This window comes from Leifsonia soli (assembly GCF_013408745.1).
Classification (GTDB): domain Bacteria; phylum Actinomycetota; class Actinomycetes; order Actinomycetales; family Microbacteriaceae; genus Leifsonia; species Leifsonia soli.
The window spans coordinates 842592-1071361 of the sequence record NZ_JACCBJ010000001.1; the positions used below are offsets into that span (position 1 = coordinate 842592).

207 protein-coding genes, 6 tRNA genes and 1 pseudogene (2 of these 214 cut by a window edge) are annotated in these 228770 nt (G+C 70.6%); 141 read left to right on the top strand and 73 right to left on the bottom strand.

The features are described 5' to 3' along the window. Positions 1-436: the start of an acyl-CoA thioesterase gene (locus tag BJ963_RS04120; RefSeq protein WP_343037226.1), read on the bottom strand. 437 nt of this gene lie to the left of the window's left edge; only the first 436 of its 873 coding nucleotides appear in the window; it begins with the start codon at positions 434-436; its stop codon lies off the left edge, out of view. Between the two features lie 42 nt (positions 437-478). Here BJ963_RS04120 and BJ963_RS04125 point away from each other — a divergent pair, with 42 nt between their 5' ends. Beyond that, positions 479-1183 (top strand): DUF8185 domain-containing protein, encoded by a 705-nt coding sequence (locus tag BJ963_RS04125; RefSeq protein WP_179454822.1) that lies wholly within the window; start codon positions 479-481, stop codon positions 1181-1183. Positions 1184-1278: 95 nt separating this feature from the next. Here BJ963_RS04125 and BJ963_RS04130 read toward each other — a convergent pair whose 3' ends face one another. The 8 genes from BJ963_RS04130 to pepN all read right to left on the bottom strand — a co-directional run bounded on the left by BJ963_RS04130 (position 1279) and on the right by pepN (position 11161). Beyond that, complete coding sequence (locus BJ963_RS04130) at positions 1279-2925, bottom strand: FAD-binding dehydrogenase (RefSeq protein ID WP_179454824.1); 1647 nt, start codon at positions 2923-2925, stop codon at positions 1279-1281. Positions 2926-2962: 37 nt separating this feature from the next. Next, complete coding sequence (locus BJ963_RS04135) at positions 2963-3361, bottom strand: globin (RefSeq protein ID WP_089911505.1); 399 nt, start codon at positions 3359-3361, stop codon at positions 2963-2965. Beyond that, the gene (locus tag BJ963_RS04140) at positions 3358-4599 is read right to left on the bottom strand and encodes a mechanosensitive ion channel family protein (RefSeq protein ID WP_179454826.1); all 1242 of its coding nucleotides are present in this window, start codon (positions 4597-4599) and stop codon (positions 3358-3360) included. Before BJ963_RS04140 ends, BJ963_RS04135 begins: the two co-directional genes overlap by 4 nt. A 59-nt stretch (positions 4600-4658) precedes the next feature. After that, on the bottom strand, positions 4659-5333 hold the full coding sequence (locus BJ963_RS04145) for a response regulator (protein WP_179454828.1): 675 nt from the start codon (positions 5331-5333) through the stop codon (positions 4659-4661). Continuing rightward, positions 5330-6700, bottom strand: coding sequence for a histidine kinase (locus BJ963_RS04150; protein WP_179454830.1), 1371 nt, complete (start codon positions 6698-6700; stop codon positions 5330-5332). The genes BJ963_RS04145 and BJ963_RS04150 overlap by 4 nt, the downstream gene beginning before the upstream one ends. Positions 6701-6708: 8 nt before the next feature. Further along, on the bottom strand, positions 6709-7575 hold the full coding sequence (locus BJ963_RS04155) for an ABC-2 transporter permease (RefSeq protein ID WP_179454832.1): 867 nt from the start codon (positions 7573-7575) through the stop codon (positions 6709-6711). Next, on the bottom strand, positions 7572-8483 hold the full coding sequence (locus BJ963_RS04160) for an ATP-binding cassette domain-containing protein (protein ID WP_179454834.1): 912 nt from the start codon (positions 8481-8483) through the stop codon (positions 7572-7574). Before BJ963_RS04160 ends, BJ963_RS04155 begins: the two co-directional genes overlap by 4 nt. Before the next feature lie 119 nt (positions 8484-8602). Continuing rightward, positions 8603-11161, bottom strand: a complete 2559-nt coding sequence (gene pepN / locus BJ963_RS04165) for an aminopeptidase N (RefSeq protein WP_179454836.1) — start codon at positions 11159-11161, stop codon at positions 8603-8605. A 99-nt stretch (positions 11162-11260) separates the two neighbouring features. Here pepN and BJ963_RS04170 point away from each other — a divergent pair, with 99 nt between their 5' ends. Genes BJ963_RS04170 through BJ963_RS04185 form a run of 4 tightly spaced genes read left to right on the top strand, consistent with a single transcriptional unit; the run spans position 11261 to position 14849 of the window. After that, positions 11261-11749, top strand: a complete 489-nt coding sequence (locus BJ963_RS04170; protein WP_089911488.1) for a ribose-5-phosphate isomerase — start codon at positions 11261-11263, stop codon at positions 11747-11749. Then, entirely contained in the window at positions 11749-12744 is a 996-nt protein-coding gene (locus tag BJ963_RS04175; RefSeq protein ID WP_179454839.1) for an Fpg/Nei family DNA glycosylase, read from the top strand. Before BJ963_RS04170 ends, BJ963_RS04175 begins: the two co-directional genes overlap by 1 nt. A 9-nt stretch (positions 12745-12753) precedes the next feature. After that, positions 12754-13392 (top strand): FMN-binding negative transcriptional regulator, encoded by a 639-nt coding sequence (locus tag BJ963_RS04180; protein ID WP_179454841.1) that lies wholly within the window; start codon positions 12754-12756, stop codon positions 13390-13392. Beyond that, positions 13389-14849: an amidohydrolase gene (locus tag BJ963_RS04185; protein ID WP_179454843.1), complete on the top strand. Its 1461-nt coding sequence runs from the start codon at positions 13389-13391 to the stop codon at positions 14847-14849. Before BJ963_RS04180 ends, BJ963_RS04185 begins: the two co-directional genes overlap by 4 nt. Positions 14850-14998: 149 nt before the next feature. Here the strand turns inward: BJ963_RS04185 and BJ963_RS04190 are convergent, their stop codons facing one another. Continuing rightward, positions 14999-15481: a Dps family protein gene (locus BJ963_RS04190; RefSeq protein WP_020074922.1), complete on the bottom strand. Its 483-nt coding sequence runs from the start codon at positions 15479-15481 to the stop codon at positions 14999-15001. 231 nt (positions 15482-15712) lie between these two features. On the opposite strand from BJ963_RS04190, the gene BJ963_RS04195 reads away from it, so the two are divergent. The 4 genes from BJ963_RS04195 (at position 15713) to BJ963_RS04210 (ending at position 18506) form a co-directional block, all read left to right on the top strand. Continuing rightward, complete coding sequence (locus tag BJ963_RS04195; protein WP_246297987.1) at positions 15713-17113, top strand: sensor histidine kinase; 1401 nt, start codon at positions 15713-15715, stop codon at positions 17111-17113. A 94-nt stretch (positions 17114-17207) separates the two neighbouring features. Further along, positions 17208-17873 carry a response regulator transcription factor gene (locus tag BJ963_RS04200; RefSeq protein WP_089916753.1) on the top strand — a complete coding sequence of 222 codons (666 nt, stop codon included), beginning with the start codon at positions 17208-17210 and terminating at the stop codon, positions 17871-17873. Between the two features lie 16 nt (positions 17874-17889). Beyond that, entirely contained in the window at positions 17890-18102 is a 213-nt protein-coding gene (locus tag BJ963_RS04205) for an antitoxin (RefSeq protein WP_089911477.1), read from the top strand. Positions 18103-18137: 35 nt separating this feature from the next. Continuing rightward, positions 18138-18506, top strand: a complete 369-nt coding sequence (locus tag BJ963_RS04210) for a cupin domain-containing protein (RefSeq protein WP_179454845.1) — start codon at positions 18138-18140, stop codon at positions 18504-18506. 1 nt (position 18507) lies between these two features. On the opposite strand, the gene BJ963_RS04215 is transcribed toward BJ963_RS04210, so the two are convergent. Next, positions 18508-19179, bottom strand: coding sequence for a hypothetical protein (locus BJ963_RS04215; protein ID WP_179454847.1), 672 nt, complete (start codon positions 19177-19179; stop codon positions 18508-18510). Between the two features lie 513 nt (positions 19180-19692). On the opposite strand from BJ963_RS04215, the gene BJ963_RS04220 reads away from it, so the two are divergent. Beyond that, entirely contained in the window at positions 19693-19857 is a 165-nt protein-coding gene (locus BJ963_RS04220; protein ID WP_179454849.1) for a hypothetical protein, read from the top strand. Here the strand turns inward: BJ963_RS04220 and BJ963_RS04225 are convergent. Next, positions 19854-21128 (bottom strand): ATP-binding protein, encoded by a 1275-nt coding sequence (locus BJ963_RS04225; RefSeq protein WP_179454851.1) that lies wholly within the window; start codon positions 21126-21128, stop codon positions 19854-19856. The two genes, BJ963_RS04220 and BJ963_RS04225, sit on opposite strands and share 4 nt — an antisense overlap. 53 nt (positions 21129-21181) lie before the next feature. After that, on the bottom strand, positions 21182-21424 hold the full coding sequence (locus BJ963_RS04230) for a hypothetical protein (protein ID WP_179454853.1): 243 nt from the start codon (positions 21422-21424) through the stop codon (positions 21182-21184). 219 nt (positions 21425-21643) lie between these two features. Between BJ963_RS04230 and BJ963_RS04235 the strand changes: the two genes are divergently transcribed. Further along, complete coding sequence (locus BJ963_RS04235; protein WP_179454855.1) at positions 21644-22600, top strand: hypothetical protein; 957 nt, start codon at positions 21644-21646, stop codon at positions 22598-22600. 75 nt (positions 22601-22675) lie between these two features. Here the strand turns inward: BJ963_RS04235 and BJ963_RS04240 are convergent. After that, positions 22676-22746: transfer RNA gene (locus BJ963_RS04240), tRNA-Gly, on the bottom strand. A 123-nt stretch (positions 22747-22869) separates the two neighbouring features. Here BJ963_RS04240 and BJ963_RS04245 point away from each other — a divergent pair. The 6 genes from BJ963_RS04245 (at position 22870) to clpX (ending at position 27900) form a co-directional block, all read left to right on the top strand. Further along, positions 22870-22944 (top strand) — tRNA-Pro (locus BJ963_RS04245). Positions 22945-23004: 60 nt separating this feature from the next. Next, positions 23005-24414 carry a trigger factor gene (gene tig, locus BJ963_RS04250; protein ID WP_179454857.1) on the top strand — a complete coding sequence of 470 codons (1410 nt, stop codon included), beginning with the start codon at positions 23005-23007 and terminating at the stop codon, positions 24412-24414. A gap of 139 nt (positions 24415-24553) precedes the next feature. Then, the gene (locus BJ963_RS04255; protein ID WP_179454859.1) at positions 24554-25039 is read left to right on the top strand and encodes a tetratricopeptide repeat protein; all 486 of its coding nucleotides are present in this window, start codon (positions 24554-24556) and stop codon (positions 25037-25039) included. Between the two features lie 113 nt (positions 25040-25152). Continuing rightward, positions 25153-25746 carry an ATP-dependent Clp protease proteolytic subunit gene (locus BJ963_RS04260; protein WP_026307152.1) on the top strand — a complete coding sequence of 198 codons (594 nt, stop codon included), beginning with the start codon at positions 25153-25155 and terminating at the stop codon, positions 25744-25746. A 31-nt stretch (positions 25747-25777) separates the two neighbouring features. After that, the gene (locus tag BJ963_RS04265; protein WP_018190794.1) at positions 25778-26446 is read left to right on the top strand and encodes an ATP-dependent Clp protease proteolytic subunit; all 669 of its coding nucleotides are present in this window, start codon (positions 25778-25780) and stop codon (positions 26444-26446) included. Between the two features lie 179 nt (positions 26447-26625). Next, a complete protein-coding gene (gene clpX / locus BJ963_RS04270; RefSeq protein ID WP_089911448.1) occupies positions 26626-27900 on the top strand; it encodes an ATP-dependent Clp protease ATP-binding subunit ClpX in 1275 nt (424 codons plus the stop codon). On the opposite strand, the gene BJ963_RS04275 is transcribed toward clpX, so the two are convergent. Both BJ963_RS04275 and BJ963_RS04280 read right to left on the bottom strand, forming a co-directional pair. Continuing rightward, positions 27857-29158 carry an ion channel protein gene (locus tag BJ963_RS04275; RefSeq protein WP_179454861.1) on the bottom strand — a complete coding sequence of 434 codons (1302 nt, stop codon included), beginning with the start codon at positions 29156-29158 and terminating at the stop codon, positions 27857-27859. The two genes, clpX and BJ963_RS04275, sit on opposite strands and share 44 nt — an antisense overlap. A 108-nt stretch (positions 29159-29266) precedes the next feature. Continuing rightward, positions 29267-31306, bottom strand: a complete 2040-nt coding sequence (locus BJ963_RS04280) for a M3 family metallopeptidase (protein ID WP_179454863.1) — start codon at positions 31304-31306, stop codon at positions 29267-29269. Between the two features lie 107 nt (positions 31307-31413). On the opposite strand from BJ963_RS04280, the gene BJ963_RS04285 reads away from it, so the two are divergent. The 3 genes from BJ963_RS04285 to BJ963_RS04295 are packed head-to-tail and all read left to right on the top strand — an operon-like array spanning position 31414 to position 33529. Then, positions 31414-32082, top strand: a complete 669-nt coding sequence (locus BJ963_RS04285) for a helix-turn-helix domain-containing protein (RefSeq protein ID WP_179454865.1) — start codon at positions 31414-31416, stop codon at positions 32080-32082. Further along, positions 32082-33347, top strand: a complete 1266-nt coding sequence (locus BJ963_RS04290) for an MFS transporter (protein ID WP_179454867.1) — start codon at positions 32082-32084, stop codon at positions 33345-33347. The genes BJ963_RS04285 and BJ963_RS04290 overlap by 1 nt, the downstream gene beginning before the upstream one ends. Continuing rightward, the gene (locus tag BJ963_RS04295) at positions 33344-33529 is read left to right on the top strand and encodes a hypothetical protein (protein ID WP_089911432.1); all 186 of its coding nucleotides are present in this window, start codon (positions 33344-33346) and stop codon (positions 33527-33529) included. Before BJ963_RS04290 ends, BJ963_RS04295 begins: the two co-directional genes overlap by 4 nt. Positions 33530-33539: 10 nt before the next feature. Here BJ963_RS04295 and BJ963_RS04300 read toward each other — a convergent pair whose 3' ends face one another. The 5 genes from BJ963_RS04300 to BJ963_RS19340 form a co-directional block, all read right to left on the bottom strand. After that, the gene (locus tag BJ963_RS04300) at positions 33540-33812 is read right to left on the bottom strand and encodes a hypothetical protein (RefSeq protein WP_179454869.1); all 273 of its coding nucleotides are present in this window, start codon (positions 33810-33812) and stop codon (positions 33540-33542) included. Beyond that, entirely contained in the window at positions 33812-34285 is a 474-nt protein-coding gene (locus BJ963_RS04305; protein ID WP_231947148.1) for a GNAT family N-acetyltransferase, read from the bottom strand. The genes BJ963_RS04300 and BJ963_RS04305 overlap by 1 nt, the downstream gene beginning before the upstream one ends. Positions 34286-34355: 70 nt before the next feature. Beyond that, a complete protein-coding gene (locus tag BJ963_RS04310; protein ID WP_179454871.1) occupies positions 34356-34802 on the bottom strand; it encodes a GNAT family N-acetyltransferase in 447 nt (148 codons plus the stop codon). After that, on the bottom strand, positions 34799-37417 hold the full coding sequence (valS, locus tag BJ963_RS04315; protein ID WP_179454873.1) for a valine--tRNA ligase: 2619 nt from the start codon (positions 37415-37417) through the stop codon (positions 34799-34801). Before valS ends, BJ963_RS04310 begins: the two co-directional genes overlap by 4 nt. 116 nt (positions 37418-37533) lie before the next feature. Beyond that, positions 37534-38856 carry an MFS transporter gene (locus tag BJ963_RS19340; protein ID WP_179454875.1) on the bottom strand — a complete coding sequence of 441 codons (1323 nt, stop codon included), beginning with the start codon at positions 38854-38856 and terminating at the stop codon, positions 37534-37536. A gap of 48 nt (positions 38857-38904) precedes the next feature. On the opposite strand from BJ963_RS19340, the gene BJ963_RS04325 reads away from it, so the two are divergent. From BJ963_RS04325 to ndk, 5 genes are all read left to right on the top strand, one after another. Next, positions 38905-39540 carry a TetR/AcrR family transcriptional regulator gene (locus BJ963_RS04325; RefSeq protein ID WP_246297988.1) on the top strand — a complete coding sequence of 212 codons (636 nt, stop codon included), beginning with the start codon at positions 38905-38907 and terminating at the stop codon, positions 39538-39540. A 303-nt stretch (positions 39541-39843) separates the two neighbouring features. After that, positions 39844-43209 carry an isoleucine--tRNA ligase gene (gene ileS, locus BJ963_RS04330; RefSeq protein ID WP_179454877.1) on the top strand — a complete coding sequence of 1122 codons (3366 nt, stop codon included), beginning with the start codon at positions 39844-39846 and terminating at the stop codon, positions 43207-43209. Continuing rightward, positions 43206-44573, top strand: a complete 1368-nt coding sequence (locus tag BJ963_RS04335; protein WP_179454879.1) for a glutamate ligase domain-containing protein — start codon at positions 43206-43208, stop codon at positions 44571-44573. Before ileS ends, BJ963_RS04335 begins: the two co-directional genes overlap by 4 nt. Next, positions 44570-45007, top strand: a complete 438-nt coding sequence (locus BJ963_RS04340; RefSeq protein ID WP_179454881.1) for a DUF4233 domain-containing protein — start codon at positions 44570-44572, stop codon at positions 45005-45007. The genes BJ963_RS04335 and BJ963_RS04340 overlap by 4 nt, the downstream gene beginning before the upstream one ends. Continuing rightward, the gene (gene ndk / locus BJ963_RS04345; protein ID WP_089911403.1) at positions 45004-45426 is read left to right on the top strand and encodes a nucleoside-diphosphate kinase; all 423 of its coding nucleotides are present in this window, start codon (positions 45004-45006) and stop codon (positions 45424-45426) included. The genes BJ963_RS04340 and ndk overlap by 4 nt, the downstream gene beginning before the upstream one ends. 302 nt (positions 45427-45728) lie before the next feature. On the opposite strand, the gene BJ963_RS04350 is transcribed toward ndk, so the two are convergent. After that, positions 45729-46346 carry a vitamin K epoxide reductase family protein gene (locus BJ963_RS04350; protein ID WP_089911400.1) on the bottom strand — a complete coding sequence of 206 codons (618 nt, stop codon included), beginning with the start codon at positions 46344-46346 and terminating at the stop codon, positions 45729-45731. 309 nt (positions 46347-46655) lie between these two features. On the opposite strand from BJ963_RS04350, the gene BJ963_RS04355 reads away from it, so the two are divergent. After that, on the top strand, positions 46656-49241 hold the full coding sequence (locus BJ963_RS04355) for an Rne/Rng family ribonuclease (protein WP_179454883.1): 2586 nt from the start codon (positions 46656-46658) through the stop codon (positions 49239-49241). A gap of 38 nt (positions 49242-49279) precedes the next feature. Here BJ963_RS04355 and BJ963_RS04360 read toward each other — a convergent pair whose 3' ends face one another. After that, positions 49280-49558, bottom strand: a complete 279-nt coding sequence (locus BJ963_RS04360; RefSeq protein ID WP_179454885.1) for a DUF4031 domain-containing protein — start codon at positions 49556-49558, stop codon at positions 49280-49282. 289 nt (positions 49559-49847) lie between these two features. Here BJ963_RS04360 and rplU point away from each other — a divergent pair, with 289 nt between their 5' ends. The 14 genes from rplU (at position 49848) to BJ963_RS04430 (ending at position 60167) form a co-directional block, all read left to right on the top strand. Then, on the top strand, positions 49848-50156 hold the full coding sequence (gene rplU / locus BJ963_RS04365) for a 50S ribosomal protein L21 (protein ID WP_089911393.1): 309 nt from the start codon (positions 49848-49850) through the stop codon (positions 50154-50156). Between the two features lie 26 nt (positions 50157-50182). Then, positions 50183-50440, top strand: a complete 258-nt coding sequence (rpmA, locus tag BJ963_RS04370; protein WP_018190815.1) for a 50S ribosomal protein L27 — start codon at positions 50183-50185, stop codon at positions 50438-50440. 88 nt (positions 50441-50528) lie between these two features. Next, complete coding sequence (gene obgE / locus BJ963_RS04375) at positions 50529-52100, top strand: GTPase ObgE (protein WP_179454887.1); 1572 nt, start codon at positions 50529-50531, stop codon at positions 52098-52100. Continuing rightward, positions 52097-52960, top strand: coding sequence for a glutamate 5-kinase (proB, locus tag BJ963_RS04380; RefSeq protein ID WP_089911388.1), 864 nt, complete (start codon positions 52097-52099; stop codon positions 52958-52960). Before obgE ends, proB begins: the two co-directional genes overlap by 4 nt. Positions 52961-52969: 9 nt before the next feature. Further along, a complete protein-coding gene (locus tag BJ963_RS04385) occupies positions 52970-54250 on the top strand; it encodes a glutamate-5-semialdehyde dehydrogenase (protein ID WP_179454889.1) in 1281 nt (426 codons plus the stop codon). 53 nt (positions 54251-54303) lie between these two features. Next, positions 54304-54540, top strand: a complete 237-nt coding sequence (locus tag BJ963_RS04390) for a hypothetical protein (RefSeq protein ID WP_089911383.1) — start codon at positions 54304-54306, stop codon at positions 54538-54540. A 12-nt stretch (positions 54541-54552) separates the two neighbouring features. Then, positions 54553-55155 (top strand): nicotinate-nucleotide adenylyltransferase, encoded by a 603-nt coding sequence (gene nadD, locus BJ963_RS04395; RefSeq protein ID WP_020074894.1) that lies wholly within the window; start codon positions 54553-54555, stop codon positions 55153-55155. After that, positions 55152-56591: a hypothetical protein gene (locus BJ963_RS04400; RefSeq protein ID WP_246297989.1), complete on the top strand. Its 1440-nt coding sequence runs from the start codon at positions 55152-55154 to the stop codon at positions 56589-56591. The genes nadD and BJ963_RS04400 overlap by 4 nt, the downstream gene beginning before the upstream one ends. A gap of 61 nt (positions 56592-56652) precedes the next feature. Continuing rightward, complete coding sequence (gene rsfS / locus BJ963_RS04405) at positions 56653-57030, top strand: ribosome silencing factor (RefSeq protein ID WP_179454891.1); 378 nt, start codon at positions 56653-56655, stop codon at positions 57028-57030. Between the two features lie 81 nt (positions 57031-57111). Further along, complete coding sequence (locus BJ963_RS04410; RefSeq protein ID WP_179454893.1) at positions 57112-57429, top strand: TFIIB-type zinc ribbon-containing protein; 318 nt, start codon at positions 57112-57114, stop codon at positions 57427-57429. Between the two features lie 94 nt (positions 57430-57523). Further along, a tRNA-Ala gene (locus tag BJ963_RS04415) sits at positions 57524-57599 on the top strand. A 105-nt stretch (positions 57600-57704) separates the two neighbouring features. Next, positions 57705-58343 (top strand): GNAT family N-acetyltransferase, encoded by a 639-nt coding sequence (locus BJ963_RS04420; RefSeq protein WP_179454895.1) that lies wholly within the window; start codon positions 57705-57707, stop codon positions 58341-58343. Positions 58344-58552: 209 nt separating this feature from the next. Then, positions 58553-59179 carry an MEDS domain-containing protein gene (locus BJ963_RS04425; protein ID WP_179454897.1) on the top strand — a complete coding sequence of 209 codons (627 nt, stop codon included), beginning with the start codon at positions 58553-58555 and terminating at the stop codon, positions 59177-59179. Next, positions 59172-60167: a helix-turn-helix transcriptional regulator gene (locus BJ963_RS04430; protein ID WP_179454898.1), complete on the top strand. Its 996-nt coding sequence runs from the start codon at positions 59172-59174 to the stop codon at positions 60165-60167. Before BJ963_RS04425 ends, BJ963_RS04430 begins: the two co-directional genes overlap by 8 nt. A gap of 4 nt (positions 60168-60171) precedes the next feature. Here the strand turns inward: BJ963_RS04430 and BJ963_RS04435 are convergent, their stop codons facing one another. The 3 genes from BJ963_RS04435 to BJ963_RS04445 form a co-directional block, all read right to left on the bottom strand. Continuing rightward, entirely contained in the window at positions 60172-61215 is a 1044-nt protein-coding gene (locus BJ963_RS04435) for a redoxin domain-containing protein (RefSeq protein ID WP_179454899.1), read from the bottom strand. Then, positions 61205-62155 (bottom strand): alpha/beta fold hydrolase, encoded by a 951-nt coding sequence (locus BJ963_RS04440; protein ID WP_179454900.1) that lies wholly within the window; start codon positions 62153-62155, stop codon positions 61205-61207. Before BJ963_RS04440 ends, BJ963_RS04435 begins: the two co-directional genes overlap by 11 nt. 62 nt (positions 62156-62217) lie before the next feature. Further along, positions 62218-63432: an epoxide hydrolase family protein gene (locus BJ963_RS04445; RefSeq protein ID WP_179454901.1), complete on the bottom strand. Its 1215-nt coding sequence runs from the start codon at positions 63430-63432 to the stop codon at positions 62218-62220. A 241-nt stretch (positions 63433-63673) separates the two neighbouring features. Here BJ963_RS04445 and BJ963_RS04450 point away from each other — a divergent pair, with 241 nt between their 5' ends. Then, entirely contained in the window at positions 63674-64990 is a 1317-nt protein-coding gene (locus tag BJ963_RS04450) for an LCP family protein (RefSeq protein WP_246297990.1), read from the top strand. Between the two features lie 103 nt (positions 64991-65093). Then, positions 65094-66491, top strand: coding sequence for an MFS transporter (locus tag BJ963_RS04455; protein ID WP_179454903.1), 1398 nt, complete (start codon positions 65094-65096; stop codon positions 66489-66491). On the opposite strand, the gene BJ963_RS04460 is transcribed toward BJ963_RS04455, so the two are convergent. Then, positions 66473-67306, bottom strand: coding sequence for a UbiA family prenyltransferase (locus BJ963_RS04460; RefSeq protein ID WP_179454904.1), 834 nt, complete (start codon positions 67304-67306; stop codon positions 66473-66475). The genes BJ963_RS04455 and BJ963_RS04460 overlap by 19 nt on opposite strands. A 102-nt stretch (positions 67307-67408) precedes the next feature. Between BJ963_RS04460 and BJ963_RS04465 the strand changes: the two genes are divergently transcribed. The 9 genes from BJ963_RS04465 to BJ963_RS04505 all read left to right on the top strand — a co-directional run bounded on the left by BJ963_RS04465 (position 67409) and on the right by BJ963_RS04505 (position 76710). Further along, the gene (locus BJ963_RS04465; protein WP_179454905.1) at positions 67409-68086 is read left to right on the top strand and encodes a DUF433 domain-containing protein; all 678 of its coding nucleotides are present in this window, start codon (positions 67409-67411) and stop codon (positions 68084-68086) included. Position 68087: 1 nt separating this feature from the next. After that, on the top strand, positions 68088-68498 hold the full coding sequence (locus BJ963_RS04470; RefSeq protein WP_179454906.1) for a PIN-like domain-containing protein: 411 nt from the start codon (positions 68088-68090) through the stop codon (positions 68496-68498). A gap of 62 nt (positions 68499-68560) precedes the next feature. Next, on the top strand, positions 68561-69574 hold the full coding sequence (locus BJ963_RS04475) for a LacI family DNA-binding transcriptional regulator (RefSeq protein ID WP_179454907.1): 1014 nt from the start codon (positions 68561-68563) through the stop codon (positions 69572-69574). Between the two features lie 155 nt (positions 69575-69729). Continuing rightward, complete coding sequence (locus tag BJ963_RS04480) at positions 69730-71490, top strand: glycoside hydrolase family 13 protein (protein WP_218857285.1); 1761 nt, start codon at positions 69730-69732, stop codon at positions 71488-71490. A 45-nt stretch (positions 71491-71535) separates the two neighbouring features. Continuing rightward, on the top strand, positions 71536-72912 hold the full coding sequence (locus BJ963_RS04485; protein ID WP_179454908.1) for an extracellular solute-binding protein: 1377 nt from the start codon (positions 71536-71538) through the stop codon (positions 72910-72912). Beyond that, the gene (locus BJ963_RS04490) at positions 72909-73838 is read left to right on the top strand and encodes a carbohydrate ABC transporter permease (protein WP_343037227.1); all 930 of its coding nucleotides are present in this window, start codon (positions 72909-72911) and stop codon (positions 73836-73838) included. The genes BJ963_RS04485 and BJ963_RS04490 overlap by 4 nt, the downstream gene beginning before the upstream one ends. Then, positions 73835-74830, top strand: a complete 996-nt coding sequence (locus BJ963_RS04495; RefSeq protein WP_179454909.1) for a carbohydrate ABC transporter permease — start codon at positions 73835-73837, stop codon at positions 74828-74830. Before BJ963_RS04490 ends, BJ963_RS04495 begins: the two co-directional genes overlap by 4 nt. Positions 74831-74853: 23 nt before the next feature. Continuing rightward, on the top strand, positions 74854-76053 hold the full coding sequence (locus BJ963_RS04500) for a glycoside hydrolase family 3 N-terminal domain-containing protein (RefSeq protein WP_179454910.1): 1200 nt from the start codon (positions 74854-74856) through the stop codon (positions 76051-76053). Between the two features lie 108 nt (positions 76054-76161). After that, positions 76162-76710: a YceI family protein gene (locus BJ963_RS04505; protein ID WP_089911333.1), complete on the top strand. Its 549-nt coding sequence runs from the start codon at positions 76162-76164 to the stop codon at positions 76708-76710. Positions 76711-76815: 105 nt separating this feature from the next. Here BJ963_RS04505 and BJ963_RS04510 read toward each other — a convergent pair whose 3' ends face one another. The 3 genes from BJ963_RS04510 to BJ963_RS04520 form a co-directional block, all read right to left on the bottom strand. Then, positions 76816-78204: an NAD(P)/FAD-dependent oxidoreductase gene (locus tag BJ963_RS04510; protein WP_179454911.1), complete on the bottom strand. Its 1389-nt coding sequence runs from the start codon at positions 78202-78204 to the stop codon at positions 76816-76818. Positions 78205-78272: 68 nt separating this feature from the next. Beyond that, positions 78273-79688, bottom strand: a complete 1416-nt coding sequence (locus BJ963_RS04515; RefSeq protein ID WP_179454912.1) for an aspartate aminotransferase family protein — start codon at positions 79686-79688, stop codon at positions 78273-78275. A gap of 2 nt (positions 79689-79690) precedes the next feature. Further along, positions 79691-80173: an Lrp/AsnC family transcriptional regulator gene (locus tag BJ963_RS04520; protein ID WP_089911324.1), complete on the bottom strand. Its 483-nt coding sequence runs from the start codon at positions 80171-80173 to the stop codon at positions 79691-79693. 88 nt (positions 80174-80261) lie between these two features. Here BJ963_RS04520 and BJ963_RS04525 point away from each other — a divergent pair, with 88 nt between their 5' ends. Further along, positions 80262-81713, top strand: a complete 1452-nt coding sequence (locus BJ963_RS04525; protein WP_179454914.1) for a gamma-aminobutyraldehyde dehydrogenase — start codon at positions 80262-80264, stop codon at positions 81711-81713. A gap of 113 nt (positions 81714-81826) precedes the next feature. Here the strand turns inward: BJ963_RS04525 and BJ963_RS04530 are convergent, their stop codons facing one another. The 3 genes from BJ963_RS04530 to BJ963_RS04540 all read right to left on the bottom strand — a co-directional run bounded on the left by BJ963_RS04530 (position 81827) and on the right by BJ963_RS04540 (position 85652). Continuing rightward, complete coding sequence (locus BJ963_RS04530) at positions 81827-83242, bottom strand: aldehyde dehydrogenase family protein (RefSeq protein ID WP_179454915.1); 1416 nt, start codon at positions 83240-83242, stop codon at positions 81827-81829. Next, on the bottom strand, positions 83239-84402 hold the full coding sequence (locus BJ963_RS04535) for an acyl-CoA dehydrogenase family protein (RefSeq protein ID WP_179454916.1): 1164 nt from the start codon (positions 84400-84402) through the stop codon (positions 83239-83241). The genes BJ963_RS04530 and BJ963_RS04535 overlap by 4 nt, the downstream gene beginning before the upstream one ends. Before the next feature lie 71 nt (positions 84403-84473). Next, positions 84474-85652 (bottom strand): CaiB/BaiF CoA transferase family protein, encoded by a 1179-nt coding sequence (locus BJ963_RS04540; protein WP_179458026.1) that lies wholly within the window; start codon positions 85650-85652, stop codon positions 84474-84476. A 66-nt stretch (positions 85653-85718) separates the two neighbouring features. On the opposite strand from BJ963_RS04540, the gene BJ963_RS04545 reads away from it, so the two are divergent. The 10 genes from BJ963_RS04545 (at position 85719) to BJ963_RS04590 (ending at position 102221) form a co-directional block, all read left to right on the top strand. After that, on the top strand, positions 85719-86504 hold the full coding sequence (locus BJ963_RS04545; RefSeq protein ID WP_179454917.1) for a GntR family transcriptional regulator: 786 nt from the start codon (positions 85719-85721) through the stop codon (positions 86502-86504). After that, on the top strand, positions 86497-87216 hold the full coding sequence (locus BJ963_RS04550) for a cache domain-containing protein (protein ID WP_179454918.1): 720 nt from the start codon (positions 86497-86499) through the stop codon (positions 87214-87216). Before BJ963_RS04545 ends, BJ963_RS04550 begins: the two co-directional genes overlap by 8 nt. Positions 87217-87395: 179 nt before the next feature. Further along, positions 87396-88592, top strand: coding sequence for an FHA domain-containing protein (locus BJ963_RS04555; RefSeq protein WP_179454919.1), 1197 nt, complete (start codon positions 87396-87398; stop codon positions 88590-88592). Next, positions 88589-89425, top strand: a complete 837-nt coding sequence (locus BJ963_RS04560) for a protein phosphatase 2C domain-containing protein (RefSeq protein WP_089911299.1) — start codon at positions 88589-88591, stop codon at positions 89423-89425. The genes BJ963_RS04555 and BJ963_RS04560 overlap by 4 nt, the downstream gene beginning before the upstream one ends. A gap of 136 nt (positions 89426-89561) precedes the next feature. Next, positions 89562-90989, top strand: coding sequence for a serine/threonine-protein kinase (locus tag BJ963_RS04565; protein ID WP_179454920.1), 1428 nt, complete (start codon positions 89562-89564; stop codon positions 90987-90989). Then, positions 90986-96898 carry an Ig-like domain-containing protein gene (locus BJ963_RS04570; protein ID WP_179454921.1) on the top strand — a complete coding sequence of 1971 codons (5913 nt, stop codon included), beginning with the start codon at positions 90986-90988 and terminating at the stop codon, positions 96896-96898. The genes BJ963_RS04565 and BJ963_RS04570 overlap by 4 nt, the downstream gene beginning before the upstream one ends. A 100-nt stretch (positions 96899-96998) precedes the next feature. After that, positions 96999-97970: an AAA family ATPase gene (locus BJ963_RS04575; RefSeq protein ID WP_089911291.1), complete on the top strand. Its 972-nt coding sequence runs from the start codon at positions 96999-97001 to the stop codon at positions 97968-97970. Then, complete coding sequence (locus BJ963_RS04580; RefSeq protein WP_179454922.1) at positions 97967-99307, top strand: DUF58 domain-containing protein; 1341 nt, start codon at positions 97967-97969, stop codon at positions 99305-99307. Before BJ963_RS04575 ends, BJ963_RS04580 begins: the two co-directional genes overlap by 4 nt. Beyond that, a complete protein-coding gene (locus BJ963_RS04585) occupies positions 99307-101616 on the top strand; it encodes a transglutaminase-like domain-containing protein (protein WP_179454923.1) in 2310 nt (769 codons plus the stop codon). Before BJ963_RS04580 ends, BJ963_RS04585 begins: the two co-directional genes overlap by 1 nt. Then, positions 101613-102221 (top strand): zinc-ribbon domain-containing protein, encoded by a 609-nt coding sequence (locus BJ963_RS04590; protein ID WP_172824190.1) that lies wholly within the window; start codon positions 101613-101615, stop codon positions 102219-102221. Before BJ963_RS04585 ends, BJ963_RS04590 begins: the two co-directional genes overlap by 4 nt. 105 nt (positions 102222-102326) lie before the next feature. Here BJ963_RS04590 and ald read toward each other — a convergent pair whose 3' ends face one another. Next, positions 102327-103442 (bottom strand): alanine dehydrogenase, encoded by a 1116-nt coding sequence (gene ald, locus BJ963_RS04595; RefSeq protein ID WP_179454925.1) that lies wholly within the window; start codon positions 103440-103442, stop codon positions 102327-102329. Between the two features lie 386 nt (positions 103443-103828). Here ald and BJ963_RS04600 point away from each other — a divergent pair, with 386 nt between their 5' ends. Genes BJ963_RS04600 through BJ963_RS04615 form a run of 4 tightly spaced genes read left to right on the top strand, consistent with a single transcriptional unit; the run spans position 103829 to position 108011 of the window. Next, positions 103829-105043 carry an extracellular solute-binding protein gene (locus tag BJ963_RS04600; RefSeq protein WP_179454926.1) on the top strand — a complete coding sequence of 405 codons (1215 nt, stop codon included), beginning with the start codon at positions 103829-103831 and terminating at the stop codon, positions 105041-105043. Then, entirely contained in the window at positions 105043-106242 is a 1200-nt protein-coding gene (locus BJ963_RS04605; protein ID WP_179454927.1) for an ABC transporter ATP-binding protein, read from the top strand. Before BJ963_RS04600 ends, BJ963_RS04605 begins: the two co-directional genes overlap by 1 nt. Beyond that, on the top strand, positions 106243-107163 hold the full coding sequence (locus BJ963_RS04610) for an ABC transporter permease (RefSeq protein ID WP_018190862.1): 921 nt from the start codon (positions 106243-106245) through the stop codon (positions 107161-107163). After that, positions 107160-108011, top strand: coding sequence for an ABC transporter permease subunit (locus BJ963_RS04615; RefSeq protein ID WP_179454928.1), 852 nt, complete (start codon positions 107160-107162; stop codon positions 108009-108011). The genes BJ963_RS04610 and BJ963_RS04615 overlap by 4 nt, the downstream gene beginning before the upstream one ends. 85 nt (positions 108012-108096) lie before the next feature. Here the strand turns inward: BJ963_RS04615 and BJ963_RS04620 are convergent, their stop codons facing one another. Then, positions 108097-109122: an asparaginase gene (locus BJ963_RS04620; RefSeq protein WP_179454929.1), complete on the bottom strand. Its 1026-nt coding sequence runs from the start codon at positions 109120-109122 to the stop codon at positions 108097-108099. Further along, positions 109119-110480 carry a 4-aminobutyrate--2-oxoglutarate transaminase gene (gabT, locus tag BJ963_RS04625; RefSeq protein WP_179454930.1) on the bottom strand — a complete coding sequence of 454 codons (1362 nt, stop codon included), beginning with the start codon at positions 110478-110480 and terminating at the stop codon, positions 109119-109121. Before gabT ends, BJ963_RS04620 begins: the two co-directional genes overlap by 4 nt. A gap of 37 nt (positions 110481-110517) precedes the next feature. On the opposite strand from gabT, the gene BJ963_RS04630 reads away from it, so the two are divergent. Next, complete coding sequence (locus BJ963_RS04630; RefSeq protein WP_179454931.1) at positions 110518-110991, top strand: OsmC family protein; 474 nt, start codon at positions 110518-110520, stop codon at positions 110989-110991. Positions 110992-111088: 97 nt separating this feature from the next. Here BJ963_RS04630 and BJ963_RS04635 read toward each other — a convergent pair whose 3' ends face one another. Then, positions 111089-111319: a hypothetical protein gene (locus BJ963_RS04635; protein WP_179454933.1), complete on the bottom strand. Its 231-nt coding sequence runs from the start codon at positions 111317-111319 to the stop codon at positions 111089-111091. 67 nt (positions 111320-111386) lie between these two features. Here BJ963_RS04635 and BJ963_RS04640 point away from each other — a divergent pair, with 67 nt between their 5' ends. Further along, positions 111387-111860: a CGNR zinc finger domain-containing protein gene (locus BJ963_RS04640; RefSeq protein WP_179454935.1), complete on the top strand. Its 474-nt coding sequence runs from the start codon at positions 111387-111389 to the stop codon at positions 111858-111860. A gap of 7 nt (positions 111861-111867) precedes the next feature. Here the strand turns inward: BJ963_RS04640 and BJ963_RS04645 are convergent, their stop codons facing one another. The 3 genes from BJ963_RS04645 to BJ963_RS04655 all read right to left on the bottom strand — a co-directional run bounded on the left by BJ963_RS04645 (position 111868) and on the right by BJ963_RS04655 (position 114542). After that, on the bottom strand, positions 111868-112626 hold the full coding sequence (locus BJ963_RS04645; protein WP_179454937.1) for a 1-acyl-sn-glycerol-3-phosphate acyltransferase: 759 nt from the start codon (positions 112624-112626) through the stop codon (positions 111868-111870). Between the two features lie 70 nt (positions 112627-112696). Beyond that, positions 112697-113554 carry a hypothetical protein gene (locus BJ963_RS04650; RefSeq protein WP_179454939.1) on the bottom strand — a complete coding sequence of 286 codons (858 nt, stop codon included), beginning with the start codon at positions 113552-113554 and terminating at the stop codon, positions 112697-112699. Between the two features lie 7 nt (positions 113555-113561). Then, positions 113562-114542: an FKBP-type peptidyl-prolyl cis-trans isomerase gene (locus BJ963_RS04655; protein ID WP_179454941.1), complete on the bottom strand. Its 981-nt coding sequence runs from the start codon at positions 114540-114542 to the stop codon at positions 113562-113564. 75 nt (positions 114543-114617) lie between these two features. On the opposite strand from BJ963_RS04655, the gene BJ963_RS04660 reads away from it, so the two are divergent. The 4 genes from BJ963_RS04660 (at position 114618) to ispG (ending at position 119849) form a co-directional block, all read left to right on the top strand. After that, positions 114618-115964, top strand: coding sequence for an aminotransferase class III-fold pyridoxal phosphate-dependent enzyme (locus tag BJ963_RS04660; protein ID WP_179454943.1), 1347 nt, complete (start codon positions 114618-114620; stop codon positions 115962-115964). A 207-nt stretch (positions 115965-116171) separates the two neighbouring features. Further along, positions 116172-117266 carry a 1-deoxy-D-xylulose-5-phosphate reductoisomerase gene (locus BJ963_RS04665; protein ID WP_179454945.1) on the top strand — a complete coding sequence of 365 codons (1095 nt, stop codon included), beginning with the start codon at positions 116172-116174 and terminating at the stop codon, positions 117264-117266. 65 nt (positions 117267-117331) lie between these two features. After that, positions 117332-118654 (top strand): site-2 protease family protein, encoded by a 1323-nt coding sequence (locus BJ963_RS04670; RefSeq protein ID WP_179458027.1) that lies wholly within the window; start codon positions 117332-117334, stop codon positions 118652-118654. Positions 118655-118715: 61 nt separating this feature from the next. Continuing rightward, on the top strand, positions 118716-119849 hold the full coding sequence (gene ispG / locus BJ963_RS04675) for a flavodoxin-dependent (E)-4-hydroxy-3-methylbut-2-enyl-diphosphate synthase (RefSeq protein ID WP_089911230.1): 1134 nt from the start codon (positions 118716-118718) through the stop codon (positions 119847-119849). Here the strand turns inward: ispG and BJ963_RS04680 are convergent. After that, on the bottom strand, positions 119830-121305 hold the full coding sequence (locus BJ963_RS04680; RefSeq protein ID WP_179454947.1) for an RNB domain-containing ribonuclease: 1476 nt from the start codon (positions 121303-121305) through the stop codon (positions 119830-119832). The genes ispG and BJ963_RS04680 overlap by 20 nt on opposite strands. A gap of 122 nt (positions 121306-121427) precedes the next feature. On the opposite strand from BJ963_RS04680, the gene BJ963_RS04685 reads away from it, so the two are divergent. After that, on the top strand, positions 121428-123194 hold the full coding sequence (locus BJ963_RS04685; protein WP_172824189.1) for a proline--tRNA ligase: 1767 nt from the start codon (positions 121428-121430) through the stop codon (positions 123192-123194). 68 nt (positions 123195-123262) lie between these two features. Here the strand turns inward: BJ963_RS04685 and BJ963_RS04690 are convergent, their stop codons facing one another. The 3 genes from BJ963_RS04690 to BJ963_RS04700 are packed head-to-tail and all read right to left on the bottom strand — an operon-like array spanning position 123263 to position 126617. Further along, positions 123263-124357 (bottom strand): aromatic acid exporter family protein, encoded by a 1095-nt coding sequence (locus BJ963_RS04690; protein ID WP_179454949.1) that lies wholly within the window; start codon positions 124355-124357, stop codon positions 123263-123265. A gap of 9 nt (positions 124358-124366) precedes the next feature. Then, the gene (locus BJ963_RS04695; protein ID WP_179454951.1) at positions 124367-125458 is read right to left on the bottom strand and encodes a winged helix DNA-binding domain-containing protein; all 1092 of its coding nucleotides are present in this window, start codon (positions 125456-125458) and stop codon (positions 124367-124369) included. A gap of 58 nt (positions 125459-125516) precedes the next feature. Beyond that, positions 125517-126617: an App1 family protein phosphatidate phosphatase gene (locus BJ963_RS04700; protein WP_089911216.1), complete on the bottom strand. Its 1101-nt coding sequence runs from the start codon at positions 126615-126617 to the stop codon at positions 125517-125519. A 201-nt stretch (positions 126618-126818) separates the two neighbouring features. Here BJ963_RS04700 and BJ963_RS04705 point away from each other — a divergent pair, with 201 nt between their 5' ends. The 5 genes from BJ963_RS04705 (at position 126819) to BJ963_RS04725 (ending at position 131071) form a co-directional block, all read left to right on the top strand. Beyond that, positions 126819-127475, top strand: coding sequence for a TetR family transcriptional regulator (locus BJ963_RS04705; RefSeq protein WP_179454953.1), 657 nt, complete (start codon positions 126819-126821; stop codon positions 127473-127475). A 293-nt stretch (positions 127476-127768) separates the two neighbouring features. After that, positions 127769-128668 (top strand): ATP-binding cassette domain-containing protein, encoded by a 900-nt coding sequence (locus BJ963_RS04710; RefSeq protein WP_179454955.1) that lies wholly within the window; start codon positions 127769-127771, stop codon positions 128666-128668. Further along, positions 128665-129354, top strand: a complete 690-nt coding sequence (locus tag BJ963_RS04715) for an ABC transporter permease (RefSeq protein ID WP_089911206.1) — start codon at positions 128665-128667, stop codon at positions 129352-129354. The genes BJ963_RS04710 and BJ963_RS04715 overlap by 4 nt, the downstream gene beginning before the upstream one ends. Next, positions 129351-130091 (top strand): ABC transporter permease, encoded by a 741-nt coding sequence (locus BJ963_RS04720; protein ID WP_089911203.1) that lies wholly within the window; start codon positions 129351-129353, stop codon positions 130089-130091. Before BJ963_RS04715 ends, BJ963_RS04720 begins: the two co-directional genes overlap by 4 nt. Positions 130092-130144: 53 nt before the next feature. Continuing rightward, positions 130145-131071 carry an ABC transporter substrate-binding protein gene (locus tag BJ963_RS04725; protein ID WP_089911200.1) on the top strand — a complete coding sequence of 309 codons (927 nt, stop codon included), beginning with the start codon at positions 130145-130147 and terminating at the stop codon, positions 131069-131071. Here the strand turns inward: BJ963_RS04725 and BJ963_RS04730 are convergent. From BJ963_RS04730 to BJ963_RS04740, 3 genes are all read right to left on the bottom strand, one after another. Further along, complete coding sequence (locus BJ963_RS04730; protein WP_179454957.1) at positions 131064-131753, bottom strand: DedA family protein; 690 nt, start codon at positions 131751-131753, stop codon at positions 131064-131066. The two genes, BJ963_RS04725 and BJ963_RS04730, sit on opposite strands and share 8 nt — an antisense overlap. Before the next feature lie 134 nt (positions 131754-131887). Continuing rightward, on the bottom strand, positions 131888-132844 hold the full coding sequence (locus BJ963_RS04735; protein WP_179454959.1) for a M48 family metalloprotease: 957 nt from the start codon (positions 132842-132844) through the stop codon (positions 131888-131890). After that, entirely contained in the window at positions 132841-133209 is a 369-nt protein-coding gene (locus BJ963_RS04740; protein WP_089911193.1) for a BlaI/MecI/CopY family transcriptional regulator, read from the bottom strand. The genes BJ963_RS04735 and BJ963_RS04740 overlap by 4 nt, the downstream gene beginning before the upstream one ends. Before the next feature lie 90 nt (positions 133210-133299). Between BJ963_RS04740 and BJ963_RS04745 the strand changes: the two genes are divergently transcribed. Genes BJ963_RS04745 through cydC form a run of 4 tightly spaced genes read left to right on the top strand, consistent with a single transcriptional unit; the run spans position 133300 to position 139191 of the window. Continuing rightward, the gene (locus BJ963_RS04745) at positions 133300-134712 is read left to right on the top strand and encodes a cytochrome ubiquinol oxidase subunit I (RefSeq protein ID WP_179454961.1); all 1413 of its coding nucleotides are present in this window, start codon (positions 133300-133302) and stop codon (positions 134710-134712) included. 13 nt (positions 134713-134725) lie between these two features. Then, positions 134726-135754, top strand: a complete 1029-nt coding sequence (gene cydB, locus BJ963_RS04750) for a cytochrome d ubiquinol oxidase subunit II (protein WP_089911188.1) — start codon at positions 134726-134728, stop codon at positions 135752-135754. A gap of 1 nt (position 135755) precedes the next feature. Continuing rightward, positions 135756-137450 carry a thiol reductant ABC exporter subunit CydD gene (cydD, locus tag BJ963_RS04755; protein ID WP_179454963.1) on the top strand — a complete coding sequence of 565 codons (1695 nt, stop codon included), beginning with the start codon at positions 135756-135758 and terminating at the stop codon, positions 137448-137450. 16 nt (positions 137451-137466) lie between these two features. After that, positions 137467-139191, top strand: coding sequence for a thiol reductant ABC exporter subunit CydC (cydC, locus tag BJ963_RS04760; protein ID WP_179458028.1), 1725 nt, complete (start codon positions 137467-137469; stop codon positions 139189-139191). A 17-nt stretch (positions 139192-139208) separates the two neighbouring features. Here the strand turns inward: cydC and BJ963_RS04765 are convergent, their stop codons facing one another. Further along, positions 139209-140009, bottom strand: a complete 801-nt coding sequence (locus BJ963_RS04765) for an aminotransferase class IV (protein ID WP_179454965.1) — start codon at positions 140007-140009, stop codon at positions 139209-139211. A gap of 17 nt (positions 140010-140026) precedes the next feature. Between BJ963_RS04765 and pabB the strand changes: the two genes are divergently transcribed. From pabB to holA, 5 genes and pseudogenes are all read left to right on the top strand, one after another. Beyond that, entirely contained in the window at positions 140027-141430 is a 1404-nt protein-coding gene (gene pabB / locus BJ963_RS04770) for an aminodeoxychorismate synthase component I (protein ID WP_179454967.1), read from the top strand. Between the two features lie 129 nt (positions 141431-141559). Continuing rightward, complete coding sequence (gene leuS / locus BJ963_RS04775; RefSeq protein WP_343037228.1) at positions 141560-144184, top strand: leucine--tRNA ligase; 2625 nt, start codon at positions 141560-141562, stop codon at positions 144182-144184. A gap of 129 nt (positions 144185-144313) precedes the next feature. Beyond that, positions 144314-145003, top strand: coding sequence for a ComEA family DNA-binding protein (locus BJ963_RS04780; protein WP_179454969.1), 690 nt, complete (start codon positions 144314-144316; stop codon positions 145001-145003). Next, positions 145003-147159, top strand: a pseudogene (locus BJ963_RS19345) (ComEC/Rec2 family competence protein); the annotation flags it as partial. The gene BJ963_RS04780 and the pseudogene BJ963_RS19345, both read left to right, overlap by 1 nt. Before the next feature lie 257 nt (positions 147160-147416). After that, the gene (gene holA / locus BJ963_RS04790; protein ID WP_231947138.1) at positions 147417-148457 is read left to right on the top strand and encodes a DNA polymerase III subunit delta; all 1041 of its coding nucleotides are present in this window, start codon (positions 147417-147419) and stop codon (positions 148455-148457) included. 94 nt (positions 148458-148551) lie between these two features. On the opposite strand, the gene rpsT is transcribed toward holA, so the two are convergent. Both rpsT and BJ963_RS04800 read right to left on the bottom strand, forming a co-directional pair. Further along, positions 148552-148812: a 30S ribosomal protein S20 gene (gene rpsT / locus BJ963_RS04795; protein ID WP_089911166.1), complete on the bottom strand. Its 261-nt coding sequence runs from the start codon at positions 148810-148812 to the stop codon at positions 148552-148554. A 150-nt stretch (positions 148813-148962) separates the two neighbouring features. Next, positions 148963-149844 (bottom strand): NAD-dependent epimerase/dehydratase family protein, encoded by an 882-nt coding sequence (locus tag BJ963_RS04800; RefSeq protein ID WP_179458030.1) that lies wholly within the window; start codon positions 149842-149844, stop codon positions 148963-148965. Between the two features lie 87 nt (positions 149845-149931). On the opposite strand from BJ963_RS04800, the gene BJ963_RS04805 reads away from it, so the two are divergent. From BJ963_RS04805 to hemW, 4 genes are all read left to right on the top strand, one after another. Continuing rightward, positions 149932-151152, top strand: a complete 1221-nt coding sequence (locus BJ963_RS04805) for an amidohydrolase (RefSeq protein WP_179454973.1) — start codon at positions 149932-149934, stop codon at positions 151150-151152. A 56-nt stretch (positions 151153-151208) separates the two neighbouring features. Further along, positions 151209-153059 (top strand): translation elongation factor 4, encoded by a 1851-nt coding sequence (lepA, locus tag BJ963_RS04810; RefSeq protein ID WP_089911158.1) that lies wholly within the window; start codon positions 151209-151211, stop codon positions 153057-153059. Between the two features lie 70 nt (positions 153060-153129). Beyond that, positions 153130-153777: a DUF1990 domain-containing protein gene (locus tag BJ963_RS04815; protein WP_179454975.1), complete on the top strand. Its 648-nt coding sequence runs from the start codon at positions 153130-153132 to the stop codon at positions 153775-153777. Beyond that, complete coding sequence (gene hemW / locus BJ963_RS04820; protein WP_179454977.1) at positions 153777-155012, top strand: radical SAM family heme chaperone HemW; 1236 nt, start codon at positions 153777-153779, stop codon at positions 155010-155012. Before BJ963_RS04815 ends, hemW begins: the two co-directional genes overlap by 1 nt. Before the next feature lie 26 nt (positions 155013-155038). Here the strand turns inward: hemW and BJ963_RS04825 are convergent, their stop codons facing one another. Together BJ963_RS04825 and BJ963_RS04830 are read right to left on the bottom strand one after the other, a co-directional pair. Further along, a complete protein-coding gene (locus tag BJ963_RS04825; RefSeq protein ID WP_179454979.1) occupies positions 155039-155419 on the bottom strand; it encodes a DUF4870 domain-containing protein in 381 nt (126 codons plus the stop codon). 114 nt (positions 155420-155533) lie between these two features. Next, on the bottom strand, positions 155534-156049 hold the full coding sequence (locus BJ963_RS04830; RefSeq protein ID WP_089911151.1) for a DUF4870 domain-containing protein: 516 nt from the start codon (positions 156047-156049) through the stop codon (positions 155534-155536). A 160-nt stretch (positions 156050-156209) separates the two neighbouring features. Here BJ963_RS04830 and hrcA point away from each other — a divergent pair, with 160 nt between their 5' ends. From hrcA to leuA, 15 genes are all read left to right on the top strand, one after another. Continuing rightward, entirely contained in the window at positions 156210-157232 is a 1023-nt protein-coding gene (hrcA, locus tag BJ963_RS04835) for a heat-inducible transcriptional repressor HrcA (RefSeq protein ID WP_179454981.1), read from the top strand. 57 nt (positions 157233-157289) lie between these two features. Continuing rightward, the gene (gene dnaJ / locus BJ963_RS04840; RefSeq protein WP_089911146.1) at positions 157290-158405 is read left to right on the top strand and encodes a molecular chaperone DnaJ; all 1116 of its coding nucleotides are present in this window, start codon (positions 157290-157292) and stop codon (positions 158403-158405) included. Positions 158406-158411: 6 nt separating this feature from the next. After that, positions 158412-159140, top strand: a complete 729-nt coding sequence (locus BJ963_RS04845; RefSeq protein ID WP_179454982.1) for a 16S rRNA (uracil(1498)-N(3))-methyltransferase — start codon at positions 158412-158414, stop codon at positions 159138-159140. A gap of 142 nt (positions 159141-159282) precedes the next feature. After that, positions 159283-159651, top strand: a complete 369-nt coding sequence (locus BJ963_RS04850) for a histidine triad nucleotide-binding protein (RefSeq protein ID WP_089911142.1) — start codon at positions 159283-159285, stop codon at positions 159649-159651. Then, a complete protein-coding gene (locus BJ963_RS04855; RefSeq protein WP_179454984.1) occupies positions 159641-160732 on the top strand; it encodes a PhoH family protein in 1092 nt (363 codons plus the stop codon). The genes BJ963_RS04850 and BJ963_RS04855 overlap by 11 nt, the downstream gene beginning before the upstream one ends. A 7-nt stretch (positions 160733-160739) precedes the next feature. After that, positions 160740-161201, top strand: coding sequence for an rRNA maturation RNase YbeY (gene ybeY / locus BJ963_RS04860; protein ID WP_089911136.1), 462 nt, complete (start codon positions 160740-160742; stop codon positions 161199-161201). Positions 161202-161209: 8 nt separating this feature from the next. Continuing rightward, positions 161210-162631 carry a hemolysin family protein gene (locus BJ963_RS04865; protein WP_179454986.1) on the top strand — a complete coding sequence of 474 codons (1422 nt, stop codon included), beginning with the start codon at positions 161210-161212 and terminating at the stop codon, positions 162629-162631. Further along, positions 162628-163521 (top strand): GTPase Era, encoded by an 894-nt coding sequence (gene era, locus BJ963_RS04870; RefSeq protein WP_179454988.1) that lies wholly within the window; start codon positions 162628-162630, stop codon positions 163519-163521. The genes BJ963_RS04865 and era overlap by 4 nt, the downstream gene beginning before the upstream one ends. Before the next feature lie 89 nt (positions 163522-163610). Next, complete coding sequence (locus tag BJ963_RS04875) at positions 163611-165479, top strand: sensor histidine kinase (RefSeq protein WP_179454990.1); 1869 nt, start codon at positions 163611-163613, stop codon at positions 165477-165479. An 8-nt stretch (positions 165480-165487) separates the two neighbouring features. Continuing rightward, on the top strand, positions 165488-166168 hold the full coding sequence (locus BJ963_RS04880) for a response regulator (RefSeq protein WP_179458031.1): 681 nt from the start codon (positions 165488-165490) through the stop codon (positions 166166-166168). Positions 166169-166297: 129 nt separating this feature from the next. After that, the gene (locus BJ963_RS04885; protein ID WP_179454992.1) at positions 166298-167053 is read left to right on the top strand and encodes an ABC transporter ATP-binding protein; all 756 of its coding nucleotides are present in this window, start codon (positions 166298-166300) and stop codon (positions 167051-167053) included. After that, on the top strand, positions 167050-168495 hold the full coding sequence (locus BJ963_RS04890) for an FtsX-like permease family protein (protein ID WP_179454994.1): 1446 nt from the start codon (positions 167050-167052) through the stop codon (positions 168493-168495). The genes BJ963_RS04885 and BJ963_RS04890 overlap by 4 nt, the downstream gene beginning before the upstream one ends. 176 nt (positions 168496-168671) lie before the next feature. Beyond that, positions 168672-169913, top strand: coding sequence for an alpha/beta hydrolase (locus tag BJ963_RS04895; protein ID WP_089911114.1), 1242 nt, complete (start codon positions 168672-168674; stop codon positions 169911-169913). Beyond that, the gene (locus BJ963_RS04900; protein WP_179454996.1) at positions 169910-172396 is read left to right on the top strand and encodes a phosphatidylglycerol lysyltransferase domain-containing protein; all 2487 of its coding nucleotides are present in this window, start codon (positions 169910-169912) and stop codon (positions 172394-172396) included. The genes BJ963_RS04895 and BJ963_RS04900 overlap by 4 nt, the downstream gene beginning before the upstream one ends. Positions 172397-172534: 138 nt before the next feature. Continuing rightward, complete coding sequence (gene leuA, locus BJ963_RS04905; RefSeq protein WP_179454998.1) at positions 172535-174307, top strand: 2-isopropylmalate synthase; 1773 nt, start codon at positions 172535-172537, stop codon at positions 174305-174307. Between the two features lie 136 nt (positions 174308-174443). On the opposite strand, the gene BJ963_RS04910 is transcribed toward leuA, so the two are convergent. Continuing rightward, positions 174444-175205, bottom strand: a complete 762-nt coding sequence (locus BJ963_RS04910; protein WP_179455000.1) for a TRIC cation channel family protein — start codon at positions 175203-175205, stop codon at positions 174444-174446. Between the two features lie 95 nt (positions 175206-175300). Between BJ963_RS04910 and recO the strand changes: the two genes are divergently transcribed. The 4 genes from recO to BJ963_RS19350 are packed head-to-tail and all read left to right on the top strand — an operon-like array spanning position 175301 to position 177682. Then, a complete protein-coding gene (gene recO / locus BJ963_RS04915) occupies positions 175301-176041 on the top strand; it encodes a DNA repair protein RecO (RefSeq protein WP_089875707.1) in 741 nt (246 codons plus the stop codon). After that, the gene (locus BJ963_RS04920; RefSeq protein WP_089911103.1) at positions 176038-176862 is read left to right on the top strand and encodes an isoprenyl transferase; all 825 of its coding nucleotides are present in this window, start codon (positions 176038-176040) and stop codon (positions 176860-176862) included. Before recO ends, BJ963_RS04920 begins: the two co-directional genes overlap by 4 nt. Before the next feature lie 29 nt (positions 176863-176891). Beyond that, positions 176892-177563: a DsbA family oxidoreductase gene (locus BJ963_RS04925; RefSeq protein WP_089911100.1), complete on the top strand. Its 672-nt coding sequence runs from the start codon at positions 176892-176894 to the stop codon at positions 177561-177563. Next, positions 177560-177682: a hypothetical protein gene (locus BJ963_RS19350; RefSeq protein WP_281363844.1), complete on the top strand. Its 123-nt coding sequence runs from the start codon at positions 177560-177562 to the stop codon at positions 177680-177682. The genes BJ963_RS04925 and BJ963_RS19350 overlap by 4 nt, the downstream gene beginning before the upstream one ends. 51 nt (positions 177683-177733) lie before the next feature. Here BJ963_RS19350 and BJ963_RS04930 read toward each other — a convergent pair whose 3' ends face one another. Together BJ963_RS04930 and BJ963_RS04935 are read right to left on the bottom strand one after the other, a co-directional pair. Continuing rightward, entirely contained in the window at positions 177734-178498 is a 765-nt protein-coding gene (locus tag BJ963_RS04930; RefSeq protein ID WP_179455002.1) for an endonuclease domain-containing protein, read from the bottom strand. 235 nt (positions 178499-178733) lie between these two features. Next, positions 178734-179252, bottom strand: coding sequence for an aminoacyl-tRNA deacylase (locus tag BJ963_RS04935; protein WP_179455004.1), 519 nt, complete (start codon positions 179250-179252; stop codon positions 178734-178736). 33 nt (positions 179253-179285) lie between these two features. On the opposite strand from BJ963_RS04935, the gene dusB reads away from it, so the two are divergent. From dusB to BJ963_RS04990, 11 genes are all read left to right on the top strand, one after another. Continuing rightward, positions 179286-180476, top strand: a complete 1191-nt coding sequence (gene dusB, locus BJ963_RS04940) for a tRNA dihydrouridine synthase DusB (protein ID WP_089911090.1) — start codon at positions 179286-179288, stop codon at positions 180474-180476. A 1-nt stretch (position 180477) separates the two neighbouring features. Then, a complete protein-coding gene (locus tag BJ963_RS04945; protein ID WP_425484711.1) occupies positions 180478-181770 on the top strand; it encodes a deoxyguanosinetriphosphate triphosphohydrolase in 1293 nt (430 codons plus the stop codon). Between the two features lie 652 nt (positions 181771-182422). Further along, positions 182423-183343 (top strand): DUF4282 domain-containing protein, encoded by a 921-nt coding sequence (locus BJ963_RS04950; RefSeq protein WP_179455006.1) that lies wholly within the window; start codon positions 182423-182425, stop codon positions 183341-183343. A 134-nt stretch (positions 183344-183477) separates the two neighbouring features. Beyond that, on the top strand, positions 183478-185346 hold the full coding sequence (gene dnaG / locus BJ963_RS04955; protein ID WP_089911081.1) for a DNA primase: 1869 nt from the start codon (positions 183478-183480) through the stop codon (positions 185344-185346). A gap of 208 nt (positions 185347-185554) precedes the next feature. Further along, positions 185555-187183, top strand: a complete 1629-nt coding sequence (locus BJ963_RS04960; protein WP_179455008.1) for an ABC transporter substrate-binding protein — start codon at positions 185555-185557, stop codon at positions 187181-187183. Between the two features lie 95 nt (positions 187184-187278). Next, a complete protein-coding gene (locus BJ963_RS04965; RefSeq protein ID WP_179455010.1) occupies positions 187279-188376 on the top strand; it encodes an ABC transporter permease in 1098 nt (365 codons plus the stop codon). 1 nt (position 188377) lies between these two features. Next, positions 188378-189448 carry an ABC transporter permease gene (locus BJ963_RS04970; protein ID WP_179455012.1) on the top strand — a complete coding sequence of 357 codons (1071 nt, stop codon included), beginning with the start codon at positions 188378-188380 and terminating at the stop codon, positions 189446-189448. Continuing rightward, positions 189445-191133: a dipeptide ABC transporter ATP-binding protein gene (locus BJ963_RS04975; protein WP_089911069.1), complete on the top strand. Its 1689-nt coding sequence runs from the start codon at positions 189445-189447 to the stop codon at positions 191131-191133. The genes BJ963_RS04970 and BJ963_RS04975 overlap by 4 nt, the downstream gene beginning before the upstream one ends. 10 nt (positions 191134-191143) lie before the next feature. Beyond that, positions 191144-192076 carry an ATP-binding cassette domain-containing protein gene (locus tag BJ963_RS04980; protein ID WP_179455014.1) on the top strand — a complete coding sequence of 311 codons (933 nt, stop codon included), beginning with the start codon at positions 191144-191146 and terminating at the stop codon, positions 192074-192076. Further along, a complete protein-coding gene (locus tag BJ963_RS04985; protein WP_246297991.1) occupies positions 192073-193104 on the top strand; it encodes a D-isomer specific 2-hydroxyacid dehydrogenase family protein in 1032 nt (343 codons plus the stop codon). Before BJ963_RS04980 ends, BJ963_RS04985 begins: the two co-directional genes overlap by 4 nt. 79 nt (positions 193105-193183) lie before the next feature. After that, a tRNA-Asn gene (locus BJ963_RS04990) sits at positions 193184-193256 on the top strand. A gap of 86 nt (positions 193257-193342) precedes the next feature. Here the strand turns inward: BJ963_RS04990 and BJ963_RS04995 are convergent. The 3 genes from BJ963_RS04995 to BJ963_RS05005 all read right to left on the bottom strand — a co-directional run bounded on the left by BJ963_RS04995 (position 193343) and on the right by BJ963_RS05005 (position 195577). Then, a complete protein-coding gene (locus BJ963_RS04995) occupies positions 193343-194005 on the bottom strand; it encodes a response regulator (protein WP_179455016.1) in 663 nt (220 codons plus the stop codon). Next, on the bottom strand, positions 194002-195282 hold the full coding sequence (locus BJ963_RS05000) for a histidine kinase (protein ID WP_179455018.1): 1281 nt from the start codon (positions 195280-195282) through the stop codon (positions 194002-194004). The genes BJ963_RS04995 and BJ963_RS05000 overlap by 4 nt, the downstream gene beginning before the upstream one ends. Positions 195283-195376: 94 nt before the next feature. After that, the gene (locus BJ963_RS05005; protein ID WP_179455020.1) at positions 195377-195577 is read right to left on the bottom strand and encodes a hypothetical protein; all 201 of its coding nucleotides are present in this window, start codon (positions 195575-195577) and stop codon (positions 195377-195379) included. Between the two features lie 199 nt (positions 195578-195776). Here BJ963_RS05005 and BJ963_RS05010 point away from each other — a divergent pair, with 199 nt between their 5' ends. Further along, positions 195777-196088, top strand: a complete 312-nt coding sequence (locus BJ963_RS05010; protein ID WP_089911055.1) for an SHOCT domain-containing protein — start codon at positions 195777-195779, stop codon at positions 196086-196088. A gap of 131 nt (positions 196089-196219) precedes the next feature. Then, entirely contained in the window at positions 196220-197095 is an 876-nt protein-coding gene (locus tag BJ963_RS05015) for a sensor histidine kinase (protein ID WP_179455022.1), read from the top strand. Positions 197096-197107: 12 nt separating this feature from the next. Here BJ963_RS05015 and def read toward each other — a convergent pair whose 3' ends face one another. Next, positions 197108-197674 (bottom strand): peptide deformylase, encoded by a 567-nt coding sequence (def, locus tag BJ963_RS05020; RefSeq protein ID WP_179455024.1) that lies wholly within the window; start codon positions 197672-197674, stop codon positions 197108-197110. Positions 197675-197714: 40 nt separating this feature from the next. Between def and BJ963_RS05025 the strand changes: the two genes are divergently transcribed. The 5 genes from BJ963_RS05025 to BJ963_RS05045 all read left to right on the top strand — a co-directional run bounded on the left by BJ963_RS05025 (position 197715) and on the right by BJ963_RS05045 (position 201485). After that, positions 197715-198680: a multidrug DMT transporter permease gene (locus BJ963_RS05025; protein ID WP_179455026.1), complete on the top strand. Its 966-nt coding sequence runs from the start codon at positions 197715-197717 to the stop codon at positions 198678-198680. 93 nt (positions 198681-198773) lie between these two features. Continuing rightward, positions 198774-200027 (top strand): glycosyltransferase, encoded by a 1254-nt coding sequence (locus BJ963_RS05030; protein ID WP_179455028.1) that lies wholly within the window; start codon positions 198774-198776, stop codon positions 200025-200027. A 19-nt stretch (positions 200028-200046) separates the two neighbouring features. Continuing rightward, positions 200047-200120: transfer RNA gene (locus tag BJ963_RS05035), tRNA-Ile, on the top strand. A gap of 87 nt (positions 200121-200207) precedes the next feature. Further along, complete coding sequence (locus BJ963_RS05040; RefSeq protein ID WP_179455030.1) at positions 200208-200768, top strand: hypothetical protein; 561 nt, start codon at positions 200208-200210, stop codon at positions 200766-200768. 123 nt (positions 200769-200891) lie between these two features. After that, on the top strand, positions 200892-201485 hold the full coding sequence (locus BJ963_RS05045; RefSeq protein WP_179455032.1) for a 4'-phosphopantetheinyl transferase family protein: 594 nt from the start codon (positions 200892-200894) through the stop codon (positions 201483-201485). Between the two features lie 34 nt (positions 201486-201519). Here BJ963_RS05045 and BJ963_RS05050 read toward each other — a convergent pair whose 3' ends face one another. From BJ963_RS05050 to BJ963_RS05065, 4 genes are all read right to left on the bottom strand, one after another. Further along, the gene (locus tag BJ963_RS05050; protein ID WP_179455034.1) at positions 201520-202824 is read right to left on the bottom strand and encodes a M1 family metallopeptidase; all 1305 of its coding nucleotides are present in this window, start codon (positions 202822-202824) and stop codon (positions 201520-201522) included. Then, on the bottom strand, positions 202821-206777 hold the full coding sequence (locus BJ963_RS05055; protein WP_179458034.1) for a Pls/PosA family non-ribosomal peptide synthetase: 3957 nt from the start codon (positions 206775-206777) through the stop codon (positions 202821-202823). Before BJ963_RS05055 ends, BJ963_RS05050 begins: the two co-directional genes overlap by 4 nt. A gap of 104 nt (positions 206778-206881) precedes the next feature. Then, entirely contained in the window at positions 206882-207244 is a 363-nt protein-coding gene (locus BJ963_RS05060) for a hypothetical protein (RefSeq protein WP_089911037.1), read from the bottom strand. 64 nt (positions 207245-207308) lie between these two features. Further along, positions 207309-207788, bottom strand: a complete 480-nt coding sequence (locus BJ963_RS05065; RefSeq protein ID WP_179455036.1) for an NUDIX hydrolase — start codon at positions 207786-207788, stop codon at positions 207309-207311. A gap of 76 nt (positions 207789-207864) precedes the next feature. Between BJ963_RS05065 and BJ963_RS05070 the strand changes: the two genes are divergently transcribed. Next, positions 207865-208323, top strand: a complete 459-nt coding sequence (locus BJ963_RS05070) for an NUDIX domain-containing protein (RefSeq protein WP_089911032.1) — start codon at positions 207865-207867, stop codon at positions 208321-208323. Positions 208324-208406: 83 nt separating this feature from the next. On the opposite strand, the gene BJ963_RS05075 is transcribed toward BJ963_RS05070, so the two are convergent. Continuing rightward, positions 208407-208742: a hypothetical protein gene (locus BJ963_RS05075; RefSeq protein WP_089911028.1), complete on the bottom strand. Its 336-nt coding sequence runs from the start codon at positions 208740-208742 to the stop codon at positions 208407-208409. A 128-nt stretch (positions 208743-208870) separates the two neighbouring features. Here BJ963_RS05075 and BJ963_RS05080 point away from each other — a divergent pair, with 128 nt between their 5' ends. Both BJ963_RS05080 and BJ963_RS05085 read left to right on the top strand, forming a co-directional pair. Next, a complete protein-coding gene (locus BJ963_RS05080; protein ID WP_179455038.1) occupies positions 208871-210577 on the top strand; it encodes a bifunctional 3'-5' exonuclease/DNA polymerase in 1707 nt (568 codons plus the stop codon). Positions 210578-210644: 67 nt separating this feature from the next. Then, positions 210645-211493 (top strand): DUF1684 domain-containing protein, encoded by an 849-nt coding sequence (locus BJ963_RS05085; RefSeq protein WP_179455040.1) that lies wholly within the window; start codon positions 210645-210647, stop codon positions 211491-211493. 90 nt (positions 211494-211583) lie between these two features. Here the strand turns inward: BJ963_RS05085 and BJ963_RS05090 are convergent, their stop codons facing one another. Beyond that, the gene (locus tag BJ963_RS05090) at positions 211584-212165 is read right to left on the bottom strand and encodes a PadR family transcriptional regulator (RefSeq protein WP_089911019.1); all 582 of its coding nucleotides are present in this window, start codon (positions 212163-212165) and stop codon (positions 211584-211586) included. Positions 212166-212351: 186 nt separating this feature from the next. On the opposite strand from BJ963_RS05090, the gene BJ963_RS05095 reads away from it, so the two are divergent. Further along, positions 212352-212855, top strand: a complete 504-nt coding sequence (locus tag BJ963_RS05095) for a DUF3145 domain-containing protein (protein WP_089911016.1) — start codon at positions 212352-212354, stop codon at positions 212853-212855. 114 nt (positions 212856-212969) lie between these two features. Here the strand turns inward: BJ963_RS05095 and BJ963_RS05100 are convergent, their stop codons facing one another. From BJ963_RS05100 to aceE, 6 genes are all read right to left on the bottom strand, one after another. After that, positions 212970-214205: a beta-ketoacyl-[acyl-carrier-protein] synthase family protein gene (locus BJ963_RS05100; protein WP_089911013.1), complete on the bottom strand. Its 1236-nt coding sequence runs from the start codon at positions 214203-214205 to the stop codon at positions 212970-212972. 110 nt (positions 214206-214315) lie between these two features. After that, on the bottom strand, positions 214316-214567 hold the full coding sequence (locus BJ963_RS05105; RefSeq protein ID WP_018190963.1) for an acyl carrier protein: 252 nt from the start codon (positions 214565-214567) through the stop codon (positions 214316-214318). A gap of 46 nt (positions 214568-214613) precedes the next feature. After that, positions 214614-215618, bottom strand: a complete 1005-nt coding sequence (locus BJ963_RS05110; protein WP_179455042.1) for a beta-ketoacyl-ACP synthase III — start codon at positions 215616-215618, stop codon at positions 214614-214616. Between the two features lie 20 nt (positions 215619-215638). After that, entirely contained in the window at positions 215639-216559 is a 921-nt protein-coding gene (locus BJ963_RS05115) for an acyltransferase domain-containing protein (RefSeq protein WP_179455044.1), read from the bottom strand. A gap of 84 nt (positions 216560-216643) precedes the next feature. Continuing rightward, complete coding sequence (locus BJ963_RS05120) at positions 216644-217843, bottom strand: PucR family transcriptional regulator (protein ID WP_089916720.1); 1200 nt, start codon at positions 217841-217843, stop codon at positions 216644-216646. 23 nt (positions 217844-217866) lie between these two features. Continuing rightward, positions 217867-220593 (bottom strand): pyruvate dehydrogenase (acetyl-transferring), homodimeric type, encoded by a 2727-nt coding sequence (gene aceE, locus BJ963_RS05125; protein ID WP_179455046.1) that lies wholly within the window; start codon positions 220591-220593, stop codon positions 217867-217869. A 200-nt stretch (positions 220594-220793) separates the two neighbouring features. Here aceE and BJ963_RS05130 point away from each other — a divergent pair, with 200 nt between their 5' ends. Both BJ963_RS05130 and BJ963_RS05135 read left to right on the top strand, forming a co-directional pair. Then, on the top strand, positions 220794-221264 hold the full coding sequence (locus BJ963_RS05130; protein ID WP_089911002.1) for a peroxiredoxin: 471 nt from the start codon (positions 220794-220796) through the stop codon (positions 221262-221264). Positions 221265-221379: 115 nt separating this feature from the next. Next, positions 221380-221452: transfer RNA gene (locus tag BJ963_RS05135), tRNA-Val, on the top strand. On the opposite strand, the gene BJ963_RS05140 is transcribed toward BJ963_RS05135, so the two are convergent. Continuing rightward, a complete protein-coding gene (locus BJ963_RS05140; protein ID WP_179458035.1) occupies positions 221412-222050 on the bottom strand; it encodes a TetR/AcrR family transcriptional regulator in 639 nt (212 codons plus the stop codon). The genes BJ963_RS05135 and BJ963_RS05140 overlap by 41 nt on opposite strands. A 96-nt stretch (positions 222051-222146) precedes the next feature. Here BJ963_RS05140 and BJ963_RS05145 point away from each other — a divergent pair, with 96 nt between their 5' ends. The 6 genes from BJ963_RS05145 (at position 222147) to BJ963_RS05170 (ending at position 228243) form a co-directional block, all read left to right on the top strand. Further along, positions 222147-224441: a glycoside hydrolase family 3 C-terminal domain-containing protein gene (locus tag BJ963_RS05145; RefSeq protein ID WP_179455048.1), complete on the top strand. Its 2295-nt coding sequence runs from the start codon at positions 222147-222149 to the stop codon at positions 224439-224441. A gap of 82 nt (positions 224442-224523) precedes the next feature. Further along, entirely contained in the window at positions 224524-225276 is a 753-nt protein-coding gene (locus tag BJ963_RS05150) for a DUF1295 domain-containing protein (RefSeq protein ID WP_179455050.1), read from the top strand. A 59-nt stretch (positions 225277-225335) separates the two neighbouring features. Further along, positions 225336-226403 carry a zinc-ribbon domain-containing protein gene (locus BJ963_RS05155; protein ID WP_179455052.1) on the top strand — a complete coding sequence of 356 codons (1068 nt, stop codon included), beginning with the start codon at positions 225336-225338 and terminating at the stop codon, positions 226401-226403. Between the two features lie 126 nt (positions 226404-226529). Continuing rightward, the gene (locus tag BJ963_RS05160) at positions 226530-226958 is read left to right on the top strand and encodes a VOC family protein (RefSeq protein WP_089910982.1); all 429 of its coding nucleotides are present in this window, start codon (positions 226530-226532) and stop codon (positions 226956-226958) included. A gap of 23 nt (positions 226959-226981) precedes the next feature. After that, positions 226982-227536 carry a universal stress protein gene (locus BJ963_RS05165; protein WP_179455054.1) on the top strand — a complete coding sequence of 185 codons (555 nt, stop codon included), beginning with the start codon at positions 226982-226984 and terminating at the stop codon, positions 227534-227536. A gap of 50 nt (positions 227537-227586) precedes the next feature. Continuing rightward, on the top strand, positions 227587-228243 hold the full coding sequence (locus tag BJ963_RS05170) for a YrhK family protein (protein WP_179455056.1): 657 nt from the start codon (positions 227587-227589) through the stop codon (positions 228241-228243). A 27-nt stretch (positions 228244-228270) separates the two neighbouring features. On the opposite strand, the gene BJ963_RS05175 is transcribed toward BJ963_RS05170, so the two are convergent. Continuing rightward, on the bottom strand, positions 228271-228495 hold the full coding sequence (locus BJ963_RS05175) for a hypothetical protein (protein ID WP_246297992.1): 225 nt from the start codon (positions 228493-228495) through the stop codon (positions 228271-228273). Positions 228496-228612: 117 nt separating this feature from the next. Between BJ963_RS05175 and BJ963_RS05180 the strand changes: the two genes are divergently transcribed. Then, on the top strand, positions 228613-228770 hold the beginning of the coding sequence (locus BJ963_RS05180; RefSeq protein WP_089910971.1) for a class II glutamine amidotransferase. It continues 730 nt past the right edge of the window; 158 of the gene's 888 nt are visible here — the first part of the coding sequence; the start codon lies at positions 228613-228615; the stop codon falls past the right edge of the window.

The following is a 228770-nucleotide window of genomic DNA, read 5'->3' on the forward strand; positions in this document are numbered from 1 at the left end:
GCACATCCTCCAGCGAGGTGGCGGTCGACGGCAGGCTCTCCGGCTCCGGCAGGCCCTCGGGCATCGCATCCTGGTGCTCGATGCCCTCGTCCTCGGTCTGGTACGACGCGATCATCGACAGGATGGGAAGGCCGTTCTGGTAGGCCTGCGTGCGCCGGGTAGAGAAGGACCGGCCGTCGTGGATGCGGTCGACCGAGAACGTGATCGGGAAGTTCACGTCGCCCGGACGCAGGAAATACCCGTGCATCGAGTGGATGCTGCGGTCGTCGTCGACCGTTCGGGTGGCCGCAATGATGGACTGCGCGAGCACCTGGCCGCCGAACACGCGGCCCAGCGGCATCCACTGCGACGGGCCGGTGAAGATGTCCTCACTGGTGCGGGCGCCGGTGTCGGTGAGATCGAGCGCGGTCAGTAGGGAAGCCAGGGGCTCGGTCACGGTGCCTCCAAGTCGGTGGTGTGTTGGTAGTTTAGACATCCGATGAGCCAGTCGTTTTCTCTAGTCGATCTCCTCGCCGTCGCCGATCTGCAGACCTATCTGTCGCGGGCGGCCCGCGTCGAGGAGGGGTCCGTGCGCCTGATCGCCGGATCGGGGGTCCTGGCCGTCTACACGGCGATCCTCTATCCGCGCGGTCTGATGGACGAGACGCCCACCGTGCTGGGCCTGCGCACCTTCGCGACGGGCGAAGAGGTGGAGTTCGACGTCGTCGTCCCCATCCGCTCGCTGCTCGACCGGGTGGCGCGGGTGCGCGAGGGCGCCGAGGCCGCCCAGGCAGCCGAGGGCGAGGGCACGGCCGGTGCGCCGATCGAGATCCGTCTGCCGCTCGAAGTCTCGACGGTCACCTGGGCGGGCATCTCGCCGCCGCGCGGCGGGTGGCAGAAGGTCGGCGAGACGTCCTCGGCGCTGCTGCAGTCGACGGCGAAGGCCGGTGTCGCCGAGGTCGCGGAGGCCGTGCCGACCGGCACGGGGGAGCAGCTGGTGCAGCGCGTGCGTGCCGAGGTGTGGGGGCGTCCGATCGACGACCTGGAGTACATCCCCGCCGGTGCGGCGTTCGCCGCGGACAGCCTCGGCTTCGTCGGCGACGACGACACCGTCACCATCCACGAGACGGGCCGCTGGACGCGCCTCACGACGCGCCGCGGCCACACCCTCGTCCGCCGCCAGGCCTGGACCCTCCGCCGCTAACCAGCACACAGCTCCTGCAGCCCACCGTCGAGTCCGCGATCTTTGCACGCTCGACGGCGGTTCAGCGTGCAAAGATCGCGGACTCGACGGCGGGGCTAGGCGCGGGCGGCAGCGCGACCGGCCTGACGGCCGGAGAAGAGGCAGCCGCCGAGGAACGTGCCCTCCAGCGCCCGGTAGCCGTGCATCCCGCCGCCGCCGAAGCCGCTCGCCTCGCCGACCGCGTACAGCCCGGGCACCACGGACCCGTCGGCCGACAGCACCCGTCCGTCGAGGTCGGTCTCGATCCCGCCGAGGCTCTTCCGGGTGAGGATGTGCAGCTTGACCGCGATGAGGGGTCCGGCCGCCGGGTCGAGCAGCTTGTGCGGCGATGCGACGCGGATGAGGCGGTCGCCCCGGTAGCGGCGCGCCGCCCGGATCGCGGCGAGCTGCAGGTCCTTGCCGAACTCGTTGTCCAGCTGCCTGTCGCGTTCGTGCACGTGCCGCGCGGCCAGCTCGGTGTCGAGCGGGACGTCGGCGATGCGCTGCATCCCGGCGAGCAGCTCGTCGAGCGTGTCCGCGACCACGAAGTCGGCGCCCTTCTCCTTGAACGCCTCCACCGGCCCCGGCGCGCCCGGGGTGACGCGCTTGGCGAGCAGCCGCACGTCCTTCCCGGTCAGGTCGGGATTCTGCTCGCTGCCGGACAGAGCGAACTCCTTCTCGATGATCTTCTGCGTCAGCACGAACCAGCTGTAGTCGGACCCCGTCCGCCGCAGGTGCTCCAGCGTCCCGAGCGTGTCGAACCCCGGATAGAGCGGCGAGGGCAGCCGGTCGCCGCGCGCGTCGAGCCACAGCGACGACGGGCCGGGCAGGATGCGGATGCCGTGCCGCGCCCAGATCGGGTCCCAGTTCTGGATTCCCTCGGTGTAGTGCCACATCCGGTCGCCGTTGATCAGGTGCGCACCGGCGTTCTCGGCGATCCCGAGCATCCGTCCGTCCACGTGAGCGGGGACGCCCGACAGCATGGAGGCGGGAGGCTCGCCCAGCCGGGCGGGCCAGGCCGCACGGACGAGGTCGTGGTTGCCGCCGATCCCGCCGGAGGCGACGATGACGACCGGCGCCCGCAGCTCGAAGTCTCCGACCACGTCCCGGTTGCTCGGCGCCCCGCGCTCGGAGCCGTCCGGAGCCAGGACGGCTCCTCGCACACCGGTGACGCGGCCGTCCTCCACGATCAGCTCGTCGACCCGGTGGCGGTTGCGGATCGCCGCGCGTCCGTTCGCCGCGGCCGACTGCACCCGTCGAGCGAAGGGCTCGACGACTCCCGGTCCTGTGCCCCACGTGATGTGGAAGCGGGGGACCGAGTTGCCGTGGCCGCCGGCCGTTCCGTCGCCGCGCTCGGCCCAGCCGACGACGGGGAAGAAGCGGACGCCCTTCTCGTGCAGCCACGCGCGCTTCTCGCCGGCCGCGAACTGCAGGTAGGCCTCCGCCCACTGCCGCGGCCAGTGGTCCTCGTCGCGGTCGAACCCGGCCGTCCCGAACCAGTCGTCGCGGGCGAGCGCGAGGGAGTCGTGCACGCCCATCCTGCGCTGCTCGGGGGAGTCGATGAGGAACAGGCCGCCGAACGACCACCACGCCTGGCCGCCGAACGACGCCGATGGCTCCTGCTCGACGATCGTGACGCGGCGGCCGGCATCCAGCAGTTCGGATGCGGCGACCAGGCCCGCGAGGCCCGCGCCGACGACGATCGCGTCGGGTTCGTAGGTCATCCGTGTCTCCTTCGGCACCGGGATGGCGGGAGGAGGGCTACTCCTCGAATGTGTTGACCATAGCGAACGCGGCACGCTCCAGGTAGTTCCAGAGCGTCTCCTCCTGCAGCGGCGGCAGCCCGAGCTCGTCGACGGCGGTGCGCATGTGCGCCAGCCAGCGGTCGCGGGCGTCCGGGTTGACCTTGAAGGGGTTGTGCCGCATCCGCAGGCGGGGGTGCCCGCGCTGCTCGCTGTACGTCGTCGGGCCGCCCCAGTACTGCTCCAGGAACAGCGTCAGCCGTTCCTTGGCGGGACCCAGGTCCTCCTCCGGGTACATCGGGCGCAGCACCGGGTCGTCCGCGACATCGCGGTAGAACGCGTCCACCAGCCGGACGAACGTCTCATGCCCGCCGATCTGGTCGTAGAAGCTCGGCTGCGGGCCGACGGGGATGCTCACCGCGACACTCCGTCCGGGTCGGCGCCATCGCCATCGGGCTTCGGCGATGCGGGCTTGCGCGCGGCGGGCTTGTCGGTCTTCACCGGCGATGTTGTCGGCTTGTCCGCCGCCGGCTTCGCGCTGGCGGGCTTGTCCGCCCCCGTCCGAGCCGACGCGGCGCCCCCGACCGCCGGCGCGATCCGGATCGCGCCAGGGTCGGCCGGCCGCCCCGCTGTGGCCTGGCGCTTCGCGGCGGCGCGGGCCTTCCGGCCCTTCAACGGCGGCTCCGGCGTGACGATCGGGCTCGGCCGGGTGCGCGGGGGCTTCGCGCCCAGGACGCTCGCGGCGCTGTCGAACCCGCTGAGCACGACGGCCGAGAGCGACGGGAGCTTCACGCCCATCTCGTCCAGGGCGCGCTTGAGCTGCGTCCGCAGCTCTCGCGACACATCGTCCTTCGCGGTGGTGCGGGTCTTCAGGACGATGCGGATGACGACGGCGTCGGCCGAGATGGACTCGATGCCCCACAGCTCCGGCTTCTCGAGGATGCGCGAGCGCCACTTGGTGCTGGTCGCCAGCGCCGTGGCGGTCTCCATCATCGTGGCCTCGACCGCCTCGACGTCGACGTCGTAGGGCACGGCCAGGTCGATGATCACGCGCGCCCAGCCCTGCGACATGTTCCCGACGCGCACGATCTCGCCGTTGCGCACGAACCACAGCGTCCCGTTCACGTCGCGCACCTGGGTGACGCGGATGCCGACCGCTTCGACGACGCCGGTGGCGGAGCCGAGGTCGACGACATCGCCGACGCCGAGCTGGTCCTCCATGACCATGAACAGCCCGTTGAGCACATCCTTGACGATGTTCTGGGCGCCGAAACCGAGCCCGGCGCCGATCGCGGCCGTGAGCAGGGCGAACGACCCGAGCGCGTTGGGCACGAACACGTTGAGGATGAGGATGATCGCGATGATGCCGATCGTCACGTTGACGATGTTCGTCAGGACAGAGCCGAGCGTCCTGGTGCGCTGCACGACGCGGACGGCGGCCAGCGGCGATGCCACCAGCGCCTGCGTGTCGCTGACGTTCTGGCCCTTCTTGACGCCGCTGACGATGCGGGCGACCACCTTGCGGATGACGACGCGCAGGATCCAGCTGAGCAGCAGCGCGCCAGCGACGATGCACACGGCGCTGACGAGCTTCCAGCCCGCGTCGACCGACCACGTCCCGAGGTCGGTCCAGAAGTCTGATTTCAGGATTCCCATACCCCGTCGAGCCTACCGAGCCGCGGCTTGGCGGTCGCTGGAACCGCGGGCGCGGCGGGTCATCGCTCCAGCAGCCCGTGCTCGTAGGCGAAGATCACCGCGTGCACGCGGTCGCGCAGCTGCAGCTTCGACAGCACGCGGCCGACGTGCGTCTTCACCGTCGACTCCGTCAGGTAGAAGCGCGCGCCGATCTCGCCGTTGCTGAGTCCTTCGCCGATGGCCAGCAGGATCTCGCGCTCCCGCGGGGTCAGCGCCGCCGCAGGGTCGTGTCCGGCCGGGGTGCGCGACGACCCGGCAGGGAGCCGGTCGGCGAACATCTCCAGCATCGCCCGGGTGACCCGGCCCGAGACGGCGGCGTCGCCCGCGGCCACCGCGCGCACCGCGCCGATCAGCTCGTCGGGCCGCGCATCCTTGAGGAGGAAGCCGCTCGCGCCGGCGCGCAGCCCTCCGAAGGCGTACTCGTCGAGGTCGAACGTGGTCAGGATGATGATCCGCGCGCCCGGGTCCGTCTCGACGATGCGCCGGGTCGCCTCGATGCCGTCGAGCACCGGCATCCGCACGTCCATCAGCACGACATCCGGGCGCACCTGAGCGGTCAGCCGGACAGCCTCCGCGCCGTCTGACGCCTCGCCGACGACGACCAGGTCCGGTTCGGCCTCCAGCACCATCCGGAATCCCATGCGGACCAGCTGCTGGTCGTCGACGAGCAGGATGCGGATGGGGGCGTCGGTCACGGGTTCTCCTTGGTCGTGGTCGAGGGTGCCGGGGTCGGTGGCGTCTCCGGATCGGATGGGGCCGGCGGGGTCTCAGCGGTCGGCGACGCGGTGGATTCCGGCGCAGCCGCGCGCACCGCATCGAACACCGCGCGCACCCTCCACCCGCCGCCCGGGCGCGGCCCGGCCTCCAGCGTGCCCCCGTACAGCCCGACGCGCTCGCGCAGGCCGATCAGTCCCCGGCCGGACCCGTGCCCGGCCGAGGGATGCAGCGCGGCGTCGTCGTCGATCGTCACGATGACGGTTCCCGGCCCGAAGACGATGACGACGCGCACGGCGGTCGCCGAGGCGGCGTAGCGGAGCGCGTTGGTGAGTCCCTCCTGCACGACGCGGAAGATGGTGAGCTGCTGTCCGACGTCGTCCGGCGGGAGGCCGGTGATCGTGATCCGGACGGGGAGGCCGGCCGCGCGGAACGTCTCGATCAGCTCCCCGATCTCGCCGACGCCCGGCTGCGGCTCACGGGCGGCGCTGACGTCCTCGCCGTCGCGCAGGACGCCGAGGAGTCTGCGCATGTCGGCCAGGGCGCCGCGCCCCGTCTCGGCGACGAGGCGCATGGCCTGTGCCGACCGTTCGGCCGGGTCGGGTCTGTCGGCTGCCGCCTCCGCCATCCGTGCCGAGCCGTCGGCGAGGGTGATCATCACCGTGAGACTGTGCGACACGATGTCGTGCATCTCGCGGGCGATCCGGCTGCGCTCGGCCGCAGCGGCGATCTCGGCCTGCTGGTCGCGCTCCCGCGCGAGCTGGCGGGCGCGGTCGATGAGGGCGTTGAGGTACCGGCGCCGGTTTCCGACATTGCTCCCGATCAGCACCGCGACGACGCTGAACGACAGCACGAGGATGCCGGAGGGCACGGCCGCCGTCTCGAGCGGCGTGAACGCCTTCGCCTGAGCGAGCAGCACCTCCACGACGAGCGTGGAGACGGTGACGGCGGAGGTCACGGCGAAGGCCACCCATGCCGAGCGGATGGAGCGGTAGACCGCCAGCGCGTAGAGCGCGAACAGGGTGGGCACCACATCCATGTCGCGGCCCAGGAAGACGCTGGTGCCGAGCAGCACGGTCGCGATCGCGAAGACCACGGCCGGCTGCTGGCGCCGGGCCAGGAGCGCGGCACCGGCCACCGCCGACAGGACGAGGTGGATGAGCTCCTGCGGCGTCGGGTCGACGGCCGAGGCGACCAGCGCCCCGATGACCGAGGGGACCAGGTAGAACGCCGCGACGAAGATGTCGACGGCGAGCGGATGCGCCCCCAGGAAACGACGGACGACCCCGGGCGGTCTCGGCAGTTCGAGTCCGCCCGGGGTCTGCGTGGTGGTCGCCTCCGCGGTCACGTCGGGGGTCAGGCGTCCCTGCGCTGCAGCAGCAGGGCGCCGCCGATGAAGGCGACGGCGGCCCAGACGAGCACCGTCACGACGTTCGCCCACGGCTCGATGTCGCCGTTGGCGACGCCGGCGAGGCCCTGACCGGCGTTGCTGATGAGGTAGTGCTGCGCGTCGGCCACCCACTGGGTGCGGGTGAGGCCGCTGATCAGGCTGGCGATGATCGGGAGCACGAGCAGAACGCCGAGGGCGCCGGCGATGCCGCCGGCGGTCGACTTCAGGATGGCGCCGACGCCGAGCGCGAAGACCGCGACGAGCCCGAGGTAGGCGCCCGCGCCGAGGATCGCCCACAGGGTGTCGGACGACAGCAGGTCGCCGGCGTATCCCTTGCCGTTGAGGATCGGGATGGCGACCGCCCACGATGCGGCGGAGGAGACGAGGCCGACGAGGAAGGCGACGACGAACAGCACGAGCGTCTTCGCCGCGAACACCGGGAAGCGGCGCGGAACGGCGGTGAACGACGAGCGGATCTGGCCGGTGGAGAACTCGCCGCTGATGACGAGGACGCCGAGGACGGCGATCACGAGCGAGGCGAACGTCAGACCGGCGGTTGCAGCGGAAGTGGCGAAGGCCGAGCTCTGCGCCTCGATGGCGGCACGCTGACCGGCGGGCACCTGGCCCACGAGCACCGACTTGTCCGGGATCGCGACGGCGACGAGGGCGGCGATGCCGACCACGAGCACGACGGCGCTGATCAGCGTCCAGAAGGTCGAGCGGAGGGTGCGGAGCTTGATCCACTCGGACCGGATGACGCGCGGGAAGCTGAGCCGCCCGAGCGAGGTGTGCGGGTGGGTGAGCGGGCTGGCGGGGGATGTGGCGGTACTCATCGGCTGACCTCCGTGCGGTACTCGACGTCGTCCTGGGTGAGCTCGAGGTAGGCCTCCTCGAGGGATGCGCTGATCGGGGTCAGCTCGTGGAGCACGATCCCGTCGCGCGCGGCGGTCTCGCCGATCTGCGCTGCGGTGAGCCCGGTGATCTCCAGCAGCTGCGCCTCGACGCCGGTGACGGCGACGTCCGCGCCGGCGACGGCTCGTGCGAGCTGCTCGGGCTGGGGCGTCCGGACCCGGACCGCGTGGCGGGTCGCGGCGGCGAGGATGCTGTCCACGGGGGCGTCCGCGAGCACGCGGCCGCGGCCCAGCACCACGATGTGGTCGGCGGTCTGCGCCATCTCGCTCATCAGGTGTGACGAGAGGAACACCGTGCGGCCCTGCGAGGCCAGGTGGCGCGCGAACTGCCGGACCCAGAGCACACCCTCCGGGTCGAGCCCGTTGACCGGCTCGTCGAGGATGAGCGTCGCCGGGTCGCCGAGCATGGCCGCGGCGATGCCGAGCCGCTGCCCCATCCCGAGCGAGAAGCCGCCGACGCGCTTGCCGGCGACCGACTCGAGGCCGGTCATGCCGATGACTTCGTGGACGCGGGACTTCGGGATGCCGTGGGTGGCCGCCAGCGACAGCAGGTGCGCGTAGGCGGTGCGGCCGGTGTGGATCGCCTTGGCGTCGAGCAGGGCGCCCACCTCGGTGAGCGGCGACCGGAACTCGGCGTAGCGCTTGCCGTTGATGAGGGCTTGTCCGTGGGTCGGGCGGTCGAGTCCCATGATCATGCGCATGGTGGTCGACTTGCCCGCGCCGTTCGGGCCGAGGAAGCCCGTCACTTTGCCGGGCTGGATGGTCACGGAGATGTCGTCGACGGCGGTCTTGGCGCCGAAGCGTTTGGTGAGGTGATCGAGCTGGATCATGACTCCGAGACTAGGGGCGGCGGGCGGCTCCGTCATCGTCCCGCGGTACGACGGCGGGTCGGCCCCGGCATGACACGAGGGGCCCCACCGCGGTGGGGCCCCTCGTGTTCCGCCGTTCGCTACTGGGCGTCCCGCTTCTGAGCCGCGAGTGCGCGCTCGACACCCGCGAGGTTCTCCACGACCATGCGGCGGAGGGCGGCGGGCTCCGGGTTGGCGTCGAGCCAGGCCCGGGTGGCGTCGCGCAGGGCCTCGTTCGCCAGCGGCGCCGGATACATGCCCTCGACCAGGTACTCCGCGATCTTGTAGGTGCGCGAGGTCCAGATCTGCTGCAGGGCGGCGAAGTACGGCTCGACGAACTGGGCGAGCACGCTCTTGTCCTTCGCCCGCTGGAAGCCGATGCCGGTGTATCGGACGATGGTGTTGGGCAGGCTGTCCGAGCCGAAGACCGAGTCCCAGGCCGCCTGCTTGCCCTCGAGCGTCGGGATGCTGGCCCGGGCCTGCGCGGCGAACTGCCCGCCGTTCGCGGTGTTGTCCGCGGCGAGGGCCGCATCGATCTCGGCCGTGCCGGCCGCTCCACCCGCGACGAGGGAGATCAGCAGCTCCCACGACAGGTCGGTGTCGATGGTGAGACCCTCGAGCGTCACGGAGCCGTCGCGCAGCGCCGCGACCGTGGCGAGCTGCTCGTCGGTGGAGGCGAGCGCGGCGAAGAACTTCACGAACTGGAACTGCGCGTCGCTTCCTGACTCTGCGCCCTTCGCCAGCTCCCACAGCGCGGAGGCCGCATCCTGAGCCGTCTGCTGCTGACGCTCCGGGGCGACGTACGCGGTAGCGGCGAGCACCAGCTGGTTGAGCGTGGTGCGGATGGTCGTCGACTCGGTCTCGGAGGCGATGTTGCCGAGCACCAGGCGCACGTAGTCGCTCGCGCTCGTCTCGGCGTCGCGGGTCGCATCCCACACCGCGCCCCAGACCAGGGAGCGGGCGAGCGGGCTCTCGATGTCGGAGAGGTGCTCGATCGCGACCGCCAGCGACTCCTCGTCGAGACGGATCTTCGCGTAGGCGAGGTCGTCGTCGTTGATGAGCACGAGGTCGGGGCGGCGGGTGCCGACCAGGTCGGCGACCTCGGTGCGCTCGCCGTCGACGTCGAGCTCGAAGCGCTCGTCGCGGACCAGGCTCTGCTTCCCGTCGCCGGCGTCGCGCAGGTTGTAGAGGCCGATCGCGAGGCGGTGCGGGCGGATGGTGGGGTAGTCCGGGGCCGCCGACTGCAGCACGGCGAACGAGGTGATCGTGCCGTCCGCATCCACCGTCAGCTCGGGGCGCAGCGTGTTGACGCCGGCGGTCTCGAGCCATTTCGTCGACCAGTCGGCGAGGTCGCGCCCGCTGGTGGCCTCGAGCTCGACCAGGAGGTCCTTCAGCTCGGTGTTGCCGTGCGCGTGCTTCTTGAAGTACTGCGCGACGCCGGCGAGGAAGTCGTCCTGCCCGACCCAGGCGACGAGCTGCTTCAGGACGGAGGCGCCCTTCGCGTAGGTGATGCCGTCGAAGTTGACCTGCACGTCCTCCAGGTCGTTGATCGTCGCGACGATCGGGTGGGTCGATGGCAGCTGGTCCTGGCGGTACGCCCAGCTCTTCTCCATGGCCGCGAACGTGGTCCACGCCTCGGTCCACTCCGTCGCCTCGGCCGTTGCGAGGGTGGAGGCGTACTCGGCGAACGACTCGTTCAGCCAGAGGTCGTTCCACCACTTCATGGTCACCAGGTCGCCGAACCACATGTGGGCGAGCTCGTGGAGGATGGTGACGACCCGGCGCTCCTTGATGGCGTCGGTGACCTTCGAGCGGAAGACGTACGTCTCGGTGAACGTGACGGCTCCGGCGTTCTCCATCGCCCCGGCGTTGAACTCGGGGACGAACAGCTGGTCGTACTTCTCGAACGGGTACGCGTAGTCGAACCGCTCCTCGTAGAAGGCGAAGCCCTCGCGGGTCTTGTCGAAGATGTAGTCGGCGTCGAGGAACTCGGCCAGGCTCTTGCGCGTGTAGACGCCCAGCGGGATGGTGCGGCCGTCGCGGCTGGTGAGCTCGCTGTGCACCGACTGGTACGGGCCGGCGACGAGCGCGGTGATGTAGGAGGAGATGACCGGGGTCGGCGCGAACGACCAGACCTTCTTATCGTCGCCCGCGTCCTGCGGCTCGGGGGTGGGGGAGTTGCTGACGACGGCCCAGTGGGCGGGGGCGGTGACGGTGAAGGTGAACTGCGCCTTCAGATCCGGCTGCTCGAAGACCGCGAACATGCGGCGGGAGTCCGGCACCTCGAACTGGCTGTAGAGGTACACCTCGCCGTCGACCGGGTCGACGAAGCGGTGCAGGCCCTCGCCGGTGTTGGTGTAGATCGCGTCGGCGACGACGGTCAGCTCGTTCTCCTCCTGGAGACCGTCGAGCTGGATGCGCACCCCGTCGCTCACGGCCGCCGGGTCGAGCTCTGCACCGTTCAGCGTCACGCTGTGCACCGTCCGCGTGATCGCGTCGATGAAGGTCGACGCACCCGCGGCGGCCGAGAACCGCACCGTGGTGGTGCTGAGGAAGGTCTCCGGCCCGGTCGTCAGGTCGAGGCTGACGTCGTAGCTGTGGGTGCGGACGAGCGACGCGCGCTCCTGTGCTTCGATGCGGGTGAGGTTTTCTCCGGGCAACGCTGACTCCTTCGAGGGATCGGACGGGTGGATCGTGTCCACCCGTCCACCTTAGCCACCGGTTCCGACGCCGTCGGTGGCCGTCCCTAGACTGTGGATATGCGCATCCACATCGCCACCGATCACGCCGGACTCGACTTCAGCAGGCACCTGCAGGAGCATCTGACCGCTGCCGGTCACGAGGTGGTCGACCACGGACCGGTCGAGTACGACCCGATCGACGACTACCCGGCGTTCTGCATCAATGCCGCCGCCGCCGTCGTGCGCGACCAGCAGGCCGGTGTGGAGGCGCTCGGCGTGGTGTTCGGCGGCTCCGGCAACGGCGAGCAGATCGCCGCCAACAAGGTCCGCGGGGCGCGCGCCGCCCTGGTCTGGAGCGAGTCCACCGCGCTGCTCGCCCGCCAGCACAACGACGCCAATGTCATCGCGATCGGGGCACGGCAGCACACGGTGGAGGAGGCCACCGCCTTCATCGACACCTTCATCGCCGAGCCGTTCTCGTTCGAGGAGCGCCACGTCCGCCGCATCGCCCAGCTGGCGGAGTACGAGGCCACCGGCGACATCGCGGGCAAGCACGTGGACCGCTGATGCCCGAAGGTCACTCCGTCCATCGCATCGCCCGGCAGTTCGCGGTCAACTTCGTCGGCCACCGCGTCTCCGTCTCGTCGCCGCAGGGGCGGTTCGCCGCGGATGCGACGCGCATCGACGGTCGCGTGATGACCGACGCGCGGGCCGTCGGCAAGCAGATGTTCCTCGAGTTCGACAACGGGCTCTGGCTGCGCGTGCACCTCGGCCTCTACGGTGCGTGGGACTTCGCGGGCGACATCAGCATCGACCCGACGATCGCGAGCGCGAACGGCCGGATGGGTCAGACCAACCAGCGGGGCACCGACCTCGACGGTGCTGATCCGATCCTCGACTCCGCCGGCGAGAACTCGCTCCACTCGATCGGTGCGCCCCGGCGCACCCGGCTGCGCATGGCCGAGTCCGAGAAGGTGGAGGCCGAGATCACGTCCTTCCCGCCCGAGCCGATCGGCCAGGTGCGCGTCCGGCTGCTGACCGACACGGCGGTCGCCGACCTCCGCGGGCCGACGGCCTGCGAGGTGCTCGACCCGGCGCAGGTCGATGCGGTGATCGCGAAGCTGGGGCCCGATCCCCAGGTGGACGACAGTCAGGAGGCGGAGGACCGCTTCGTCTCGATCGTGCGCCGCAAGCCGACCGCGATCGCCCTCCTGCTCATGGACCAGAGCGTGGTGAGCGGCATCGGCAACGTGTACCGCGCCGAGCTGCTGTTCCGCGCGAGGCAGAACCCGCACACGCCGGGCAAGCAGGTGCCGGAGGAGACCGTCCGCGCTCTCTGGCGCGACTGGGTGCACCTGCTCCGCATCGGCGTCGAGACGGGCCAGATGATGACGATGGACGACCTCGACGAGCAGTCCTACCGTCGGGCGATGGCGAACCGCGACGACCGTCACTGGGTCTACAAGCGCGAGGGGTTGCCGTGCCGGGTCTGCGGCACGCACATCCTCATGGAGGAGCTGGGCGGCCGCAAGCTGTACTGGTGCCCGGTGGATCAGGCGTAGGAGGACCCCGTGCGACAGAATCCGAGCTTCACGCTCACGGATCCGGCCGAGCTGAAGCGGCTCGTGCGCGAGAACCCGTGGGCGACTTTCGTGAGCAGCACGTCGAACGGGCTCGTCGCCTCCCACTACCCGGTCATCCTCGACGAGACGCGGGAGGAGCTCACGCTGCTCAGCCACGTCGGACGGCCGGACGAGCAGCTGCACGAGCTGGGGGAGCACGAACTGCTGGTGATCGTCCAAGGGCCGCACGGGTACATCTCGTCCGGCTGGTACGACGAGAAGCCGGCCGTTCCCACCTGGAACTTCATCGCGGCGCACTTCTCGGGCGTTCCGGAGTTGCTGAGCGACGAGGAGAACCTCGGGGTCCTGGCGCGGCTGGTCGACCACTTCGAAGGCGAGCTGCCGGAGCCGCGCCGCATGCGCGGCACCCTGGCCGACGCGCAGTACGCCGAGCGCATCGTCTCGGGCACGGTCGGCCTGCGCCTGACGCCGACCCGCGTCGTCGCCAAGCAGAAGATGAGCCAGAACCGGCCGGACCACATCGTCGACGCGATCCTCGGCGAGCTCGGGGGCGATGGACCGTACGCGAGCGCCGGCCTGCTGCGCGAGATGCAGATCGTGCACGACCGGCGGCGCGCCGCGCGATGACGCTGCTGCTCGCCGGGGCGCGGCTGCCCGGACGCGACGGGCTCGTGGATGTTGTGATCGACGGCGGACGGATCGCATCGGTCGAGCCGACCGGATCGGCGACGGGCGTGGCAGCGGGGGAGCGCATCCCGCTCGACGGCCGCTGGCTGGTGCCGGGCCTGTGGGATCAGCACGTGCACTTCACGCAGTGGGCGCAGACCGCGCGCCGGTTGGATGTGTCCCGCGCCGGGTCTGCCGCCGAGGCCGCCGCGCTGGTGCGGGCCCGCGCCGAGGCGTCACCGGCGGACTCGCCGGACGACGTGCTCGTGGGCTTCGGCTTCCACGATGCGCTGTGGCCGGACGTCCCGACACGCGAGCTGCTGGACGCCGCCGCCGGCGACCGCCCGGTCGTCCTGATCGCCGGCGACCTGCACTGCTCCTGGCTGAACAGCGCTGCCGCCGCGCGGTTTGCCCCCGGCACGCCCGATGCCGTGCTGCGGGAGGACGCCAGCTTCGCCGTGACCAGCCTGCTCACCGCCGCGGACGACGCGACCCTCGACCGCTGGGCGGCCGACGCCGCCCGGGTCGCCGCGACCCGCGGGGTGGTCGGCATCGTCGACCTCGAGTACGGCTGGAATCTCGACGTGTGGCGGCGGCGCATCGCCGACAGCGCTCCCGGGCTGCGGGTCGAGTTCGGCATCTACGGCGACCATCTCGACCGCGCCGCGAGTCTCGGGTTGCGGACGGGGGACGTGGTGGAGGGCACCGGGGGCCTGCTCACCGTCGGCCCGTACAAGGTGATCTCCGACGGCTCCCTGAACACCCGCACCGCGCTGTGCACGCACGCCTACCCGGACGGCGGCCACGGCGTCGCCAACCTCGCACCGAGCGAACTGGTCGAGCGGATGCGGTTCGCCGTCGACCACGGACTGGTCCCCGCCGTCCACGCGATCGGCGACGAGGCGAACCGTCGCGCGCTCGACGCCTTCGAGGCCGTCGGCGCGGGCGGCCGGATCGAGCACGCCCAGCTGATCGACGCATCCGACATCCCGCGCTTCGCCCGGCTCGGCGTGACCGCGAGCGTGCAACCCGAGCATGCGATGGACGACCGGGATGTCGCCGAGCGGCTCTGGCCCGGCCGCACCGACCGCGCCTTCCCGCTCGCGGACCTCCACGCCGCGGGCGCCCGCCTCGCGTTCGGCTCCGATGCGCCCGTCGCGCCCCTCGACCCCTGGGCGGCGATCGCCTCCGCCGTCGGCCGCTCCCGCGACGGGCGTGACCCGTGGCATCCCGAGCAGTCGCTTCCGCCCGAGGCCGCCCTGGGGGCGTCCGTGCGCTCGTCCGTCACGCCGGCCGGGCCGGCCGACCTCGCGGTGCTCGACCGCGACCCCCTGACGTCCGCGCCCGACGACCTCCGCACCATGCCGGTCGCGGCGACCTTCGTCGCCGGCCGCGCCACCCACGACACCCTCCGCTGACCTCCCCGCCCCTCGACGGCGCCACGATTTGCGCCAAAAGTGCGTTCTGGCGCCGCCATAACGGCGATGTGGCGCACATCTCGCAGGGATGAACGACGAAGGGGCCGCCCGCATCCGCGGACGGCCCCTCGCACCGGAAGCGGCGCGGTCTACTCGCTGATGTGCGCGAACAGGAACCAGCGGTCCTTGTCGAGCCCGCGGGCGATCTCGATCGCGACGTCCTGGCTGGTCTGGTCGAGCTCCGCCAGCTCGCGCACCGCGGTGTTCACACCGGCGAGGGCCGCGTCGAGCTGTGCGATGACCTCGGCGATGGTCTCGTTCGAGGGGCGGAACCCGGCGGTGAGCTCGCCGGTCGTGGTCTTGGCGGCGACGGTCCCGAGGCGGGCGTCGACCGGGAGGCCGAGAGCGACGATGCGCTCTGCGGCGAGGTCGGCCCACTCCTGGGCGTGGTCCACGATCGTGTCCAGCAGCTCGTGCACGCCGATGAAGTTGGCTCCGCGCACGTGCCAGTGGGCCTGCTTGCCGTTGACCACGATCGCGGTCAGGTCGATGACGACGGGGGTGAGGAACTGGGCGACCCCGGCGGCGACGTCCGGGTTCGAGACACTCTGGGTTGCGGCGATGTCCGTCATGGTTGGCGTCCTTTCTTCTGCCTGCCATAACGCTACTCAGGCCGCTGAATTCCGCAACGAAGCGAAGGCTCGGCTTAGTTAGCCTGCCCTGTCATCCGCCCGTCTCGGGTTAACCCCCGGACGGTTCCGGCGGCACTCGGGATGGGGCCGCGAGCCGCGGACGACGAGGCTCGAAGCAGGACATCGGAACCGCTCCGCCCGCCGGAAGCGGACCACGAAAGGACGCCAGTCATGACCACAGAGACGGACACCGGGCAGCCCGGGGCCGCCCGACCTTCTGCCACGCTGGATGCTGTGACACCATCCCAGCCCCACCCCGCCCGCTTGGGCTACGGCTCGCTCTGGCGCGGGGTGCCGCGCGAGCTCGGCTTCCTGCTGCTCACCATGCCGATCGCGATCGTCGGGCTGTCCGTGCTGATGTCGCTGTTCTGGACGGGCGTCGGCACCATCGTGATCTACGTCGGCTTCTTCATCATCGTCGCCGCCTTCTACACGGCCCGCGGCTTCGGCGTCGTCGAGCTGACGCGACTGGACTGGGCGGGCCGGCCGGCCATCCCGCGCCCGGTCTGGGAGAAGCCGGGCACCCCGCGCACGTTCCTCCGGGCCGTCTTCGGTCCGTTCGCGAACGGCCACTACTGGCTTTACCTGCTGCACGGCATGATCATCAACCCGATCGTCAGCATCTTCTCCTGGACGGTGACCATCGTCTGGGCGTCGGTCGCCCTGGGCGGCCTGACCGGCTGGATCTGGGAGCCGTTCATCCCGCAGGGGGACCGCAGCTTCTTCCTCTCGCAGACCGTGGTGGATGCGGTGTTCCGCACGACGTCGACCTTCGACCCGACCGTCGGCGACCGCATCCTGTACCTGATCGCCGGCGTCCTGTTTGCCGTGACCCTGCCGTTCGTGACGCGCGGCCTGACCTTGATGCACGAGGGCATCGCCCGCGGCGTGCTCGGGCGCTGGCCGTCGGAGGCGCTGCAACGCGAGGTCGCCGACCTGTCCGCATCGCGCGGTGCGGCCGTCGCGGCGGAGGATCAGGCCCTGCGCCGGCTGGAGCGCGACCTGCACGACGGTCCGCAGCAGCGCCTCATCCGGTTGCAGATGGACATCGCGGCCGCCGAGCGCAAGCTCGCCGACGACCCGGACGCCGCCGCGACGCTGCTCGCCGAGGCGCGCCAGCAGGCGGGCGACACCCTGGAGGAGCTGCGGGCCCTGTCGCGCGGCTTCGCCCCGCCCATCCTGCAGGACCGCGGCCTGGTCGCCGCTGCGGAGTCGCTCGCCGCGCGCAGCCCCATCCCGGTCACCGTGGAGTCGTCGCTGCAGCCGGGGGAGCGGTTCAGCCCGGAGATCGAGCGGAACGCCTACTACGTGCTGGCGGAACTGGCCGCGAACCTGGCCAAGCACTCCGGCGCGCAGGCCGGCCGGCTCTTCCTGGAGCGGGTGGTGGATGGGTCGGGCGCCGCCTGGCTGAGCGTCTGGCTGACCGACAACGGCCGCGGGGGAGCCTCCCTCGTCGACGGCCACGGCCTGCGCGGGCTGGAGGAGCGGGTGCGCGGTCTGCGCGGCGAGCTCGTGGTCGACAGCCCGGAGGGCGGTCCGACGCGGATCGGCGCGCGCATCCCGCTCGCCTGACCGCCCGCCCGTCCCCTGCTCGACACGACACGCCGTCCGGCCACCCGCCGCGACGGCGTGTCGTGTCAACCGGATGCGGCCCTAGGCTGGGGTGGTGCCGAGCGACCCCAGCCCCGTCCCGTTGCGCGTCGTCGTCGCGGACGACTCCGTCCTGCTGCGCGAGGGTCTCATCCGGCTGTTCGACGAGGCCGGCTTCGACACCGTCGGCGCGTTCGGCGACGCCGACACGCTGCTGGAGGCCGTGCCCGACCTGATGCCCGATGTCGCGGTGCTCGATGTGCGGATGCCGCCGACGTTCCGCGACGAGGGTGTGCGGGCCGCGCTGCGCATCCGCCGCGAACATCCGTCGATCGCCGTGCTGCTGCTGTCGCAGTACGTCGAGGGGACCTACGCGCAGGAGCTGCTGGCCGGCGGCGAAGGCGGAACCGGCTACCTGCTGAAGGACCGCATCGCCTCCCTCGACGAGCTGCGGGATGCGGTGACCCGTGTCGCCGCGGGCGGAACGGTGCTCGACCCGCAGGTGGTCCGCGAGCTGCTGACCCGCCGCACCGACCCGCTGGAGCGCCTGACCCCGCGCGAGCGGGAGGTGCTGGAGCTGATGGCCGAGGGCCGGACGAACGCCGCGATCGCCGCGCGCATGGTCGTCGGCGTCGGCGCGGTGGAGAAGAACGTCACCTCGATCTTCCAGAAGCTGGGCTTGGAGGACTCCGGCGACGACCACCGCCGGGTGCTGGCGGTACTGGCCTTCCTGCAGCGCTGAGGTGTTGGATGGCCGCATGGCTGGATTCGACGACATCACCAAGAAGGCGCAGGAGTTCCTGAACGACCCGAAGGTCAAGGACGCGCTCAGCTCCGAGCAGGCGGAGGACGTCAGCGACAAACTCCTCGACGGCGTCGCCGGCGCCGCGAAGAAGGTCACCGGCGGCAAGTTCGACGACAAGATCGACGGCGCGCGCGACGCCGCCGACAAGCACGTCGGCAACGAATAGCGGTCACGGCATACGCGGCCCGCGAGAATGGGCCGATGGCACAGGAACCCGTCACCCGCATCACCCTCGCCGACCACGACCTGGGGGCGACGATCGGCATCGGCCACGTCGAGGTGCGGCGGATCACGATCGCTCCCGGGGTGCAGCCGGGCGCGCACTGGCACAACGGACCGGTGTTCGGCGTCATCGAGCAGGGCTCCGTGTATGTCCAGATCGGCGAGGACGCGGAGCGGGTGCTCGGGCCGGGCGACACCTTCTACGAGCCGCCCCGCGCGACCATCACACGGTTTGACGCGACCAGCGAAGGCGTGACGTTCTTGGGATGGTTCCCGCTGCCGGGCGACGAGCGGCCCGAACTCACGATGGGACCTGCGGAGGGGCAGGAAGGTCGAGCGAGCGCGTGAATCAGTCGCTCGGCCGCAGCGGCCGGTAGATGCGGAACGCCTTGTTGTAGGTCCGCATGCCCCAGAGCAGTGAGATCACGACGACCGCAATGGCGACGATCCCGCCCAGCACGGCCGCGACGACGGGATGCGCGCCGAGCGCCCACGACGTCCCGCCGACGAGCAGGCCGACGACGATCGCCTCCACGATGGTGATGATCATCATGGAGCTGCCGAGCACCGGACTGGCCCCGCGCGGATAGAAGAAGTGGTACGTGACCCGCGCTCCGTCCTCGTCGTCGTGAGCAGAAGCCAGCAGGTACTGCTCGAGCCCGGGGTCGAGCTCCACGTACGCCGCCCGCAGCCGATTCATGGCCACCACGTACATGAGATCCTCACTGGCGGTGTTGAACGCCCGCACCTCGGTGACCAGCCCGAGCAGCGCGAGCGCGAGCAGTACCCCGAGCGCCGCCACCCCGAACCACCCGCGGAACCCACTCGCCTGCCCGATGAACCCGAGCGTCACCAGCCCGGCCGACACGAGCGTCAGGAAGATGGCGATCCGGGTCAGCACCTCGCTCTGCGTCGTACTCCGCGACGCCAGCAGCCCCCAGTGCTCGGTCGCGAGCAGTTGCGCCCGCAGGCTGCGCTGCGCATCCGTGAGCCCGTCGCCGGGCGGCGGTGGTGCCGTCATGGGGGCATTGTGGCGCTGGATGCGCGGGTGCGGCACCAGCGGATGTGACGGTGAGTGACACGGTGTGTGGAGGGGATGACGGGAATCGAGCCTGCGTAATCAGTTTGGAAGACCCTACAAAGGGCTGAACCGAGGTCAACCGAACTGAACCATCGCAGACCGCTCTGACCCGTCTTGCCCAGTGTTTTCCTGGGAAGGTTGCGAGTTCGGGCCCCGTTACTCAGCGCACGCAGGTGCGGCGCGGTTCGCGTCGGCGGTGCGCGGTGACGGGGTTTTCGGCTATCTGACGGGGATTGCCTGATCAGTTTCAATACGGGGTTGGGAGCAGCGCGATTGTCTCGGCTTACCGTTCGGACGTGGTGCCAACAATCGGTTCGCCTGTTTCGTCGACAACGATCAGCCGCGATGAGCTGGCCGCCGAGGTCGCGAGCTTACATGCGCCCGCTGCTGCGGGAACTGGGATTGCCGCCAAAGATGCGCTGGCACGACCTCCGCCACACCTAGGCGAGCCTCATGCTGGCCGCGGGCATCGCGCCGTACAAGCTCAGCCGGTGGATGAGACACGCCTCCCTCGTCACAACGGACACGGTCTACTCGCACCTGTACCCGAGCGACTACAGTGCGGAGATCGCCCAGTTCGAGGCGTTCGCGTCGGCGAGTCGCGCGGCGTACGTCTAACGCTTGCCTTGCGGGGCGGGCAGCTGCCAGGATCCGTACCTCAGATAGAACGAGAGGAATGGATCCAAAATGTGCAGTTCGTCGTTCTTGTAGTCCAACGCGGCGTCGCCCGCACCGCGAGCGTCCCGAGCGATATTTGCCATGTGCCCGAGTGAACTGGTTACTTGCTGAGACTGGGGGGCCTCAACGAAAAGTTCATCGATCTTGTGCGTAAGAGTCAGATAGGGAACCGTTCGCACAGGACCGAGCTTCGAAATCGAGTAGAGAATTGCCCCGTAGATATCGGTGACCCCACTCCTGTCTTTCAGGTGCCGTTCTGATCGCTCCTGACCGTGCGTTCGTGGACCTCTCGACAGCGCATCGAAAACACCGGGCACGATCCTGTCCGCGACTCGCTTGAAGAACGCGGGCCAGTCGTCTTCCACAGACAGTTCGGTGGGCTTCGGCAACGTAGCGAAGATGTCTCGTTCCAAGCAATAGTCAAGACATAGCTGCTGCATCAGAAAGGGGGCGCCCATGCTCACTTCAGACAGCTTCTGGCCGACGACTTCGTTCGGATCCGTCAGGTTGAGTAACGGAAAACCTGTCCGAGAAATCTCCAGCAGCTCGTCCTGCTCCCACGGCAGAATCGTGAGATTCCAAATCCGCCCATTCATATCCGGCTCTTGACGAACAGCTTCGAATGCTTCGTGCGGAACCGCGATCATGACGACGTGTGTTATCCGGATGAGCGCCTTGACGATGCGGGTAAGGTCGAGCTTCAAGGCTGCGTCCACGTAGTGGAAGTCATCGATCACAATGGGTACCGGCAAGTCCCGTAGCGCCTGTACTGCTACCTCTCCGGCATTCCTTGACCGCGTAGCGGTGTTTGTGTTTGTGGACGTGTACCCCCCGCCGACTTCCGCTCCGATGTGTCCGACCCCGGGAATGCCGAGCTGGCCTCTAATGGAGCCGGACCCGGTTCCCCCGGTCTGCTGTTGGGTGCCGATGATGTCATAAAGCCCATACCAGTCGATGATCTTGTCCCAGAAGTCCGCGACGGAGCGAAGATCGGTTCCGTTGATCCAGATTGTGGAATGGGCTGCAAGGTTATGCTCTAGAAGCACGGTCTTGCCCGACTTGGAAGGCCCCGACACTGTCAGGGCCTTGCCCTCGTCCTCTAGATATCGATTCAGCTCGGTCTCTTGTCGCCGAGCATCGCGGGGATTGTATGTATGTGCTGGGTAGCGCCCTGCAACAAACACTTCATTGGTACGCCTCGGCTCGACCATAACCAGATGCTAGGGCAACCAGACGGCCAAATGCGGGCGACACGATCGCTTGCTTACTTACCCCGGAAGCGCTCTGCGGCGGTCCATACGGGCGGCAGTTTTCGAAGCAGCCGAAGTGGGCGAACAAGATATTCGACTTTGGGCCTTCCTGTTACGTCATACCCGAGGAATCGCATGTCGACAATCACCCAACGGGTGCCGTTGATGACGCCTCGAACAATGTCTCCCACGCGACGTCCATGAACAGGGTCGGCCAGATTGCCCAGCCCGATCAGTTTCCGCAGAAGCTCGTTCATCTCTTCATCATCGCAGCCCGAGGAGACGGGGTCCTGACGGGATCAACTCCCGGAGCGGTTCGCTCAACGGGCCGCTTGGCCAGTGTTTACAACGGAGGGGATGACGGGAATCGAACCCGCGCACGCGAACTCGCTTATGCCCAGATCGCGGCGACATGCACAACAGTCCTCGACGTTTGCTAGAGCGTTGATGCTCGCTTGTGCTGTCAGGATGACGTCATGGAGATGTCCGAGGCTGAAGAACGCCGCATCCGCGACTATGTTAACTCGCAGTCCCCGGAGGGCGACCAGGCAGGGGTTATTCAAAGAGTTGGGTCGCGCCGCATCCTCGGGCGGGAACGCGACCTCTACGACGTCCACTGCGTGGAGTCGCGTTGGTGGGTGATAACCGACCCCACGAACCTCTACTCGCAAGACGACTTCCCGGAGTTGGAGCAGGCGCTCATCTTCCATATCGGGCTGCAGGTGTTCATGGCCGAGCGCGAGCGCACAGACATGGAAGAAGAGCGGCTCGAACATGTCAGCACGTCGTGGCGGAGGTTCCAACAGGCTGTGGACGCCATGAACACCGCAGGCGAGGCGGAGGACTACCAGGCTGTCGGCATCAAGTGCCGAGACTCGCTCATCGCCCTTGCGAAGACGCACGCCGATGCGGAGTGGATAGGTGACCTGAACGAGCGACCGAAGGCTGCGGACTTCAAGGGATGGGCGAACATCTTCGCCGACCGGCTCTCCGAAGGGCGGATGCGCGCCTATGTGAAGGCGCTGGTAGAGAAGACCTGGGACCTCGCGGTCTGGCTCCAGCACAACAGCAACGCCACCCCCGTTGATGCGGACATCGTGATTGAGGCGACAGGCCAAGTACTCAACGTCATGAGCAAGCTGATGCGCCAGCAGGAGGTAGGCCCGCCCGAGCGCTGCCCCAAGTGCGAGTCCTATCGCCTGGAGGAGGACATCGAGCAGGTCATGGAACCGGAACCGGGGTACTACGAGTCGATCGTTTGCGGCTCCTGTGGCTGGCGAACCGACCGAGAGTTCACGAGCCTGCGTGACCACTTCGAGGGAACGCGGGTGCTGGAGTATCTGACGACTCCGGCAGATGGCCCCTCCGACCGGCTGGGCCACGAGCGGCTGCCGCGCCTCGGCGGCGCGACGGGGACGAACGAGGACGCTTAGCCGACGCGGGTTCTCGCGGGGATTGTGGTTCGGGGCTCTCGGGGCCGTAGCCCGAGATCCCATACACGGACTGGGAGGGGATGACGGGAATCGAACCCGCGTAATCAGTTTGGAAGACTGAGGCTCTACCATTGAGCTACATCCCCGGCGCCGCAGGTGCGGCACGGTGGCCGCACGATTCTTCGCGGCGGCCGACGACCATCGTAGTACACGCGCGGGGGAGCACGCGTGCAGTAGACTTGCCCACGGTCTTTCGCACCGCTTCAAGCCGGGGCGTAGCTCAGCTTGGCTAGAGCGCCCGCTTTGGGAGCGGGAGGTCGCAGGTTCAAATCCTGTCGCCCCGACGAGGACCTCGTTCCTTGCGAGAAGACCATCGTTCGATCATTCAGGAGAACCCAGACATCGTGAAGACCACGGTCGAGAAGCTCAGCCCCACCCGCACCAAGCTCACCATCTCGGTGACGCCGGAGGAGCTGCAGCCTTCCATCAAGCACGCGTACGAGCACATCGCCGAGCAGGTGACCATCCCCGGTTTCCGCAAGGGCAAGGTGCCGCCGCCCATCATCGACCAGCGGGTCGGCAAGGCCGCCGTCCTGGAGCACGCGGTCAACGAGGGTCTCGACGGCTTCTACCGTCGCGCCGTGGAGGAGAACGACGTTCGTCCCCTCGGCCGCCCGGAGGCCGACATCACCGAGTGGCCGAACGAGAAGGACTTCTCGGGCGACCTGCTCCTCACCATCGAGGTGGACGTGCGCCCCGAGGTGAAGCTGCCCGACTTCGACGACATCACCATCACGGTCGACGCGGCCGAGGTGGGCGTGGATGACGTGGAGGAGGAGCTGGATCGGCTCCGCAGCCGCTTCGGCACCCTCGTCACGGTCGACCGTCCCGCCAAGACCGGTGACTTCGCGCAGATCGACCTGGTCGCCGTCATCGGCGGCGAAGAGGTCGACACCGCCGCGAACATCTCCTACGAGATCGGCTCGGGCGAGCTCATCGACGGCATCGACGAGGCCCTCGACACCCTCACCGCCGGCGAGACCACCACGTTCGAGGCGCCGCTCATGGGCGGTGACCACGAGGGTGAGAACGCGCAGATCACCGTCACGCTGAACGCCGTCAAGGAGCGCGAGCTTCCGGAGGCCGACGACGACTTCGCCCAGATCGCCAGCGAGTTCGACACCATCGGCGAGCTGCGTCAGAGCCTGCGCACGCAGGTCGAGCGCGCCAAGGTGTTCGGCCAGGGCACGGCCGCCCGCGACCAGCTGGTCGACAAGCTCCTCGAGCTGGTCGAGATCCCGGTCCCGGAGCAGCTGGTCGAGGACGAGGTCCACCGCCACCTGGAGCAGGAGAACCGCCTCGAGGACGACGTCCACCGCGCCGAGGTGAAGGAGTCCAGCGAGAAGACCTTCAAGACGCAGATCCTCCTCGACGAGGTCGCGCAGGAGAACGACGTCAAGGTCAGCCAGGACGAGCTCACCCAGTACCTCGTGCAGGGTGCCGCGCAGTACGGCATGGACCCGAACGAGTTCGTCAAGATCCTCAGCGAGAACGGCCAGATCCCGTCGATGGTCGGCGAGGTCGCCCGCAACAAGGCGCTCGCGATCATCCTCGGCAAGGTGAAGGTCGTCGACAGCAACGGCAAGCCGGTCGACCTGGCCGAGTTCACCGCGATCGCCGACGGCGACGACACCGACGCCGAGGCTCCGGGCGACGAGGCCCCCGCGGCTGAGGAGGCCCCCGCCGAGGAGGCCCCCGCCGCCGAGGAGAAGCCCAAGAAGCGCTCCACCAAGAAGAAGGCCGACGACAAGTAACCGTCTCGCCGTCACGAAGCCGGGTCCGCGCCCTCCAGCGCGGCCCGGCTTTCGTGCATCTGTGGGACGCGACACGCCGTTCTGGCACGATGGTGACGGCGTGTTGCGCCCCACAGACCGAACGGATGAAGGAGTGCGGATGGACGACTGGCGACAGCGGGTGGATGCGGTCTGGGCCGACGCGGACGACACGCGCGAACAGCAGACGCTCGACACGATCGACGCCCTCGTCGCGGAGCGCCCCGCCAACGACCCGGAGGCGCTGTTCGAGGCGGCCAGCGCCCGCGACTTCGCCGGCCGCGAGGTCGACGCGGAGCCGTTCTACCGCGCAGCGCTCGCTCACGGCCTCGCCGAGCCGTACCGGGGGCAGGCGATCGTGCAGCTGGCGAGCACCCTCCGCAACCTCGATCGTCCGGCTGAGGCGCTCGGCCTGCTGCGCGACTTCCTCGGCGCAGAGCCCGAGCATCCCCTCGCCGACGCCGCCCGCGCGTTCGCCGCGCTCTGCCTCTTCGACGACGGGATGCCGGCCGACGCGCTCCGCGAAGCGCTCGGCGCCCTCGCCCCGCACCTGCCGCGGTACAGCCGCTCGGTGACCGCCTACGCGGCCGCGCTCGACGACGACTGACCACCGCATCCGACCCCGGCCGCCCGGCTCTCTCTGCCGAGGGCGAACAGCGCCGAATTGCGCCCGGCCCTCCGATAGATTCGACACCAAGCGACAAAGGAAACGGAGCGAACATGGCCGATATGGGTATCCAGCCCAGTGTTTTCGACAGACTTCTCAAGGACCGGATCATCTGGCTCGGTTCGGAGGTCCGGGACGAGAACGCGAACGAGATCGCCGCGAAGCTGCTGCTCCTGGCCGCGGAGGACCCCAAGCGGGACATCTACCTCTACATCAACTCCCCGGGTGGCTCGATCACCGCGGGCATGGCCATCTACGACACGATGCAGTTCGTCCCGAACGACATCGTCACGGTCGGCATCGGAATGGCCGCGTCGATGGGGCAGCTGCTCCTCACCGCGGGCACCAAGGGCAAGCGCTACATCACCCCGAACGCACGCGTTCTTCTGCACCAGCCGCACGGCGGGTTCGGCGGAACGGCGAGCGACATCCAGACCCAGGCTCAGCTCATCATCGACATGAAGAACCGCCTCGCCCAGATCACCGCTGAGGCGACCGGCAAGTCGGTCGAGCAGATCAACGCCGACGGCGACCGCGACCGCTGGTTCACCGCTCAGGAGGCGCTGGAGTACGGCTTCGTCGACCACATCCGGGAGTCGGCCCTCGACGTCTCGGGCGGCGGCGGAACCGAGCCGGAGTCCAAGTAGCAGGCCGCTGAATAGGAATAGGACAAATTCGATGAACACCCCCATGCTCGGCGGTCAGGCCTTCAGCGGCGTTCAGGCGCCCGGCGCCCGCTACATCCTCCCCAGCTTCGAGGAGCGCACGGCGTACGGCTACAAGCGTCAGGACCCGTACGCGAAGCTCTTCGAGGACCGCATCATCTTCCTCGGCGTGCAGGTGGACGACGCGTCCGCCGACGACATCATGGCCCAGCTCCTCGTGCTGGAGAGCCAGGACCCGGACCGCGACATCGTCATGTACATCAACTCGCCCGGTGGCTCGTTCACCGCGATGACGGCGATCTACGACACGATGCAGTACATCCGTCCGCAGATCCAGACCGTCGTGCTCGGCCAGGCCGCATCGGCCGCCGCCGTGCTGACGGCCGCCGGCACCCCCGGCAAGCGTCTGGCGCTGCCGAACGCCCGCATCCTCATCCACCAGCCCGCCGTCGGCGAGGCCGGACAGGGGCAGGCGTCCGACATCGAGATCCAGGCCAACGAGATCATGCGGATGCGCACCTGGCTGGAGGAGACGCTCTCGAAGCACTCCAACCGCTCGGTGGAGCAGGTCAACAAGGACATCGACCGCGACAAGATCCTGTCGGCGGCCGAGGCCCTCGAGTACGGCCTGATCGACCAGGTGCTCACCAGCCGCAAGTCGCTTCCGGCGCTGGTCAAGTAAGCCGCGACACCCGCAACGGGGTGGCCGTCCTCACGGGCGGCCACCCCGTTCGTGCGTCCGGCGGGAGTCATCTGCTGTGAGCAGAACCGCCGCGTGAACGAAAACGGCCGGGCTGCGCATCATTGTCGTCCGCACGGGTTAGGCTCGTCTGAACAGACCCGAAGAAGGAGGGGAGAGGGATGGCACGCATCGGGGAAAGCGCCGATCTGCTCAAGTGTTCCTTCTGTGGCAAGAGCCAGAAGCAGGTCCAGCAGCTCATCGCTGGTCCTGGCGTGTACATCTGCGACGAGTGCGTCGAGCTCTGCAACGAGATCATCGAGGAGCGACTCGCCGAGGCGGGTGAGGAGGCATCGAGCGAGTTCGACCTTCCGAAGCCCAAGGAGATCTTCGGGTTCCTGGAGGAGTACGTCATCGGCCAGGAGCAGGCCAAGCGCGCTCTGGCCGTCGCGGTGTACAACCACTACAAGCGCGTCCGCGCCCGGCAGAGCCTCACGGCCGCCGACACGATGGACGACGTCGAGATCGCGAAGTCGAACATCCTGCTGATCGGCCCGACCGGCTGCGGCAAGACGTACCTCGCGCAGACGCTGGCCCGGCGCCTCAACGTGCCGTTCGCGGTCGCCGACGCGACCGCCCTCACCGAGGCCGGCTACGTCGGAGAAGACGTCGAGAACATCCTCCTCAAGCTCATCCAGGCCGCCGACTACGACGTCAAGCGGGCCGAGACGGGCATCATCTACATCGACGAGGTCGACAAGATCGCCCGCAAGGCCGAGAACCCGTCGATCACGCGCGACGTCTCCGGCGAGGGCGTGCAGCAGGCGCTGCTGAAGATCCTCGAGGGCACGGTCGCGTCGGTCCCGCCGCAGGGCGGTCGCAAGCACCCGCACCAGGAGTTCATCCAGATCGACACGACGAACGTGCTGTTCATCGTGGCGGGCGCGTTCGCCGGGCTGGAGGAGATCATCTCCTCGCGTGCGGGCAAGAAGGGCATCGGCTTCGGCGCCCCGCTGCACTCCAAGGGCGACGACATCAACCTCTTCAGCGAGGTGCTGCCGGAAGACCTGCACAAGTTCGGTCTCATCCCCGAGTTCATCGGCCGGCTCCCGGTCGTCACGACGGTGACGCCGCTCGACCAGGATGCGCTGATGCAGATCCTCACCGAGCCGAAGAACGCGCTCGTGCGGCAGTACCAGCGCATGTTCGAGCTCGACGGTGTTCAGCTGGAGTTCGATCACGCCGCTCTCGAGGCGATCGCCGATCTCGCGGTGCTCCGCAAGACCGGTGCCCGTGGCCTCCGCGCCATCATGGAGGAGGTGCTCGGCCCGATCATGTTCGAGGTGCCGTCCAGCTCCGAAGTGGCCCGTGTGGTCGTGACGAAGGAGGCGGTGCTCGAGAACGCGGCGCCGACTATCGTCCCGCACCGCCCGCGGCGGGAGGAGAAGTCGGCGTAACCGCCGGCTCCCGGATCAGCATCTCCGGCGCCTTCGTCACCATCAGCCAGGTCGGAAGCACGACCAGGCACAGGATCGGCAGGATCAGCAGGTTCTGTGTGACGGCGACGCCGATGAAGATGGCGATCCAGCCGTCGCGCGCGATGGCCAGGGTCAACCCGAACACGCCGGCAGCGACGGCGATCTGCACGGGCACACCCGGAACCAGCGCGTTCGCGAGCGTGCCGACGGCCGCGCCGATGAACACGGCCGGGAAGATGCGGCCGCCGCGGAATCCGGAACCCGCGGCCACGAGCAGGGCGGCGAGCTTGACCACGAGGATGAGCACCAGCTGACCCGCCGTGTAGTCGGCCCGTGAGGTGACCAGCTCGCTCATCTGTGTCAGCCCTTTGAACAGGGTGATCGGTCCGCCCAGAGCGCCGAGGCCGCCCAGAACGGCGCCGCCCAGCACCGTGATCAGCAGGGGGTGCCGGAGGGCGTGGAAGCCGCGGTGGACCAGCGGAAACAGGTACACGCCGACCAGGCCGATCGCGGTGGCGATGACCCCGATGACCAGCGCGGCGAGCACATCCCACCCGGTGACCGTCGTGTAGGCGGGCATCGGGATCGCGAAGTGCGGATGCGCCAGGAACGTCATCGTCAGCGACCCGGCCGCCGCCGAGACGAGCGGCAGGAACAGCTTGTCCCAGAGCGCGCCCCCGCCCTTCACCGCTGCGACCATCCCGGTGAAGACCAGTGCGGCCGCCACAGGCGTACCGAACAGGGCGCCGATGGTGCCGGAGGCGGCCATCATCATGACGATGCGCGTCGGGACGGCCTTCCAGACGCGCGCGACGAGCGCGACCATCAGGCTCGTGTTGATTGCGATGATCGGATTCTCGGGCCCCAGGCTGACGCCGCCCGCCAGCCCCAGCACGGCGGCGAGGGCGAGCGAGGGCACGACGGCGGGGCGAAGCGGCGGCGCCACCAGCTCGGTGGTGGCCGAGTCCGGCCCGGCGTGACCCGGGACGAGCCACACCGTCAGTCCGACCGCCGCTCCCGTGACGGTGAGGACGGCGAAGATCCACCAGCCGGAGGACGGGTCGATGCCGAGAGCCTGCGGCAGACCCGTCCACACGCCGTCCTCGATGAGACCGGCCAGTTCCTCGATCGCCCACAGGGCGAGCGCGCTGACCACCCCGACCACCACAGCCGGGATGCTGAGCAGCACCAGCTGCCGCACCGAAGGCGCCGTGAGCTCCGGCTCCGTCGTCGTCATCGTCGCCCCTCCTGAATGCACTCAGGCGCTGAGTGCGCTCAGCGCCTGAGAGCACTCAGCGCGCGAATGCGCTCAGCGTAGAGGGTGGCCGACGAGGCGGGCTAGGGCTCAGTTGTCGAGGCCGCGGCGCTTCAGCAGCGGCTCGATCTCGGCGTCGCGGCCCCGGAAGTCGCGGTACGCCTCCAGCGGGTCCTTCGAACCGCCGACGCCGAGGAGCCGCGAACGGAACCGGTCGCCGTTCTCCCGCTTCAGTCCGCCGTTCTCGCGGAACCACTCCACGGTGTCGGCGTCCAGGACCTCGCTCCAGATGTAGGAGTAGTACCCGGCGTCGTAGCCGCCCGAGAAGGTGTGCGCGAAGTACGTGCTGGCGTAGCGCGGCGGGACGGCCGGGTTGTCCAGTCCGACGTCCGCGAGCGCCTGCGCCTCGAAGGCCGCGACGTCCTCGACCGCGTCGTCCGCGGTGATCCGGTGCCACGCCTGGTCGAGCAGGGCGGCCGCGAGGTACTCGCTGGTGGCGAAACCCTCGTTGAACGACTCGGACGCGTGCAGCTTGTCGACGAGCTCCTGCGGCATGCGCTCACCCGTCCGGTGGTGGACGGCGTAGTTCTCGAGCACCTCGGGCCACAGCATCCACATCTCGTTGACCTGGCTCGGGAACTCGACGAAGTCGCGGAACACGTTCGTGCCGGCGAACCGGGGATAGGCCACTCGCGCGAACAGGCCGTGCAGCGCATGCCCGAACTCGTGGAAGAGGGTGTTCGTCTCGTCGTACGTGAGCAGGGTCGGCTCGCCCGCGGCGGGCTTCGGCACGTTGAGGTTGTTGACCACGACGGTCGGCGTGTCGAGGAGGGCGGACTGCGAGATGAGCGGGTTCATCCAGGCGCCGCCGCGCTTCGAGTCGCGCGTGTACAGGTCGAGGATGTACAGGCCGAGCTCCGAGCCGTCCTCGTTGCGGGCCTCGAAGACGCGGGCGTCGGGGTGGTAGGCCACGAGATCGGGCCGCTCGGTGAAGGTGATGCCGTAGAGACGGTTCGCCGCGTAGAAGACGCCGTCGCGCAGCACGCGCTCTGCCTCGAAGTACGGGCGCATCGCGGCGAAGTCGACGTCGAACTTCTCCGCGCGCACCTTGCCGGTGAGGTGGGCCCAGTCCCAGGCCTCCACGGTCTCGTCGTCGCCGAGCTGACGCTGCAGGTCCGCCTGCTCGGCGCGGGCGTTGCGCGCCGCCGCCGGGGCGAGGCGGCCGAGCATGTCGGCGACGGCCTCCGGCGTGCGCGCGGTCTGGTCGGCCGTGACGTACGCGGCGTGGGTGTCGAAGCCGAGCAGGCGCGCCCGCTCGGCACGCAGACGGGTGATCTCGAGCACCAGGTCGCGGTTGTCGTTGTCGCCTCCACGGATGCCGCGGGCGCGGGAGGCGGCCATGATCCGCTCACGGCTCTCGCGCCGGGTGAGGTCGGCGAGCCACGGGTGCCCGGTGGGGAGGACCAGCGTGACGACGTATTTGCCGTCGAGTCCGCGTTCGGCGGCGGCCTGGGCGGCAGCGGACAGCTCGCCTTCACCGAGGCCGTCGAGCTCCTCGGCGCTGTCGAACACGACCGCGAGCTCGTTGGTGTCGGCGAGGAGGTTCTTCTCGAACCGTGTGGTCAGGGTCGACAGCCGCTGGTTGTACTCGCGCAGCCGCTCCTTGTCGGCGTCGTCGAGACCGGCGCCCGCCAGGGTGAACTCGGTGTAATAGCGCTCGACGAGGTAGCGCGACTCCGGGTCGAGACCCAGCTCGTCGAGCCGAGCGTGGAGGGATGCGATGCGCGCGTACAGCTCCGGGTTCAGGCGGATCGCATCCTGGTGGGCCGCCAGCCGCGGCGCCATCTCCTCCTCCAGGGCGTTCGTGAAGTCCGTGCTGTCGCTGGAGCTCTTGTTGAAGAACACCTCGGCGACACGCTGGAGGGTCTGGCCGGAGCGCTCGAGCGGCAGCATCGTGTTCTCGAAGGTGGCGGGCTCGCCGGCCGCGACGATCGCGTCGATCTCGGCCAGCTGCTCCTCGAAGCCGCGCTCGAAGGCCGGCCGGTAGTGCTCGTCGCGGATGTCGGCGAACGGGGGCAGCTGGTAGGGGAGGGTGCTGGGGGAGAAGAAGGGATTCGCGGTGTCGGCCATAGGCCCAGCCTAGACAACCGGTGGTGCCGCTTGCAAAGGAATCATTGCAAAGGTCCAATTGCAAAGAAGTAGTTGCAAAGAAGTCTTTGCACTCGTATCCTGGTCCCATGACCAACCAGGAACAGCCCGAGCAGACCGACCAGTCCGGGCAGAGCGAGCAGCCGGCCGGCGTCGCCGGGGGAGCCTCCCGCTACGAGGAGGCCCTGGGCATGGCGGCGCTGCGGGCCCTGGCGCATCCACTCCGCGTCGAGCTCATGAACGAGCTGTCCGACTTCGGCCCGGCCACGGCGAGCATGCTGGCCGAGCGCCTGGGGGAGTCGAGCGGCGCGACTAGCTACCACCTCCGGCAGCTGGCGAAGCACGACATCATCGTCGAGGACACCGAGCGGGGCTCCGGCCGGGAGCGCTGGTGGCGCATGGCGCCCGGCGGCGTCACGATCGGCTCCGCCGAGACGCTGGCCACGCCGGCCGGCCGGGAGGCCAGCGAGCTGATCTCGCTCGGCTGGCAGCAGAACAACGAGCGTCGCCTGGCGTCCTTCCTCCGTCGTGGTCTCGACACCTTCGGGTTCGACTGGATGGAGTCCAGCACCCTGTCGACCTCGCACCAGGAGCTCACCCGCGAGCAGCTCGCCGAGTTCGGCCGCGAGTACTACGCCCTGCAGGAGCGCCTCAAAGAGAAGTGGAAGGCCGAGACCCCGGAGGGGGAGGCCGCCGACCGCAAGCGCGTCCAGATCCAGTTCAACGCCTTCCCGCTCGTGGAGCAGGAGGACCGCTGATGTCCGCTCCCGTAACGCGCACGCCGCTCGGCGCGGGCTTCGGCCGGCTGTGGACGGCGGCGATCGCCAGCAACCTGGCCGACGGCCTGGGTCGCACGGCCGTCCCGCTGATCGCGACGACACTGACCCGCGACCCCGCGCTGATCGCCGGGGTGAGCGCCGTGACGTTCCTGCCGTGGCTGCTGTTCGGCATCCCGGCCGGCATGCTCTTGGACCGGGTCGACCGCCGCGTCGCCATGGCGGTGGCCAACTCGCTGCGCTTCGCGGTGGCCGCCGTGCTCGCGATCCTCATCACCACGGACGCCCTGACGATCTGGCTGCTCTACGCCTGCGTGCTGGCGTTCGGGCTCGGCGAGACCGTGTTCGACAACGCGACCTCGACCGTCGTCCCCGCGCTCGTCTCGCGGGATCAGCTGGACCGCGCGAACGGGCGGATGCAGTCGGCCGAGATCACCATCCAGAACTTCATCGCCACGCCGATCGCCGGCTTCCTGTTCGCCGTGGCGATCGTGCTGCCAGTCTGGCTGACCGGCGCCGGGTTCCTTGTCGCGGGGATGCTGGCGCTCAGCATCCCGGCCGCCGCCGCCCACGCCGCGCACCAGGGCGAGCCGGGCGAGCACGGGACGACCGAGCCGCGCCCGACGCTCTCCGCGGTCGTCGGGTTCCTCTGGCAACAGCGCTTCCTGCGGTGGATGATCCTGCTCACCTCGACGACCGCGTCCGCGCTGGCGTTCGCGCAGGGCAGCGTCGTGCTCCTGCTGCTGCAGACCTTCTCGGTTCCCGCGGCGCTGATCGGCGTCGTCACCGCGGCCGTCGGCGTCGGGGCGCTCGTCGGAGCCCTCGTCTCGAGCCGTTTCGTCGAGCGGTTCGGCCGCGGCCGTGTCATGTTCTGGGCGATCCTCGTCAGCGGCGTCGGCATCCTCGGCGTCGGGGTCACGGCGAACGTCTTCATCGCCATCGGCGCGTACGCGATCGGCGCCTTCGGCGTCGCGGTCTGGAACGTGCCGTGGGGCGCGCTCCGTCAGGCGATCATCCCGAACGCCATGCTCGGTCGCGCGCTCGGAATCGTCCGCACCCTCGGCTGGGGGCTCACACCCATCGCCACCGTCCTGGGCGGCTTCGTCGCCCGTATCGACCTCCGGCTGCCGTTCGTCATCGGCGGTGGGCTGGTGGTCGTCCTGACGCTCGTCGCGTCACGTCTGATCCTGTCGGCGTCCGTGCAGACGCCGGCCCACGAACCCGTCCCGGAAGGACAACCGTCATGACCGCCGTCCTGGTCACCACGTACCGCCCGTTCACCCACCGCGTCGCCCTGCGGGTAGGCCGCGCCCTCACCGCGTGGGGTGCTCGTCCACTGCCGCACGGCCTCGGCCACGCCGACCGGGTGGAGCGCATCGAGCGCACCCGCGACACCGCGGCGCTCACGCTGCCGCAGCTGCCGCGCTGACGCCTCGGCGCTACGCTTCGTCCGCGTCGTAGTCCGACGTGTCGGCCTCGATCGTCTGCGTGATCGTGGCCGAGTCCTCCTGGGGGTTGTACCGGATCTCGGTGCCGTCGTCGAGCGTGACGACCGGCTTGGCCTCCAGCCAAGTGAGGGTCCAGCTCCAGCCCGTCGTCTCCACATCGGTGGCGACGAGCTCCTCCTCGACGGTCTGCACGGCGTACGCGACGACCTCGGGGAGGGAGGCGGGAGTCTGCTCGCCGACCGCCCAGCGCGTCCCGAGCTGCATCAGGCGTTCCCCGCCTGTGCGCGGGCGGCCGCCAGGTCGATCTCGTACGTCACCCATGACGTGCGGCTCGCGACCTGGTCGTACAGCTTCTGCGCGTCGGTGTTGTCCTGCGCGGTGATCCACTGCACCACACCGAGCCCGCGCTCCTCGGCGAGGGAGCGGGCGGTCTGGATGAGCGCGCCGCCGACACCCTTGCCGCGCTCCTCCTCGACGACGAACAGGTCGTCCAGGAACAGTCCGCGGTCGCCTTCGAGCGGGCGCGCGAACTCGCGCACGTGGGCGAGCCCGACGATGCGGTCGCCGTCGACGGCGACGTAGCCGTCCTCCTCGTGGTCGTCATCGGTGAGCCAGGACCACAGGACCAGGGCCTTCTGGTCCGTCAACTGGGTGTCGTAGAACTCGGCGTACTTCGCGTACACATCGAGCCAGGCGAAGAAATCGCCGTCCTTGACCGGTCGAACCTCGATCGACATGGATTCCTCCGTTCGCGTTTCGCGCCCGGCTGTGAGTCCGGTGCGTGCTCCGACCATATAACGGTCGGGTTCAGGGGACGAGATCGTAGGTGACCCACTTGGTCTTCTCAGCGAACCTGTCGTACAGGCGCCGCGCCGTCTCGTTGTCCTTCGCCGTGACCCACCGGACGACCGAGAGCCCGCGCTCCTTGGCGCTCTCCCGCAGGGCCTCCAGCAGGGCGGAGCCGGCTCCGGCACCGCGCGCGTCGGCGCTCACGAACAGGTCGTCGAGGTACAGGCCCTTGCTGCCGTTGAGGGGACGCACGAACTCGCGTACGTGCGCGAGGCCGATCGGAGTGTCCTCCTCGTCGACGGCGAAGTACGCCTCCAGCTCGTTGTCCGGGTCCGAGATCCAGCTCCACACCAGCAGGGCCTTCTCGTCGGTGACCGGACTCTCGTAGAAGTCGCCGTAGCCCGCGTAGAGGTCGAGCCAGGTGAAGAACTCGTTGTCTCGTACGCGCCGGACGCTCGCCGTCATCGTGCCTCCTCGGTCGGGGTCGCGGCGAGCAGGATATCGGTCACCTGCAGCTCATCGGCGGAGGCGAACCGCAGGTCGGCGATTCTGCCGACGGAGCGGAGGTCTCCGGCTGCGGACTCCACGGCGGCGATCTCGACGGCGGGGCCTGCGATGACGGCCGAGTCGACCGGGGTGCGCTGCGACGCCTTGGCGGCCGTCTTCGCCCCGCGGATGCCCGTCAGGGCGCGGCCGACGATGGCGAGGACCTCGCGGTCCGCGCTCCAGTCCAGAGCGACCTCTCTGGCCTCGGGCCAGGGCGCGACGTGCACAGAGCCCTCCTCGGACCAGCTCCACGCCTCCTCGGCCGCGAAGGGCAGAACGGGGGCGAGCAGGCGCAGGAACGCGGAGAGCGCGACGCGCAGCGCGACGACGGCGGAGGCCTGCTCGGCACCCGCCTCTCCGTATGCACGCTCCTTCACCAGCTCCAGGTAGTCGTCGCAGAACGTCCAGAAGAACGGCTCGACGATCTCCAGCGCCCGGGAGTGCTCGTAGTTCTCCAGCGCCGCCGTGGCGTCCGCGACGACCCCGGCGAGGTTCTGCAGCATGCTGCGGTCGAGCGGGCTCGTCACCCGATCGAGGTCGAGCGACGCGGGCGCCTCGAACCCCAGGATGAACTTGGCCGCGTTGAGCAGCTTGATCGCCAGGCGGCGGCCGATCTTGATCTGCGTCGGGTTCTGCGGGTCGAAGGCCGCGTCGGTGCCGAGCTTGCTGGAGGCCGCCCAGTACCGCACCGCATCGGAGCCGTGACGCTCCAGGATGTCGGCGGGCGTCACCACGTTGCCCTTCGACTTCGACATCTTCTTGCGGTCGGGGTCGACGATGAAGCCGGAGAGGGCGGCGTTGCGCCACGGCGCGACGTCCGCCTCCAGCTTCGCGCGGAGCAGCGTCGAGAACAGCCAGGTGCGGATGATGTCCTGCCCCTGCGGGCGGAGGTCGAACGGGAACACGGCGTCGAACAGCTCGTCATCCCGCATCCAGCCGCCGGCCAGCTGAGGGGTGAGCGAGGACGTCATCCAGGTGTCCATCACGTCGTGCTCGCCGACGAACCCGCCGGCCTGCCCGCGCTGCGCCTCGTCGAACCCGGGCGCGGTGTCCGACGACGGGTCGACCGGCAGCATCTCCTCCGACGGGAGGATCGGCTGGTCGAAGAGCGGGTTGCCGTCCGCATCGAGCGCGTACCAGACCGGGATCGGCACGCCGAAGAAGCGCTGGCGCGAGATCAGCCAGTCGCCGGTGAGGCCGTTGACCCAGTTCTCGTAGCGGACGCGCATGAAGTCGGGGTGCCAGTCGATCTCACGGCCGAGCTCGATGAGGCGCGCGCGCAGCTCCTCGTCGCGGGCGCCGTTCTTCACGTACCACTGGCGGGTGGAGACGATCTCGAGGGGCTTGTCGCCCTTCTCGAAGAACTTCACGGGGTGCTGGATGGGCTTGGGCTCGCCCTCGAGGTCGCCGGAGGCGCGCAGCAGCTCCACGACGGCCTGCTTGGCCGAGAACACGGTCTTCCCGGCGAGCTGGGCGTAGGCCTCCCTGCCCGCGTCGGACGTGATCACCGCGGGCGGCTCGGGGAGGATGCGGCCGTCGAAGCCGATGATCGCCCGGTTGGGGAGATCGAGCTCGCGCCACCAGGTCACGTCGGTGATGTCGCCGAAGGTGCAGATCATGGCGATGCCCGATCCTTTGTCCGGCTGGGCCAGGTGGTGGGCGACGACCGGAACCTCCACGTCGAACAGCGGGGTGCGGACGGTCGTGCCGAACAGGGGCTGGTAGCGCTCGTCGTCGGGATGCGCCACCAGCGCCACACAGGCCGGCAGCAGCTCGGGGCGGGTGGTCTCGATGGAGACCGGGCCGTCGGCGCCGTGGAAGGCGACGCGGTGGTACGCGCTCGGCTGCTCGCGGTCCTCGAGCTCGGCCTGGGCGACGGCGGTACGGAAGGTGATGTCCCACAGGGTGGGCGCCTGCGCCTGGTACGCCTCACCACGCGCGATGTTGCGCAGGAAGGCCAGCTGGGAGGTGCGGATCGAGTCGCGCCCGATGGTCCGGTAGGTCTGCGACCAGTCGACCGAGAGGCCGAGGGTGCGCCAGAGCGCCTCGAACTGCTTCTCGTCCTCCTCGGTCAGGCGCTCGCACAGCTCGATGAAGTTGCGGCGCGAGATCGGCTTCTGGTCGGCGGCCTTCGTGCTCTTGTTGTCGCCGCCTTCGAATGGCGGCTCGAAGTCGGGCTCGTAGGGGAGCGACGGGTCGCAGCGCACGCCGTAGTAGTTCTGGACGCGGCGCTCGGTGGGAAGGCCGTTGTCGTCCCACCCCATCGGGTAGAACACCTTCCGCCCACGCATGCGCTGGAAGCGCGCGATCACGTCCGTGTGCGTGTAGCTGAAGACGTGGCCGATGTGCAGGGACCCGGAGGCCGTCGGCGGCGGAGTGTCGATCGAGTACACGCCGTCGCGCCCGGCGGCGAGGGCGCCTGCGCGGTCGAACTCGAACGTGCCGTCCTGCTGCCAGCGATCCCCCCACTTCGACTCGAGACCCTCCAGCGCGGGCTTGTCCGGTACGCGAGCGGCGGGCGTGTTCTCGCTCATAGGGGTCCTCCGAGTCGATATGTGCGGCACCGTGTCCACGGGGTGCCTGAGTGTGGGATCCCCTCCAGCGTACCGAACCTCGGGTGCGAACGCGTCGCCGCGCGCGCTCTGCCGGGTCAGACCTCGTCGACGATGGGTGTCCTCCGCGCCGCGAACAGCGCCGCCACGAGGGTGATCGCCGACATGACGACGAGCACGATGCCCGGGTGCCACCACGCGTTGCCGGTGGCCTGGCCGAAGATCAGCGTGAGCGCGGGGACGAACGAGGTCAGCAGCGCCGCGAGGCTGTAGGCGACCGACAGTCCGCTGTAGCGCACCTCGCTCGGGAACAGGTCGGACATCAGTCCGCCGAGCCCCGCCCAGGACAGGGTGGGCAGGATGCCGCCGATGATCATGCTCCCGACCAGGATGCCGAACGACGCGTACTGCAGCAGGAAGTACATGGGGAAGGCGACGATGAGCGTGCCGACCGCGCCGATGGCCACGACCTTCGCCGACCCGATCCGGGTCGCCCACAGGCCGAAGAGCGGGATGGTGACCAGCTGCAGCAGGCCGCCGATCGTCGTGGCGACCAGCAGATCCTGGTACTGGAAGCCGAGCACCGACGTGCCGTAGTCGACCATGTAGGTGTTCATCAGCGAGTAGGAGCCGATGCCGAGCACGGCCGCGCCGATGCCGATGACGAAGCCGGAGGGCGCCTTGCGGAAGACGTCGATCACCGGGAAGCGGTCGCGGGTGCCGGTCTCCAGCAGCTTGCGGAACACGGGCGTCTCGTCGATCGACCACCGCAGGTACAGCGACACGAGCAGCAGCGGGAACGCCGTCAGGAAGGGGATGCGCCATCCCCACGCCGCGAGGTCGGCCGACGACATGGTGAGGGTGAGCACGATGAACACGACGGCGCTGAGGATGGAGCCGACCGGCGACCCGAGCTGGGGGAGCGCTGCGTAGAACCCGCGCTTCTTCGGGTTGGCGTACTCGGTGGCGAGGAGGATCGCTCCACCCCATTCGCCGCCGACCGAGAAGCCCTGCAGCAGGCGCAGCAGCACGATCGCGATGGCGCCGAACCAGCCGGCGGCCGCGTAGGTCGGGAGCAGGCCGACGAGCCCGGTGCTCAGCCCCATGAGGAGGATGGTGATGAGCAGGGTCGGGCGGCGCCCGATCCGGTCGCCCAGGTTGCCGAACACCACCGCGCCGATCGGGCGGATGACGAATCCGGCGGCGATGGCCAGGAACCCGGCGAGCGCGCCGCCGAACGCGCCGAGCGGCGCGAAGAACAGCGGCCCGACGAAGAACGCCGCGAAGTAGGCGTAGAGGTAGAAGTCGTACGACTCGAGCGCCGTTCCGACGAACGAGGCGATGGTGACGCGTCGCGCGGTGCCGGGGGTGATGCCCGGGCGGTCGGTCTCGCTGCGGACGGGGCTGGTGGTGGTTGTCACGGGTGTCCTTCAGAACGGATTAATATGTGGACCGGGTCCAATAATGGCATGGGAGGGGAACGCACGATGACGCTGCCGCATTCCCCGCGCCCATCGGGCTCCGGCCGGCCCCGCTCGTCCTCGCGGGAGATGCTGGCCGAAGCGGCGGCCGAGCTCTTCCTGGAACAGACCTACGCCGGGACGACGGTCGACGACATCGCCCGCCGCGCCGGCGTCAGCCGCGCCACGTTCTTCAACTATTTCGGCTCGAAGAGCGACCTGCTGTGGCTGGAGGTCGATGAGGCGCTCGCCGCATTCGACACGACCCTCGCGGCCGTCCCCGCGGACCTGCCGCCGATGGATGCGGTGCTCGACGCGGTCACCCGGCTCGCGGACGCCTTCGGCCCCGGCCGCCTGCCGCTCGCGGTGACGCAGGTGGACCTGATGGGAACGGACGCCGAACTGCAGGCCTCGGCCCTCCCACGGTTCCTGGCGCTCGTCCGCAGCCTCCAGTCGTTCATCGCGGCCCGCGCCGGCTCTGCGCCCGACGCGCTGCTCCCGCGCGCAGCGGCGACGGCGGTCGTCGGCGCGGCCGTCTCCGCTGCGGCCGCCTGGGCCCGCGCCGGTGTCCGCCGCGGCGCCCTCGCGCCGCTCGTCCGCGCGGCCGTCGCTCCGGTCTGCGCCGGCTACGCCTCCGCCCTCTGAGGTGCTCGCAGTTGCGGCGCCCATCGGCGTGTCGGCCGCACCTGCGAGCACCTCGCGAAGCTGGGACGGATCGGGCATAGAATGGGTGCACAGGCAGTGATCCGGGTATCGCCGGGGAGTCTTCGGAAGAACGGCGACCGCGCGAGCGGCGCTCAGTAGAACCGAACGGGACCGGCCCGTCACAGCCGAAGAATGAGAGGCTCTGTCCGCCACCGGCGGCGGGCGGGGCAAGCGGGGTGGTACCGCGACGGGCGTGCGAGCGTCCGGCGTCCTCGTCGAGCACGAGAACCTGCCAGGAGTGAGATGCCGTACCCCAAGTCCGCGCCGGACTCGCCGCACGACGGCGAGCAGCAGCGCGCCGACGTGCAGCCCCGTGACGTCGTTGCGAGCCCCGCCTTCCCGGAGATCGAGACCGACGTCCTCGCGTTCTGGGACCAGGACGGGACTTTCCGCGCCTCCATCGACAACCGCGCCGACGCCGAGGAGTGGGTCTTCTATGACGGCCCGCCGTTCGCGAACGGGCTCCCGCACTACGGTCACCTGCTGACCGGGTACGCGAAGGACGTCTTCCCGCGGTTCCAGACGATGCGCGGCAAGAAGGTGGAGCGCCGCTTCGGCTGGGACACCCACGGCCTGCCCGCCGAGCTCGAAGCCGAGCGGCAGCTGGGCATCACAGACAAGGGCCAGATCGAGGAGATGGGGCTCGCCGCGTTCAACCAGGCGGCGAAGGACTCCGTGCTCCGGTACACCCGCGAGTGGCGCGAGTACGTCACCCGGCAGGCGCGCTGGGTCGACTTCGACAACGACTACAAGACGCTCGACACCACGTACATGGAGTCGGTGATCTGGGCGTTCAAGCAGCTCCACGAGAAGGGCCTCGCCTACGAGGGCTACCGCGTGCTGCCGTACTGCTGGCGCGACCAGACGCCGCTGTCGAACCACGAGCTGCGGATGGACGACGACGTCTACAAGATGCGTCAGGACCAGACCGTCACCGTCACCTTCCCGCTGGTCGGCGAGAAGGCCGAGGTGCTCGGTCTGACCGGAGTGCGCGCCCTGGCCTGGACGACGACGCCCTGGACGCTGCCCACCAACCTGGCGCTCGCGGTCGGCCCCGACATCGAGTACGCCGTGCTGCCCTCCGGCCCGAACGGCGCGGCCGACTCCTCCGGCGACCCCGACCGGGAGGTCTTCAGCGGCCGTTACCTGCTCGCGAAGGATCTGGTCGGCAACTACGCGAAGGACGTGGGCTACGACACGCCCGCCGACGCCGTGGCCGCGATCACCGGCACCGTCCGCGGCGCCGAGCTCGACGGGGTCGAGTACGACCGGCTGTGGGACTACTACGCCGACACCGAGAAGTGGGGCACGCAGAACGCGTGGCGGATCCTCGTCGACGACTACGTCACGGTCGAGGACGGCACCGGGATCGTCCACCAGGCCCCCGCCTACGGCGAGGACGACCAGCGGGTCACCGAGAAGGCCGGCATCCCGGTCATCATCTCGGTGGACGACGGCGGGCGCTTCCTGCCGGACGTGCCCGATGTCGCCGGTCTGCAGGTATTCGACGCGAACAAGCCGCTGACCCGGCTGCTCAAGGAGCAGGGCCGGCTGCTGCGCCAGGCGAGCTACGAGCACTCATACCCGCACTGCTGGCGCTGCCGCAACCCGCTGATCTACAAGGCGGTTTCGAGCTGGTTCGTGCGCGTCACCGACTTCCGCGACCGGATGGGCGAGCTCAACCAGGAGATCACCTGGGTGCCCGAGAACGTCAAGGACGGCCAGTTCGGCAAGTGGCTGGCCGGCGCCCGCGACTGGTCGGTGTCGCGCAACCGCTACTTCGGTTCGCCGATCCCGGTGTGGAAGAGCGACGACCCGGCGTACCCGCGCGTCGACGTCTACGGGTCGCTTGCGGAGCTGGAGCGCGACTTCGGCCGTCTGCCGCTCAACGCGGCGGGGGAGCCGGACCTGCACCGTCCCTTCATCGACGAGCTCACGCGCCCGAACCCGGACGACCCCACCGGGCGGTCGACGATGCGCCGCATCCCGGATGTGCTCGACGTCTGGTTCGACTCCGGCTCGATGCCGTTCGCGCAGGTGCACTACCCGTTCGAGAACCGCGACTGGTTCGACAGCCACAACCCGGCCGACTTCATCGTCGAGTACATCGGGCAGACCCGCGGCTGGTTCTACCTGCTGCACACGCTGGCGACGGCGCTGTTCGACCGCCCGGCGTTCAAGAACGTCATCAGCCACGGCATCGTGCTGGGCAGCGACGGGCAGAAGATGTCGAAGTCGCTGCGCAACTATCCCGATGTCAACGAGGTGTTCGACCGCGACGGCTCCGACGCGATGCGCTGGTTCCTCATGTCGAGCCCCGTGCTGCGCGGAGGCAACCTCGTGGTCACCGAGGAGGGCATCCGCGAGGGCGTCCGCCAGGTGCTGCTCCCGCTGTGGAACACGTGGTACTTCTTCTCGCTGTACGCCAACGCGACCGGATACGAGGCCACGCGCTCCACCGCGTCCACCGACGTGCTCGACCGCTACCTGCTCGCCAAGACGCGCGACCTGGTGGAGGCCGTCACCGCCGACCTGGAGGCACTCGACTCGACGCTCGCCGCCGCCAAGCTGCGCGACTTCGCCGACGTGCTCACCAACTGGTACGTGCGACGCTCGCGCGACCGGTTCTGGGAGGGCGTGCGTGAGGATGGCAGCGGAACCGAGGCGTTCGACACGCTGTACACCGTGCTCGAGACGGTGACGCGCGTCGCCGCGCCCCTGCTGCCGCTCGTCAGCGAGCGGATCTGGAAGGACCTCACCGGAGGCCGCAGCGTCCACCTCACCGACTGGCCGGAGGCCGCCGAGTTCACGGCCGACGACGCCCTGGTGGATGCGATGGACCGCATCCGCGCCATCAGCTCCACGGCGCTGTCGCTGCGCAAGCAGGCCGGCAAGCGCGTGCGGCTGCCGCTGGCGTCGCTCACGGTGGTCGCGCACGACGCCGCGGCGCTCGGACGCTTCGAGGGCATCCTGCGCGACGAGCTGAACGTCAAGGCGGTCCGGCTGGTCGAGCTCGAGGAAGACAGCGCCGCCCGGTACGGCATCACGAGCAAGCTGACCGTGAACGCCCGTGCGGCCGGTCCGCGCCTCGGCAAGCAGGTGCAGCAGGTCATCCAGGCCGCCCGGGCGGGCGACTGGACGGAGGCGGACGGGGTGGTCACCGTCGGCGGCGTCGAGCTGGTCGAGGGCGAGTACGACCTCGTGCTCGAGACCGCATCGGACGGCGACGGCACCTCGGCGCTGGCACTGCTCGCCGGCGGCGGGTTCGTGCTGCTCGACACCGCGATGACGCCGGAACTCGAGGCGGAGGGGCTGGCGCGCGACATCATCCGCGCCGTGCAGGACACCAGGAAGGCGGCGGGGCTCGACGTCAGCGACCGCATCCGGCTCGCCCTCTCGTTCGAGCACGAGGACGACGCGCGTGCGCTCGGCCTGGCGGCGGACGTCGACATCGCGACCGAGACGCTGGCCCTAGCCGTGCAGGTGTCGGCCGCGGGAGCATCGACCCGGGAGCGGCCTGCGTACGAACAGCAGTTCGGCGCCGGGCAGTTCGCCAACGCCGGCGCCTTCACCGTCGGCGTCACCAAGCTGAACGAGGAGGAGTCGTGACCGACGAGGACGACGAGCGCGAGCGCGCCGACGCCGTCTACCAGGCGCTTCTTGCGCGGGTCGGCGAGGGGGCTCCGGAGCGGCGTCTCGACGCCACCCGGCGCGCCATGGAGCTGCTGGGCGACCCGCAGCGGGCGTACCCGATCATCCACGTGACGGGCACCAACGGGAAGACGTCGACCAGCCGCATCGCGGAGAGCCTCCTGCGCGCCTACGGGCTGCGCACCGGGCTGCTGACCAGCCCGCACCTCGTCCGCTTCAACGAGCGCATCGTGATCGACGGCGAGCCCATCGCCGACGAGGCGCTGGTGCGCAACTGGGAGGACATCAGCCCGTACCTCGAGATCGTGGATGCGGAGCTGACGGAGGCGGGCAAGGCGCCGCTGACCTTCTTCGAGGCGCTGACGGCGCTGGCGTTCGCCGCGTTCGCGGACGCGCCCGTCGACGTCGCGGTGATCGAGGTCGGCATGGGCGGCGAGTGGGACTCCACCAACGTCGGAGACGGCCAGGTGGCGGTGTTCACGCCGATCGCCCTCGACCACACGAAGGCGCTCGGCGACACCGTCGAGGAGATCGCCCGCACCAAGTCCGGCATCGTGAAGCCGTCGGCCGATGTCGTCTCGTCCGCGCAGACGCCCGAGGCCGACCGCGTGCTGCGGGATGCCGCGCTGCTCACCGAGTCGACCTTTGCCGAGCAGCCGGGCGACTTCGACGTCGCGTCGACGCGCGTCGCGGTCGGCGGCCAGCTGGTCACGGTGCGCGGGCGGGCCGCGACCTACGAGGACGTCTTCCTCCCGCTCTACGGCGACCACCAGGCCCAGAACGCGGCCGTCGCGGTCGCCGCGGTCGAGACCTTCCTGGGGCGCGGGACCCAGCCCCTCAACCCGGCGCTCGTGGAGGAGGGGTTCGCGACCGCCACGTCGCCCGGGCGCCTCCAGCTGATCGGCATCGAGCCCAGCATCCTCGTCGATGCCGCGCACAACCCCGCTGGCGCCGAGACGCTCGCCGAGGCGCTCCGCACGTACTTCGACTTCGACGAGATCACCTTCGTCATCGGCATCCTGGGCGACAAGGATGCGCGCGGCGTCATCCGCGCGCTCGCCCCGGTCGCCACGCAGTTCTTCGTCACGCGACCCGACTCCGATCGGGCGAGGGAGGCGGAGGACCTGGGCGACCTGGTGCGCGAGGAGGTCGGCGACGAGGCGACGATCGTCTACTCGGACGCCATCGACGCGCTCGAGTCGGCCCGCGACTGGGCCGGCGAGGAGGGCAGGCGCGCGGTCGTCGTGGCCGGCAGCATCGTGCTGGTCGGCCAGGCGATGGCCTATGCCGAGGAGCAGGAGTGGAAGAAGGCGGCCACGTGAGCGAGGCCGGGTCCACCGGCGGGGCGCCCGAGCAGGGGCCGTCCGGCCGCGCTGGCCGGCCGCGCCGTCAGCGTTCGCTGCGCGAGCTGCTCGGCTCGATCGTCCTCGGCTTCGAGCTGCTCGTCGTCTTCCTCGGAGCACTCGTGCTGTTCGGCCTGGGCTCGCTGCCCGCCGCCGTCGCGCTCGGCGGGGGAGCGGCGCTGATCGTGCTGATGATCGTCGCGATCGGGCTGCTGCGGAACACCGTCGGCGTCGTCCTCGGCTGGATCGTCCAGGTCGTGATCGTCGCCGCCGGACTGCTCGTCCCCGCCTTCTTCATCGTCGGCGCGATCTTCACCGCCATGTGGGCGTACTGCATGATCGCCGCCGCGCGCATCGACCGAAACAACCGGGCCGCGAGCGCCGCGGCCGACAATGGAACGGAGAACCCATGACCAGTGCCGTCGAAGAGACCCTCGTCCTCGTCAAGCCGGACGGAGTGGCCCGCGGGCTGACCGGCGAGATCCTGCGCCGGATCGAGGCGAAGGGCTACTCGCTCGTCGACCTGCGGATGCTGCAGGCCGACCGCGACCTGCTCGCGCAGCACTACGCCGAGCACGAGGGCAAGCCGTTCTACGAGCCGCTGGTCGAGTTCATGGAATCCGGCCCCATTGTGGCCATCCGCCTCGCGGGCAACCGCGTGATCGAGGGCTTCCGCTCCCTCGCCGGCGCGACCGACCCGACCACGGCGCTCCCCGGGACGATCCGCGGCGACCTCGCCCGCGACTGGGGCCTCAAGGTGCAGCAGAACCTCGTGCACGGCTCGGACTCGCCCGAGTCCGCCCAGCGCGAGCTCGCCCTCTGGTTCGGCTGAGCCGACACCTACACGAAACGGAGGTGCCCCCCGGCCGCTACGGGCCCGGGCGCCTCCCTTTCGCGCATCCACCGGTGTGCCGGGTCGGATGCTCCTCCGTTTCCCGCCGCCTTGCGTTTCGCGCGGAAACGGAGGGACATCGGTCAGACACGCCGGGGGAGCGCTGCGAACGGAGGGATACTCCGAGAAGGAGTGCCCGGAATGCCTCCGTTTCTCGCGCTGCTTCCCACGGCGCAGACGAGGATTCAGCGCGCCGCCTCCGGTCGGAGAGTAGGCGGGCGGTCGGTGGCGCCGTGTGGCGATCAGACGAACGCGCGGTGGATCCAGTCGAGCTGGATCTGCGCGAGGATCGCGACGATCGCGTAGCAGACGATCGTGATCAGCGGCACCCAGCTGTAGAGGGTGCGGAAGACGCGACGCGCCCGCTCCGGCACGGGGATGTTGCCCTCCTTGAGGTTGTAGAGGGTCACCGCCCAGAAGGTCGGGATCGTCACCGACCAGGTGACCATGCACCAGGGGCACAGCACGTCGAGCACCGTGATGGACTGCGTGATCAGGAAGATGACGAGGATCAGAGCGAGCAGGACGCCGACGTTGAACGCGATCCAGTACCAGCGGGCGAAGCGCGCGCGGGTGGCCAGCAGGCCGGCCCCAACCGCGATCGTCGCCGTCCAGCCGCCGAGACCGAGGATCGGGTTCGGGAAGCCGAGCAGCGATCCCTGCCAGGAGTTCAGGTTCTTGGCGCACCCGATCAGCACGGAGAAGTTGCAGGAGAGCTGCGCGTCGGGGTCGGCGAGCAGGTGGAACTTGTCCACGGTGAGCATGAACGCCGCCCAGACTCCGATGAGTCCGGCGACGATCAAGAAGACGGCGAGAGCGGTCGGGCGGCGGTAGGAAACCTCGGCGGGGCTGTCTGGCACCCTCGGATTATGGCATGACGTCTGCGTGTCGTCCTGGGAGGAGACTTCGGTCGAGCCGCGCGCGTGCGATAATCGTTGCAGCAGTCGTCCCGGCCGAGGCCGGGAGCACCGACAGAAGGCTTGAGGGCGCCCTGAGCGTCCGTGAAGAATGCCGGCCGTGATGGCCGGCGCAGACCATGAGCCGGATGCAGGCCGCGCCACGAGCCCGGCGGTGTCCGCACAGGATTGAGGGAGGCGCCGCTCGCGCCGCCTCCCGACGGAGAGACCCGGCGAGCGGGCAACCGCCACCGGTCGAGGAGTGCACCAGCGATGGTGGATAACGAAAATATCGACAACACGGACAACAACGACACGGAGACGGGAGGACGGAAGCGCAAGGGGCTCTTCGGCGCACGACGCGTCGTGAGGAAGCCCTTCCAGGCCGCACAGGCCGACGCCTTCCCGACATCCGCCGAGGACGACGCACCGGAGGCCGCGCCCGGCGCCCCCGCCGAGGCACCGGAGGCGCCCGCCGCCGACGAAGCGGCGGCGCAGCCGGCCCTCGTCGCCGACGGCGCCCAGCCGACGGCGGCCGCGATCGAGCCGCCCGCGCTCCCCGACAAGCACGGCGAGCCGGAGGCCCCGGTCGTCGGCGCCGCCGCACCCGGCCTGCCGCCGACGACTCTGCTGTTCCAGGCGCCGGACGTGCTGCCGCTCCCGCCGCTCCCCGAGGGCGACGAGGAGCCGGCCGGCGGTGTCCGCCGCCGTTCCCGCCGGCGCGCGGGGGAGTCGCGCGACAACGCGAACGACCCGGCGAACACCGTCGTCAAGGTGCGGACGCCGCGCGAGCCCGAGCTCATCACCGAGCCGCAGAAGGTCAAGGGCTCCACGCGCCTCGAGGCCAAGAAGCAGCGCCGTCGCGACGGGCGCGACGCCGGCCGCCGCCGCCCGGTGATCACCGAGGCCGAGTTCCTCGCCCGCCGTGAGTCGGTCGACCGGCAGATGGTGGTCCGCTCGAAGGGCGGCCGCATCCAGATCGGCGTGCTCGAGGACAAGGTGCTCGTCGAGCACTACGTGGCCCGCTCGCAGGAGGCGTCGCTCATCGGCAACGTCTACCTGGGCCGCGTCCAGAACGTGCTCCCCAGCATGGAGGCCGCGTTCGTCGACATCGGCCGTGGCCGCAACGCCGTCCTCTACTCGGGCGAGGTGGACTGGGATGCGGTCGAGACCGGCAACCAGCCGCGCCGCATCGAGCTCGCCCTGAAGCCGGGTGACCGCGTCCTCGTCCAGGTCACGAAGGACCCGGTCGGACACAAGGGCGCCCGCCTCACCAGCCAGATCTCGCTGCCGGGCCGCTACCTCGTGTACGTGCCGGGCGGATCGATGAACGGCATCAGCCGCAAGCTGCCGGACACCGAGCGCTCGCGCCTGAAGAAGATCCTCAAGGAGGTTCTGCCCGAGAACGCCGGCGTCATCGTGCGCACCGCCGCGGAGGGCGCCACCGAGGAGCAGCTGACGCTCGACGTCACCCGCCTCACCTCGCAGTGGGCCGACATCAGCACCCGGGTGGAGACCCAGCAGGCGCCCGCGCTGCTGCACAGCGAGCCGGACCTCCTGATCAAGATCATCCGCGACGTCTTCAACGAGGACTTCCAGAAGCTCGTCATCGCCGGCGACGACGCGCGCCAGACGATCGAGAACTACCTGCGCCAGGTCGCCCCCGACCTGCTCGACCGGGTCGAGCCGTACACGGGGGAGCGCGACGCGTTCGACGAGTACCGCATCACCGAGCAGATCGAGAAGGCGCTCGAGCGCAAGGTGTGGCTCCCGTCCGGCGGCTCGCTGGTCATCGACCGCACAGAGGCCATGACCGTGGTCGACGTCAACACCGGCAAGTTCGTCGGCTCCGGCGGCAACCTCGAGGAGACGGTCACCAAGAACAACCTGGAGGCGGCGGAGGAGATCGTCCGCCAGCTCCGGCTGCGCGACATCGGCGGCATCATCGTCGTCGACTTCATCGACATGGTCCTGGAGTCGAACCGCGACCTCGTGCTCCGCCGCCTGGTGGAGTGCCTGAGCCGCGACCGGACGAAGCACCAGGTCGCCGAGGTCACCTCGCTCGGTCTCGTGCAGATGACGCGCAAGAAGCTCGGCCTCGGACTGCTGGAGACCTTCAGCGAGGCGTGCGAGGTCTGCGCCGGCCGCGGCGTGATCGTCCACCACGACCCGGTCGTGAAGCACCGTCAGCCGCAGCAGCAGCAGCAGCCGAACGAGCGTCGCCGCGGTCGCGGTGCCAACGCGGGCGGCGGTAACGGCGGATCCAACAGCGGAACCACCGGCAACGGCTCGAACGCCGCTGCCGGCCACAACGGAACGCACGCCATCACGGACGACGCGAAGAACGCGCTCGCCAAGATCGCGGCGTCGACCATCCACCACGACGAGGCCACGGCCGCCGAGGGTGCTGCGTCGGCGGAGGCCGAGGAGATCAGCGTGACCGAGGTCGTCCTGACCGAGGTCACCGCTACGAAGAAGCGCCGCCGGAAGGGCAAGGGCGGAGCCGACCGGCAGCAGCCAGAGGCCGCCCCGGCCGACGAGGCGCTGAACGGATCGGGTTCAGGCGACAGCGCCGGCACCGAGCAGCCAGAGGGGGACGAGCAGCCCGAGGGGGACGCGCAGCAGGCTGAGGCGTCCGAGCCGGCCGCCGAGCCGATCCTCCCGCTCCTCGACCTGCCGGAGCCGGCGGAGGTGCGCCCGCCCGCGGTGCGCCCGTCGCCGGAAGAGGCGGAGCTGCTGCTCGGCTCCGTCCTCGAGGCGCTTCCGCAGCCGAAGGAGCCCGGTCAGGGCCGCAACCGCAGCCGCCGTGCGAGCACGACGGTCATCGCCGGGGGCGAGCTCGCGCCGAAGGGCGAGTAGCCCGGAGCACCGGACGCGGAGCAGCGACCGGCACGCCGTCAGTGCCGACGGCGGACCCGGTCGCGCGCCCGCACGCGCAGCCCGCTCGCGATGAGCCGCGACACCAGCTCCTTGCCGGAGACGGGATGCGCCCCCGCGGCCACGAGCTCGTCGTAGCGGCGGTCCGGCACGTCGTAGTGGTCGACGTCGAAGGCCCGGCGCTGGATGTCGTTCGCCGCGGCGAAGGCGTGCAGCTCGTCGAGCGATGCGTCGCTGACCAGATGCGACCACAACATGCCGTGGGCCGGCCATGCGGGGGGATCGATCAGGACCGTCATAGAATGATTCTAGGAACCGGTTCCGCAGTCGGAGCCGGACGGTCCCGGGGCCCGGAACGGTGTCGCCACCGTGATGACGGCCGCTGAATTGACGGTCTGTCGGGCGTCGGGTAAAGTTGACCGTTGGTGTGTGCCGGGTGTGACCCGCGCAGCCATCATGGTTTTCTGAGAGCAGCCGGGAGCATGTCGCTACCGGCGGGACTCGCCAGTGACTTCCAAACAGTTGAAGAAGCAGGACCAGGTCCGCGGCAGCGCCGGGAACTGTTCCCCGACGAAAAGGTACTGACAAGTGGTTTACGCAGTTGTGCGCGCCGGTGGCCGGCAGGAGAAGGTCGAGGTCGGCACCATCGTGACGATGGACCGTATCAAGGCCGACAAGGACGGCAAGGTCGTGCTCGCGCCGGTGCTGCTGGTCGACGGTGACAAGATCACCTCCGACGCCAAGTCGCTCGCGAAGGTCACCGTGACCGCCGAGGTCCTCGGCGACCTCCGCGGCCCGAAGATCGTCATCCAGAAGTTCAAGAACAAGACCGGCTACAAGAAGCGTCAGGGCCACCGCCAGGAGCTCACGCGCGTCAAGATCACCGGCATCAAGTAGCCGACGGCTCTCGAGGAGAAGACACCATGGCACACAAAAAGGGAGCGAGCTCCACTCGCAACGGCCGCGACTCCAACGCGCAGCGCCTCGGCGTGAAGCGCTTCGGCGGCCAGACCGTCAACGCGGGCGAGATCCTGGTCCGCCAGCGCGGCACCCACTTCCACCCCGGCGTGAACGTCGGCCGTGGCGGTGACGACACGCTGTTCGCCCTCGCCGCCGGCGCGGTCGAGTTCGGCACCAAGGGCGGCCGCAAGGTCGTCAACATCGTGGCGGCCGAGGCCTGAGCCTCGACCACGAGCACCACTCTTCCGGATGGGCGGGCTTCGGCCCGCCCATCCGCCGTTTCAGCACCACAAGCAGTAGGAGAGCACCATGGCGACGTTCGTTGATCGCGTGACGTTGCACTTGCGCGCCGGCAACGGCGGCAACGGGTGCGTCTCGGTCCGGCGCGAGAAGTTCAAGCCGCTGGCCGGTCCCGACGGCGGGAACGGCGGCAACGGCGGCGACATCGTCCTCGTCGCCGACCCGCAGGTGACCACCCTGCTCGGCTACCACCGCCACCCGCACCGCTCGAGCGACAACGGCGGCTTCGGCATGGGCGACCACCGCAGCGGCCACACCGGGGAGGACCTCGAGCTGCCCGTCCCCGTCGGCACCGTCGTCAAGGGCGCGGACGGCGAAGAGCTCGCCGACCTGACCGAGCCGGGGATGCGCTTCGTCGCGGCCCCCGGCGGCGTCGGCGGTCTCGGCAACGCCGCGCTGGCGAACCCGAAGCGCAAGGCGCCGGGTTTCGCCCTGCTGGGAACTCCCGGGTGGGAGGGCGACATCCAGCTCGAGCTGAAGACGGTCGCCGACATCGCGCTCGTCGGCTACCCGTCCGCGGGCAAGTCGAGCCTGATCGCCGCGATGTCCGCCGCGAAGCCCAAGATCGCGGACTACCCGTTCACCACGCTCCACCCGAACCTCGGCGTCGTGCAGGCGGGCGACGTCCGCTACACCGTCGCCGACGTGCCCGGCCTGATCGAGGGGGCGAGCGAGGGACGCGGTCTCGGCCTGGAGTTCCTCCGCCACGTCGAGCGCTGCTCCGCCCTCCTGCACGTGCTCGACTGCGCGACGCTGGAGCCCGGGCGCGACCCGCTGAGCGACCTCGACGTCATCCTCGGCGAGCTCGCCGCCTATCCGGTCCCCGAGGGCCAGACCCCGCTCCTGGAGCGCCCGCAGCTCATCGCCCTGAACAAGATCGACGTGCCGGACGCCCGCGAGCTCGCGGACTTCGTCCGCCCGGAGCTCGAACAGCGCGGCTACCGCGTCTTCGAGATCTCGACGGTCAGCCACGAAGGGCTCCGTCCGCTGTCGTTCGCGCTGGCCGAGATCGTCGAGCAGGCGCGTGCGGAGCAGGCCGCGCTGGAGCAGGCGCGTCCCCGCATCGTCATCCGCCCGAAGGCGGTCGACGACTCCGGATTCGTCGTCAAGGTCGAGGGCGGCACCGACGGACCGGTGTACCGCATCCTCGGCGCGAAGCCGGAGCGCTGGGTCGCGCAGACCGACTTCGCCAACGACGAGGCCGTCGGCTTCCTGGCGGACCGCCTCGCGAAGCTCGGCGTCGAGGACCAGCTGGTCCGCGCGGGCGCCGTGGCCGGATCCACCGTCGTCATCGGCCGCGACAACGGCGTGGTCTTCGACTGGGAGCCCACGCTCACGTCGACAGCCGAGCTGATCACGTCGCCGCGCGGAAGCGATGTCCGTCTCGACACGAACGCGCGCCCGACCCGTGCGCAGCGCCGCGAGGACTACTTCGAGCGGATGGACGCCAAGGCCGAGGCCCGCGAGGAGCTCCTGCGCGAGCGCGAGGCCGGCCTCTGGCAGGACGACAGCTACGACGACAACGTGGTGCACAGCGCGGCCGACCGCAGCCGTGGAGACGAGGAGACCGCAGAGGAATGACCATCGACGACCGCAGCCAGATCCCCTCCGCCCGACGGATCGTCGTCAAGGTGGGCTCTTCGTCCATCAGCGGCGAGAACGCGGGTCAGATCGTGCCGCTGGTCGACGCCCTCGCCGAGGCCCACGGCCGCGGCACGCAGGTGATCCTGGTCTCGTCCGGCGCCATCGCGACGGGCACCCCGTTCCTCTCGCTCTCCGAGCGCCCCACCGACCTCGCGACGCAGCAGGCGGCCGCCGCTGTCGGGCAGACGGTGCTCATCTACCGCTACCAGGACAGCTTCGACCGCTACGAGATCGTCGCCGGCCAGGTGCTCCTCACGGCGGGCGACATGGAGAACCCGACGCACCGCAGCAATGCGAAGCGCGCGATGGAGCGGCTGCTCGACCTGCGCATCCTGCCGATCGTGAACGAGAACGACACCGTCGCCACGCACGAGATCCGGTTCGGCGACAACGACCGCCTGGCCGCCCTGGTCGCCCTGCTCGTGGATGCGGACCTCCTGGTGCTGCTGTCCGACGTGGATGCGCTCTACACCCGTCCGCCGCACGAGCCGGGCGCCGAGCGCATCGAGGTCGTCGGCTGGGACGACGAGCTGGAGGGCGTGGAGATCGGGTCGACCGGCCTCTCCGGCGTCGGCAGCGGGGGAGCGGTCACCAAGGTCTCCGCCGCCCGGCAGGCCGCAGAACGCGGCACCGCCGTGGTGCTCACCGCCACCTCGCTGGTGTCGCAGGCGCTGCGCGGGGAGCGGGTCGGCACGTGGTTCGCCCCGGCGCCCGACGCGTCGGCCGCTTCCGTCCCCGGCTCCGGGCTCTCCACCGGTTCCACGGCGGCCGTCACCTCCGACGCCGCGGCGTCCTAGAATCGACGCATGTCCTCGCTGACCGGTGCGCTGCCCACGGCCGCGCTCTCCCTGCACGAACGTCTCGCCGCCGCCAAGACGGCGTCGCGCGACCTGGCGATCGCCGACACGGACCGCAAGAACCGCGCGCTGCGCGCCATCGCCGACGGCGTGCTGGCGGCCTCAGATGACATCCTCTCCGCCAACGAGCTCGACCTGGCGAACGGCCGCGAGGACGGCCTCACCACCGGTCTTCTCGACCGGCTGACCCTCACCCCGGCGCGACTGCAGGGCCTGGCGGATGCGGTCCTCCAGATCGTCGGCCTGACGGACCCGGTCGGCGAGGCCGTCCGCGGCAGCTCGCTGCCCAACGGTGTCAAGATCACGCAGGTGCGCGTGCCGTTCGGCGTCGTCGGCGCGATCTACGAGGCGCGCCCGAACGTCACCATCGACATCGCCGCACTCGCGATCAAGAGCGGCAACGCCGCGGTGCTGCGCGGTGGCAGCGCTGCCATCGAGACCAACCGCGTGCTCGTCCGGGTGATCCAGCAGGCGCTGGCGAGCGCCGGACTCCCGGCCGACGCCGTCCAGACGATCGACGACTTCGGCCGAGAGGGCGCCGCCGAGCTGATGACGGCGCGCGGCTTCGTCGACGTGCTCATCCCGCGGGGGAGCGCCGACCTCATCCAGGCCGTCGTGACGCAGTCGACGGTCCCCGTGATCGAGACCGGAGCCGGGGTCGTCCACGTGCTGCTCGACGAGTCGGCCCGTGAGGACTGGGCCGTCGACATCGTCCGCAACGCCAAGGTGCAGCGGCCGAGCGTGTGCAATGCGGTCGAGACGCTGCTCGTGCACCGCGCGGCCGCCGAACGGCTGCTGCCTCCCGTGCTCTCCGCGCTCCGCGCCGAGGGTGTCACGATCCACGCCGACGAGCGCGCCCTGCCGTTCGCTCCGGACGCGGTGCCGGTGACGGACGAGGACTACGCCACCGAGCACATGAGCCTCGACATCTCGGTGAAGGTGGTCGACGACCTCGACGAGGCGATGGAGCACATCCGCCGCTACTCCACCCAGCACACGGAGTCGATCATCACGAACGACCTGCAGAACGCCGAGCGGTTCCTCGCCGAGGTCGACTCCGCGGTCGTGATGGTCAACGCATCGACGCGCTTCACCGACGGCGGCGAGTTCGGGTTCGGCGCAGAGGTCGGCATCTCGACGCAGAAGCTGCACGCGCGCGGGCCGATGGGTCTCCCCGAGCTGACCAGCACCAAGTGGATCGTCCGCGGGTCCGGCCAGGTCCGGGCGTGACCGACCGCTAGACTTGACGACGGGCCGACGGCCCCGAGAAAGGATCACGCACGATGACATTCCTGACGACCGTCCTCGCCGAGGCGGAGACCCACGTCGAACTGCCGATGCCCACCTGGGCGTTCGGCGCGATCGCCATCGTCATCTTCATCGCACTCGTCTTCGTCGTGTGGAGCTTCCGGGATGTCGCCAACCGGCACAGCCACCGCTCCGCTCCCGACGCCGCCGCCCACGCGGGCGCTCCGGGCGCCACGCACCACGGCACCGGCCACCCGACGCAGGGGCACTGAGCCGACCCGGGCATGGAGCTGAAGGAGACGGGCCGGCCGCGGATCGGTGTGATGGGCGGCACGTTCGACCCCATCCACCACGGCCACCTGGTCGCCGCCAGCGAAGTCGCCCAGTCGTTCGACCTCGATGAGGTCATCTTCGTCCCGACCGGCCAGCCCTGGCAGAAGGGCGCGGTCACCCCGCCGGAGCACCGCTACCTGATGACGGTGATCGCGACCGCATCCAACCCGCGGTTCACCGTCAGCCGCGTCGACATCGACCGGGTCGGCCCCACCTACACCATCGACACGCTGCGCGATCTGCACCGCGAGCGGCCGGACGCCGAGCTGTTCTTCATCACCGGTGCCGACGCCATCGCGCAGATCCTCAGCTGGCGCGACGTCGCGGAGCTCTGGGAGCTCGCGCACTTCGTCGCTGTGAGTCGCCCGGGACATGACTTGAGTATTTCTGGATTGCCGGAGCAAGACGTAAGCTTGTTGGAAGTTCCGGCCCTGGCGATCTCGTCGACCGATTGCCGGAGCCGGGTGAGCAGGGGATTCCCGGTGTGGTACCTGGTGCCGGACGGGGTTGTTCAATACATCTCCAAACACCATCTGTATCGGAGCGTGGCATGACATCGTGGCCTGAACAGCCGCCGACGGGCCAGCCGCAGACGCGGCGACAGGCGAGGGAGTTCGAGCGCTCCGCTTCCCGACGTGCCGGAACGGCCGAGCCCACTCCCGGCGGCCAGATCCCCGAGATGACCACGACGGCGCCTGCGCGCCCGTCCGACGACGCGGCACAGCGTGCTGACGGCCAGAAGCCGGACAACCAGAAGCCGGTCGACCAGAATCCGGTCGATCAGAAGCCCGAAGTCGCGCAGTCCGACGCTCGCGCGTCCCAGCCGGAAACCCCGGCCATCCCGGCCAGCGCGTTCGCCGAGCCCGGGGTGTCGTCGCCGTCGCGCGACGCGTTCGACCTCTTCCGTCAGGGCCCGGACACCACGCAGCCCGAGCCCGTGACCCAGCCGATGGCCATCCTCCAGCCGACGCCGCCGCCCGCATCCGCTGCGGCGCCGAGCGCGCCCGCCGGCACGCCGACCGCCGGTTCGGAGCGCACGCTGACGCGGCGTGAGCTCCGTGCGATGCTCCAGGCTCAGGAGGCGAACGCACAGGCCAACCACGCCCCCGTCCCGGGCGAGCAGGTGTTCCCGGTGTCGTTCACGTCCGGCCCCGAGGAGTCGGGCGCGACGAAGCCGGGCACGGCGGACTCCTTCGCTGAGCGTCCCGCTCCGGCAGCCGCCGATCCGCTCTCCGCCGACCTCGCGACGCCCGCGCCGACCAGCGAGAAGTCGGCCTGGCCGCTCGCTCCGCTCACGCCGTCGTCGGCGCCGGGCGCCTCGCGCTCCGGGCAGTCCGAGACCACGGTCACGCAGAGCTCGACGTCGCCGTTCGCCGCCTTCGGGTCGACCACCGCGTCGAAGGCGGAGACCGCCGTGCCGGAAGCTCCCGTGACGCCCGCTGCGGCGAACTCGTCCGCCGCACCGGTGAAGGACGCCGAGGCCTCGGACACGGCTGCCCAGGAGCGTCGGCCGTTCACACCGCCGACCGGGCACTGGTCGACGGCCGCCGAGCTCGACGACCAGAACCAGCCGATCATCTCGCGGAACGTCGCGCAGTCGACTGCCGCGACGACGACCAACGCGCTCATCCTGCCCGTCATCCCGCAGCCCGACACCCGGGCTCCGCTGACGAGCACGGGCGAGATCCTCGTCACCGGCTCGATCGACTTGCCTCGCGGGATGGGAGCCACCGGCGCCCACCCGGACCGCATCGACTCCGCCGATCTCGACCGTCTGCTCGACGGCGAGGAGAACGAGTTCAACACGTCGGAGGTGCAGCCGGTCCGCGCGTCGCGCGCGATCAGCACGCACACCTCCACCCGGGGCGTCATCGCCCCGCCCAAGAAGCGCGGCAACCTGCTGCCCGTGATCCTCATGGTGACGGCGGGCGTCCTGGCGGTCAGCGTGACCGCCCTGCTCGTGGCCGCGTATGTGCTGAAGGTGTTCTGATCATCCGCACCTGCACCGCTCTTCTCGCACCGACCGCGTATCCACGACCGGAGGACCTTCCGTGACCGCATCCCAGCACGCCCGGGAGATCCTGCAGGTGGCAGCCGCCGCCGCCGACTCCAAGGGCGGACAGGACCTCGTCGCCCTCGACGTCTCGGGCCCGCTGCCGCTGACCGACGCGTTCCTGCTGGTCAGCGGACGGGTCGAGCGCAACGTCATCGCCATCGCCTCCGAAGTGGAGGACCGCCTCAACGACGCGGGCGTGAAGACCCTGCGCCGTGAGGGCAAGGGTGAGGGGCGGTGGGTGCTCCTCGATTTCGGTGATCTCGTCGTGCACGTCTTCCACGAGGAGGACCGCATGTACTACGCGCTCGAGCGCCTCTGGAAGGACTGCCCGACGCTGCCGATCGAGCTGCCGGTCCACGAGACCGCGGAGTAGTCCTCCTGCCGGGAGCGGACTCCCAGCTTTCTGTCGGATCCACCTGAGAGCTCTTTCATGGAGGCTCGCTTGGATGGACGCATGAAGTGTCCCACCGACAACGCGACCCTGGTCATGAGCGAACGCAACGGCATCGAGATCGACTACTGCCCGGAGTGCCGCGGCGTCTGGCTCGACCGTGGTGAGCTCGACAAGATCATCGACCGCGCCGGGACCTCCGCTGCGGCCGCGCCCGGTCCCGCGGCCGCCGCGCACCCGCATGCCGCCCCGCAGGCGTACGCGCCGCCGCAGCCGTATGCGGAGCCGCAGTACCGTGAGCCGCGCTACGGCGACGCGGGTTACGGCCAGCGCCCGTACCGGAAGAAGAAGGAGAACTGGCTCAGCGAGCTGTTCGACTGAGGCGAGCCGCGCTCAGTTTTTTCTGGCGGGCGCGATGTAGTAGTCTGAATGAGTTGTTCCGGGAGGTCCGAAAGGCCCGAACGGAGCGCACTCTGGGTCTGTGGCGCAGCTGGTAGCGCACCTGCATGGCATGCAGGGGGTCAGGGGTTCGAGTCCCCTCAGATCCACCAGAACGTCATCGCGACGTGACAGAAGGCCGGCCCGAAAGGACCGGCCTTCTGTGTTTACGAGGCGGCTGATGCTGGGCAGCGCGGCGGCACGCTACAGTCGCCGTCATGGAGACACGGATCGCCGGCCCGGCCGACGCGGACGCCATCACGACGACGGTCGCCCTGGCCTTCCGGGACGACCCGGTGTGGGGTCCGGCGCTGGAGGCGCCCGACGGCGGGACCGCGCACCTGGAGCGGTTCTGGCGGTACTTCGTGGAGGGTGCGATCGGTCAGGGAGCCGTGTCGATGCAGGACGGCCCGTCCGGCGAGGCGGCGACGGTCGCCGTGTGGCTCCCGCCCGGAGTGGACGAGCTGACCGACGAGCAGGAGGCGGAGGTGGATGGGCTCCTGGCGAGCACCCTCGCCCCTGAGCGGTTCGACGCCTACCAGCGGTTGTGGCAGCGGTTCGACGAGGCGCATCCGCACGGTGAGGCGCACATGTACCTGAGCCTGCTGGCGACGCATCCGGCCCATCGCGGACAGGGGATCGGTCAACGCCTGCTCGCCGAGAACCTGGCGCGGTTCGACACTGAGGGCCTTCCGGCGTATCTCGAGTCGACGAACCCCGCCAACGATCATCGGTACCGGCGTGCGGGGTTCCGGCCGGTCGGCGGGTTCGTGTCAGTCATCGACGGAGCAGCCGTGACCACGATGTGGCGCGATGCGGGAGGCGGCGCCGACGCGGGCGTCGGCGCCGAGCGCTGAGACTCAGCGCAGGCGGCGCTCCTCCTCCTGCTCGAGGCGCTCCTTCTCGGCGTCCTTGGCCTCCTGCTCCTTCTGGATCTCTTCTTCGTGCGGCGTCTTGTTCGTCATGAGGCGAGCGTAGCCGCACCGGGAGGGTGCGCGGAACGGTCGGTGGTCGTTGTGCGGGCGAGCGCGGCTGGGCTATTCTCCCGGTCGGACGGGAGTCGTCGATGGTAGCGGAGATCCCAGGCGCACCGCACCCGGTCACCTTCGCCGGCGGGGTGCTCGACCGCTACCGACATGTCTGCGCGTTCGTGAACGGCCGGGCGGAGGCCGATGCCGTGCTCGACCCGTTCGTCCGGGACGGGGTGGATGCGGGGGACCGCCTGCTGTACCTGGTCGACTCCGCGGCTCCGGGTGCGCCGCTGCGCCGTCTCCGGCGCTTGGGCTTCGACACCGGCGCACTGCTCGAACAGCGGCGCTGCGAGGTGCGGACGTGGGCCGAGACGTACCTGCGCACCGGCGATTTCGACCAGACGGACATGCTGGAGCAGCTGGATGCCATGCTCGGGACCTCGCCGGCCCCGCGCATCCGGCTGCTCGCCGACATGGGCTGGGCCGCCCGGCAGGACGGCGTCGCCGCCACCCTGATCGAGTTCGAGGCGCGCGCCAACTTCCTGCACGCGCGCCACCAGCACGTGGTCATCTGCGCCTACGACACGTCGCTCTTCGACGGGGCGTTCATCGTCGACATCCTGCGCACGCATCCGATGGTGGTGATCGGCGGGATGCTGCAGGAGAACCCGTTCTTCGTCCCGCCTGACGACTTCCTGCAGGAGCAGGCGGCGCATGGCTGACGCACCCGGGTCCACGACGGTCGGCGCCGACGATCGGAGATGGATGCGCGATCTCGGGGCGATGCTCGCCCTGCCTTCGCTGTGGGTGGATCATGCGCCGTCCGAGATCGCCGACGGGCTGCTGAGCGTGCTGGTCGGTGTGCTGCGGCTGGAGGCGGCGTTCGCGCAGTTCGAGGTCCCCGGCGGCGGCGACCGGCTCGAGGCCTGGCGGCCGACCGGCCGACCAGCGCCGGACTCCCTGGTGGACGTCCTGCGGTCCGGCCGTGCGTTCCCGGAGAGCGGCGGGCCGGAGGCGGGCCCCACCGGCTTCGCCACGGCGGCCGTGCGGACCGCCGAGGTCGGCGCGACCGCGACCGGCAGGATCACCCGCGTCGCCGGGGTGACCCTCGCGCTGCCCTGGGAGTCGGCGCGTGTGCTGGTCGCCGCGGACCGATCCGACTTCCCGACGGAACGCGAGACGCACCTGCTGCGGGTCGCCGTCGGGCAGGCGGCGATCGCCCTGCACACGTCGCGGCGCCTGTCGGCCGAGCAGAGCGCCCGCCGGGCGGCCGAGCGGGCGCTCGACAGGCAGACGCGCTCGCTCCACGCACTGCTCGACGAGCTCGCACCGGCGCTCACGAACGCGACGCGGCGGGTCCGCCAGGCCGCGAAGGATGCGGCAGAGCGGGATGGGGCCGAGCGGGATGCGGACGCGCGTCCGCTGGTGGCGATGCGCGAGGGAGGCTCCGCGATCCTGCGCGGGTCTCCGCTCGATCCCGCCCCGCCGGTCGGCGGCGCGGACGACGCACCGCTCGACACGACGCTGACGCGTAGGGAGCTCGAGGTGCTCGGCCTCCTGGCGCAGGGCCTCAGCAACAAGGAGATCGCGGGAGTGATGTGGCTGAGCGACCGCACGGTCGAACGCCACATCACGAGCCTCTACCGCAAGATCGGCGTCGTCCGGCGGAGTGAGGCGACGGCCTTCGCGCTCCGCCACGGGGTGGTCTGACGGATCAGCCGAAGGTGAAGCAGTAGGCCTCGAGCCCGGCGCGGTCGAACTCCAGCCGGAGCACCGCATCCTGCACGCGTCCGGTCTGCCGGATCAGCTGGAAGGTGTCCTGGCGGTCGACGACGCCGCGCCCGTCCGCATCCACATCGGTCCCGTGCGCGTCGCCGGGCGGCCGGCCGTCGAGCAGCACGCGGAACGGGATGCTGCTGCCGGAGGGCGTCGGTCCCATCACGAGGTTGGCGTCGCGCGCGTGGAAGGCGAACGAGACGCTTCCACCCGCCCGATCGAGCACGGCCGCGTGCCGCGCGTGCGTCCAGCGACCGGTCAGATCCCAGCCGTTGAGCGGAAGCGCGCGGGAGCCCGCGTAGTCCTCGCTGCGGTCGTAAAGGTCGGCCGACTCCGAGACGAAGCCGCTGCTCTGGCCATAGCCGAGGTACGTCTCGGGGGAGCGGAGGTCGCGCCAGTCGGCCGCCACCTCCAGGCCGTGCGGCTCCACCATCACCAGGTTCAGGTCGAGGTCGGGCGCTCCTGCGGCGATCAGGAGGCGCTGGATCATCATCTCCGTTCGCTCGTACTCGCCCTCCCCGAAATGGTGGAACCGCAGCCTCCCCTCGGCGTCGGCCAGGTAGACGGCGGGCCAGTAGTGGTTGGCGAAGTCGTCCCAGACGCCGTACTCGTCGTCCACCGCCACCGGGTACGCGACGCCGAGGGCGGCCGTGCGCGCGATCACGTTGGCGCGGTCGTGCTCGAAGCCGAACTCGGGGGTGTGCACGCCGACCACCGTCAGCCCGGCGGAGGCGTACTTCTCGTGCCAGGCCCGCAGGTAGGGGAGGGTGCGGAGCCAGTTCACGCAGGTGTACGTCCAGAAGCTCACCAGCACGACCCGCCCGCGCAGCGCCTCGGGTGTGAGCGGCTCGGCGTTCAGCCACCCGGTCGCGCGGGCGAAGGAGGGGAGCCGGCCCTCGTCGGGCAGGGGCTCCTCGTCGCCCGCGAGGCGGTGCGCGATGGTGCGGAACAGGCCGCGGTCCCGGTCCCCGTCAGCCGACATGACCACTCGCCGTTCCCGCCTCGGATGCCCCGGCCGCCGGGACGTCGGCCATCCGCGCCACGTCGATCACGGCGTCGGCGAAAGCGCGCGGCGCCTCCCGCGCCAGGTTGTGCCCGACGCCACCCGTGATCGTGCGGTGCTCGTACGGCCCGGTGAAGCGGTCGCGGTAGGCGGCGGGATCGAGGTGGAAGGCGCCATTCGCGTCGCCCTCCAGGGTGATCGCGGGCACGGCGATCACCGGGCGGGCGGCGATGCGGGACTCCACCTCGTCGAAGCGCGGGACGCCATCGGCCAGTGCGAGCCGCCACCGGTAGTTGTGGATGACGATGTCGACGTGATCCGGGTTGGCGAACGCGGGTCTGCTGCGCTCGAAGGTCGCCTCGGCGAAGTCCCAGCGCGGCGACGCCGTCCGCCAGATCAGCCGCGCGAACTCGTCGCGATAGCGCTCGTAGCCGCGCCGGCCCCGCTCGGTGGCGAAGTAGAACTGGTACCACCAGGTCAGCTCGTCCACAGGAGGGAGCGGGTTCGCGTTCGCCGCCTGACCGGCGACGAGATAGCCGCTCGCCGTCACCTGGCCGGTCACGCGCTGCGGCCAGAGTGCCGCGAGGATGTTGGTCGTCCGCGCGCCCCAATCGCAGCCTCCCACCAGCGCCCGCTCGATGCCCAGCGCATCCAGCAGGGCGATCGCGTCGGCGGCGAGGGCGGCGGGCTGGCCGCTCCGCACGGCGCCGGGATCGCGGAACGTCGTCGTGCCGTACCCGCGGAGGAACGGCACGACGACGCGGAACCCCGCGCCGGCGAGCACGGGGACGACCTCCTCGAAGCTGTGGATGTCGTACGGCCAGCCATGGAGCAGCAGCACCGCCGGGCCGTCCGCCGGTCCGGTGTCGACGTATCCGACGTTCAGCTCGCCGGCATCCACCTGGCGGATATCGCCCATTCCGTGCATCGTCCCGCTCCCGTCGTCTCGTGCGCCTGGTCCGATCCTGCTCCTTCCGCGGCTCAGCGCAGAGACCGGAACGTGGCGCGGACCTCCTGCGAGAACAGCTCCGGCTGCTCCCATGCGGCGAAATGCCCGCCGCGGTCGAGCCGGTTGAAGTGGATCAGGTTCGGGTAGGCGGCCGTCGCCCAGCTGCGCGGCGCCGCATAGATCTCGTCCGGGAACACGCTGACGCCGGTCGGGAGGGTGACGCCCTTCGGTGCGAAGAACGCCAGCTTGCTCTCCCAGTAGAGCCGGGCGGAGGAGACCGCGGTGTTGGTGAGCCAGTACAGCGTGACGTTGTCGAGGATGTCGTCGCGCGTCAGCCCCTCCGTGCCGCCCGCGAACACCCGGGCGATCAGGTCGTAGCTGCGGGCGTCGTGGTCGAGCATCCACGCGGCGAGCCCGACGGGGGAGTCGGCGATCCCGTACAGGGTCTGCGGCCGGTTGCCCATCTCCTGGGCGTAGGCGAGGCCGTGCGCGTAGAAGAAGGCGAGCTGGTCCCAAGCGCCGCGCTCCTCCGCATCGAGGTCCGCCGGCGGCGGCTCGTGGGCGTCGAGCGCCTCCTGAATGGCGGGCGGGATGGTCGCGGGCATGTTCGTGTGGATCCCGACGAGTCCGGGAGGGGCGAGCAGAGCCAGCTGCTCCGTCACGGCGTTGCCCCAGTCGCCGCCCTGGGCGACGTAGCGGTCGTAACCGAGCCGGCGCATCAGCTCCGCCCAGGCCCGGGCGATGCGGATGGGGTCCCAGCCCGTCGTCTCCGGCTTGCCGGAGAACCCGTGGCCGGGAAGCGACGGGATGACCAGGTGGAAGGCGTCGGCGGCGTCCGCTCCGTGTGCGGTCGGATCGGTGAGCGGTCCGACGATCTTCAGCTGCTCGATGACGGAGCCCGGCCAACCGTGCGTGACGATCATCGGAAGCGCGTCATCGTGCCGCGAGCGGATGTGCAGGAAGTGGATGTCGAGGCCGTCGATCTCGGTGACGAACTGGGGGATGTCGGCGAGCCGCGACTCGACGGCCCGCCAGTCGTGCTGGTCGGCCCAGTAGTCGGCCAGGGCGCGGACGACCTCCAGCTGCACGCCCTGCGAGCTGTCGTCGACGGTCTCGCGCTCCGGCCAGCGGGTGGCTCGGATCCGCCTGCGGAGGTCGTCGAGCTCGTCGTCGGTGGCCGTGTAGTGGAAGGGCCGGATGTCCGCGCTCGCGCTCCCGGCGTCGCTGCGGTGTTCTGCGATGGTCATGGTGGCTCCTCGGAGGGGTTCTCGGCGGTCGAGCGGCCGTCGCGAGACGATGGTGACGCCGGGGGATCACGCCCGGCATCGGGGAGAACACCCAACGCGACGCGGATGCGCCGCCGAGTGGCGGGAACCCCTCATCGGACGCGGGATGTGAACGTCCTCATCCCGCGTGCGCGCCTCGCAGCGGCCGGAAAGGCGGGGTCGCTAGGATTTCAGCAACGTTCACCGAGACCGAGGGATGCCGATGACCGATCTGCCGCGACGGCATCAGCGCGCCCGGGGGCCGGAGGGCGTCCGCCACGGTCGGCTGCCGCGACGGCGAGCGGGGATCGCCGTCCTCAAGGTCCTCGCGGGTGCGCTGGTGGTCGCCGTCGTCAGCATCGGCTCCGTCGCGGCATACGCGGTGTGGGATGTGACGCGCTCGATCAAGACCGGCGTCCACCTCCAGGCGCTCCCCGGGCAGACGCCGATCCCGCAGGACATCCCGAACGTCGGGGCGCTTCCCGGCGGCGTCAACCTGCTGCTCGCGGGCACCGACAGCCGGAGCGATCTGGGCGGGATCTACAACAGCGCGGACGAGCAGGATGCCAGCAGCGGCGCCGGCAACAACGACGTCACGATGCTGTTGCACATCGCGCAGGACCACAAGAGCATGATGGTCGTCAGCTTCCCGCGCGACCTCATGGTGCGCATCCCGGACTGCCCCGGCCCGAACGGCGGGACGATCGACGGCAGCTCGTACGCCCAGTTCAACACGGCGCTGTCCCGCGGCGGCCTGAACTGCGTGGTGGCGACGGTCTCGAAGATGACCGGGCTGAGCATCCCGTTCGCCGCGGTCATCAACTTCAACGGGGTCAGTGCGATGTCCGACGCCGTCGGCGGCGTGACGGTGTGCCTGGCGTCGCCCGTCACGGACAAGTACACGAACCCGCCCCTCGACCTGCCGGCCGGTCAGAACACGATCGTCGGGGATGTGGCGCTCTCCTTCCTCCGCAGCCGTCACGGCGTCGGCGACGGCAGCGACCTCGGCCGCATTTCCAACCAGCAGGTCTTCCTGTCGGCCCTGGCCCGCAAGGTCGTCGACGGCGGAGTGCTTTCGAACCCCGTGCAGCTGTATGCGCTGGCCAAGGCGGCGGTGAGCAACATCACGCCGTCCGACACGCTCACGAACCCGACGACCCTTGTGCAGATCGCGCTGGCGCTGAAGGACACAGGACTGCAGAACATGGTGTTCGTGCAGTACCCGGCCGTGACCGACCCGGACAACCCCAACCGTGTGGTGCCGCAGGTGTCGGCGGCGAACGCGCTCAACCAGGCCCTGGTGAACGACCAGCCGGTGAAGCTGACCGGCTCGACGGGACGCGCCGCCGAGGACCCGACCGCGACGGCGTCGCCGGCGCCGGACGCGGGAGGGCAGCCGTCCCCGGCCACGCCGGGAACCCCCGCGGCTCCGGCGACGCCGGGAGCGACGGATCCTGCTGCGGGCGCAGCGGTCGAGCTGCCGTCCACCATCACCGGTCAGACCGCCGCCCAGCAGACCTGCACCAAGGGCAACGACTAGCCGCGCCTTTTGACGCGAACGGAGGATGTGCGCCCCTCCGTCCGCCGCGCGCGGGCGTCCGCCCGCGGTTGCCACGATCCCGGCGACGCCGTTGAATGAGTCCATGACCAACGTGCGGATCGAGCGGATGTCGTCGCTCCAGCTGAGAGTGCTCGTCATCGCGATCCTCGCGAGTTTCGTCGCCTTCCTCGACGGGGCCGTCATCAACGTCGCGCTCCCGGCGATCTCGCGGGAGCTCGGCGGCGGGCTGCCGCTGCAGCAGTGGGTCGTCGACGGCTATCTGGTGACGCTCGGCTCCCTCATCCTCATCGCAGGCTCCCTCTCCGACGTCTTCGGCCGGAAGCGCGTGCTCTACGCGGGCCTGATCGGCTTCGGCGTGACGTCGCTGATGTGCGCGTTCGCGCCGACCGGCGTGTTCCTGGTGATCGCCCGCGCGCTGCAGGGCGTCGCCGGCGCACTGCTCGTGCCCAGCTCGCTCGCGATCATCATCTCCCGCTTCGAGGGGGCGGCCCAGGCGAAGGCCATCGGCCGGTGGACGGCGTGGACCGGCGTCGCGATGATCGCCGGCCCCGTGGTCGGCGGCATCTTCGTCGACACGCTGTCGTGGCGGTGGGTGTTCGTCATCAACGTCATCCCGATCGCGATCACCCTGATCCTCATGATGACGCTGAAGGGCGAGGACAAAGGGATGGGCGGCCGGGTCGACTACGCCGGCGCGATCCTCGGGTCTGTCGGCCTCGCGGGAACGGTGTTCGCGCTGATCGAGCAGGGGACGTACGGCTGGGGGAGTCCGCGGGTCTGTATCCCGCTGGTCGTCGGCATCCTCAGCCTGGTGGCGTTCTTCATCGTGGAGACGCGCGTGAAGCAGCCGATGCTCCCGCTCGGGCTGTTCAGCGTCCACAACTTCTGGGTCGGCAATGTCTCGACGTTCTTCGTCTACGGGGCGCTCTCGTTCGGCCCGCTGATCGTCACGCTGTACCTGCAGCAGGTGGCCGGGTTCTCGGCGATCGCCGCCGGATTCGTGTTCATCCCGTCCACGTTGTGCATGCTGCTGCTCTCGGGCCTGTTCGGCGGGCTCGCCGGCCGCTACGGGCCGCGGCTGTTCATGGCGATCGGTCCGATCATCGCGTCCGCCGGCTTCCTCTGGCTGCTGATGATGGGCACGGACGTCGACTACTGGACGACCCTGCTCCCCGCGGTCCTGCTGTTCGGCGTCGGCCTGTCGATCACCGTCGCACCTCTGACCAGCGCGATCCTGGGCGCCATCCACCCCGAGCAGGCGGGCATCGCATCGGCCGTCAACAACGCGGTGTCCCGCATCGCAGGGCTGCTCGCGGTCGCCGCCGCGGGCATGATCATCGGCGGCACGCTCGACACCGAGGGACTCCACCGGGCGATGATCGCAGCGGCCGCGCTGCTGCTCGTCGGCGGCGTGGTGTCGGCCATCGGCATCCGCAACAAGGCGCCGGTCGCGGACAAGATTCAGACCGTCACGGACTGACCGGACAGCGCCAGCATGGCGACGTCCACGATCGCGCACGTCATGATGAGCTGCATCAGCAGACGCGTCGGACTCCTCCGGAGCAGCAGCACGACGCCGGTGACGGACGCGGCGAGTCCGATGACCAGTCCCACGATCAGGAGCGGTCGCACCGGGAACCCCGGCCCGACGGTGATGAGCACGGTCGCGACGGCGAGGGCGGCGAAGGCGAGCAGTCCGCTGAGCCGTGCACCGAGTCGGTGCGGGAGGCCGCTGATGCCGGTGCGGGCGTCGTCCTCCAGGTCGGGCAGGACGTTGGTCACGTGCGCCGCGACCCCGAGCAGCGCGCCCGCTGCGAACACCCACCACTGCGGAAGCGCCGGCTGCTCCTGGCCCAGCGTGGCGATGGCGGGGAGCACGCCGAACGAGACGGCGAACGGGACGAACGAGGCCACCGTCGACTTGAGGCCCAGGTTGTAGGCCCAGCCGCCGGCGATGGCGACGACGTGGGCGACGAGCGCTCCAGGCCCGAGGGGGATGGTCAGCAGGACGGCAGCGGCCAGGGCGACGAAGGCCGACACCCGGACGGTCGCGATCGACACGTCCCCGCGCGCGGCCGGCTTGTCGCTGCGCTCCACCGCGCGGTCGCGGGCCGCGTCCAGCCAGTCGTTGCTCCAGCCGATCGACAGCTGGCCGCAGAGGATGGCGAGGGCGAGGAGCAGGAGGCGTCCGGGCGGATACCCCAGCCCGACGCCGAGCAGTGTTGCGATCACGGTGACGACGACGGTCGGCCCCGGATGGCTGGCGAGCAGGAGGGAGATCACCTTCTTCGCCATGCCGTCATCGTATCCCGCAGCTCACGGACTCAAACGCGGGCGCCAGAAACGACAGCGCTGCGCGGCACGGCATGGCACGGCTGATAAGAGTAGAATGTTTGCATGCAAACACAGCGGACGGACGAGCTGGCATACACGACGCCGCTCTACTCGCAGGCAGAAGCTGCCCGCATCATTCAGGCTCCGCCCACATCCTTCACCCGCTGGGCGCATGGGCAGCGATTCAAGCAACGCCAGCAAGGGCGATGGGGCGAGAGCGCGCCCCTTCTCACTGGCGTCCTTGCCGGTCGTGGTCTGACTGTCCCCTTCAATGCCCTTGCCGAGGGATACATAATCGAGGCATTCCGACGTGCCGGCCTCCCGATGGCCCGGATCCGCCCAGCGATCGAAGTACTCCGAGATGAGATTGGCATCGACAATGCCCTCTTGAGCCACCGCCTCATGACTGACGGTGCTGAGATTCTGATTCGCAACGGGGAGGGAGACCTCGTCGTGGTGCGCAACCATCAAGGGGTCTTCAAAGAGGTCGTCAGTGAGTTCCTCAAGAGTATTCAGTACGAGAACGGGTACGTCAGTCTGATCCATCTGCCGACCTTTGAGGTGGTCGATGTCGTCGTCGACCCGAATCGCAATTCGGGCCACCCGACCATCGAACGGATCGGCGTGAGGGTCGAGGATGTGTTGAGTCGAGTGCGCGCAGGCGAAGCGCTTTCCGAGGTGGGAGAAGACTACGGGCTTGAACCTCGCGAGCTCCGCTCGCTGATCATTCAGGCTGCTTGACGTGGCGGCCGGACGCTTTCTGCTCGACCGGTCGCTCGGTCAGCGGAAGCTGGTTACCCAGCTGCGAGGGTCGGGCTGGGATGTCGTGTCGTTGGCGGAACATTTCGGCGACGAGCGCTCGCAGAGAATGCTCGACCAGGAGTGGATCAGCGGGGGCGCCGAGGCCGGGTTCATCCTCCTGACAAAGGACCACATGATCGCATCTCGGCCCCTCGAGGCTATGTCGATCTACCTCAATGATGCTCGCGTGGTCGCGTTCGCACGCGGAGACCTCACTGCTGAGCAGATGGGTTCTATGTGTCTGCAGTTCGCGCCGCAGATTCACCGCCTCGCAACGGTCCATCCGCCATTTGTCTTCTCGCTTTCTATGCACGGCCTGCGCCGAAAGCGTCTGAACTGGCAACCCAATTGACGTGACCGGGATTCCTGCAAACTACTTGCGTTGATCTGCAAGCTTTTGCGTACACTGTCGTCATGTCGAAACGACTCGCCGAAGTGGCGCGCAAGGTCGGTGTCAGCGAGGCTACCGTCAGCCGCGTCCTCAACGACAAGCCCGGAGTGTCGGATGCCACCCGCCAGGCGGTGCTGACCGCTCTGGATGTGCTGGGCTACGAGCGCCCGACCAAGCTGCGGGGCGAGCGCGCCCGGCTCGTGGGCCTCGTGCTTCCCGAACTGCAGAACCCGATCTTCCCCGCCTTCGCCGAGATCATCGGAGGGGCGCTGGCGCAGAACGGCTACACGCCGGTGCTCTGCACCCAGACGGCCGGCGGGATCTCGGAGGCGGACTACGTGGAGCTCCTGCTGCAGCAGCAGGTCTCCGGCGTCGTCTTCGTCGGCGGCGCTTATGCCCAGCAGGATGCGGACCACACCCACTACGGCCGGCTGACCGACCTGCATCTGCCGACCGTGCTCGTCAACGCGCCGGTCGACTCGCTGCGGTTCGCGACGGTGTCGTGCGACGACACGGTGGCGACGACGCAGGCGCTGACGCACCTGCGATCCCTGGGGCACGAGCGGATCGGTCTGCTGCTCGGCCCGCGCGACCACATCCCCTCGCGGCGCAAGCTCGCGGCGGCCCGCCGGATCGCGGCCGAGGCGGGTGAGGAGCTGGACGAGTCGCTCGTGGTCCACTCGCTGTACTCGCTGGAGGCGGGTCAGGCGGCGGCGACGCGGCTGCTCGCCGCGGGCGTGACGGCGATCGTGTGCGCGAGCGATCCCATGGCCCTCGGCGCGATCCGGGCCGTCCGGCGTGCGGGGCTGTCGGTGCCGAGGGACGTGTCGGTGGTCGGCTACGACGACTCCGCGCTGATGAACTGCACCGAGCCGCCGCTGACCACGATCCGCCAGCCGATCGAGCCGATGGGACGAACCGTGATCGAGCTCCTGCTCCGCCAGATCTCGAGCGATTCGGCCATCCGGGACGAGCTGTTCTTCGAGCCGGAGCTGGTGGTGCGGGGGTCCACGGGGCCCGCTCCGCACGCCCCCTGACCCGCAAGCGCACGCAAAAGTGCGCAAACCAATTGCGTATTGTTGAGTTCTTGCGTCATTCTGTCGCACTAGCTACATTTCGGTGAACGACGACGGCGCCGCGGTGTCCGTCGCGACGACAGACGACCGAAGGACTCAGCGTGGACCTCACCGTGATGGACGGCGGCACCGCCGCACCCGGCGCCCCGGCCGCCGCCCGGGTCTCCGCCTCTCCCGAGCCGGCGACCTCCGGTGCGACGTCCGCCACCGGAGCGACGCCTCCGTCCGACGACCCGCAGTGGTGGCGCAGCGCGGTCATCTACCAGATCTACCCCCGCAGCTTCGCCGACGGGAACGGCGACGGCGTCGGCGACCTCGCCGGCGTGCGCGAGCACCTGCCGTATCTCGCCGACCTCGGCGTCGACGCGCTGTGGTTCACGCCCTGGTACGACTCGCCGCTGGCGGACGGCGGGTACGACGTGGCGGACTACCGCCGCATCCACCCGGCCTTCGGCGATCTGGCGGAGGCGGAGGCGCTGATCGCCGACGCGCTCGCCCTGGGCATCCGCACCATCGTCGACGTCGTGCCCAACCACGTGTCCGACCGGCATCGCTGGTTCCAGGAGGCCCTGGCGGCAGGGCCCGGATCGCCGGAGCGCGAGCGCTTCTGGTTCCGGCCCGGCCGCGGCGACGACGGCTCGCAGCTCCCGACGTCCTGGCCGTCCAACTTCTCGGGCGACACCTGGACGCGCACGATCAACCCCGACGGGACGCCCGGCGAGTGGTACCTGCACCTGTTCAGCCCGCAGCAGCCGGACCTCAACTGGGACCACCCCGACGTGCGGAGGGAGCACGAGGACATCCTGCAGTTCTGGTTCGACCGTGGCGTCGCCGGCGTGCGCATCGACTCGGCCGCGCTGCTGGTGAAGGACCCGGCCCTGCCCGAACTGCCCGAGCATCCGGGCGCGGGGGAGCACCCCACCCAGGACCGCGATGAGCTCCACGAGATCTACCGCGGCTGGCGCGCCCTCGCGGACGGCTATCCCGGGACGCGCGTGCTGGTGGGCGAGCTCTGGCTGCCCGACATCGACCGGTTCGCGCTCTACCTGCGGCCGGACGAGCTGCACACCGCCTTCAACTTCGACTTCCTGGCGCGACCGTGGGATGCCGCCGAGCTGCGCGCCTCGATCGACGAGACGCTCGCGGCGCACGCCCCCGTCGGCGCCCCGAGCACCTGGGTGCTCTCGAACCACGACGTCACCCGTGCCGTGACGCGATACGGCCGCGAGGACTCGTCGTTCGCCTTCGCCACGAAGCGCAAGGGCACCCCGACCGACCTCGCCCTCGGGACGCGCCGCGCCCGCGCCGCAGCGCTCCTCACCGCGGCGCTGCCGGGCTCGCTGTACATCTACCAGGGCGACGAGCTGGGACTGCCGGAGGTCGAGGACCTCCCCGACGAGCTCCGCGAGGATCCGATGCACGAACGCTCCGGCGGCGTCGACCCGGGCCGGGACGGCTGCCGCGTGCCCCTGCCGTGGCGCGGAACGCGGCCGCCGTTCGGTTTCAGTCCCGACGGCGCCTCGGCCGAGCCGTGGCTTCCGCAGCCGGCCGGCTGGGCGGGCCTCACCGTGCAGGCGCAGCAGAGCGACCCGGCGTCGATGCTCTGGCTCTACCGGCAGGCGCTCCGGATCCGCCGCGCGGAGCCCGGACTCGGCGACAGGCCGCTGACCTGGCTCGACGCGGCCGACGGCGTCCTGGCGTTCGCCCGCGGCTCGGCGTTCGTGAACGTCACCAACCTCTCCGCTGCTCCGGTCGACCTTCCGGAGCACCAGGCGATCCTGCTCAGCAGCCGTCCGCTCGTCGACGGCAAGCTGCCACCCGACTCGACGGCCTGGCTGCGGACGCAGCACCGGCCGGCGGGGCACCTCACCACCTGAACGCACCATCCACGCACTGCACCATCACTCGAAAGGGTCCAGACAATGAAGTCATCACTCAGGATCGCGGCCGTTGCCGCGGTCACCATCGCCGGAGCGGGGCTCCTGGCCGGATGCTCGTCCTCCGGCGGCGACTCCGGCGACGGGAAGGTCCACATCACCGTCGCCAGCCTCATCCCCGGCAGCGACAAGGCCGCTTTCAAGGCGTTCGACGACCGGGTCAAGGAGTTCGAGAAGGCCAACCCGACGATCGACATCACATCGGAGGAGTACCAGTGGACGGGGCCGACGTTCGCGACGCAGCTCGCCGGCGGCACCCTCCCGGACGTCTTCAACGTGCCGTTCACCGACTCCCAGTCGCTGCTGCAGGCGGGTCAGCTCGCCGACATCACCGCCGAGGTGAAGAAGCTGCCGTACGCCGACAAGTTCAACGAGAACGTGCTCGCCGTGGCGAAGTCCGGCGACAAGATCTTCGGCATCCCGTACGGCCCCTACGCGATGGGTCTGTCGTACAACCGGGAGATCTTCCAGAAGGCCGGGCTCGACCCGGACAAGCCGCCGACGACCTGGGATGAGGTGCGCTCCGCGGCGAAGACCATCTCGGAGAAGGTGCCGGGCGTCGCCGGCTACATGCAGATGACGCAGGGCAACACCGGAGGCTGGGAGCTGACCACGACGGTGTACGCGCGCGGCGGCCGGATGGAGACCACGGACGGCGGCAAGACCACGGTCACGACCGACAACCCGGTCACCAAGGAGGCTCTGCAGTGGCTGCACGACCTCCGCTGGGAGGACAACTCGGTCGGGAGCAACTTCCTGCTCGACTGGAGCGGCATCAACCAGGCGTTCGGCGCCGGGCAGATCGCCATGTACCCGTCCGGCTCGGACGTGCTGACCTCGCTCGTGCAGCAGAACGCGGTCGACCCGAAGAACTACGGGCTGACCATGCTGCCGATCGACGCGTCGAACGCCGACGCCGGGGTGCTCGCGGGCGGCAACGTCGCGGCGGTCAGCCCGAAGTCGTCGCAGGCGCAGAAGGAGGCCGCGGTGAAGTGGATCGACTTCTACTACATGCAGAAGCTGCTCAACCAGGACCAGGCGGTCGCCGACGCGAAGGTGCTGGTGAAGTCCGGCCAGCCGGTCGGGGTCCCGACGCTGCCCGTGTTCGACAAGGCCACCTACGACCAGAACATGGAGTGGATCAAGGCCGAGATCAACGTGCCGCAGCAGAATGTGGCTCCGTTCACCGACAAGATCTTCGACGCGAACCTGGTACCGGAGCCCAACAAGCACACGCAGGAGCTGTACGGCGCCCTCGACTCGGTCGTCCAGGCCGTGCTGACGGACAAGAACGCGGACATCGACAAGCTGCTCAGCAAGGTGGACAGCGACATCCAGAAGCTCGTCGACGCCGACAAGTGACTACGCACGATCGACAGCTGAGCCGTCCCCGCCGCACGCCCGTGACCTGGGTGCGCGGCGGGGGCCTCAGCTCGCTGCTCTTCCTGCTGCCGATGCTCGTGATCTTCGGCATCTTCTCCTGGTGGCCCATCGTGCGGAGCGTCGTGATGAGCTTCCAGCACACGAACCTGGTCAGCGCGCCCACCTGGGTCGGCTGGGACAACTTCGTGCAGGTGGTGAACGATCCGCTGTTCTGGACCGCTGTCGGCAACACCGCGTGGTTCGCCTTCCTCGCGCTCCTGCTCGGCTATCCGATCCCGCTGATCGCGGCGGTGCTGATGAGCGAGGTGAAGCGGGCGAAGGGGCTCTACAGCGCACTCGCCTACCTGCCGGTGGTCGTGCCGCCGGTGGTGGCGGTGCTGCTCTGGAAGTTCTTCTACGACGCCCGCCCGGACGGCGTGTTCAACACCATCCTCGGCTGGGTCGGCATCCCGCCGCAGCCGTGGATCCAGTCGGCAACGCAGGCGATGCCGTCGCTCGTCGTGGAGGCGACCTGGGCGGCCGCCGGAGGGACGATCATCATCTACCTCGCCGCGATCACCGGCGTGGCGCCCGAGCTGTACGACGCGGCGGAGGTCGACGGCGCGGGCATCTGGCGCAAGATCTGGCACGTCACGCTTCCGCAGCTGCGCAGCGTCCTGCTGATCACGCTCATCCTGCAGATCATCGGCACGGCGCAGGTGTTCCTGGAGCCGTTCCTCTTCACCGGGGGAGGCCCGGTCGACTCGACCGTCACCATCCTGCTGCTCATCTACCGGTACGCGTTCCAGAACTCGCTCGGCGGCGACTACGGCGCCGCCACCGCGCTCAGCCTGATGCTCGCGGCGTTCCTCGCCGTCCTGTCGCTCGTGTACTTCCGCCTCACCAAGTCCTGGAGCCAGAATTGACGACCTCGACCGAACTGCCGCGCGAGGCCGCGGCCGACGCGCAGGAACTCCTCGTGTCTGCTCCCCAGGAGCGGGCGGGACGTCCGCGGCGACCTCGTGGCGGACGGGAGGACGCGGGCGACCGCGGCATCCTCTCCCTCTCGGATCGGCGCAAGCCGGGCGTGCGGTGGAGCGCGCGCGTCATCCACGGCGCGCTGCTCGTCGTGCTCGTGGTCGTCGGCCTCGGTCCGCTGCTCTGGCTGGCGAAGTCGGCGATCACCCCGACGGAGGACACCCTCCGGACGCCGATGGCGCTGTTCCCGAACGGCGTGGACTGGGCCAACCTGTCGACCGCCTGGTCGACCGTCCACATCGACGTGCAGTTCATGAACACGATCTGGGTCGCCGCCGGGTCCTGGGCCGCACAGATCATCGTGGCGACGACCGCCGGGTACGCGCTGAGCGTGCTGCGGCCGAAGTACGGCCGGGTGCTCTACGGCCTGATCCTGACGACGCTGTTCGTCCCGTCGGTGGTGCTGCTCGTTCCGCTGTACCTCACCATCCTGAACCCGCCGCTGCTCGGGCAGTCGCTCATCAACACGTTCTGGGCGGTGTGGCTGCCGGCCGGCGCCAGCGCCTTCAACGTCGTGCTGGTCAAGCGGTTCTTCGACAACCTCCCGCGCGAGATCTTCGAGGCGGCGCGGGCGGACGGCGCCGGGCCGTTCCGCCTGTTCTGGTCGATCGTGCTTCCGATGTCGAAGCCCATCCTCGGCGTCGTCTCGGTGTTCGCGATCATCGCCGCGTGGAAGGACTACCTGTGGCCGCTGCTCGTGCTGCGCGACCCGGCCATCCAGCCCCTGTCGGTGCGGCTGCCCACGCTGCAGGCGGCGATCCAGCTGGATGTGTACCTCGCCGCGCTGGCGATCTCGACGCTCATCCCGATCGCCCTGTTCCTGGTGTTCCAGGGGCTGTTCCTGCGGAGCGCCGGGCTCGGCGGGGCCGTGAAGGGCTGACGTCGCTGGGTTAGCATCGAGGGATGCGCGCAGACCGACGCCGGATGCCCGCGGCTCTCGCCGGGGTGATCTCGGCGACGCTCCTCGCCGGGGTGCTGAGCGGATGCGCGGGCCCGGCCCCGGCGCGCACGACGGCGGGGGCGACGGCGGGGACGCACACCGCCGCCGCATCCCCGAGCCCGTCGCCTGCGGCGACCGGCGACCCGGTGGAGGCGTACGCCCGCCAGCGTCTCGCCAACCTCACCCTGCGGCAGAAGGCCGCGAGCCTCTTCATGCTGCACCTGCCGGGAACCGACCCGGCGGCGCTCCGCGGATACGTCGACCGGTACGGCGTCGGCGGCATGATCCTGATGGGCGACAACATCCCGTCGACCCCCGCCGAGCTGGCCGCGCAGACGGCCGCCATGACGGCGTCCGACCCCGGCCTGCCTCCGCTCATCGCCGTGGACGAGGAGGGCGGCGACGTCACCCGGCTCGGCTGGGACGACCAGCCCGGCGCCGACACCCTGCGCGATCAGGACCCGGCCGCGACGCGCGCTGCCTTCGCCCGCCGTGCGACCCTCCTGAAGCAGGCCGGGATCTCGGTGAACTTCGGCACCGTGGCCGACGTCACGGCCGACCCGAACTCGTTCATCGCCGACCGGGTGCTCGGCACGGAGCCCGGCGGAGCCTCCGCTCGGGTCGCGGCCTCGGTGGCGGGGGAGCGCGGGACGGTGCTGAGCACCCTCAAGCACTTCCCCGGGCACGGCGAGAGCGAAGCGGACTCGCACCATGCGGTGCCCGCGACCGCGGTCGGCAAGGACGAGTGGTCGGCGCGCGACGCGCCTCCGTTCCGGGCCGGCATCTCCGCCGGCGCCGAGTTGGTCATGTTCGGGCACCTGGCCTACACGCAGGTGGATGCGGCGCCCGCCTCGCTCTCCGCCGCCTGGCACCGCATCCTGACCGACGACCTGGGCTTCCGCGGCGCGAGCATCACCGACGACCTGCGGATGCTGCAGGACACCGGGCTGCCGCAGTACCAGGACGCGGGGGCGAACGCGGTGCAGGCGATCGCGGCGGGCAACACGATGGTGCTCGACGTGCTGCCGGCCGGAAGCGATCCGGATGCGCTGATCGACGCGGTGGTCGCGGCCGTGCAGCAGGGCCGCATCCCGCTCGCCCAGCTCGACGCGGCCGCGCTGAAGCTGCTGGAGCTCCGCCGGTCGGTCGCCACCGAAGAGTGACGCGTCAACTTTTTTCGCCTTTCGCGGAATAGTCCGGAGATCAATGCGCTTGCATGTATTCGACGCGGGGCGGAAGGGCCGCCCGGCGCGCGACTTCTAGGAGACACCGTGACCATCGAGATCCCCGGCTACAAGGCAGGCACCTGGACCATCGACCCCGCGCACAGCGAGGTCGGCTTCAGCATCCGTCACCTGATGATCAGCAAGGTGAAGGGCGTCTTCGAGAACTTCGACGCCACCTTCGTGACCGCCGAGAACCCGCTCGAGTCGAAGGTCACCGCGAAGGCCGACGTCGCGTCCATCAACACCAAGGACAAGAACCGCGACGCCCACCTCCGCACCGGCGACTTCTTCCTCGCCGAGGAGCACCCGACCATCGACTTCGTCTCGACCGGCGTGCGTCACGAGAACGGCGAGTTCCTCGTCGACGGCGACCTGACGATCAAGGGCGTCACCAAGCCGGTCACCTTCGAGTTCGACTTCGGCGGCTTCGGCCAGGACCCGTACGGCAACTACAAGGCCGGCGCGACCGCGAAGACCAAGATCAACCGTGAGGACTTCGGCCTCACCTACAACGCTGCGCTCGAGACCGGCGGCATGCTGCTCGGCGACGAGGTCACCATCACCCTCGAGCTCCAGGCCGTCCTCGCCTCCTGACCCTGAGCTCCCAGCCGCCCACCGTCGAGTACGCATTCTTTGCACACGACACGCCGCGCGTGCGTGCAAAGTTTGCGGACTCGACGGTGGGGCGGAATCCGGGGGTCAGTGGCCGATGAGGGGGCCGAGGGTGCGGGAGACGACGGAGGGGCGGCGCGTGACGGACTCCTCCAGGTCGGCGGACTCCATGGCGACGAGGCCGGCGTTCGCGCCAGCGAAGCGGAGCGGTTCCGGCTCCCAGCGCGGCGACCGGTGGTCCACCCACGGCAGCGCCGTCAGGTCCGTTCGCGACTCCGTGAGCAGGTCCGCGAGAGAGCGGCCGGCCAGGTTCGTGGTGCTCAGGCCGTCGCCGACGTACCCGCCCGCCCACGCCTCGCGCGCATCCCGGTCGTAGCCGACGCTCGCGTGCCAGTCCCGCGGCACCCCGAGCGGCCCGCCCCAGTGGTGCGTGATCCGCGCGCCCGCGGAGTCGGGGAAGAGGTCGTGGAGCGTGTGGATGAGGTGGTCGCGCACGCGCGCCGAACGGTCGTACTCCGGCCGGATGGCGCTCCCCAGGTGGTACCGCGCCCCGCGACCGCCGAAGGCGAACCGGTTGTCGGCGGTCCGCTGCCCGTAGACGATCAGGTTGCGGAAGTCGGTGAACGTCTGGCCGTGCTCGATGCCGATCCGCTCCCACGTGGCATCGGGCAGCGGCTCCGTCGCGATCATCAAAGAGTAGAGCGGCAGGATGCGCCTGCCGACCTGCGGCAGCTGCGAGCCGTAGCCTTCCGTCGCGTTGACGACGGTCCCGGCCCGGACCGTGCGCGCTGAGCCGCCCGAGCGCACCTGCACGGTCCCGGCGTCCCAGGAGAGCACCTCGGTGCCCTCCGCGATGGTCGCCCCGCGGCGTTCGACGACCCGGGCGAGTCCGCGCACCAGCTTCGCGGGGTGGATGCGCGCGCACGCGGGCGTGTACGTCGCCGCCAGCGCATCCCGCACGCCGAAGCGCGACCGGACGGTCTCGGTTCCCCACAGCGCGACGCGGTCGACGCCGTAGCGCTCCGACTCCTCGAACTCGGCCCGAGCCGCCGCCAGCTGCGGCTTCGACCGCGCGAACGTCACCGTCCCGCCCCGCGCGAAGTCGATGTCGATGCCCTCGGCCTCGGCGACCCGGCCGACCTCGTCGACCGTGTCGACCATCGCCTGGCGCATCCCGACCGCGGCATCCCGGCCGTACCTCTTCTCGAGCTTCGAGGCCGACCAGGGGAAGAGCGAGGAGCACCAGCCGCCGTTGCGGCCGGACGCGCCGAAGCCGGCGACCTCCTTCTCCAGCAGCAGGACGCGCAGCGATGGATCGCGTTCCTGCAGGTAGTAGGCGGTCCAGAGACCGGTGAGCCCCGCGCCGACGATCGCCACATCCACGTCGGCGTCGGCGTCGAGACCGGGCCGCGGACGGAAGCCGTCCTCCTCGGCGGCGATGGAGTCGAACCAGAAGCCGACCGTGCGGTAGTCCATTGCGCTCCTCTCGTTAAGGCGCGAATCCGGGACCACGAGCGCGGTCCCGGATTCGTCCTTTGGGGGTCTTACAGGTGGTTCGAGGCCTCCGTGAGCACCGACTCCAGGATCTGGCGGATCTCGACGAACTCGCTCGGGCCGATGGTGAGCGGCGGGGCGAGCTGCACGACGGGGTCGCCGCGGTCGTCGGCGCGGCAGTACAGGCCGGCGTCGAACAGGGCCTTCGACAGGAACCCGCGGAGCAGGCGCTCCGCCTCGTCGTCGTCGAACGTCTCCTTGGTGTTCTTGTCCTTCACCAGCTCGATGCCGAAGAAGTAACCGGCGCCGCGGACGTCGCCGACGATCGGCAGGTCGAGCAGCTTCTCGAGCTCGGCGCGGAACAGCGGCGAGTTCTCGCGGACGCGCTCGTTGAGCTTCTCCTCCTCGAAGATGTCGAGGTTCTCCAGCGCCACCGCGGCCGACACCGGGTGACCGCCGAAGGTGTAGCCGTGGTAGAACGACGTGTTGCCGTGCTTGAAGGGCTCGTAGATGCGGTCGCTGATGATGGTCGCGCCGATGGGGGAGTAGCCGCTGGTCATGCCCTTGGCGCAGGTGATCATGTCCGGCACGTAGCCGTACTCGTCGCAGGCGAACATGTGGCCGATGCGTCCGAAGGCGCAGATGACCTCGTCGCTGACCATGAGGACGTCGTACTTGTCGCAGATCTCACGCACGCGCTGGAAGTAGCCGGGAGGCGGCGGGAAGCATCCGCCCGAGTTCTGCACGGGCTCGAGGAAGATCGCCGCGACGGTGTCCGGACCCTCGAACTGGATCATCTCCTCGATGCGGTTCGCCGCCCACACGCCGAAGGCCTCGAAGTCGTCGGTCGGCGCACCCATCTCGCCTGCGCGGTAGAAGTTGGTGTTCGGGACGCGGAACCCGCCGGGGGTGAGCGGCTCGAACATCTCCTTCATGGCCGGGATGCCGGTGATCGCGAGGGCGCCCTGCGGGGTGCCGTGGTAGGCGACGGCGCGCGAGAGCACCTTGTGCTTGGTCGGCTTGCCCTGCAGCTTCCAGTAGTACTTGGCGAGCTTGAACGCGGTCTCGACCGCCTCGCCGCCGCCGGTGGAGAAGAAGACGCGGTTGAGGTCGCCGGGTGCGTACGACGCCAGCCGGTCGGCGAGCTCGATCGCGTTCGGGTGGGCGTACGACCAGATCGGGAAGAACGCCAGCTGCTCGGCCTGCTTCGCGGCCGTCTCTGCGAGACGCTTGCGGCCGTGGCCCGCGTTCACCACGAACAGTCCGGAGAGCCCGTCGATGTACTGCTTGCCGTGCGAGTCCCAGATGTGGTGCCCCTCGCCGCGCGTGATGATGGGGACGCCGTGGCCCTCTTCCATCACCGACTGACGGGCGAAGTGCATCCAGAGGTGGTCGCGCGCCTTCGCCTGCAGCGCCGCCTCATCGGCCGTGATCGGCTCGCCGAACGTTTCTACGGTTGTCGTCATGGTTATCGCGTTCCCCAGTTGTAGAACTGTTTGTGGAGTTTCAGATACACGAACGTCTCGGTGGAGAGCACGCCCTCCAGCGTCCGGATCTCGGAGTTGAGCATCGTGATGAGGTCGAGGTCGTTCTCGCACACCACCTCGGCGAGGATGTCGAAGGTGCCGGCTGTCAGCACCACGTAGTCCACCGCCGGCATGGCCGCCAGCTTGTCGGCCACCGCACGCGTGTCGCCCGTGCAGCGCACGCCGATCATCGCCTGACGGTAGAAGCCGAGCTGCATGGGGTCGGTCACGGCCACGATCTGCATCACGCCCGACTCGGTCAGCTTCTGCACGCGCTGGCGCACGGCCGCCTCGCTGAGACCGACGGCCTTGCCGATCTCCGCGTACGACTTGCGGCCGTCGACCTGCAGTTGCTCGATGATCGCCTTGGAGACATCATCGATCGCCGCAGCCTTCTGGCCGTTCGCTGCCCGAGGGGTACTCATGGAGCGATTCTGTCAGTGGATTGGATGTCTGGCAAGCGATTCCGCACGAATTTGCCCGTTTCGCTGACGAAATCAGTAGGCTGCCGCCATGACAGCTCGTGAACGCTCACCACGTGAACTGAAGAACTTCATCGACGGCCGCTCCGTCGAAGCCCGCGGCACGGACGCCATCCCGCTCATCGACCCCGCGACCGAGGAGGTCTACGCCAGCGCGCCCGTCTCCACGGAGCAGGACGTCGCCGACGCATACACCGCCGCCGAGCGCGCCTTCCGCACCTGGGGCCAGACCACACCGGCGGAACGCCAGCTGGCCCTGTTCCGCATCGCCGATGCGATGGAGGCGCGGGCGGAGGAGTTCGCCGACGCCGAGTCGCAGGACACCGGCAAGCCGCGCGCCACCCTGGTGGAGGACGAGATCCTGCTGTCGGTGGATCAGATCCGCTTCTTCGCCGGGGCGGCGCGCAACCTGGAGGGGCGGTCGGCGGGGGAGTACATGCCGGAGCACACCTCGTTCATCCGCCGGGAGCCGATCGGTGTGGTCGGCCAGGTCACGCCCTGGAACTATCCGCTGAACATGGCGGTGTGGAAGTTCGCGCCGGCTCTCGCCGCGGGCAACACGACCGTGCTGAAGCCGTCGGACACGACTCCGCTGTCGACCCTGCTGCTGGCGGAGGTCGCCGCCGAGTTCCTGCCCGCCGGCGTGCTGAACGTCGTGCTGGGCGACCGCTCCACCGGCGCTGCGATGACCGCGCACCCCATCCCGCAGCTCATCTCGATCACCGGGTCGGTTCGAGCCGGGATGGAGGTGGCGCGCGCCGCGTCGTTCGACCTCAAGCGGGTGCACCTCGAGCTGGGCGGCAAGGCGCCCGTGATCGTGTTCGACGACGCCGACATCGAGAAGGCGGTCGCGGGGATCGTCGCGGCCGGGTACTTCAACGCCGGTCAGGACTGCACGGCCGCCACGCGCCTGCTGGTTCAGGACGACATCCACGACGAGTTCGTCGCGGCGCTCGCGCAGTACGCCAGGGAGAACGCGCGCACCGGCGCGCCGCGCGAGGACGGCATCCTCTACGGTCCGCTGAACAACGCGAACCAGCTGGCGCAGGTGTCCGGGTTCGTCGACCGGCTGCCGGACCACGCCACCGTGGAGCTGGGCGGTCACCGCCAGGGCGACCGCGGCTACTTCTGGGAGGCCACGATCGTGTCGGGGCTGCGGCAGGACGACGAGGCCGTCCAGAACGAGATCTTCGGCCCGGTGCAGACCGTCCAGCGGTTCGCGGACGAGGCCGAGGCGCTGGCGAACGCCAACGGCGTGAAGTACGGGCTCGCGTCGTCGGTCTGGACGAAGGACCACGGACGGGCGATGCGGTTCGCCAAGGGCCTCGACTTCGGCTGCGTCTGGATCAACACGCACATCCCGATCGTCGCCGAGATGCCGCACGGCGGGTTCAAGCACTCCGGCTACGGGAAGGACCTGTCGGCCTACGGCTTCGAGGACTACACGCGCATCAAGCACGTCATGTCGTACATCGGAATCTAGGTCAGGGCGGCGGGACCGGAGGCGCCATCTCCTGACCTCGCCATCAGCTCCGGACTTTTTCGCCCCTGCCGCGGCGTGTCGGGCGGAAAAAGTCCGGAGCTGTTCGCGTGGGGTCAGGAGTCTCGACGGGGGATGCCGAGCGGGTTGCCGTCGCGGAGCTCGGGCGGGAGCACGTCCCGCGGGGCGTCCTGGTAGGCGATCGGCGTGAGCCAGCGGCGGATCGCCGTCGCGCCGACGGACGTGTGGATGCTCGCGGTCGTCGACGGCCATCCGCCGCCGTGGTGCTGCGCCCAGCCGATGGCGACGCCGGTCGGCCAGCCGTCGAACAGGAGGCGACCAGCGACGGCGCCGAGGGAGGCAGCGAGAGACGTCACATCCTCGCCGGTGCCGCGGTGGATGGTGGCGGTCAGGGAGGGCTCCAGCGCCGCCAGGAGCGCGGGCAGGTCGGCGTCGGCGAAGCGCACCAGCACGGTCACCGGGCCGAAGCATTCGGCCAGGAACGGTGCGGGGTCGGCCAGGAACGCGTCCGCGTCGACGAGCACGACGGCCGGTGCGGATTCCCCGGGCGCCGCCTCCCCGCGGAGCACCTCGACCGGGCTCCGGGCGGAGAACGCGGCGACGCCGGCGGAGAAGGCCTCCGTCATTCCCGGGGTGAGCTGGCGGCTCGCCGGCGCGTCGCCGAGAGCGCCGCGGACGGCCTCCTCGACCCCGCCGCCGGCCGGGACGAAGACGAGCCCCGGCTTCGTGCAGTACTGCCCGGCGTCGCGGGTGAACGAGCCGACCAGCCCCGCTCCGATCGCCTCGGCCCGTTCCGCGGCGGCGGCCCGTGTCACGACGACGGGGTTGATGCTCCCGAGCTCGCCGTAGAAGGGGATCGGGTCCGGCCGTGAGGCGGCCAGGTCGAACAGGGCACGGCCGCCGCGCGTCGAACCGGTGAACCCGGCCGCCCGCACCAGCGGGTGGCGCACCAGCGCGGTGCCCGCGTCCATCCCCTCGACAAGTGAGAACCAGCCGGGAGGCAGGATGCGCGCGGCGAGTGCGGCCGTCCGGCGGGAGAGCAGCGGGTGACCCGGATGCGCCTTGACGATCACCGGGCAGCCGGCGGCCAGCGCCGACGCCGTGTCGTTGCCCAGGACGGAGAAGGCGAACGGGAAGTTCGACGCCGCATACACGGCGACCGGCCCCAGCGGGCGCAGGATGCGGCGGAGGTCCGGCCGCGGCGGGATCAGTGACGGGTCGGGCGACTCGACGACGGCCTCGAGGTACGCACCCTCGCGGATCACACCCGCGAAGAAGCGCAACTGCGCCGCCGTCCGTGTGATCTCGCCGTCCAGCCGGGCGGGGGAGAGATGCGTCTCCTCGTGGGCGAGGCCCGCCAGTTCGGCGCGGTCGTCGTCCAGGGCGGCAGCCAGGGCGTCCAGCCACCCGGCCCTCTGCTCGCGGGTCGACGGCGTCGCCGCGGCACGGGCCGCGGCGACCGCCGCATCCGCCACGGCGGCGTCGCCGGCGGTGGAGGCATCCGTGCTCATGCGAACGCCGCCAGGCCGGTCAGCGCCCGGCCGAGGACGAGCGTGTGGATCTCGTCCGTTCCCTCGTAGGTGCGCACCGACTCCAGGTTGGCCATGTGCCGCATGACCGGGAATGCGTTCGTGATGCCGTCGCCGCCGAGGATCGTGCGGGCCTCGCGGGCGATGGCCAGCGCCTCGCGCACACTGTTCAGCTTGCCGACGCTGATCTGCGCCGGGGTGAGCCGCCCGGCCTCCTTCAGGCGACCCAGGTGCAGCGCCAGCAGCATCCCCTTCTCGTACTCCACCAGCATGTTCGCCAGCTTCTCCTGGATCAGCTGGTTCGCACCGATGGGGCGCCCGAACACCTCGCGCGTGGTCGCTCGCCGGATGGACACCTCCAGGCAGTCGCGGGCGGCCCCCATCGCTCCCCAGACGATGCCGTAGCGGGCCTCGTTGAGACAGGAGAACGGTCCGGAGAGACCGCGTGCCCCGGGGAGGACAGCAGAGGACGGCAGGCGGACCTCGTCGAGCACGATGTCGCACTGCACCGAGGCGCGCATGGAGAGCTTGCCGTCGATCGCGGTCGCAGCGAACCCGGGGGTGGAGGTCGGAACGAGGAACCCGCGGATGCCGTCGTCCGTGGCCGCCCAGACCACCGCGACATCCGCGAGCGCGGCCAGCCCGATCCACCGCTTGGCGCCGTTGAGCACCCAGTCGCCGCCGTCCCGGCGGGCCGTCGTGCGCATGGCGGCCGGGTCGCTGCCGCCTTCCGGCTCGGTCAGCGCGAAGCACCCGATGCGCTCCCCGCGTGCCATCGGCGGCAGCCACTCGGCCTTCTGCTCGTCGGAGCCGAACTTCGAGATCGCGCTCATCGCCAGGGAGCCCTGGACCGACACGAAGGTGCGCCAGCCGCTGTCGGCGGCCTCCAGCTCGTGGCAGACGAGCCCGTAGCTGACGGCGCCGGCTCCCGCGCATCCCTCGTCCTGCAGGTGCATGCCGAGCACGCCGAGCGCTCCCAGCTCCGCCACCAGTTCACGGCGGAAGTGCTTGTCCTCGAAGTCCTGCTCGATGACCGGCCGGATGCGCTCGGTTGCGAACGCGCGGGCGCGATCGCGCCAGCCGCGTTCCTCGTCGCTGAGCAGGTGGTCGATGCTGAACGCCTCGTCGAGCGTCGTCGTCACGGTGGGTCCTTTCGCCGGTCCATCGGGGTGGTGCGGGTGGTGCGGGTGGTGCGGTGCGGTGTGGTGCGGGGTCAGTCGGCCTCGTCCGCCCAGCGCGCGTTGTGCGCACCGAGGAGCGGGGGCGGGGTGCGGTGTGCGGCCGGCGCGGTGTCGAGCCGGATGGGCGTCGCGGGCTGCCTCGATGTCCGTCCCGTGCCCGGGTCGACGGTCGTCACGATGGGCTGCAGCCCCAGCGATTCGGCGAAGGCGAACGCCTCCCCGATGTCGTTGACGAGCCCGGCCGGAACCCGGGCGAGCGTGAGCGCATCCACCCAGTCGGCGGCGGTGCGCGCGGCGAGCAGCGGTTCGAGGAGGCCGCGCAGCGCTTGCCGGTTGCGCACGCGCTGCTCGTTGGTGGCGAAGCGTGCGTCGTCGGCGAGCAGCGGCCGGCCGAGGACGCCCGCGAATGCGGAGAACTGGCGGTCGTTGCCGACCGCGACGACGAACTCGCGATCCGCCGCGCGGAACAGTTCGTACGGCGCGATGCTCGGGTGCGCATTGCCCAGCCGGGCGGGGGAGCGGCCGGTCGCGAGCGTGCCGGACGCCTGGTTGGTGAGGGCGGCGAGCAGCGATCCGAGCAGGTCGACATCCACCCGGGAGCCGCGGCCCATCGCGTCGCGCTGCCGCAGGGCGAGCAGGATGCCGGAGAACGCGTTGAGCCCGGTGAGCACATCCACCAGGGCGACGCCGACCTTGCTGGGCTCGCTGTCGGGCGCTCCGGTGATGCTCATCAGGCCGCCGACCGCCTGCACCAGCAGGTCGTAGCCGGGGAGGGCGGCTCCCGCCTCCCGGCCGAACCCGGTGATCGAGCAGAACACCAGGCGCGGGTTGGCGGGTCTGAGGCTCGCTTCGTCGAGGCCGAAGCGCTCCATGACGCCGGGCCGGAAGTTCTCGACCACGACGTCGGCCGTGCGCGCGAGGCGGCGCGCGGTCGCGAGTCCGTCGGGCGTCGCGAGATCGCACACGACGGAGCGCTTGTTGCGGTTGACCGCGCCGAAGTAGGTGGACTCGCCCGCGTCGTCCACCGGCGGCCGCCACGCACGCGTGTCGTCGCCGCCGGGGCTCTCGATCTTGATCACGTCGGCGCCGAAGTCGGCCAGCATCATGGTCGCGTACGGACCGGCCAGCACGCGCGAGAAGTCGGCGACGCGGATGCCCTGCAGGACGCCGGCGCCCGGCCGCTCGGGGGCGGGGATGCAGCCATCGGGCATGCTGGCTTCTTCGCTCGACACGAATTCATCCTATAGCGAATGATTCACTCGCGATATCGTGGAGCCGTGACGATCTCGATGCGCGACGCAGCCCGCACGGGCCGCGCAGCGCCGGGCGCGCGCGACGCGGTGTTCGCGCAGCTGGACGACGCCGGGCGCGCGGAGCAGGTGGCGAGGCGGCTGACGGATGCGATCGTGCTCGGCGTGCTCTCCTCCGGCGAGCGGCTCCCCAGCGAGGCCGAGCTCGCCCGCCGGTTCGGTGTCGCACTCGTGACCGCGCGCGAGGGCCTGGGGATGCTGCGCAGGGCCGGGCTCGTGGAGACGCGCCGCGGGCGTGACGGCGGCAGCTTCGTCATGCGTACCGGCGACGCGGACGACAGCCACGTGATCGGCCGGTTGCGCGGGGTGTCCCAGGTCGAGCTCGGCGATCTCGCGGTCTACGTGACGGCCATCGCGGCCGGCTGCGCCGATCGCGCGGCCGAGCGTTCGACCCCGTCCGACGACGCCCGGCTTCGCGCGTGGGTGGCGGATGCCGACTTCTCCCAGGCCGCCGAGGCGCGGAGGAACGCCGGCGGGTTCCTGCTCGAACTCGCCGTGCTCAGCCAGTCGGCCCGGCTGGTGCGCGAGCAGCTGCGACTGCAGGCCGAATTCGGTCCTCTGCTCTGGCTCGGGATGCGCGATCCGGCGATCCGGGCTTCCGCTGCTGCGGCCGCGACGGCCGTCGCCGAGGCCGTCGCCGCGCGCGACGGTGCGGCGGCGCGGGCGCACATCGGCGGCCTGCTCGACGAGGTCGCCCGCTGGCTCCTCGCCGCGAAAGCCAGGATCGAGCGGGAGGGGACGATCGATGGCTGAGCGGACGACGATGGCCGTCACCGGGACTCCTGCTGCCGCCGCCGGGCGCGTCTCGGAGCTGTTCGGCCGCATCCACGAGACTCTCGCGGGCTGGCGGGAGGCGATTCTCACCGGCGAACAGGACGGAGCGCTCTCGCTCGACGACCGGGTCGCAGCCCTGGTGCTCCCGGCCCTCGCGGAGGACGACCCGCTGCTCATCGGAGCGGGCTTCGTGGCGGCGCCCGAGCCGACCGGCGCAGGGGACGTCCGGTTCTCGTGGTGGCTCGGCCCGCTCGACGACAACCCCGTGTTCGGCGCGACGCGCGCACCATCGAAGCTCGACCTCGGCGCGCGCTCCTACTCCGACTACTTGCGCGACTTCGCGTCCCTGGAGTGGTTCAGCGTCCCGCAGTCGACCCACCGCACGCACATCACCGGCCCGTACGTCGATCACCTGTGCGCGTGCGACTACATCGTCACGGTCACGTCGCCGGTCGAACGCGACGGGCGCATGCTCGGCGTCGTCGGCCTCGACATTTACGTGAAGCGCCTCGAGCGGGAGCTGCTGCCCGGGATGCTCGCGTGCAGCCGGCCGCTCGCCCTCGTGAACGAGCACGGGAGGGTGACGGTGTCCACGGATCCGGCCGTGCTGGTCGGGACGGTCCTGCCGACCGCTCCCGATGCCGTCGCGTGCCCCGGCACGACCTTCCGTCTCGTGGAGACCGGCGCCTGACCGGCCTCGGACCGCCGGCCGACCTGCCGCTGACCTGCCGCTGACCTGACGCTGACCGGCGGCGCCCGACCTCGGAGAGTCGGCCGGCGGGCTACACTCGCAACCACGCGCGCTTCGCGCGACCCCCGGCAGGCGACGTCCGCCGGGACGACCCCGTGAGCCACCAGGAGGAGCCGACGATGACTGGCGGCTTCATCCGGTACGCGCCGACGGCCGGTCCGTCGCGGTGGCTGCTCATCGCGGGCCGCCGGTTCGTCGCAGCAGTCGAGAGCACGGCCTCCGACGAGATCGTGGATGCGGTGTACTGGCTGGCCGACTCGGAGTTCGCGACGATCGAATCCGTCGTCGGGGCGTTCCCGCTCGCCGGACCGGACAGCGTCCGATCGTTCGCCGTGGCGGAGATCGCCGAGCCGAACGCCGCGGGCGAGGTCACCGTGACAGCGGTGGTCCGGGGCTCGGCGGCGGTCGATGTGTTCTCGGTCGGCGGTGCGCGCCGGTTCTCGGCGGGAGGCGTGCAGCCGTGGGTGCTGGCCGAGTTCCGCACGGTGACCGGCCTCGTGCTTCAGGGCGACGACGCGCCGACCGGCCCGGTCGCCCGCCTCTCCATCGGCTCGCTGCCGCTGCGCGTCGGCGTGACCGACGGCGAGCTGCTGACGTGGACGCTGCAGCCGATCGAGCGCGCGGAGCGCAGTCGTGAGACCCCGGCTCCGGCCGCAGCCGTCTCCGGTCCTGCCGCGGAGGAGACCATCATCCGCGCCCGCAACCAGAGTTCGAGCCTGTTCGGGGGCGCGGACGCCCCGGCGGAGGTTGCTGCGGCGTCCGAGATCGTGCCGCCGCACGCCCATCCCGCCCCGCACGAGCTCCCGGGCGCCGTCGACATCGACGAGTCCGTGACCCCGCCCGCCGCAGCCGTCGCTCCGGCGCCCGAGCACGACACGCCGATCGCGCCCGCCGGGCCGCTGACCGTCCGCACCGACGAGATGTTCCCGCCGACCGAGCCCGTCGTGCTTCCCCCGCCGCGCGCGACCTTCGCCGCCCGGATCCCGTCGGGGGACACGATCGCGCTCGACGTCCCCGTCCTGATCGGCCGGCGGCCCGCTCCGCAGCGCGTCGATTCCGGCGCGGAGCCGCGGCTCGTCACGGTGCCGTCGCCCACCCAGGAGGTCTCGTCGACCCATGTCCGCATCGAGCAGTCGGGGGACGCGGTCGTCGTCACCGACCTCCGCTCCACCAACGGGACGCTGGTGACCGGTCCCGGCGGCGCCCGCCGGCTGCGTCCGGGGGAGTCGTCCGTGGTGCTCGCGGGGGCGAGGGTGGAGATCGGCGACGGTAATATCATCGAGATCACCGCCCGCAGAGACGAAGGACGCGAGTGACCCAGATCGGTCGCAGCAGCAGACGCCACACCGTGGCTGTCCCCGGCGATCCCGACGCACGCATCAGCCTCGCCTGGGCCGCTCTGAGCGACACCGGATACCGGCGGAGCGTGAACGAGGACAGCCTCCTCGCGCGTTCGCCGATCTTCGCGGTGGCCGACGGGATGGGCGGCCACACCGCAGGAGACTTCGCCAGCACGGCGGTGGTCACGCGCCTGGCCGAGAAGGTGAAGGCGGACTTCGTCGGAGAGATCGCCCTCACCGAGGCGCTGCGATCGGCGGTCGACGACATGACCCGCGGCGTCGGCCAGACCGACCTCGGGACGGGCACCACGGTCACCGGGATCGCCCTCACCCTGGTCGACGGCAACCCGTACTGGCTCGTGTTCAACATCGGCGACTCGCGGGTGTACAGCTACCGCGACGGGACGCTGGAGCAGCTGACCGTCGACCATTCGATCGTCCAGGAGCTGCTGGACGCCGGAGCCATCACCCCGGCGGAGGCCGAGGTGCACCCGCACAGCAACGTCATCACGCGCGCCGTCGGTTTCAACGAGGACCCGGTGCCCGACTACTTCCTCCTGCCGATCGTCGCAGGCTCCCGGCTGCTGGTGTGCTCGGACGGCCTGACGAAGGAGCTGACCGAGCACGGCATCCGCTACTTCCTCGGAGAGGGCTCCTCCCCGCTCGACGCCGCCCAGCAGCTGATGGATGCGGCGCTCGGCAACGGCGGGCGCGACAACGTGACCGTCGTGGTCGTCGACGTGCTGGCGACCCCGGAGTCCGGAGCACACCGCGAGGGCGTCTCCCGCCGGGCCGCTCGGCGCCACTGATTCTGTCCCCCGACTTGGGGGTGAGCGAGTTGTCCCCAGTGCGGGTCCCGGCCGGTCGGGGGCGGTATCCGGCTGCCTACAATTGTCAGACGCTTCGCACCGGCGAACGCGTCTCATCGACGAACGGGAGGAGCCGATGGCCCGGCGTTTGCCGTCCCAGCCGCCGAACCTCCCGGGTTTCTCCTACGTCCGGGTGCTGGGTTCCGGCGGCTTCGCCGACGTGTTCCTGTACGAGCAGAACATGCCGAGGCGCCAGGTCGCGGTCAAGGTGATGCTCGCCGAGGTGGTCACCAGCCAGGTCAAACAGATGTTCCAGGCCGAGGCGAACCTCATGGCGCAGCTGAGCACCCATCCGTCGATCCTCACCGTCTATCAGGCGAGCGTCTCCTCCGACGGCCGGCCGTACCTGGTGATGGAGCTCTGTTCCGCCGCGATCGGACAGCGTTACCGCACGGAACCGCTGTCGGTGCCGGAGGCGCTGAGCGTCGGCGTGCGCATCGCCAGCGCGGTCGAGACGGCCCACCGGGCCGGAGTGCTGCATCGCGACATCAAGCCGTCGAACATCCTGAGCACCGCCTACGGGCATCCGGTGCTGAGCGACTTCGGGATCGCCGCAACGCTCAGCGAGGCCGACGTCACCGAGGCGATCGGCCTGTCCATCCCCTGGTCGGCGCCCGAGGTCCTGCTCGACGAGACCAGCGGCACGATCGCCAGCGAGATCTGGTCGCTCGGGGCCACGCTGTACTCGCTGCTCGCCGGGCGGTCGCCGTTCGAGGTGCCCGGCAAGGAGAACACGTCCGCCGAGCTCATCCAGCGCATCACCAAGAGCCGGCCGCTGCCGATCGGGCGGGCCGATGTGCCGCCGCGGCTGGAGCAGGTGCTGATGCGGGCGATGTCGCGACGGCCCTCCCAGCGGCAGAGGAGCGTTCTGGAGTTCATCCGCGAGCTGCAGGCGGTGGAGACCGAGCTCGGCCTGCCGCAGACGCCGATCGAGGTCGCGATGGACGACTGGGCGCTGGCGACCGCCGGCGATCCGGAGGACAGGACCCGGGTGAAGGGCGTCGTCGCGGTCGACCCGGGCGCCCGCCGGCGCCGGCGCCGCGCGGTTCCCGTGTCCACGACGGTGACCCGCGCACCGACACGCACCGTCGTGCGCGAGAGCGGGAGTGCGCAGACGCCGCAGCAGGCCGCGCCGGCGAAGACCTCCCGCGCGCTCGTGCTCTCCCTGGTCGCGTGCGCCGTGCTCGTCGTCGTTCTCGCCGTGACCGCATCGATCGTGCTGGTGCGAGCGGGGGCGAGCGACGACATCCCGACGGTCCGCGATCTCAGCGGCCGGGTGGCCGGCAGCACCATCGTGTTCACCTGGAGCGACCCGGGGCTGCAGGAGGGCGACACGTACCAGGTGACGGTCGACGACCAGCCGCCCAGCAGCCAGCACGCGACGGAGTTCCGCGTCGACGCGAAGTCGGGTGAGACCGTCTGCGTCACCGTTACGGTGAACCGCGACGGCAAGACGGGCACGCCGAGCGGCCAGAAGTGCGTCGAGGGGACGGGCGGGACGTGACCCGCCTCGGCGCCATCGGGTCGTGGCTCGCCGCGCACAAGTCCGTCGCGGCGACCGCCGTGAGCGGGACGGCGGTGGCCGCCCTGGTGACGACCCTCGCGGTCGTCTCGGGGGGCTACAGCGCGCAGCACCTCCGGCTCGACGACGCCTCGGTCTGGGTCGCGAGCGACGCCAAGAAGTCCCTCGGCCGGGCGAACACGGAGATCGACAAGCTCAACTCGGTGGTGGCCGGGACCGGCGAGGCCCTGGACGTCGTCCAGGACGGCAGGGACGTCCTCCTCCTCGACCGCGAGGCGAACACGATCGCGCTCGTCGATCCGGCGACGGCAGAGGCGGGCAAGTCGGTGGCGCTGCCGCCGCGTTCTCCGCAGGTGTCGCTCGCGGACGGTCACGTCGCCCTGCTGTCGCAGACCACCGGGCAGCTGTGGCTGACCGGGGTCGACCAGCTGAAGGACTTCAACTCCGGCTCCGCGGCGACGATCGACCTCGGTGGCCGCGCCGTGTCCGCTATGGACCCGTCCGGCGTGATGTTCGCGTACCAGCCGTCGACCAGGGCCCTGGTGCGCATCGGCCTCGACGCCGCCGAGCCCTCGACGATGACCGAGACGCTCCGCACCCGGGGCGACGGCGCCGACGTCTCCCTGACATCCGTGGGAGGCCACTGGGCGCTGCTCGACCCGTCGCAGCGCACGCTGACCCTCGAGGACCGCACGGTGAACCTCGCCGCCTTCCTCCCCGAGGGGGACGAACCGGTGCTGCAGCAGCCGTCGGAGCGCGGGGATGCCGTGTGGATCGCCTCCACCGCCGGGCTGATCCGCGTGCCGCTCGCCGGCGGGCCTGCCACGCGGGCGCTCGCTCGCGACTCCGGCGCCCCGGCCGCGCCCGTCACCGTCGACGGGTGCACCTACGCCGCCTGGAACGACGGAACGGCCTGGCGCACATGCTCGGCGTCGGGCGCGGGGGATCGGTCGACGCTCGACGGCGTGCCGTCCGGTGCGGTGCTCGGCTTCCGCGTGAACGGGAACCGCGTCGTGCTCAACGACGGCCGCTCCGGTGTCTCCTGGGCGGTGCAGAGCGGCAACGCACGCATCGACAACTGGGACGAGCTGGTCTCCAAGAAGACGACGCAGGAGCTCGTCGACCAGACCAAGCAGGACGATGCCCCGCAGTTCGAGAAGCAGGAGCAGCCTCCCGTCGCCGTCGACGACTCGTTCGGCGCCCGGCCGGGACGCGTGACGCCGCTGCCCGTCCTGCTCAACGACTACGACCCGAACGGCGACGTGCTGACGATCGACTCGTTCACGGCGGTGCCCGCGAGTCAGGGCTCGATCGAACTCACGAATGCCGACCAGCAGCTCCAGCTGACGCTTCCGGACACGGCCACCGGCACGATCGCCTTCGACTACACGATCTCGGACGGCCGCGGCGGGACGGCGACGGCGCACGTGACCGTCGCGGTGCGGACGGCGTCCGAGAACAGCCCGCCGGTCTGCGTCCGCAACGCCAAGGCCGTCGTGCAGTCCGGCGGCCGCGTGTCCACACCGGTGCTCGGCGACTGCTACGACCCGGACGGCGACTCCTTCTACCTCGCCGGCGCGTCCGTTCCCGCTCCCGACGCCGTCACGTTCACCCCGCAGGGTCAGATCGCCTACTCCGACCACGGCGACGGCGAAGGCGTGAAGGATGTGGCCCTCACCCTCTCGGACGGACGGGCCGAGGCGGCCGGGCTGCTCGCGGTGACCGTGCGCGCGCCGGGACAGGTGCCGATCATCGCCGATCCGTTCGCCGTCGTGGCCTACCAGAGCCAGGAGGTGACGGTGTCGCCGCTCGACCACGTTCGCGGCGGCAACGGCACGGTGCGCCTCAGCACCGTCCCCACCAAGGCGGACGCGACGATCACCCCGGACTATCAAGGAGGCACGTTCCGCTTCGAGTCCGACCAGGCCGGAACGCACAACATCGAGTACTCGGTGACCGACGGCCTCGTGACGGCGACCGGCGTCGTCCGGGTCGAGGTCAAGGCGCCCCCGGGGGCGAAGACCGCGCCGATCGCGGTGCCGCACACCGCGTTCATCCGCGAGCAGTCGACGCAGGACGTCGACGTCCTCTCGACCGACATCGACCCGTCGGGCGGCGTGCTGCTGGTCACGGGCGTGACCGAGCCGGAGGCGGCGACCGGTGTCCGGGTCCAGGTGCTGCAGCAGCGCACCCTCCGCGTCACCCTGAGCCGGCCGCTCGAGGGTCCCGTCGACTTCCACTACCGGCTCAGCAACGGCCTGGCCGAGACGATCGGGACGGTCACCGTCGTCCAGCTCCCGCCGCTCACGGTCCATCAGCCGCCGATCGCCGCCCCCGACAGCGTCTCGGTCCGGGTGGGCGATGTGGTCGACATCCCGGTGCTGGCCAACGACGTGCAGCCCGACGGCGACAAGCTGACCCTCGACCCGACCCTGGCGACACCGCTCCCCAGCGGCGCCGGCCTCCTCTTCGCCAGCGGCGACCACCTCCGCTACCTCGCGCCGTCGAAGCCCGGCAACTACACCGCCGCATACAAGGTGTACGGGGCGGACGGCCAGTGGGCGACGGCCGAGGTCACGATCGCCGTGCGCGAGCGCGACGCCGCGACCAACAACCCGCCCGTTCCGAAGACCGTGACCGCGCGCGTCCTCGCGGGAGACACCGTCCGCATCACCATCCCGCTGTCCGGCATCGACCCCGACGGCGACTCCGTGCAGTTCATCGGGCAGGAGACGAACCCGCAGAAGGGCGCCGTGATCGCCTCCGGTCCGGACTGGATGGACTTCCAGGCCGGCGACTACGCCGCAGGCACCGACACCTTCACCTATGCCGTGGTCGACGCGCTCGGCGCCCGCGCGACGGGCACGGTCCGGGTGGGCATCGCCGCCCGGGTCGAGGGCGCACGGAACCCGGTCGCGGTCGAGGACGACGTGACGGCGCGTCCGGGGCGCACGCTGTCGGTGCAGGTCCTCGCCAACGACAGCGACCCCGACGGCAGCCCGCTCAGCGTGACCGCGGTCACGTCGCTCGACGGCAAGGCCAAGGCGAAGATCAGCGGCGACGTCGTCACCGTCACGGCGCCCCAGACCGAGGGAGCCTACGGCTTCCTCTACACGATCCAGAACGAGCGCGGAGGCACCAGCCAGGCGTTCCTACGGCTCACGGTCGACCCGAAGGCGCCGCCCGCGCGTCCGGTCGTCTCCGACACGACCCTCGGACTCTCCGACATCCTCGGCAAGGACCGTGTCGATGTGAACGTGCTGGCCAACGTGTTCTTCGCCGATGGCCCGGTCTCCAGCCTGAAGCTCTCGCTGGTGCCCGGATACACGAGCGATGCGCAGGTCACGTCCTCGAAGCGGTTGCGGATCGCGATCGGCGCGAAGAGCCAGGTGGTGCCCTTCCGTGTCGCGAACCCGGAGGACGAGAGCGTCGTCGCCTACGGCTTCGTACGGGTGCCCGGCTACGACGACGCCCTGCCCCAGCTGAAGCGGGGTGCGCCCAAGCTGACGGTGGTCAGCGAGAAGACCCTGACCATCCACCTCAACGACTACATCGTCGCGGTGGGCGACAGGAAGGTGCGGCTGACCGACGCGGCGACCGTGCGCGCCACCCACGCCAACGGCGACGACCTGGTGGCCGGGAGCGACACGCTCCAGTTCACGTCGTCGCCGCGCTACTTCGGGCCGGCCTCCATCTCGTTCCAGGTCACCGACGGAGCGAGCGCCAACGACCCGAACGCCAACGTCGCGACCATCGTGCTCCCGATCGAGGTCACGCCTCGCGAGAATCAGCCGCCCGTGTTCACCGGTGCGCTCATCGACTTCGAGCCCGGCCAGACGAAGACGATCGACCTCACCAAGGTGACCAGGTACCCGTACGCCAAAGACGTCGGCGAGCTGGTCTACTCCATCCAGGATCCCCGTCCCGACGGCGTGTCCGCCTCCCTGAGCGGGCAGAAGCTGACGGTGAGCGTCGCCGCCGACGCGGTCAAGGGCACGCGCCCATCGCTCTCGATCGGGGTGAAAGACGCCGTCAACGCCGGCCAGGCCGGTCGCATCGACATCTCGGTCGTGCCGTCGACGCGTCCGCTGGCCAGCCCCCAGCCGGACCGCGTGATCGCTCCGCGCGGGCAGACCTCGACAGTGGATGTGCTGGCCAACGACGGCGCGACCAACCCGTTCCCGGGCAAGCCTCTGCGGGTGGTCGCGGTCCGCGGTCTGGGGACCGGACTGCCGGACGGCGTCAGCATCACCCCGAGCGCCGACAACTCGGAGCTGCAGATCTCGGTCTCCCAGACGGCTGCCGCGGCCGATACGACCCTGCAGTACGAGGTCGCGGACGCCACCGGGGATCCGGACCGCTACGTCTGGGGCACCGTGACGGTGTCGGTGCAGGATCGCCCGGCCCCGGTGTCCAATGTCCAGGTCGGCACGATCGCCGACCGCAGCCTCACGCTCACGTGGATCCCCGGCGCCTTCAACAACTCGCCGATCACCGGCTTCGAGGTGACCATGGCGTCCGCAGCGAGCGGCGCCGTGCTCTCCACCACGCCGTGCGCCACCACGACGTGCGCGATCACGACGCCGGGCAACGGGTCCTCCAACGCCGTCACCCTCAGCGTGCGCGCCAGGAATGCGCTCGGGCTCTCCGACCCGACGGCCTACGCCGAGGCGGTGTGGTCCGATGTGGTGCCGAACGCCCCGTCCGGCCTGTCGTCGACACCGCTCGACCAGGGGCTCCGCGTCACGTGGTCGAAGCCCGCGGACGCCGCGGGCGCGAGCCCGATCAGCTCCTACGTGGTGTCGGTGGGCGGCGTGACCAAGGCTCTGCAGGTCTCGGGGTCGGACCCGGTCGGCACCCGGTACGCGCTCAACGTCACCGATCCCGGCATCGCGAACGGAGCGTCGATCGGATACACGGTCGCCTCCCGCAACGACTTCTACCAGGGTCGGACGACGTGGAATCAGAGCCAGGGGAGCGGTATCCCCGCGGGAGCGCCGACCACGACGGGCATCGCCCCGGTGGCCACTCCGAACACGACCGACGGCACCAGCGTGACGCTCAGCTGGTCCAACGTCTTCGGCGACAACGGTGCGGCCGTCTCCGCCTACTACGTCGCGGTGTTCCAGGGCGGCAACCCCACCTTCTGCCGGGTCGACGGCGTCGAGGACGGGCAACCGGCGCTGAGCACCGGAGGACTCGGCCGCGTTCAGGGCGGTAGCACCACCTTCGACGGGCTCAGCCCGAACCGCAGCTACAACTTCATCGTCTACGCCTACAACGGCCAGGGCTGCACCCCGGCCGCGATCGTGAGCGCGACGCCGCGCCAAGCTCCGGGAGCGGTGAGCCAGATCGCGGTGAACGGGCGGGTGCAGAGCGGTGACACCGTCGACTTCCGGGTCTCCGTGTCCTACCGCGCGGGCGGCGGGTCCAGCCCGGTCTTCGACTACCAGCTGCTGAGCGGGACCGCCGTCGTCGACTCCGGTCAGCTCGCCGGCACCACCGGGATCCTCACCGGCTCCAACGGAAGCCACTACGGCGTACCGCTGACCGTGAAGATCACCCGCGTCTGCGAGAGCTACCCGGACAGCGCTCCGCTCTGCTCCGATCAGTCGGCCACGCAGGACCTGGGCGTCGCGGTGAGCCTCGCCATCGGCGGCGGCCGCTACGACCCCGCGAGTCACGTGTTCACCTGGACCAGCTGGCCGACCGGTCAGTACGAGGCCGTGACCTACAGCTGCGACGGGACCACTCAGCTGCCGATGCCGGCGACGGGACAGACCGCATCCTGCACCGCCCCGGCGAACGACCCGTCGCCGACGCTGGTCGTGCGGGTCGTCAGCGGTTCCGACACGTACAGCCAGCCGTACCCGGGATCGAGTCTGCAATGAGTTCGGGACGCCATACTGATGAGATGTGCCGCTCCGTGCGGCCCGCATCCCCTTCCCAGCGGCCCGACCGGCCGCGCCCCGAACCGAAAGAGGCCGGAGCATGACGATGACCCCCGAGCAGGCAAGCTGGTTCTCCGGAGTCTTCGATCGTCTCGTCGGGAACATCGACCGGGTCCTGCTGGGCAAGACCCACGTGATCCGGCTTGCCCTGACCGCGCTGTTCAGCGAGGGCCACCTCCTCCTGGAGGACTTCCCGGGGACGGGCAAGACCTCGCTCGCGCGCGCGATCGCCGAGAGCGTGCGCGGGACGACCAACCGCGTCCAGTTCACTCCCGACCTGCTGCCGGGCGACATCACCGGCGTCAACATCTACGACCAGCGGAGCGGCGCCTTCGAGTTCCACCGCGGCCCGGTCTTCGCCAACATCGTCCTCGCCGACGAGATCAACCGTGCGAGCCCCAAGACCCAGTCCGCTCTGCTCGAGGTCATGGAGGAGCAGCAGGTCACGGTCGACGGCGTGCGCCATTCGGTGGGTGCGCCGTTCATGGTGATCGCGACCCAGAACCCGATCGAGCAGGCGGGCACCTACCGGCTCCCGGAGGCGCAGCTCGACCGCTTCCTGATGAAGGCGTCGATCGGCTACCCCGACCACGAGGCGACCCTGCGCATCCTGGAGGGGTCGGAGCGCCGCGCCCACGAGGTCGTCGTGCCGGAGGTGATCTCGGCCGCAACGGTGGTCGAGATGGCCACCATGGCCCGCGGCGTCCACGTCGACCCCACGATCAACGACTACGTGTCACGCCTGGTCGAGGCCAGCCGGACCGCCGACGAGATCAGGCTCGGCGTGAGCGTTCGCGGGGCGCTCGCCCTGCTGCGCGCCGCCAAGACCATGGCCGCCGCATCCGGTCGCTACTACGTCACCCCGGACGACGTGAAAGCTCTTGCAGAGCCCGTGCTCGCCCACCGCCTCGTGCTCGACCCGGAGGCCGAGTTCGAGGGCGTCAGCGCCTCGAGCCTCATCGGGCAGCTGTTGATCGAGACCCCGCCGCCGAGCGATCGGGCCGCCGTGTGACCACCGTCACCCGTTCGCAGACCGAGCTCACCAACGCGCGCGCCCGCATCGTCGGCGAGCGCGATGGCGTCCTGGCCGACGCGATCGTGTGGGTCGTCCGCACCTCGGGGACGGCCGCGCGCGCGGTCGCGACCGTCGCCCGGCGCATCAGCGCCGTCGTCACCGCGCTCGGCTGGTCGATGCTGCTGCTGGCAGCTCTCGCGCTGACCGTGGGATACGTCTTCGGCTGGGTCGAGGCGGTGGTGGCCGGGTGGACCGCCCTCGTGCTCCTCGTGGTGGCGTCCGGCTATCTCATCGGCCGCACCGCCTACGATGTCGGCCTCTCGCTTCCGGCCAACCGGGTCGTCGTAGGGGACAGGGCCCCCGGCGAGGTGGCGGTGCGCAACACCCTCCGCCGCGGGCTTCCCGGCGTGCGGGTCGAGGTGCCCGTCGGTCAGGGGCTCGCCGAGTTCGCCGCGCCGCCGCTCGCTGCGGGCGAGGAGCACTCGGACGTGTTCGTCGTGCCGACCACCCGGCGCGGCATCGTGCCGATCGGACCGGTCCGGACGGTCCGCGCCGACCCGATCGGGCTGCTCCGCCGCGAGGTCGTCTGGGCGGACTCGCTCGACCTGTTCGTGCATCCCCGCACCATCGCCATCCCCAGCATGAGCACTGGGTTCGTCCGCGACCTCGAGGGATCTCCGACCCGCGACCTGACGGCCAGCGACATCGCCTTCCACGCGCTCCGCGAGTACGTCCCCGGCGACGAGCGGCGCTACATCCACTGGAAGTCGACCGCGAAGACCGGCAGCTACATGGTCCGCCAGTTCGAGGAGACCCGGAGGAGCCACCTGCTGGTGGCGCTCAGCCTGTCGGCGGCCGACTACGCCACCGAGGAGGAGTTCGAGCTGGCCGTGAGCGTCGCCGGGTCGCTCGGCGTCCGCGCCATGCAGGACTCCCGAACGGTCTCGGTCGTCGCCAGCGCGGAGACGCCCGACTTCGCCAAGCGTGTCGTGTTCAGCGCCCGACGCCTCAGCACGGTGAACCGAGGGCGGCTCCTCGACGATCTGGCGGGCGTCGAGACCGCGGTCTCGGCCCTGCGGCTTCCGGAGCTCGCGCAGGTGGCGTCCGACGGCGCGGCGGGCATCTCCATCGCGTTCCTCATCTGCGGTTCGACCCCGACGGCTGCGCAGCTGCGCGCCGCGGCCGGGCACTTCCCGCTCGGGGTGGACGTCGTCGCCATCGTCTGCGACGAGGGAGCCGTGCCGTCGATGCGCCGGGTCGCCGACCTCAGCGTGCTCACCATCGGCTACCTGGAGGACCTCCAGCGCAGCCTCGCCAAGAGACTGGCGCTCTGATGCCCGCCCGCCGCTCCGCCGCCTCGCTGATCGACGTCGCCTTCGCCGTCGTCGCCGTGGCGCTCGGCGCCTGGTCGTTCTGGCCGATCCACCAGTCGCCCGAGTTCGTCCTGATGCTGGTGGTGACCCTGCTGGCCGGCACGGCGGTGGCCGTGGCGGGATGGGCGTTCCGGCTGCCGAGCATCGCGGTCGCCGGGCTGATCGCGCTGGTGTTCCTCGGGCTCGGGGTGCAGCTCGCGGTCCCGTCCGAATCGGCCGCGGGCGGGCTTCTGCCGGCGGGGCCGGGTTTCGTCGATCTGGTCCAGGGCACCTGGCTGAGCTGGAAGCAGCTGGTGACCATCAGCATCCCTGTCGGGTCGTACCAGGCGCTCCTGGTGCCGGCGTTCCTGCTGACACTGCTGGCCACCGTCCTGACGGTCACGATCGCGCTCCGGTCGTCGCGGCCGGAGCCGGCCGCCGTCCCGCCGGTGCTGCTGTTCGTCGCGGGCATCGTGCTGGGCTCTTCGACGTCATCCCTGCCGCTCCCGCTGCTGTTCGCCCTCTTCGTCGTGCTCCTCTCGTGGCTGATCCGCTTCCGGCTGCGGCGCAGGGCGGCATCCCTCCGCACGCTGCGGGAGCAGAGCGGCCTGCTCGTCGAGACGCGGCGTGAGCGGCGCTCGACAGCCCTGCTGACGACGGCGGGCGCGACGGTGATGCTGCTCACGGCGGCCGCGGCGGGGATCGCAGCGGCCGCGCTGATCCCGCCGGCCGGCGCGCGGCAGGTCGCGCGCACCGCGGTCGAGCAACCGTTCGACCCGCGGGAGTACCCCAGCCCGCTGAGTGGATTCCGCTCCTACCTCGAGCCGGCGCGCGCCGACCGGGCCATGCTGACCGTCACGGGGCTCCCGGCCGACCGTCGGCTGCGGATCGCGACGCTCGACACCTACGACGGCGTCACCTACGCGGTGGGCAGCGGAGACGAGACCAGCGCATCCGGCTCGTTCACGCGCGTGCCGTACCGCATCGACCAGAGTGCGACCACGGGCAAGCGGACGACGACGAGTGTGGTGGTCCGCGACTACCGCGGCCCGTGGCTTCCCGGGAGCGGACAGCTGGAGCAGGTGCGCTTCAGCGGGGTGGACGCCCAGCGGCTCGCCGGAGCGTTCTTCTACAACGACGTGACCGGCACGGGCGCCGTCACCACGGCCCTCCGCAGCGGCGACATGTACACCGAGGAGACGGTCGTCAAACCGCAGCTGAAGCCCGACCAGCTGGAGAAGGTGCAACCGGGGACGGACTCCGTGCCGCGCCCCCGCGTCATCCCGGACGAGCTGGCGTCCGTGCTGCAGAAGTACACCTCCGGTGTCAGCGGCGCCGGGCCGAAGCTCGCGGCGGCGCTGCGCGGCCTCGCCCAGGACGGCTATATCAGCCACGGCATCGGCGCGGACGAGCCCGCCAGCCGGTCGGGGCACGGCGCCGACCGGATCACCGAGCTGCTGACCGACGTCCCCATGCTCGGCGACCAGGAGCAGTACGCGGTCACCGCAGCGCTCATGGCCCGGCAGCTCGGCTTCCCCGCGCGAGTGGTCGTCGGATTCGTGGCGCCGGCGGACACCACCGGTCCGAACCTGACCTTCGTCGGCTCCGACATCTCCGCCTGGATCGAGGTGCAGACCACCTCCGGCTGGGTGACCGTCGATCCGACGCCTCCACTGCGTCCCGTCCCGCCGAAGCAGCCGGACCAGCCCACCCAGATCTCCCGGCCGCAGACCAACATCCAGCCCCCGGTCGACGAGAACCCGCAGCGCAACGACGAGCCCCCGCAGGCGCAGGTCGACCCCTCCGACCAGCCGCAGCCGAACCCCGTGCTCGAGACGCTGCTCGCCGTCCTGGCGGTCGTGGGATGGACGCTGCTTGTCCTCGCACTCGTCGCCTCGCCGTTCCTGGCCGTCCTCGCCGCGAAATGGCGTCGCCGCGCGCTGCGCCGATCGGCGCCGACCGCGCGGGAGCGCATCGTCGGCGGCTGGCGGGAGTTCGCCGATGCGGCCGTCGACCACGGCTACGAGCCGCAGCCCGCCGCGACGCGGGTGGAGTTCGCCGACACCATCGGCGGATCGCGCGCCGGCGCGCTCGCCAAGGTCGCTGACCGCGCCACGTTCAGCGGCGTCGCTCCGACCCCCGCGGAGGCAGAGACGGTCTGGAAGGCGGTCGACGAGCTCCGCTCGCAGCTCGCGAAGCGCGACACGCGCTGGAAGCGGCTGCTCGCTGCCGTCTCGCTGCGGTCGCTCGGCTACCGTGGGAGACGGAACCGGAAGGGGCGGGAACGATGAACTGTCGGGTGTGCGGAGCAGAGCTGGCCGAAGGCACGCTGTTCTGTCCGCTGTGCGGCAGCTCGGTCACCTCGTCACGGCTGCGTGCTCCGGAAGTCGCGGACCCGCGGCCATCGGACACCTCGATCATCTCCGACCGCCTCGCCGAGCCGCGGCCCGCTCCCGCGGTCGCCGGACGGTTCCCGGAGGACGTCCTCCTCGATGAGGACGGCCTGCCGCCGACCCAGGCGATGACGATCGTGCCGGTCGAGGAGGCGCCGCCCGTCCACCCGCCGGCGCACCGGACGTATACGCTCAGCTTCTCCACCGGCGACGTCGTCGAGGTGTCCGGCTCCGGGCTCATCGGCCGGCGTCCGATCACGCAGCCGGGGGAGCACATCGACCAGCTCGTCGTCGTCTCGGACCCCGGCCGCAGCGTCTCCAAGACGCACCTCGAGTTCGGCCTCGAGGGCGACGAGCTGTGGATCTGCGATCGCTACTCCGGAAACGGCACGGTCGCGCATCCGCTCGGCGGTGTGGCGCGCCAGTGCGAGGCCGGCCGTCGCTACCGCGTCACCCGCGGAACCCGCGTCGAGATCGGCGACCACTGGTTCGACGTCTCCTGACCTCGTCCGCCCCGCCCCGCCCCTCTCCGTCCACCGTCGAGTACGCAAAAACTGCACGTCTCCCCATGGGAATCCGTGCAGTTTTTGCGTACTCGACGGCGGGGGTCAGGCGAGGGCGTCCGCGATCGAGCTCGCGTCGAGGTCGTGCGCGGAGGCGACGCCCTCGTTCGTGACCTTCCCGGCGTGGACGTTGAGGCCGAGCGCGAGGGACGCGTCCGCCCGCAGGGCCTCCTGCCAGCCGCGGTTCGCGATGGCGCGGGCGTAGGGGAGCGTCGCGTTGGTCAGCGCGTACGTGGAGGTGTGGGGGACCGCACCCGGCATGTTCGCAACGCAGTAGAACAGCGACTGGTGCACGGTGAAGGTGGGATCGGCGTGCGTGGTGGGGTGGGAGTCCTCGAAGCAGCCGCCCTGGTCGACGGCGATGTCCACGAGCACGCTGCCCGCCTTCATCCGCGACACCATCTCGTTGGTGACGAGCTTCGGCGCCTTCGCCCCGGGCACCAGCACGGAGCCGATCACGAGATCCGAGGCGACGACCGCCTTGTCGATCTCGAAGCTGTTCGAGGCGATGGTTTTGATCCGGCCGGCGTACAGGGCGTCGAGTTCGCGCAGGCGCTGGATGTTGGTGTCGAGCACCGTGACCTCCGCGCCGAGGCCGACGGCGACCGAGATGGCGTTCGTGCCGGCGACGCCGCCGCCCAGGACGGTCACGACGGCCGGGTGCGTGCCGGGGACACCGGGGACGAGGAGGCCGGGGCCGCCGTTCGGCTTGAGCATCGTGTTCGCGCCGACGATGGGTGCGAGCCGGCCGGCGACCTCGCTCATCGGGGCGAGCAGGGGGAGCGCGCGGGTCGGCAGCTGCACCGTCTCGTACGCGATGGCGGTCACGCCGCCGTCGATCAGCGCCCGGGTGAGCGCTTCGTCCGCCGCGAGGTGCAGGTAGGTGAAGAGCACGAGGCCCGGGCGGAAGTAGCCGTACTCGCTCTCGATCGGCTCCTTGACCTTGAGGATGAGGTCGCCGGCCGCCCAAGTGGCCGCGGCATCCGGGACGATGGTCGCGCCGGCTCCGGCGTACAGCTCATCCGGGATCGACGACCCGACGCCCGCGCCGGATTCGACGAAGACCTCGTGACCGGCGCCGACCAGGTCGTGCACACCGGCCGGCGTGATCGCCACCCGGAACTCGTTGTTCTTGATCTCGCGGGGGATCGCGACCTTCATGGGGCTCCTTCGACACTTCGACGTGGTGGTTCGCTCTCACCATAGCGGGGTTCACGGAGGATTTCGACTGAATTCTGGATGAAGGAGTGCTGATTTCGCGGACAGGAGCCGTCCTCGCAGACGGTTTCCGCAGCGGGCGCGCAGCGGCGGTGGTCGACGATGCCCGCTCGAGGCGGCAGACCGCCCCGTCTGCGGTTTCCCGGGCGATTCGACCGATCCGACACGGATTTCGTAAAGATTGTGTTTCCGAATGGATGATCCGGCCACTTTCTGATGCGGATCGCAACGGTTGTGTGCCAGGATCGGGTCCACCGCGACGGCACATCGGTGTGCCGCCGAAACGCCGTCGCCCGTGGTCCGAGTTCGATCCCCCAAGGAGCACTCCAGTGAAACCGAGCAACCTTCCGCAAGACCCGAAGATCCGCCAGCTCGTGCAATCGGCCCGTGCGTCGCAGCTCACGCGGCGCGGCCTCCTCGCCGGTGCGGGAGCCGGCGCGACGGCCCTCGCCCTCGCCGCCTGCTCCACGGGCGGAGGGAAGAGCAAGCCGACCCCGGCCAAGGACCAGTCGGCGACCGACAAGTCGCTCACCTGGGCGAACTGGCAGGCCTACCTCGACCAGGACGACGCGGGCAAATACCCGACGCTTGAGGCGTTCGAGAAGCAGAGCGGCCTCAAGGTCAAGTACGACGTGGCCGTCGACGACAACAACACCTACTACGCGAAGGTGAAGGACCAGCTCGCCCTCGGCAAGGACATCGGCGCCGACACCGTCTGTCTCACCGACTGGATGATCGCGCGGTGGATCCGCCTCGGCTACGTCCAGACGTTCGACGAGTCCGCGATCCCCAACAAGAAGAACCTGGTGTCGAACCTCCAGAATGTCGACTTCGACCCGGGACGCAAGAAGTCGCTCCCGTGGCAGAGCGGGTTCGCCGGCATCTGCTGGAACAAGGAGAAGCTCCCGGGCGGTCTGAAGTCGGTCGACGACCTCTGGAAGCCCGAGCTCAAGGGCAAGGTCGGCGTGCTCAGCGAGATGCGCGACACGATGGGCCTCATCCTCATGCAGCAGGGCGTCGACATCTCCAAGGACTTCAGCGACGCGGAGTTCGAGAAGGGCATCGAGAAGATCACCAAGGAGGTCAGCGACGGCCAGATCCGCAACATCAAGGGCAACTCGTACCTCAACGACCTCAAGTCGGGCGACACGCTCGCCGCGATCTGCTGGTCGGGCGACATCACCCAGCTGAACGCCGAGGCGGGCGACAACTGGGAGTTCGCCATCCCCGAGGCCGGCGGCACCCTGTGGAGCGACAACTTCGTCATCCCGATCGGCTCGTCGCAGAAGGCCAACGCCGAGAAGCTGATCGACTACTACTACCAGCCCGAGGTCGCCGCCGAGGTCGCCGCCTGGGTGAACTACATCACCCCGGTCGAGGGCGCAAAGGCGGAGGCCGCCAAGATCGACCCGAAGCTCGCGGAGAACCAGCTGATCTTCCCCGACGAGCAGACCCTGTCGAAGGTGAAGATCTTCCGGTCGCTGACCCCGGCCGAGGAGCAGAAGTACCAGGCGGCGTTCCAGAAAGTGATCCTGGGGGCCTGATGCCGAAGGGAGTGTTCGCCGAGTCCGGCGCCGACCTGCGCCTGGAGGGCATCAAGAAGAGGTTCCCCGGCTTCACCGCGATCGAGGAGCTCGACCTCACCATCCCGGCCGGTTCGTTCTTCGCTCTGCTCGGCCCGAGTGGATGCGGCAAGACGACGACCCTGCGCCTGGTCGCCGGCCTGGAGGAGCCGACCGAGGGGCGCATCCTCATCGGCGGTCAGGATGTGACGCGCACCAAGCCGTTCCAGCGGCCGGTGAACACCGTGTTCCAGAGCTACGCGCTGTTCCCGCACATGACCATCCTGGAGAACGTCGCGTTCGGGCTCCGGCGCCGTCGTATCGGCGACCCGGTGGCCAAGGCCCACGAGGCGCTCCGGCTGGTGGAGCTCGACCACCTGGCGGCCCGCCGCCCCGCACAGCTGTCCGGCGGTCAGCAGCAGCGGGTCGCGCTCGCCCGCGCCGTGGTGAACCGGCCGGCGCTGCTGCTGCTCGACGAACCGCTCGGCGCGCTCGACCTCAAGCTCCGCAGGCAGATGCAGCTGGAGCTGAAGTCCATCCAGACCGAGGTCGGCCTGACCTTCGTCCACGTCACGCACGACCAGGAGGAGGCCATGACGATGGCCGACACGGTCGCCGTGATGAACAAGGGCAGGATCGAGCAGATGGGGTCTCCCGAGATCCTCTACGAGCTGCCCGCGACGGTGTTCGTCGCCAACTTCCTCGGGCAGTCGAACCTGTTCGCCGGCCCCGTGCAGGAGTCGAGCGGCGAGACCATCGGCGTCGACGTCGGCGGGGAGCGCATCCAGGTGCCGACGTCGCGCGCCCAGCGCACCAGCGGCTACGTCACAGTCGGCGTGCGTCCCGAGAAGCTGACCCTGCACGAGACGCCGGAGACGATCCCGTCCGGCGCCAACCGCCTCGGCCCCGGCCGCGTCACCGACGTCTCGTTCAGCGGAGTGAGCACGCAGTACCTGGTGGAGGTGCCCGGCCTCGGGACGATCGTGGTGTTCGCGCAGAACACCACGAGCGGACCCGTCGCCTCGCTCGGCGCCGAGGTCTGGGTTGCGTGGGACGCCGGACACACCTTCGTGCTCGCCGACGAACCGCCTGCGGACGGCCGGTTCTCCGACGACGCCGACACCCAGGCGATCGCCGCGCAGGCGCGCGAGCGGATGCTGACGGAGCTGGAGGAGGCGTAGATGGCCCTCGCCGCGTTCACGGGGGCGCCGCCGACGCAGGATCAGGAGCCCGCGGTCCGCCGCAAGAGCGGCATCGCGCTCGTCCTGCTGCTCCCCGGTGTCCTCTACCTCGTCCTGTTTTTCCTCACGCCGCTCATCTCGCTGATCATCACGTCCTTCCAGGCGCCGGTGGTCGACGGCGACATCGGGCAGTACCAGACCGCGTTCCAGTGGTCCAACTACACCGACTCGCTCGCCGAGTACTGGCCGCAGGTGCTGCGCTCGTTCGTGTACGCGCTGATCGCCACGGCGGCGGCGCTGCTGATCAGCTACCCGCTCGCCTACTTCATCGGCGTGAAGATGCGCGGCCGTCCCGTCCTGCAGAACCTGCTGATGACCCTGGTGATCGCGCCGTTCTTCATCAGCTTCCTGCTGCGGACGCTCGCCTGGAAGGCCATTCTGAGCGACGACGGCTGGATCGCGAGCTCGCTCAAGGCGGTCTCCATCCTCCCGCCGGACGCGCACATCACCGGGACGCCGTTCTCGGTGATCTTCGGTCTGACGTACAACTTCATCCCGTTCATGTGCCTCCCGCTGTACTCGACGCTGGAACGGCTCGACATCCGGCTCCTCGAAGCCGGACAGGACCTGTACGCCAGCCCGTGGACGACGTTCCGCAAGGTCACGGTGCCGCTGTCGATGCCGGGCATCGTCTCGGGGACGCTGCTCACCTTCATCCCCGCGGCCGGCGACTACATCAACGCGTCGCAGGACTTCCTCGGCGCCGCGGACACGTCGATGATCGGAAACGTCATCGAGAGCAACTTCCTCGTGCTGCAGAACTATCCGACGGCGGCGGCGATGTCGGTCGTGCTGATGGCCGTCATCCTGGTGATCGTCGGCGTCTACGTGCGGCGGAGTGGAACGGAGGAGCTGCTGTGACCACGATGGCGACGCCCACCGACACCAGCACGCCGCCGACCGCGGCGAAGGGCCGGCGGCGGTACAAGGGGATCGGGCTCGGCGTCTACGCGTTCCTCGCCCTGGCGTTCCTGCTCATCCCGATCGTCTACACGTTCGTGTTCTCGTTCAACGACGCGATCAAGAACAACATCGCCTGGCGCGGGTTCACCCTCCGCAACTGGACGAACGTCTGCGACGCGGCCGGCATCTGCGACGCGTTCATGGCCAGCATCATCATCGGCATCATCTCGACCGTGGTCGCGACCGTGCTCGGCACGATGATCGCGATCGCGCTGATGCGCTACCGGTTCCGCTTCCGGTCGCAGACCAGCCTCCTGCTGTTCCTGCCCATGGCGAGCCCCGAGGTCGTGCTCGGCGCCGGCCTTGCCGCCCAGTTCCTGAGCCTCGGCGTCAACAAGGGCTTCATGACGATCATCATCGCCCACGTGATGTTCTGCATCAGCTTCGTCGTGGTGACGGTGAAGGCGCGCGTCGCGTCGCTCGACCCGGCGCTCGAGGAGGCCGGACGCGACCTGTACGGGTCGCCGAACGCCGTGTTCTGGCGCATCACCTTCCCGTTGCTGCTCCCGGGCATCGCGTCCGCGGCGCTGCTGTCGTTCTCGTTGAGCTTCGACGACTTCATCATCACGAACTTCAACGCGGGGGCGGTGACGACGTTCCCGATGTACATCTACATCGCGGCGTCCCGCGGCATCCCGGCGCAGGCGAACGTGATCGCGAGCGCGGTCTTCATCCTGACGATCCTCGTGGTGCTGATCTCGCAGCTCACGGCCGCCGCCCGAGCGAAGCGTCTCGCCCGCCAATAGCCCGCTCCCCACCGTCGAGTACGCAAAAACTGCACGCTTGTTCCCTCCAAAGCGTGCAGTTTTTGCGTACTCGACGGTGGGTGTCTCAGGCGTAGGAGGCGCGGATTGCGCCCACGGGCTCGCCGCGGCCGAGCACGGCGAGGTCGAGCTTCGGTGCGACCCGGTCGACGTCGTCGTGCGTGAGCGCGCCGGCGTCCGCCAGCAGTCGCAGCGCGACGATGGAGGCGGCACGCAGGCTGCCGTCGAGCACCTTCAGCGTCACGGTCGTCCCGTCGGGAGCGGCCATGACCATCACGCCCTCCGCTCCGCCCTTGGCGAAGACCCCGAGCTCGTCGATGACGACCGTGTTCGCGCGTCCCGGTCCGTCGATCGCCCAGCCGTCCGCGAGCACCGCGTTCTTGAGCAGCGCGGCGTTGCGGAACAGCGCGAACGGCGATCCCTCCGACGCGGTCGCGATGCGCTGGATGCCGCGGGCCAGGGCGATCAGCGACATCGCGTGCACCGGGGCACCGCATCCGTCGATCCCGGTCGCGACGACCTTCTCGCCCGTGAAGCGCTCGACCGTGTCGCGGATGTGCTGCTGGATGGGATGCTGCGGGTCGAGGTAGCTCTCGGTCGGCCAGCCGTTCACCCGGCAGGCGAGCAGCATCGCGGCGTGCTTGCCCGAGCAGTTCATGTACAGGGGATGCCTGTGCTCGCCCGCGCGGACCAGGTCGTCGCGCGCGGCGGCATCGAGCGGCCAGTCGGCCGGGCAGCGGAGTGCGTCCTCCGTCAGCTGCGCCTGCGCGAGCAGCTTGCGCACCACCGAGAGATGGGCCGGGGTGCCCGCGTGACTAGCGGTCGCGAGCACGGCGCTCGCACCCTCCAGCGGCACGCCGGCGCCCATCACGGCCACCGCTTGGAACGGCTTCATGCTCGACCGGGGGAACACCGGCTTGTCCGGCGCTCCGAGGGTGCGGACGACGTCGCCCTCCGGCCCGAGCACGACCGCCGAGCCGGCGTGGCGCGACTCGACGAATCCGCTGCGCTCGACGACCGCCAGCTCGACGGCCTCCGCCGTGCTGAACACCGCCGGCGACGCCGTTCCGGGAGTCTGCGGTTCGGCGCTCACAGTGCGGCGATGGCGTCGTCGATCACCGACACGGCGTCGGCGATGAGCTCGTCGGAGACGGCGAGGCTCGGGAGAAAGCGCAGCACGTTGCCCCAGGTGCCCGCGTTCAGGAAGAGGATGCCCTGCTGGGCCGCCGCCTGGATGATCGCATTGACGGCGTCGGGGTTGGGCTCCTTGGTCGTCTGCGCGGTGCCGGGCTTGACGAGCTCGACGGCGATCATCGCGCCGATGCCGCGGACGTCGCCGATGATGTCGTACTTCTGCTGCAGCTTCTCAAGCGCCGGCTTGAGGGCGTTCTCGATGCGCTTGCCCTCGGCGAGGAGGTCGTTGCGCTCGATGGTCTCGAAGACGGCGACGGCGGCCGCCGCGGCGACCGGGTTGCCGCCGAAGGTCCCGCCGAGACCGCCGGGCTGCGCGGAGTCCATGATCTCGGCGCGGCCGGTGACGGCGGCAAGCGGCAGGCCGCCGGCGATGCCCTTTGCGCTGAGGACGAGGTCGGGGACGACCCCGAAGTGCTCGCTGGCGTAGAACGCGCCGGTGCGCGCCATCCCGCTCTGGATCTCATCCGCGATGAAGACGACTCCGTTGGCCGTGCACCACTCCTGCAGGGCGGCGAGGTAGCCGTCGGCGGGGACGATGAAGCCGCCCTCGCCCTGGATCGGCTCGGCGACGAGGCAGGCGAGGTCGGAGGCTCCGACGACCTTCTCGAGGTACGCGATGGTGCGCGCTGCCGCCTCGGCGCCGCTCAGTCCGTCACGGTAGGGGTACGAGTTCGGCGCGTGGTAGACGTCGCCGGCGAACGGGCCGAAGCCGGTCGCGTACGGCATGGCCTTGTAGTTCATGGCCATGGTGAGGTTGGTGCGGCCGTGGTACGCGTGGTCCAGGACGGCGACGGCACGGCGGCCCGTGTGCTTGCGGGCGATCTTGACGCCGTTCTCGACGGCCTCCGCGCCGGAGTTGACCAGAACGGTCTTCTTCGCGTGGTCGCCGGGGGTGTGCTCGGCGAGGAGCTCGGCCACCCGCACGTACTCCTCGTACGGAGTGATCGTGAAGAGCGTGTGGATGACGTCCTGCAGCTGCCCAGCGGCGGCCTCCACGACGGCGGTCTCGGTGTGGCCGACGGTCGTGACCCCGATGCCCGCGCCGAAGTCGACGAACTGATTGCCGTCGACATCCACGAGGATGGCGCCGTTGGCGCGCGCGATGTACACCGGCAGGGCGGAGGAGACGCCGGTCGGCACGACGGCCAGGCGTCGCTGGTGCAGCTCCTGCGATTTGGGGCCGGGTACGGCCGTGACGATGCGGCGTTCTTGTGGAACGGAGTAGACGGGCGCGGGGGTGCTCACGGTGTCAGTCATGGTCATCCGAGTCTAGCCGCGGTGCGAGAATCGGAGCATGAAGCTCGAGCACGCGTACGCGATCGACCTGCAGTGGACCGGCAACCGCGGGACGGGCACCAGCGGCTACAAGGACTACGGGCGCGACCACGTGGTGAGCGCCGAGGGCAAGCTGCCCATCGAGGGTTCGGCCGACCGCGTGTTCTTCGGCGACCGCGACCGCTGGAATCCGGAGGAGCTGCTGCTCGCCGCGCTCGCCCAGTGCCACATGCTGAGCTACCTCGCGGAGGCGGCGGGCGCCGGGGTGGTGGTCGTCGGATACACCGACGCCGCGACCGGCACCATGGAGCAGACCGGCAACGGGGGCGGCCACTTCACCGAGGTGACCCTGCGCCCGCGCGTGACGATCGCCGATCCCTCGCAGGCGGAGCTCGCCGCATCCCTCCACGCTCCTGCCTCGGAGAAGTGCTTCATCGCCGCGAGCGTGAACTTCCCCGTGCACCACCGCCCCGAGACCCTCACTCTCGTCTGAGCCTCCCGCCCCACCGTCGAGTCCGCGAATTTTGCACGCGACACGCCGCGGGTGCGTGCAAAGATCGCGGACTCGACGGTGGGGGCGGGGACGAGGGTTAGGCGCAGCCGAGGCGCGGGGCGGGGGCGGGGGCGGGCACAGCGGGGGTGGCGGTCTGGGGCGGCTCTGCGGCCGCCCAGCGGCGGATCGCCGCGCGCCAGCGGTCGTCGCGCGTGAGCGGGGGCGGCTGCACGACGCCCGAGTCGCGCTGCGCCTGCAGCACAGCCTCCTCGCGCTGGCGCTCGGCGAGATCGGCGACGGAGATGGACCAGAAGAACAGCGGATGCATGATAACCACCTATCTGTGTTGACAGGTTACAGGCTACCGTAACCCGCTATTCGGTTACAATGGTTACATGCGTACGAATGCTCCCGAGCTCGGAGCCGAGCTGCTGGTCTCCTTCCTCAACACGCTCGACGTGGAGGACGACGTCGACCAGCTGGCCGACGACGCGGGTCACCGCCGCTGGGCGGCCGAGCACGGCCTGGAGCCGGGCGACCGGACGACCGCCCGGCACGCCCGGGATGCGCTCCGGGCCGTCGTGGACGGCGATGCCGCCGCCCTCCCGGCCCTCCGGCTCCCGGTCGTCGCCGCACCCGGCTCCGTCGACCTGAGCCCGCGGACCTCCGCGGACGCGGCCGTCGCGAGCGCCCTGGTCCTCAGCGTCCAGGGCAAGCTCGGCCGCGTGAAGCTCTGCGGGGGAGAGGACTGCCGCTGGGCGTTCTACGACGCCTCGCGGAACGGCTCGCGGCAGTGGTGCAGCATGGAGGTGTGCGGCAACCGGCAGAAGGCGCGCACCTACCGCTCGAAGGATCGCGACGGATCCTGACCCGACGCTAGAGGCGCTCGGGCCGCAGCGCGCGCTTGACCCGCTCGACGGTGTTCGCGGGAGGCGCCTCGTTGTACGCGTTGGCCAGCTCCTGCCCCGTGAGGTCGTGGATGGCCGCCATGATCGCATCCGTCGCCTGGCGCCGGGCGCGCCCCGACTCGGCCGGACCGAAGTGCGACAGGTCGATGGGCGTGCCGAACGTGACCGTGATGCGGTGCGGCTTCGGGAAGCGCGCCCCGACCGGCTGCATCTGGTCGGTGCCGATCAGCCCGACCGGGACGACGACGGCGCCGGTGGTCAGCGCCAGCCAGCCGATCCCGGTGCGGCCGCGATAGAGCCGGCCGTCGAGCGACCGGGTGCCCTCCGGGTACAGCGCGAACGCGGCACCCGTCTCGATGATCTTGCGGGACTGGTCCAGGGCCTCCTGGGCGGCGGCGCCGGCGCCGCGCTTCACGCCGACGGCGCCGATCGCGGTGAAGAAGGCGCGGGAGACCCGTCCCTTCAGACCGGTGCCCTCGAAGTAGCTGGACTTCGCGAGGAACTGCACCCGCCGAGGCGCCGTCATCGGGATCACGACCGAGTCGATGAACGACAGATGGTTGCTGGCGAGGATCACCGCTCCGTGCTTGGGGACGTTGCGCTTGCCGATCACCCGCGGCCGGTACACCAGCTTCAGGAAGGGTGCCATCAGGACGCGGCCGAGGAAGTACAGCGCGCCGGGCCTCTTCACCTCGGCGGCACCGTCGTCCGGATCGTCGATGCTCACCTCTCGAGGTTAAGTGCGGCCGCATGCCGGCGCAGGCATGTATCGGCCGTCCTCGCCGACCGCGTCCCGGTCACGGCATGATCGGGTTCTTCTCGGGGCAGCCGAAACCCGCGGTGTAGATCAGGCAGCCCTCGACGAACCCCGTGTACCGCACGGCCAGCGGGGTGCCGAACCACGAGGTGTAGATGCGCGAGAAGTTGAGGTTGCCATAGGCCGCGCACGCTCCGCCGTCGCCGCCGAACGAGGTCTTCAGCGTCTGCGCATTCGGCTGGTACGGCGTGTAGTTGTACAGGTTGGCCGTGGCCTGGTTGAGGATGCTGACGCTGCCGGCGCCGCACGTCGCGTCCGGGTGGTACTGGATGCGGTTTCCGCCCACCTTGTAACGCCAGTCGCCCGGATGCACGGTGTACTCGCGGAACTGCCAGGCGGCCCGGTAGACCTGGTTGAAGAATCCGAAGTAGCGCGCGTCGCAGTCGGCGGTGTCGGGGCAGCCGTACCCGGTGGCCTTCTGGTAGCCGGACGCGCTGGGCGCGGTGAGCAGGGACTGCTCCTTCTGCAGCAGCACGAGCAGCACCCGCGGGCTGATCGTGCACGCTTTCGCCACCCGCGCGATGATGCTGCTCGCCCGCTCGTTCGCGCGCGCCGGCATGGCCGTGCACCGGTCCTCCGAGGCCTTCTGCGCGGGCGCGTCCATCCGGAAGTCCGACAGGCAGGGCGAGTCGTCCTTCGGGCGGCAGGTGCGGTCTTCGAGGAACGTCTGGATCTGCCCGGCCGTCATCGCATCCGGGTTGTAGAAGCTGTCGTCGCTGATGATGTAGCCCGGATAGAACGGCGTCGGCGGCTCGGCGACCGCGACAGCGGGCACCAGCGCGAGCGCCACCGCGGCGGCGGAGGCCGCGGCGATCACACGCAGGCGGGGGAGCCGCATGGTCGTCCTAGCGGGTGGTCTTCAGGATGTCGACGACGAACACCATGGTGTCGGTCGCGGTGATCTCGCCGGATCCCTGCGCGCCGTACCCGTCGGCCGGCGGGACGATCGCGATGACCTGCGAGCCGACCTTCTGGCCTTCGAGCGCCTTCTTGAAGCCCGCGACGACGCCGGTCGTCTGGAAGGTGGCGGGTGCGCCGCGGCTCCAGCTGGAGTCGAACATCTTGCCGTTCTTCCACAGCACGCCCTTGTACTGCACGGTGACCGTGTCGCCCGGCTGCACCGTCTCACCGTCGCCCTGCTTGAGCACTGCGACCTTGGTCTCCGTCGGCGGGTCCGCCTTCGGGATGGTGATGTCCGGCTCGCCGGTCTTGGCGTTCAGCTTGACGGTCGGGAAGCCCTCGGTCGGTGCGACGGCTTTGCCGTTCGCGCGCGTCGGCGGCAGGTCGACGACGTCCGCCACGAACACGACGCTGTCCTTGTCGGTGAGGCTGAGCTTGGAGAGGTCGGTGTTGCCGAAGGCGGCCTTCGCCGGGGAGGTCAGGACGACCCGCGATCCGACATGGAGGCACTCGACCGCGCGAACGAGGCCGGGGACGTATGCCTTGTCGTCGACCTGGATCGTCGCGGGGGCGGTCCCGTCGAAGCCCTGCGCGGCGGTGAGCTCCTTGCCGGTGGTGCCGTTGTAGGCGGCGAGCGCGATGTCGACGCTCGACCCTCCCTTCGCCTCGGCGCCCTTGCCGGTGATCACGACGGTGCGTTCCATGTCGGTCGCCTTGAGCGGCGAGGGGATGGTCACGTTCGGCGTCGCGCGGAAGTCGCCCGTCACCTTCACAGACTTCGACGCGTCGCCGGACTTCAGGTTCTGGCAGGCGTTGGCGGCGGGCGTCGATGTCGGCGCCGGTGAACCGGAGCTGCACGCGGCGAGCCCGGAGACGAGCAGGGCCGCCGTCGCGGTGGCGGTCAGGGCCTTGAGAGAGGTACGCACGGTCGTCCATCCTGCCCTATCCGCCTCCGTCGAAGCTGACAGCCGGTCATGGGAGTGCTGGATGCGCCACCTACGATGGAGGACATGACCCGCGAATTCTCCGTGCCCCAGTCCCGTCATCTCGTCACCGAGCTGCCCGGCCCGCGCTCGGTCGAACTGCAGCAGCGCCGGGTCGCCGCGGTCAGCCGCGGCGCCGGAACGCTGGCGAACATCTACATGGAGTCCGGGTCCGGCGCGATCCTGGTGGACGTCGACGGCAACCGGCTCATCGACCTCGGGTGCGGGATCGGCGTGACCACGATCGGCCACGCGCATCCCGCCGTCGCCGCGGCCGCCGCAGAGCAGGCCGCCAAGCTGACCCACACGCTCTTCACGGTCACGCCCTACGAGAACTACGTCGCCGTCGCCGAGAAGCTGGCCGAGATCACGCCGGGCGACTTCGAGAAGCACAGCATCCTCGTCAACTCGGGTGCGGAGGCGGTCGAGAACGCCGTCAAGATCGCGCGCAAGTACACGGGCCGTCGCGCCATCGCGACGCTCGACCACGCCTTCCACGGCCGCACCAACCTGACCATGGCGATGACGTACCGACCCTGGCCGGAGCGCGCGGGCATGGGGCCGTTCCCCGGCGAGATCTACAGCCTCCCGATCAGCTACCCGTTCCGCGACCCCGAGGGGATGACGGGCGAGGAGGCCGCGGAGCGCACGATCGACTACATCCGCACCCACATCGGTGCGACGGAGCTGGCCGCCCTGTTCGTCGAGCCCATCCAGGGCGACGGCGGCATCATCATCCCGGCGCCCGGCTACTTCGCGCGCCTGGCCGAGTTCTGCGCCGAGAACGGCATCGTTTTCGTCGCCGACGAGATCCAGGCAGGGATCGGCCGCACCGGCACGTGGTACTCGATCGAGCACCACGGCGTCGTGCCGGACCTCGTGACCAGCGCGAAGGGCATCGCCGGCGGTTTCCCGCTGGCAGCGGTGACCGGCCGTGCCGAGATCATGGATGCCGTCCAGCCCGGCGGGATCGGCGGCACCTTCGGCGGCAACCCGGTGTCGACCGCTGCCGCCCTCGCGGTGTTCCAGGCGTTCGAGGACGAGGACCTCCTCGCCGAGGCGCGGCGTGTCGAGAAGGCCCTGTGGTCGCGGATCGGGGACTGGGCCGACCGCTTCCCGGTCGTCGGCGAGGTGCGCGGCAAGGGCGCCATGTTCGGCATCGAGCTGGTGGTGCCGGGGACGAAGAAGCCCAACCCGGAAGCCCTCGCCGCGGTGCTCGGCCACGCGACCCGCAACGGCGTCATCCCGCTCGACGCGGGCAGCTGGGACAGCGTGCTCCGCCTGCTCCCGTCGGTCGTGATCAGCGAGGAGCTCATCGACGACGCCGCGACGGTGCTCGAGGAGGCGCTCGGCCGGCTCGGCTGAGTCCGGCGGCGTCCGGCGGACGCTGCGGAACGGGGGAGGCGTATCCGTTCTCCCCGAGGCTGCAAAGGGAGGCGGATCGAGCCGACACGCCGGTCGCGGGCGGCGAATGGAGGAGCCTCGGGCCGTGCCCGTGGCGTGCGTCCTCCGTTCTCGCACGGAGGCGGCTGACCGGGACGCGCGCAGCCCGCCGGCCGCACCGTGCGTACGATGTCCCTCGTGCGCAGAGTCATCATCCTCGGGTCCACGGGCTCCATCGGAACGCAGGCGCTCGACGTCGTCGCGGCGAACCCGGACCGGTTCCGCGTCGTCGGGCTGAGCGCCGGGCGCAATGCGGACGAGCTGGCTGCGCAGGCGGAGCGCTTCGGCGTGGTCGACACCGCCCTGGGCGCCGACGACTCCGAGCTGCTGGTGCGCTCGGTGGAGGCGGATGTGGTCCTGAACGGCATCACCGGGTCCGTCGGACTGGGACCCACCCTGGCGGCGCTCGAGGTTGGCGCGACGCTGGCCCTGGCGAACAAGGAGTCGCTGATCGTCGGCGGGGGACTGGTCAAGCGCGCGGCCGCGCCCGGCCAGATCGTCCCGGTGGACTCCGAGCACTCCGCGATCGCGCAGGCGCTCCGCTCCGGCACCCGCGACGAAGTGCGGCGGCTCGTGCTCACGGCGTCCGGCGGCCCGTTCCGCGGTCGCTCGCGGGAGTCCTTGCGCGATGTGACCCCGCAGCAGGCGCTCGCGCATCCCACCTGGGACATGGGGCTCGTCGTGACGACCAACTCATCCACCCTCGTCAACAAGGGCCTGGAGGTGATCGAGGCGCACCTGCTGTTCGACGTGCCCTACGACCGGATCGACGTGACGGTGCACCCGCAGTCCGTCATCCACTCGATGGTCGAGTTCGTCGACGGGTCGACGATCGCGCAGGCGTCGCCGCCCGACATGCGGCTTCCGATCTCGCTCGGTCTCGGCTGGCCCGACCGTGTTCCCGACGTGGGAGCCCCGCTCGACTGGACCTCGGCGCACACCTGGACGTTCGAGCCGCTCGACGACGAGGCGTTCCCCGCCGTGTCGCTGGCGAAGCGGGTCGGGCTGCAGGGCGGGACCTATCCCGCCGTCTTCAACGCCGCCAACGAGCAGGCGGTCGCCGCGTTCCACGCCGGCGCGATCGGCTATCTCGACATCGTGGGCACCGTGGAGCGCGTCGTCGATGCGCACGTGCCGTCGGGGGAGCTCACCCGCGAGTCGCTGGTCGAGACGGAGCGCTGGGCGCGGACCAAGGCCGACGCGCTGATCGCCGCGCGGTCATAGCCGTCACCGAGGCGGCTCGCGGCCTGTTCCAAGGCGGCCGCCGCTAGCCTGAGGTCGTGGATTCCGTGCTCCTCTTCGTCCTGGGCGTCGTCATCATTCTGATCGGCGTCGCTCTGTCGATCGCGCTGCACGAGATCGGGCACCTGGTTCCGGCCAAGCTCTTCGGCGTCAAGGTGACGCAGTACATGATCGGATTCGGCAAGACGCTCTTCTCGTTCCGCCGCGGCGAGACGGAATACGGCGTGAAGGCCATCCCGCTCGGCGGCTACATCTCGATGATCGGGATGTTCCCTCCGGGGAAGGAGGGCGGCCGCGGGCGCAATGCCACCACCGGATTCATGCAGCAGATGGTTCAGGACGCCCGTGTCGCCAGCTCCGAGACGGTCGCCGTGGGCGAGGAGGAGCGCACCTTCTACCGGCTGCCGGTGTGGAAGCGCATCGTCATCATGTTCGGCGGCCCGTTCATGAACCTCCTCATCGGCGTGGTCTTGTTCGGTGTGCTCCTGATGGGCTTCGGCGCGCCGCAGAGCTCGACGACGGTCGCGACGGTGAGCCAGTGCGTGCTGCCGGCGTCGAGCACCGCCAAGACCTGCCCGGACGGCGCGCCGCAGGGTCCGGCGGCGGCTGCCGGTCTGAAGCCCGGCGACACGATCGTCAGCATCGACGGTCGGAAGATCAGCAGTTGGGACCAGTCCACGGCGATCATCCGCACGTCCGCCGGCCGCACCCTCACCGTCGTGCTCAGCCGCGACGGCGAGGAGCGCACGGTGCAGATCACACCGGTCGTGAACACGGTGGCCAAGACGGATGCGAATGGCGCCGTCGTGAAGGATGCGGCGGGCGGCATCGAGACGCTGAAGGTCGGGTTCGTCGGCATCGGACCCGTGGCGAAGCTCGTGCCGCAGCCGATCACGGCCGTGCTCCCGGCGGTCGGAGCCCAGACCGGCGCCGTGTTCAACGTCTTCCTCCACCTCCCGCAGCGCATGGTCGACGTCTGGAACGCCGCCTTCGGCTCTGCGGAGCGCGACCCGAACGGTCCCATCAGCGTCGTCGGCATCGGCCGTGCGGCGGGGGAGCTGACGGCGCTCGACGGCGTCCCGGTGGTCGACAAGGTCTACACGATGATCGGGATGCTGGCCTCCCTCAACATCGCCCTGTTCGTCTTCAACCTCGTGCCGCTGCTTCCGCTCGACGGCGGTCACATCGCGGGAGCCCTCTGGGAGGGTCTGCGGCGCACCGTCGCGAAGCTGTTCCGTCGCCGCGACCCCGGTCCGGTCGACATGGCCAAGCTCATGCCGCTCACCTTCGCGGTCGTCATCGTGCTCGGCGGGATGAGTGTGCTGCTGATGTACGCGGACATCGTCAAGCCCGTCAACCTCTTCGGCTGACGTCCAGCCGGCTCTCACCCTGCCGCGTAGGATTGAGCGCGTGGCAGCAATCAATCTGGGGATGCCCAAGGTCCCCGAAACCCTCGCACCCCGTCGCAAGTCCCGTCAGATCCGTGTCGGCAAAGTGCTGGTCGGCGGCGACGCCCCGATCAGCGTCCAGTCGATGACGACGACGCCGACGACCAACATCAACGCCACCCTGCAGCAGATCGCCGAGCTCACGGCGTCCGGCTGCGACATCGTCCGTGTCGCCGTCCCGAGCCGCGACGACGCCGAGGCACTGCCGATCATCGCCAAGAAGAGCCAGATCCCGGTCATCGCCGACATCCACTTCCAGCCGAACTACGTCTATGCGGCCATCGACGCCGGGTGCGCGGCCGTCCGCGTGAACCCCGGCAACATCCGCAAGTTCGACGACCAGGTGGGCGAGATCGCCCGCCGCGCGAAGGCCGCGGGCGTCTCGTTGCGCATCGGCGTCAACGCCGGCTCGCTCGACCGCCGCCTGCTCGAGAAGTACGGGAAGGCGACCCCGGAGGCTCTCGTCGAGTCGGCCGTCTGGGAGGCGAGTCTCTTCGAAGAGCACGACTTCCACGACTTCAAGATCTCGGTCAAGCACAACGACCCCATCGTGATGGTGAAGGCGTACCGGATGCTCGCCGAGCGCGGTGACTGGCCGCTCCACCTCGGCGTGACCGAGGCCGGCCCGGCGTTCCAGGGCACCATCAAGTCGGCGACCGCGTTCGGCATCCTGCTCGGCGAGGGCATCGGCGACACGATCCGCGTCTCGCTGTCCGCTCCTCCGGCCGAAGAGGTCAAGGTGGGCCTGCAGATCCTGCAGTCGCTGAACCTGCGCGAGCGCAAGCTCGAGATCGTCTCCTGCCCGAGCTGCGGCCGCGCCCAGGTCGACGTGTACTCGCTCGCCGACAGCGTCACCGAGGGTCTGCAGGGCATGAGCGTTCCGCTCCGCGTGGCGGTCATGGGCTGCGTCGTGAACGGCCCGGGCGAGGCCCGAGAGGCCGACCTCGGCGTCGCCAGCGGCAACGGCAAGGGCCAGATCTTCGTCAAGGGCGAGGTCATCAAGACCGTCCCCGAGTCGGAGATCGTCGCGACGCTCATCGAGGAGGCGAACCGCCTCGCCGAGGAGATGGAGGACCGCCCCTCGGGCGAGCCGACGGTCAGCGTCGGCGCGCACTGAGCGGCGGAGCCGCGGAGGACGGCGTCGCGTCCGCCGGCTCGAAGCCGACCTTCCCGGTGGGGATGTCGGCGGCCGTGACGCGCAGCCGCACGCGGTCACCCGGGGTCACGCCGTCCCAGCGGGGGACGGAAGCGGTGACGGCCGGGTCGTCGAGCTGAACGAGGACGGTTCCGTTGCGCACGGCGAGCACCGTCGCGTCGAGGACGGCGCCGATGCGCGAGCTGAGGAGCGCCGCCTCGACGCGGTCGACGGCCCCGGAGTCCAGCTGTGCGGCGAGCCGGTTCGACGCCCCCATGATCGACGGCAGCTCGCCGAGTGACGACCGCGCCCACTCCGGCACCGGCAGCCCGGCGCAGAGTGCCTCGCAGATGACGAGCCCCCAGCGGTCGACGAGCCGGCGGAGGGGAGCCGTGACGTGGGCGTATGGGGCGGCTATGGCGGACTGCTGCGGGTCGGCGGGCGGTTCGCCGTCGAGGACGACGTAGCCCGCCCCGCGGAACAGCGCCGTCGCGGCCTGCAGCACCGCGGCCGCGCGAGGCTCGGCACGATTGAGGGAATGGAGGTACTCGCCGTACGGCACCCCCTCCGCCCACGGCAGGCCGAGCGCGGCGGTCTGCGTCCGGAACGCGGCGAACGCGTCCGGCGATGGCGCGGGCATCGTGCGCAGGATGCCGACCCCGGCCTCAAGCATCAGGGAGCCCGCCGCCATGCCGGTGAGCAGCGAGAGCTGCGCGTTCCACTCCTCGACCGGCAGCGTGGCACGGCGCTGCAGCGTGTAGGCCCCGTCGCGGAAGACGATCTCCTCGTCCGGAGTGTTGAGACTCGCGCCTCCGCGCTCTCGTTCGCAGGCGATCCGGAGGGGGCCGACCTCGCTTAGCAGGGCGAGCTCCTGCGGCGCGGAACCGTCGTCGATCGCGGCCTGCGCCTCCTCGTAGCTCCACTGACGACGCGACCGGATGCGGGCGCGCGACACCTGCGCCGCTGTCGCGTGTCCGCGCCCGTCGAGCGCGATGTCCCAGACGAACGCGCCGCGCACGACGTCGGGGAGCAGCGACCCCGCGTCCTCGCCGATCGCCGCCGGGTGCAGCGGGACGCGGCCGTCCGGCGCGTACAGGGTCTGCCCGCGGTGCCGCGCCTCCGTGTCCACTGCGCCGTCCGGACGGACGAGGGAGGGGACGTCGGCGATCGCGTAGAGCACCCGGAAGCCGCCGGGGGTGCGTGCGAGATGCAGGGCCTGGTCGAGGTCGGTGGACCCGGCGGGATCGATGGTGAGGAACGGCACATCGGTCAGATCCGCGTCCGGCAGGGGATGCGCGGCGGCGGCGGAACGCGCCTCGGCTTCGACCGGCTCGGGGAAGGCGTCCGGCAGGCCGAGCTCGTGCCGGAACGCCGCGAGCGAGGCGGCGAGGGGAGCGGCGGAAGCGGAATCGACGACGCGGGTCCGGCGGTCGGGCATGCCGCCACCCTAGCCTCCGCGCCCGACGGGACGGATCCGTCCACAGCTGCACACCTGAGCGGACTCTCCCCAGGCGCCGGCCACCGGCGTGCGCCCCGTCGCCCGCCCTCTAACATGGAACGGTGCCTACACGCTTGAGCAACTACTTCCTCCGCACCCTCCGTGAAGACCCCTCCGACGCCGAGGTCACCAGCCACCGCCTGCTGGTCCGCGCCGGATACATCCGCCGTCAGGCGCCGGGGATCTTCGCGTGGCTGCCGCTGGGGCTGCGCGTGAAGGAGAAGATCGAGCGCATCATCCGCGAGGAGATGGCGGCCGCCGGGGCGCACGAGGTGCACTTCCCCGCGCTGCTGCCCCGCGAGCCCTACGAGGCGACGGGCCGGTGGGAGGAGTACGGCGACGGCATCTTCCGGCTCAAAGACCGCAAGGACGCCGACTATCTGCTCGCTCCGACGCACGAAGAGGTCTTCACGCTGCTCGTGAAAGACCTGTACTCGTCGTACAAAGACCTCCCGCTGACGATCTTCCAGATCCAGGACAAGTACCGCGACGAGGCACGTCCGCGGGCCGGCCTGCTGCGCGGGCGCGAGTTCACGATGAAGGACGCCTACTCGTTCGACTACACCGACGCGGGCCTCGACACGAGCTACATGGCGCAGCGCGACGCCTACGAGCGCATCTTCACGCGGCTCGGGCTGTCGTATGTGATCGTCCAGGCCGACGCCGGCGCCATGGGCGGCTCGCGGTCGGAGGAGTTCCTGCACCCGACGGTGGTCGGCGAAGACACGTTCGTGCGCTCGCCCGGCGGCTACGCGGCCAACGTCGAGGCGTTCACCACGCTGGCGCCTCCCACCCGCTCCTACGAGAAGCTGACGCCCCAGGAGGTGCTCGACACCCCGGGCACGCCCACCATCCAGTCGCTCGTCGAGCTGGCCAACGAGAAGCACCCCCGGCCGGACGGCCGCTCGTGGACGGCCGCCGACACGCTCAAGAACGTCGTGCTCGCCCTGACGCACCTCGACGGAACGCGCGACCTGGTGGTCGTCGGGCTGCCCGGCGACCGCGAGGTCGACATGAAGCGTGCGGAGGTCGCCTTCGCGCCCGCCGAGGTCGAGGCCGCGACGGACGAGGACTTCGCCAGGCACCCCGGCCTCGTCAAGGGCTACATCGGCCCCTGGTCGCCCGAGGGCGCCGTTCTGGGCGAGGAGTCCGCGACCGGCATCCGCTACGTCGTCGACCCGCGCGTGGTGGACGGCTCCGGCTGGATCACCGGTGCGAACATCGACGGAAAGCACGTCTTCGGGCTCGTCGCGGGCCGCGACTTCGGCTGGGACGGCGTCGTCGAGGCCGCCGAGGTCAAGGCGGGCGATCCCGCGCCGGACGGCTCCGGCCCCGTCGAGCTCGCCCGCGGCATGGAGATCGGCCACGTCTTCCAGCTCGGCCGCAAGTACGCGGAGGCGCTCGGCCTCAAGGTGCTCGACGAGAACGGCAAGCTCGTCACGGTCACCATGGGCTCGTACGGCATCGGCGTGACGCGCATCCTCGCGATCATCGCGGAGGAGAACAACGACGAGCGCGGCCTGGTGTGGCCGGAGTCGGTCTCGCCGTTCGATGTGCACGTGGTCGCCACCGGCCGTGACCAGGTCGCCTACGACCTGGCGGAGGAGGTCATCGCGCAGCTGGAGGACGCCCGTCTCGACGTGCTCTACGACGACCGGCCGAAGGTGTCGCCGGGCGTGAAGTTCGGCGATGCCGAGCTGATCGGCGTCCCGCGGGTGCTGGTCGTCGGCCGCGGGGCCGCTGACGGCGAGGTCGAGCTGTGGAACCGCCGCACCGGCGACCGCCGCACGCTGCCCGTCGCGGAGGCCGTGGCCGAGCTCACGGCGTAGCGCGCTGCGTCGCGGCTCCCGCCGGGTCCCTCGGCTCCCGACGCCGAACCGCGCCGCGTCGCATCGGGTCAGCCGGTCGACGCGTCGTCGCCGGCGATCTCGACGTGGATGCGGCGGAGGTCCTCCACGAGCGAGCCGATCAGCACCCAGTGCCGGGGGTCCGGCGTCGCGACCGTCAGCGGCGCCGTGAGCACGGGGATGCCCGCCGTCTCGGTCCCCGGCTCGACGATCGGCTCGTCCGGGTCGCGCGCCAGCAACCGGAGGTCGTGGGCGGCCCTGTGCAGCTCCTCGGCGATCGCGTGGATGGTCGGCTCGCCCGCCAGGCTGTCGTCGTAGTGGTCGTGGTAGGCGCGCGTCATCCCGAGCGTGCGGTTGATCAGCGGTCGCAGCCGATCGAAGAGCTCCTGGTCGTGCTGCAGGAACACCCGGTGCTTGCGCTGTCGCGGGTTCAGCGACAGGCTCTCGTCGGCCGCGATCAGCGCCGCCTGCGCCTTGGTCTCCATCGGGCGCAGCAGGCGCGCTTCGATGAGGAGCGCATCCAGCTCGGCGCGCGTCTGCTCCGTGGTCAGCGCGGTGGCGAGCCGGTCCAGGGTGGATGCGATCTCACGGCCGAGCGCGATGACCGCCTGGCGTGCCGGTGCCGTCAGCACCGGCGGGACGACGGCGACGTTGACGACGACGCCGATCACCGCGCCGATCACCGTCTCCACGATCCGGGCGAGCGCGTACTGCGGGTCGGAAGCGCCGATCGCGAGCACCAGCATCGCGGTGATGGGCACCTGGTTGGCCGTACCCGGCGTCAGGCGGAGCGCCCAGGCGAGGAGCACGGAGACGACGACCGCGAGCAGCACGATCCAGCTGTTCGTCCCGAACGCCAGACCGATGAGGTAGGCGATCACGACCCCGACGATCACACCGATCGAGCGCTCGATCGCGCGCCCGACGGACTGGTTGACGCTCGGCTGGACGACGAGCAGCGCGGCGATGGTCGCGAAGACCGGCAGCTCGCCGTGCACGAAGATGCTCGCGACCGTCCAGGCCAGGATCATCGCGACAGCCGTCTTCACCACCTGCAGGAAGGGCGCGCGCGTCGAGGTGCGGATGGTGGCGGGGAGGGCGATCCCCGCCGGGAGCCGGCGTCCGGACGATCTGGTGCGTGCCACCCCTCAACGCTACCCGGCGGCGTACGTCGCGTACGCCCGCGCGGACCGCTGCAGCTGCGTCTCGCGGGCGGCGCTCAGCGACGAGAACGGCTGGGGCGTCACCCGGCCGCCCTCGCGTCGCCAGGTTCCGACGACCCGGCCGGCGGCCACGATGATCGGCTGGAAGATGCCGTTGTTGCCGGGAACGATCAGCTCCCAGTGCTCGTCGTCGAGGATGGGCGTGCGGTCCTGGTAGCCGAGCAGGTATTCGTCGAAGGCGGGCAGGAGGTGCACGGCGTCCTTCTCGGAGCGTGTCGGCGGTGCGGAGACGGCGCGGTCGGCCAGCTCCGCCGTCAGCAGGTACTCCACACCGTCGACCTCGAGTGTGGTCAGCGCGTCCCCGAGCACGGAACGCGCCGTCTTCGCGAGCGCGACCGTCCCCTTCGTCCACCACACGAAGTCCTTGACGGTGGCCGGACCGTGGCCCTCCAGGTACCGGAGGAGGAAGCGCGCAGCCGCCTCGTCCGGTTCGAGGGCGGGAGGCGGGGGAGCCCACTCGTCGAGCAGCACCAGCGCCTGCGTCGGATTGCCGTTGGCGGAGCGGACGACGGGACCCCAGCAGAGCAGGCCGGTCTGGGCGAGGAAGTAGATCAGGTGGTAGCCGCGCTGCCCTGTCGTCGTCAGCCCTGCGCCCTCCCACAATTGCATCAGCTCGGCGCGGCCGATGCTTCCTCCGCCGGTGAGCGCTGCCGTGACGACGTCGGCGGCGCGGGCGAAGTCCGCGGCGGTGAGCTCGAGCTGCTGCTGGCGCCGCGCGAGACCGGCCACGATGCGGTCGGTGGTCACCGAGAGCATCCAGCGCAGGTCCTCCGGCGGGACGAAGTGCAGGGTGCCGCGCATGGGCCAGGAGCGGATCACGAGTCCGGCGTCGAGCGCGGCGAGGACGTCGCTCTGGGTGGCGCCGGTCGTCCGCAGCGCGAGCGCCCAGCAGCCGGCGGCGAAGTCCTGGCCCTGGAGCGCGAGCAGCCGCCGGGCCACGGAAGCGGGGTCGGGTTCGCGCGGCCCGTCGATCGCCTGGGCGAGCCGGCGGAGGCGGAGCAGGTCGGAGCGGCGGGCGGGCATGGCAGCCAGCATGCCAGGGACCGCCGACGCGCGCGAATGGCCGCAGGCCCGGGAGCGCCTAGCGCAGGAGGCCGAGCTCGGTCAGCTGCTCGCTGAGACCGGCGCCGTCGGGCGAGTACACCCACGGCGTGCCGGACAGCTCCGCGTGCTTGTCCGCCTTGGACCGGCCGCCGGCGAGCACCGCCTCGCCGCTCGACAGCTGGCGGATGGCAACGGCGGCGACGTTCTCCGGGTGCTCGGTGGTGAATTCGCCGTAGAGATCTTCGTCGTGCTGACCGTCGTCGCCGATGAGCAGCCACCGGAGGCCGGGGAACTCCTCGGCCAGGCGGGCGAGGCTGGTGCGCTTGTGCTCCCGCCCGCTGCGGAACCAGCGGTCGTGGGTGGGGCCCCAGTCCGTCAGAAGCAGTGGGCCGGCGGGGAACAGGTTGCGGTTCAGGAAGCGCGTGAGCGTCGGCGCGACGTTCCAGGCCCCCGTGGAGAGGTAGATCACGGGCGCACCGGGGTGAGAGGACGCCAGCCGCTCGAGCAGGACCGCCATGCCCGGCGTCGGCACGCGCGCGTGCTCGTCCAGCACGAAGGTGTTCCAGGCGGCGAGCAGCGGGCGGGGGAGCGCGGTGACCATCACCGTGTCGTCGACGTCGGAGATGATGCCGAAGGTCGCCTTCGGATCGACGATGAACACCGGCGCCTCGAAGACGCGGGCCGACTCCGCGGTCGACAGCGTGACGGTGTGCCAGCCGGGAGTGAGGTGGACGGGGATGACCGTGTCGATGACGCCGCCGCGGTCGGTGACGACCTCGTGCCGGTCGCCCTCGACCTCGACGGTCACCGTCGTCTGTGCGAGCGGGACGCTGACGAACGAGCGCCAGCCGCGGACCGACTCCTCGCGCTTGCGGTGCAGGCGTTCGGCACGGCTCCCCGGTCGCGGGTCCTTCGCGAGCACGACCCGGCCGAGGATGCGCACCCAGGTCGGCGCGCCGTAGCCGGTGTACGGCACGACGGTCGCCAGGAATCCGCGCTTGCGAGCCCGGCGGGCGCGGAACTCGTGGAAGGCATCCTCGATGCGGGCGGCGCGGTGCATGATCGGCTCGACCGCTGCGCCGCGACGGACGACGGAGTCGCCGGAGACGTGCTCGGGGCGCGATTCGGGGGAGGGCATCTGAGCTATTTTCTCATGGAGTGAACGTGCACACGAATGCATCCCCCAGATCTGGGGGACTTTTCTGCGGCGCGTCGAAGGGTAATGCCCAGCGGAAGTGAGGTTTCCACGAATATGATCCCGTTAGTGCGACGGTGATAGCGTCGCCGGGCTGGGGACCCGCACCACCACCTTGTTCGAGAGAAAGAAGGAGCCGCCCTCGTGCCCATCAACGATCTGGTCGCCGGCCAGAACACCGTCGGAGCGCCGCTCGTGCGCACGGAGCCGATCCAGGAGCGCAGCGCCGCGCGCATCGACGCCCTCCTGGACGCCGCCGCCGAAGTGGTCGACGAGATCGGCTTCGATCGACTCACCACCGCCATGGTGGCCGAACGGGCCGGCGCGTCCATCGGGACCGTCTACCGCTATTTCCCCGACCGCATCGTGCTGCTGCAGGCGCTGCGCGACCGGGCTCTTCTCCGCTACCGCCGCTCCGTGGTCGAGGCGATCGACGCTCAGTCGCCCGAACACTGGTGGAACGCCGTCGAGTGCGCCATCGACGCGTTCGTCGAGATGTTCCGCACCGAGCGCGGCTTCCGCATCATCCGCTTCTCGGGCGCCGAGCGTTCCGGTGCAGGCGACGACGAAGTCGTCCAGGACACCGGTTTCGCCCACCAGTTCGCCCAGATCCTCGCCGACGAGTACGGCCTGCCGGCCGGCGACGACCTGTCCTTCCGGCTCCAGGTCGTCGTCGAGATCATGGACTCCCTGATCACGCGGGCTTTCGTGGAGGACCCGAACGGCGACGAGCGGTACATCGCCGAGGCCAGGACCGTTGCCCGCGAGTACCTGGAGCGGCGCTTCGGCCCCGAGTCCTGACGCGGGGAACGCCCGCAGACACGGATCCGGTGATCCGCTCCCGCGGGAATGTCGGTGGTCGGTGGCAGGTTGCCATCCACACGGACGAGTGCTCCGAACAAGGAGCGCGCGAGCCGAACGGCCGTGACACCGACAGAAGGGGGGCCGGCAGTGCGACCGACCCTGAATGCCACAATTCGACGCATTCCATTGCGCAAACGGCCGGACGCTGTTTGGCTGGTTGAGATGGCAGCATCAGCCCCCGCATCCCGCGACTCCGACTTCGCAGCGACCCCGGCGACGGGAGCGCGCTCGTGATCGAGTTCGGCGACGTGACGAAGCGCTTCCCGGACGGGACGCTCGCCGTCGACCATTTCTCCCTGGTCATCCCGTCCCGCAAGATCACCGTGCTCGTCGGCTCCTCCGGGAGCGGCAAGACCACGATCCTCCGGATGATCAACCGGATGGTCGACCCGACCTCCGGGCAGGTCGAGATCGACGGCGAGGACGTGCTGTCCCTGAAGCCCGTCGCCCTGCGCCGGTCGATCGGCTACGTGATGCAGAACTCCGGCCTCCTGCCGCACCGCAAGGTCGTCGACAACATCGCCACCGTCCCGCTGCTCAAGGGCGTGAAGAAGAAGGATGCGCGCGAGCGCGCCCTCGAGCTGATGGACACCGTCGGTCTCGAGCGCTCACTCGCCGACCGGTATCCCAGCCAGCTCTCCGGCGGCCAGCAGCAGCGCGTCGGCGTCGCCCGCGGGCTCGCGGTCGACCCGAACATCCTGCTGATGGACGAGCCGTTCGGCGCGGTCGACCCGATCGTGCGCGACGATCTGCAGAACGAGCTGCTCCGCCTGCAGCGCGACCTGGACAAGACCGTGGTGTTCGTGACGCACGACATCGACGAGGCGTTCAAGCTCGGCGACCAGGTCGTCATCTTCCGGAAGGGCGGCATCGTCGCCCAGAAGGGCACCCCGGCCGAGATCCTGGCCGACCCGGCCGACGAGTTCGTCGCGTCGTTCGTCGGGGCCGACCGCGGTCGCCGGGCGCTGCACGTCGAGGAGACGCCGACCGGTTCGGTGCTCGTCGACAGCGACGGCCGCGCAGCGGGCGTCCTCTCCGGTTCGCCACGTGGCGGTGCCGGCACCTTCGAGGCAAAGGCCGCGACCGTTCCGGTCGCGGGTGCTCCGGCGCAGGGTGAGGACGCGTCGTGAGCTTCTTGTGGTCGAACTTCGGCCAGGTCTGGAATCTCACGGTCTCCCACGTGTGGCTGAGCGCAATCCCGATCGTCGTCGGTCTGGTCGTGTCGCTGCCGATCGGCTGGGTCGCCAACCGCTACCGGCTGAGCCGTGGCGTGCTGCTGACGATCGGCGGCATCCTCTACGCCATCCCGTCGCTTCCGCTGTTCTTCGCCATGCCCGCGCTGATCGGCACGCAGATCCTGTCGCCGCTCAACGTGGTGGTGGCGCTGAGCATCTACGCGCTGGCGCTCATGGTCCGGACGACGGCGGATGCGCTCGGGTCCGTCCCGGGTGACGTTCTGCAGTCCGCGACCGCGGTCGGATTCTCGGGCTGGCGCCGGTTCTGGTCGGTGGAGCTCCCGCTCGCCGGTCCGGTGCTCCTGGCCGGGCTCCGGGTGGTGTCGGTCAGCACGGTCAGTCTGGTGAGCGTCGGCGCCCTGCTCGGCGTGCCGAACCTGGGCTTCCTGTTCACCGACAGCCTCAACCGCTACTACCCGGAAGAGGCGGTCGTCGGCATCGTCGCGATCATGATCCTCGCGCTGGTGTTCGACCTGATCCTGGTCGGTCTCGGCCGCCTGCTGCTGCCCTGGACGCGCGCCGACCGCCGCGCGGCCCGCCTCAGCCGTCGCGCGGCGATGAAGGCGGTGACCGGCGCATGACCGATATCGTCGCCGCCTTCGGGTGGATCTTCGACCCGGCGAACTGGGCCGGTGCCAGCGGCATCCCCGCCCGCCTCGGCGAGCACATCCTGTACTCCCTCCTGACGCTGCTGCTCGCCGCGGCGATCGCCCTGCCCATCGGCTTCGCGATCGGGCACACCGGGCGGTTCCGCGGCCTGGCGGTCGGCGTCTCGGGAGCACTGCGCGCCCTCCCGACGCTCGGACTCGTCATCTACCTGGCGCTGATCACCACGAACCTGACGATCGTTCCGCCGCTGATCGCGTTGACGATCCTCGCCATCCCGCCGATCCTGGCGGGGGCGTACTCCGGACTCGAATCGGTCGACCGCGCGCCGATCGACGCCGCCCGCGCCATCGGGATGACCGGCTGGCAGGTGTTCACCAAGGTGGAGCTGCCGCTGGCGCTCCCTCTGGTGATCGGCGGCATCCGATCCGGAGCGCTGCAGGTGATCGCGACGTGGACGGTCGCGGCCATCCTGCCGGTGGGCGGTCTCGGCCGGTTCCTGTTCGACGGCATCGCCGTGCAGAACTATCCCGAGATGCTCGGCGGCTCGATCATCGTCGTGGCGCTCGCCCTGGTGTCCGACGGCCTGTTCGCCCTCACCCAGCGGCTCGTCGTGCCGCGCGGCGTCCTGGCCGGCCGGGTCCGCGACTCGGCGGAGGGCGACACGCGACACACCGCCCGCGTCGCTCCGGAGAGCGCCTCGGCCGCCTGACCAAGACTTTTCATCCCGCACACGAAGAGAAACACACCGAGAGAAGAGAGATCATGTTCGCATCGAAGAAGAGCCGCCTCGCAGCCGGCGTGCTCGCCGCCGGGGCGCTCCTTGCGCTCAGCGCGTGCTCGTCCGGTGGCGGCGCGTTCAGCAGCGACTCCGCCTCGTCCTCCAGCGACACCGTCACGGTCGGCTCGGCCGCGTTCGGCGAGTCCGAGATCCTCATGCAGATCTACGGCCAGGCGCTCGAGGCCAACGGCGTGAAGGTCGCATACAAGCCGAGCATCGGCCAGCGCGACGTCTACCTGAAGGCGCTGCAGGACGGCTCCATCGACCTCATCCCCGAGTACAGCGGCAACCTGCTCCAGTTCTACGACAAGAACAGCACCGCGACCTCGAGCGACGACGTCTACGCCGGGCTCAACGACGCCCTGCCGAAGGGCTTCGAGGTGCTCGACCAGTCCGAGGCGCAGGACGCCGACTCGTACAACGTCACCAAGGAGTTCTCCGAGAAGTGGGGCGTCACCAGCCTCGATGACCTCAAGAAGGTCACCGACCCGCTGACCGTCGGCGCGAACCCGGAGTTCGCGACCCGCCCGTACGGCATCCCCGGCCTGAAGTCGGCGTACGGCGTCACCGCGACGCTCAAGCCGATCAGCGACTCCGGCGGACCGCTGACCGTCGCCGCCCTCAAGAACGGCGATGTCCAACTGGCCGACATCTACACGACGACCCCGGCCATCAAGGACAACGGCTTCGTCACCCTCAAGGACCCGAAGAGCCTGATCGCCGCGCAGAACATCGTGCCGCTGATCAACAGCTCCAAGGCGTCGGACAAGGTGAAGGAGGTCCTGAACAAGGTGTCGAAGGAACTCACCACCGCCGACCTCATCGACATGAACGGCGAGAACCAGGGGTCGAGCAAGACCCAGCCGGATGCGGTCGCCAAGAAGTGGCTGCAGGACCACCCGATCAAGTAGCGGATCGGTCAGCACCATCAAGCGGCGGCTCGGGTTCCCGGGCCGCCGCTTCCATGTGCCGGCCCTCGCGCCGGCCGAGCACTTTCTTGACGACGAAGACCGCCACGACGAAGAGGGCGATGACAGCGACGAACGCGTATCCGGCCCAGTGGAGCTCCCGCGACAGTTCGCGGTAGCCGCCGGCCGCCGCCGATCCGACGCTCACGTATGCGAAGGCCCAGAGCACGCACGCCGGGATCGTCCAGGCCATGAAGGTGCGGTACCGCATCGGGCTCATGCCCACCGTGAGCGGGATGAGCGAGTGCAGCACTGGCAGGAACCGCGACAGGAAGACGGCGATCCCGCCGCGACGCGCCAGGTACGCCTCCGCCCGGTCGAAGTTGCGTGTGCCGATGCGGCGGCCGAGGCCGCTGCTGCGGATGCGGGGGCCGAACCAGCGCCCGAGCGCGAAGCCCAGGGATTCGCCGCACAGCGCCCCGACGACCACCACGACGACCAGGGCGATGTACTCGACCGGATTGGCGACGCCCGTGCTGGCGACGAGCACGATCGTGTCGCCCGGGACGATGAGCCCGATGAGGATCGAGGTCTCGAGCAGGATGCCGAGGCCGGCCAGCAGCGTCCGGAGGACCGGGTCGACGCTCTGCACGAGGTCGAGCACCCAGGTCAGTGCGTCGTTCATGTCGTCCCTCCGGGCTGCGGCATAGCGGAAGCGTAGCGGCGCGGCCTGGCTCCTCCCTGGATCGTCGCTGCACCCTCCCCGCACGAGCCCCGAGATTTGGCGCAAATCTCGGCCAGGGTGGGCCGGGCGGGCGGTCAGGTGGTGAGGATGACGACCGGGGGGACGATCACCAGGAGCGCCGTCGTGAGGATGACGGCGGCGCGCAGCACGGGGCCGACGGTCCGCCGGCCGTCCGTCAGGCGGTTCTCGCGGGCGATCAGAGCGGCCCGTCGCTGTTCCGGGGTGCGGCGATCCTTCGGTGCGCCGAGAACGGCGCCCGCCTGTCCCGTCTCGTCGACGAGGCGGATCGCCCCGGCGAGCACACGGTCTCCCGCCTCGTGGCGAGCGGTGTCGTCGGCGAGCATCTCCAGGAGCAGTGCGACCGCGTCCTGCGCCCGGGTGGCGATCGGGAACCAGGGGAGGGCGCGCTTCCACGAACGGAACGCATCGAGCAGCAGGTGGTGCTTCTGGCGCAGGTGGGCGCGCTCGTGGGCGACCACCGCATCCAGCTGGTCGGGGGAGAGCAGCGCGATCATGCCCTCGGAGAGCACGGTGACGCTGCGCGCTCCCGGCAGGCAGTAGGCGGCGGGGGCCGGGTGGTCGATCACGCGCGTCGTCGGAGCGTCGGGCAGCGGGGAGGACAGCAGGCGCAGCAGCTCCATGTGCCGGTGCCGCTGATTGCGGCTGCGCACGGACGTGAGCGCGAGGTTCAGGAGGAGGTGCGCCGTCAGCAGGACGGCCGCGCTCAGCAGGAACGCGTTCAGGAGACTGGCATCGGCGGGAAGCGGCCCGTGGAAGAGCGACCCGGCGGCTCCCTGGATGCGCGACCAGAGGTCGTCTCCGAACGGCTGCAGGCCAGCGAGGAGCAACGACCCGATCATCGAGATGCCGCCCGCGAGCGCAATCGACTGCCAGAGTGCGACGGCGAGCACGGGCGCGGCCGACGGCCATTTGGCACGCGCGAGCAGCAGCGGGACCGGCCACGCGAGCGCGATGGCCAGAGCGCCCAGGAAGATCGCGCCGGCGAGCCCGGCAGCGGGGTCGCTGCTCACACGCTGCGGGCGTCGAGCAGGCGGCGCAGCACCTCGGCTTCCGACTCGTCGACGGATCCGACGAAGTAGGCGAGCGCCTGGGTGCGGTCGGAGGACGACTCGAGCACTTCGCGCATCAGGTCGGCCACGTGACCGGCGCGGGACAGGGCCGCGTGGTACACGTGCGGACGCGCGTCGCGGTCGCGGCTGACGAAGCCCTTGGCCTCGAGCCGGGAGAGCACCGTCAGGATCGTCGTGAGCGCAGGAGCCTTGCCCGTGTCGCGGGTGGCCGCTAGCTTGTCGCGTAGCTCACCCGCCGTGACGGGCGCGTCGCCGTCCCACAGGGCGTCCATGACGGCCCGTTCGAGTTCTCCGAGATTGGCCACGCATCCAGAGTAGCGCGAACAGGCTGAGAATGTTCTACACTTCGTAGAAGTTCAGTTCTACACTGTGTAGAAGAGGCGAAGGGAACTCACGTGAACGAACTGCTGGACCCGCTCCTACTGGCACGCTGGCAGTTCGGGCTCACCACGATCTACCACTTCCTGTTCGTGCCGCTGACGATCGGCCTGGTCACCTGCACCGCGATCTTCCAGACGGCCTGGTACCGCACCGGCAAGCCGCACTACCTGCAGCTCACCCACTTCTTCGGCAAGATCTTCCTCATCAACTTCGCGATGGGCGTGGTGACCGGCATCGTGCAGGAGTTCCAGTTCGGCATGAACTGGTCGGACTACTCCCGGTTCGTCGGCGACATCTTCGGCGCTCCGCTCGCCCTGGAGGGTCTGCTCGCGTTCTTCCTGGAGGCGACGTTCATCGGGCTGTGGATCTTCGGCTGGGACCGCCTCCCGAAGGGGCTGCACCTGGCGACGATCTGGATCGTGTCGGTGGGCAGCATCCTCTCGGCGTACTTCATCCTCGCGGCGAATGCGTTCATGCAGAACCCGGTCGGCTACCACATCAACGCGGCGAAGGGCCGGGCCGAGCTCACCGACCTGTGGGCCGTGCTGACGAACAAGGTCGCCCTGGCCGCCTTCCCGCACACGATCTTCGGCTGCTTCATGGTGTCCGCCGGCCTCATCATCGCCGTCGCCGCGTGGCACCTGTCGCGGAACAACCACCTGGAGACGATGCGGCCCGCGCTGAAGTTCGGCCTGTGGCTGATGATCGGCGCCGGGATCGGAACGGTCCTCAGCGGCGACCAGCTCGGCCTCGCGATGGTCGAGACGCAGCCGATGAAGATGGCGGCCGCGGAGGCGTTGTACAAGACCTCGACGGGGGCTGACGCCTCGTTCTCGATCTTCACCCTCGGCACTCCGGACGGCGTGCACGAGCTGTTTTCCATCCGCGTGCCCTACCTGCTGTCGTTCCTGTCGACCCACAGTCTGAACGGCACCGTCGAGGGCATCAACGACCTGCAGGCGCAGTACACGCAGCTCTACGGCCCCGGCGACTACACGCCCACCATCTGGATCACCTACTGGGCCTTCCGCTGGATGATCGGCCTCGGGATGCTGCACGTCGCCATCGCGGTCGTCGGCCTCTGGCTCACCCGCAAGGGACGCATGCCGAACCGCGCCTGGCAGTGGCGGATCGCGATCTGGGCCATGCCGCTGTCGCTGCTGGCGATGATCGTCGGCTGGATCTTCACCGAGATGGGCCGCCAGCCCTGGATCGTGTTCAGCCTCATGAAGACGGCCGACGGCGTCTCGCCCGGGACGACGGGACTCGAGGTGCTGATCTCGCTCGTCGCCTTCACCGCCATCTACGGCACCCTCGCGGTGGTCGAGTTCAAGCTGATCAAGCGCGCCGCCCAGAAGGGCCCTGAGCCGATCGAGAAGCATCTCGACGACGCCGGCGAGCCCATCCCCGTCGCAACGGTCTACTAGGAGGAGCACGACAATGGATCTCGCAGTTCTCTGGTTCGGCATCGTCGCCTTCTTCTTCGTCGGCTACTTCGTGCTCGACGGCTTCGACTTCGGGGTGGGGATGGCGCTGCCGTTCCTCGGCCGCGACGACGTCGACCGCCGCGTGATGATCAACACGATCGGTCCGGTCTGGGACCTCAACGAGACGTGGGTCATCGTGGGCGGCGCCGCGCTCTTCGCCGCGTTCCCCGAGTGGTACGCCACCCTGTTCAGCGGCTTCTACCTGGCGCTGCTGCTCATCCTGCTCGCGCTGATCGTCCGCGGTGTGTCGTTCGAGTACCGGCACCAGCGGGCGGGCGCGCGGTGGAAGAAGTGGTTCGACGGGATGATCATCGTCGGCTCCGCCGTCCCGGCGTTCCTCTGGGGGGTCGCCTTCGCCAACATCGTGCAGGGCGTCGCGCTGAACGCGAACCACGACTACACCGGGACGCTGTTCGACCTCCTCAACGGTTACGCGATCGTCGGCGGTCTGACCACCCTCCTGCTGTTCTTCACCCACGGGGTCGTGTTCATCTCGCTGAAGACGGACGGCGACCTGCGGGCCAGGGCGCGCCGCCTCGCCACACGCTCGGGCGCCGTCGCGATCGTCGTCGCAGCGGTCTTCCTCGGCTGGACGGCGGTCTCTCACTTCTCGCCGGTGTTCCTCGCGCTCGCGATCTTCGCGGCCGTCGCGCTCGTCGCCTCGTGGATCGCCAACCTGCGCGGGGCGGAGGGGTGGTCGTTCGGCTTCATGGCCGCGACCATCGCTCTGGCCGTCGTTTCGCTGTTCGCCGCGCTGTTCCCGGATGTGATGCCCTCGTCGCCCAACCCGGAGAACAGCCTGACCATCGCGAACGCGTCCAGCTCGCAGACCACGCTCACGATCATGACCTGGGTCGCGGCGATCTTCCTCCCGCTGATCCTGGTGTATCAGGGCTGGACCTACTGGATCTTCCGCAAGCGCGTGACGCGCGACCACATCCCGCAGGAGGCCGCGGACGACCAGCGAACCGTGACGGCCTGACGTGCGCCCGCTCGACCCCCGCCTCCTGCGGTACGCGCAGGCGACCCGCGGCACGCTCGTCGCGGGCGCCGGGCTCGCCGTGCTGCAGACCGCGTGCGTCATCGCGTTCGCCTGGCTGGTGACCCAGCTGGTGGTGCGGTCGATCGCGGGCGAGTCGCTGGCCGCGCTCGCCCCGACGATCGGCCTGCTCGGCCTCGTCGTGGTCGTGCGCGCTGCGGTGCTGTGGGCGGTCGAGTCGGTGTCGTCCCGTGGGGGCGCCCGCGCGGTGGGTCAACTGCGGGAGCGCCTGGTCGCCGCCGTCGGACGGCTAGGCCCCGGCTGGGTCGCACGCCGCAGCACGGCCGAGGTCACCCTCGTCGCCGGCCACGGCATGGATGCGCTCGACGGGTATTTTGCGAAATACCTGCCGCAGCTCATCGGCACCGCCATCGCGACGCCGCTGCTCGTGCTCACCATCGGCTGGCGGGATCTCACCAGCGGGATCATTCTCGTGATCACCCTGCCGCTCATCCCCGTGTTCATGGTGCTCGTCGGCTGGGCGACGCAGGCTGCGCAGAAGCGGCAGTGGCGTGCGCTGTCGACGCTTTCCAGCGGATTCCTCGATGTCGTCGCCGGGCTCTCCACGCTGAAGCTGTTCGGGCGGCAGCATCGCCAGGAGGCGCGCATCCGCCAGGTGAGCGAGCAGTACCGCGTGCACACCATGCGGGTGCTGCGGATGTCGTTCCTCTCCGGCTTCGTGCTGGAGCTGGCCGCCAGCCTGTCCGTCGCGGTGATCGCGGTCACCATCGGCCTGCGTCTGCTGGGCGGCTCGATGGACCTCTCGGTCGGGTTGTTCGTGCTGCTGCTCGCTCCGGAGGCGTTCCTGCCCCTGCGCAACGTGGGCGCGAGCTACCACGCGGCGGCGGAGGGGATCGAGGCGGCGTCGAACGCGTTCGCCGTCATCGAGGCGGCGGAGGCCGTGCCGGAGGCCGCTCCGGGCGCGGACCCGGCCGCCGGTACCGGTCTGGTGCTCCAGGATGTGCGGATCGCCTACGACGGACGCACGGTCGTCGACCGCTTCGGTGCCGAGATTCCCCCTGGCACCTTCGCCGTGCTGCGCGCGCCGAGCGGAGCGGGCAAGTCGAGCCTGATCTCCGGGGTGCTGGGGTTCACGGACGCCGAAGGACGCATCCTCGCGGGAGGAAGGACCGATGCCGCCGGGCGGCGCGAAGCGATCGCCTGGGCCGGACAGCGGCCCGGTCTGCTGGCCGGGAGCATCGCGGAGAACGTCGCGCTGGGCGACGCGCGCGCCGAACAGGCAGCCGCCGAGGACGCGCGCGTGGCGGAGGCGCTGCGGGATGCGGCCGCCGACGAGCTGGACCCGTCGTTCGTGCTCGGCCCGGGCGGCTCCGGTCTCTCCGGCGGGCAGGCGCAGCGGGTCGCGGTGGCGCGGGCGCTCTATCGCCTCCGCGCCCGCGGCTGCCCTGTGCTGATCCTGGACGAGCCGACCTCGGCGCTCGACGCAGAGACGGAGGCGCGCGTGCTGCGGTCGTTGCGGCGCGCGGCCGACGAGGGGGCGGCCGTCCTGGTCGTCAGCCACCGGCCCGCGGTGGCGGAGGCGGCGGATGTCGTCCTCACACTGCCGGCGAGGGATGCGGACGAGGTCCCAGGGGCCGGCGTCCCGGCCGAGACGAGCGAGGTGTCGCGTGTCCGCTGAGTCGTCGCAGAGCCCGATGTCCGGACCGGGCGCCCGGGGCGCCGCGGACCCGGCCGAGGTGCGCCGCATCCTCCGGCTGGCGCTCCCGTCCCCGGGCCGGCTATGGACGGCCATCGGGTTCGGTGTGCTGAGCGGCGGGAGCGCCGTCGCCCTGCTCGGCGTCTCGGCCTGGCTGATCACGCGCGCGTCGGAGCAGCCCGCGCTGATGTACCTGTCGGCGGCGATCGTCGGCGTCCGGGCGTTTGCGCTCGGCCGCGCCTTCTTCCGGTACTTGGAGCGGCTGGCCGGCCACGATGCGGCGTTCCGGCAGCTCGGGACGGTGCGGTCGCGTCTCTACGCCCGGCTCGAACCGCTGGCGCCCGACGGACTCCGCGGTGTGCGGTCGGGCGACCTCCTCGCCCGGTTGGCGGACGACGTGGACGAGCTCCAGAATCTGGCGCTGCGGGTCATCCAGCCCCTGGTCAGCGCCGGTCTCGTCGCTGCGGGAAGCGTCGTCGCGGCGTTCCTGATCCTGCCGGCGGCGGGCGTCGCGCTGCTGGTCACCCTCGCGGTGGCCCTGGTCGCCGGCCTGCTGGTGAACCGGTGGGTCGCCGGCGCCGCGGAGCGTCGCATCGCGCCCCTCCGGGCCGAGCTCAACGACGCCCTGCACGACCTGGTCGCCAACCTCGACGTGCTGACCGCTTTCGACGCGCTCCCCGCCGCGCAGGAGCGCGTCCGCGTGGCCGGCGAGCGGCTGACGACCGCGTCGCGCACCCGCGCCGTGGGGCTCGGCGCCACCGCGGGCGCGGTGTCCCTGCTCGCGGGCGCGGCGACCCTCTTCGGGCTCGCGGGAGGCATCCCCGCTCTGGCGGGCGGCTCGCTCAGCGCGCCGGGGCTGGCCGTGGTCGCGCTGCTCCCGCTCGCCGTGTTCGAGGTCTTCGGCACCGTCCCTCTGGCGTTCGGCGCCTGGCGGCGCGTGCGGGCGAGCGCCGAGCGGATCGCATCCGCGGCTCCGGTCGCGGTGCCGGACGGCGTACCCGTGGATGCGGCGGGCGCGCTCGACGCGGTCGCGATCGTCGGGGCGGACGCATCCGGCGGCGTCCCCGACGTCCGGCTCGACGCCGTGTCGGCGCACTGGCCGGACGACGGCCGGGAGGTGCTGCGCGACCTCACGCTGCGGCTGAAGCCGGGGGAGCGCGTGCTGCTGACCGGCCCGACCGGCGCGGGCAAGACGGCGCTCGCCCACGTGCTGACGCGGCTGATCGACCACACCGGCGAGTACTCGATCGACGGCGTCCCGACGCGCGACCTGCGACAGGACGACGTGCGGCGCATCGTCGGCCTGGTGGAGCAGCGTCCCTACCTGTTCCACTCCGATCTCCGCCAGAACCTCCTGTTCGCCCGCGAGACGGCGACCGATGACGACCTGCTCGCCGTGCTCGCCCGAGTCGGCCTGCGCGATTGGGCGCTCGCCCGGGGCGGGCTCTCGGAACCCGTCGGCGAGCGCGGCGCCCTGGTCTCGGGCGGCCAGGCGCAGCGCATCGCGCTCGCCCGCGCGCTGCTGGCCGACTTCCCGGTGCTGGTGGTCGACGAGCCGACGGCCAATGTCGACAGCGCCGTGGCGGACGCGATCGTGCGGGATGTCCTCCGGACGGCGGCGGAGGACGGCCGAACGGTGCTCCTGATCTCGCACACGGAGGTGCCGACGGATCTCGTAGATCGGGTGGTGCGGCTGGAGGACGGGGCCCTGGTCGGGGCGTGAGGCGGCAGGCCGCCCGCTCAGGGCAGCGGCCGCGCCAGCGCCGCGAACCGGGCGCGCCAGGCTTCGGTCCGCGCGGGGTCCTGGACGAGCGGAGGCCCGCCCACCCACGCGGTGACGGCCCGGATGCCGTGCAGGGCGTTCACGGCCCACAGCACCGCGCCCTCCAGCTCGGACGGCCGCACGGCCACATCCTCGACGGGGGCGCCGAGCGCAGCGGCGATACCCCGCACCGTGCGCGCGGCGACGCTGTCGACCCGGGGCAACGAGAACGGCGGGGCGAACAGCGCATCCCCGCGCCACCAGAGCAGAGCGGTCGTCGTGCCGTCGGACACCCGGCCGTCGTCGAGGATCACCGCCTCCTGGGCGCCCCGCCGCTGCGCCCGCTGGCGGAGCGCGCTGAGCCGGTCGAGGTCCGGTCCCTTCAGGTGCGGGACGGTACGCGGGTCGGTGTCCGCGGTCACGACGACGAGCTCGGAGGTGAGCGGCGGCGCCGTGCGGAGCCGGAAGCGTAGCCGGAGGGCGTCGCGCGCCGTGACGAGCTCGAACCGGGGGAACCAGGCGCCGTCGCGCGGCAGGGAGCCGATGGCGGCATCCCAGAACGCATCCAGCTCCGCGCGGTCGGCGAATCCCTGCTCTCGTGCCGTCTCGGCGAACCGGGTGCGATGCAGCCCGAGCGCAAGCACCCGGCCGTCGCGCACCAGGAAGGAGTCGGCGGCCAGCAGCCCGGTCTCCGTCAGCTCGCAGTCGTCGCGCGGCCGGAGCTCACCGTCGGCCCAATCGGAGAGGGAGCTGACCGGTCCGGTGCTGCGCGCGTCCACTCGCCTAGGCTAGTCCGGTGCTCACCCCGCTCCGCGTGCAGCCGCTCGACACCTGGGTCGATCCGGCCGATGCCTTCGCGACGCTCTTCGGCGGGCCGGGCGGTGCGGATGCGGTCTGGCTCGACAGCGGACCGGACGCGATCGCCGGCAGCTCTTTCATGGGCACCGGCCGGGTGCGGATGTCCGCATCCGTCGCCGACGGAACGGTGACCATCGACGGCGTGACCCGGCCCGGGGAGGTGCTGGATGCGCTGCACGCCGACCTCGCCGCGCGTCGCGGTGCCGTCCCGGTGTCCACGTCCGTGCCGATCGGCTGGTGGGGGCGGATCGGCTACGAGGCCGGTGCGGCGCAGGCCGGCGCCCCGATCGCCGAGCGGCGGGACGGGTCGCCCGCCGACGCATCCCTGCTGTTCGTCGACCGCGCGCTCGCATTCGACCACGCCGCTCGCACCGTCACGGTCGTCGCGCCGGACGACGCCGACGGGACGGCCTGGATCGACGCAGCGGTCCGGGCGCTGGCCCGCGCCGGTGGTGCCGCGGATGTCTACGCGGCCGCGCATCCCGTCCCTTCCGCCGCAGCGCACTGGCGTCACGACGACGAGGCGTACCTGGCGGCGATCCGGGCGTGCCAGGACGCGATCCGCGCGGGGGACGCCTACCAGTTGTGCCTCACCAACAGCGCGACCGCGCGCAGCTCCGCCGACCCGCTCGCCGTGCACCTGCGGCTGCGGCGCGCGAGCCCCGCGCCGTTCGGCGGCTTCGTCCGGATCGGCGGTGAGACGCTGGTGAGCTCGTCGCCGGAGGAGTTCCTGCGCGTCCACCCGGACGGCCGGGTGCGTACCCGGCCGATCAAGGGGACGCGGCCGCGCGGCGCCACGGTCGCCGCCGACCTGGAGCTGCGCGGGGAGCTGGAGGCGAGCGAGAAGGAGCGCGCCGAGAACGTGATGATCGTCGACCTGATGCGCAACGACCTCGGGCGGGTGTGCCAGGTCGGTTCCGTGGCGGTCAGCCACCTGCTCGCGGTGGAGAGCTACGCGCAGGTGCACCAGCTGGTCTCGACCGTCGAGGGGCGGCTGCGGCCGGGGCTCGGCGCGGTGGATGCGGTGGCCGCGTGCTTCCCGGCCGGCTCGATGACCGGCGCCCCCAAGCTGAGCGCCATGCGCATCCTCCACCGGCTGGAGGAGGGTCCGCGCGGCGCGTTCGCCGGCTGCTTCGGCTTCTTCGGGGTCGACGGGGATGCGCACCTGGCGATGGTGATCCGCAGCATCCACCTCGCCGGGGGCGGGGTCGCGATCGGCGCGGGAGGCGGCATCACCGCGCTCTCCGTCCCGGAGGAGGAGCTCGCCGAAGTGCAGGTGAAGGCGGCTGCTCTGCTGGCGGCGGCTGGGCTGACCGCGGAGCGCACGCCCTCGGCGAACTGAGGGCGCGCTGGGAACGGACTGGACGCCTCCGACGTTTAGTAGTCTGGAGTACCGGGCGCGCGCCGCCCGTCCTCTTCCGTGCCGCCAGAAATCCCGACGCGGCACGACGGAACCGAGATTGAGAGTCACGTGGCACACGAGCACGACGCAGCCGGCACCACGGCAGCGAGCACACCCCAGCAGACCGGTCGCGCGCACGACGAGCGCGCCGCCTACGATTTCGCCGCCATCCAGGGCAAATGGCTCCCGGTCTGGGAAGAGCTCCGGCCGTTCGCGACGGACGACCCCGCGGACACCCGCCCGCGCAAGTACATCCTCGACATGTTCCCCTACCCGTCCGGTGACCTGCACATGGGTCACGCCGAGGCGTACGCGCTGGGCGATGTCATCGCGCGGTACTGGCGTCAGCAGGGCTTCAACGTGCTGCACCCGATCGGGTGGGACTCCTTCGGCCTGCCCGCCGAGAACGCCGCCATCAAGCGCGGCCTCGACCCCGCGGGCTGGACGAACGACAACATCGCCCAGCAGAAGGCGAGCATGCGCCGCTACGCGCCCAGCTTCGACTGGGACCGCGTGCTGCAGACCTCCGACCCGGCCTACTACCGCTGGAACCAGTGGCTGTTCCTGAAGCTGTACGAGAAGGGCCTGGCCTACCGCAAGGCGAGCCAGGTCAACTGGTGTCCGTTCGACCAGACCGTGCTGGCCAACGAGCAGGTCGTCGGCGGCCGCTGCGAGCGCTGCGACAACCTGGTCACCAAGAAGAAGCTGACCCAGTGGTACTTCCGCATCACGGACTACGCGGACCGCCTGCTGGACGACCTGAACCAGCTGGAGGGCGCCTGGCCGTCCAAGGTCATCTCCATGCAGCGCAACTGGATCGGGCGCTCGACGGGCGCCGACGTCACGTTCCGCATCGAGGGCCGTGACGAGCCGGTGACCGTGTACACCACGCGGCCGGACACGCTGTACGGCGTCACGTTCATGGTGGTCGCCCCCGACTCCGACCTGGCCTCCGAGCTGGTGGAGGGCGCACGGCCCGAGGTGCGCAAGCGCTTCGACGACTACCTGGACGTGGTGCGCGGCACCACCGAGATGGACCGTCTGAGCACGGAGCGCGAGAAGACCGGTGTGTTCCTGGAGCGTCACGCGATCAACCCGCTGACGGGGGAGCGCATCCCGATCTGGGCCGCCGACTATGTGCTGAGCGACTACGGGCACGGCGCGATCATGGCCGTCCCCGCGCACGACCAGCGCGACCTCGACTTCGCGCGCGCCTTCGATCTGCCGGTGCGCGTCGTCGTCGACACCACGCAGCCCGTCACCGGCGCGATCCCCGTCATCCACACCGACCCGGAGACCGGCGAGCCGATCCTGCCGGACGAGGCGGCGCTCGAGAACCCGTCCGAGACGGGTATCGCGCTGACCGGCGAGGGGCGCCTGATCAACTCGGGTCCGTTCGACGGCCTGAGCAAGTCCAACGCCATCCGTCGCGTGACGGAGGCGCTGCAGGCGTCGAACCTGGGTGCGCCGGCGAAGAACTTCCGCCTGCGCGACTGGCTGATCTCGCGGCAGCGCTACTGGGGCACCCCCATCCCGATCATCCACTGCGAGCAGTGCGGCGAGGTCCCGGTGCCCGAGTCCGAGCTGCCCGTGCTGCTGCCGCCGGCCGAGGGTCTCGACCTGCAGCCGAAGGGCACCAGCCCGCTGGGCGCTGCGACCGACTGGGTCAATGTCTCCTGCCCGAACTGCGGCGGCCCCGCCACGCGCGACACGGACACCATGGACACGTTCGTGGACAGCTCGTGGTACTTCCTGCGGTTCCTGTCGGCGAACGACTCCACCCAGGCGTTCGACCCCCGCGAGGCGGAGAAGTGGGCGCCGGTCGACCAGTACGTCGGCGGCGTGACGCACGCCATCCTGCACCTGCTGTACGCACGGTTCATCACGAAGGTGCTGTTCGACCTGGGCTACATCAGCTTCACGGAGCCGTTCACGGCGCTGCTCAACCAGGGCCTGGTGCTGATGGACGGCTCGGCGATGTCGAAGTCCCGTGGCAACCTGGTGAAGCTGTCCGAGCAGCTGGACGAGCACGGCGTCGACGCGGTGCGTCTGACCATGGCGTTCGCCGGGCCGCCGGAGGACGACATCGACTGGGCGGACGTCTCGCCGTCGGGGAGCGCCAAGTTCCTGGCGCGCGCCTGGCGCATCGCGGATGACGTGACGAGTGCGCCGGATGTGGTCTGGAAGACGGGCGACCCGGCGCTGCGCCGTGCGACGCACCGGTTCCTGGCCGATGCCCCCGGCCTGATCGAGTCGTTCAAGTTCAACGTGGTCGTCGCCCGGCTGATGGAGCTGGTCAACGCGACGCGCAAGACGATCGACTCCGGTCCGGGCGCGGGAGACGCGGCCGTGCGCGAGGCCGCGGAGGTCATCGCGATGGCGCTGAACCTGTTCGCCCCGTACACCGCGGAGGACATGTGGTCGAAGCTCGGCTACGAGCCGTCGGTGGCGCTGGCGCAGTGGCGCAAGCCCGACCCGACGCTGCTGATCGAGGAGTCGGTGACGGCCGTGGTCCAGGTGGACGGCAAGGTGCGCGACCGCCTGGAGGTCTCGCCGAAGATCGCGGCGGACGACCTGGAGTCGCTGGCCCGCGATTCGGAGGCCGTGCAGCGATCGGTCGGCGACCGCGAGATCGTCAACGTGATCGTGCGCGCGCCTCGTCTCGTCAACATCGCCACGAAGCCGCGCGCCTGAGGGCGGCGCCCGCCTGAGCGGGCGCGACGACGGAAGCGCCGGGTTGTTCACAGCCCGGCGCTTCCGTCGTCTCTCCACGGAGTCGACGCGGGGCGACCCTCCGGCCGCGCTGCTTCCTAGCGTGGAGGCATGCGACACCGCGCCGACCCCTCCGCCGTCGGTCCTGCCGCGCCCGAGAGCGGCGACGACCGTCGCTCTGTGCGCGTTCGCGTCGGGGTGGGGGCGGCGGTCGCGCTGGCGATCGTCGCGGCGGTGGTCGCCGTTCTGGTGTCGGCGACCGCCCAGCAGGGGAGCTCCGTCGACCTCGGAACGCCGGTGCCGTCGTCGGCGGGGGCGACAAATGCGGCGGCGACCGCGACGGCCGCCGGGCGTCTGCTCCTCCACGTCACCGGCGCGGTCCGCGATCCGGGCATCGTCGACCTCCCCGCCGGGTCCCGCGTGCTGGATGCGGTGGCCGCCGCCGGGGGAGCCGCCGACGGCGCCGACATCGCCGCCCTGAACCTCGCTCGGCCTGTCGCGGACGGCGAGCAGCTGGTGGTTCCCCGGGTCGGCGACCCTCCGCCGGCTGGTGGTGCTGGTGCGGGTGGTGTGGCATCGGGGTCGGGGTCGGCCGGTTCCGCATCCGGAGCGCCGCTGAATCTCAACACGGCCACACCGGCCGAGCTGGAGACGCTTCCCCGGATCGGTCCGGCGCTCGCCCAGCGGATCGTCGATTGGCGTGCCGCGAACGGGCGGTTCGGTGCGGTCTCCGACCTCATGAAGGTCTCGGGGATCGGTCAGAAGCTGTTCGACGGCCTCAAGGATCGCGTGGTGGTGTGATGCCCGATCTGCGACTCGCCCTGCCCGCGTGCGCGCTGTGGACCGCCGTGGCCGTGCTGGTCGGCGTGGCGGACGCGGCCGTAGGCGTCGCGCTGGCGTGTGCCGGGGGCGTCGTCGGTGTCGTGGCGGGGAGCGTCGGCGCGTCCGTCGTGCGCCGTCGGTGTGCTGCTGGTCCGCTTCGTCGCTCCCTTCCGCTCGTGGCCCTGGTGCTCGCAGCGGTCGCCGTCGGCTCGGTGGCGGTCGCGGCTCAGTCGCCGTCACGGGCGTCCGCCGGGCTGGATGCGGCCGTGGACGCATCGGAGACGGTCACACTGCTGGTGCGGGTCGACCGGACTCCGCAGCGGGTCGCTGCGGGCTTCGACGGCGGCGCGCGCTGGAGCCTTCGGGGAAGGACGGACGGCGGTACGACGTCGCGGCCTGACGCAGTGCCCGTCACCGTGCTCTTCGGAGGCACCGAACGGGAGGCGCGCGCGTGCGCCTTCGGAGCGGTCGTGCGCGTGACCGGGGCGGTCACGAGCGCCGAGCCCGGTGAGCCGACGACCTATACGGTCAGCGTCCGTGACGATGTGGCCGTCGTCGCGCCGCCACCGCCCTGGCTGAGGTGGGCCGCGGTCGCCCGTGAGACGTTCGCCCTGGCCGCCGCGGCGACTCCCGGCGACGGCGGCGCCCTGCTGCCCGGGCTCGCGATCGGCGACGAGACCGCCGTGTCCGTCGACCTCGACGAGGCGATGAAAGCGGCATCGCTCAGCCATCTCACCGCGGTGTCCGGGGCGAACTGCGCCCTTGTCATCGCCCTGGTGTTCGGGCTGGCCCGGCTCGCCGGTCTGGGGAGGCGCTCCCGGGTCATGGTGGCCGCTGTCGCGCTGGCGGGGTTCGTCGTGCTCGTCGGACCCGGAGCAAGCGTCATCCGTGCGGCCGTCATGGCGGCCGTTCTGCTGATCGGGCTGGCGCGCGGCCGGGAGGCGGACGGGGTGCCCGCTCTGGCGCTTGCGATGATCGTGCTGCTGGTGCACGATCCCTGGATCGCGCGCGACTACGGCTTCGCGCTCTCGGTGCTCGCGACGGGCGGGTTGCTCGTCCTCGCCGGGCCGCTGAGCCGCGTCCTCGCACGGTGGATGCCACGGGCGGCCGCCGTCGCCGTCGCGGTTCCTACCGCGGCGCAGCTCGCCTGCCAGCCTGTGCTCCTCCTGCTAGCCCCGACGCTGCCGCTCTACGGCGTGCCCGCGAACCTGCTCGCCGAGCCCGCAGCGCCGGTGGCCACGATCCTCGGATGCATCGCGTGCGCCGTGCTCCCGTGGGCGCCCGGGCTCGGCCAGGTGGTCGTCTGGCTGGCATGGCTGCCCTCCGCGTGGATCGCGCAGGTCGCGGTGTTCACGAGCCGTCTCCCCGGCGTCGCAGCACCGTGGGCCCCCGGGCTTGCCGGGGTGCTGTTGAGTGCCGCGGTCGTCGTGGCGGTCGCCATCGTCGTCCTGGGGAGGAGGTCGTCGCGGGCAGCGTCGATCGCCTCGGTCGTCGCGGTCGTGGCCCTGTGCGTCGGTGCGGTGGCCTACGTCGGCGCTCTGGGAGGTGGTCTGGTCGGTCGTGCTCTGGCCCTCCCCTCGGACTGGCAGCTCGCCGCGTGCGATGTCGGGCAGGGGGACGCGCTGCTGATCCGGGACGGCGACGCCGTCGCCATGATCGATGTGGGGCGCGAACCGGAGCCTGCGGGCGCCTGCCTCGACCGCCTCGGAATCGCCCGGGTGGATCTCCTCGTGCTGACCCACTTCGACGCCGACCACGTCGGCGGGCTGTCGGGCGTGGCCGACCGGGTCGGGCGGGCGATCGTCCAGCGGCCCGTGCGCGAGGCCGACGAGCGCACGCTCGCCACCCTCCGGGGGGCAGGCGTGCCGACCGAGCAGGGTCGCGCCGGACTGTCCGGTCGCCTGGGTGAGCTCACCTGGCGCGTGCTGTGGCCGCCCGCTGCCGCGAGCGGCGAAGCCGACATCGGGAACGCGGGCAGCATCACGGTGGAGACCGACGGCAAGGGGCTGCGCGCGCTCTTCCCCGGCGATCTGGGCGAAGAGGCGCAGAATGCGCTGGTCGCGAGCGGCGCCGTGCGCGCAGTGGACGTCGTCAAGGTCGCGCACCACGGTTCTGCCGATCAGAGCGCCGACCTCTACCGGCGACTGCAGGCGAGGCTGGGGCTGCTCTCGGTAGGCGCCCGAAACGGATACGGACATCCCACAGCGACCGCGCTCCGCCTGCTGGCCGAGAACGGGTCCGCCGTCGCCCGCACTGACGACCAGGGGATGCTCCTGGTGTCGGCCGGATCCTCCTCGGGATCGGGTCGATCGGTCATTCGGCTGTGGAGCGAGCGCACCCCGGACGGCACTGACAGTGGCCGCCCCTATCCTGGATACGGACGAGGAGGAACGTGGCCACACGAAGCAGCAGCAGAACCGGCGCAGGCAAGACCCGCGCCGCCGCGAGCGCGATCCCGCAGCTTCCGTGGAACCAGGTGCGGGCGGCGCCCGTCGTCCTCGTCACGGGGGCCGAGGGGTTCCTCGCCGACCGTGCGGTGCGCACCCTCCGGGATGCGCTCAAGGCCGAAGACCCCAGCCTCGAGGTCAGCGACCTCCATGCGGGCGACTACGCGCCCGGCGAGCTCCTCACGCTCGCGAGCCCCTCCCTGTTCGGCGAGCCGCGCATGATCCGCGTCGAGGCCGTCGAGAAGCTCAACGACGCCTTCCTCTCGGACATGCTGGCCTACCTCGAAGCGCCGGCCGACGGCACGGTCGTGACGTTGCGTCACGGCGGAGGTGTCCGCGGCAAGAAGCTGCTCGACGCGATCCGTTCCGGCACCGGCGGCGGCATCGAAGTGGTGTGCACCGAGTTGAAGAAGGACGCGGAGAAGTACGACTTCGCCCAGGCCGAGTTCGCGGCGGCGGGCCGGAAGGTGACCCCGGGCGCGCTTCGGGCGATCACCTCGGCGTTCTCCGACGACCTCGCCGAGCTCGCCGCCGCCTGTCAGCAGCTGCTCTCGGACTCGTCGGAGCAGATCACCGAGGCCACCGTCGACAAGTACTACGGCGGCCGGGTCGAGACGAATGCGTTCCAGGTCGCCGATGCCGCGATCGCCGGCCGCCATGGCGAGGCGCTCGTCACCATGCGGCACGCTCTCGCGTCGGGCGCGGACCCGGTGCCGATGGTGGCCGCGTTCGCGAGCAAGATCCGCACCATGGCCAAGATCTCCGGCGCCCGGGGCGGATCCGGCCAGCTGGCTCAGCAGTTCGGGCTCGCACCGTGGCAGGTCGACCGCGCCCGCCGCGACCTGCAGGGGTGGACGGAGGACGGGCTCGGGCGCTGCATCGAGCTCCTCGCCGAGACCGATGCCAACGTCAAGGGCGGCGGACGCGACCCGGTGTTCGCCCTCGAGCGGATGATCCGCATCGTGAGCGCGCGCGGGCGCGGCTGACCGCACCCCGCACACGCAGAGAGCCCCCGCCCGGACCGAAGTCCAGGAGGGGGCTCTCTCGCGGCGCGGGACAGGTCCCGCTGGCGGTCGTCGCTTAGAGCGCGGCGACCTGCTTGGCGATGGCCGACTTGCGGTTCGCCGCCTGGTTCTTGTGGATGACGCCCTTGCTGGCCGCCTTGTCGATCTTCTTCGCGGCGACACGCAGCGCCGCGGTCGCCTTGTCCTTGTCGCCCGCCGTGACGGCCTCACGGGTGGCACGGATGGCGGTCTTGAGCTCGCTCTTGACGGCCTTGTTGCGCTCCTGCGCCTTCTTGTTGGTGCGGTTGCGCTTGATCTGCGACTTGATGTTTGCCACGAATGGTCACTTTCGTTCTGAATGAGTTAGGGATGTGCCGCTCAGCGGAGAGGGCGCCTTGCGGCGTTTCGTGCGGACACATCCACACGCAAGCCAACAAACAACATTACCAGCGCGGACCGCCCTGCGGCAAAACGGTGCGGATCGCGGTCACACGCGCGCGGGTGCGTACGACCCGACGAGCAGCTCCTCGAGCAATGTCGGGCCGTTCGGCTCCCAGCCCAGGTCGATCCGCGGGCGCGTCCCGCGCGCCTGCTGGTCGAGCAGCAGGGCGTCCGCGAGCGCCTCCCCGAGCCGGCTGCGCGACTCCTCGACGGACTCGGCGGCGACCCCTCCCGCGATTCCCGCGGCTTGTGCCGCCGCCTCGCCGAGCTCGCGCACGGTCGGGTTCTGCCCGCCTGCGCCGATGTAGGTCGCTCCCGCGGCGCCCTGCTCGAGCGCGAGGACGTACAGGGCGGCCAGATCGTCGACGTGCACGGTCGCCCAGTGCTGCGAGCCGTTGCCGATGAGCCGCAGAGCGGGCACGGCGCCGGAGCCGCGCGGCGCATCCACGATCACGTTGGCCAGGCCCTTGCCGTGACCGTAGACGATCGACGGGACGACCAGCGTGCCGCGCACGCCCTCGGCCTCGCGGACGAGCTGCTCGGCCGTTGCGCGCCACGCCGTGAGAGCCGGCGGCTGCGCGGGGGAGTCCTCGGTGATGTCGTCGTTGTCGCCGTACGTCCAGATGCCGCCGGTGTGGACGAAGGGCTTCCCGGTGCCGGCGAGCCCCGCGAGCACGGCGGGCACGAGCACCGCGTCGACGTCCTTCGAGGAGGCCAGGTGGATGACGCCGTCGCTCTCGCGCGCCGCACGCTCCACGAGGCCGCTGTCGGCGGCGTCGCCGACGAGCGGGGTGGCGCCGGCAGCGCGCACGGTCTCCGCCTTCTCGTCGTCGCGGACGAGAGCGGTGACGCTGTGACCCTCGTCGAGGAGACGGGGGAGGACAGAGGATCCGATGAAGCCGGTCGCGCCGGTGAGCAGGATGTTCATATCGTCCACAACACGACCGTCGCGCGAACATTCCCCAGGTCGGTCGTCCCGGCGGACCGCCCCGAGCGGCGCGCGTAGGCTCGTCGTATGACCACTTCCCGCATCGCCATCGTCAACGGTTACGTCGTCCCCGTCTCCCAGGAGCCGATCGAGAACGGCGTCGTCCTCGTGACGGACGGCGTGATCGAAGCGGTCGGAGCCGCGGCGGACGTCGCCGTGCCGGAGGGCGCGACCGTGGTCGATGCCGCAGGCAAATGGGTGCTTCCCGGGTTCATCGAATCCCACGGGCACGTCGGGATCCACGAAGAGGCCAACGGTCCCGCCGGCGACGACACCAACGAGATGACGACGCCCAACACGGCGGCCGTCCGCGCCATCGACGCCATCAACATCGATGACGAGGGCTTCCGCGACGCTCTCTCGGGAGGGGTGACCTCGGTCGTCGTCAAGCCGGGATCGGGCAACCCGATCGGCGGCCAGACGGTCGCGATCAAGACGTGGGGCGGCCGGATCATCGACGAGCAGGTCATCCACGAGGCGGTGAGCGTCAAGTCGGCCCTCGGCGAGAACCCGAAGCGGGTCTACGGCGCGAAGAACGCGACGCCGAGCACACGGCTCGGGGTCGCCATGATCATCCGCGAGGCGTTCGTCGCCGCGCAGAACTACCGGGTGCAGCGCGAGAACGCCGACCTCGAGGGCAAGCCGTTCGAGCGCGACCTCGCGAAGGAGACGCTGGTGCGCGTGCTCGACGGCGAACTCGCCTGGGATCAGCACACGCACCGCCATGACGACATCGCGACGGCCCTCCGCCTCGCCGACGAGTTCGGCTACCGGCTGGTGGTCAACCACGGCACGGAGGCGCACAAGATCGCCGACGTGCTGGCCGAGCGCGACATCCCGGTCATCTTCGGCCCGATGTTCACCTCCCGCTCCAAGGTCGAGCTGCGCGACCGCGCCATCGCCAACCTGGCGACGCTGGCGCAGGCCGGCGTCCGGGTGGCGATCACCACCGATCACCCCGTGGTCCCGATCAACTTCCTCGTCTACCAGGCGGCACTCGCGGTGAAGGACGGCCTGCCGCGGCAGACCGCCCTGGAGGCGCTCACGGTCAACCCGGCGGCGTTCCTCCGCCTCGACGACCGCGTCGGCTCGCTCACGCCGGGCCTCGACGGCGACGTGGTGGTGTGGTCGGGCGATCCGCTCGACGTGAACTCGCGCGCCGAGCGCGTGTTCATCGGCGGTGCCGAGGTGTACCGGTTCGAAGACGGGCGCGGGCACGTGGTGGAGCGCTCCGAGCGCTTCGCCTGACCGGACCACCCACCGGTGCGTCGGTGGGCGGGGGTTCGTGGAAGAATGGCCGGACGATGTCACCACGAGCTCTCCAGGCCCTCGAGCCCGCCGCGACCGACCCGGCCTCCATCCGCAACTTCTGCATCATCGCGCACATCGACCACGGCAAGTCGACCCTGGCCGACCGGATGCTGCAGATCACCGGCGTCGTCGCCGAGCGGGACATGCGCGCCCAGTACCTCGACCGCATGGACATCGAGCGCGAGCGCGGGATCACGATCAAGAGCCAGGCGGTCCGCATGCCGTGGCAGGTCGACGGCGACACCTTCGCGCTCAACATGATCGACACCCCCGGGCACGTCGACTTCACCTACGAGGTCTCCCGCTCCCTCGCCGCCTGCGAGGGCGCCATCCTGCTCGTGGACGCCGCTCAGGGCATCGAGGCGCAGACGCTCGCGAACCTGTACCTGGCGCTGGAGAACGACCTCACCATCGTCCCCGTGCTCAACAAGATCGACCTTCCCGCCGCCGACCCGGACAAGTACGCGCAGGAGCTCGCCAGCCTCATCGGCGGCCGGCCCGAGGACGTCCTCCGTGTGTCCGGCAAGACCGGCATGGGCGTCGAGGCGCTGCTCGACCGCGTCGTCGCCGAGATCCCGGCCCCGGTCGGCAACGCGGATGCTCCGGCGCGCGCCATGATCTTCGACTCCGTCTACGACAGCTACCGCGGCGTCGTGACCTACGTCCGCATGGTCGACGGCAAGCTGCAGCCGCGCGAGCGCATCCAGATGATGTCGACGCGCGCCACCCACGAGATCCTCGAGATCGGCGTCTCCGCCCCGGAGCCGACGCCGTCGAAAGGCCTGGGCGTCGGCGAGGTGGGCTACCTGATCACCGGTGTGAAGGACGTCCGCCAGTCGAAGGTGGGCGACACGATCACCACTGCGTCGAAGCCGGCCACCCAGGCGCTCCCCGGCTACACGGAGCCGAAGCCGATGGTGTTCTCGGGCCTGTACCCGATCGACGGCAGCGACTACCCGGAGCTCCGCGAGGCCCTCGACAAGCTGAAGCTGTCGGACGCCGCGCTCGTCTACGAGCCCGAGACCTCCGTCGCCCTCGGCTTCGGCTTCCGCTGCGGCTTCCTCGGGCTCCTGCACCTGGAGATCATCACCGAGCGGCTGTCGCGCGAGTTCGGCCTCGACCTCATCACGACCGCGCCGAGCGTGATCTACGAGGTGACGACCGAGGACAAGAAGACGGTCACCGTCACCAACCCGAGCGAGTTCCCCGGCGGCAAGATCGAGAAGGTCGAGGAGCCGGTCGTCAAGGCGGCCATCCTCGCCCCCAAGGACTACGTCGGCGTCATCATGGAGCTCTGCCAGAGCCGCCGCGGCTCGTTGCTCGGCATGGAGTACCTGGGCGAGGACCGCGTCGAGATCCGCTACACCATGCCGCTCGGCGAGATCGTCTTCGACTTCTTCGACCAGCTCAAGTCGAAGACCGCTGGCTACGCCTCCCTCGACTACGAGCCGTTCGGCGAGCAGGAGTCCGACCTCGTCAAGGTCGACATCCTGCTGCAGGGCGAGACGGTGGATGCGTTCAGCGCCATCGTGCACCGCGACAAGGCGTACGCCTACGGCACGATGATGGCGTCCCGCCTGCGCGAGCTGATCCCGCGCCAGCAGTTCGAGGTCCCGATCCAGGCCGCCATCGGCGCGCGCATCATCGCGCGCGAGAACATCCGCGCGATGCGCAAGGACGTGCTGGCCAAGTGCTACGGCGGTGACATCACCCGCAAGCGCAAGCTCCTCGAGAAGCAGAAGGAGGGCAAGAAGCGCATGAAGATGGTCGGCCGCGTCGAGGTCCCCCAGGAGGCCTTCATCGCCGCGCTCTCCGGCGACACGGAGAAGAAGGACAAGAAGTAGGGCGTCCGCGTCCGCCGGCCTCGCGAACACCCGTTTCGCGAACCCGCTCGGCATAGCGGATGATGAATCTATGCGCCGCTCGACGTTCACCGACCAGCCCGTCACGTACGGGGCGGTCGGCGGCACCCAGGCGGCGGATCTGCTGTACTACCCGCCGAAGGGCTACAAGCCGCTGGAGCGCAGCGTCCGGCTCGGTAGCGGGGACGAGCGGTTCGAGACCGCCGCGACCGCTCTCATGGCGTGGGGCGTCCAGAAGGGCAGCGGCATCCAGGTGACGGATGTGCACGAGGGCACCGGCGTCCAGTACGAGGGCGTCGAGTTCGGCCCGGACGGCACCCCGGTCCGCATGCGTGAGAACCGGACGGAGGAGGACGTGTTCTCCGACGACGGGACCCCCTTCGTGCGCAACGGGATGACCGCCGTTCTCAAGATCCCCTTCGGCCCGTTCCGGGTGTCCGCACCGGTCCGCGTCGTCTACGTCGTCGACGAGCCCCACCGGCGCGGGTTCGCCTACGGGACGCTGCACGGGCACCCCGAGAGCGGCGAGGAGATGTTCCTGGTCGAGCAGCGCGACGACGGGACGGTCTGGTTCGTGCTCCGTGCGCTGTCGCGGCCGTCGAACGCCTTCTACCGCGCCGTCTCGCCGGTGCTGGCCATGGTGCAGCGCCGCTACACGGCGAAGTACCTGCGCGCGCTCCACCCCGTGCGGTCCGCCTGATGCCGAGCATCCTCCCCGTCGGCGACCCCGCGCCCGCCGACGGCCTGCTGCCCGCGACCGCGGCCGACGGCGCCAGCGAACGCGACTTCGGCGTGTACGTGCACGTGCCCTTCTGCCGGGTGCGCTGCGGGTACTGCGACTTCAACACCTACACGGCGACCGAGCTGCGCGGCGTCTCGCAGTCGGACTACGCCGGCCACGCCGTTCAGGAGGTCGGCTTCGCCGCCGAGGCCCTGCGGGCGAGTGGCGTGCCGGAGCGCCGGGTGTCGACCGTGTTCTTCGGCGGCGGCACGCCCACGCTGCTCCCGCCCGGCGATCTGGCGGCGATGCTCGGCGCGGTGCGCGGCGCCTGGGGACTCGCCGACGGCGCCGAGGTCACGACGGAGGCGAATCCCGACTCGGTCGACGCGGACGATCTGCAGCGCCTCGCCGACGCCGGATTCACCCGGGTGTCGTTCGGGATGCAGTCCGCCGTGCCGCATGTGCTCGAAACGCTCGAGCGCACGCACGACCCGGCGCGCATCCCGCTGGTGGTCGGCTGGGCGCGCGCGGCGGGCCTGCAGGTGAGCCTCGACCTGATCTACGGGACGCCGGGGGAGTCGCTCGACGACTGGTCCCGCAGCCTCGACACCGCGCTGGACTGCGAGCCGGACCACCTCTCGGCGTACGCCCTGATCGTCGAGCCGGGCACGAAGCTGGCGCGGCAGATCCGGTCGGGCCAGGTGCCGGAGCCCGACGACGACCTCGAAGCGGACATGTACGAGCTGGCCGACCAGCGCCTGTCCGACGCCGGCTATGACTGGTACGAGGTCAGCAACTGGACGACCGACGCCTCCCACCGGTCGCGGCACAACCTCGCGTACTGGCTCGGCCACGACTGGTGGGGTGTCGGACCGGGCGCGCACAGCCACGTCGGCGGCGTCCGCTGGTGGAACGTGAAGCACCCGGCCGCGTACGCGCAGCGCGTGCTCGCAGGGGAGTCGCCTGCCGCAGGGCGGGAGACCCTCGACGCGGAGACCCGGCGGGTCGAGCGGGTGCTGCTGCTCTCGCGCATCCGCGACGGACTGCGCACGGCTGAGCTGGGCGACGCCGGGCGGCACGAGGTCCCCGGCTTGATCGCCGACGGCCTCGTCGACGGAAGAGCCGCCCTCCGCGGGTCGATCGTGCTGACCCTGCGGGGGCGGCTCCTGGCCGACGCCGTGGTGCGCCGGCTGCTGGCGGACGAGGCCGCCTGACGGTTGCGAACCGCCGATGGTCCGCTCTAGCTGACGAACCGGATGGCGAGCGGGTACGTGTAGTACTCGCCCTGGTTGGCCTTCACGGCGGCGATGATGCTGAACACGATGTTGAGCACCCAGGCCGCGATGATCACGAAGATGCCGATGACCACGATCGTCAGGAGGCCGCCGACGACGTAGGCGATGAAGATGGTGATCTGGAAGTTGAGTGCTGTGGCGGTGTGGGCGCGGACGAACGGTCCGCGGTCCTTCAGCACCAGGTAGCCGATGAGCGCGGGGATCCAGTTGAACAGGATCCCGCCGATCTGGACCAGTGTCGCCCACAGCTTCTCGTCGGCGGGGCTCAGCTGCTGCGCGCCGCCTCCGTAAGGCTGCTGGGGTGGCGGCGGGGGTGTCGCGGACATGGCGCGGTTCTCCTCAGGAACGGGGGATGGACGTGGTCGGCCCCCAGCCTAGGGCGCGCGGCGCGGGGCTGAAAAGGGCCTGAACGCGCCGATGCCCCGGCTGGGGGCCGTCCGTCACTTGATGAAGCGGAAGTTCACCGGGTAGCGGTAGGTCCCGCCGCTGTTCACGCGGACGAAACCGAGGATCGAGAACACCAGGTTGATGATGTACAGCGCCCACGGGATGAGCAGCCCGAAGAGCAGGTAGCCGATGCCGTAGGTGAAGCTGCCGATGATGATCCCGATGATCTGCGAGGCGACCCAGGCGATGATCCAGGTGATCTGCCAGTTGAGGGCCTCCTTGGCCTCCTGGTTGGTGAGCCGTCCGCGATCCTTGAACACGAGCCAGATGATCAGGGACGGGAGGATCCAGAGGATGCCGCCGAGGTGGGCGAACGCTGCCCACTGCTTGTCCTGCGCGGCGTCGAGCGGGGCGGCGGGGGCAGCGGCGTACGGCTGCTGCGCTCCGGCGGGCTGAGCGTACGGCTGCTGGGGCGGGATGTTGGAGGAGGGCTGCTGGGGCGGAACGCCGCCGGGCTGCTGCGGGGGCACGCCACCCGCGGGGTCGGTGGGCTGGTTCGGGTCGGTCATTCGGCGGAACCCTTTCGTGATCGGCTGCGACGGTGCGTCGAACCGGTGTGCATACGGTACTGCTGCCGTGTCACAGGCAGCAATCATCCTCGCCGCGTTTCGACGCGGTAGGATTGGCACTCAAGAACAGCGAGTGCTAATCGGTCGACGGGAGGCGGAGATGGTCTCGGAACGCAGCCTCGAAGTGTTGCGCGTCATCGTCCAGGACTACGTGGCGTCGCGCGAGCCGGTCGGCTCGAAGAGCATCGTCGAGCGCCACTCCTTCGGGGTGTCCGCCGCGACCATCCGCAACGACATGGCGCTGCTCGAGGAGGAGGAGCTCATCGCGGCTCCGCACACGTCCTCTGGACGCGTCCCCACCGACAAGGGCTACCGCCTCTTCGTCGACCACCTGGCGGAGATGCGCCCGCTCACGTCGGCGCAGCGCACGGCCATCGAGACGTTCCTCGGCCAGTCGGTCGACCTCGACGACGTGCTCTCCCGCACGGTCCGGCTGCTCTCGCAGCTGACCAACCAGGTCGCCCTCGTGCAGTACCCGTCGGTGGCGCGCTCGCGCATCCGTCACATCGAACTGGTGGCGCTCGCGCCCCACCGCCTGCTCAGCGTGCTCATCACCGACTCCGGCGCCGTCGAGCAGCGCGTGATCGAGCTCCCGGCCGACCTGAGCGACGAGGATGTGGCCGAGATCCGCGGGGCGATCAACGGCGCTGCGGCCGGCCTGACGCTGTCGGAGGCGGCCAGCCGGCTGCGCGACCTGCCGGATGCCCTCACGGAGCGCACGCGCGCTCTCGTCGAGCCCGTCGCCGGCGCCCTGCTCGACCAGATCGCGGCCAACCGGCAGGAGAAGCTGGTGATGGCGGGCGCTGCGAACCTGGTGCGCACCGAGCTCGACTTCCCCGGCACCATCACCCCGGTGCTCGAGGCGATCGAGGAGCAGGTCGTCCTGCTCCGGCTGTTCGACGAGATGGCCACCGATCAGCACGGCGTCGCGGTCAGCATCGGCCGCGAGAACGCCGGTTTCGGGCTGACGGAAGCATCCGTGCTCTCCAGCGGTTACAGTGCGGCGGGATCGGATGTGGCCCGCGTCGGCCTCCTCGGTCCTCTCCGCATGGACTACTCGGGCAACATGGCCGCGGTCCGCGCGGTCGCCCGCTACCTCTCCCGGCTGCTCGGCGACCAGTAGGCCGCCGCCGCATCCGGCGATCACCACACGCGACGAAAGAAGAAGGAACAGCCCCACGTGGCCGACCACTACGAAGTCCTCGGCGTCGAGCGCGACGCCAGCCCCGACGAGATCAAGAAGGCGTACCGCCGGCTGGCGCGCGAGCTCCATCCGGACGTGAACCCCAGCGCCGAGGCGCAGGAGCGCTTCAAGCTCGTGACGCACGCCTACGACGTGCTCAGCGACCCGCAGCAGCGGCAGCAGTACGACCTGGGCGGCTCCGGCGGCTTCGGCGGCGGCGCAGGCGCTGGCGATTTCGCCGGGTTCAGCGACATCTTCGAGACGTTCTTCGGCGGGGGAGGCGGCGCCACGCGCGGTCCGCGTTCGCGCCGGGAGCGCGGACAGGACGCCCTGCTGCGCGTCGAGGTGGACCTCGACGAGGTCATCTTCGGCACGCACCGCGACCTGGAGGTCGACACCGCGGTCGTCTGCGAGACCTGCAACGGCTCGTGCTGCCAGCCGGGCACGCAGCCGGTGACGTGCGACATCTGCCACGGCACGGGCAGCATCCAGCGCTCGGTCCGGTCGCTGCTCGGCAACGTGATGACCTCGAGCCCGTGCGGCACCTGCCGCGGGTACGGCACCGTCATCGCGACCCCCTGCGTCACCTGCCAGGGCCAGGGCCGCGTTCGCGCCCGTCGCACCGTTCCCGTGGACATCCCCGCGGGCGTCGATACCGGCCTCCGTCTGCAGATGCCCGGCAGCGGCGAGGCCGGCCCCGCCGGCGGCCCGAACGGCGACCTCTACCTCGAGATCAAGGTCAAGCACCACGACGTGTTCAGCCGCGACGGCGACGACCTGCTCTGCACGCTGGAGCTGTCGATGACGGATGCGATCCTCGGCACGACGGCGACCGTGAAGGCCCTCGACGGCGACATCCGCCTCGAGCTCAAGCCCGGCACGCAGTCCGCCGACATCGTCACGGTCAAGGACCGCGGGATCACGCACCTGCGCGGCACGGGCCGTGGCGACCTGCGCGTCGGCATCCAGGTCGTGACCCCGACGAAGCTCGACCACAAGGAGAAGGACCTCATCAAGAAGTTCGCGGCCGTCCACAAGGGACCGGAGCCGTCGCTGGCCCGCTTCCAGCAGGGGCTGTTCGCGAAGCTGCGCGACCGGTTCCTGAACCTCTAGCCGGCGATGGCCTCCCTGTACCTGCGCGAGGATCTCGACGATGTCGAGGTCGGCGCCCGGCTGTCGCTCAGCGGTGCCGAGGCGAAGCACGCGGCGACGGTCAACCGCACGCGCCCGGGCGAGTCGGTGCTGATCGGCAACGGGCGGGGGCTCGTGGCCTCGGGCGAAGTGCTGGTGTCGACGAACACCGAGCTGACCATCGACGTCGAGTCGGTGTCACGGGTCGAGCGCGCGACGCCGGGGATCACGCTGGTGCAGGCGCTCGCCAAGGGCGACAGGGACGAGCTCGCGATCCAGGCCGCGACGGAGCTCGGTGTGGATGCGGTGGTGCCGTGGGCCGCATCCCGCTCGGTCTCGCGCTGGGAGGGCCCCAAGGTCGCGAAGGGCCGCGAGCGCTGGGCCGCGATCGTGCGGGAGGCGTCGAAGCAGTCCATCCGCGCCTGGACGCCCGAGGTGGGCGAGCTCGCCACCACGAAGCAGGTGGCCGCGCTGGCCGCGGGCGCACGCGTGCTCGTCCTGGAGCCGGACGCCGAAGCTCCCTTGACGGGGGTCGAACCCGACGGGCGCGACCTCGTCCTCGTCGTCGGTCCCGAGGGCGGGATCGCGCCGCAGGAGCTGGCCGCGTTCCGCGACGCGGGCGCCGAGCTCGTCCGCCTCGGCTCCACGGTGCTCCGCACCTCCACCGCGGGCCCCGCCGCCCTCGCGGTGCTCAACGCATCCCTCCGCCGCTGGTGACCCCCACCGTCGAGTCCGCAAACTTTGCACGCTCAGACCGCTCTTCGCGTGCAAAGATCGCGGACTCGACGGTGGGCGGAGAGTCGACGGGGGGGTGGAGAGAGCTCGGTGGGGCGTCGGAGGGGGCGAATAGGATAGGGGTATGGCAGAGACGGAGCGTTCGATCTTCTCCCGCATCATCGCGGGCGAGATCCCGGCCGACGTGGTGTACGACTCGGAGCGCCTGATCGCGTTCCGCGACATCGCGCCGAAAGCCCCCGTGCACCTCCTCGTCGTGCCCAAAACGGAGCAGTACCGCGATGTCGTCGAGCTCGCGGCCGGCGACCCCGAGCTGCTGGCCGAACTGGTCGCGACGGCGAAGCGCCTCGCCGACGAGCACGGAGACGGCGACTTCCGCCTGATCTTCAACACGGGCGAGCGCGCGGGTCAGACCGTGTTCCACGTCCACGCACACGTACTGAGCGCCCCGGCCGGCAGCCCGGGCCTCGAGGAAGGAAGCCTTGCCCTCTAGCGAATCCACCGCCTCCGGAGCGAATCCGGGCGACGGCGCCGAGGTGCGCCTGAGCGTCGACGGCGTGCAGATGGTCCGCCTTCTCGGACCGCAGGATCGCCTGCTCACCACGCTGGAACGGCAGTACCCGCTCGTCAGCGTCCACGTGCGCGGCAACGAGATCGCCCTGAGCGGCGACGCCGGGCAGGTGGCCGAGGCGCGCCGCCTCGTGGAGGAGTTGCTCCAGATGGTGCGCAACGGCCAGGACCTCTCCCCGGCCGAGGTGACGAGCTCGGCGCGCATGATCGGAACCGATCTCAACCTCAGCCCGTCCGACGTGCTCGGCCAGGCCATCCTGACCGCCCGCGGCAAGAGCATCCGGCCGAAGACGCTGGGTCAGAGCCAGTACGTCGACGCGATCGACCGCAACACGATCGTCTTCGGCATCGGCCCCGCCGGCACCGGGAAGACGTACCTGGCCATGGCGAAGGCCGTTCAGGCGCTGCAGCGCAAGGAGGTCAACCGGATCATCCTGACGCGCCCGGCCGTGGAGGCGGGGGAGCGCCTCGGCTACCTGCCGGGCACGCTCACCGACAAGATCGACCCGTACCTGCGCCCGCTCTACGACGCGCTCAACGAGATGATGGACCCGGAGCTCGTCCCGAAGCTGCTCGCGGCGGGGACGATCGAGGTCGCACCGCTCGCGTACATGCGCGGCCGCACCCTCAACGACTCGTTCATCGTTCTCGACGAGGCGCAGAACACGACGCCGGAGCAGATGAAGATGTTCCTGACCCGTCTGGGCTTCAACTCCAAGATGGTGGTCACAGGCGACATCACCCAGATCGACCTGCCGAACTCGGCGAGCGGCCTGCGCCTGGTGACGCGTGTGCTCAACGACATCGACGACATCCACTTCGCCCGCCTGACGAGCGAGGACGTCGTCCGGCACAGCCTGGTCGGGCGGATCGTCGACGCGTACACCGAGTACGACGCGCGCCAGCAGGCGCGGCACTACGAGCGCGAGCAGGCGGCCGAGTTCGCCAACCGCGCCGAACGCCGCTCCGGCGGACCCCGCGACCACCTCCCGAAGCGACGATAGGCCCGCAGTGAGCATCGAGATCAACAACGAGTCGACCATCGAGGTGGACGAGGCCGCCCTGCAGCGCCTCGCCGGCTACGCGTTCGACATCCTCCACGTCCACCCCGACGCGGAGCTCGCGATCGTGCTGGTCGACGAGGCCGCCATGGAGCAGCTGCACGTGCAGTGGATGGACGAGCCGGGCCCCACCGACGTGCTCAGCTTCCCGATGGACGAGCTGCGACCGGGAACCGAGGAGGAGCCGTCGCCGGCCGGCCTCCTCGGCGACGTCGTGCTGTGCCCCCAGGTCGCCCAGGTGCAGGCGGAGACCGCCGGGCACTCGCTGATGGACGAGCTGCTGCTGCTGACGACGCACGGCATCCTGCACCTGCTCGGCTTCGACCACGCGGAGCCGGCCGAGGAGCGCGAGATGTTCGCCATCCAGCGCGACATCCTCGTCGGCTTCGCGCGCTACGACCGACAGCGGTAGGGGGCGGGATGCTGCAGGCGCTGTTCTTCATCGTCGCGTTCCTGCTGGTGGCCTTCGGCGGCCTGATGGCCGCGGTCGACTCGGCTCTCGCGGTGCAGTCGCGCGCCGACATCGCCGACCTGGCCGAGACGTCGCGGGCGAAGAAGTCGCTGCGGGCGATCGCGGAGGACCCCGGCGCATACTTCAACGCGATCAGCTTCACGCGCATCATCGCCGAGACGACCGCTGCGGTGCTGGTCACCCTCGCCTTCGAGCAGATCTTCGAGCAGTGGTGGATCTCCCTGATCCTCGCAGCCCTGATCATGACGGCGGTGTCGTTCGTGCTCGTCGGCGTCAGCCCGCGCAGCGTCGGGCGGGCGAACTCCACGCTGCTGCTGCGCCTGACCGCGCCGATCGTCCGCTTTGTGCGCGTCGTGCTCGGCCCCATCCCGGGCGGGCTGGTGGCGCTCGGCAACCGCGTCACGCCGTCCCGCGCGCGCTCCGCGCCGGTGACGAGCGAGGAGCAGCTGCTCTCGATCGTCGACGAGGCGACCGAGTTCGACGTGCTCGAAGAGGATGACCGCGAGCTCATCCACTCGATCTTCGAGTTCAACGCGACGGTGGTGCGCGAGGTGATGATCCCGCGCACGGACATGGTCACGGTCGACTCGACCGCCGGACTCGGCACCGCGATGGGGCTGTTCTTCAGCACCGGCGTGTCCCGGATGCCGGTGATCGACGGCGGCGACCCGGACGAGGTGGTCGGCATCCTCTACCTGCGGGACGCCGCCAAGCTGAGCTTCGAGCGCCCCCTCGGCGCCGACGAGCTCACCGTGCGCGACCTGGCGCGCCCGGCGCTGTTCGTGCCGGAGTCGCAGAAGGCCGATGCCCTGCTCGCCCAGATGCAGCGCGAGTCGAACCACCTGGCGATGGTCGTGGACGAGTACGGCGGCATCGCCGGACTGGTCACCCTCGAAGACCTCATCGAGGAGCTGGTCGGCGACATCTCCGACGAGTACGACCACGAGGTCGCGCTGATCCAGGCGATCGGCGAGGGGCGCTACCGCATCGCGACGCGCCTGCCCATCGACGACCTCGCCGAGCTGTTCGACACCGAGATCGAGGAGGAGGACGTCGACAGCGTCGGCGGCCTCGTCACCAAGGCGCTCGGGCGGCTGCCCGAGGTCGGCTCGGCGGTCACGGTCCACGGGCTGCGCTTCACCGTCGACCGCATCGAGGGCAGGCATAAGCACGTCGCCACCGTGATCGTCGAGCGGGATGCCGCGCTTCTTCCCGCGGCGAACGACGAGACCGCGGGCTCCCGCGACGACGACCGCCGCGGTGGGCGCCACGACCGGCACGGCGACACGCGGCACGCCGAGAACCGCCACGGCGACGCCGGCGATTCCCGCCGCAGCGACACACGACACACCCAGGAGAGCAGATCGTGACCGAGTACCACGCCGGATTCGTCTCGTTCGTCGGCCGCCCCAACGTGGGCAAGTCGACGCTGACCAACGCGCTCGTCGGCGAGAAGGTCGCCATCACGAGCTCGAAGCCGCAGACCACGCGACGCGCGATCCGCGGCATCGTCCACCAGAAGGACGGCCAGCTCATCCTGGTCGACACCCCGGGCATCCACCGGCCGCGGACGCTCCTGGGCGAGCGGCTGAACACGCTCGTGCAGTCGACCCTGGGCGACGTCGACGTGATCGGCTTCTGCGTCCCCGCCGACGAGAAGATCGGCCCGGGCGACCGGTTCATCAACGAGCAGCTGGATGCGTTCCCGCGCGCCAAGAAGGTCGCGATCGTGACCAAGGTGGATGCGGCGGGCAAGGCCCAGGTCGCCGAGCAGCTGCTCGCGGTGTCGGCGCTGCGCGAGTGGGAGGCGATCGTCCCCGTCTCCGCCGTCAGCCACATCCAGCTGGAGACGCTGACCTCCGAGCTGATGAAGCTGCTGCCGGAGTCGCCGTCGCCGCTGTATCCGGACGAGGCCATCACGGACGAGGGTCTCGAGGACCGCATCTCCGAGTACATCCGCGAGGCCGTGCTGGAGGGCGTCGAGGACGAGCTGCCGCACTCGCTCGCTGTCACCATCGACGACATCGTGGAGCGCGACGACAAAGACCTGGTCGAGGTCTACGCCAACCTCTTCGTGGAGCGCGACAGCCAGAAGGCGATCGTCATCGGCAAGGGCGGCAGCCGCATCCGCGACGTCGGCGCCGCCGCGCGGGTGCCCATCGAGAAGCTGCTCGGACGCCACGTGTTCCTGTCGATCCGGGTGAAGGTCGCGAAGGACTGGCAGCGCGACCCGAAGCAGCTGGGGCGGCTCGGGTTCTAGAGGCGGCTCGCCCGGGCCGCCGTACATCCCGAGGATGATTCCGGTGCAGGGATGCGCGACCGCGCGGGCGCTGACCGTACGGTAGAAGCATGCCCGACCGCCGCCGACTGCTGAGCGCGCTCGCCCCGCACCGCTGGGTGCTGGAGCCCGCGCTGGCCGTCGTGCTGTTCGCGGCGTGGCTGCTGACCGGCCTGCCGTACGACCTCTCGGCGGGGCTCGCCCTCGTGTTCTACTGCGGCGCCGTTGCGCTGTCGCGCATCCTGCCCGGTGTCGCACTCGGGCTGCTGTGGGTCGCCGTGCTGCTGGAGCTGACCGAGCAGGAATCGCTGGACGGCGCCTTCCGCGTGATCTCGGCGGTCGCCGTGGTGGCCGCGCTGGTCGGTGCCGCCGCGCACGGCGGGCGCGTGCTCCGCTGGCTGGACTTCTCGTCCGCCATCCTGCTCGCCCCGGCGGTCGCGTACCTGTTCACGGTCCGCGGCGACCTGAAGTTCCCGCGGTTCGGCCCGGTCATCGGCGGCTACTACACCAGCCAGGGCGTCGGCTTCCTGCTGATGAGCCTGCTGCTCGCGGTCATCTTCGTCGCCGCGTGGCTGCTCGGCTTCCTGGTCGCGCGGCAGCGCGCGGCGAACGTGGTCGTCTCGGGCTCGCGCGGGCCGTCCGTCCTGGTCTGGCTGGCCTCCAACGGCGGCATCGAGTCCGCCGAGGACGATCCGACGCGGCCGGAGCTCGTCCGGCGCCTCACGCGCGCTCAGCTGACCACCGACGTCGCCGGCGCCATCGTCTTCGCCGTGTTCGCCCTGGTCGTCGCCGGCGGGGACCGTGCGGCCTTCCTGGTGACGATCGCGTTCGCCGTGGCGGTGGCGCTCCGCCGGATGTCGCCGGCCGTCGCGCTCTCCATCGCCTGGCTGGCCGCTGTCCTGCAGATGACCACCGGCCACAGCATCCTGGTCAGCAACCTCGGCGTTCTGATCGTGCTGTACGCCACCGCCGCGTACGGCGACCGGATCGTGCGCGCGGCCGGCCTGATCTCGGCCGGGATCGGAGCGCTGGTCGCCGCCCTGTACCTGACGGTGACGGCCGCCGTCGCGCAGGGGTACTACGACCTGCTCTCCAGCGCGATCGCCAGCGTCGCGCTGCAGTTCGCGTTCCTGTTCGTGGTCAGCATCACCGTGCTCGGGCTGTCCTGGGTGCTCGGTCTGCTGATGCGCACGTGGCGCAACGCCCGCGTCGCGCGCCGCGCCAGGGCCGAGGCCGAGCTCGACCGCAACCGCGCGGTCGAGGACGTGGTGGTCGAGCAGGAGCGTACGCGCATCGCCCGCGACATGCACGACGTCGTCGCCCACTCGCTCGCGGTCGTCATCGCGCAGGCGGACGGAGCGCGCTACGCCCGCCGCACCGACCCGGAGGCGGTGGACGAGGCGCTGGCGACCATCGCATCCACCGCCCGGTCCGCCCTCGGGGACGTGCGGGTGCTGCTCGCGGAGCTGCGCCAGTCGCATCCCGCCGACGCCGCGCGCGAACCGGGCGCGCACGACGGACCGCAGCCCTCGTTGGCCGACCTCGATCAGACGATCGAGCACATCCGCTCGGCGGGGCTCGACGTCGAACTGGAACGGCGGGGGAGCGTCGCGACCCTCGGCTCGGCGCAGCAGCTCGCCGCGTTCCGCATCGTGCAGGAGGCGCTGACGAACGCCCTCCGCCACGGCGACACCAGCCGGCCGGCGAGTGTGCTGCTCGCCGAGTCGTCCGCCGACCGCAACCCCGGAATCGTCATCACCGTGAGGAACACCATGAGAGACACTGCCCTCGAACCGACCGCGACGGGCTCGCTGCCCCGGATCGGGCACGGACTGCCCGGGATGCGCGAGCGCGCCTCCCTCGCCGGAGGATCGCTCACCGTGGGGCCGATCGACGGGGAGTTCGTCGTCACCGCCTTCCTCCCGGGGGCGGCCGCGTGAGCGGCGCGATGCTCGAGGCGGCGCCCATCCGGGTGCTGCTGGTCGACGATCAACCGCTCTTCCGCGCGGGCGTGCGGATGCTGCTCAGCTCGCAGGACGATCTGGAGTTCGCCGGAGAGGCGGGCAACGGGCAGGACGGGGTGCGCCTGGCCGCGGAGACCCGTCCCGATGTGGTGCTGATGGACATCCGGATGCCGGTGATGGACGGCATCGCCGCGACCAGCGCGATCATCGCGGACGCCGAGCGCGCCGGCCGGTCGGCGCCTCGCATCGTGGTGCTGACGACGTTCGACCTCGACGAGGCGGCGGCGCGGGCGATCCGCGGAGGCGCGAGCGGGTTCGTGCTGAAGGATGCGGAGCCCGAGTTCCTGCTCGCCGCGATCCGGACCGTCCACGCGGGCAGCGCCGTCATCGCCGCGGGGGCGACGCGGGAGCTGTTCGAGTACTTCTCGTCCGCCCAGCCGGTGCGTCCGGAGCCGCCGGAGTTCGCCTCCCTGACCTCGCGGGAACGCGAGATCTTCGTTCTCGCCGCGCGCGGCCTGAGCAACGCCGAGATCGCCGGGTCGGAGTTCCTGAGCGAGGCGACGGTCAAGACGCACATCTCGCGCATCCTCGCGAAGCTCGGGCTGCGCGATCGCGTGCAGATGGTCGTCTACGCCTTCGAGCACGGGCTGACCGCGGCCGAATAGCCGGCTTCCCGGCCGGGAACGCCGCAGCGCGGGTGCGCGCGGGTGCCATCCCGCGTCATCCTCAGGGAGGACACAGGATCGCCCCACCGCCCGATCCGGGCGCGGAGACGCGTCCCTAGCGTTGAGGGCATGGAGCTGACTCTCACAGAAACGGTGGCGCGCGTCGAAGCGGCCACGAAGACCTACGGCACGGGCGCTGGCCGGGTGAACGCGCTCGACGGCGTCACCTTAGGGATCCCGGCAGGCCGGTTCACGGCCGTCATGGGGCCGAGCGGCTCCGGCAAGTCGACCCTCATGCACGTCATGGCCGGGCTCGACTCGGTGTCCGGCGGCCGCGTGTTCCTCGGTGACACCGAGATCACGCACATGGGGGATGCGGAGCTCACCCTGCTGCGCCGCCGCCGGATCGGCTTCGTCTTCCAGTCCTTCAACCTCGTGCCGACCCTCGACGTGCGGGGCAACATCCTGCTGCCGTTCGAGCTCGACGGCCGCCGGCCGACCCGCGAGCAGAGCGAGTGGATCGACCACCTGGTCGACACCCTCGGCCTCGGCGGGCGTCTGACCCACCGACCGCACGAGCTGTCCGGCGGTCAGCAGCAGCGCGCGGCGATCGTCCGCGCCCTCGCGACGCGGCCCGACCTCGTCTTCGCGGACGAGCCGACCGGCAACCTCGACTCCCGGACGGGCCGCGAGGTGCTCGGGGTGCTCCAGGAGGCCGCGCGGACGTTCGGGCAGAGCATCGCCATGGTGACCCACGACCCGGTGGCGGCGAGCTACGCCGACCACATCGTGTTCCTGGCCGACGGCCGGGTCGCGGCCGAACGCGCGCAGTCGCCGGCCGAGGAGATCTCGTCGTTCATGCTCGGGATGGAGGCGCACGCGTGAGCCGGCCCTTCTCGGCCTTCCGGGCGAACGCGCGCGACCACCGCGCGGGCATCCTGGTCGCAGCGCTCAGCTCGGCTTTCGGCGTCGCCCTCGTCGGCGGGGTGGATGTGCTGGCGGCGTTCATCGGGGGATCGTCGATGGGGGAGCGAGCCAGCGTCCAGCTCGCCCTCGCGATCGTCGCCGGCATCTTCTTCGTCGTCGCGGTCTACGTCGGCGCCATCGTCACGACGAACACCTTCGCCACCGTGATCGCCGGCCGCACCCGCACCATCGCCCTGCTGCGGCTGATCGGCTCCAGCGCCCGGGCCCAGCGTCGCTCGGTCGCCGGCGAGGGTCTCGCGGTCGGCCTGATCGGCGCCGCCGTCGGCGGGGCGGCCGCCGCCGTGCTCTCGCTGCTCGCGGTGCGCCTGCTCGTCATGACCGGCGTGCTGCCCGTGGCGCAGTACCCCGTGCTCAGCCTCCTGATGGTGCCTCCCGCGGTGGTGGTCGTGCTCACCACCTGGCTCGCCTCGTGGGTGGGCAGCCGGCGGGTGCTCGCGGTGACGCCGGTGCAGGCGCTGGGCGCCGCCCAGGAGCGTCCCGCCGCCGCTGTGCGCAGCCGCGGACGGCTCGCGGTGTCGCTCGTCCTCATCCTGTCCGGAACGGCCCTGCTGGTCCTCGGGTTGCTCCTCGGTACGGGCGCCTTCGTGCGCGTCAGCGCGGCGCTCGCTCAGCTGTCGTCCTACGGTGTGCTCGTCGCGCTGCCCGGCGGCATCCTCTCCTTCACGGGGATCGTGCTGGCCGCGCCGTTCTTCCTGCCGGCGGTGCTGCGCGCGATCGGACTGCTCCTCGGCCGCGGCGCCGCGGGACGTCTGGCCGCGGCCAATGCCGTCCGCAACCCCGAGCGGAGCTCCCGCACCGCGATCGGTCTCGTTATCGGGGTGACGCTGATCACGATGTTCGTCGTCGCGGCGTCCACCTGGCAGCAGCTGATCCGCGATGCCCAGGCGAACGAGCCGGGGATGTACCAGGGGGCCGACGAGATCATCGGCGGCACGATGACGGTGTTCACCGTCCTCGTCGGGTTCTCCGCGATGATCGCGGCGTGCGGCGTGGTCAACACGCTCTCGCTGAGCGTCCTGCAGAGGGGCCGGGAGCTCGGGCTGCTGCGGGCACTCGGCTTCACTGCCGCCCAGGTGCGTCGGATGGTGCTCGCCGAAAGCGCGCAGCTGACCGTCGCCTCGGTGCTGACTGGGCTCGCGCTGGGAACCGTCTACGGATGGATCGGCGCGCAGTCCCTGCTCGGGATGATCCCCGGCGGAGGCGTCCTCGCGCCCGTCCTTCCCTGGCCGTTCCTGGCCGCGATCGTCCTCGGGGCGGCTGTCCTCGCCGTGGTCGCCGCGCTCGCGCCGACTCGCCGGGCCACCCGCGTGTCGCCCGTCGCGGCCCTCGCCGTGGAGTGACACACCCTGGTGGTTGCCTGAACTCTCACAGAGCTTCAGCTATCGATGAACTGATACCGGAATAATGAGGCGTCCGCCCCGTCCCGCTCCCCGGGCCGCCCCGAGAGGATCCCTCCCTGAACTGGCTGAACACGCTGAGGATCGACAAGCCGCCGTTCCTCATCACGCTGGATGTCGTGGCGGCACTCCTCGCGCTCTACCTTCTCGCACGGCCCACCTGGCGCCGGACCCTGGCCGGGCTGATCGCCGCGCTGGCCGGGGGCCTGGCCGGATGGTTCCTGGTGTGGCTGGTCACCGACGTCTTCGACGTGTTCGGCGTCGCCCTGACGCCGGTGACGACGCTGTGGACCGCGCTCGGCTTCGGCGGGGTCAGCCTCGCGGTGGCGAACCTGTTCCGCTCCCGCTGGTGGCGCAAGGTGGTCGCGATCGTGAGCATCCCGGTGTTCCTCGCGGCGGCCTTCTGCGGCATCAACGCGGACTTCGGCGCGTACCGCGATCTCAACGACGTGCTCGGGGTGGTGCCGTACGGCGCCCTCCAGCTGCACGCGGAGAAGGGGGAGGTCGTTGCCGGGACCGACTGGAAGGCGACCACCACTCCGGCCGCCGCGGGCGAGCTCCCGGCGAAGGGCGAGGTCGGCACCGTCCGCATCCCGGCGACCGAGTCGCGGTTCCCCGCCCGAAAGGCCGTCGTCTACCTCCCGCCCGTCGCGTTGACGGCGAACCCGCCGGCGCTGCCGGTGATGTACGCGCTCTCGGGCCAGCCGGGCGCCCCGGCCGACATGTTCACCGCCGGGGGACTGGCGCGGGCGATGGATGCGTTCGCCGCCCAGCACGACGGCTACGCCCCGATCGTGGTCGCCGCCGACCAGCTGGGCGGACCCGGTCGCAATCCGATGTGCGTCGACTCCGCGGATTACGGGAACTCGGCGACGTATCTGCTGACGGATGTGCGCAATTGGGTGCGTTCTCACCTGCGAGTGAGCAGTGACCCGGCAGGATGGAGCGTGTTCGGCTACTCGCAGGGGGCGACCTGCGCGGTGCAGTTCGCGAGCGGGCGGCCGGACCTGTTCGGATCGGCGCTCGCGTCGTCGAGCGAGCTGGGACCGACACTGGGGAATGAGGCACTGACCATCAGCACGGGATTCGGTGGTTCGAAGCAGGCGTACGAGAAGGCGCAGCCGGCCGCGATGATGAAGGCGAACACGCCGTACCGCGACTCGGTGATGGTCTTCGGCGCAGGAGCCGACGACGCGAAGTACTCCGGGTTCGCCCGCACGCTGTACGAGGACGCCCAGCGGGCGGGGATCCGCGCCGAGCTGCTCAGCTCGCCGGGCACGGCGCACGACTGGAAGACGGTGCGCTACGTGCTGGCGCACGGCTTCCCGGCGATCGCGCGGCAGCTGGGGCTGGGGTCGTGAAACCGGCCGCTCTCGCCCAGCGCACCGGCCGCCTCATCGCGAGCCACCCGTTCACGACCGGGGTGACGCTGCTCATTCTCGTGCTCGCGCTCATCACCGGGCCGGTGCGCGGGCCGCACCGCCCGCTCCGCGGCTGGCTGGGTGCCGGAGCCGTCCAGCTGCTCGACGGCCACTGGTGGTCGCCGTTCACGGCCGTGCTCTTCACCGACGACCTGCTGGAGCTGATCGTCGTCCTGGTGCTGACCGTCCTGCTGGTCGGCGTGTCCGAACGGCTCATGGGCACCTGGCGCACGGCCCTCGCGTTCTTCGGCACCGCCGCCGTCGGCATCGTCGTCGGCGCGCTGGTGCAGGTGGCCGCGAACGACATCGGCGAGCTGTGGGCGCGGAACGTCCACGGACTGCTCGTGCTCGACGCGTTCACGGCGATCGGCGGGACGATCATGACCGCGAGCGCGTTCGCCGGGACGCTCTGGCGGCGCCGCATCCGCGTGATCACGCTGCTCGTCGCGATCATGTACCTCCTGTACTCCGGGATGCCGTCGGACCTCTACCGTCTGCTCGCCGTGCTCACCGGACTCGCGCTCGGTCCGCTACTGCGGCAGACGAAGGTCACGGGCGGATGGCTGCGCAGCTCGCACCACGAGGTCCGGGTGCTGCTCGCCTCCGCTCTGACCATCACCGCCGTCGGACCGGTGATCGGACTCCTCGGCTCGACGCGGTACGGGCTGCTGTCACCGGTCGGCCTGCTGTTCAGCAACGAGGCCCCGAGCGCGACCTCGGTGGTCGAGCGCTGCCAGGCGTTCGCCGTTACCCGGGAGTGCTTCCGCGAGTTGACCCTGGAGCGGATCAACGGTCTCGGCCCGGTGCTGCTCTCGGTGCTCCCGCTGCTCGTCCTGCTCGTTGCGGCGTACGGGCTCCTCCGCGGACGCCGGTTCGCGGTGTGGCTCGCGGTCGCCGTGAACGGACTGCTCGCGCTGCTCTCGGCGCTGTACTACGGCATCCTGCCCATCGCGTCCGCCCGGCCGTCGGTGTCGCCGCGGTACTGGGAGGTCACGTTCATCCTCGCGCTGTCGACGCTCGTGCCGCTCGCGATGGCGGTGCTGCTCGTGGTCTTCCGCCGCCACTTCACCGTGATGCCGTCGGCGAAGGCGGTGCGGAGATACCTGCTCCTGCTGCTCGGCACCGGCGTCGGCCTGGTCGCGATCTACGTCTTCGTGGGGTGGCTGCAGCGCGACACCGGCTTCACGCGTCCCATCGACGTCAGCGACCTCCTGGCGGATGTGCTCGAGCGTTTCGTGCCGGTGAGCTTCCTGCGGCGCGAGCCGGTCCAGTACCTGCCGACGACCCCGCTCGCCACCATCGTCTACCACAACATCGGAACGGTGTTCTGGCTCGTCGCCATCATCGGCGCCATCCCCGCCATGCTCGGGCGCGGCCTCCGCCGGCGCGGCACCACGGAGGATGCGCACGTGCGCGAGCTGCTGCACCGCGGCGGAGGCGACGCGATCTCGTTCATGGCGACCTGGCCGGGCAACTCGTACTGGTTCGACCCGATCGGCGGCGGCGCGATCGCCTACCGGGTGGAGGGGCGCGTCGCGCTGACAACGGGCGGGCCTTTCGGAGCGCTCGGCCCCCACGACGGCGCCATCCAGGGCTTCGCGCGCTTCTGCGACGACAACGGCTGGATCCCGGTGTTCTACAGCGTGGAGGCGCGCTATACGTCCCTGTTCGAACGCCTGGGCTGGTCCACGATGACCGTCGCGGAGGAGACCGTCATCCGTCCGCAGCTGTGGGCGACGACGGGCAAGAAGTGGCAGGACGTCCGCTCGTCGATCAACCGCGCCCAGCGCGCGGGCATCAGCGCGGAGTGGACGACGTTCGCCGCCCTCCCGCTCACTTCGGCCGTCCAGCTGTCCGACATCTCCGAGCAGTGGGTGGCCGAGAAGGACCTCCCGGAGATGGGGTTCACCCTCGGCGGGCTCGACGAGCTCCGCGACCCGGAGGTGCGGCTGATGCTGGCGGTGGACGAGAACGGCCGGATCGAGGCCGTCACCAGCTGGCTGCCCAGCTACCGCGCGGGTGTCGTCGTTGGCTGGACGCTCGACTTCATGCGGAGGCGCCCCGACAGCATCAACGGCGTGATGGAGTTCCTCATCGCCGAGGCCGCGACCCGGATGAAGGACGACGGCATCGAGTTCATGTCGCTCTCCGCCGCGCCGCTCGCCCACACCGCGGCCGCCCCGGACGGCGGCAAGGACACGATGGACCGGGTGCTCGGCTACCTCAGCTCCTCCCTCGAGCCGGTGTACGGTTTCCGGTCGCTGCTCAAGTTCAAGCAGAAGTTCCAGCCGGAGCTGCACCCACTGATCATGGCCTATCCGGATCCGGTCGCGCTGCCCGCGATCGGCATCGCGCTGGTGCGCGCGTACCTGCCGGAGCTGTCCGTCCGGCAGGCCGCGACGTTCGTGCGGGGGCGCGGCTGAGCCGCGCGTGGTACTCTCGACCCTGTGTACGGTCTGCTCCTCCTTAGCTGCCGCGACGAGTCCTAGATCCGGGCCTCACTCGTCGCGGAGTTCGTCGTCGGCTCTCCACACCATACGAGCAGAGGATTCCTGAAGACCATGAAGAACACACAGGCGCCGAGCGCCATGCCGATCCACCGATACCGGCCGTTCCACGAGCAGATCCGCGTCGACCTGCCGGACCGCACCTGGCCGTCGAAGCGCATCACCCAGGCGCCCCGCTGGTGCGCCGTCGACCTGCGCGACGGCAACCAGGCGCTCATCGACCCGATGAGCCCCGAGCGCAAGCGCATCATGTTCGACCTGCTGGTGCGGCTGGGCTACAAGGAGATCGAGGTCGGCTTCCCGTCCGCGAGCCAGACCGACTTCGACTTCGTGCGCAGCCTGATCGAAGAGGGCGCCATCCCGGACGACGTGACGATCCAGGTGCTGACGCAGTCGCGCGAGCACCTGATCAAGCGCACGTACGAGTCGCTGGTCGGCGCGAAGCAGGCCATCGTGCACCTCTACAATTCCACGAGCATCCTGCAGCGGGACGTGGTGTTCCGCACCGACCAGCAGGGCATCGTCGACATCGCGCTGAACGGCGCGCGGCTCTGCCGCCAGTTCGAAGAGCTGGTGCCCGGAACGACCATCTACTACGAGTACTCGCCCGAGAGCTACACCGGCACCGAGCTGGAGTTCGCCGCCGACATCTGCAACCAGGTGCTGGAGGTGTTCGAGCCGACGCCGGAGCGGAAGGTCATCATCAACCTGCCGGCGACGGTCGAGATGGCGACGCCCAACGTCTACGCCGACTCGATCGAGTGGATGTCGCGGCACCTGAACCACCGCGAGAACGTCATCCTGTCGCTGCACCCGCACAACGACCGCGGCACGGCCGTGGCCGCCGCCGAACTGGGCTACATGGCCGGAGCGGACCGCATCGAAGGCTGCCTGTTCGGCAACGGTGAGCGCACCGGCAACGTCGACCTGGTCACCCTGGGCGTCAACCTGTTCACGCAGGGTATCGACCCGCAGATCGACTTCAGCGACATCGACCAGATCAAGCGCACCGTCGAGCACTGCAACCAGCTGCCCGTCGGCGAGCGCAGCCCGTGGGGCGGCGACCTGGTGTTCACCGCGTTCAGCGGCTCGCACCAGGACGCGATCAAGAAGGGCTTCGAGGCCATGGAGGCCGAGGCGGAGCGCACCGGCACGCCGGTCGACGACCTGGTCTGGGCCGTGCCGTACCTGCCGGTCGACCCGAAGGACCTGGGCCGCAGCTACGAGGCCGTCATCCGCGTCAACTCGCAGTCCGGCAAGGGCGGTGTCGCCTACCTGCTGAAGACGGACCACTCGCTCGACCTGCCGCGCAAGCTGCAAATCGAGTTCTCCGGCGTCGTGCAGGCGAAGACGGACGCCGAAGGCGGCGAGGTCACGAGCGACCAGATCTGGGCCGTGTTCCAGGACGAGTACCTGCCGGCGCCGGCCTCCGATCCTGACGCCAAGTGGGGCCGCTTCGAGCTGGGCAGCACGACGACCTCGAACGAGACGGGCGAGCACGTGGTGCTCACGGTGACCCTGCGCGACGGGGACACCGTCTCGAAGGCCACCGGCGAGGGCAACGGTCCGATCGCGGCGTTCTTCGACATCCTGCACCAGCACGGCGTCGACGCCCACCTGTACGACTACTCGCAGCACACGCTGTCGGCGAGCGAGTCCGCCCTCGCGGCGGCCTACGTCGAGGTGGATGTGGACGGCCAGCGCCGCTGGGGCGTCGGCATCGACGCGGACACCACGACGGCGTCGTTCAAGGCGGTCGTGTCCGCGGTGAACCGCGCGGTGCGTTCGACCGCCGGTCACGAGGCTCAGGAGCTCGTCTCCGCCTGACGCGCGCTCACGGAACCCGACATCCGCACCGGATGTCGGGTTCCGTCGCATCCGGGCCGCGGAGATTTGCGCCACATCGCGCGAAAGACGCCCCGATTCCCGAGATTTGCGCCACATCTCGGGCGGACGGGGGCGTTCAGTCGCCCTTGTCGATGCGGTAGCGCGGGATCGCGCCGGTCTCGGTGCGCTCGTCCGTCTGCGCCGCGGTCTGACGGCGGGTGAACCGTGGCCACCGCATCCGGGGGATCCGGCCCAGCTCGCGCTGCTCCGGCAGACTCCAGCCGAAACGGACCGCCAGCAGCCGGATCACGAGCGTCACCACGACGCAGACGATCGCCGATGGGATCAGTGGGACGCCGACATCGACCATCACCACCAGGACGATCGTCCCGGCGCCCGCGGCCACCGCGTAGAGCGAGCCGACGTGCATCAGCGCGATCGGGAGGTTCAGCAGCATGTCGCGGAGGATCGACCCGCCCACTGCCGAGACGACCCCGACGAAGACCGCAGGCACCTCGGGCAGACCGAGCGAGAGCGCCTTGCTGGCGCCGATCGCACCGAACAGCCCGATCGTCAACGCGTCGAGGAAGGTGATCAGGGGATCGAGCCGGCGGAAGAGCCGCACCAGCAGCATCCCGAGCAGCGCCGCGACCACGGTGATCGGCAGGTACCAGTTCGACTGCAGGGCGACCGGGGTGACGTTGAGCAGGATGTCGCGGAGGAGTCCGCCGCCGACGCCCGTGGCGACGCCGATGATGGCGACGCCGAGCAGATCGAGCCGGCGGTCACGGAAGCCGGAGGCGAACATCGCGCCCTGCAGACTGCCAACGCCGACGGCGATGAGGTCGCCCCACAGCGGGATCGACAGGGCGCCGATGTCGACGGGGGTCGTGGTCACCCCCCATGTGTATCACGCGCGCGCGGTGCTGATCCCGGGCGCGCCCGCCGTGGCCGCATCCGCCGCACTGTCAGCCGGGCGCGCGATACTGGAGTGTGCCTGTCTACCGTGATGAAGCCGTCGTGCTCCGAACCCACAAGCTGGGCGAAGCCGACCGCATCGTCACCATGCTCAGCAGGCAGCACGGCAAGATCCGTGCGGTCGCGAAAGGCGTTCGGCGCACGGCCTCCCGGTTCGGGTCGCGGCTGGAGCCGTTCATGGTGGCCGACGTCCAGCTCTACGAGGGGCGCAGCCTCGACGTGATCACGCAGGCCGAGACTCTGGGAGCGTACGGAGCGCTCATCGCCGACGACTACGCCAGCTATACCGCGGCGAACGCGATGGTCGAGACGGCCGACCGGCTGACGGACGCCGAGCCGTCCATCCAGCAGTACCTCCTGCTCGTCGGCGCGTTGCGGTCGCTCTCCCGGCGGGAGCACGGCGCAGGCCTGACCCTCGACTCCTACCTGCTCCGCGCGCTGTCCCTCGCCGGATGGGCGCCCAGTTTCCAGGACTGCTCGCGCTGCGGCGCGCCCGGCCCGCACACGTCCGTCGTCGTCCAGCTCGGCGGGGTGGTCTGCGCGGACTGCGCCCCGCAGGGAGCCCCCAAGGTCGACGCCGACACGATCGCCCTGCTCGGCGCGCTGCTGTCGGGCGACTGGGAGGCGGCGGAGGCGGCGCCCGACATCACGCGGAACCGGGCGAACGGCGTCGTCGCCGCGTACACCCAGTGGCATCTCGAACGCGGGCTGCGCTCGCTCCAGCACGTTCAGCACGACCAGAAGGCGAGTGGATGAGCCCCAAGCCGTACACGCACAAGGACGCGGTCGAGTACCGCCCGCTCGACTGGACCGGCGTGTATCCGCCCGCGTTCCCGGCCGGGAGCGTGCCGTCGCACGTCGCGATCGTCATGGACGGCAACGGCCGCTGGGCGAACCGCCGGGGCCTCACACGCATCGAGGGGCACCGGGCGGGGGAGGCCGCGCTGCTGGATGTGGTGGCCGGCGCCATCCAGGCGGGCATCAAGCATTTGAGCGTCTACGCGTTCTCGACCGAGAACTGGAAGCGGTCACCCGACGAGGTGCGCTTCCTGATGGGATTCAACCGGGACGTCCTGCACCGCCGCCGCGACCAGCTCAACGAGTGGGGCGTGCGGGTGCGCTGGGCGGGGCGGAAGCCGCGGCTGTGGTCGTCGGTCATCAAGGAGCTGCAGTTCGCCGAGCAGCTGACCGCGGGCAACGACGTGCTGACGCTGACGATGTGCGTCAACTACGGCGGCCGGACGGAGATCGCCGACGCCGTGCGCTCGATCGCCGACGAGGTGGCGGCCGGGCGGATGCGGCCGTCCGCGGTGAGCGAGAAGACCATCCAGCGTCACCTCTACCTGCCGGACATGCCGGACGTCGACCTCTTCGTGCGGAGCTCGGGGGAGCAGCGAACCAGCAACTTCCTGCTGTGGCAGAGCGCGTACGCCGAGATGGTGTTCCTCGACACGCTCTGGCCGGACTTCAGCCGCACCGATCTGTGGGATGCGGTGGAGCTGTACCTGCGCCGCAACCGCCGGTTCGGCGGGGCGGTGGACGCCCCGACGGCCGAATCCGCATCCACCGCGGAATAGACCGCGGCGGCGCGCGCGTTGCCTCTGAGGTGAGCGAGCCCATCAAGATCGACATCTGGTCCGACATCGCGTGCCCCTGGTGCTACATCGGGAAGCGGAAGTTCGAGGCAGGCAGCGGCCTGTTCGCCGGCGCGGGCGACGGACGCGACGTCGAAGTCGAGTACCACTCCTTCGAACTGTCCCCGGACACGCCCGTCGACTTCGACGGAAGCGAGATCGACTTCCTCTCCGGCCACAAGGGTCTCCCCGCCGAGCAGGTGGAGCAGATGCTGGAGCGCGTGACGGGCATCGCCTCGTCGGTCGGGCTCGACTACGATTTCGACCACCTCAAGCACACCAACACCGTCAAGGCCCATGAGCTGCTGCACTTCGCCAAGGCGAACGGCAAGCAGCTGGAGCTGGCCGAGCGCCTGTTCCGCGCGTACTTCGTCGAGGGGCGTCACGTCGGGCGCATAGCCGATCTCGCCGACCTCGCGGCCGAGGTCGGGCTGGACCGGGAGGCGGCCCTCCAGGCTCTCGAATCGGAGCAGTACCTGGAGGACGTGCGCGCCGACCAGGCGACCGCCGGCGAGTACGGCATCAACGGCGTCCCGTTCTTCGTCATCGACGGGAAATACGGCGTGTCGGGTGCGCAGGACGCGCAGACCTTCGCGCAGGTGCTCGAGCAGGTCTGGTCGGAGCGCGCGGCGGTGACCGCGTGACCGGCGCGGAGCCGGCCGTCGCCCCGGCCGCGACGGCCGCGACCCCTGCGCGCCCCACGCTCATCCCGCTGGGCGGCGACGCCGCCCTCTGCGAGGGCGACACCTGCGCCCTCCCGTGATCTTGTTGACGCAACACGCCGTCGGAGCGTGATCCGCGACGGCGAGTCGTGTCATGTGGATGCCAGGGCGAGCCGGATACGGCGGATTGCCTCTACGGCATTGCCGGACATGTGGGATTTGTTGATCCGCACGACCTCCCATCCGAGCGAGCGGATGCGCCACAGACGATCCACATCGATGTAGTACTGCCGCGCATCCGTCCTGTGGTGGTCGCCGTCGTACTCCACGACGACGCGAGCGCTCGGAAATACCAGGTCGCCGTGCGCGGCGGCCTCCCCGGTCGCCCCGAGGATCCGGTAATCGACCGCGGGCTCGGGAAGCCCGGCGTCGACGATGGCGAGGCGAAGGATCGTCTCCATCGGAGACTCGGTGCGCGGCCGCACCCGCGACGTCGCCGAGCGGAGCCGGCGTATCCCCGGCCGACAGGGGCTCGCATCCACGGCGAGGACGAGATCGTCCACCGTCGCGAGCGGTTTGCGCTTCGTCAGCAGCGCATCGCCGAGCACGACCAGGTCGCGCTCCTGCAGCACGGACGCCATCTGACACCAGGTCTCGACCGGAGAGGAGACGGGGAGTCCGTGCAATGACACGATCGCGTCATCCGGCTGGCGAGTCTGGTGACCCCGTATTCCGACGTGGCGAGGAGCGCGCATCGGCGCTCGCGCCGACACATGCAGGGGGTCGGCATCCGTCATCGCGGCCGGCAGAGGGAGCCCGTGCAACAGTGCTGCCGTCACATGGCTGAAGAGCATCCGGGGGCCCATGGCGGGCAGGAAAGCGCGACACCGATCGATCAGATCCGTGGCCGGAGTCATGGCCCTGACGCCGTGGTGCGGCTTCAGCAGGTCCGATCGGCGCAGGCGCGATCGCGAGACGCCCGCGACGCGAGCGTCCCAGGTCGAGAAGTTGTCGCCGAGTTGGAGGTCGTGCATGACGTCATGCTGTCAGCGGCCTGTCCCCGGCGTCCGGAACTCTCCACAGCCCATCCATCTGGTTGACGCAACACGCCGTCGCAGCCCTGGCCGCGACGGCGTGTTGCGTCAACCAGGGTTACTCGGGGTCGGTGATGTCGGCGACGGTCGCGTCGAAGCCGGCGATGAGGGCGTCCGCGTCGACGAAGAGGGAGTACCCGTGCTCGCCCGCGCCCATGGAGACCCGGCGGCCCGGGATGGTGGCGTCGGCGATGACGGGCCAGGCGGTCGTGCTGCCGAACGGGGTGATGGTGCCGCGCTCGTAACCGGTGGCCGCGAACGCGACCGAGGCGTCCGGGAGCTGGAGCTTGTTGACCTGCAGCACGGAGCGGAGTTTTGGCCATGCGATCTTGCGCCCGCCGGGCACGAGTGCGAACACGAAGGTGTCGTCGCTGCGCTTCACCACGAGGGTCTTGACGATGTCGCCCGGCTGGATGCCGAGCAGCTCTGCGGCCTCCTCGAGGCTCCGTGCGGCGGGACGCTCCACGATGTCGACGTCGATGCCGCGGGCCTGCGCGTCGGCGGCGACGCGCTCCCGTCCGGTGCTCACAGTTCCGCCAACGGGGGAGTTGTCCACGGATTCGGGGCTCTCGGCCATAGCTCAGCACGCTTTCTGGGAGAATCGAGTGAGATGTCTACCACTGCCACCCTAAGCCACGCGCCTCAGCTGACCATCGGTCCGCTGGGGCTCGACGTGCCGGTCGTCCTCGCGCCGATGGCCGGGATCACCAACACGGCGTTCCGCCGTCTCTGCCGCGAGTTCGGCGCCGGTCTCTACGTCAGCGAGATGATCACGTCGCGCGCGCTCGTCGAACGCACCCCGGAGTCGCTGCGCCTCATCACGCACCACGAGTCGGAGACTCCGCGCTCCATCCAGCTCTACGGGGTCGACCCCGTCACCGTGCGCGAAGCCGTGACGATGCTCGTCGCCGAAGACCGCGCCGACCACATCGACCTCAACTTCGGCTGCCCGGTGCCCAAGGTCACCCGCAAGGGCGGCGGCGCCGCGCTTCCCTGGAAGCTCGGGCTGTTCCGCGAGATCGTCGAGGGCGCCGTGCAGGCTGCCGGCGACATCCCGCTCACGATCAAGATGCGCAAGGGCATCGACAGCGACCATCTGACCTACCTGGAGGCAGGGCGCATCGCCGAAGGGGCGGGCGTCGCCTCGATGGCGCTGCACGCCCGCACGGCGGCGGAGTTCTACTCCGGGCACGCCGACTGGTCGGCGATCGCGAAGCTCAAAGAGACGGTGACCTCGACGCCGGTGCTCGGCAACGGCGACATCTGGTCGGCGGCCGACGCGATCCGGATGGTGGAGGAGACGGGCTGCGACGGCGTCGTGGTCGGCCGCGGCTGCCTCGGGCGGCCCTGGCTGTTCGGCGATCTCGCCGCCGCCTTCCGCGCGCGCGCAGGCGAGATCTCCGAGGCGGAGGCGCAGGCAGCGCAGGCCCACCCGACGCTCGGCCAGGTGGCCCAGACCTTCCGGCGCCACGCGGAGCTGCTCGTCGAGTTCTTCGACAGCGAGGAGCGCGGCTGCCGCGACATCCGCAAGCACGTCGCCTGGTACTTCAAGGGCTACCCGGTCGGCGGCGACCTGCGCGCGAGCCTCGCGACCGTCGACACGCTGGAGCACCTCGACGAACTGCTCGCCACGCTCGATGCCGACCAGGAGTACCCGGGCGAAGCGGCCGAGGGTCAGCGCGGCCGGGCCGGCTCGCCGAAGCGGCCCGCACTGCCGGACGGCTGGCTGCAGAGCCGCGAGCTCGACGGTGCGCAGCGCGCCGAGGTCGCCGACGCGGAGGTGCACAACAGTGGTGGATGACGTGGCAGCGAGCACGGGCGCACCCGCCGTGCCGACCGCGGAGGCCTCCGCAGAACACGGGTATTCCGAGCACGACCGGGAGCGCTGGCTGCCCGAGCAGCACTCGAACCGGCGCAGCGACTTCGCCCGCGACCGGGCCCGTCTGCTGCACTCCAGCGCGCTCCGCCGTCTCGCGGCGAAGACCCAGGTGCTCAGCCCGACGGCCGGGCTCGACTTCGCGCGCAACCGGCTGACCCACTCGCTCGAGGTCGCGCAGGTCGGCCGCGAGCTCGCCAACAGCCTCGGCCTCGACCCCGACATCGTCGACACCGCCTGCCTCGCCCACGACATCGGGCATCCGCCCTTCGGCCACAACGGCGAGCGTGCGCTCAACTCCTGGGCCGACGACATCGGCGGCTTCGAGGGTAACGCGCAGACGCTGCGGCTGCTCAGCCGGCTCGAGCCGAAGGTGTTCGGGCGGGACGGCCGGCCGTACGGGCTCAACCTGACACGCGCCAGCCTCGACGCGAGCTGCAAGTATCCGTGGCCTGCGGCGTCCTCCGTCGCCGATCCGAGCGGGCGGGCCAAGTTCGGCTTCTACGCCGACGACCGCGCCGTGTTCGAGTGGATGCGCCAGGGCGCTCCCGAGCGCCAGCGCTGCATCGAGGCCCAGGTCATGGACCTCTCCGACGACATCGCCTACTCGGTGCACGACTTCGAGGACGCTGTCGTCAACGGCTACATCGACGTCGCAGCGCTCGGCAGCCGGGTCGATCACGAAGACCTCGTCCAGTCCATGCACGAGTGGATCGGCGGCGAGGTGAGCCACCAGGAGCTCATCGAGGCGTTCGACCGTCTCGACAGCATGGACATCTGGCTCGACGGCTGGGACGGTTCGCGCCGGTCGCAGGCCCGGCTGAAGAACCTCACCAGCCAGCTGATCGGCCGCTTCGCCCACGCCGCCGTCCACGCGACCAAGGAGGCCGCGGGCCGCGTCGACCTCATCCGGTTCGGCGCCGACGTCGTCGTGCCGACGGGCATCCAGGCCGAGATCGCGGTGCTGAAGGGCATCGTCGCGACCTTCGTGATGTCGCGCAACACGCGGCAGCCGATCTATGCACAGCAGCGTCAGATCCTGACAACGCTCGCCGACCTGCTCTACCAGCGCGGTCCGGCGGAGCTCGATCCGGGATTCGCCGAGGACTGGCGCGCGGCCGGCACGGACGAGGAGCGGAGACGCGTCGTCGTCGACCAGGTGGCCAGCCTCACGGACCAGTCCGCTCTCAGCTGGTACGAGCGTCTCGTGCAGCACTGACGCCGCATGAGCGGGCAGCGGCGCGGAACCGCTGTGAAGGGCACCATGCGCCGCGCGCCGGGCTTGTATACGGAGGCGCAGTGCAGAATGCTGGGAGTCAGGCTTCGGGAGGAGACGAATGAGCACCGCACTACCACCGTCCGACGGCGACCGCCCCGCAGAGGGGGAGTCTCCGGAGACGGCCGGCACCCCTCCGGAAGGGGCCGGGACCGCAACGCCCAGGGCGCGCGGGGGTGCGACTGCGGGTGCGGCCAGGACACCGCGGGCGAACGGATCCTCCACCGCCCGGGCGGCGAAGACCTCGGCCAAGACGACCCCGAGGGCCGCGGCGACCCCGAGGGCCTCGACGACCCCGAGGGCCTCGACGACCCCGAGGGCCTCGGCGACGGCGAAGTCTCCTGCGGGTAAGGCGGCCCCGGCGAAGACGACACCCGCCGAAGACGCTCCGGCGAAGACGACATCGGCCGGTGCGCGCAACGCGGGCAGCGCCAGTCCGGCCGCTGAGCAGAGTGAATCGACCGCCGGAGCGACCGGGCGCTCCGCGGGTTCGACCGCACGAACGCCCGCTGCCAAGAAGCCCACGACTCCGCGGACCCGCCGGACGACGGCGAAGTCCGCGCCGATCGCGCCAGAGGGCGAGGCTCCCGACATCATGGACGCGACCCTCGGCGCCCGCGAGCCGCTGGCGCGCACTACGGGCGCGGGCAGGAGCCGGAGCACATCGGCGCGCGACACCTCCACCTCGCCGGCCGAACCGCTGATCGAGGAGAGCGCCGGGAGCACGCAGAGTGCCGGGAGCACTCAGAACACCGGGAGCACGCAGAGCGCCGACAGCACCGAGACGTCCGGAGCCGCGGCGACCAAGCGCCTCCCGACCGCCGAGGAGCTCTACGCGCGTCCCGCGACCGCCGACACGGTGGCGGAGGCGCCCGCCGGCGCCGCGGTCGCATCCGCTGACGCCCCGACCGAGCGGCTCGCCGCCGACACGACCGACACGAATCAGGAGGCCGCTGTGGACACGACGAAGGCAGCTGCGACGGGCGACCAGGCCACCGGCGCTGCTGGATCGCCGGCTGCGCCGTCCGAGGCACCTGCACGTGTCGGGGAAGCCGTACCGCCCGCCGCCGACGCATCCGCTCCTGTCGACGAAACGGCACCGACCGCGCCCGACGCCGCACCCGGCGACCCCGCTGCCGGCCCCACCGCGGCCCAGCAGGCGGGCCGAGGCCGCACGGTCGGCTCCCTCGCCGACCGGCTCGACGACTCCCGGTTCTTCTCGTCGCTGTTCGACTTCACGTTCACCAACTACGTCACGCGCAAGCTCGCCGGTCCGGTGTACGTCGTCGGCCTGGTGCTCATCGCGCTCGGCATCATCGTCGGCTTCGCCAACTCGCTCACGTCCGCGATCGCGACGCACGCGCCGATCGGCGCGTTCGTGTTCCTGTTCGGGGTGCTCATCACCCTGGTCGGGGCCATGCTGAGCGTGCTGCTGCTGCGCGTGGGCATCGAAGTGTTCTGCGCCATCATCGAGATCGCCCAGAACACGCGGCGTCGCCGTCCACCGGGGGAGTGATCCCGTCCTCGGGCGGAGCGCCCGCTCGATCGACGTCGGACGATCGACGTCGGATGATGGCCGCTGCTTGATCGGCGGCGGCGGGTTTCGCCGTTCGGGCCGGAGCGTCGGTCCGGCTCACTAGAATCGAGAGCATGGCCGGCCGGATTCGACAGAGTGACATCGAAGAGGTCAAAGCCCGCACCAACATCGGCGACATCGTCGGCGACTACGTCAGCTTGAAGACCGGCGGCGTCGGCGCGCTCAAGGGGCTCTGCCCGTTCCACGACGAGAAGAGCCCCAGCTTCTACGTGCGGCCGGGGGTCGGCCGCTACCACTGCTTCGGCTGCGGCGAGGGCGGCGACGTCTACGAGTTCCTGCTCAAGATGGACCACGTCTCGTTCACCGACGCGGTCGAGCGGCTCGCGGCCCGCATCGGCTACCAGCTCCACTACGAGGAGGGCGGCGGCGGTCCGTCCGAGAACTCCGGCAACCGGGCCCGCCTGCTCGCGGCGAACGCCGCGGCGGAGGAGTTCTTCCGCGACCGGCTGTCCGCTCCGGACGCCGACCCCGGCCGCCGCTTCCTCGGCGAGCGCGGCTTCGACGCTGCGGCCGCCGCGCACTTCGGTGTCGGATTCGCCCCGAAGAGCTGGGACGAGCTGACCAAGCACCTGCGCGGGAAGGGCTTCAGCCAGGAGGAGCTGCTGACGGCCGGTCTGGTCACCCAGGGCGACCGCGGCGTCTACGACCGGTTCCGCGGCCGGCTGATCTGGCCCATCCGCGACGTCACCGGGCAGACGATCGGATTCGGAGCCCGCCGCCTGCTCGACGACGACAAGGGCCCCAAGTACCTGAACACCCCCGAGACGCCCGTGTACAAGAAGGCGCAGGTGCTCTACGGCCTGGATCTCGCCAAGCGCGACATCTCGCGACAGGACCAGGTCGTGGTGGTCGAGGGCTACACCGACGTCATGGCCTGCCATCTGGCCGGCATCACGACGGCCGTCGCCACCTGCGGCACCTCCTTCGGCGTCGACCACATCAAGGTCATCCGCCGGGTGATGGGCGACGACAACAGCCAGGGTTCCGTCATCTTCACCTTCGACCCGGATGCCGCAGGGCAGAAGGCCGCATCGCGGGCGTTCGGCGAGGAGCAGCGGTTCTCCGCGCAGACCTACGTCGCCGTCGGGCCGGACGGCCTCGACCCCTGCGACCTGCGACTGGCCCAGGGGGATGTGGCGGTGCGCCGGATGATCGACGCGCGCAAGCCGATGTTCGAGTTCATGATCCGCCGCACGGTCGAGCGGTTCGACCTCGACTCGGTCGAGGGCCGCGCCGCGGCGCTGCGCGCGGGGGCTCCGATCGTCGCGACGATCCGCGACCCCGCCTCCCAGAACGGCTACACGCGCGAGCTCGCACGGCTCTCCGGCGCTGACCTGCAGGATGCGATCCGCGCCGTCCGCGCCGCCCAGCGGGGGTCAGGGTCGCGCGACGGCTCCCGCGACGACAGCCGTGGCCGCTCGTATGCCGGCGACGGCGGGTCCGGCGCCGCGGAGCAGCCGCGCCCTCTGGCGCAGGCCGATCTCACCGACCCGACGCAGCGGACCGAGCGGGAGAGCCTCATGGTGCTGCTGCAGCTCCCGGGCGAGGTGGGCCGCGATCGCGCAGCCCGCGCCGTCCAGGTCCCGTTCGTGAATCCCACCCACGCCGTCGTGCGCGACGCGATCGCCAGCCAGCTCGCGACCCTCGAACAGCCGGGATGGGTGGACCGCGTGCTCGCCGAGGTCCCGCAGGCGTACGCGCCGACGGTGAACGCCCTGGCAGTGGCCGAGCTCCCGCAGGGCGGCGACCCCGGCCCGTATGCGCGGTCCATCGTCGACGGCCTGATCGACCGCGATCTGCTGCGGGAGAAGGCGGAGCTGACGTCGCGCCTGGGCCGTACGGAGGACCCGGAGCTGCGGCGCCAGATCTCGCTCGCCATGGTCGCGATCGAGACCGAGCGGCGCCGCCTGCGCGGCGAATAGCCGCGCGGAACGGCCGTCTGCGGAATCCGCTGATGAATGCCGGCATAAGCGCTCTTTTGTTGCGTCCGTGTAAAGATCGCGCCCGGATCCGCATCCGAATGCAGGAACAACGAGCATTCCGTGCTAGGAAAGTTCTCACGCGAACGGCGATCCCGCACGCCTGCGACGACGCCGCTCCGCATCCCACACCAGGAAGAGGTATTCGGATATGACATCCGCACACAACGGCGGTCGGCGCCTGCTCGCCGTATCCGCCGCGTTCGCGGCCGCGGCACTGGTGCTCGCCGGCTGCTCCGGGAGCAACAACGGCTCGGGCGGCGGCGGTGGCGCCATCACCATCGGCACCACCGACAAGATCACGTCGATCGACCCCGCCGGTTCCTACGACAACGGCTCCTTCGCCGTGATGAACCAGGTGTACCCGTTCCTCCTGAACACCCCGTACGGTAGCCCCGACGTCAAGCCGGACATCGCCGAGAGCGCGGACTTCACCTCGCCGACCGAGTACACGGTCAAGCTCAAGCCGGGCCTGAAGTTCGCGAACGGCCACGACCTGACCTCGTCGGACGTGAAGTTCACCTTCGACCGCCAGATCAAGATCAACGACCCCAACGGCCCGGCATCGCTGCTGGCCAACCTGGACAGCGTCTCGGCTCCGGACAAGACGACCGTCGTGTTCAAGCTCAAGGTGCCGAACGACCAGACCTTCCCGCAGGTGCTCTCCAGCCCCGCCGGTCCGATCGTCGACGAGCAGGTCTTCTCGGCCGACAAGGTCACGCCCGACAACACCATCGTCAAGGGCCACCCGTTCGCCGGCCAGTACGACATCACGAGCTACGACTTCAACAACCTGATCGCCTACAAGGCCTACTCGGGCTACAAGGGCCTCCTCGGCAAGCCGGCGACCGACAAGGTCAACGTCAAGTACTACGCGGAGTCGTCGAACCTCAAGCTCGACATCCAGAAGACCGCCATCGACGTCGCCTACCGCAGCCTCTCGGCCACGGACATCGCGAGCCTCGAGGGCAACAACAAGGTGAAGGTCGTCAAGGGCCCGGGTGGCGAGATCCGCTACATCGTGTTCAACTTCAACACCCAGCCGTTCGGCGCGACCACCCCGGAGGCCGACGCGAAGAAGGCCCTCGCGGTGCGCCAGGCGGCCGCCGACCTGGTCGACCGCGCGGCGATCGCGGACCAGGTCTACAAGGGCACCTACACCCCGCTGTACTCGTTCGTCCCGGACGGCCTGACCGGCGCCACCACGGTGCTCAAGGACCTCTACGGCGACGGCAACGGCGGACCGAGCCTCGACAAGGCCAAGCAGGCCCTGCAGGCGGCCGGTGTCACCACCCCGGTGTCGCTGAACCTCCAGTACAACCCCGACCACTACGGCCCGTCCTCCGGTGACGAGTACGCGCTGGTCAAGGAGCAGCTGGAGAACGGCGGCCTGTTCAAGGTGAACCTGCAGTCCACCGAGTGGGTGCAGTACTCGAAGGACCGCACCGCCGACGTCTACCCCGCGTACCAGCTCGGCTGGTTCCCGGACTACTCGGACGCCGACAACTACCTGTCCCCGTTCTTCATCAAGGACAACTTCCTGGCGAACCACTACGACAACCCGGAGGTCCAGGACCTCATCGCCCAGCAGGCGGGCACGACCGACAAGGCCGAGCGCACCAAGCTGATCGAGGAGATCCAGGCCAAGGTCGGGGCGGACCTCAGCACGCTGCCGCTGCTTCAGGGCTCGCAGGTCGCGATCGTCGCGAAGGGCGTCTCCGGCGCCGACAAGACGCTCGACCCGTCCTTCAAGTTCCGCTACGCGGCGCTCTCGAAGTAACGCGGCCCTGAGCCACCAGCTCTGAGCCGAACCGGGGGGTGGCTCGCTCACGGAGCGAGCCGCCCCCTTTCCACGAACCACCACGATTGGCTTCCATGACAGCGACTGTCAGCGCCCCGGCGGCCGGGACCGCCCCGGGTCCCGACCGGACGAAGGCGAAGCGGCGATCGGGAGGCGGCCTCGGCCGCTACATCCTGGTGCGCGCCGTCCTCATCATTCCCACCATCTTCATCCTCGTCACCACCGTCTTCTTCCTGATGCGGTCGACGGGCGACCCGATCACCGCGGCCCTCGGCGGCAAGCTGCCTCCGGCGCAGCTGGCGCAGCGGGTCCACGAGGCCGGCTACGACCGGCCGATCCTCGTCCAGTACTTCGAGTACCTCGGGCAGATCCTCCGCGGCGACTTCGGCACCACCTTCACCGACAACCAGCCCGTCACGCAGGTCCTGCTGACGTACGGCGCCGCCACGCTGGAGCTCGCGTTCTACGCGCTCGTCGTCGCGTTCATCGTCGGCATCCCGTTCGGGCTCATGGCCGCGTACTTCCGCGACAAGGCCCAGGATGCGACCCTCCGCGTGCTCGCGATCCTCTGCTACGCGACGCCGGTGTTCTTCGTCGGCCTCGTGCTGAAGCTGGTGTTCTCGATCTGGCTGGGCTGGCTCCCGGTCTCCGGCCGTGCGTCCACCAGCTCCGAGCTCGAGATGCAGACGCTCGACAACAAGACGGGCATCTACCTCGTCGACGCGTTCCAGACCGGCGACCCGGCCGTCATCGGCGACGTCCTGCTGCACGCCATCCTTCCGGCCATCGCGCTCGGCCTGCTCACCGCCGGGGTCTTTCTCCGGCTGGTGCGCACCAACGTGATCGGGACGCTCTCCACCGACTATGTCGACGCCGCCCGCTCGCGCGGTGTGCGCGAGTCCCGGCTGCTGCGCAAGCACGCCTACCGGCCGGCGCTCATCCCGATCATCACCGTCATCGGCCTGCAGATCGCGCTGCTCCTGGGCGGCGCGGTGCTGACCGAGACCACGTTCGAGTGGAAGGGCCTCGGCTTCCAGCTGGTGCACTACCTGCAGGCGCGCGACTTCGTCGCCGTGCAGGGAATGGTCGTGCTGCTGGCGATCGTGGTCACCCTCACCAACTTCATCGTCGACGTCATCGCGGCGCTCATCGACCCGAGAGTGAGGTACTGAGATGTCGACAGCGGCTCTCACCACCCGCAAGCGCTCGCTCTGGGAGCGCCTCCCCGTCGTCCACCAGCTGCGCCAGAGCGTCGGCCTGCAGCGCGGGATGCTCGTCGTCGGCCTCGTCATCACGGCGCTGTTCATCCTGCTCTCGGTCTTCGCCCCGCTGATCGCGCCGTACGGGTTCGCCCAGCTCCGCGCGGACGGCAAGCCGTTCGGTGCGCAGCAGCCGCCGAGCGCCGCGCACATCTGGGGAACGACCTCCGGCGGCTACGACGTGTTCTCGCGCGTGATCTGGGGAACGCAGACGGCGATCCTCGTCATCATCGTCGCGGTCGTCCTGTCGATCTTCGCCGGCGTCCTGCTCGGGCTCGTCTCCGGATACTTCGGCGGCTGGCTCGACCGCGTGCTCGTCGTCATCTGCGATGCGATCTACGCGTTCCCGTCGCTGCTGCTCGCGATCGTGATGGCCATCGCGATCAGCGGCGGCCAGTCCAGCCTGTGGGGCGGCATCCTCGCTGCGGCGATCTCGATCACGGTCGTGTACATACCGCAGTACTTCCGGGTGATCCGCTCGGAGGTCGTCCGGATCAAGGCCGAGGCGTACGTGGAGTCGGCCCGCGTCGTCGGCGCGAGCAACACCCGGATCATGTTCCGTCACGTGCTGCGCAACTCGACCAGGACACTGCCGCTGATCTTCACCCTCAACTCGTCCGAGGCCATCCTCACCCTGGCGGGCCTCGGCTTCCTGGGCTTCGGCATCGAGCCGACCGCCGCGGCCGAGTGGGGCTACGACCTGAACAAGGCCGTGGACGACGTGACGAGCGGGATCTGGTGGACCTCCATCTATCCCGGCCTCGCGATCGTGCTGGTCGTGCTGGGCATCACCCTGGTGGGCGAGAGCCTCAACGACCTGGCCGACCCGCGCCTGCGCGGGCGGCGTCGGGCTGCGGCCGCATCGGGCGAGGTCGCCGAGACCTCGGTCGTGCCCGGCGGAACCCTTACGGCTGGCCCCGGCGGGGTCGACGGCCTCGAGGGCGGGGAATCGTTCGACGAGCACGGAATCGAGGTGCGTCCATGAGCGACGTGGTACAGATCAAGGACCTCTCGGTCTCCTTCTCCACCGACGCGGGCGCCGTGAAAGCGGTCGACGGGGTGAGCCTCAGCGTCGCGCCCGGCGAGGTGCTGGCGATCGTCGGGGAGTCCGGGTCGGGTAAGACCGTCACCGCGAAGACCATCCTCGGGCTGCTGCCCGAGACCGCGACGGCGTCCGGTGCCGTCATCCTCCGCAGCCGGGACGGCCAGACCGAGGCGGACATCATCTCGATCGGCAAGAACAAGCTGCGCGAGGTGCGTGGAACCGATGTCGCCATGGTGTTCCAGGAGCCTTCGACGGCCCTGAACCCGGTGTATCCCGTCGGCTGGCAGATCGCCGAGGGCCTGCGGGCCCACGGGAAGCTGTCGAAGAAGGAGGCCCGCGAGCGCGCCGTCGAGATCCTCGGCCGCGTCGGCATCCCCGAGCCGGAGAAGCGGGTCAAGTACTACCCGCACCAGTTCTCCGGCGGTCAGAAGCAGCGCATCGTCATCGCCATGGCACTCGTGCTCAACCCCGGCCTCATCGTCGCGGACGAGCCGACCACGGCCCTGGATGTGACGGTGCAGGCTGAGATCCTCGACCTGCTGCGCCGGTGCCGCGACGAGTTCGGCGCCGCCATCGTGCTGATCACGCACAACATGGGCGTCGTCGCCGACCTCGCCGACCGCGTCGCGGTCATGTACCAGGGCAAGCTGGTCGAGCAGGCGGATGTGCGGACGCTGTTCTCGTCGCCGCAGGCCGAGTACACGCGCGCTCTGCTCGCCGCCGTGCCCAAGATCGGCCAGGGCCTGGTGGCAACGCAGGACCGCGCCATCGCGCGGGCCGAACGGCCGATCGAGGCGCCCGTTGTGCGGGCGCGCGACCTGCGCATCCAGTATCCGGGCCGGCTCGGCCGCCCCGGCTTCGTGGCGGTCGACGGCGTCTCGTTCGAGATCCGCCCGGGCGAAGTGCTCGGCCTGGTCGGCGAGTCCGGGTCGGGCAAGACGACCATCGGGCGGGCGATCGCGGGGCTCAACCGGGTCACGGGCGGGTCGCTCGAGGTGCTCGGCCTGGAGATGAACGGAGTCCGCGAGCGGCGCTTCCGCAAGGTGCGCAGCGAGATCGGCTTCGTGTTCCAGGACCCGGCATCGAGCTTCAACCCGCTGCTCACCATCGCCGAGTGCGTGGCGGAGCCGCTGGTCGTGCACGGCCGGGCGAGCTCCGCCGGAGAGGCCCGGCGTCGCGTCGACGAGCTGCTGGAGGCGGTGCAGCTGCCCCGTGCCTACGGCGACCGCTACCCGCACGAGCTGTCCGGCGGCCAGCGTCAGCGTGCCAGCCTGGCGCGGGCGCTCGCGCTCGAGCCCAGCCTCCTCATCGCCGACGAACCGACCTCCGCGCTGGACGTGTCGGTGCAGGCGCGCGTGCTGGAGCTGTTCGCCGATCTTCAACGGGAGTTCGGATTCGCGTCGCTGTTCATCAGTCACGACCTGGCGGTCGTCGACCTGCTCGCCGACCGGATCGCGGTGCTGCACCGAGGGAAGCTCGTCGAGGAGGGGACCGGCGTCGAGGTGCTCGGCAGCCCGCGCGAGGCGTACACCCAGCGGCTGCTCGCCTCCTTGCCCGTTCCCGATCCGATCGAACAGGCCGACCGGCGCGAGGCGCTGCGACAGTTGCAGGGGGAGAGCGCCTAGGGTCGAAGACGTGAGTCCCGTCCCCGCCATCGTCGTCAGCGACCTGTCCGTCGAATATCCAGCGCGGGGGCCCAGTGCGTCGTGCGTGGCCCTGCGCGGGGTGAGCTTCCATCTCGAGCAGGGCCAGGTGCTCGGTGTGCTGGGCGAGACCGGTTCCGGGAAGAGCACGCTCGCGCAGGTGCTCGCCGGCCGGGTGCTCCCCGCACGGGCGTCCGACCCGGGGCCGCGGATCAGCGGGGGAGAGGCGTCCGTCCTCGGCCACCCGTTGCGGAAGGCGCGCAAGCGCGACCTGGCCGAGGTGACCTTCCACGTCGGGTACCTGCCGCAGGAGGCCGCGGCGACGCTGGAGCCGTCTCTGAGCGTGCAGGACAACGTCACCCTCCCGATCTTCGAGCGCGACGAGCGCTACCCGCGGCGCACGGCGGGAGCCCGGGCGGCGACCATGCTCGACACCGTTCACCTGCCGCTCAGCGTGCTCAACAAGTACCCGTACGAGCTGAGCTCGGGGCAGCGGCAGCGCGTCGCCCTGGCGCGTGCGCTCGTGCTCGGCCCCAGCATCCTGGTCGCCGACGAGCCGACGGCCGGGATCGACGCGACCGTGCGCGACGCGGTGATCGACCTGCTCGGCCAGCTGCGCGGGCATCCCGACTTCTCGGCGGTCGTGGTGAGTCACGACCTCGCGGTGCTGCGCCGTGCCACCGACGTCTCGCTCGTGCTGCAGGGTGGTCGTCCCGTCGGCTACGGGCCGATCGAGGAGGTGCTCGCCGACCCGACGCATCCGTTCGTCGCCGGTCTGGCGCGGGCGTTGAAGCCCCCGGCTCAGCGCGCCGAGCGGCGTCCGCAGCGCGGAGCGACCCGCCGGGCTGCGGTGGCGTCGGAGAGCGCGGGAGCGACGGAGCAGACCGGAACGGTCGACGAGCGCGGAGGAGTGGAGACGCGATGAGCGCGGACGGAATGGACGAGATGGAGCTGGGCGAGTCCCGTTCGCATCACACCGCGGTGCTGGCGGTGGAGGCGACCGCGCTCCCGGAGGATCAGCGGCCGGAACCCGGGCCGATCGCGGTGCTGCCGCAGCCGTCGCAGCGTTTCGTGGATGCCGTCGAGTCGGCCGGCGGGACGGTCGAGCCGCTCTCCGGCCGAACGCGCGGCGTGATCTGGCTGTCCAACACGCAGGCGGCGGACTTCCCGGCGGTGCTGCACGCGCATCCCGGCATCGGCTGGGTGCAGCTGCCCTGGGCGGGTGTCGACGCGTTCGCCGACGTGCTGGCGACGGAGGATCGCCCCGGCCTGATCTGGACCAGCGCGAAGGGCGCGTACGCCCAGCCGGTCGCCGAGCACGCCCTGGTTCTGAGCCTCGCGCTGCTGCGGGTGATCCCGAAGCGGGTGCGCGCGCGGTCGTGGGCGACGGAGCAGGAGGGCCGGTCGCTCTACGGCCTCGACGTCGTGATCGTCGGCGCCGGGGGCATCGCCATCGAGCTGATGCGGCTGTTGGAGCCGTTCGGCGTGCGCGTGACGATCGTGCGGCGCAGCGCGTCACCGGTCGAGGGCGCCGTCCGCACGGTCACGGCCGACCGGTTGACCGAGGTGCTGCCGTCCGCGGACCTCGTGGTGGTCGCCGCCGCCCTCACCGGCGGAACGCGTCACCTGTTCGGCGCGGAGCAGTTCGCCGCGATGAAGGACACCTCCTACCTCGTCAACATCGCCCGCGGCGGACTGGTCGACACGGATGCGCTGCTCGCCGCGCTCCGCTCCGGCACGATCGCGGGGGCGGGCATCGACGTGACGGACCCGGAGCCGCTGCCCGACGGGCACCCGCTGTGGGACGAGCCGAACGTCATCATCACGCCGCACCAGGCGGACACCCCCGAGATGACAGCCCCGCTGCTCGCCGAGCGCATCCGTCTGAACGTCCGTGCCTTCCTCGACGATGGCCGTTTCGTGGGCGTCGTGGACCCCGCGGCGGGGTACTGAGCCTGGACGCGCGCGGGATGCAGCCCCGATTTCTCCCGCGGCCGCGACTCTTGCTAGAGTAGCTTCGCTGATCAAGCATTCCTCGATAGCTCAATTGGCAGAGCAGCCGGCTGTTAACCGGCAGGTTCTTGGTTCGAGTCCAAGTCGGGGAGCGTTGTGAAACCCCCGGCCTTCTTCGGAAGGCCGGGGGTTTTCGTCGCTGCCGGTGGCTGTCCCGCCGGCCGGATCTCCCGCTGGCCTACTGCCAGCCGGGCTGGACCAGGCCGGTCTCGTAGGCGAGGACGACGAGGTGCACGCGGTCGCGCGCATCCAGCTTGGTCATGATCCGTGAGACGTGGGTCTTGGCGGTGAGCGGGCTGAGGAAGAGCCGTTCGCCGATCTCGGTGTTGGTCAGGCCGTGTGCGACGAGCGTCAGCACCTCGCGTTCGCGCTCGGTGAGCTGTCGCAGCGCCGCGGCGTCCGGTGCGGGCCGGAGGCCGCTCGACACGCGCTCGATGAGCCGGCGCGTCACGCCGGGGGAGAGCAGCGCGTCGCCGTCGGCGACGACGTGCACGGCGCGGATGAGCTCGACGGGCTCGGTGTCCTTCACCAGGAACCCGCTCGCGCCCGCGATGATCGCCTGGGCGACGTACTCGTCCAGCTCGAAGGTCGTCACGATGACGATGCGGGTGCCTGAGAGCGCGGGATCGGCGGCGATCTCGCCGGTCGCCCACAGCCCGTCGCCGTCGGGCATCCGGATGTCCATGAGCACGACGTCGGGATGGGTCTGCCGCACGAGGTCCACCGCCGCGCGGCCGGTCCCGGCCTCTCCGACGATCTCGACATCGTCCTCGGCCTCCAGCAGGGCGCGGAAGCCGGCACGGACCAGCAATTGGTCGTCCGCGAGCAGCACCCGGATCACGACGCGGCCGCCGTCGGCGCGGTGCGCTGGGAGGAGACGGGGATGCGCGCCTCGACGAGAAGCCCTCCGCCCTCGGCCGGTCGCACGTCGAACCGGCCGCCGAGCAGCTCGGCGCGCTCGCGCATCCCGACCATGCCCCGGCCGCCGCGACCGACGCCGGCCGCCGCGAACTCGGCGGAGGTACGGCCGTCCCCGCTCGCGGTCGGCAGCCCGCGGCCGTCGTCGCGGATGGTCAGCACATACCAGCCGCCGGTCTCGGTGAGGCTGATCGCGACGTTCGCCGCCTGCGCGTGCCGGCCGACGTTCGTGAGCGACTCCTGCACGATCCGGTACAACGCGAGCTGCGTGGCCGCGGACGGCGTCGAGGTCAGGTCGGTGCTGTACGCGACCTGCAGGCCGGCCTTGCGGTAGGTCTTCACCAGCTCGGGGATGCGGGCGAGGTCGGGCTCGGGCGACCGGGCGGCCTGCTCTTCGGTGCCGCGGAGGAAGCCGAGGACGCCGCGCACCTCCTCGAGGGCCTGGCTGCTGGTCGTCTTGATCGCCTCCAGGCTCTCCCTGGCCTTCTCCGGCCGCGCGTCGAACAGGTGGAGGCCGACCCCGGCCTGGACGCTGATCTGCGAGAGGGAATGAGCCAGCACGTCGTGCAGTTCGCGGGCGATGCGGAGTCGCTCGGCCTCTGCGGCGGCCTCGCGTCGCGAGGCGATCTGGCGCGCCACCTCGCGGTAGCGCTCCCGCCGGTTGCGCAGCGCCTCACCGACGCCCAGGAGCAGGCACAGGATGAGCGTGATGATGAGGGGCCGCAGCATCGCGGCCGGATCCCCGCGCAGCAGGTACGCGGCAACCGGGCCGACGATCGCGAAGCCCGCCAGCGTCCACCAGGCCCAGACCCGCGCGCCGCGCACGACGGCGGTCACGACGGCGAAGGCGAGCGGGACGGCCGAGAACGGCGGTCCGGTCGTCACAGCGATCGCGGGGGCGCAGAGCACGGCGATCGCGACGACGGTGGGCCCGGGATGACGGCGCGCGGCGAGCAGCACGAAGGAGGCGGCGAAGGCGAGAACCGAGAACGCGAGGGTCAGCGGGTCGTGCGAGGCGTCGTGGGCCGCGATGGCGATGCCGGGCAGCTGGAGAAGCGCGGCGACGACGACGGCGAACCAGCGGGCGCCGCGCGGGCGTCCGCGCTCCGTCCAGGGCGTGCGCTCCCAGCCGGGCGGCTCGGGGGGGGTGTCGCCGAAGCGCGCGCTCGCGCCCGGATCCGGGGGCGCGTTCCAGGGCATCTCCTCATGCTAGCCAGGGCACCCCGGTGCAGCGTCCCCCGCCGGGAGTCTCGCGGCTACTCCGCGGGGAGTACGCGGGCGGCGCGGAGCCCGCTCACGGGTTGTGCTCGGCGTCGAACCCGCCGTCGTCGGGCTGCTGGTCGAACAGGTGGCCGAAGGTCGGGCCGCCGAACGCCGTCAGCCCCGCCTCGCGCTCCAGCGACTCGCGGTTCTGCGCTTGATCGTTCTCGTAGTCGTCGACCGCGTCGTCCGGCCGCTCGTCGTCGCCTGCGTGGCGGCCGTCCTCGTGCATCATGCGGGCATCGTACGGCCGCGAACCGTCTCCGCGACAGAGTGCGTCTCTCGTCCTGGGGTCGCGGGATTCGTGCCGAATGGTGCTCCCGGGGGAGTAGGCCGGAACGCACCCGGGGGCGGATTCGGGCGAGGGGCGAGGCGGCGAGGCTGTGGGTGTCGGTCCGCGACAGGCGCGGATCACTCACGATTGGACACGCATCATGCTCAGCTCACTGGCCACCGTCGTCGCCGCCGCACCGTGCGCCGTCGCCTACGGCCCGCCGTTCGTCGGCTGGTGGTGGATCTTCATCCCGATCTTCTGGATCCTCGTCTTCGTCCTCCTCTTCGGGTTCGCCGGCCGACGCTGGCGCCGCGCCGCCGCCGCACGCGGCGGATACGACGGCTGGGGCCCGAACGGAGGCGTCCGCTCCGCCGAGAAGACCCTCGCGCAGCGCTACGCCAACGGCGACATCGACGAGCAGGAGTACCGGGCGCGGCTGGAGGTGCTGCGCGCGAACCGCGACGGCGCCTGACCGAGACCCATCTCTCCCCAGACGGGCCCGACGCGGAGTTCTCCACAGCCGCGTCGGAGCCCCGTCCGTCGTTGTGCGCGGCCCGGTAGTATCGACCGGGCCGCGCAGCCGCGCGGCGGAAAGGACGGGCGATGGACCCCATGCTGCTCGCGGCCGTCGTGCTCGGCATCGCAGCGCTCGTCTTCCTCGGTCTCTGGCTGTGGGAGCGGCGCCGCCGGATCCGTCTGCGCGACACCCGCCAGGAGTCGGAGTGGGACCGCATCGACCGCGAGCTCGACCTCGCCGAGCAGGCCGGACGGTTCCGCATCATCGGCGACCTGGGGGATGTGGCGATCCAGTCCGTCTCCCGGCTCGTGACCCAGGCCGAGGGTGTCCGCTATTCGGCCGCGGCCGACCCCGCCGCGGCGGTCCGCTCCGCCGGGCTGCTCGAGACGTCCGCGCGCGACGCGCTGGCCGACCTGCGCCGCCTCCAGGCCGTCGCGCGCGAGGCGCAGGACGCCGCATCGCCCCAGCCCAGCCTCCACTCGGCGCGCGACCTGTTCCGCGTGATGCGGGACGCCGGGCTCGCCGTCACCTTCACGGAGAGCGGTGAGCGCTTCGAGCTGCGGCCGGGTGCTGAGCTCGCCGTCTTCCGCATCCTGCAGACCAGTCTCGAGAACGCCCTCAAGCACGGCGGAGCGGGGACGAACGCGGCGGTCGCGTTCGCCTGGACGCCGGAGGGTCTGGCCGTCAGCGTCGAGGACGACGGCATCCGCGCGGCTGCCCGCCGGCTCGGGCTCGACCGGGAGGGCGTCGACCAGGCGACCGCCTACACGATCGCCGACGACGTGCGCGCGCTCACCGAGCACTACGAGGGCGCCGGCATCATGGAGATGCGCGACCGTGCGGCGCTCTTCGGCGGGACGCTGAACGCGCAGACCGTCGCCGGTGTCGGGTTCACGCTGTCCGTCGTCTTCCCTGCGCTGCGCCACCACAACGGCATCCACGGGGTCGACCTGCGGCGCTGATCGCGTCCGGCGTCACTCCTCCAGGTGGTCGCGCCCCGGCAGCCAGCTCAGTCCGGGAACGCCCCAGCTGTTCTTGCGCTGCGTCTTCAGCGCCGCTTTGCCGTAGGGATGCGTCAGCCGGTCCACGTAGAGCACGCCGTCGAGGTGGTCGTACTCGTGCTGGAAGATCCGGGCGAGCCAGCCATCGGCGTGCACCTCGTACTCGGCACCGTCCAGGTCGGTCGCCTGCAGGATCGCGCGCTCGGCCCTCCGCAGCGGGAAGCGCTCGCCCGGGAACGACAGGCACCCCTCCGACTCGGTGTCCTCATCCAGCTCGCCGACCGGCAGCGGGCTCAGCCACAGCGTCGGGTTGATCGCGACGCCGCGGTGCAGGACGTCGTCGTCGTCCGCCCACCCGTAGACGAACAGGCGGAGCGGCACACCGACCTGCGGTGCGGCGAGCCCGACGCCGGGGGCCTCGTCCATCGTCTCGAACATGTCCGCGACCAGGGTGCGCAGTTCGTCGTCGATCTCGGCGACGGGAAGGGCGGGGGAGTGGAGGATGGGGTCACCGGTGATTCGGATGGGGATGACGGCCATTCAGCAAGACTATCCGGATCATTCCCGGTAGGGTCGTGGGGTGGGAACGGAACTGATGGACGCGTTCGACCTGTCGTATCAGCCCAGCCAGCTCCTGGGCATCCCGGTCGCGCTCGTCGGTGCCTGCTTCCTCTCCGTTGGCGCGCAGCTGCAGCACCACGGCGTCGCGAAGGTCGAGTCGATCGCCGGCCACGCGGACGGCGGTCTCAGCGGCCGCCAGATGGGTCGCCTGCTCGCCCGCCCGTCGTGGGTGATCGGCACGCTGCTGCTCGGTCTCGCCATCGTCTTCCAGCTCGTCAGCCTGAAGCTGTCGCCGATCATCCTGGTGCAGCCGCTCGGCGTCGTCGGCCTCGTCATCACCAGCATCCTCAACGCCCGGGTGAGCGGGGTGAAGCTGAATCACCAATCCGTGATCGCCGTCACCCTCTGCGTCAGCGGGGTGGGGGCGTTCGTTCTGCTGGCCGCCGTGTTCGCGCGGGATCTGCCGGTCACCAGCCAGGCGCTGGTCGTCATCCTGGTCATCCTTGCGGTCGTGCTGATCGCGTTCGGCACGCTGTTCTGGTTCCTGCGCCACCGGTTCAAGGCGATCATCTACATCGTCGGCGCCGGCGTGCTCTACGGCTTCGTCGCCACCCTGGCGAAGGTCGCGATCGACCGCATCTCGAACCAGGAGTGGGACTGGCTCCTGGTCGCCTGCATCGTCGCTCTGCTGCTCGCGGCGGTGCTCGGCGCCTACTTCGTGCAGAACGCCTACTCGTCGGGGCCGCCGGACCTCGTCATCGCCGGTCTCACCGTCATCGACCCGCTCGTGGCCGTCACCATCGGCATCCTCGTCCTGAACGAGGCGGCCGGTGCTCCGTGGTGGGCCATGGTCGGCTTCGCGCTGACGGGAGCCGTCGCCATCCTCGGCGTGTTCCAGCTCGCGAAGTACCACCCGCAGAGCGCGACGGACGCGCCGGTGGCCGACCGCATTGCGGACGTCGCAGAGCAAAGCCGCTTAGACTAGGGCGTTGAACGACCGGGCGCGACCATCTGCCCGGGCCGCGAACACCGTCGCCGGATTCGCCATCTGAAGCCCACGACCGAGGGAACGAACCACGTGCCTGACTCGAGCGGACCGCATCCGACCCCTGCCGCCCCGGCCGAGAAGAAGCCGCTGACCATCGTGATGGGGTGCGACACCTTCGCCCCCGACGTGAACGGCGCCGCCCGTTTCGCCGAGCGCCTCGCCGCAGGCCTGGTGGAGCACGGCCACGACGTGCACGTCGTCGCCCCGGCCGCGAGCCGCAGGCACGGCACCTGGATCGAAGAGCACGAGGGCCAGAAGATGACGGCTCACCGTCTCCGCAGCTGGCGCTGGTACCCGCACGACTGGCTGCGCTTCGCTCTCCCGTGGATGAGCAAGGCCAACGCCCGCCGCATCCTCGACGAGGTGAAGCCGGATGTCGTCCACTTCCAGTCGCACATCGTCGTCGGGCGCGGGCTCGCTGCGGAGGCCGAGAAGCGCGGCATCCGCATCGTCGCGACCAACCACGTCATGGCCGACAACATCGTCGAGTTCACGCTGCTGCCGAAGTTCCTGCGCAAGACCTTCGTGAAGCTCGCGTGGGCGGACGCCCGCAAGAGCTTCGACCGCGCCGAGTCGGTGACGACGCCGACCCGCAAGGCGGCGGAGTTCCTGGAGGCGTCGACGGGTCTGCGCGGCGTGCACGCCGTGTCGTGCGGCATCGACGCCCACAACTACACGCCCGACTTCACGCCGCGCACGGGCAACCGGATCCTCTTCGTCGGCCGGGTCACCGGCGAGAAGCAGATCGATGTGCTGCTCAACGCGGTCAAGCTGCTGCCGGAGAACCTGGATGCGCGCCTGCAGATCGTCGGCGGCGGCGACCAGCTCAAGAACCTGCAATCCATGGCCGAGACCCTCGGCATCGCCGACCGCGTCGACTTCCTCGGCTATGTGAGCGACGAGGAGCTGCGGCAGGCGTATACGCGGGCCACCGTCTTCGCGATGCCGTCGATCGCCGAGCTCCAGTCGATCGCCACGATGGAGGCGATGGCCTCGGCCCTCCCCGTCGTCGCCGCCGACGCCATGGCCCTCCCGCACCTCGTGCACGAGGGGGAGAACGGGCACCTGTTCCGCCCGGGCGACGCACAGGATCTCGCGGACAAGCTGGAGAGCGTGCTCACCCTGCCGCAGGAGGAGCTCGATGTGCTCAAGCGCGCCTCCCTCCGCATCGTCGCCGCTCACGACATCCAGACCACGATCAGCACCTTCGAAAGCCTGTATCGTGGGGAGCCGGTGGCCGAGCCGGTGACGGATGCGGCCCCCAGCGTGCCCGCTCCCGAGTGACCGGAGCCGGCGCACGATCGGGGCGGTAGCTCAGCTGGTCAGAGCAGGGAACTCATAATTCCTCGGTCACGGGTTCAAGTCCCGTCCGCCCTACGTCCGCGAGGCCGTTGCATCGCCCGCAGGCACCCGAATGGTTCAATCCCCTAGCTATTCCGGGAGCCGGGGGTACCGTGACACGGCATGAACACAACCGGATGGATCGTCCTCATCGTCGTCGTGGTGGTCGTGATCGTCGTGATCGCCATCGTCGCCGCCACGGTGGGCCGCAACCGCAAGCGCGAAGCCGATCGGCACAAGGCGGAGGAGATGCGGCAGTCGGCCGCCCAGACCGAGCTCGAAGCGCGCGAGCGCGAGGCGAAGGCCGCGCGGGCCGCCGCCGACGCGAAGCAGGCAGAGGTCGACGCCGAACGTCTGCGACGTGAGGCGGAGGAGCGGCAGAGTGCCGCAGCCGAGGCCCGCACCGAGTCGGAGGAGGCGCTGCGCCGCGCCGACCACGTCGACCCGGACGTGCGGACGGATCGCAACGGCAACCGTATCGACGACGGGTCGCGCGCCGACGCTGCGGCACCTCCTGCGGCCGCTCCGGCTCCCGCACCCGGGACCACCGCCGCTCCGGCAGCTCCGGCTCCGGAGGCGGCCCCGGTCCAGGACCCCAACGCCGCAGCCGACGACTCCCCGCGCCGGGCGGCGCGGCACGAGGCTCCCCGATTCGACGACGGCACCGGCGGCCCCGCCCGCTGATCCCGTCACCAGGCTGCGGGCCGTCGGAAGCGAGACCGGCGGCCCGCACTCCCATCCCGGCATGCGCCGACGAACGGTGCCGAGCGCGCTAGCATCGTGACGACCCGACGGGAGGGAGGCATCGTGCCCGCTCTCGTCGTCGTCCCGCATCGGTCGGTGGATGCCGCCCTCGTCACGAGCGTCGCCTCCCGGCTGTCAACGGGCGACCGCGACCGCCTCTCCTCGTTGCACGCCGACCTCGACGGGCTGGCCGCGTTCGTGGCCGGCCGTTCCGCCCTTCAGCAGGCGCTGGACCAGGCGGGTGCCGATGGCGCCGCGATCGACGCGACGTGCCCGGACTGCGGGCTGTCGCACGGCCGTCCGATGGTTGCGGGGGCACCACGGCCGTGGTTCGTGTCGCTGTCGCACGCCGGCGGGCGCGCGTTCGCGGTCGCCTCCCGGCGTCCCGTCGGGATCGACGCCGAGACGCTCGACGAGCTGCGTCGCCGCGCCGACGCGATCGACGACCTCGCTCCGGGTGGTGGCGACCCCGGCCGCCGGTGGACGGCCGTCGAGGCCGTACTCAAGGCCGAGGGGAGCGGGCTGCGGCGCGATCCCGATGCGGTGCACGTCGCGCGCCTCTCCGCCCGGCTGGACGGCCGTCGCTACGCCCTGCGGACCGCGCAGGTGGACGACTGCCTGGTCACGGTGGCGACGGGTCGTCGGCGCGGCGCGTGACCACCCGGAGCTCGGCCGCTCGGCATCCCGCCGCTCAATGCCCCAGCGCGGGCAGCTGCGGCCGCCGCAGCCAGGCGTCGAAGAATGCGGCGAGCGGCTCCTCCGAGAACCGCTCCGCGAGCGCCTCGAAGTCCGCGCTGGTGACCGTCCGGAAGCGGTTCTCGCGCGTCCACGTCCGCAGCAGGTCGAAGAACGTCTCGTCGCCCAGCCGCATCCGCAACGCGTGCAGCAGACACGCCCCGCGCTTGTAGACCCGGTCGTCGAACATCGAGTCCGGGCCGGGGTCGCCGAGGACGAGCGCGCCCGGCTTGAGCCGGAGCGCGGCGTGGTGGATGCGCGCGTGCGCCGCCGCCGACATCCCGCCGGAGACCTCCGACCACAGCCACTCCGCGTAGCAGGCGAAGCCCTCGTTGAGCCAGATGTCGCGCCAGGAGGCGAGACCGACGCTGTTGCCGAACCACTGGTGCGCCAGCTCGTGCGCGACGAGCCGCTCCGACCCGCTGCGGCCGTCCGCGTGGGAGGAGCCGAAGGTCGCCATCGCCTGTGCTTCGAGAGGGATCTCGAGCGGGTCCTCCGTGACCACCACCGTGTAGGACGGGAACGGGTACGGGCCGAACAGGTCCTGGAAGCTCTCCAGCATCCGGCCGACGGGCTCGAAGTCGTGCAGCACGCGCTGCGCAAGGGCCGACGGGTACGCCACCACCCACTCCACCCCGGCGGACCGGCGCGGTTCGAGCGTGTAGCGGCCGATCTGGACGGCGGCGAGGTAGGTCGCCGTCGGCTCCTCGCGCTCGAAGGTCCAGGTTCCGCGGCCGCCGCTCACGCTGTGCCCCGTCGGCTCGCCCGTCGCGAGGACGGCGTACGCCTGCTCGGTCGTCACGCGGATGCCGTAGGCGGCACGGTCGGAGGGCCGGTCGTTGCACGGGAACCAGCTCGGCGCGCCCGACGGCTGCGATGCCACGATCACGCCGTCGGTGAGCTCCTCCCAGCCCAGCGTGCCCCACCGGCTGCGGCGCGGCACGGGCGAACCGTCGTAGGCGATCTCGACCACGAACTCCGTGCCGGCCGGGATGGGGGCAGCCGGGGTGATCCGCAGGTGCGTCGGACTCTGGGTGAAGCGGGCGCGCTTCTGACCGTCGACGCGCACCTTCTTCGCCTTCAGGTGGACGAGGTCGAGGACGATCGCGGCGAGCGGCACCTCGGCGCGCGCGCGGATCGTCGCCGTCGCATCCAATCGGTTGGTCGCCACCCGGTAGTCGAGGTCGAGGTCGTACCGGAGGACCGAGAAGTCGTCGGTGCCGGAGCGCGGGAGGTAGACGTGCGGTGATCCGTCGGTCATCCGCCGGCCCGCGCCCGGTACTCGCGCACGACGACCTCGCGCCACGGACCGATCGGGTTGCCGCTCCAGCGGCTGCCCGCGGGCACCGTCTCTCCGCGCATCACGAGGGAGGCGGGCCCGACGGTCGCGTCGGCGCCGATGTCGGCGGCGGGCAGGATGACGCTGTGCGGCCCGAGCGTTCCGCCGCGTTCGATGGTGACCTGGTCCATGCTCATGATTCGATCATGGAACAGGTGCGTCTGCACGACGCAGCCCCGATTGACGGTGGATGCGTCGCCCAGCGTCACCAGATCGGCCTCCGGCAGCCAGTAGCTGTCGATCCACACGCCGGAGCCGATGCGGGCGCCGAGGCTGCGCAGCCACCAGACCAGGGCGGGAGTTCCGGAGGCCGCCCAGGCGAACCAGGGCGCCGCCACCATCTCGGTGAAGGTGTCCGACACCTCGCTGCGCCACACGAACGACGACCAGAGCGGATGCTCGCCCGGCTTCAGCCTCCCGATCAGCGTCCACTTGGCCGCGGTGCTGAGCGCGGCCGCGACGGCGCCGGCGGCGAGCAGGACGGGTCCGCCGAGCACGATGGCCCAGACCGTGCCCCAGGCCGCCTCCGCGGCGCCCAGTGCGATCACGACCGCCAGCCCGATGGCGTAGGTCACGATGACGGGAACGATGCGCAGGAGCTCCCAGGCGGTGCGCGCGACGCGCAGCCGCGTCGGCGGCTCGAAGGTGCGCGTGGGGTCGGCGTCCTGCGTCTGGCGGCGCAGCTTCACCGGCGGCGAGCCGAGCCACGAGGTCCCGGCTTTCGCCTTCCGTGGGGCGAACGACAGCACGGCGACCAGACCGTCGCGCGGCACGCGATTGCCCGCGCCGGCCATGCCCGAGTTGCCGAGGAAGGCGCGGGCGCCGATGTCCACCGCGGCGATGCGGACGTAGCCGCCTCCGAGCTCGTATGAGGCCACCAGGGTGTCGTCCGCGAGGAAGGCGCCGTCGCGGATGCGCGTCATGCGGGGGAGGAGCAGCACGGTCGACGCCTCGACGTCGCTGCCCACCCGCGCTCCGAGCATCCGCAGCCAGACCGGGGTGAACAGGCTGGAGTACAGCGGGAACAACACCGTGCGCGCCTGGTCGAGCAGGCGCTCCGTCGACCACGCCTGCCACCCGGTGCGGCTGCGGACGGGGAAGACGCCCTCGCGCATCCCGATGCCGAGCAGGCGGACGAGCACGACGACCAGCGCCGCCAGCACCACGCCGGAGACGAGCGTCGCGGGGACGAGCCCGGTGGCGGCGCCCCCGATCACGTCGCCCCAGCCGGTAGCGCCGCGGAGGAAGGCGGCGACGACCGCCGCACCGGCCGCGAGCGCCACGACCGGCACCAGGGACACCACGACGGACGACAGGGCGTAGGCGGCGAGCCATCTGGTCCTGCGCTGCGGGCGCTCCTGCGGCCACCAGTCGTGCGCCCGCCCGATGCGCACGGCCGGGGAGCCGGACCAGTTCTGGCCGGCCGGCACGCGCCCGAACACCGCGGAGCCCGGGGCGACGGTCGCATTGCGGCCGATCTTCGTCCCCGGCATCAGGGAGCTCCTGGCTCCGACCGAGCTGCCCGCTCCGATGCGGATCTCACCGATCCGCACGACGTCGCCGTCGATCCAGTACCCAGCCAGGTCGACCTCCGGCTCGATGGAGGCGCCCGCTCCGATGCGGAGCATCCCGGTCACCGGCGGCAGAGCGTGCAGATCGACCCCGCGGTCGATCGTCGCACCGAGCGCGCGGGCGTAGTAGAGGATCCACGGGGCGCCGGCGAGGCTTGCGGCGCCGATCTGGTGGGCGACCTGCTCGGCCAGCCACAGCCGGAGGTGGACACCGCCGCCGCGGGGATGATCGCCGGCCCGCACCCCGAGGAGGAGAAGCCGGGACGCGGCCACCGAGATCGCCATGCGGCCCCACGGCGTCACGAAGACGAGCAGGCCGACGACGAGCCACACCGGGTCCGCCGCCGGGAGCACGTCGAAGCCCCCGAGCGGCCGAAGCAGGGCGGAGGCGGTCAGCAGGTACAGCAGCCAGCGGATGCCGCCCAGGATGAACAGCGGGATGCCCAGAACGGTCTGCAGCGCGCGCATCCGCAGCGGAGTCGGCGGCACCACGTGCGTGGATGCGGCGGACGACGACGGCGAGCTCTCCGCCAGCGCCTGCGCCATCGCGCCGAAGCGCGGCGTCGCATACACATCCGCGACGGTGATGTCCGGATGCCGGCGTCGGATCAGCGACACCAGCTGCGCCGCGGCCAGCGAACCGCCGCCGAGGTCGAAGAAGTTGTCGTCGGAGCCGGTGACCGGGAGCCCCAGGACGCTGCGCCAGTCCGCTGCGAGGGCCGAGGCGACGGGATCGTCGATGGTCACGCCATCGGAGCCGGTGTCTTCCAGCGGCCATGGCAGAGCGGCCTTGTCGACCTTGCCGGAGGTGCGCACCGGCAGCTCGTCCACCACCGCGAGGAGGGGCACGAGAGCGGCAGGCAACGTCTCGCGCAGGTGGGCGAGCGCTGCCGCACGGTCGAAGACGGCGGTGTCCGGCACCGCGAGATAGCCGACCAGGACATCGTTCCCGGCCGCCGACCGCCGAACGGCTGCGGCGGCCCCGGACACCCCGGGGAGCTGCTGCAGTGCGGCCTCCACCTCGCCCAGCTCGATCCGCCGCCCGCCGACCTTGACCTGGTCGTCCGCGCGGCCCAGGTAGAACAGCCCGGCCGGGTCGAACCGCACCAGGTCGCCGCTGCGGTACGCCCGATCCCAGCCGAGGGTCGGCATCGGCGCGTACTTCTCCGCGTCCTTGGCCGGATCGAGATAGCGGGCGAGGCCGACCCCGCCGATGACGAGCTCTCCGCTCTCGCCGTCGGCGACCGGGCGGCCCTCCGCATCGACGACCGCGAGGTCCCAGCCGTCGAGGGGCAGCCCGATCCGCACCGGCTCCCCGGCGGTCAGCGTGGCCGCGCAGGCGACGACGGTCGCCTCCGTCGGGCCGTAGGTGTTCCAGACCTCGCGGCCGGCGACGGCCAGCCGGCTCACCAGTTCGGGAGGGCAGGCCTCCCCGCCGAAGATGAGCAGCCGGACGCTGTCCAGCGCATCCACCGGCCAGAGCGCCGCCAGAGTGGGAACGGTCGAGACGACGGTGATCCGGCGGGCGGACAGCCATGGGCCCAGGTCCATGCCGGTCCTCACAAGCGCACGGGGAGCCGGCACCAGGCAGGCGCCGTGCGCCCAGGCCAGCCACATCTCCTCGCAGGAGGCGTCGAACGCCACCGAGAGGCCCGCGAGGACGCGGTCCTGCGGGCCCACCGGCTCCTCCTGCAGGAACAGCCGCGACTCGGCGTCCACGAAAGCGGCAGCGGACCGGTGTCGGACGGCGACGCCCTTCGGGGTGCCGGTCGAGCCGGAGGTGAAGATGATCCAGGCGTCGTCCTCCGGCCCGGGCGGGGCGACGACCGGAAGCGCGGCCGTCGAGGGATGCGGCGCGTCGCGGAGCACCTGCCGCGGCTGATCCTCGCCCGCCAGCACCAGCCCGCCGTCCGTCAGGACGGCACGGACGGCGGCCTCGCCGAACACCAGATCGGCGCGCTCCTGCGGGTCGTCGGCATCCACCGGGACGTACGCCGCGCCGGCGGCGAGCACGCTCAGGATCGCGAGGTACAGCTCGCGGCTGCCCGAGCTCATCCTCACGCCCACCCGGTCGCCCGGCGAGACGCCGTTCTCGTGCAGGCGCGCGGCGCCCGCGGCGACCCGGGCGAGGAGTTCGCGGTAGCTCAGCGCGCCGGTCGCGTCCTCCAGCGCGGAGGCGTCGGGGAAGCGGCGCGCGGTCTCGGTCAGGATGTCGATCAGCGTCCGCGCGGGAGGCGCATCCTCCGACCGCAGCAGCAGGCCGGTCCGGGGCAGCCCGGCTGCGGGCACGTCGCTGTCGGGCACGTCGCTGTCGGGAACGTCGCTGGCGGGCACGTCGGTCAGGGGAGCATCGGCCACGGGCGCACGCTACGGGCGCCGGGTAAAGCGCCGGTGAACGGACGCCGCGATCATCCCTCGCCGAGCGCGTGCAGCAGCTGGGCCTTGTTCATCCGCGAGTAGCCCTGGATGCCGCGCGCCTTCGCCCGGTCGCGCAGCTCACGGAATGTCGGGATGCCGGTGCTCGACGCGGGCGCCGCCACATGCTCGACGATCTGCTTCGCCGAGGTGCGGGCGTCGTCCGCGGTCTTCTTCGCCCGGCGGACGGCCTTCTTGGCGTCCTTCGCGGCCTGCTGGAGGCGGTCGGCCAGGTCCTCCGCATCCCGCCGTGTCTTCTTGTCGAGCTTCTTGACCGCCTGCTCCGCTTCGCCGACGGCGACCCGCGCCGCGTCGAGCGCCTTCTCGGCTGCCTTCTCGGCCTTGCTCTTCGCCACAGCCCCTCCTTCGGGTTCCGCCCCCTGATGGGGCTTACCCTACGGCGCGCGGAGCCTGCGCTGACTAGTGGATTTCCGCGTCGTCGTCGAGGTGGGCGAGCAGCGCGTCCAGAATGGGCCGCTGGGCTTTCGTCAGCTTCGTGCGGGCGTCGTCCACCGAGAACCAGCGCGCGTCGTCGACCTCGGGGAACGTGCGCATCCGGCCGGAACGCGGAGGCCATTCCAGCTCGAAGGTGTTGCTCCGGACGGCCTCCGGGTCGAACTCCGCTTCTGCCGCGAACACGACGATCGTCTTGCCGGATCCGCGGAAATCGCCGAGCGCGACATAGTCGGCGTCCGGAGCGGGGGAGCCGATCTCCTCGGCGAACTCCCGGCGGGCGGCGGACAGCTCGTCGCCCCGGTCCTCGGCCTCCACGATGCCCTTCGGCAGCGACCACGCGCCCTCGTCCTTGCTCGCCCAGAACGGACCGCCCATGTGGGCGATCCAGACCTCGACGGCGGCGCGGCGACGGTACAGCAGGAGGGCGGCGCTGCGGACGGGCATGCCTCCAGCCTCCCACGCCGCGTCGCCGGATGACAGCGCGGTGAAAGCGGCGCCGCGCGGCGACTAACGTGGAGACGTGGACTCGGGAGACGCGTGGGTGGAAGGGCCGGACGGCCAGCGGTTCTGGGGCCGGTTCGGCGCCGCCGGGCTGCTCGTGCACGACCTGCGGCGCGGGATCCTGCTGCAGCACAGGGCCGACTGGAGCCACTTCGGCGGCACCTGGGGCCTGCCCGGCGGTGCACGTCACGCGGGGGAGAGCGCCGTCGAGGGCGCGCTGCGCGAGGCGGCGGAGGAGGCGGCGGTGCCGCCCGACGCCGTTCACGTGCTGTTCGAGAGCGTGCTCGACCTCGGATTCTGGTCGTACACGACCGTCGTCGGCCAGGCGGTGCGGCCGTTCGAGCCGCACATGGCGGACGTCGAGAGCATCGAACTGCGCTGGGTGCCGGTGAACGAGGTCACGGCCCTGCCGCTGCATCCCGGCTTCGCTGACGCGTGGCCGCAGCTGCGCGCGCGGCTCACCGCCCTCTCGGACTGACCGCCCCGCCCACGGCTCCTGAGTTTTTCGGGTCGACACGCGGGCGCGCGGCGTAAAAACTCAGGAGCTGTCGGCTGCGGGACTCAGGAGGCGACGCGCGGCCAGAGCAGGGAGGAGGCGACGTCGTCGCAGCCGTCCGGCAGGCCCGAGTACGGCGCAGCGCCCGGATACGGGACGGTGCCGGCGTAGGCCGGCGCTCCGGGATACCCCGGCCGCCCGCGGTACGGGACATCCGCTCGGGCGAACAGCCGGTCGCCGCGGACGGTCCCCAGATAGTCGCCGTCGGGCGTGACGGCATCGTGGTCCCCCCAGGGGAACCAGCCGATCCACTCGCCATCGGGGTTGAAGAGGTCGCGGGAGGTCAGGTCGCTTCGGAACGCGATCCAGACCCCCTGGCTGTCGTGCAGGTAGACGGTCATCGTCGATCATGCCTTTCGGGTCGGCATCGTCGTTCCGTGAATTATCCTCAGATACGCACGCGCACGCAAGCATCCGGCGCCCGCCCGTGTCGGCGGTCCGTGTCGGCGGTCGCGGCGAGAATGGGACGGTGCACATCCTCCTCGAGCGCGTCGGGCGCGGCGACGTCCGCGCGACGTGGCTCGACCTGTCGCGGGAGGGTGTGCCGGAGCGGATGGAGACGCTCGCACTCGGCGGCCTGCCGGCGCTCGTAGAAGCGGAGGAGGCCGGGGCCCCGGGCTCCGCCGACCGGCCGCGGTGGGTCTGGGACGACACGCGGGCCTGGTACCCCGCTCTGCTGTCGGCCGGGGCGCGGGTGGAGCGCTGCGTCGATCTACGACTGTGCCACGTCATCCTCCGGGGCTCCACGCTGACGGCGGCGACGCCCCTGGCCCGCGCCGACCCCGGCCCGTGGGATGCGGTGGTCGAGCCGGAGGCGGAGGCGCCGGCAGTGCACACCGCCCTCTTCGACCTCGACGAACCCGCGGACGCGGCCGTCGCGTCCCCGGCCTCCGTCCGCGACGAGTTCGTCGCGCAGGAGCAGGCCATCGCCTCCAGCGCCGACCCGCGCCGCCTGCGGCTGCTGCTCGCCGCGGAGTCCGCCGGGGCGCTGATCGGCGTCGAACTGCAGTATGCGGGCCTCCCGTACAGCGCCGAGCGGCACGACGCGCTGCTGACCGGGCTGCTGGGCCCGCGGCCCGCGTACGGCCGCCCCGCCGTGCTGGAGGGCCTCGTGCGCGAGCTGCGGGAGCAGCTGGAGGCGCCCGACCTCAATCCGGACAGTCCGCCCGACCTGCTCAAGGCCCTGCAGCGCGCCGGCATCCTGGCGACCTCCACCCGGTCGTGGGAGCTCCGCCGGATCGAGCATCCCGTGATCGACCCGCTGCTCCGCTACAAGAAGCTGTCGCGGCTGCTCACCGCGAACGGCTGGACGTGGCTCGACGCCTGGGTGCACGACGGCCGCTTCCGGCCGGACTACGTGCCGGGCGGGGTGGTGACCGGTCGCTGGGCCACCCGGGGCGGAGGCGCCCTGCAGCTGCCCCGGCAGGTGCGCGGAGCCGTCGTCGCCGACCCGGGCTGGAAGCTGGTGGTGGCGGATGCGGCGCAGCTCGAGCCGCGCGTCCTGACCGGACTCTCCGGCGACGAGGCGATGGCCGCCGCCGGCCGCGGCAAAGACCTGTACGAGGGCATCGTGGCGTCGGGTGCCGTCGACGCGCGCGCCCAGGCGAAGGTCGCCATGCTCGGAGCGATGTACGGGGCGACGACGGGGGAGAGCGGCCGGCTGATGCCGCGGCTCACCCGCGCTTTCCCGCGTGCGGTGCGACTGGTGGAGGATGCGGCGCGCGCCGGGGAGCGCGGCGAGAAGGTCACCTCCCGGCTCGGACGCAGCTCGCCCCTCCCCGGCGGCCGGTGGGGGGAGGTGCAGTCGGCGGCATCCGCGGCCGACGCGACCGAGGCCGACGAGCGTCGTGCCCGGAGCCTCGGCCGCGACTGGGGCCGGTTCACCCGCAACTTCGTCGTCCAGGCCAGCGCCGCCGAGTGGGCGCTGTGCTGGATGGCCGAGCTCCGCAACCGGCTGACCGCCCTCGCGCCGGGCGCCGCGTTCACCGCCTCACCGCACCTCGTGTACTTCCTGCACGACGAGGTCATCGTCCACACGCCTGAGGAGCTGGCAGACGAGGTGGCGGCGGCCGTGCGCGCGTCGGCCGAGCAGGCGGGGCGGCTGCTGTTCGGCGCGTTCCCGGTGGAGTTCCCCGTCACGGCCGCGATCGTCGACAGCTACGCGGAGGCGAAATGACCTCCGCCCCGGAATGCCCGAGTGTCGGAGTTGGTTGTCACCTCCGACCTGACCGAGGATGGAGACCATGACCGACACCGCCGCAGCCGCCCCGACCGATCCGAACGCCGTCCTCGCCCGCTACCGCGCCCGCCGCGAGCAGGCCGTGACCGCGCCGCAGGGCAACCTGGCGCTGGTCAACACCCAGTGGATCACCGGAGAGCCGGACTCGGAGCAGCCGATCTGGGGCGTCCCCGGGCTCTGGTCTCCGCTTCCCGCGGGCCAGTCGGGTCTGAAGGTCACCGCGGCGGCGACCGACAACATCTTCGTCGACGACGTGCTGGTCGACGGCTCGGCGATCGTCCGAGGCAAGGACGACCCCAATCCGGGGAAGATCCGTTTCAGCGACACGGTCAGCGGCTTCGTCATCGCCAGCGAGGACGCCGACTACGCCCTCCGCGTGTGGGACGCGAACTCGGAGGCGATCCAGGAGTTCGGCTCCATCGACGCCTTCCCGTTCAACCCGGAGTGGATCATCACCGCATCCTTCACACCGATCGAGGGCGGCAAGACGGTCGGCTTCGAGCACCTCAAGGACGACGGCGCGACCCGCGACATGGTCATCCCCGGCGAGATCACCTTCACGAAGGACGGCGTCGACTACAACCTCGCCGCATTCAAGGCCGGGCGCGCCCTGCAGCTCGTCTTCGCCGACACGACGAACGGCGACAGCACCTACTCGGTCGGCCGATTCCTGTTCGTGGTGCCGAACGAGGACGGCACGGTGACGCTCGACTTCAACCTCGCCGTCCTGCCGCCGTGCGCGTTCAGCTACAACTTCAACTGCCCGCTCCCGCCGGCGCAGAACCGCTTCGCGGTGCCGATCGAGGCCGGCGAGAAGAACGTCCTGAACAACCAGGGCGAGCTGCTCCACTGATCGACGGCTCCGGCCGCCGCCGCTGCGTGCGTCGGAGAGTCCGCCCGAAATCTCCGACGGCGGCGATGACGTGGCGGGCCGGGCGGCCGGCTACTCGGTAGCGCGAGCGGCCGACTCGGCGGCCGGCCTGCGGCCGCGGCGGGGGCGTTCGGGGGAGCGGGGCTGAACCAGTGCGCCTGGATGTGCGCGCAGCGCGGTCGCGACCTCGTCCAGCCACTCGATCGCCGCTCGTGCGCCCAGCTCGGCGGCGCGGTTCGCCGCGAGGAGCGCGCGCGAGTCGGCCTCGTGGGTGAGGTAGCGGATCTTCTCGGCGTATGCGGCGCGGTAGCCGTCGACGACCGCCAGCGCATCCACGCCGTCGAGCGACGCGGCGATCAGCACCTGGTCCTGCATCTCATCCCAGTCGGGCCGGCTGTCGGCCGGCGCGCCGCTGAGCCAGGCGGCCGCCGCCTCCCGGCCCGCTTCCGTCAGCTCGTACAGCGGCAGGCCGTCGTCGGTCGAGCCCGCCGAGGCGACGAGTCCCTGATCCGTCATCCGGTCGAGGGTCGAGTACACCTGCCCGGGGTTCAGCTGCCGCCGGTGCGCAGCGCGGCACAGGAACTCGCTCTGCAGCTGCGAGCCGTACGCCGCGCCCTGCGTGAGGAGCGCCAGGAAACCGTTCTGGACCGACATACTCGGTATGCTATTCGGTCCGGTGTTCGCCGGGCGAGTGAATCGCCGAATCACAATCTTGTAACTCCCCGCGGTTCTCGGGCATAATCGTGGCAACGCGCGCGAGCGCTGACGCAACTTCACACGCCGAAGATTCCATCCGTTCCTGGTCGTAGGGGAAGACGCACCAACGAACGGAGGAGAACCATGTCGGCACACGTCGCTCGAGGGGTGCTCTACGTGCACTCCTCTCCCAGCGCGCTCTGCCCCCACATCGAGTGGGCGGCGGGTCGCGCTCTCGGTCGTGCGGTGAACTTCACCTGGGAGACGCAGCCCGTGCTGAAGGGCTCCCAGCGCACGGAGTTCTTCTGGGACGGCCCTCCCGGCACCGGCGCGCGCCTCGCGTCCGCCCTGCGCGGCTGGGAGCACCTGCGCTATGAGGTCACCGAGGACGCCGGGCACGGCACCGACGGCGGCCGGTGGATGCACACGCCCGATCTCGGCATCTTCTTCGCCCAGGTCGACACTGCCGGCAACATGGTCGTGCCGGAGGACCGCATCCGCTACGCCATGGAGATCGCCGGGGCCAACGCGCTCGAGTTGCACCGCGAGCTGCGGCTGGCCCTGGGTCAGGCGTGGGACGACGAGCTGGAGCCGTTCCGCCACGCGCACGACGACACGTCGGTCATCTGGCTGCACAACGTCGGCTGACCGCGCACCGACTCCCGCGGCGGGCCCGGCATGGCCGCCCGCCCGCGGTGACACAGAGAAGGCCCCGCTCGTCAGAGCGGGGCCTTCTCTGGTATCCGGTGAGCGAGTCGCGGCTCAGTAGCTGCGGAACGCGGCGACGGCGTTGTGGCCGCCGAATCCGAACGAGTTGCTGATGACGAGCTGGGCTCCGTCGCCGAGGGGCTGGGGCTCGCTCTTCACCTGCAGCGGGATGGCCGGGTCCATCTCGGTGATGTTGATCGTCGGCGGGGCCTGGCGGTCGCGGATCGCGAGGATGCTGAACACGGCCTCCAGCGCTCCGGTGCCGCCGAGGAGGTGTCCCGTGGAGGCCTTGGTCGCCGACACCGGGATGGTGTGGACGCGCTCACCGAACACCTCGCGGAGGGCGACGTACTCGGACGGATCGCCGACCGGTGTGCTGGTCGCGTGGGCGTTGATGTGGGTGACGTCGTCCGGCACCGCGCCGGCCCGCTCGAGCGCGATGTGCACGGCGCGGCTGGCGCCGCGGCCCTCGGGGTCGTTCGCGGTGATGTGGTACGAGTCGGCGGTCACACCGCCGCCGGCGAGCTCGGCGTAGATCCGGGCGCCGCGCGCGAGGGCGTGCTCCTCGGTCTCGAGCACGAGGCTGGCCGCGCCTTCGCCCATGACGAAGCCGTCGCGGTCGACGCTGTACGGCCGGGAGGCGTGTGCCGGGTCGTCGTTACGGCGAGAGAGCGCCTGCATCGACGAGAAGGATGCGACGGTGATCGGGTGGATGGCGGACTCGGTTCCACCGGCGATGACCACGTCCGCCAGACCCTGCTGCAGGTGCTCGTAGGCGTTGACGATCGACTCGGTGCTGGAGGCGCACGCGGAGGCGACGGTCCGGGCGTAGGCGCGTGCCTCGAAGTGCATGGAGACTGCGGCGGACGCCGCGTTCGGCATGAGCATGGGGACGGTCATCGGCAGGACGCGACGCGGGCCGCGCTCACGCAGCGTGTCCCAGGCGTCGAGCAGCGTCCACACGCCGCCGATGCCGGTGGCGTAGTCGACGCCGAGGCGCTCGGGAGCGACATCCGGACGGCCGGCGTCTTCCCAGGCCTCCATGGCGGAGATGAGAGCGAACTGGCTGGACGGGTCGAGGCGCTTGGCGACGGGTCGCTCCAGCACTTCCTCCGGCCGCACGATCGCCTCGGCGGCGAACGTGACGGGGAGCTCGTACTGGGCGACCCAGTCGTGCTCGAGGGTGCGGGCGCCCGAGACGCCGGCGAGCAGAGCGCTCCAGCTCTCGGGGGCGGTGCCACCGAGCGGCGACGACGCGCCCATCCCGGTGACGACGATCTTCTTGGTCATAACGGCAACTCTCCTGAATGAGGATCGCGGCGAACGGTCAGAGCGCTGCCGCACGCGCGGGCGGCGACACGGTCGTGCGCCGCCCGCGCGGAAGAATCCTGGCTCTGCGCCTAGGCGTTCTGCGCCTTGACGATGAACTCGACCGCGTCTCCGACGGTCTTGAGGTTCTTGACCTCCTCGTCGGGGATCTTCACGTCGAACTTGTCCTCGGCGTTGACCACGATGGTCATCATCGAGATCGAGTCGATGTCGAGGTCGTCGGTGAACGACTTGTCCAGCTCAACCGTGTCGGTCGCGATGCCGGTCTCGTCGTTGATGAGCTCGGCCAGGCCGGCAAGAACTTCTTCGGTGGACAATGCCATGGTTTTTCTCTCCTTGAGGGGGGTGTCGTTGTGACCGGGAAACAGTCTAGGGCAGCACGACGACCTGCGCGCCGAACACCAGACCGGCCCCGAAGCCGATCTGGAGCGCCAGGCCGCCGCTCAGCTCCGGGTGTTCCTGGAGCAGTCGGTGGGTCGCGAGCGGGATGGATGCGGCGGACGTGTTGCCCGTCGTCTCGATGTCGCGTGCGATCGCGACGGTGTCCGGCAGCTTGAGCTGCTTGGCGAACTCGTCGACGATCCGCATGTTGGCCTGGTGCGGGATGAACGCCGCCAGCTGGTCGGGGGAGACCCCGGCCTCGTCGAGCGCCTGCTTGGCGACCTTGGCCATCTCCCAGACCGCCCAGCGGAAGACCGTCTGGCCCTCCTGGCGGAGCGTCGGCCAGGGCTTCTCGCCGTCGCGGAACTGGGTGAGAGTGCCGTCCATCCCCACCGCGTCGGCCTTGGAGCCGTCGGAGCCCCACACCGTCTTCGCGATGCCGGGGTAGTCGCTCGGGCCGATGACGACGGCGCCGGCGCCGTCGCCGAGCAGGAAGGAGATGGTGCGGTCCGTCGGGTCGACGACATCGGACAGCTTCTCGGCGCCGACCACGAGCGCGTAGTGGGCAGCGCCCGTGCGGATCAACGCATCCGCCTGGGCGACCGCGTAGGCGTAGCCCGCGCACGCCGCGTTCATGTCGTACGCGGCAGCCGGGTTCGCGCCGACGCGGTCGGCGAGGACGGCCGCGAGCGAGGGGGTCTGCTGCGCGTTCGAGATGGTGGCGACGATCACCACGTCGATGAGCGCCGGGTCGACGCCGGACTTCTCGATCGCCTCCTTCGACGCCTCGGTGGCGAGGTCGACGGCGAGGAGGTCGTGGCTCGCGCGGGTGCGGGTGACGATGCCGGTGCGCTGCCGGATCCACTCGTCGGACGAGTTGATGGGACCGACGAGGTCGTCGTTCGGCACGACGAGGTCGCCGCGCGCCGCGCCGATCGAGAGGATGCGGGTGTATTGCGGGCCGTGCGACTGCTGCAGGGTGGGGTGGGTCATCGGGGGAGCTCCTTGCGGCCTTACGCGGCCTGGTCGATGAGGTCGAAGGCGGCCGGCAGGTCGTCGGGGGTCTTGATCGCGACGGTCGGAACGCCCTTCAGCCCGCGCTTGGCGAGGCCGACGAGGGCTCCGGCGGGTGCGACCTCGATCAGGCCGGTGACGCCGGCCTCCTCGAAGGCCTTCATGTCGAGGTCCCAGCGCACCGGCGACGACACCTGGCCGACCAGGAGGCGCAGGAACTCGGCGCCGTCGATCACCTCGGAGCCGTCCTTGTTGGTCCAGAGCCGCAGGGTGGGGTCGTTCGTGCGCAGAGTGGAGGCGAACCGCTCCAGCGCCGGGACGGCGGACGCCATGTAGCGGGTGTGGAATGCGCCGGCGACCTGCAGCGGGATGACGCGGGCGCGGGCCGGCGGGTTCTCCGCCAGCTGGGCCAGCGCATCCAGAGCGCCGGCGACGACGATCTGGCCGCCGCCGTTGTAGTTCGCGGGGGAGAGGCCCAGCTCGTCGAGCCGGGCGAGCAGCTCGGTCTCGTCGGCGCCGATCACGGCGCTCATGCCGGTCTGCGCCTCGGCGGCGGCGCGGGCCATGGCGGCTCCGCGCTCGCGCACGAACGCGACGGCGTCGGTCTCGCTGAGGACGCCGGCGCCAGCGGCAGCGGTGAGCTCTCCGACGGAGTGGCCGGCGATCCCGCCGACACGATCACGGCGACCGTCGGCGAACAGCGCGGAGAGCGTCAGCAGTCCGGCGGAGACGATGAGCGGCTGCGCGACCGCGGTGTCGCGGATGGTGTCGGCGTCGCTGACGGTTCCGTGCGCCACCAGGTCGATGCCGACCGCGTCGGAGATGCCGGTGAGCTGGTCGCGGAACGAGGACTCGCTGAGCCAGGGGTCCAGGAAGCCGGGGGTCTGGGATCCCTGACCCGGGCACACGATGACGATCACGGTTTCCAGTCTGCCAATCTTCCGCCAGGCGGATGTGTCGGATGGATACGAACTATTCGAAGATGCTTTGTGGTTGTCTACAACTCAGCCGCCGCGGCGGGGCGAGTCGGGCTCGTTGATCGAGCCGACGATCAGCGCCGCCTGCAGAATGAGGGCCTCGCGGGCGCCGGTGGCATCCCAGCCGATGACCTCGGAGACGCGCTTCAGGCGATAGCGGACGGTGTTCGGGTGCACGAACAGCTCGCGGGCCGTCGCCTCGAGCGACCGGCCGTTGTCGAGGTAGCACCAGAGCGTCGTCAGCAGCTCGGTCGAGTAGCCCTGGAGCGGCCGGTAGATGCGGCTGATCAGGGTCGCGCGGGCCAGGCCGTCGCCGGCGAGGGCGCGCTCCGGGAGCAGGTCGTCCGCATGCACCGGGCGCGGGCAGTTGCGCCAGGCGCGGGCCACCGCGAAGCCGGCCAGAGCGGCCTTCGCGCTCTTGGACGCATCCACCAGGCTCGGGACCTCGTGGCCGAGCACCAGGTGGCCGGGGCCGAACCCGGGCTCGAGCTGCTGGGCGATCTCCATGAACGACACGATGGGCGCCGGGCCGATCGCATCCTCCGGAGTGCTGTTGCTCGGCCAGGCGCGGCCGATCACGAGCACGAGCCGGCTGCCCTGCACGCCGATCAGCACGTCGGCCGACATGTGGCGGGCGGTGCGGCGCAGCTGGTCGACGTCGAGCATCTTCGGCGCCGTCCCGACGAGGACGCTGACCTCGCCGTGGCCGTGCCAGCCGAGCGCGGCGATCCGGCTGGGCAGCTCGTCGTCGTACTCGCCGGTCAGGATGCTGTCGACGACCAGTGCCTCCAGGCGGGCGTCCCACAGCCCACGGGCCTCGGCGGCACGCGCGTAGACATCGGCCGCCGCGAACGCGATCTCGCGGGAGTACAGCAGGATGGCCTCCCGCAGATCCTCCCCGCCGCCGCTCTTCACGCGCTCCTCGACCACCTCGACGGTGATCTTGATGAGCTGGAGCGTCTGCTGCAGGCTCACGCTGCGCAGCAGCTCGCGCGGAGCCGCGCCGAACACGTCGGCCGCGATCCACGGTGTGGAGCGCGGGTCGTCGTACCAGGAGATGAACGACGAGATGCCCGCCTGCGCCACCAGGCCGACGGCGCTGCGCCGGCCCGGTGGCATGTCGCGGTACCAGGGAAGGGTGTCCTCGAGCCGCTTGAGCGTGGTCGTCGCCAGCTCACCCGAGATCTTGCGCAGCCACGCGAGCGTCTCGGGCTTCGTCCTCTCCACCTGGCTGCCTGCCACGGGAGCCGTTACGCCTCGCCGCCCGCGCTGCCGGTGGTGCCGGCGTTGACGTCGTGCAGGAGGTACTTCTCGATCGCCCAGGCGGGTGCGTTGGGGTCGACCTTGCCCTGCGCGGCGAGGAGCTCCAGCGTCCGCACCACCATCGACGGTCCGTCGATCTTGAAGAACCGGCGGGCGGCGGGGCGGGTGTCGGAGAAGCCGAAGCTGTCGGCGCCCAGGGTCGCGTACTCGCCGGGGACGAACTGACGGATCATGTCCGGCACGGCGTGCGAGTAGTCGGTCACCGCGACGAACGGGCCCTCCGCCTCCTGCAGCTTGCGGGTGACGTACGGCACCTGCTTCTCCTGCTGCGGGTAGAGGAAGTTGTGCTCCTCGGCGGCCAGGCCGTCGCGGCGCAGCTCGCCCCACGAGGTGACGCTCCACACATCGGCCGAGACGCCCCAGTCCTGCGCGAGCAGGTGCTGCGCCTCCAGCGCCCACGGCACCGACACGCCAGACGCGAGCAGCTGGGCCTTCGGGCCTTCGCCCTCGCCGGCGCGCAGCTTGTAGACGCCGCGGACGATGCCGTCCACGTCGACGCCCTCCGGCTCGGCCGGCTGGACGATCGGCTCGTTGTACACTGTGAGGTAGTACATGACGTTCGGGTCCGGGTGGTTGCCGCCGTACATCCGCTCGAGGCCGGCGCGGACGATGTGGCCGATCTCGTAGCCGTACGCCGGGTCGTACTGGACGACCGCCGGGTTCGTGGAGGCGAGCAGCGGCGAGTGGCCGTCGGCGTGCTGCAGGCCCTCGCCGGTGAGCGTGGTGCGGCCGGCGGTGGCGCCGATCAGGAAGCCGCGCGCCATCTGGTCGCCCGCCGCCCACAGGGCGTCGCCCGTGCGCTGGAAGCCGAACATCGAGTAGAAGACGTAGACCGGGATGAGCGGCTCGCCCTGCGTCGAGTACGACGATCCCACGTTGGTGAACGCGGCGAGCGCGCCCGCCTCGTTGATGCCGACGTGGATGATCTGGCCCTGCGGGCTCTCCTTGTAGGCCAGGAGCAGCTCGCGGTCGACCGAGGTGTAGTGCTGGCCGTTCGGGTTGTAGATCTTCGCGTTCGGGAAGAAGGCGTCCATGCCGAAGGTGCGCGCCTCGTCCGGGATGATCGGGACGATGCGGTGGCCGAAGTCCTTCGAGCGGAGCAGGTCCTTCAGCAGGCGGACGAACGCCATGGTGGTGGCGACCTCCTGCGTTCCCGAGCCCTTCTTGGAGATCGCGTACGCGGAGTCGTCCGGCAGGTTCAGCTGGGTGTACTTCGCGCGGCGCTCCGGAACGTAGCCGCCGAGCGCGCGGCGCCGGTCGTGCAGGTACTGGATCGCCTCGTCGTCCGCGCCGGGGTTGTAGTACGGCGGCAGGTACGGGTTCTCCTCGAGCTGGGCGTCCGTGATCGGGATGCGCATCGCATCCCGGAACGTCTTCAGGTTGTCCAGCGTCATCTTCTTCATCTGGTGGGTCGCGTTGCGGCCCTCGAACGACGGGCCGAGCCCGTAGCCCTTGATGGTCTTGGCGATGATGACGGTGGGCTGGCCCTTGTGCTCGGCGGCCGCCTTGAACGCCGCGTACACCTTGCGGTAGTCGTGGCCGCCGCGCTTGAGGTTCCAGATCTGGTCGTCGCTGTAGTCCTTGACGAGCTCCAGCGTCCGCGGGTCGCGGCCGAAGAAGTTCTCGCGGACATAGGCGCCGCTCTCGGTCTTGTACGTCTGGTAGTCGCCGTCCGGCGTCTCGTTCATGAGGTTGACGAGGGCGCCGTCGGCGTCGCGGGCGAGCAGGTCGTCCCACTCGCGGCCCCAGATGACCTTGATGACGTTCCAGCCGGCTCCGCGGAAGAAGCTCTCCAGCTCCTGGATGATCTTGCCGTTGCCGCGGACGGGCCCGTCGAGGCGCTGCAGGTTGGCGTTGATGACGAACGTGAGGTTGTCGAGCTTCTCATTGGCGGCGACCTGCAGCTGACCGCGCGACTCGACCTCGTCCATCTCGCCGTCGCCGAGGAACGCCCAGACGTGCTGGTCGGAGGCGTCCTTGATGCCGCGGTTGGTGAGGTACTTGTTGAGCTGCGCCTGGTAGATCGCGTTGATCGGGCCGAGACCCATCGACACCGTCGGGAACTGCCAGAACTCGGGCATGAGCCGCGGGTGCGGATAGCTGGAGAGACCGCCGCCCGCGTGCGACTTCTCCTGGCGGAAGCCGTCGAGCTGGTCGGCGCTCAGGCGACCCTCGAGGAAGGCGCGGGCGTAGGTGCCGGGGGAGGCGTGGCCCTGGATGAAGATCTGGTCGCCGCCGCCCGGGTGGTCCTGGCCGCGGAAGAAGTGGTTGAAGCCGACCTCGTACAGCGCGGCGCTCGACGCGTAGGTCGAGATGTGGCCGCCGACGGCGATGCCGGGGCGCTGCGCACGGTGCACGAGCACGGCGGCGTTCCAGCGGATCCACGCCCGGTAGCGGCGCTCGATCTCCTCGTCGCCGGGGAACTCGGGCTCGTTCTCCGGGGAGATGGTGTTGATGTAGTCCGTCGTCGGGACCATCGGCACACCGACGTGCAGTTCCTTCGAGCGCTTGAGCAGGCTGAGCATGATCTCGCGAGCACGCTCATGGCCATGGGCCGCAACCAGTTGGTCGAGGGATTCGCGCCACTCGGCGGTCTCCTCCGGGTCCGAATCGATGTTATTCATCGAGTACGGGTCCTGGTCGTTTACAGTCACCCTCGACCTCTTTCTTGTGTCGGATGGATCGTGGACAAGCCGGAGCGCTGTCGGGTCTCGACAAGCGCGGGCACCATCGACCAGCCTAGCCTCACTCCGCCGGTGTGCGTGACCGTCGCTTGGCACTCCCGGGAGGCCGGTCTATGCTGTGTGCTCGTGCCTGCGCGCGAGCCACGTCGCGCCGGCGGGAAAGGACTTCGATGGCACTCGAGAACGATACCCAGGCTCCCGACTTCGAGCTGCTCAACCAGTACGGCGAGACCGTCCGGCTGAGCGACTTCCGGGGACGGAAGGCGGTGGCGCTGGTCTTCTTCCCGCTCGCGTTCTCCGGCACCTGCACGGGGGAGCTGTGCGCACTGCGCGACAACCTCTCGCTGTTCGAGGACCACCGCGTCGAGCTGCTGGGCATCTCCGTCGACTCCAAGTTCACGCTGCGCGCCTGGGCCGAGCAGGAGGGCTACTCGTTCTCTCTGCTTGCCGACTTCTGGCCGCACGGCGAGATCGCCAAGGAGTACGGCGTCTTCCTGCGCGAGAAGGGCTTCGCGAACCGCGCGACCTTCCTCATCGACGAGCGCGGCATCATCCGCGCGTCGTTCATCACCGCGCCGGGCGAGGCCCGCTCGATCGACGCCTACCGCGCGGCGCTCGACCACCTCCCCGCCCACGTCTGACGCCCTCCGCGCGACGAGAGATGTGCGCCAGATCTCGGTTATGAGACACGCATAACGCAGATTTGGCGCACATCTCTCGCGTGGCGAGGGGTTCGGTAGGGTTGAGGAGCGTCACGGGCCTTTAGCTCAGCTGGTAGAGCGCCACGTTTACACCGTGGATGTCGTCGGTTCGATCCCGGCAGGGCCCACTCCCGCGGACGTGGGGGCTAGCAGCTCGAAGAGAGCGTCGACCGCCGCGGCCATGTCGACCGAGGGGTCCTGCATCCACTGCAGCTGCATCCCGTCGGAGACCGCCTGCAGGATGCGTGCCAGCGTGTCCGCGTCCACGGCCGGAGTCGTCGCGCGCTCCGCGCGCCGACGCTCCAGCGCGGTGGCGAAGGTGCTCCGCAGCGCCGCGCTGCGTTCGACGAAGTAGTCGTGGGCGGGATGCTGGGGATCCGCGGCGTCGACCGCGAGCCGGGAGAACAGCTGGACGAGCCCAGGCACTTCCGCGTTGTGCCGCACGATTGCGACGTATCCCGCGCGGATGTCCTCCAGCGGACCATCCCCGTCCGCCTCGCCGAACCGCCGGCTGTCGACCTCGTCGCGCTTGCGGAGGATCGCCGTGAACAGCTCCTCCTTGCTGTCGAAGTAGTGGAGCAGGCCGGCCTGGCTGAGGCCGACCGCATCCGCCAGCTCCTTGACCGACGCGCCGCGGATGCCCTCCCGCGCGATCACCTCGAGAGCGCGCTCCAGGATCTCGTCGCGCTTGGCGACGCCTTTCGCGTAGGACCCTCGTCGTACCATGCCTCCACGATAAACCGAACGCCGTTTGCTTTTCAAAAACCGAGTGACGTAAGGTTTTGCCACCGTCCACGGTGGACGCGAGAGGAGCCCTTCGACATGGCAGACACGACCCCGGCGGGCACCGCCGCCGACATCTCCGGGCTCAGCATCGAGGAGAAGGCGTCGCTCACCAGCGGAGAGGGCTTCTGGCGCACGAAGGCCGTCGAGCGGGCGGGCATCCCCTCCGTGATGCTCACCGACGGGCCGCACGGGCTCCGCAAGCAGCGCGAAGGCGGCGACCACCTCGGGATCGGCGACAGCGTCCCGGCGACCTGCTTCCCTCCGGCCGTCGCCCTCGGCTCCTCCTGGGATGTGGAGCTGGTCGAGCGGGTCGGCACCGCGCTCGGCGTCGAGTCCTCGATCGAGGACGTCGCCGTCATCCTGGGCCCCGGCATCAACATCAAGCGATCCCCGCTGTGCGGCCGCAACTTCGAGTACCTCAGCGAGGATCCCATCGTGTCCGGTGTGCTGGGCGCCGCCCTGGTGCGCGGCATCCAGTCGCAGGGCGTCGGCGCGTCGCTCAAGCACTTCGCGGCCAACAACCAGGAGGACGACCGGATGCGCTCCTCGTCCGATGTCGACCCCCGGCCGCTGCGGGAGATCTATCTGCGCGGCTTCCAGCGGGTGGTGGAGGATGCGCAGCCGTACACCGTGATGTGCTCGTACAACCGCATCAACGGCGTGTTCGCGTCCGAAAACCGGTGGCTGCTCACCGACGTGCTGCGCGGCGAGTGGGGCTTCGAGGGCCTGGTCGTCTCGGACTGGGGAGCGGTCGTCGACCGCGTCGCCGCCCTCCGCGCCGGTCTCGACCTGGAGATGCCCGGGAACGCCGGCCTGAGCGACGCCGCGGTCGTCGCGGCGGTCGGCGACGGGACCCTCGACGCGTCGGTGCTGGATGCGTCCGCAGCCCGGGTGGCGGCGCTCGCGACCCGCTGGGCGGCGACCGACCGCGTGGAGGGTCCGCTCGACGTGGACGCCCACCACGCCCTCGCCCGCGAGGCGGCCGCGCGCTCCATCGTCCTGCTGAAGAACGACGCCCCGGCCACCGGCGACGCGCCGCTCCTGCCGCTCGCCGCCGGCCGCTCGATCGCGGTCATCGGTGCGTTCGCCGAGAAGCCGCGGTACCAGGGCGCCGGTTCGTCGATGATCCATCCGACCCGCCTGGACGACGCGCTCACCGCGATCCGTGCGGCTGCGGGCGATGTCGCCTACGCCCCCGGCTTCTCGCTCGCCGCCGAGGTCGACGCGGAGGAGTCGACGCGGCTGCGCGACGAAGCGGTCGCCGCGGCGTCTGCGGCCGACATCGCGGTGGTGTTCGCCGGCCTGCCCGCCCGGCTGGAGTCGGAAGGCTACGACCGCGACGACATCGACCTTCCGGCGGACCAGCTGGCCGTCATCGACGCGGTCGTCGCCGCCAACCCGCGGACCGTGGTCGTGCTGTCCAACGGCGGTGTCGTGATGCTCCCGTTCTCGCAGCGGGTGCCGGCCATCGTCGAGGGCTGGTTGCTCGGCCAGGCGGGCGGCTCAGCCACCGCCGACGTGCTGTTCGGCGCCGTGAATCCGTCGGGCAAGCTCACCGAGACCGTTCCTCTGCGGCTGGAGGACACCCCCGCCTTCCTGAACTTCCCGGGAGAGGAGGGGCACGTCCGCTACGGCGAGGGACTGTTCGTGGGCTACCGCTGGTACGACGCGCGCCGGATGCCGGTGGAGTACCCGTTCGGGCACGGGCTCTCGTACACGGCCTTCCGCTATGGCGACGCGAGCGCTTCGGTCACGGCCCGGGGCGACATCCAGGTGCGGGTCACCGTGACCAACACGGGGGAGCGGTCCGGACGCGAGGTCGTCCAGGTGTACACAGCGCTGCCGGGATCGCGCGTGCAGCGTCCGCCCCGCGAGCTGAAGGGCTTCGGCTCGATCGAGCTCGAGCCGGGGGCGTCGGGCGAGGTCGCCGTGACGATCCGGCGGGAGGATCTCGCGTACTGGGACGTGCGAGCCGACCGCTGGGTGGTCGAGGGCGGCGAGTACGCGATCGAGGTGGGCGCGTCGAGCCGCGATCTCCGCGCGACCGTGACCGCCGCGGTGGACGGAGACGAGGTGTGGCTGCCGCTGACCCGCGAGTCGTCGCTCGGCGAGGTGCTCGCGCATCCTGTCGCCGGGCCGATGGTCCAGGGCGCGCTGGCCGGTATGTCCGAGCTGTTCGACGGCGCGTCGTCGATCATGCCGGAAGGTGTGTCGATGGAGCGGATGATGGCGTCGTTCCCGATCGGACGCGTCGGCATGATGTCCGGCGGCCAGGTGACGCCCGAGATGATCGACGGGCTGCTCGCCGCGGCGAACGCTCAGCGGCAGTGACCTCGCGCCCCGGCCCGTCGAGTGCGCTCGGCGGACCGGGGCGTCGCGGTGCCCGGGGGCCGGGCGTGGATAGGCTGGCCGCATGCCCGAGGGACCGTACCGCTGGTTCGTCTACGCCGAGATCGCGCTTGCCGTCGTGACCTTCGTCGCACTCCTGTTCATCGTCGCGCCGTACGGCGGGCGGCACGGGCGCGCCGGTTGGGGGCCGACGGTGCCCGCGCGGTTCGGCTGGGTCGTCATGGAGGCGCCCGCGTCCATCCTCTTCGTGGTGTTCTACCTGCTCGGTTCGAACCGCTTCGAGCCGGTGCCACTGCTGTTCCTCGCGCTCTGGCTGGTGCACTACGTCTACCGGGCGTTCGTCTACCCGTTCCTGATGCGCTCGGGGTCGCGCATGCCGGTGCTCGTGATGCTGCTGGCGATCGGGTTCAACCTCCTGAACGCGTGGGTCAATGCGCGCTGGATCTCCGAGTACGGGAGCTATCCCGTGGCGTGGCTGGGGGATGGGCGGTTCTGGTTCGGCGTCGTCCTGTTCGCGGCCGGGCTGACGCTGAATGCGCGCTCGGACCGCACGCTGCGGCTGCTGCGGCGGTCGGGAGACGGGTACCGCATCCCGCAGGGCGGCGGGTTCCGCTACGTCTCCAGCCCGAACTACCTCGGCGAGATGATCGAGTGGACGGGATGGGCGATCGCCACGTGGTCGCTCGCCGGCACCGCGTTCGCGCTGTACACGTTCGCGAACCTCGCGCCGCGGGCGTTCGCGAACCACCGCTGGTACCGGGACACCTTCCCCGACTATCCCCCCGAGCGCCGCGCCCTCCTCCCGTTCGTGCTCTGAGCCATCGCGTGCGGGCAGTGACGGTGGTGCGTCCTACCCTCGGGGTGAGGAGGGATGCCGTGCCGGAGAGCGTCGAGCAGTGGTGGGCGCGCCGCCAGTGGTCGAAGGGCGTCGCCGTGCCCTACGAGGTCGGGCGCTACCGCACCGACTGGGAGCGGTACCCCGTGCTGGTCCGCCAGTACCATCCCGACCTCAACCACGGGATCACCCTCACGCAGGTTCCGCCCGCGGCCGACGTCTACCTGGTGTGGGAGTGCGACTCCGGCCACCGGTTCGTGGCCACCCCCGAGGAGCAGCGTGGCCGCCCCGGCGGCACGCGGCGGCGCTCGGCATGGTGCCCGCTATGCGCCGAGGCCGCCGTCCCGAAACCGGTGCGGGCGGCGGAGCCGGATGCCGGACTCCACCCGTGCGGTCACGCCCGCGACCTGCGACGCATCGAGAACGACCCGCAGGATGATCGTTGCTACCTCTGCCGCCGGCTCGATCGCGAAGCGCTGACGCGAGAGCAGCTGGTGAGCATGGCCGCCCCCGGATCGCGCGTCGCCGTGTCGAACGCGAACAGCACCGCCGGCACGTACGCCTGGCAGTGCGCGGCGGGGCATCCGTCGTACCAGACCAGTATCGAGCGCATTCTCGGCGGCCGGAGGTGCCCGATCTGCCGCCATGCCCGGGCGGGAGCGGATGCGGTGCCGGTGGGCGAGGCGTTCGTCAGCCGCTGGGCCCCTGCACCGGCGTCGGCCGCGGAACCCGAGCTCAAGAGACGGCTCGGCGAGCGGCTGGACATCGACCTCTCCCCGAACGCGGTTCGCGTCGCGAAGCCCTTCCACTCGCACCTCGAAGTGTGGCCCGACATCCTGCTGCCGGAGCTGCGCGTCGCCATCGAGTACGACACCACGGGCCGGCACGGCCTCGAGCACGTCGGCCCGCGCGAGGCCTCGGACCGCCGCAAGGACCGGCTGCTCCGCGCCGCCGGGTGGGAGGTCGTGCGCGTCCGCTGCGGAGCGCTGCAGCCGATCGGCCCCTACGACGTGCACGCGGGCGGAATCACCGACGCGCTGGTGGAGCGGATCGTCACCCGGCTCGGCGAGATCCGGGGCGACCTGTTCGTGGCGGCGTACCTGCGCTGAGTACCTGCGCTGAGTACGCATGCCTTCTCACGCGCGAAGGCTCTGGTATCCGGCCGCGGCTGCTCGCTACGCTGGGCGGCGAACCGGCAGCCACCGGCTCTCCGGAGCTCTCACGAGGAGGACACCATGCCGTCGACACTCAACCCGTACCTCAACTTCCGTGCGTCCGCGCGCGAGGCGATGGACTTCTACCAGTCCGTCTTCGGCGGAGAGGTGCAGCGCAGCACCTTCGCCGATTTCCAGATGGCGCAGGACCCGGCCGACAACGACCTGATCATGCATTCGCAGCTGCAGACCCCGGGCGGCTTCACGCTCATGGCTGCTGACGTGCCCGCGCACATGGACTTCACGCCGGGCAGCGCGATCAGCATCTCGCTGAGCGGCGACGACGAGGCCGAGCTCACCGGCTACTGGGAGAAGCTCGTGGACGGCGGCACGGTGGTCGAACCGCTCAACAAGGCGCCGTGGGGGGACAGCTTCGGGATGGCGGTCGACCGCTTCGGCGTTCAGTGGCTCGTCAACATCGCCGGGGCGCCGCAGGCGGCGGGAGCGTAGGCGCGCGGCGGGCGGAGGCCGAGATGGCGGAGCCGGGCGGGCCGGACGCGGGTGCCGGGCCCGAATCCGAGAGCGATGCCCCGGACCTCCAGGGTGCGGTCATCGTCGGTGTGCACCGGGGGCAGGACCGGGCCGTGCTGGAGGAGGCGGCGCGGCTGGCGGTGGAGTTCGGGCGTCCGCTGCTGTGCGCGTACATCTCGGAGGACAGCTATCTGACCGAGTGGGACCCGTCCGATGTCGCACAGGAGTCGCTGCATCCCACCGAGGTCGGGGCCGGAGAGGGCGAGGCGGTGCTGGCGCTGTCTGCAGCGATCGGCTCAGCGCTCGACGAGAAACCCGAACGGCCGTCCAGCTGGGCCCTCCGGCTGCTCGCCGGCGACCCGGCCAAGGCGCTGGGGCGGCTCGCGGCCGAGGTCGATGCCCGAATCATCGTGGTCGGCACCCACCGCCGCGGCTTCTCGCACACCCTCGAGAACTGGCTGGCCGGGTCGGTCGGAGCCCACCTGACGCACGATCAGACAGTCCCGGTGGTCGTGGTCCCCGTGTCGAAGGACCGCAGCGAGCCGACGCTCGCGTGAGTCGAACGATGCCCTGCCCCCGCGTGCCCCTCGGGTCCTAGGCTTCGACCATGTCGGCAGAGCGTGCCATCCGACTCCGGCGGGAGGCCTGGGGATTCGCGATCGGGTCGTTGTTCTTCCTGGTCGGCGCGGTGCCGTACTACCAGGAGGCGGTGGGGCCGGTGACCGCCGCCGTCACCTTCTTCGTCGGCGCCCTGTTCTTCACGGCAGCCGCCTTCATCCAGCTCGCGCTCAGCGGGCGCAAGCCTCCGCGGAGCGGGGGCGAACGTCCCGACCTGTTCGACTGGTGGGCCGCCGCCATCCAGTTCGCCGGCACGCTGTTCTTCAACGTCAGCACGACCGAGGCGCTCATCACCGCGGTCAATGATGCGGCCCGCGTGGGGGACGGCTGGAGACCGGACGCCTTCGGGTCGATCTGCTTCCTCGTCGCGAGCGCTCTGGCCGTCGTCGCGACCGTCGACCGCGACCGCCTCTGGGATCCGCGCGCCCGCACCTGGCACGGCACCTGGCTGAACCTGATCGGCTCGGTGCTGTTCGCGTTCTCCGCCGTCGGAGCCTACGTCCTCCCGTCGACCGGCACGCTGGTCAGCCTGTTCTGGGCGAACGCCGGCACATTCCTCGGCGCCGCCTGCTTCCTCGTGGCCGCCGTGCTCAGCCGGCGGTCGATCCCGGTGCGGCAGCGACGTCATACGGTCGCCGCGCGATGACTGCCGCCGCGCCGTGACCGCCGCCGTTCAGGAGCGCAGGGCGTCGAGAGCGGCCTCGAAGGAGCGGAAGTACGTGCGCTGCCCGGGCCGGCCGATCTGCGTCACCTCGAACATCCCGTCCAGCTGCAGGATGAAGCCGACAACGGCCGGAGCGCCCAGTTCGGCGGACCGGGTGTCGCTCACCCGCCACTCGCGGCTCGAGATCTCCGTCGCCTCGAGCCCCTGGCGGACGAGGCGTGCTCGCGTCTTCATGGCACCAGCCAAGTGGACCGGGCGTTCCACGACCATCCCTTGACAGCTCCTGGGCGCCGTGATCAGCCTGCGCGCGAGGCCGAAGTGGTGTATTCCCGCGGGCGCGGGAGCGGGGCTATGGTCAAGCCGTCCGCAGGGCCCACCACGTTCGAGGAGGTCGTCATGTGCCGCTGGCTCGCATACTCGGGGGAGCCCCTGAAACCCGCCGTCCTCATCCTGGACGCGCAGCATTCGCTGGTCGCCCAGTCGCTCAACTCGCCGCTCGGGGCGGAGAC

What these genes read in the sequence shown, in the direction of transcription:
- BJ963_RS04175 (WP_179454839.1), top strand. Translation starts at nt 11,749, where the DNA reads ATGCCCGAAGGTCACTCCGTCCATCGCATCGCCCGGCAGTTCGCGGTC.
- BJ963_RS04230 (WP_179454853.1), bottom strand. Translation starts at nt 21,424, where the DNA reads ATGAACGAGCTTCTGCGGAAACTGATCGGGCTGGGCAATCTGGCCGAC.
- BJ963_RS04950 (WP_179455006.1), top strand. Translation starts at nt 182,423, where the DNA reads ATGGACGCGACCCTCGGCGCCCGCGAGCCGCTGGCGCGCACTACGGGC.
- BJ963_RS04610 (WP_018190862.1), top strand. Translation starts at nt 106,243, where the DNA reads ATGGCCCTCGCCGCGTTCACGGGGGCGCCGCCGACGCAGGATCAGGAG.
- BJ963_RS04970 (WP_179455012.1), top strand. Translation starts at nt 188,378, where the DNA reads ATGTCGACAGCGGCTCTCACCACCCGCAAGCGCTCGCTCTGGGAGCGC.
- BJ963_RS04285 (WP_179454865.1), top strand. Translation starts at nt 31,414, where the DNA reads ATGACCAACCAGGAACAGCCCGAGCAGACCGACCAGTCCGGGCAGAGC.
- BJ963_RS04975 (WP_089911069.1), top strand. Translation starts at nt 189,445, where the DNA reads ATGAGCGACGTGGTACAGATCAAGGACCTCTCGGTCTCCTTCTCCACC.
- BJ963_RS04485 (WP_179454908.1), top strand. Translation starts at nt 71,536, where the DNA reads ATGAAGTCATCACTCAGGATCGCGGCCGTTGCCGCGGTCACCATCGCC.
- BJ963_RS04160 (WP_179454834.1), bottom strand. Translation starts at nt 8,483, where the DNA reads ATGATCCAGCTCGATCACCTCACCAAACGCTTCGGCGCCAAGACCGCC.
- BJ963_RS04725 (WP_089911200.1), top strand. Translation starts at nt 130,145, where the DNA reads ATGTTCGCATCGAAGAAGAGCCGCCTCGCAGCCGGCGTGCTCGCCGCC.
- BJ963_RS04850 (WP_089911142.1), top strand. Translation starts at nt 159,283, where the DNA reads ATGGCAGAGACGGAGCGTTCGATCTTCTCCCGCATCATCGCGGGCGAG.
- BJ963_RS04255 (WP_179454859.1), top strand. Translation starts at nt 24,554, where the DNA reads ATGGACGACTGGCGACAGCGGGTGGATGCGGTCTGGGCCGACGCGGAC.
- BJ963_RS05015 (WP_179455022.1), top strand. Translation starts at nt 196,220, where the DNA reads ATGGACCCCATGCTGCTCGCGGCCGTCGTGCTCGGCATCGCAGCGCTC.
- BJ963_RS04665 (WP_179454945.1), top strand. Translation starts at nt 116,172, where the DNA reads ATGTCCCTCGTGCGCAGAGTCATCATCCTCGGGTCCACGGGCTCCATC.
- BJ963_RS04650 (WP_179454939.1), bottom strand. Translation starts at nt 113,554, where the DNA reads ATGCGGCTCCCCCGCCTGCGTGTGATCGCCGCGGCCTCCGCCGCCGCG.
- BJ963_RS04235 (WP_179454855.1), top strand. Translation starts at nt 21,644, where the DNA reads ATGGAGATGTCCGAGGCTGAAGAACGCCGCATCCGCGACTATGTTAAC.
- BJ963_RS05160 (WP_089910982.1), top strand. Translation starts at nt 226,530, where the DNA reads ATGCCGTCGACACTCAACCCGTACCTCAACTTCCGTGCGTCCGCGCGC.
- BJ963_RS04935 (WP_179455004.1), bottom strand. Translation starts at nt 179,252, where the DNA reads ATGGCCGAGAGCCCCGAATCCGTGGACAACTCCCCCGTTGGCGGAACT.
- BJ963_RS04695 (WP_179454951.1), bottom strand. Translation starts at nt 125,458, where the DNA reads ATGCCCGCCCGCCGCTCCGACCTGCTCCGCCTCCGCCGGCTCGCCCAG.
- dnaG (WP_089911081.1), top strand. Translation starts at nt 183,478, where the DNA reads ATGGCCGGCCGGATTCGACAGAGTGACATCGAAGAGGTCAAAGCCCGC.
- BJ963_RS04205 (WP_089911477.1), top strand. Translation starts at nt 17,890, where the DNA reads ATGGCTGGATTCGACGACATCACCAAGAAGGCGCAGGAGTTCCTGAAC.
- BJ963_RS04575 (WP_089911291.1), top strand. Translation starts at nt 96,999, where the DNA reads ATGACGATGACCCCCGAGCAGGCAAGCTGGTTCTCCGGAGTCTTCGAT.
- BJ963_RS04590 (WP_172824190.1), top strand. Translation starts at nt 101,613, where the DNA reads ATGAACTGTCGGGTGTGCGGAGCAGAGCTGGCCGAAGGCACGCTGTTC.
- BJ963_RS04260 (WP_026307152.1), top strand. Translation starts at nt 25,153, where the DNA reads ATGGCCGATATGGGTATCCAGCCCAGTGTTTTCGACAGACTTCTCAAG.
- BJ963_RS04390 (WP_089911383.1), top strand. Translation starts at nt 54,304, where the DNA reads ATGACATTCCTGACGACCGTCCTCGCCGAGGCGGAGACCCACGTCGAA.
- BJ963_RS04520 (WP_089911324.1), bottom strand. Translation starts at nt 80,173, where the DNA reads ATGAGTACCCCTCGGGCAGCGAACGGCCAGAAGGCTGCGGCGATCGAT.
- BJ963_RS04125 (WP_179454822.1), top strand. Translation starts at nt 479, where the DNA reads ATGAGCCAGTCGTTTTCTCTAGTCGATCTCCTCGCCGTCGCCGATCTG.
- BJ963_RS04305 (WP_231947148.1), bottom strand. Translation starts at nt 34,285, where the DNA reads ATGTCGATCGAGGTTCGACCGGTCAAGGACGGCGATTTCTTCGCCTGG.
- BJ963_RS04585 (WP_179454923.1), top strand. Translation starts at nt 99,307, where the DNA reads ATGCCCGCCCGCCGCTCCGCCGCCTCGCTGATCGACGTCGCCTTCGCC.
- ald (WP_179454925.1), bottom strand. Translation starts at nt 103,442, where the DNA reads ATGAAGGTCGCGATCCCCCGCGAGATCAAGAACAACGAGTTCCGGGTG.
- BJ963_RS04445 (WP_179454901.1), bottom strand. Translation starts at nt 63,432, where the DNA reads ATGACCATCGCAGAACACCGCAGCGACGCCGGGAGCGCGAGCGCGGAC.
- BJ963_RS05110 (WP_179455042.1), bottom strand. Translation starts at nt 215,618, where the DNA reads ATGACCCACCCCACCCTGCAGCAGTCGCACGGCCCGCAATACACCCGC.
- BJ963_RS04215 (WP_179454847.1), bottom strand. Translation starts at nt 19,179, where the DNA reads ATGACGGCACCACCGCCGCCCGGCGACGGGCTCACGGATGCGCAGCGC.
- hrcA (WP_179454981.1), top strand. Translation starts at nt 156,210, where the DNA reads ATGGTCTCGGAACGCAGCCTCGAAGTGTTGCGCGTCATCGTCCAGGAC.
- BJ963_RS04500 (WP_179454910.1), top strand. Translation starts at nt 74,854, where the DNA reads ATGCGCGCAGACCGACGCCGGATGCCCGCGGCTCTCGCCGGGGTGATC.
- BJ963_RS04275 (WP_179454861.1), bottom strand. Translation starts at nt 29,158, where the DNA reads ATGACGACGACGGAGCCGGAGCTCACGGCGCCTTCGGTGCGGCAGCTG.
- BJ963_RS04310 (WP_179454871.1), bottom strand. Translation starts at nt 34,802, where the DNA reads ATGACGGCGAGCGTCCGGCGCGTACGAGACAACGAGTTCTTCACCTGG.
- BJ963_RS04460 (WP_179454904.1), bottom strand. Translation starts at nt 67,306, where the DNA reads ATGGCGAAGAAGGTGATCTCCCTCCTGCTCGCCAGCCATCCGGGGCCG.
- BJ963_RS04875 (WP_179454990.1), top strand. Translation starts at nt 163,611, where the DNA reads ATGCCCGACCGCCGCCGACTGCTGAGCGCGCTCGCCCCGCACCGCTGG.
- BJ963_RS04225 (WP_179454851.1), bottom strand. Translation starts at nt 21,128, where the DNA reads ATGGTCGAGCCGAGGCGTACCAATGAAGTGTTTGTTGCAGGGCGCTAC.
- BJ963_RS04815 (WP_179454975.1), top strand. Translation starts at nt 153,130, where the DNA reads ATGCGCCGCTCGACGTTCACCGACCAGCCCGTCACGTACGGGGCGGTC.
- valS (WP_179454873.1), bottom strand. Translation starts at nt 37,417, where the DNA reads ATGAGCGAGAACACGCCCGCCGCTCGCGTACCGGACAAGCCCGCGCTG.
- leuA (WP_179454998.1), top strand. Translation starts at nt 172,535, where the DNA reads ATGAAGAACACACAGGCGCCGAGCGCCATGCCGATCCACCGATACCGG.
- BJ963_RS04555 (WP_179454919.1), top strand. Translation starts at nt 87,396, where the DNA reads ATGACTGGCGGCTTCATCCGGTACGCGCCGACGGCCGGTCCGTCGCGG.
- hemW (WP_179454977.1), top strand. Translation starts at nt 153,777, where the DNA reads ATGCCGAGCATCCTCCCCGTCGGCGACCCCGCGCCCGCCGACGGCCTG.
- BJ963_RS04155 (WP_179454832.1), bottom strand. Translation starts at nt 7,575, where the DNA reads ATGAGTACCGCCACATCCCCCGCCAGCCCGCTCACCCACCCGCACACC.
- BJ963_RS04525 (WP_179454914.1), top strand. Translation starts at nt 80,262, where the DNA reads ATGACAGCTCGTGAACGCTCACCACGTGAACTGAAGAACTTCATCGAC.
- BJ963_RS05100 (WP_089911013.1), bottom strand. Translation starts at nt 214,205, where the DNA reads ATGACCAAGAAGATCGTCGTCACCGGGATGGGCGCGTCGTCGCCGCTC.
- BJ963_RS04410 (WP_179454893.1), top strand. Translation starts at nt 57,112, where the DNA reads ATGAAGTGTCCCACCGACAACGCGACCCTGGTCATGAGCGAACGCAAC.
- clpX (WP_089911448.1), top strand. Translation starts at nt 26,626, where the DNA reads ATGGCACGCATCGGGGAAAGCGCCGATCTGCTCAAGTGTTCCTTCTGT.
- BJ963_RS04830 (WP_089911151.1), bottom strand. Translation starts at nt 156,049, where the DNA reads ATGACCGACCCGAACCAGCCCACCGACCCCGCGGGTGGCGTGCCCCCG.
- nadD (WP_020074894.1), top strand. Translation starts at nt 54,553, where the DNA reads ATGGAGCTGAAGGAGACGGGCCGGCCGCGGATCGGTGTGATGGGCGGC.
- BJ963_RS04660 (WP_179454943.1), top strand. Translation starts at nt 114,618, where the DNA reads ATGGAGGACATGACCCGCGAATTCTCCGTGCCCCAGTCCCGTCATCTC.
- def (WP_179455024.1), bottom strand. Translation starts at nt 197,674, where the DNA reads ATGGCCGTCATCCCCATCCGAATCACCGGTGACCCCATCCTCCACTCC.
- BJ963_RS05005 (WP_179455020.1), bottom strand. Translation starts at nt 195,577, where the DNA reads ATGATGCACGAGGACGGCCGCCACGCAGGCGACGACGAGCGGCCGGAC.
- BJ963_RS04805 (WP_179454973.1), top strand. Translation starts at nt 149,932, where the DNA reads ATGACCACTTCCCGCATCGCCATCGTCAACGGTTACGTCGTCCCCGTC.
- BJ963_RS04640 (WP_179454935.1), top strand. Translation starts at nt 111,387, where the DNA reads ATGCGTACGAATGCTCCCGAGCTCGGAGCCGAGCTGCTGGTCTCCTTC.
- BJ963_RS05165 (WP_179455054.1), top strand. Translation starts at nt 226,982, where the DNA reads ATGGCGGAGCCGGGCGGGCCGGACGCGGGTGCCGGGCCCGAATCCGAG.
- BJ963_RS04880 (WP_179458031.1), top strand. Translation starts at nt 165,488, where the DNA reads ATGCTCGAGGCGGCGCCCATCCGGGTGCTGCTGGTCGACGATCAACCG.
- BJ963_RS04440 (WP_179454900.1), bottom strand. Translation starts at nt 62,155, where the DNA reads ATGGGCGATATCCGCCAGGTGGATGCCGGCGAGCTGAACGTCGGATAC.
- BJ963_RS04140 (WP_179454826.1), bottom strand. Translation starts at nt 4,599, where the DNA reads ATGGGAATCCTGAAATCAGACTTCTGGACCGACCTCGGGACGTGGTCG.
- BJ963_RS04700 (WP_089911216.1), bottom strand. Translation starts at nt 126,617, where the DNA reads ATGCCCTCCCCCGAATCGCGCCCCGAGCACGTCTCCGGCGACTCCGTC.
- BJ963_RS04435 (WP_179454899.1), bottom strand. Translation starts at nt 61,215, where the DNA reads ATGTCGGCTGACGGGGACCGGGACCGCGGCCTGTTCCGCACCATCGCG.
- BJ963_RS04430 (WP_179454898.1), top strand. Translation starts at nt 59,172, where the DNA reads ATGGCTGACGCACCCGGGTCCACGACGGTCGGCGCCGACGATCGGAGA.
- BJ963_RS04195 (WP_246297987.1), top strand. Translation starts at nt 15,713, where the DNA reads ATGACCACAGAGACGGACACCGGGCAGCCCGGGGCCGCCCGACCTTCT.
- BJ963_RS04170 (WP_089911488.1), top strand. Translation starts at nt 11,261, where the DNA reads ATGCGCATCCACATCGCCACCGATCACGCCGGACTCGACTTCAGCAGG.
- BJ963_RS04210 (WP_179454845.1), top strand. Translation starts at nt 18,138, where the DNA reads ATGGCACAGGAACCCGTCACCCGCATCACCCTCGCCGACCACGACCTG.
- BJ963_RS05075 (WP_089911028.1), bottom strand. Translation starts at nt 208,742, where the DNA reads ATGACCGTCTACCTGCACGACAGCCAGGGGGTCTGGATCGCGTTCCGA.
- BJ963_RS05090 (WP_089911019.1), bottom strand. Translation starts at nt 212,165, where the DNA reads ATGTCGGTCCAGAACGGTTTCCTGGCGCTCCTCACGCAGGGCGCGGCG.
- BJ963_RS05175 (WP_246297992.1), bottom strand. Translation starts at nt 228,495, where the DNA reads ATGAAGACGCGAGCACGCCTCGTCCGCCAGGGGCTCGAGGCGACGGAG.
- BJ963_RS05145 (WP_179455048.1), top strand. Translation starts at nt 222,147, where the DNA reads ATGGCAGACACGACCCCGGCGGGCACCGCCGCCGACATCTCCGGGCTC.
- BJ963_RS05130 (WP_089911002.1), top strand. Translation starts at nt 220,794, where the DNA reads ATGGCACTCGAGAACGATACCCAGGCTCCCGACTTCGAGCTGCTCAAC.
- BJ963_RS04265 (WP_018190794.1), top strand. Translation starts at nt 25,778, where the DNA reads ATGAACACCCCCATGCTCGGCGGTCAGGCCTTCAGCGGCGTTCAGGCG.
- BJ963_RS04920 (WP_089911103.1), top strand. Translation starts at nt 176,038, where the DNA reads ATGAGCCCCAAGCCGTACACGCACAAGGACGCGGTCGAGTACCGCCCG.
- BJ963_RS04800 (WP_179458030.1), bottom strand. Translation starts at nt 149,844, where the DNA reads ATGAACATCCTGCTCACCGGCGCGACCGGCTTCATCGGATCCTCTGTC.
- BJ963_RS04605 (WP_179454927.1), top strand. Translation starts at nt 105,043, where the DNA reads ATGCCGAAGGGAGTGTTCGCCGAGTCCGGCGCCGACCTGCGCCTGGAG.
- BJ963_RS05040 (WP_179455030.1), top strand. Translation starts at nt 200,208, where the DNA reads ATGAACACAACCGGATGGATCGTCCTCATCGTCGTCGTGGTGGTCGTG.
- BJ963_RS05150 (WP_179455050.1), top strand. Translation starts at nt 224,524, where the DNA reads ATGCCCGAGGGACCGTACCGCTGGTTCGTCTACGCCGAGATCGCGCTT.
- BJ963_RS04480 (WP_218857285.1), top strand. Translation starts at nt 69,730, where the DNA reads ATGGACGGCGGCACCGCCGCACCCGGCGCCCCGGCCGCCGCCCGGGTC.
- BJ963_RS04510 (WP_179454911.1), bottom strand. Translation starts at nt 78,204, where the DNA reads ATGGACTACCGCACGGTCGGCTTCTGGTTCGACTCCATCGCCGCCGAG.
- BJ963_RS04355 (WP_179454883.1), top strand. Translation starts at nt 46,656, where the DNA reads ATGGTGGATAACGAAAATATCGACAACACGGACAACAACGACACGGAG.
- BJ963_RS04845 (WP_179454982.1), top strand. Translation starts at nt 158,412, where the DNA reads ATGGCCTCCCTGTACCTGCGCGAGGATCTCGACGATGTCGAGGTCGGC.
- obgE (WP_179454887.1), top strand. Translation starts at nt 50,529, where the DNA reads ATGGCGACGTTCGTTGATCGCGTGACGTTGCACTTGCGCGCCGGCAAC.
- BJ963_RS04550 (WP_179454918.1), top strand. Translation starts at nt 86,497, where the DNA reads ATGGCTGAGCGGACGACGATGGCCGTCACCGGGACTCCTGCTGCCGCC.
- BJ963_RS04290 (WP_179454867.1), top strand. Translation starts at nt 32,082, where the DNA reads ATGTCCGCTCCCGTAACGCGCACGCCGCTCGGCGCGGGCTTCGGCCGG.
- BJ963_RS04425 (WP_179454897.1), top strand. Translation starts at nt 58,553, where the DNA reads ATGGTAGCGGAGATCCCAGGCGCACCGCACCCGGTCACCTTCGCCGGC.
- BJ963_RS04455 (WP_179454903.1), top strand. Translation starts at nt 65,094, where the DNA reads ATGACCAACGTGCGGATCGAGCGGATGTCGTCGCTCCAGCTGAGAGTG.
- ndk (WP_089911403.1), top strand. Translation starts at nt 45,004, where the DNA reads ATGACCAGTGCCGTCGAAGAGACCCTCGTCCTCGTCAAGCCGGACGGA.
- BJ963_RS04720 (WP_089911203.1), top strand. Translation starts at nt 129,351, where the DNA reads ATGACCGATATCGTCGCCGCCTTCGGGTGGATCTTCGACCCGGCGAAC.
- BJ963_RS04960 (WP_179455008.1), top strand. Translation starts at nt 185,555, where the DNA reads ATGACATCCGCACACAACGGCGGTCGGCGCCTGCTCGCCGTATCCGCC.
- BJ963_RS04865 (WP_179454986.1), top strand. Translation starts at nt 161,210, where the DNA reads ATGCTGCAGGCGCTGTTCTTCATCGTCGCGTTCCTGCTGGTGGCCTTC.
- BJ963_RS04630 (WP_179454931.1), top strand. Translation starts at nt 110,518, where the DNA reads ATGAAGCTCGAGCACGCGTACGCGATCGACCTGCAGTGGACCGGCAAC.
- BJ963_RS04565 (WP_179454920.1), top strand. Translation starts at nt 89,562, where the DNA reads ATGGCCCGGCGTTTGCCGTCCCAGCCGCCGAACCTCCCGGGTTTCTCC.
- BJ963_RS04280 (WP_179454863.1), bottom strand. Translation starts at nt 31,306, where the DNA reads ATGGCCGACACCGCGAATCCCTTCTTCTCCCCCAGCACCCTCCCCTAC.
- BJ963_RS04635 (WP_179454933.1), bottom strand. Translation starts at nt 111,319, where the DNA reads ATGCATCCGCTGTTCTTCTGGTCCATCTCCGTCGCCGATCTCGCCGAG.
- BJ963_RS05050 (WP_179455034.1), bottom strand. Translation starts at nt 202,824, where the DNA reads ATGACCGACGGATCACCGCACGTCTACCTCCCGCGCTCCGGCACCGAC.
- proB (WP_089911388.1), top strand. Translation starts at nt 52,097, where the DNA reads ATGACCATCGACGACCGCAGCCAGATCCCCTCCGCCCGACGGATCGTC.
- BJ963_RS04385 (WP_179454889.1), top strand. Translation starts at nt 52,970, where the DNA reads ATGTCCTCGCTGACCGGTGCGCTGCCCACGGCCGCGCTCTCCCTGCAC.
- BJ963_RS04985 (WP_246297991.1), top strand. Translation starts at nt 192,073, where the DNA reads ATGAGCGCGGACGGAATGGACGAGATGGAGCTGGGCGAGTCCCGTTCG.
- cydB (WP_089911188.1), top strand. Translation starts at nt 134,726, where the DNA reads ATGGATCTCGCAGTTCTCTGGTTCGGCATCGTCGCCTTCTTCTTCGTC.
- BJ963_RS04360 (WP_179454885.1), bottom strand. Translation starts at nt 49,558, where the DNA reads ATGACGGTCCTGATCGATCCCCCCGCATGGCCGGCCCACGGCATGTTG.
- BJ963_RS05095 (WP_089911016.1), top strand. Translation starts at nt 212,352, where the DNA reads ATGTCGGCACACGTCGCTCGAGGGGTGCTCTACGTGCACTCCTCTCCC.
- BJ963_RS05010 (WP_089911055.1), top strand. Translation starts at nt 195,777, where the DNA reads ATGCTCAGCTCACTGGCCACCGTCGTCGCCGCCGCACCGTGCGCCGTC.
- BJ963_RS04300 (WP_179454869.1), bottom strand. Translation starts at nt 33,812, where the DNA reads ATGCAGCTCGGGACGCGCTGGGCGGTCGGCGAGCAGACTCCCGCCTCC.
- BJ963_RS04325 (WP_246297988.1), top strand. Translation starts at nt 38,905, where the DNA reads ATGGGAGGGGAACGCACGATGACGCTGCCGCATTCCCCGCGCCCATCG.
- BJ963_RS04465 (WP_179454905.1), top strand. Translation starts at nt 67,409, where the DNA reads ATGCAAACACAGCGGACGGACGAGCTGGCATACACGACGCCGCTCTAC.
- BJ963_RS04730 (WP_179454957.1), bottom strand. Translation starts at nt 131,753, where the DNA reads ATGAACGACGCACTGACCTGGGTGCTCGACCTCGTGCAGAGCGTCGAC.
- BJ963_RS05000 (WP_179455018.1), bottom strand. Translation starts at nt 195,282, where the DNA reads ATGCCCTGGAACGCGCCCCCGGATCCGGGCGCGAGCGCGCGCTTCGGC.
- BJ963_RS05140 (WP_179458035.1), bottom strand. Translation starts at nt 222,050, where the DNA reads ATGGTACGACGAGGGTCCTACGCGAAAGGCGTCGCCAAGCGCGACGAG.
- BJ963_RS04680 (WP_179454947.1), bottom strand. Translation starts at nt 121,305, where the DNA reads ATGCCCGACCGCCGGACCCGCGTCGTCGATTCCGCTTCCGCCGCTCCC.
- BJ963_RS04420 (WP_179454895.1), top strand. Translation starts at nt 57,705, where the DNA reads ATGGAGACACGGATCGCCGGCCCGGCCGACGCGGACGCCATCACGACG.
- BJ963_RS04130 (WP_179454824.1), bottom strand. Translation starts at nt 2,925, where the DNA reads ATGACCTACGAACCCGACGCGATCGTCGTCGGCGCGGGCCTCGCGGGC.
- BJ963_RS04885 (WP_179454992.1), top strand. Translation starts at nt 166,298, where the DNA reads ATGGAGCTGACTCTCACAGAAACGGTGGCGCGCGTCGAAGCGGCCACG.
- BJ963_RS04295 (WP_089911432.1), top strand. Translation starts at nt 33,344, where the DNA reads ATGACCGCCGTCCTGGTCACCACGTACCGCCCGTTCACCCACCGCGTC.
- rpmA (WP_018190815.1), top strand. Translation starts at nt 50,183, where the DNA reads ATGGCACACAAAAAGGGAGCGAGCTCCACTCGCAACGGCCGCGACTCC.
- BJ963_RS04450 (WP_246297990.1), top strand. Translation starts at nt 63,674, where the DNA reads ATGACCGATCTGCCGCGACGGCATCAGCGCGCCCGGGGGCCGGAGGGC.
- BJ963_RS05170 (WP_179455056.1), top strand. Translation starts at nt 227,587, where the DNA reads ATGTCGGCAGAGCGTGCCATCCGACTCCGGCGGGAGGCCTGGGGATTC.
- ispG (WP_089911230.1), top strand. Translation starts at nt 118,716, where the DNA reads ATGCCCAAGGTCCCCGAAACCCTCGCACCCCGTCGCAAGTCCCGTCAG.
- cydC (WP_179458028.1), top strand. Translation starts at nt 137,467, where the DNA reads ATGTCCGGACCGGGCGCCCGGGGCGCCGCGGACCCGGCCGAGGTGCGC.
- BJ963_RS04220 (WP_179454849.1), top strand. Translation starts at nt 19,693, where the DNA reads ATGCTGGCCGCGGGCATCGCGCCGTACAAGCTCAGCCGGTGGATGAGA.
- BJ963_RS04530 (WP_179454915.1), bottom strand. Translation starts at nt 83,242, where the DNA reads ATGAGCACGGATGCCTCCACCGCCGGCGACGCCGCCGTGGCGGATGCG.
- lepA (WP_089911158.1), top strand. Translation starts at nt 151,209, where the DNA reads ATGTCACCACGAGCTCTCCAGGCCCTCGAGCCCGCCGCGACCGACCCG.
- BJ963_RS04400 (WP_246297989.1), top strand. Translation starts at nt 55,152, where the DNA reads ATGACATCGTGGCCTGAACAGCCGCCGACGGGCCAGCCGCAGACGCGG.
- BJ963_RS04190 (WP_020074922.1), bottom strand. Translation starts at nt 15,481, where the DNA reads ATGACGGACATCGCCGCAACCCAGAGTGTCTCGAACCCGGACGTCGCC.
- BJ963_RS05085 (WP_179455040.1), top strand. Translation starts at nt 210,645, where the DNA reads ATGACCGACACCGCCGCAGCCGCCCCGACCGATCCGAACGCCGTCCTC.
- ileS (WP_179454877.1), top strand. Translation starts at nt 39,844, where the DNA reads ATGCCGTACCCCAAGTCCGCGCCGGACTCGCCGCACGACGGCGAGCAG.
- BJ963_RS04780 (WP_179454969.1), top strand. Translation starts at nt 144,314, where the DNA reads ATGCGACACCGCGCCGACCCCTCCGCCGTCGGTCCTGCCGCGCCCGAG.
- BJ963_RS04540 (WP_179458026.1), bottom strand. Translation starts at nt 85,652, where the DNA reads ATGCCCGATGGCTGCATCCCCGCCCCCGAGCGGCCGGGCGCCGGCGTC.
- BJ963_RS04930 (WP_179455002.1), bottom strand. Translation starts at nt 178,498, where the DNA reads ATGACTCCGGCCACGGATCTGATCGATCGGTGTCGCGCTTTCCTGCCC.
- BJ963_RS04185 (WP_179454843.1), top strand. Translation starts at nt 13,389, where the DNA reads ATGACGCTGCTGCTCGCCGGGGCGCGGCTGCCCGGACGCGACGGGCTC.
- dusB (WP_089911090.1), top strand. Translation starts at nt 179,286, where the DNA reads ATGTCTACCACTGCCACCCTAAGCCACGCGCCTCAGCTGACCATCGGT.
- BJ963_RS04965 (WP_179455010.1), top strand. Translation starts at nt 187,279, where the DNA reads ATGACAGCGACTGTCAGCGCCCCGGCGGCCGGGACCGCCCCGGGTCCC.
- BJ963_RS05065 (WP_179455036.1), bottom strand. Translation starts at nt 207,788, where the DNA reads ATGCCCGTCCGCAGCGCCGCCCTCCTGCTGTACCGTCGCCGCGCCGCC.
- BJ963_RS04475 (WP_179454907.1), top strand. Translation starts at nt 68,561, where the DNA reads ATGTCGAAACGACTCGCCGAAGTGGCGCGCAAGGTCGGTGTCAGCGAG.
- gabT (WP_179454930.1), bottom strand. Translation starts at nt 110,480, where the DNA reads ATGACTGACACCGTGAGCACCCCCGCGCCCGTCTACTCCGTTCCACAA.
- BJ963_RS05105 (WP_018190963.1), bottom strand. Translation starts at nt 214,567, where the DNA reads ATGGCATTGTCCACCGAAGAAGTTCTTGCCGGCCTGGCCGAGCTCATC.
- BJ963_RS04515 (WP_179454912.1), bottom strand. Translation starts at nt 79,688, where the DNA reads ATGACGACAACCGTAGAAACGTTCGGCGAGCCGATCACGGCCGATGAG.
- BJ963_RS04825 (WP_179454979.1), bottom strand. Translation starts at nt 155,419, where the DNA reads ATGTCCGCGACACCCCCGCCGCCACCCCAGCAGCCTTACGGAGGCGGC.